Below are 230,686 nucleotides of genomic sequence, written 5' to 3'. Positions count from 1 at the left end.
AGTTTTGGCATCCCTTTTTTTGGAATTAACCAACTGAATCCTAGTTCGTTTTTTTAATTTGAAATAAACTTATCAACGAAAACGTTTGAATTTGAGATAGCTTATTAATTTACTGAAAACATAGCATCATAACTGTATTATGTTTGCTAGTTTTACACTTTAATACTTAAATAATGCAAAAAACAATAAAAAAAATAGGTGTTCTGACATCCGGAGGAGATTCTCCTGGGATGAATGCTGCTATTCGATCAGTTGTTCGAACTTGCGCTTATCATAATATAGAATGCATCGGAATTTATAGAGGTTATCAAGGTATGATTGAAGGAGACTTCAAGGAAATGGGACCTCGTAGCGTTAATAATATTGTTAATAAAGGAGGAACTGTTCTTAAATCAGCACGTTCTCTTGATTTTAAAACTTCAGAAGGCAGAATAAAAGCACATGAGAATCTTCTTAAAGCAGGAATTGATGCCTTAGTAGTTATTGGCGGAGACGGAACATTTACCGGAGGACTGCTTTTTAACTCTGAATTTGATTTTCCAATAATGGGAATTCCAGGAACAATTGACAATGATATCTACGGTACAAGTCATACTCTTGGTTATGATACGGCGTTAAATACAGTGGTTGATGTAATCGATAAAATTAGAGATACGGCAAGTTCACATAACCGACTATTTTTTGTGGAAGTTATGGGAAGAGATGCAGGTCACATTGCTCTAAATGCCGGTATTGGAGCAGGAGCAGAGGAAATTCTTATACCAGAGGAAAATTTAGGATTGGACAGATTGTTGGAATCTTTACAAAAAAGTAAAGCATCTGGAAAATCATCCAGTATTGTTGTAATTGCCGAAGGAGACAAAATAGGTAAAAACGTATTTGAATTAAAAGATTACGTAGAAGCTAATTTACCGGAATACGATGTGAGAGTATCGGTTTTAGGTCATATGCAACGCGGTGGTTCACCTTCTTGTTTTGACAGGGTTTTGGCCAGTAGATTGGGCGTAAAAGCAGTCGAATCTTTATTGGAAGGAAAATCAAATTATATGGTGGGTTTACAAAATGACAAAGTAAATCTGACTCCATTGGAGCAAGCCATTAAAGGCAAATCAGAGATTGACAGGGAACTATTGAGAGTTTCGGATATCATGTCAACATAAGAAAATATTGAAGTTTATTGTGAGGAAATTAGACTTTAAATAAGTTAAATAGAAAAGGAAAATAAACAAAAATTAAAGTAAAATGTCAAAAGTAAAATTAGGAATAAACGGTTTCGGAAGAATTGGAAGAATCGTTTTTAGAGAATCATTCAATAGAGATAATGTAGAGGTAGTGGCTATCAACGATTTATTAGACGTGGATCACTTAGCTTACTTATTGAAATACGATTCAGTTCACGGTCGTTTTAATGGAACTGTTGAAGTAAAAGAAGGAAAATTATACGTAAACGGAAAAAATATTCGTATCACTGCTGAAAGAAATCCAGCTGATTTGAAATGGAATGAAGTAGATGTTGATGTAGTTGCTGAATGTACTGGTTTCTTTACTACTGTAGAAACGGCTAATGAGCACATCAAAGGTGGCGCTAAAAAAGTAATCATTTCGGCTCCTTCTGCTGATGCTCCAATGTTTGTAATGGGAGTAAATCATACCGAAGCAAAAGCCTCTGATTTGATCGTTTCTAACGCTTCTTGTACGACTAACTGTTTAGCTCCATTGGCTAAAGTTATTAATGATAATTTTGGAATTGTTGAAGCTTTGATGACTACAGTTCACGCTACAACTTCAACTCAAATGACTACTGACGGTCCTTCTAGAAAAGACTGGAGAGGCGGACGTGCTGCTTCATGCAACATTATCCCATCTTCTACAGGTGCTGCAAAAGCGGTTGGAAAAGTGATTCCTTCATTGAATGGAAAATTAACAGGAATGGCTTTCCGTGTTCCTACTACAGATGTTTCTGCAGTTGATTTAACTGTAAAAGTAGAAAAAGAAACTTCTTACGAAGAGATCATGGCAGTATTGAAAAATGCTTCCGAAACTACAATGAAAGGAATTTTAGGATATACGGAAGATCTAGTAGTTTCTCAAGATTTTGTTTCTGATAAAAGAACATCTATCATTGATGCTAATGCCGGAATTGGATTAAATTCTACTTTCTTCAAAATCGTATCTTGGTATGATAATGAGTATGGATATTCTAGTAAATTAATCGATTTATCGGTACACATTGCAGGCTTAAAATAATTATCTATATTTACAGAATCCCGTTATCTTTGATGTTTAACGGGATTTTATTTTTTACTATTCTGACTATAAATTATTTAGAATAGAAAAAACGAAACCTAAAAACCAAAAAAATGAGATTAATAGTTGATAGTGGTTCAACCAAAGCTGATTGGATTGCAATAGATGATGAGGGGAAAGTATTGTTTACCACCCAAACATTAGGGTTGAATCCGGAAACTCTTGATAGTAGCGAAATTGTTAAGCGATTGAATGATCGTTTTGATATTTTGCAAAATAAAAATGAGGCTTCTCATTTATTTTTTTATGGCGCAGGTTGCGGAACGGATAGAATGAAAATTGCGCTATCGCAAGTTTTTCAAGCTTATTTCCCTAATGCAATTATATCTGTAGAAGAAGATACCTATGCAGCGGTATATGCAACAACTCCTAAAGGACAAGAAGCAATTGTGAGTATTTTAGGAACGGGTTCTAACTGTAGTTATTTTGACGGAAAAGAATTGCATCAAAAAGTACAATCTTTAGGTTATATCGTTATGGATGATTGTAGCGGCAATGTTTTTGGAAAAGAACTGATAAGAAAATATTATTTTAATAAAATGCCAAAAGAATTGGCACTGCAGTTTGAAAAAGAGTACGATTTAGATCCTGATTTTATTAAGAATAAATTGTACAAAGAGCCTAATCCAAATGCTTATTTGGCAACTTTTGCTAAGTTTTTAATTCAACATAAAGATTCTGAATTCTGCAAGAAAATTATTCTTAAAGGAATGAAATCTTTCGTAAAAAATTATATCCGACAATTTGATAATTGCAAAGAAGTTCCCGTGCATTTTGTGGGTTCTATTGCTTTTTATTTAAAAGACGAATTGCAACAAACATTTGATAAATATGAGTTGCAACTAGGGAATGTGTTAAGAAGGCCTATAGATGGTTTGATTGCTTACCATATTGCTAATAAATAGAGATTAAAGATGGAAATTGCAATTATTGCGCATGATGGCAAAAAAGTGGATATGGTTCAGTTTTTAAATAAAAACAATGAACTATTACAAAATATAAAGATTAAACTAATAGCCACCGGAACAACGGGCAGCAAAGCCGAAAAAGCAGGTTTTAAAGTAAAAAAAATGCTTTCTGGGCCCATGGGTGGAGATGCTCAAATAGCAGCAAGAGTCGCCGAAGGGAAAACCAAATTAGTTTTGTTTTTCAAAGATCCACTGGCAAGTCATGCCCATGAAGTAGATATCAATATGTTGCTTCGGGTGTGTGATGTTCACAATGTGCCCATAGCGACTAATGAAGCTACTGCTCAGTTGGTATTGAACGCAATACTATCGAAATTATAGTATAATTATATTTTTATAAAACTACAAAACCGTTTCATCTACAGAAACGGTTTTTTTTGTTTTAAAGAGTTATTTAGGCAAAAAAAAAAATGTCCCGTTTTAGCTGGGACATTTTCTTAAGATTGTATTTATCAAGTTTGCTAGCAGTATTATAGAATAGCAATCATAGAGATCTCTACGTTGACATTTTTTGGTAGGCCAGCCACTTGAACGGTTTCACGGGCCGGAGCGGTTGTTTCGTTAAAATAAGAACCATAAACCGTGTTGATACTTGCAAAATCATTCATGTCCATAATGAATATAGTAGTTTTTACCACGTTTTCAAAGCTCATTCCTGCAGCATCCAGAACAGCTTTCATGTTTTCCATTACTTGCGCAGTTTCGGCTTCTATATTGGCTACATTCAGTTCACCAGTTGCCGGATTAATAGCAATCTGCCCTGAGGTATAAAGGGTGTTTCCTTTAAGTACGGCTTGGTTGTATGGACCAATTGGAGCAGGGGCTTTCTCAGTAAAAATTATTTTTTTCATGATAAATATATGATGGTTTATAGTATGTGAATCTCTTTTTAGGTTCTATTTAGCTCAAATAATCAGCAGAAAGTTATCGACCTACATTTCTGCTTCTTTTATCCCATTTTATGTCGCTCAACACCCCAGATTTTATTCCAATGAAGAAACCCCAGTTGGCATTATCGCCAAATGGAGTCCAATTGAAATCCATTCTCCAACTCAATAAATCTCTCTCAAAACGCAACTGAGTAAAGGTAACGCCGTTTTGTACAAAGTCATAACCTGTTGATATTCCGGCTTTCCATTTAGGTGTTAAATCTGCATTGGCAGAAATCATAATCGAATTCCCGATGATTTTTTTCTCCCTATTGTTATTTCCATAAGTCAAGGAATAGGCAAATGTCATGTCCCAAGGCAATTTAGATCTGAAAAATTCCGAAATTTGATCTTCACCTTCTTCTTCTTCTCCGTCAAATTGGCTTTTTCTGTCATTTAGAACGGTATTGCTTCCAAAAAGATCATCTTCACGGCCTCCGTTTCTTTGAGTCTGATTGTCCTTATCTTTTTTGTCTTTCTCTTTTTCTTTGCTCGAAAGAGAATAATTTAAGGTCATATTGGCACTAGTCATTCTAAATAGACTTCCGCCGTTATTGATGTTGTATAGATTCATTCGGTTACCGGAATTGTCAATCGCATAGGGATCTAAGGTAGCTCCAAAATTGACATTCATTTTGTTCTGAAATAATTGCGTTCCTCCACTAACTCGAACTGGAGACCAAGCAAGCGAAGTCTTACCGTCAGCGTCCAGATTATAACTTGTAGAAAAGTTTAAGTTATTCAGTAACATGATTTTTTTGGGTTCCACTTTGGTGCTATCCTTATCGGTTACTTTAGCTTCAAAAGTGTTACTCAAACTAAAACCTACATTATTAGAGCGGTTTAAACCGGGAGCGCCAAAAATCCCCCCTTCAAAACGGGAATACTGTTTTGTCATGGTTCCAGTAGCATCGGCAGCATAGGTGTCGTAGTATTTTTCAAAACTTGGAGTATAGCCATAAGAAGCAGAGGGACGCATGACGTGTCGGATAGATTTTATTTTTTTGTCTTCTCCAAAGTTGAAAGTTCCATAAATAGTAGTTCCTATACTAGATGAAAAAGAGTAGGTTCTAAAAGCGTCAAAACCGCTTACTACTTTATCGACTACCTTGCTTTGATCTATGTCGTAGTTTCTTTCTATGGTTTTGGCGTACCAGATTTCCTCATAATTTAAAGAGGTGGAGGCACTGAAGTATTTGAACAATTTGAAATTGGTACTCAACGGAATACTGTGTTGTACTCCTACTTTAGCATCTCTAAACATCTGAGGTTTGAAGAAAAGAGAATCCGTTGTGGTGATACTGTTTCTTCCGTTCAAATTGTATTGTAAATTGATGTTTTTGAAAAAACCTTTTTTAACGGCATCTTTTCCAACAAAAGGATAGATGCGGTCCACACTAAGTTGTAGTGTAGGTAAGGTCATGTTGATTGCTTCCGATTGGGTGTTTTGGGAATGTGTTGCCGATAAGGACATTCTGACTTGTGGAACAGAATTGAACGTTTTAGAATAAGATACAGACGAACTTAAGGTATTGTTTAGATTAGAACCAACATTGGCCAGATTTATCGATTGCTTAAAATATTTACTACTTCCAAGATTCACCGAAGCAGAGAAACTTGAATTTGGATTGGCTTTTGCATCTCTGGAATGCGACCATTGAATGTTGTAAATGCGTTGTTTTGAATAATCGGGATAGCCTCTTTCGCTAGTGATTAAATTTTCAAACCTGATATTGACATTTCCACGAAATTTGTATCTTTTGGCATAAGAAGACTCAAATCGCATACCATAACTACCATTAGTATAGTAGTCTCCTAAAACGGTCAAATCATAATGTTCATTTAGGGCAAAATAATAACCACCATTTTGCAAGGAAAAACCGCGATCGTTTGAATCGTTATAACTAGGTAAAATAAGTCCGGAAACACTGGTTTCTTTACTCATTGGGAAATAGGCAAAGGGCAGAGCAATAGGGGTTGGTACATTAGCAATGACCATGTTGGTTAAGCCGGTTATTACTTTTTTGCCGGGAATGAATTTTACCTTGCTGGTTTGAAAATAATATTCAGGATTGTCAACATCTTTTGAGGTTGTAAAACGTGCTCCTTTTAAAAAGTAAACGGAATCATTTTCTTTTTTAGTAATTGCTGCTTTTACTTTAAACTCTCCTTGATCTGATCTGGAATTCCAAATTATGGCTTTTTTTGTTTTAAAATTAAACCGAATAGAATCGGGTTCTACTTCGTTAGCACCTTGTTTGAAATTGGGATATTGGGTGTAGTTGCCTGTAGAGTCTTTAATTCGGCCGGCATAGACTTCATTTTTTTCATAATCCATGACAATTATCCCCGACTTTAGTTCAACGTCCTGGTAGTAGAGTTCGGCTTTGTCGTATAAGGTAATCAGTTTTTTCTTTTGGTCAATTTTTACAAATTGATTCGCTTTGTATTTCACCTTTCCGTCAAGAAAAGCTTTTTTGGGCTTGAGGCTGTCTTTTTTTACGATAGTATCGACTTGTTTTTTTTGTTCTACTATAGTTTTGTTAGCGGTTGTCACTTCTAGATTAGGAGTGTTTACTTGTTTTTTAGCAGAAATTGCTGCCTTTTTTTTTGAGATATCTTGTGCGTAGGTCTTACCGTATCCAATCGTGAGGAAAAAGGATATCAAAACGATATTAAATAAGTTTGTCTGCAAAGGTTTAAATGCTATTTTTGTAAAATTATGGCTTGTTTTTTGAAGTGTCAAACTTACAGATTATTTTTTGTCAAAAATAATCAAATAGAAGATATATAGCCATAGTGTTTTAATTAAATTTATTTTTTGATGCGTTTATTACATAAAATTAAAGGACTGTTTATTTTTCTGATAATTATAGGCTCTTATAATTCCTACAGTCAATCCCATATTTTTAAAGTTGCCTTAGATGCCGGTCATGGAGCTCATGATTTTGGTGCGGTTTATAATGGTCATATCGAAAAAAATATTGCTTTAGCTATTGTGTTAAAAGTAGGGAAAATATTAGAAGAAAAACCTAATTTTCATGTAATTTATACCAGAAAAACGGACGTTTTTATTGATTTGATCGAAAGAGCCAATATTGCCAACAGAGCCGATGCCAATATTTTTGTTTCGATTCATTGCAACGCCAATAAAAATACTGCCGCCGATGGAACTGAAACTTATGTAATGGGGATGAATAAGATTGCTTCCAATTTAGAGGCTGCCAAAAAAGAGAACTCTGTGATTACATTGGAGAAAGACTATAAAACAAAATATGAAGGTTTTGATCCAAACTCTCCAGAAACGATGATTGGGATGACTTTAATGCAAGAAGAATATTTAGATTACAGTATTTCTTTGGCAAGTAAAATTGAGGAAGGTTTTGGTCGATTGGGTAAAAAATTGAGACAAGGTGGTGTCAAACAAGCTCCTTTTATGGTGCTCCATAAAGCATATATGCCAAGGGTTTTGGTGGAAACAGGTTTCATATCTAATTATGCCGAAGGAAATTTATTAGATTCTGAAAGCGGACAAAATGAAATTGCCGAAGCCATAGCCGAAGCGATTGTGAGTTATAAAAATGAGTTCTTTGGTAACGAAATGATTGATTTTCTTGAAGTCAAACCATCTCAGAAAGTGAATGGAACTGCTGTCAAAGACAGTGCTACCTTTGTTAAAACCAAAAACACTCAAGTGGGGATTGAAGATAAAAAAACATCAGGAAAGGCAGCTGATTCTAATACTCTTTTTAAAGTGCAAATTTCAGTAAGCTCCAGAAAAATGGATTTATTGCCTCGAAATTTTAATGGTCTCAAGAATGTAACAATGCAGTATGATGATAAAATGTATAAATACATGTATGGTGAAACCCAGGATTATAATGAGTCTAAAAAACTTTTAGAAGAAGCAAAGGCTAAAGGATATAATTCAGCTTTTTTAGTGGCTTTTAAAAATGGGGATAAAATCAGCATTCAAGAAGCGATTAAGAATTAATATAAAAGTTAAATGTTTATATTAAATTTGTAATAAAAAAACTAAAATTTTGAAAATACGTACAGGAGTTAAAACAGCATTAGCAGCTATATTGTTGCTTTTTTCTTTAAATGTTTTTTCTCAATCCAATACCAAATTTGTTGTTGTTCTAGATGCGGGTCATGGAGGAAAAGATCCCGGGAATTCTTATCACGGTTTCGTTGAGAAAGAAATAGCGCTAAAAACAACCTTAAAAGTAGAACGTTATCTTGAAAAGGATACCCAAATCAAAGTGGTTTATACCAGAAAAAAAGATGTTTTTATAAGCTTAGCAGAAAGACCTAAAGCAGGGAATGATATTGGTGCTGATTTATTTGTATCTATACATTGCAATTCGGTTAGTAACCCCGTTCCTTATGGTACCGAAACGTATGTGATGGGTTTAGCGCGCAGCAACACCAACTTTGAGATTGCCAAAAGAGAAAACTCGGTTATTTTATTGGAAAAAGATTATAAAGAAACGTATAAAGGTTTCGATCCCAATAAGCCTGAAACTTTGATAGGGCTAAAAATTATGCAAGAAGAATATTTAGAAAGAAGTATTCGTTTAGCTTCAAAAATAGAACATAATTTCTCCAACAAATTACATCGAAAATCAAGAGGGATTAAGCAAATACCTTTATGGGTCTTAGACGCTTCTTATATGCCTAGTGTGCTAATCGAATTGGGTTTTTTATCCAATAAAAATGAGGGACTTTATTTGAATTCCGAATTTGGTCAGGAAAAAATGGCCGAAGCTATCGCAGAGGCTATCATTAGTTATAAAAATGAGTATTTTGGTTCCCAATCAAATACTACCACACCTAAAAAAAATAGTGGGAATGAATCTAAGGATTCTGTTATTCTTAAAAAAGGAGAGTCTGTTGCTAAAAACAAAATAATTGGGAAAGAAGTTACTAAGGCATCAAGCTCTGAGGTGGTCTTTAAAGTTCAACTAGCAGCCGGAAAAAGAAAGATTGAATTAAAACCTGCAAATTTTAAAGGATTATCAGATGTTTCATGCATGACAGAAAGTGGTGATTTTTATAAATATGTATATGGAACTACTTCAGACTATGGGGAAGCCAAGCGCAATTTAGAGATTGCAAAATCCAAAGGCTATGCATCGGCCTATTTGATAGCCTTTAAAGATGGATTAAAAATCAGTGTTCAAGAAGCGATTAAATTATAACAAGTTCAAATTATTATATTAAATTTGTCCAAAATACTTTAGATTTTGAAATTAACAAGAGAGATTAAGACAGCAATTTTAGTGATTGCATCGATACTATTATTTATTTGGGGATACAGTTTCTTAAAAGGAAAAGACCTTTTTAGTAGTTATAGAACATTATATGTAGAATACGCCAGCGTTGAAGGTTTGGCTACATCGGCTCCCGTTACTCTAAACGGCTTAGTGATTGGTAAAGTGAATAGCATTACGATAAATCAAAATACCGGAAAATTATTAGTCGAATTACAAATTAAAAGTGATTTTCCTATTTCAAAATCCAGTTTAGCTTCTATTTATGAGCCTGGTTTTATAGGTGGGAAGCAAATTGCGATTGAACCTAATTTTGAAGATAAATCGGTTGCTGAGAATGGCGATCAGCTAAAAGGGAATGTGAAGTTAGGACTTACTCAAACGGTAGGGGATAAATTGGCTCCTGTTCAGGAAAAACTCGAAAAAATAATGGTTAATGCGGATAATTTGATTACCGGGATTAATAATGTTTTGGATAAAAAAGCGCAAGAAGACTTAAAAATCAGTTTGGCCGAATTGAGTAAAACCATGGAGCAATTTCACAAAGCTTCGGTAAGTATGAACACTGTTTTGGATGATAATAAGGGTCAAATAAAAGGTGTTGTTTCTAATTTCAATAAAATCTCGGGGGATTTTTCTAAAATATCCGATTCTTTAAACAAAGCCGATTTAGGAAAAACAGTTAAAGATTTGAATAAAACCTTAGCCAAAGTAAATGGTATCATGAGCGGTTTGGAATCCGGTAAAGGTACAATGGGGAAATTGTTGAAAGACGATGCATTATATGCTAATTTATCTCAAACTTCAAAAGAATTAGAGTTGCTACTTCAAGATGTAAGGCTTTATCCTACTAGATATGTAAATGTATCTCTTTTTGGAAAGAAGAACAAACCCTATAAAGCCCCTGTAAACGATACTATTCCTAACGAAAAAAACTAAGTTCTATGAGCTATTTAGACAATATATTATTTGCTATTTTATTAGTAATAGGTTTTGGTTATTTTTTCAGCAATATCAAGAAAATCCACCGAAACATAAATCTCGGGATTGATATTGATCGAAAAGACAATCCCGGTTTGAGATGGAAAAACATGGCGATGATAGCTCTTGGGCAGTCAAAAATGGTCAAAAGACCTGTTGCTGGTGTTTTGCACATTATTGTCTATTTAGGTTTTATTATCATAAATATCGAATTATTAGAAATCATCATTGATGGTTTGTTTGGTACACATCGCGTGTTTTCCTTTTTAGGTTCGGCTTATGATGTGTTGATTGGTTCATTCGAAATATTGGCATTATTAGTTTTAATTGCGGTTTCTGCTTTTTGGATTAGACGAAATCTAATTCGATTAAAACGTTTCATCAATCCGGATTTAAACGGATTCCCTAAAAGTGATGCGAATTACATTCTTTATTTTGAAATGGTCTTAATGACCTTGTTTCTATTGATGAACGCTTCCGATTTGCATTTGCAAAATGTTCCGGGAGGTTTTTCTCATTTTATCAAAGCGGGTTCCTTTCCAGTAAGCCAATTTATTGCGCCTTTGTTCAATGGAATGTCAAATGAATCGGTGATGTTATTTTCAGAACTGTTTTGGTGGTTGCATATCATAGGAATTTTTGTTTTTATGAATTATTTGTATTTCTCAAAGCACCTGCACATATTGTTGGCTTTTCCTAATACTTATTTTGCCAATTTGAATCCTTTGGGGCAGTTTGATAATTTAGAAGCCGTTACTAAAGAAGTAAAAATGATGATGGATCCTAATGCCGATCCCTTTGCTGCAGCTCCCGCAAATGAGGGAGAAGTTCCAAGTAAATTTGGAGCCAGCGATGTTCAGGATTTAAATTGGGTACAACTCCTGAATGCTTATACTTGTACGGAATGTGGAAGATGTACTTCTTCCTGTCCTGCCAATCTTACCGGTAAAAAATTGTCGCCTCGTAAGATAATGATGGATACCAGAGACAGGCTCGAGGAGGTTGGGAAAAATATCGATGCCAATAAAGGGATGTTTGTTCCAGATAATAAAACACTTTTGAATGATTATATTACACCTGAAGAATTGTGGGCTTGTACTTCTTGTAATGCCTGTGTTGAGGAATGTCCTGTAAATATCAGTCCGCTATCGATCATCATGGATATGCGACGTTATTTGGTAATGGAGCAAAGTGCAGCGCCAATGCCTTTAAACGCTATGATGACGAATATTGAAAATAATGGTGCGCCATGGCAATACAGTCAGCAAGATCGATTGAATTGGAAAAACGAAAATTAATATTTTATAGTATATTGGTAACTCGTTTAAACATTTAACCGGATCAACGAATAATCGATTAACCGAATCAACAAAATAATATGTCAGAAAATTTAATAGTGCCAACAATGGCAGAAATGCTAGCTCAAGGAAAACAACCTGAAGTATTGTTTTGGGTGGGTTGTGCAGGAAGTTTTGATGATAGAGCCAAAAGAATAACGAAAGCATTTGTGAGAATCCTAAATCGTTCCAATGTTTCTTTCGCCGTACTTGGAGCAGAAGAAAGCTGTACTGGTGATCCTGCAAAAAGAGCTGGAAACGAGTTTTTGTTTCAAATGCAAGCCATGATGAACATTGAAGTGCTGAATGCTTACGAAGCTAAAAAAATTGTTACTGCCTGTCCGCATTGTTTCAACACTTTAAAAAATGAGTATCCTGAATTAGGCGGAAAATATGAAGTAGTTCATCATACTGAATTTTTGAAATCACTTTTAGACGACGGAAGATTGACCATTGAAGGCGGACAATTTAAAGGAAAACGCATCACTTTTCACGATCCTTGCTATTTAGGAAGAGCCAATAATGTGTACGAAGCACCTAGAGATTTAATCCTGAAGCTCGATGCCGAATTAGTAGAAATGAAACGTTCTAAAGCCAATGGTCTTTGTTGCGGTGCCGGTGGTGCGCAAATGTTTAAAGACGCAGAACCTGGAAATAAAGAGGTAAATGTGCTAAGAACCGAAGATGCCTTAGAAACAAAACCGGAAATAATTGCCGCTGGTTGTCCTTTTTGTAATACTATGATGACTGACGGAATTAAAAATAAAGAAAAGGAAGCCGAAGTTAAGGTATTGGATATTGCCGAATTGATTGCTAACGCCCAAGATTTGTAAAGGATTCCAATAGTTTTATTTGCTTAAAAATTTATAATTCACAATTTATAATTAAAATATATGTACGTTCCTTTTGAAAATTTACCCGAAGAATCCAGAATTTGGATTTATCAATCGAATAGAAAATTTTCGGATGCCGAATTTTCTGAGATTGAAACCGATTTAAAATCCTTTCTTGAGGGTTGGGCTGCGCACGGGACAAGTTTAGAATCTTCTTTTCAGTTAAAGTACAATCGTTTTATCATTATAGCCGTAAATCAAGAAGTTCAAGCTGCTACAGGTTGTTCTATTGATTCTTCAGTGGAGTTTATCCAAAGTCTGGAGCAAAAATACGGAGTTGATTTGTTAGACAAAATGAATGTGACTTTCAAGTTAGGGGAGCATATTGCTCATAAGCCATTGATTGATTTTAAGAAAATGGTAAAAGATAAGGCCGTTACGGAAAACACTATTGTTTTCAATAATTTAATCAATAACATTCAGGAATATAAAGAATCTTGGGAAGTTCCGGCTATGGATAGCTGGCACAGTCGTTTTTTCTAATATTCAAACATTTTAAATATTGAAAGAAGGCACAGGAATCGTATTCTTATGCTTTTTTTATTCTAGAATAATTTTGCTGTTTCAGTTGATTTGGAAATATAACTTTTAAAAAACAGTATAAATAATTAGAGAATCCTTAAATTCGTACTTCTAAAATAAGTAAATGAAAATTGCAATAGTTTGTTATCCTACCTTTGGCGGAAGTGGTGTTGTCGCAACAGAATTAGGTCTTGAATTGGCCCGATTGGGGCATGAAATTCATTTTATTACCTATAGTCAACCCGTGCGATTGGCACTTTTAAGCCCAAATGTTTATTATCATGAAGTAAACGTTCCTGAATACCCATTGTTTCATTATCAACCTTATGAACTGGCCTTGTCAAGCAAGTTGGTCGATATGGTAAAATTACACAAGATAGAAATACTTCATGTACATTACGCCATTCCTCATGCTTATGCCGGTTATATGGCTAAGCAAATGCTAAAAGATGAAGGAATTGAAATCCCAATGGTAACAACCCTTCACGGAACCGATATTACTTTGGTGGGGAATCATCCGTTTTATAAGCCTGCGGTAAGTTTTAGTATCAATAAATCGGATGTGGTGACTTCGGTTTCTCAAAGTTTGAAAGAGGATACCTATAAGTTATTCAACATAAAAAGAGACATTCATGTGATTCCAAATTTTATCGAATTGGATAAAAACATTCTGGATCCTAATATACCCTGCCGCAGGTCTGTAATGGCCAAAGAAAATGAAAAAATCATAACGCATATCAGTAATTTTAGAGCTGTAAAGCGAATTCCGGATATAATTAAAATTTTCTATAAAATCCAACAACAGATTCCTGCCAAATTAATGATGGTAGGGGATGGTCCTGAGAAGGAAAAAGCTGAGATTTTATGTCAGGAATTGGGTATTTTGGATAAGGTAATCTTTTTCGGAAATTCTAACGAGATTGATAAGATATTAAGTTACACTGATTTGTTCCTGTTGCCGTCAGAGACCGAAAGTTTTGGACTTGCTGCCCTAGAAGCAATGGCTTGGGGAGTTCCGGTAATTTCTAGTAATTCAGGAGGTTTGCCAGAAGTGAATTTTGATGGAGTTTCCGGATTTTTGAGTGATGTTGGAAATATTGATGAAATGGCAGGAAATGCTTTGAAAATTTTGAGTGATGACGCTGTTCTTTTTAAATTTAAAGAAAACGCTTTGTCTGTCGCTAAGAAATTTGATATAAAAAATATTCTGCCGCAGTATGTAGAATTATATGAAAAAGCGATCAAAAAGTATTCAAAAAAAGCAAGATCATTGAGTAAACCCAAATAGAGCCGATTCTTTTAATCATTTTAAAACAGCAAATGAAAAAAACAGCAGCAATTATAGTCATTTTAATTTTAGTTTCCTGCGGATCGGTGGCTACAAAAAATTCTGGAAAACAGCCCTTGTATGAAGTCTTGACTCAGCAGCAGCAAGGTGGAGCCAGCATTCATTTTTTTGAAATTCTTACTGAACCAAATGAAATTAAGATGTTGCAAAACGATACTCATTTAAGGAATAAAATCAGTGTCGAAGATGTGCAGCGATCAAATTTTGTTATTTTGAATTTGGGCGAAAAAATGACCGGAGGATATGCGGTAGGAGTAGAAAGTGTTGTAGAAACAGACAAGAATATAATAATTACCGTAAAAGAAACGAGCCCTGAACCTGATGCGATGGTTTCTCAAAATATTACTTATCCTTTTTGTGTGGTAAAAATAAATTCTAAAAAGGAAATTATCATTAAATAAAAATAACCGGCTCAAAATAAATATGTGCCGGTTTTTTTAATGCGATGTTTCAAAGATTTATAGTATTCCAAGTTCAATCATGCAGTTTTTCATCATTTTATAGGTTCGTTCAATGTCGTTGTCTAAGCCTATCGAAAAACGAATTAATCCATCGGTTAGCCCCATTTCGGCTTGTTCTTCTAGAGGAATTTCGCTTGAGGTTGAAGTTCCTGGAGCGCTAAACAGGGTTTTATAAAAACCTAAGCTTACCGCAAGATAGCCTAAATTTCTAGCTTGCATCAATTCCATTAGCTCATTGGCTTTTGCCAAAGTCCCTACGTCCAGAGTCATCATTCCTCCAAAACCGTACTCCGGATTTATCATTGAAGAGTATAATTGATGACTGGGATGACTTTTCAAGCCCGGATAGACTGTTTTTAAGCCGTCTTTTTCAAAACGCTCTGCCAGATAAGCTGCATTGTAACTGTGTTGTTTTATCCTCAGATGTAAGGTGCGTAAGTTTTTCATGACACTGGCTGAGCGCATGCTGTCCATTGTAGGGCCAAGAAGCATGCTGGCGCCACTGTTCACATTTTTTAAGCTATTGATGAATTCGTTCGAAGCGCAAGTAACACCACCCACAGTGTCGCTACTTCCGTTGATGTACTTGGTCAAACTGTGAATGACAATATCGGCTCCAAGTTTAATTGGGGTAACTGAAAGTGGAGAAAAAGTATTATCAACAACCAGTTTTAGGTTGTACTTTTTGGCAATTTTTGATAAACCGGCAATGTCAGCCACTTCAAGCAAGGGGTTGCTTACGGTTTCACAGTATAAAACTTTGGTATTTGGGGTAATAGCAGCTTCAACTACCTCTAGTTTTGTGATGTCTACAAAAGTTGTCTTTATGCCTAATCTTGGTGCAAAATTCTTGAGAAAAGCATAAGTTCCTCCATAAATAGTTCTACTGGAAACGATGTGATCCCCAGCTCCGCACAATTGTAATAATGTTGGCGTAATGGCGCCCATTCCTGAAGCCGATACATTAGCTGTTTCTGTTCCTTCCATGGCAGCCAAGGCTTTGTCTAAATACAGATTACTGGGTGAAGAATGGCGTGAGTAGAGATAACAGCCTTCCATATTACCTTCAAAGGTATCAAACATGGTTTTGGCCGAAAGGAAAGTATAAGTAGATGAATCAGAAATGGATGGATTGACTCCGCCAAATTCTCCGAAATACTGTAAATCCTGAATGTTATCTGCGGGATTGAATTTCATAGGTTCAGTTTTAATTATTTTTAATGTAAAGTACGTTTATCTAGTTTTTATTATCAATACAGCTTCCTAAACTCAGTTTTATAATCGGTAAATATTTTATTAGTTAGATTTATTTTCTATTTTTATTCAAATTGTATACCTTTTACCAAAAAAAATACAGCATGACTTTGGATTTAATAGATAAAAAACTGCTCAAACTGCTGCAAACCAACAGTAAGAAGACTACTAAAGAATTGTCTTTGGATCTTAATCTTTCAGTGACTGCGGTTTATGAACGAATTAAAAAACTTGAAAGAGAAGGAATTATTGATAAATACGTTGCCGTAGTCAATAAATCCAAAGTAGAGAAAGGTTTTGTTGTTTTTTGCCATTTGAAACTCATCCAGCACACCAAGGAATTTCTCACCAAGTTTGAAAGTGAAGTGGTGAAACTTAAGGAAGTTCTGGAATGCTATCATGTGAGCGGTGATTATGATTATATTCTTAAAATTGTCGTAAAAGATATGGAGGCTTATAGAGAATTTTTGGTTACTAAGCTTACTATTTTGCAGCATATAGGCAGTACCCACAGTACTTTTATGATAAGCGAAGTAAAAAGTACTTCGGTAGTCGATGTGTAAAAAAGGAATCTTTGATGTAGTTTTGCTAATTCCTAACAAAAAACCTCTTGTTTTAAACTTTAAACAAAACTTAATTCCTTAATTTTGTAATCCAAAAAAATAATACTCACATAAAAAATATACTATGAGTTCATTTGACGTAGTCATTATTGGTTCTGGCCCAGGAGGATATGTATCAGCGATTCGTTGTGCACAACTAGGTTTCAAAACAGCAATTATTGAAAAATATTCCACTCTTGGAGGAACTTGTCTTAATGTAGGCTGTATTCCCTCTAAGGCATTATTATCATCTTCTCACCATTTTGCAGAAATTAAACATTTTGCAGATCATGGAATTGAAGTTTCAGGAGAGGTGAAAGTAAACTTGGAGAAAATGATTGCCCGCAAAAAAGCAGTGGTAGATCAAACTTCTGGAGGGATTAATTACCTAATGGATAAGAATAAAGTAACTGTTTTTAATGGTTTGGGTTCATTTGTAGATGCTACTCATGTAGCTATTGCCAAAGAAGACGGAACAACGGAAACAATTGAGGGTAAAAACATCATCATTGCAACAGGTTCTAAGCCATCTTCTTTACCTTTTATCAAAATTGATAAAGAAAGAATTATTACTTCTACAGAAGCTTTGGCTTTAAAAGAAGTGCCAAAACACCTTGTTATCATTGGTGGTGGCGTAATTGGTATCGAATTAGGACAAGTATACCTGCGTTTAGGCGCACAAGTATCTGTTGTGGAATTTATGGACCGAATCATTCCAGGAATGGACAGTTCGTTGTCTAAAGAATTGACTAAAGTCTTGAAGAAACAAGGAATGAAATTCTATGTTTCCCATAAAGTACAGTCTGTTGAAAGAAATGGAGAAGCTGTTACAGTTCAGGCCGAAAATGCTAAAGGAGAAACAATCACTCTTGAAGGAGATTATGCTTTGGTTTCTGTAGGGCGTCGTCCATACACAGATGGATTGAATGCGGACAAAGCGGGAGTTAAAATTTCCGATAGAGGACAAGTAGAAGTAAACGACCATTTGCAAACTTCGGCTTCTAATATTTATGCCATTGGAGACGTGGTTCGTGGAGCAATGTTAGCACACAAAGCGGAAGAAGAAGGAACTATGGTTGCTGAAATTTTAGCCGGTCAAAAACCACATATCGATTACAACTTGATTCCAGGGGTTGTTTACACTTGGCCAGAGGTGGCTGCTGTGGGACAAACAGAAGAGCAATTGAAAGCTTCTGGAGCTGAATACAAAGTTGGAAGTTTTCCTTTCAAAGCATTAGGTCGTGCTAGAGCGAGTGGAGATTTAGATGGTTTTGTAAAAATCCTTGCCGATGCAAAAACGGATGAAGTCCTGGGAATTCACATGATTGGAGCCAGAACAGCTGATTTGATCGCTGAAGCAGTTACTGCAATGGAATTCAAAGCTTCTGCTGAAGATATTTCAAGAATGTCTCATGCGCATCCTACATTTGCAGAAGCAATAAAAGAAGCAGCATTGGCAGCTACAGATAATAGAGCTTTACACGTATAGTTTCTTAATAGATTTTAAAAAAAGCCGTTCAATTGAACGGCTTTTTTTATCGCGTATATTTTTGATTTACAATGTTTTAGCTATTTAATTATCAGCAATGAAAAGACCTTTATAGTTTTTCCAATGGGTAAAAATTAGAAAGATGTTGCCGACAAAAACAAAAAGAGCAATAGGTAAGTTCTCTGGAGTTAAAAAGTAATTAATCAGTAAAATATTTATGGTTACCGGAAAAATAACAAGGTTGGCCAAGGTCATATATTTACCAGTAACAAAGGATAATCCACATAATAATTCGAGTGTTTTTGCCAAAGGGATTAAGTAAGTAGATGCTACCAGACCAACTTGAAATGCTTTGAATTCTCCTGTGGAGACTGGCTCGGGTGTTAGATGAAAAAAGTAACTAACAGAGGTATAAAGAAACAATAACCCAAGCATGGTTCGAATAATAATAGTTGCGATTTTCATAGTATTTAGGTTTAGTGGTTTAAAGACTAAAAAGAGTTCCACATCTCCAACTATAATTTTGCGGAACCGTATAATAAGTTTGCCGCCTTTCGTGAGCTTTTTAAAAGCCAAGCTCACGCTTTTTTAGAAATCCTGATGAATAGAATTAAGGGTTTTAAACTCAATAGATTAATGTAAATTTACAAAAAAAAGGGACTAATTTTCTGATAATCGAATATTTATGGATTTTTTTTATCGTAATTTTGAATTTTAAAGAACATATTTTTTGAGAACTTCAGTTTATAAGCCTATTCCCGATACAAAATTGTTTAAACAACAACTTTTATTTTGGGCGCAACAATTTCGGGAAGTTATTTTTATGGATAGTAATGATTATCCGCAAGCGTATTCCAGTTACGATTGTATGCTGGCAGTGGATGCTTTTACGTCTTTAAAAACAGATTATTATAATGCTTTTGAAGATTTAAAACAGTACCAACAAACAACTAAAGACTGGCTTTTTGGTTATTTAGCCTATGATTTAAAAAACGACGTCGAAGATGTACAATCCAATAACTTTGACGAACTGGGTTTTCCGGACCTCTTTTTCTTTCAACCCAAAAAAATATTTTTACTAAAAGGGAATCAACTCGAAATCTCTTATCTCTCCATGTGCGATGATGAATTAGAGCAAGACTTTGAAGAAATAAGAAGCAGTCAAAAGCAACAAGAAGAAACAGCAGAAAGTTTGTTAATTCAGCAACGAATTTCTAAAGAAAGCTATCTTCAAAAAGTTTCCAAAATGCTCGCTCATATTCATCAGGGAGATATTTATGAAGCTAATTTTTGCATGGAATTTTATGCCGAAAATGCCCTTTTCAACCCCTTGGATAAATTTCAAAAATTGAACGAAATTTCCAGAGCTCCTTTTGCCGTTTTTTTTAAAAACAACAAGCATTTTTTACTTTCGGCCACCCCAGAAAGGTATCTGAAAAAAGAAGGAGAAAAGTTGATTTCGCAGCCTATTAAAGGAACTTCTAAACGTTTTTCTGACCCAATCAAAGATGAGGATGCTAAGAATCAATTAACATTAGACCCAAAAGAACGTGCCGAAAATATTATGATTACTGATTTGGTTCGCAATGATTTATCCAGAATAGCCCAAAAAGGATCAGTTGCCGTGGACGAATTATGCGGGATTTATTCCTTTATACAGGTGCACCAAATGATATCGACCATCACCGCAAAACTAGATCCCCAATACAATGTCATTGACGCCATTAAAGCTACTTTTCCTATGGGAAGCATGACTGGAGCTCCAAAAATTTCGGCGATGAAAATTATCGAAGAATTAGAGGAGACTAAACGCGGATTGTATAGTGGAACGGTCGGTTATTTTACTCCAAACGGAGATTTTGATTTCAATGTGGTCATTCGCAGTATTTTATACAATCAAGAAAAGCAATATGTTTCTTTTTCTGTTGGGAGTGCCATTACGTCGCAATCCATAGCTGAAAAGGAATACGAGGAATGTTTGCTCAAAGCAAAAGCAATGAGGGAGGTTTTACAATAGTTGCCATTTTAGTATTCGATAGTATAGTTTAATTTTTTAATTTTTGAAAGATGTTAGTCAAACTTAAAAAACATATCGTTGAAAATTTTCAGTTTCTGGAAAATAAAAAGCTTGTTTTGGCCACCAGTGGTGGTTTAGACAGCATGGTCATGGCTCATTTATTTCAGCAATTAGGTTTTGACATCGCGCTTGCGCATTGTAATTTTCAACTTCGAGGCCTGGAGAGTTTCGGAGATCAGACTTTTGTTCAGGAATATGCCGCAACAAATGAAATTCCGCTTTTTATTACCCAATTTGATACTGAGGCTTTTGCCAAAGACTATAAACTTTCGACTCAGCTTGCCGCTCGCGATTTGCGCTACAACTGGTTTTATGAGCTCTTAGAGACAGAAAACTATGATTATATTCTCACGGCGCACCATGCTGACGATAATTTAGAAACTTTTTTGATAAACCTAAGTCGGGGAACGGGTTTGGAAGGATTGGTTGGGATTCCTGAACAAAATGACAAGATAATCCGACCGCTTTTGTTGTTTTCTCGCCAAGAGATCGCTAATTATGCCGCCGAGAATACAATTCAATGGAGGGAAGACAGTAGCAATGCTTCGGATAAGTATTTGCGAAATAAAATTCGCCATGATTTGGTTCCGTTGTTTAAGGAGTTAAATCCGCAATTTATCGCTTCTTTTCAAAAAACACAATCTTATTTGCAGGATGCCCAAACCATGCTCGAAGACGCTGCAATTATGGTGTACCAACAGGTGGCTAAAAAGAAAGGAGACGAAATTTATTTTGACTTAAAACAATTGAAAAGATTAGCCAATTACAAATCGTATTTGTACCAATGGCTGCATGAGTTTGGATTTTCGAGCTGGAATGATGTATATGATCTAGTTGAAAGCCAATCAGGTAAACAAGTTTTCTCGCCCGATTTTCGATTGTTGAAAGACAGGGATTCTTTAATTCTGAGCCCAATACATTCTGAAAAGGAAAAATCAGAATATTTTGTCAATAAAAATAGTACAGAAGTTAATTTCCCCTTAAATCTTTCGTTTTGCAAAGTATCGGACATTAGCCTTCCTACAAATACCGCTATATTTGTCGACGAAGATCAATTAGAATTTCCATTGGTTTTAAAAAGATGGAATCAAGGAGATCTTTTTCAACCTTTTGGGATGAACGGAAAATCTAAAAAAGTAAGCAAATTTTTTAAAGATGAAAAGTTATCCTTAATAGAAAAGGAAAATAGTTGGATTTTATGGTCCGGTAATAGAATTGTTTGGATTGTAGGGCTTCGCCAAGACGAACGATTTAGAATCATTAATACAACAAAAAATATATTGAAAATAGAGTTAGAAGATGGAAGTCAAAGATTCTAAAAATACCACTAAATGTTTAAATAAATACTTATGAAGAAAAAAGTTGTTTTTTTACTGCTTGCTTTTTTAGCTTTTGCCAATGTGAATTCGCAGATACTGGATCCGGCAAAATGGACTACTAAAATTGAAAAAAAATCCGATAACACATATATATTAATCTTTGATGCTGTTATCGAAAAAGACTGGCATCTGTATTCCCAGTTTACCAAAGATGGCGGTCCACTGCCCTTAGAAGTTGTTTTTAAAAATCAAAAGGACAACTTTACTCTTATTGGTAAAGCCAAAGAAAGTAAAACAAGAACGGCTTATAATGACATTTTTGAAGTTGATGAAACCTTTTTTGAAGGTAAAGCCCAAATTCGACAAGAAGTTAAGGTAACTAATCCTAAGCTTACTAAAATTGAAGTGGAATTGAATTACCAAGTTTGTAAAGAGGTTTGTATCAATGTAGAAAAGAAATTTAGTTTTGCTCTTCCGGCCTTTAGTCCCGAAGCGGCAACTTCAAAAATGGAACAAGCTGTAGTTCCTGTTGCGACAGATTCAATAAAAATAGATACACTTGCTGCGCCTAGTTTAGGGGCTAGTAATTATACGGAAGCGACTACTGCTCCTGTAAAAGACGCTGTAGAGGAAACAGCATCTGATTCTCAAAGAGGACTTTGGTCTATATTTTTTATAGCATTTCTATCCGGTTTTGCAGCCTTATTGACTCCATGTGTTTTTCCGATGATCCCTATGACGGTGAGCTTTTTTACCAAACAAAGTAAAACAAAAGCTCAAGGGATTAGAAATGCTATTATTTATGGAGTTTCGATTATCTTAATTTACGTTTTATTAGGCTCGTTAGTTACTGCTGTTTTTGGCGCTGATGCCTTGAATGCTTTGTCTACTAATGTGTGGTTTAATATTATTTTCTTTATACTATTAGTGGTTTTTGCTGCTTCATTTTTGGGAGCATTCGAAATTATGTTGCCTAATTCATGGGCAAATAAGGTAGACAGTCAGGCAGATAGAGGCGGTATTGTGGGGATTTTGTTTATGGCTTTAGCCTTGGCAATCGTGTCCTTCTCTTGTACAGGACCTATTGTAGGAACACTTTTAGTCGAAGCAGCTTCCAAAGGTGGTATCGCTCCAATAATTGGGATGCTTGGTTTTTCATTGGCTTTAGCCTTGCCTTTTATGCTTTTTGCGATGTTCCCAGGATGGTTAAACTCTTTGCCTAAATCAGGTGGTTGGTTGAACACAGTGAAAGTGGTTTTAGGATTTTTGGAATTGGCCTTGGCTTTCAAATTCTTATCAAATGCAGATCTGGTATTGCAATTGCATTTATTGGAAAGAGAAGTTTTCTTAGCCATTTGGATTGCAATTTTTGGAACATTGGCCTTTTATTTATTCGGAAAAATTACGTTGCCTCATGACAGCCCAACTACACATATTTCGGTAGGAAGATTAATGACGGGATTGTTGGTATTAACTTTTACGGTCTATCTAATTCCGGGACTTTGGGGAGCGCCTTTAAAGATAATAAGTGCTTTCCCTCCTCCAATGGAATACAGTGAAAGTCCTTTTGGAGTAGGTGGTTCGAAAGGAAGTGCATCAGCTGCTGAAGTTTTGCCCGATGGAGCCAAAAGTGGCCCACATGGAATTATTGTTTTTGACGATTATGAAAAAGGATTGGCTTATGCTAAAACAATAAATAAACCCATTATGCTCGATTTTACAGGCTATGCTTGTGTAAATTGCAGAAAAATGGAAAACAACGTTTGGTCTGATTCAAAGGTATTACCTATTCTAAACAATGAAGTGGTGCTTATCTCTTTATATGTCGATGATAAGAGAGAATTGCCTAAAAATGAACAGTTTGTTTCTAAAACAACGGGTTCTGAAATTGAAACAGTGGGGGATAAATGGACTGATTTTATGATCACAAAATATAAGACTAATACCCAACCCTTATATGTGATTACAGATTTAGAAGGAAATAATTTAAATGCCGAAAAACCAACCATAAGTTATGTAGGCGTAAACGAATATGAAACTTGGTTGAAAGCCGGAATTTCAAATTTTAAAAAGTAAAATCTGGAAAAAGATTCTTCTTTAGTTGTCTGTCTAGTCCTAAAAAAACCTGTTCAAATTTTTGAACAGGTTTTTTTATGCGTTTAAAAAGAGTTCGAAACTTAAGTATCTTTTTTATTCTTTCTGCTTTGCAAAAAGTTAAAAGATGCAATTGAAAGAGCTTTTCATTCCTTTAATCGAAAATGTATTAAAAATAAGATTAATGTATTCTTAATTGTATAAATTAGTGTTAAGTATTTGTTTTTTAATGATTTATATTAGTGTTTTTGTTATTAATATAAAGGATTTGTTGCGGTAAAGTCAAAAAGAGAGAAACTTCATTCGGTTGATTTTACATTATTATAGTCAGGCATTCCATATTCGTTATTTTATTATTTCTAATTCGATAAATATGAAAACATTTCTACCTAAGCCCGCATTTTTAACGATTGTTTTTTTTATTGCCAATTTGTTTTTTGCCGGTGCAGCTTTTGGGCAGGCAACGGTCACTACAGATAAAGAGGATTATGCTCCCGGTGAGTATGTAATTATTAGCGGTAGCGGATGGCTGCCTGGGGAAACCGTGACTTTACATTTTGATGAAACCCCAAAGCCGGCAACATGCCTTCTTCCACACGACATGACTGCTGTGGCTGATTCTAATGGTACTATTTTCAATAATCAGTTTTTAATAAAAATTAACCATATTGGAGTTTCTTTTTTATTAACGGCTACAGGAGCAACAAGCGGTTTACAAGCTTTTGCCTCTTTTACTGATGGGAATATTAGGATTAAAACTAACTCTGGGACTATTTCTGTTTCTGCTTATAATCATGATGGGCCTGGATGTAGTGGTAGTTCTGGCTCTGAAACAGTTACACTGGTTGGGACTTCTAATCCGGGTGAGAGTGTAGCTGTTGCAGATAATAACAAATCGTCTTTTATTAAGGCACCAGCAGTAAATAGTCTTAATCAGATTTTTAGTTCTTGGACTACAAATGATAGCTATACAACGCCAGACAGTAATAAGCCATATGAGATTTGTGTGGTAGGTAAAAATGGAACGATAGATTTTACTGCAAATTATATTGCCTGTACGGCACCTCCTGCTCCCACAATAATTAGTCCTATAACCTATTGCCAAGGTTCATTAGTCAATGCTTTGACAGCAACAGGAAGTAACTTATTATGGTACACTACAGCAACTGGGGGAACAGGAAGTAGTACTGCGCCAACTCCCTCTACAGTTTCTTCAGGAACAACAAGCTATTATGTAAGTCAAACGGTAGGCTGTGAAAGCTTAAGAGCGAGAATTGATGTAGTAATTAATGGAATTACTGCAGGAGTAATTGGCAAAGGAGCAACTCAACCCGGACCAGGTTGCGGAACATTAGATCCTGGGATTACTTCTACAGTAAACGCGATTGGCTCAAGTGCTCCTAGTTATATATGGCAACAAAGTACAGATGGAGGAATAACTTGGTCAACAATTGCCGAAACATCGAGTCAGTACAATCCACCTCTTTTGAATATCAGCACCTCTTTTAAAAGGATTGCTACTTCAAGCCTTAATGGTGTTAGTTGTTCTGCCGAATCTAATATTTTAACCTTCGAAGTTAATCCTTTACCTATAGTAGCTTCTATATTGCCAGGTGGTACGACCAATGTTTGTGTAGACTCTGCTTTACAGTTATCAAATGCAACTCCAGGAGGCGTTTGGAGTAGTTCAAATACTGGAATCGCAACGGTAAATGCTACAGGGCTTGTAACTGGTGTTTTGGCGGGTAATGTTACGATTAGTTATACTGTTACGGATGAAGCTTCTGGATGTTTTAAAGCTGCAAATAAAACAGTAAATGTATATGCTTTGCCAACAGCTCCCACCGCAGTGAATTTTACTGGTCCTTATGACGGGATAGTACATACCAGCTCTGCAACTGTGGCTGCCGGAGAAACGATAGATTGGTATACTACCGCTACAGGTACGACAACAACAACTGCTCCTACAGGAACTAATGCAGGGACATATTCTGCTTATGCAGAGGCTAGAAATACTACAACGGGCTGTAAAAGCGCTACTAGAACACTTGTCACTGTGACAATCAGCAAAGCCGATGCTTTGGTGAGTGTTAGCGGTTATTCCGGAGTTTATGATGCTTTGGCGCATGGCGCAATAGGCAGCGCAACCGGAATCGGCTCGATAGACTTAAGTTCCGGTTTGAATTTAGGTTTAAGCTTTACAGACGTTCCTGGTGGCACCGCTAATTGGACCTTTGATGGCGGAATAAATTACAATAACGAATCGGGAAGTGTGGCTATAGATATCAGCAAAGCCGATGCTTTGGTGAGTGTTAGCGGTTATTCCGGAGTTTATGATGCTTTGGCACATGGCGCAATGGGAACGGCTACCGGAATCGGCTCGGTAGACTTGAGTTCCGGTTTGAATTTAGGTTTAAGCTTCACAGACGTTCCTGGTGGCACCGCTAATTGGACCTTTGATGGCGGAATAAATTACAATAACGAATCGGGAAGTGTGGCTATTGATATCAGCAAAGCCGATGCCTTGGTAAGTGTTAATGGTTATTCCGGAGTTTATGATGCTTTGGCGCATGGCGCAACAGGCAGCGCAACCGGAATCGGCTCGGTAGACTTAAGTTCCGGTTTGAATTTAGGTTTAAGTTTTACGGACGTTCCTGGTGGCACGGCTAATTGGACCTTTGACGGTGGAATAAATTACAATAACGAATCGGGAAGTGTGGCTATTGATATCAGCAAAGCCGATGCCTTGGTAAGTGTTAATGGTTATTCCGGAGTTTATGATGCTTTGGCGCATGGCGCAACAGGCAGCGCAACCGGAATCGGCTCGGTAGACTTGAGTTCCGGTTTGAATTTAGGTTTAAGTTTTACAGACGTTCCTGGTGGCACGGCTAATTGGACCTTTGATGGCGGAATAAATTACAATAACGAATCGGGAAGTGTGGCTATTGATATCAGCAAAGCCGATGCCTTGGTAAGTGTTAATGGTTATTCCGGAGTTTATGATGCTTTGGCGCATGGCGCAACAGGAAGCGCAACAGGAATCGGCTCGGTAGACTTGAGTTCCGGTTTGAATTTAGGTTTAAGTTTTACAGACGTTCCTGGTGGCACGGCTAATTGGACCTTTGATGGCGGAATAAATTACAATAACGAATCGGGAAGTGTGGCTATTGATATCAGCAAAGCCGATGCTTTGGTGAGTGTTAGCGGTTATTCCGGAGTTTATGATGCTTTGGCGCATGGCGCAACAGGCAGCGCAACCGGAATCGGCTCGGTAGACTTGAGTTCCGGTTTGAATTTAGGTTTAAGTTTTACGGACGTTCCTGGTGGCACGGCTAATTGGACCTTTGACGGTGGAATAAATTACAATAACGAATCGGGAAGTGTGGCTATTGATATCAGCAAAGCCGATGCCTTGGTAAGTGTTAATGGTTATTCCGGAGTTTATGATGCTTTGGCGCATGGCGCAACAGGAAGCGCAACAGGAATCGGCTCGGTAGACTTAAGTTCCGGTTTGAATTTAGGTTTAAGTTTTACGGACGTTCCTGGTGGCACGGCTAATTGGACCTTTGACGGTGGAATAAATTACAATAACGAATCGGGAAGTGTGGCTATTGATATCAGCAAAGCCGATGCCTTGGTAAGTGTTAATGGTTATTCCGGAGTTTATGATGCTTTGGCGCATGGCGCAACAGGAAGCGCAACAGGAATCGGCTCGGTAGACTTAAGTTCCGGTTTGAATTTAGGTTTAAGTTTTACGGACGTTCCTGGTGGCACGGCTAATTGGACCTTTGACGGTGGAATAAATTACAATAACGAATCGGGAAGTGTGGCTATTGATATCAGCAAAGCCGATGCTTTGGTGAGTGTTAGCGGTTATTCCGGAGTTTATGATGGATTAGCGCATGGCGCAATGGGAACGGCTACCGGAATCGGCTCGGTAGACTTGAGTTCCGGTTTGAATTTAGGTTTAAGCTTCACAGACGTTCCTGGTGGCACGGCTAATTGGATCTTTGATGGCGGAATAAATTACAATAACGAATCGGGAAGTGTGGCTATTGATATCAGCAAAGCCGATGCTTTGGTGAGTGTTAATGGTTATTCCGGAGTTTATGATGCTTTGGCGCATGGCGCAACAGGCAGCGCAACCGGAATCGGCTCGATAGACTTAAGTTCCGGTTTGAATTTAGGTTTAAGCTTTACAGACGTTCCTGGTGGCATCGCTAATTGGACCTTTGATGGCGGAATAAATTACAATAACGAATCGGGAAGTGTGGCTATTGATATCAGCAAAGCCGATGCTTTGGTGAGTGTCAGCGGTTATTCCGGAGTTTATGATGGATTAGCGCATGGCGCAATGGGCAGTGCAACTGGAATCGGCTCGGTAGACTTAAGTTCTGGTTTGAATTTAGGTTTAAGTTTTACAGACGTTCCTGGTGGCACCGCTAATTGGACCTTTGATGGCGGAATAAATTACAATGACGAATCGGGAAGTGTGGCTATTGATATCAGCAAAGCCGATGCTTTGGTGAGTGTTAGCGGTTATTCCGGAGTTTATGATGGATTAGCGCATGGCGCAACAGGCAGCGCAACTGGAGTAGGATTGATAGACTTGAGTTCCGGGTTGAATTTAGGTTTAAGCTTCACAGACGTTCCTGGTGGCACGGCTAATTGGACCTTTGATGGCGGAATAAATTACAATAATGAATCGGGAAGTGTGGCTATTGATATCAGCAAAGCCGATGCTTTGGTGAGTGTTAGCGGTTATTCCGGAGTTTATGATGGATTAGTGCATGGCGCAACAGGCAGTGTAACTGGAGTAGGATTGATAGACTTAAGTTCCGGTTTGAACTTAGGTTTAAGTTTTACGGACGTTCCTGGTGGCACCGCTAATTGGACCTTTGACGGTGGAATTAATTACAATAACGAATCGGGAAGTGTGGCTATTGATATCAGCAAAGCTCTCTTGACAGTGACCGCTGATAATAAAATGAAATATTGCGGACAGACGAATCCAACCTTTACCATACAAATTACTGGATTTATGAATGGTGAAACAGCAGCAGTTTTAGATGTTCATCCATTAGCAACTATATTAGGAGATAATCAGACTATAGCCGTATCTGGTGGTGCAGATAATAATTATGGCTTTAATTATGTAAATGGTCTTTTAACAACCATCGGTATAAACATCGATGCCTCTGCAAGTAGCGCGCCTGTTCCTGTAAATTCATTGGCTAAATTGAAAGCGACTGTAACAGCTTCGCCGGTGATCCCAGGGTTATCATTAGCGGGTATTCCAGTATTGTTTACGCTGGATAATGGCAATGGAGGTCTAACCACCTATGACGCCACCACAGACGCTACAGGTTTAGCTATTACATCAGGAATTAGTCTGCCGGTAGAAATGTATCAGGTAAACGCTACAGTTAGTCCTTGTGCTTCGTCAATGGCTTATTTGCCAGTATACGACCCAGATGGAGGATTTGTTACTGGTGGAGGATGGATTAATTCTCCTGTAGGTGCTTATGTTGCAAATCCTTCATTAATTGGTAAAGCTAATTTTGGTTTTGTGGCGAAATATAAAAAAGGAAGTGCCCTAGTTGATGGAAATACGGAATTTCAATTTAATGCGGCTAATTTAAACTTCAAAAGTTCAAGCCATGAAGCCATGACATTGGTGATTTCAGGAGCAAAAGCAACATATAAAGGGGTGGGGACTGTAAACGGTTCTGGCAACTTCGGATTTATGGTTTCTGCAATTGACGGACAAATTACCGGTGGCGGAGGAACTGATAAATTCCGTATTAAAATCTGGGATAAGAATAACGGAAATGCTCTTGTTTACGATAATCAGAATGGAGCTGCTGATAATACAGATGCAACAACCGTTCTAGGTGGCGGTTCCATTGTGATACATGAAGTTAAGAAAAAGAATGCTAAGATGGAAGTATTGGAGGCTAAACCGGAAATAGTTGCTTTTAGCATCACTGCTTATCCTAATCCTTCAAGTCAATATTTTAACTTGGAACTGGCGGGAATCAGTAATGAAAAGGTAGAAGTTTCAGTATTTGATGTATTGGGCCGAATGGTGAAACATATTGAGAATAGCAATAACAAGCTTATTAAGTTTGGTGATGATTTCCCATCTGGCGCTTATTTGGTATTGGTGCGTCAAGGAACAGATCAAAAGACAATCCGATTGATAAAACAATAGGATTCTCTTTGTTGTTAGAATTAAAAAAACTCCATTTCAATTTTAATTGAGATGGAGTTTTTTAATAGTGTTCAATGACTAATTGATTATTGGAAAAAAACAGTTTGAAAATCAATTTATATTATCCTTTTTTGTAAAGAAGATTTATAGATATTCTCCGTGTTGCGAAATATCCAAGCCTAATTCTTCTTTATCTTCACTGACTCTCAAAGGAGTGATTTTGTTCACTATAAAGAAAAGGAAATAAGAAGCTGTAAAGGCAAAAATGGAAACAATAATTAAAGCAATTAATTGGTTGAAGAACAATGTTGTTTCTCCAAAGAGAAGACCTTGATCTACTACTCCAGGGTTTACCGCTTTTGAAGCAAAAACACCAGTCAAGAGCATTCCCGTCATACCACCTACGCCGTGGCAAGCAAATACGTCTAAAGCATCGTCAATCTTGCCTTTATGAAATTTACTCACCATGAGGTTACTTACAATACTGCTAAATACACCTATGAAAATAGCATGAGGTATACTTACAAATCCTGCAGCGGGCGTTATTGCAACTAAACCCACTACGGTTCCAATGCAGGCTCCCATGGCGGACAGTTTGTGTCCAAGGATTTTATCAAAGAAGACCCAAGCCATTCCGGCAGCAGCAGCGGCCACAGTGGTGGTTCCAAGTGCTTGAACGGCCAATCCATTTGCCCCTAAAGCGGAACCAGCATTAAAACCAAACCATCCAAACCATAATAAACCGGTTCCTAATAATACATAGGTAATTCGTGCTGGATTTACTTTTTGGTTTTTTCTTTTTCCTAAAAATATGGCTCCAGCCAATGCCGCCCAACCTGCGCTCATATGAACAACGGTTCCTCCTGCAAAGTCCAGAACACCCATTTTGAAGAAAAGACCTTCAGGATGCCAAGTCATATGACACAAAGGGGTATAAATAAGCAAAATGAATAGTACCATGAATAATAAATAGGCCCAAAAACGGATTCTTTCGGCAAAAGCCCCTGTGATTAATGCAGGTGTAATAATGGCAAATTTAGCTTGGAATAAAGCAAACAACAGGAATGGAATAGTAGGGGCTAAACTCCAGGATGATGTTGTGTTTACATTTTGAAAAAACAAATATGGAGAAGGGTTCCCAATTATTCCTCCTATCGATGGGCCAAATGATAAACCAAAAGCGATGATAACCCAAAGAATCGTAACTATTATCATCGCCATAAAGCTTTGAAGCATGGTGCTAATAACGTTTTTTTTACCAACCATTCCTCCATAAAAAAAGCCTAAGCCAGGTGTCATTAATAGGACAAGCGCAGTAGCAACAATCATCCAAGCCATATCTCCGGTGTCAAATGCAACCGCTTTAGTAGATATTGGGCTATCAGATAATAAAAAACTCGAAAATAGGGTTAAAATCAGAATGGTGATTAGGATCACACTTAGAATAATTTTTCGCATTGTTTTTAGTTTTAGTTTTTGTAAAAATATAAAATGATTCAATGCCCTATTTAAAATAGGTGTTCTGTTGGTTATTTTTATTGAAATTTAAATTTGACCCCTTTGAAATTATGGGTGTTCTTGTATTTTTTTGTTATTTTTGGTGAATTATTAATCTTTTTTTTAAATTTGGGATTTTGAATTGAGACTAAGAAGTATTTTTTGACTTTAATTTGGAAGTAAAATAAAAAAAAGCGCCAATCACAAGGGTTGTGATTGGCGCTTTTTTAGTAATGATAGAAAATAGTTCTTCTGATTGTTCAGCCTACTGTTATTTTTTAAAACTTATTGTTGACCGAATTTCTCTTTGTAGATCTTGTTTAGTTGACTCTGATGATTTTCTAAGTTTATCGTTCTTCCTTGGATGAATGCTTTAGAAATTTTATTGGTTCTCATGTCTAAGGCGTCTCCATCAGAGATGAATAAAGTAGCATCTTTTCCTTCTTCGAGTGTGCCACATAGATTGTCAATTCCTAATAATTTAGCGGTATTAGAAGTAATCAACTGCAAGGCTTGTTCTTTGTCTAAGCCGTAAGCCGCACAAGTTCCGGCAAGAAAAGGTAAGTTTCTTGTATTCATACGCTCCATGTCTCCGCTGTTTTCTAATCCTACAACAATTCCTTTATCGGTTAGGATTTTTGCCATTTTATAAGGCAAATTCACATCTTGATCATCATTTTCGGGCATATCATGTACTCTTTTCAATAATACGCCTATGTTGTTCTTTTTAAGAAGATCTGCTGCTTTATAAGCTTCAAAACCACCTACAATCACTATTTTTTTGATTCCGTTTTCTAAGGCTAAGTTTGCGGCATCAATGATTTGCAGCTCTTTATCGGCATGGATGAATAAAGTTTGCGTTCCGTCAAACAATCCTTTTACCGATTCAAAGATTAAATTTCTCTCCTTTGCGGTATCTGCTAGATACGATTTAGCATTAGTTAAAAAACGGGTTATTTCTCCCACTTGTTTTGAGTAATCTTTGTTAAGGGTTGATGCCGCAGGCTCAGCCCACCAACCATTTTGTCTAAATGAGGATGGAAAATTTAAATGAATTCCATCATTTTCTTTCATCAAGCCATCTTGCCAGTTCCAGGAATCCAATTGTACGATAGAAGAAGTTCCAGAAATTCTCCCGCCACGAGGGGTGATTTGAGCTATTAATATTCCATTTGGTCGTACTGTTTCGATTACTTTTGATTCGGCATTATAAGCAATGATGCTTCGAACATTAGGATTGAAAACCCCTATTTCGCTTTCATCGTCCGATGATTTTATGGCATCAATTTCAACTAATCCCAAAGTCGAATTTGGAGCAATAAATCCGGGATAAACTTCTTTTCCTGTAGCATCTATAGTTTCGTCATAAGCATCTTTGGCTAATCGGATTTGCGTAGCATCGGCCACGAGCGTTATTTTTCCGTCTTTGAATCCAATGGCGCTGTTTTGAATTATTTTTCCGTTTCCTAAATGTGCTATTGCATTTAGGATTAGTATTGACTTTGTTTGTTTTTTAGCAGGAGCATGTTGAGCTGCCATGGATAAACTAAGTATAAACAGTGCTAAATATCTTTTTTTAAGTATCATTTTATATTTTTTTTCAATTAATGAATCGCTCTTTTTAGTCTTCCAAAGTGTCACAATGGTATTCAACTTTAATTCGTTTTTTAGGTTCTTGAGTATTCATTCCTTTGTTTTTTTCCTCTAGCATCTGACCTATAATTTCGTTTCTCTCTTTATCAATAGCTACTCTTTTTGCTTCGTCTTTTTTGGCATCATAGTAAACAGTACCTTCAATAACTGTTTTTTCGGCTTGAGCATAAATTGATAGGGGATTAGTGCTCCACAATACGATATCAGCATCTTTACCTACTTTGATACTTCCTACTTTATTGTCAATATGTAATAGTTTTGCAGGATTTAAAGTCACAAATTTCCAAGCTTCTTCTTCAGAAATGTTTCCGTATTTTACGGCTTTTGCGGCTTCTTGATTTAGTCTTCGAGACATTTCGGCATCATCAGAGTTGTATGCCACTACTACGCCCGCATTGTGCATTATTGGGCCATTATAAGGGATTGCATCATTTACTTCAAATTTATAAGCCCACCAATCAGAAAAAGTAGAGGCACCCACACCGTGTTCTTTCATTTTATCGGCAACTTTATATCCTTCCAGGATGTGTGTAAAGGTGTTGACTCTAAAATTGAATTTTTCGGCTACCTGCATTAACATCAAAATTTCGGATTGCACATAAGAGTGACAGCTTATAAATCGCTCCTGATTTAAAATTTCGGTTATGGTTTGTAATTCGATGTCTGTTCTTGGCATTTTGCCTTTGTTTTTCTTTGAAGCTGCATTGTATTTTTTCCAAGTGGCTTCATATTCTTTGGCGCGTTGAAAATAATCAGTAAAAACTTGTTCTACACCCATTCTTGTTTGTGGGAAACGGGTAGGGTTGTTAATTCCCCAATTGGCTTGTTTTACATTTTCTCCCAAAGCAAATTTGATGAATTTAGGTTGGTCTTTATATAGCATTTCCTCTGGAGCTGCTCCCCATTTCCATTTTACGATTGCTGATCTCCCTCCAATAGGGTTTGCTGAACCGTGAAGTAATTGTGAAGTGGTCACACCACCGGCTAATTCTCTATAGATATTAATATCATCAGAGTTAACAACGTCTTCTATCGTAACCTCTGCGCTGGAATTATGTCCGCCTTCATTTACACCATTTGAAATGGCGATATGAGAATGCTCGTCAATGATACCACTTGTTAGGTGTTTTCCTTTGGCATCAATAACTGTTGCTGCGGCATCATTAAGATTATTACCAATAGCGGCAATTTTACCATTTTTTACCAGAACATCAGTTTCGGTTAAAATGCCTTCTTTTTCATTGGTCCAAACTGTCGCATTCTTGAATAATAAGGTTTCTTGTTTTGGTTTTTCAGCATTTCCAAAAGCGATATTAGGATAGCTAACCGGAATTATAGTATTATTTTTTGATTCATCTTTGCCTTTGTCTTTTGGTTTTTCGTTTTCGAAAGCGGCTGTTTTTACCGCAGACCAATTCGACTCTTTTCCATCAAAGAATATTACTTTGCCGGTCAGATTTGGCGAGTTTTCAATATAGCCGCTAAGTCTGTTGAAATTAGTTTTCACAGAGTCTTTGCTTTTTACAATTAAAGAAATCCAATTGTTAGCAAGGCTAATTTTTGAGTTTACCTTAGTTGAATCTAATGTTTTGATTTCAGATTCTGGAGCTGTAATTTCCCCTTTGATGATTAATTTATAAGGAGTATTGTCAACGGTTAAATCATAACTTCCACGAATGTCTTTTGCCGCGATGTCTTTGATAACGTACTTGCTACCTCCAACCCAGTTTTCATAAATAGTTGTTTTTTTGTCAAAAATCTCACCAGATGTAATTAAGAAATTAGCCAAGCTTCCGTTTTTCAAGGAACCTATTTCGTTACTTTTCCCCAATAAAGAGGCAGGAATAGTTGTTAGGGCTTCTAAGGCTTTGGTCTTGTCAAAACCATATTGGATTGCTTTTAAAAGATTAGTTCTGAAATCATCCATTTTTTTAAGCTTATCAGTAGTTAAAGCAAATGTGATTCCGTTATCTGATAACACTTTTAAGTTCGTTGGAGACTGATTCCATAAACGCAAATCGGCAAAATCCAATTGGCTTGCCAGATAGGGATTGCTTACGTCAAAGGCTTCCGGAAAATTGATTGGGATAATATAAGAAGCATTCGTTTTTTTTATTTCCTCAATTCTTTCAAATTCATTTCCAGCTCCCTTAAGGATGTAATTCAATCCAAATTCTTTAGCAATCTTAGCGGCTCTAAGGCTGTTTAATTTGTCTTCGGTGGCAAAAATCTGAACCAATTTCTGATTGTTTATCATGGCTTCCAATGATAAGTCCGTTGTGGTTGCATTTCCATTTTTGTACCAATCTAAATCAAAGTACATTTGGCGCAATAAAGCAATCATTCCCATTAAGGAACTTGGGTAGGCTTGGTTTGTGGTGGCGCTTTTGGTAAAGCTGAAGTGATTTGTTATTTTATTAGCCAAAAGTCTTTTGCTGTTGTCTTCATTGTTTAAAGCAATCAAAATACCGCTTCCTTGTGCAATTCCATCGGCAACATGGGTTCCTACTATACCAAAACCAGCTTTCAAAAGTTCTTCGGCTTTGGTATTATCGTATTGAAAGTTTTGGAAAGCATCCGTTTCGGGTTTGATATGCTCGTTCCAATAGTATCCTTCTTTCTTAGTATCGTATAAAGGGTTTTGGCGATTTCCTTCGCCTCTTTTAGGCTTTTCGATCCCAAAAGTGGTGTACATATCGATAAAAGAGGGGTAAATTGATTTTCCTTCAAGATTTACTACAATCGTATTTTTAGGAAGTGTTACAGCTTTGCCCGCACTTATTACTTTTCCGTTTTGAATCAGTAAAGTTCCTTTGTCGATAACTTGAGTTGGAGTGACAAAAATTTTGGCATTTGTAAATGCAGTGTAATTATTGTTCTTGTTTTGGACACTTTCATTATTGGGAAAGTATTCCTGTGCATCAATTTTTGGGATAAAAATTAATAAAAAAAGGAGGGAAAAAAATCTTTTCATAGGGTTAAGGTTAATTTTCTCTAAAAGTAAAAAATCAATTCTTAATTATGCGAAGAAATATAGAAAAAACCTCACTTTTGTCTTTTTTTGAAGGTATTTAATAGTAGGTAGGTACAAAAAAGGAAGATAGTTCAATGATATCTTCCTTTTTTTTGACAAGGCTAAGTGTTTTGTTAACCAATGGTTTTTTCGATATAATCAGAGCTTAAAAGATAGAGTGCTCCCATATAGCGTATTTTGAAAGAGACTAAATCGCCTATTTTATAGTTTTTCTTAGAATTAGAAATGTCAATTACCAGCATATCTGAACTGGCGTCAATAATGGTAATATCATCGTCTTCTGGTTCTATATATTGTGGTTGCATGTCTAGCAGTCCAATGTCAAGAATGGCTCTCAAGGAAGTTCCTCCCAGATCTTCATTTTCGTCCATTACATAGGTGTTTCCTACGCCGCTTTCTCCCAGTTCTCCTGTTGGAATGTCTGGTTTTTCGGTGATTTCAATAATTTCTGTGTACAGTTTAAAGACATCATTGTGCATGCCTTCTATGGTTTCACCGGTAAAGAGATCTTTGCCAAAGAATAAGGCTTCACCAATCCTAAAATGATTTACCGCCATAGGACGAGCATTTTTTAGAATCAACGGTATTGCCACTGATGTTCCGCCAGAAACCAGCGGGATTTCAATGTTAAATTTAGCTTCTATCAGTTGTTTGTATAAGCTCAATTGGATTAACTTGTCTTGGGTAGGCATGACTCCGCTAAGACAATTTAGGTTGGTGCCAATTCCTAAAATTTCTATGTTGGGCATTTTTAAGATCGCCCCGTAAAATTCGATTAATTCTTCGCCCATCACTCCCTCACGTAAATCTCCCATCTCGATCATGATGATAATCTTGTGGGTTTTATTTTGTTTAGCAGCTTCATTGGACAGTAGTTGAATCGTATAAATTTCAGTATTAAAACTGACATCGGCATAGCGAACAATGCTTTCGATACTGCGTTTAGCCGGCGGTTTTATGTATACGGTTTGTATATCAGGATCTAGGGATTTAATTTTTTTTAAGTTACTAACGCGCGAGTCATGAATTTCACTTACACCCAAGGCCATAATTTCTTTTAGGTAAATTTTGTTTCCACACAACAGTTTAGAAACTACGCCCCATTTTATATTTCTGGATTTGAATATGCTATCTAAAAATTGATAATTCTCTTCTAATTTTTTTCTGTATAATTTTATAAAGGCCATATTATTCTGTTTTTTTTCGAGAAAAGAAACCGTTTTTTAGAGCTTCTTAACCCTTTCCCGAAAGCTCGGGATTTTTTGTATGCTAGCTTTTTGTCCTTGCATAAAAGACACTACATTTTAGATTAAAAATTGTCTCTGTTGCACTATTTGATGAGACGCATTTCTAGGTATTTGTTCGTAAATCCGAGTTTTTCGTATAATTTTTTGGCAGGATTGTCCGGCTCCACATGAAGTGCAATATTTCCTTCGGCAATAGAGATGGCTTTTTGCATCAATTGCTTTCCGTATCCTTTGCCACGTTGGCTGTTGTCAACGGCGATATAAACCAAAATGTTTTCAGGAATAAAATCCTTCATTCCGGTATTGTTCAAAATCACAACGCCTACCATTTTATTGTCGTCTAAACCTACCACAATGTTTCCTCCTTTGTCAGGATTCATTACATAAGCGATGCATTTTAGAATGTCTTCCATTTTATCACCATATTCTTCTAAATGTGTATATAGAAATTGAGCAATGATTTGATTCGTGTATATTTTGTCTTCTGCTGAGGTTGCATTAATTATTTTGAATTCCATTTTGTTTTTCTTTTTTGTTAGTATGATAAAGTGATAGGGTAACGAATAAAAGTAATGAAATGCTTATTCTGTAAATAGTGGCATCCAAATCTTCGGCTAATTTTATTCAACTCCTTAGATAGCCTGCATATAAACAACAAAGTTTGCATCAACAATTATGTGCATTTGGTTTAATTTTTAGATTATTTTAAAGCCTGTATATGGAATTTTTCCAAAAGGCAAAAGAATGCAGCGTACTGCAAAAAGATTGATTTTTCAGGATGATTTCAGTAAGAAGAAATCGTAGAATGGCTTGAGTGAATTATTGATAATAAATCAGCGTTTAAGCCCAAAAAACAAATAAATATCGGCAAATATAAGAAATTATATCTTAAAAGATAATAAAAGTGGTTTTTGATCTCTTTCTGAGGAGTGACAGAATGCCTAAAATTTAAAAATGAGCTTAAAAATTAAATTCAAATATTATTTTTTAAAGTGTTGTTGTACTGTTTATTAGCCTAGATGGACTTTGGATTTATATTTTGGGTGATTGTTTTTAGAAAACGAATAAAATAGTATAGTTGGCGTGCGAATTTTCATTATTTTTAAGAAAAATATCTGCTATGCTAGTAAAAGTTTTTGGAAGTGCCGTTTTTGGTGTAGAGGCTACAACAATTACAGTTGAAGTAAATATTGATAAAGGAATCGGTTACCATTTAGTTGGTCTTCCCGATAATGCAATCAAGGAAAGCAGTTATAGAATTGCCGCAGCGCTAAAAAACAATGGGTACAATATGCCCGGCAAAAAAATTACGATTAATATGGCTCCCGCCGATTTGCGCAAAGAAGGATCAGCTTATGATTTGACTTTGGCGATTGGTATTTTGGTCGCTTCAGGACAGATAGTTTGCCATGAGTTTGACAAGTATATCATTATGGGAGAACTTTCACTCGATGGAAGTTTGCAGCCCATTCGTGGCGCCTTACCTATTGCCATAAAAGCTAAAGAGGAAGGTTTTAAAGGTTTTTTTCTTCCAAAACAAAATGTAAAAGAAGCCGCAATTGTTGCTGGATTAGATGTGTATGGAGTCGAAAATGTTCAGGAAGTGATTGATTTCTTGGAAGGAAAAGGAACGCTGGAACCGACAACTATAGATACACGAGCCGAATTTTATAAAGACTTAGACTTTGCAGAATTTGATTTTTCAGATGTGAAAGGGCAGGAGAGTATCAAACGTTGTATGGAAATTGCCGCTGCCGGAGGACACAACATAATTCTGATTGGCCCGCCGGGAGCCGGAAAGACGATGCTTGCCAAGCGTTTGCCCAGTATTTTACCGCCCATGACTTTGAGGGAAGCGCTGGAAACTACTAAAATTCATAGTGTGGCCGGAAAACTCAAAGAAGTAGGTTTAATGAACCAACGTCCTTTTCGCAGTCCACATCATACAATTTCTAACGTAGCTCTTGTCGGTGGAGGAAGTTATCCGCAACCGGGTGAAATTTCAATGGCGCATAACGGCGTTTTATTTTTGGATGAATTGCCTGAATTTAAGCGGGATGTTCTCGAAGTGATGCGTCAACCGCTTGAAGATAGGGAAGTGACGATTTCCAGAGCCAAATTTACCGTCACTTATCCGTCGTCGTTTATGTTGGTGGCCAGTATGAACCCGAGTCCGAGTGGTTTTTTTAACGACCCTGATTCGCCCCAAACCTCTTCACCCCACGAAATGCAACGCTATTTGAGTAAAATTTCGGGACCTTTATTGGATAGAATTGATATTCACATCGAAGTGACGCCTGTTCCTTTCGAAAAATTATCCGAAGACAGAAAAGCAGAGAGCAGTGTGGATATCCGAAAAAGGGTTACGGCAGCGCGAGAAGTGCAATCGGTACGATTTGAACAAATGGAAAATATACATTATAATGCCCAAATGAATACCAAACATATTCGGGAATTTTGCGCTCTTGATGAAAGTTCTAAAGAATTATTAAAAACAGCTATGGAGCGACTAAATCTTTCGGCTAGGGCTTATGATCGAATTTTGAAAGTAGCCAGGACTATCGCTGATTTGGATGCGGCTCCAAAAGTGGTTTCGAGCCACATTGCTGAAGCGATTCAGTATAGAAGTTTGGATCGTGATGGCTGGTTGGGTTAAAATAGATTGCAGTTGTATAGATTATGCTCCGCAAAGTCTCCGACTTTGCGGTAGTGACTCTCAGTTTTCAACCTATTTTATTTTAGATTGTTTGATTTTTATGTCAGTCACAGACTGACGAACGCATCCTCAAAGTCGGAGACTTTGCGGAGCGAGTGTTAAAATAGATTTCAGTTGTATAGATTATGCTCCGCAAAGTCTCCGACTTTGAGGTAGTGATTTTCAGTCTATGACTGACCCTAAAAAGAGAAAATGAAAGATAAAGAAGGATTTATAATTCGAGACCAATCTAAACCGCATTTTATAACCGCGACGGTTGTAGACTGGGTTGATGTTTTCTCTAGAAAAATCTATAAAGATTGTATTATTGAGAGCTTGGATTTTTGCATTAAAAACAAAGGAATGATTTTGTATGGATTTGTAATTATGTCCAATCACATTCATTTGATTATTCAATCAGAAAACAATACATTATCTGACTTGATTCGGGATTTCAAGAAGTTTACGGCAAAGACTATTTTGAGTAAAATAGAAACTGAGCCGGAAAGTAGAGCCGATTGGATGCTGAAACGTTTTGAATTTGCTTGTAAAAGTCACAGTCGAAATAAAAAATATCAGTTCTGGCAATATGGGAGTCATCCTGAAGAAATTTTTTCAGAAAAGTTCTTTTGGTCTAAATTGGATTATATACATTTGAATCCTGTTCGAGCAGGAATAGTGGCCAAAGCTTCTCATTATATATATTCCAGTGCTTCTAATTATGTCGAAGATAGTGGAATTATAGCAATTACAAAAGTTGATAATCCAGTAATTGATGTTTTGAAACCACAATCGATTAGTGCTTTTGATAAGTGGTGATAAAGGTCGGAGACCTTATTACGCATCCTCAAAGTCAGAGACTTTGCGGAGCGGGTTTTTTTATTTAAGGCAATAAGTCTATCCCTTTTTCGGCTATAAATTTCACACTTTCTTTTATTAAGTATTTACTTCCTTCGGATAAAAACTCCTTTATTAAAATTGGTCCTTGTTTAGATATTTTTCCCCAAACCACGGATAATTTTTTAATTACCCATTTTTTTGATTTTTTGGTTAAGTTTTCTCTTAATTCAATTACTTCATTTATAATATTGTCAATTTCAGCTTCATTCTTTTCGGTCTTGTATTTTTCAATATTATTTTGAATTTTTTCTAAATGTTCATCTAATAATAGAATTTGCTTGACCTTTAATGGATTTATTTCGGCATCTTCATCAATAATTTCAAATTCAGTATAATATTCATTTGCAAATGCTTCTACAATATTGTCATCAAATATTGATTTTATATTGTCGTACTCTTCCAAGATATTTACCCAACTTTGAAACTCTTTTTCTAAAAGATTTACATTAACCCATTTTCTATCAATTTTCGTCGCTAAATCACTGTGAGGTTTACGATTTACTAAAACAGAAAATGCAGGTTGGTTTTTAAAGTCTTCGATTATAAAATGAAAATCGGAATTTTTGTCTTTACCGACAAACTTAATTAAATATTGATCTTGAGGAATGATTTCAAAAATTGTAGATTCTTTTTTTAAAAAAGGTTCTAATGTTTTTAAAATTTGTAAAGGTATTTTTTTCTTCATATTTTTCATTTCTGCGGTAAAATGCCTGCCAACTAGTAAATATATATGACAAAATCATACAAAGTCACCCAATTTAGGCTAGATAGGTATGATAATAATCATAATCATACTATTTATATCAAATATATTAAATTTTTCTTACAAATTACCTGTGTTTTGTAAATTCAAAAAAGGGTAGTTTGAAAATAAAACGCTCTAAATAGCCCCGTTTTAAACGAAAAACCTTGTGAGGTTGGCGTTTAGCCCTCACAAGGTTTGTAGTGTATAGTCAGACAAAACATCTATAAAAACGAAAATATGCTGCTCCTAAAAAGATTAAAAATTAATTATCTATTAGAACGTCTGTCATTATTTGTATTAGTACGTCTTGGACCAAAACTGTTGTTGCTGCTACGGTTTGTAGTATCTGTTTTTGGTTTTTTAGGAGTCGAATTGCGCTGCGGTCTGCCTTGCCCTTGTTTGATAGGTTCTTTGGAAGCGTTTGGATCGGGTTCGAAACCTTTTATATTCTCTTTGGGTAATTTCAAACCAACTAATTTTTCGATGTCGCGTAAAAAAACGGTTTCGTCAGGGCTAAATAAAGAAATGGCTTCTCCGCTTGCTCCGGCTCTTCCCGTTCTGCCTATGCGGTGCACGTAATCTTCGGGAATATTAGGCAATTCAAAATTAACAACATGCGGCAATAATGGGATATCTAAACCTCGGGCGGCAATATCTGTAGCGACCAAAGCGGTTAGGCTTCCGTCTTTAAAACCGGCTAGGGCTTTGGTTCTGGCGCCTTGCCCTTTATTTCCGTGAATGGCAGCGGCCTTAATTCCGGCGCTAATCATGCTTTCAGTCAGTTTGTTGGCGCCTTGTTTGGTACGGGTAAAAACCAAAATTTGTTTCCAGTTGCCTTCCGTAATCAGTTTAATGATTAGTTCTGTTTTTTTCTCTTTGGCAACAGGATATATTTTTTGAATAATAGCATCAACTGTTGTGTTTTCTGGCGTTGCTTCTACCTGAACGGGTTTGTGCAAAATGCCCATGGCCAATTTCTTGATGTCTTTGGAAAAAGTTGCCGAGAACAATAAGTTTTGCCTTTTAGAAGGTAATACTTTCAGGATACGTTCGATATCACGTAAAAAACCCATGTCGAGCATGCGGTCTGCTTCATCTAAAACCAAAATTTCTACTTTTGATAGTGATACCAAGCCTTGATTTTGCAAATCGATTAATCGACCGGGAGTGGCAACTAAAATATCGACACCTTGACGCAATTGACTCACTTGTGGATTTTGATTTACACCTCCAAAAATCACGGCAGAGCGTAAATCTAAAAATTCACTGTATTCTTTGATATTGGCCAATATCTGAGCAGCTAATTCTCGTGTTGGAGTTAAGATCAAGGCACGAATGGGTCTTTGTCTTAGGTGTTGTCCTTGTGATAATAATTGCAATATGGGTAACGTAAAACCAGCTGTTTTTCCTGTTCCTGTTTGTGCAGATGCTAATACATCTTTGCCTTCTAAAATGGGTGGAATTGCTTTTTGTTGTATTGGAGAAGGAGTAGAATACCCTTTTTTGCTGATGGCTTTTAATAAAGCATCAGATAAACCTAATGAGTTAAATGACATAAATGGTGTTTATGAAGCAAACCCAATTATTTAGTTTACTTCTTTAAGTGGTGCAAAGGTACAGCTAATTTTCCCGATCTGGTTTTGATTGCTTGATATTGTTTCAATATAGGAGTATACTTGGTTTTGACTGTTAGAAAATAGCAGTATTTTAGCCGTTGGCTGTACTTCAATTTATGTAATTTTTTAACCACATAAAAGCATAGATTTTATAATTTTCCAAAGGCGTTTCACTTTATTATAGAAAATCATAGCTAGATGAGCCCAAAAATTGGGCTATTCAAGCTTTTTTTTATGTTTCTATGTGGTTAAACTTTATATCCAATAGATTAATTAATTTCGGCAAAAGTGTTTCCTTGAGTTATATCCCCGGTTTTATATCCTTTCATAAACCAATATTTTCGCTGTGCGGATGTTCCGTGAGTAAAGGATTCCGGAACAATATGACCTTGTATCTTAGCTTGAATGGCATCATCGCCTACTGCTTGTGCCGCACTTAAAGCTTCGTCTATGTCACCTTCTTCAAGAATGTTATTCATTTGTTGGTTGTAATGAGTCCAAATTCCGGCATAGAAATCTGCCTGTAACTCTAATGCTACAGATAATTTATTGGCCTCAGCCTTCGTTTTTCCTTGTTGAAGCTGCCTCATTTTATCAGAAGTTCCTAGTAAGGTTTGAACATGATGACCAATTTCGTGTGCAATTACATAGGCAGTGGCAAAATCACCTCCTTGGGCACCAAATCGTGTTTTTAGCTCTTCAAAGAATGCTAAGTCCATGTACACTTTTTGATCACCGGGACAATAAAAAGGGCCAGAATCTGAAGTGGCATTTCCGCAAGCCGTTTCTACCGCACCTTCAAATAAAACAAGTTTAGGTTTTTTATAGATTAAATTATTCTCTTGGAATATCTTAGTCCAAGCATCTTCATTGTCAACTAATAGTGCATTTATAAAATCTTGTTCCTCAAGTTCTTTAGCTGTAAGATCTCTTTGCTCAGTAGGAGTACTTTGCCCTTGATTCATCTGTTCTAAAACTGGGGTGAGCATTTGGGCATTTTCTCCGCCAAATATATTTAACAGCAAAATAATGATTCCTATAATTCCTCCACCAACAATGGTTTTTCCTCCCGAGGACATTCCTCTTCTATCGTCTAAATTTTCACTTTTTCTTCTGCCTTGCCATTTCATAGTATTTTATTTTTTTTCTGTTGTACTAAAGTAAAAAATAATTTGAAGTAAAGGATCTACTTTTGTAATCAGTTGATCCATTTGTTAATGATTTCTTCAATGATTCCTTTTTTAATTGGTTTTGAAATGTAATCGTTCATCCCAGCTTCAAGACATTTGTTTTTTTCTTCTTTTTCGACACCGGCAGTTATGGCTATAATAGGGATTTTTTGACCGGATGCTATATTTCGTATTGCTGTAGTGGCTTCATAACCATTCATTATAGGCATTTGTATGTCCATAAAAATAATATCAGGCAGGACATTTTCAAATTGGGTAACAGCATCCTTTCCATTCTGAATTTCTGAAATAGTAGCTTCTGAAAATAGGTTTTTAATGATTGTTTTTAACAATAGCATATTGATTTTGTTATCCTCAACAAGCATTATTTTGAGTTGTTTTGAAATTAGTTCTTCTTTGATTTTAACGGTATCATAAAGTATTGGAGCACTTATTTGGGCAGTATCTTCAGCAATTTGATTGCTGATTTTTAAGTCTAGATCAAAATAAAAAGTACTTCCTTGATGGATGGTACTTTTCAGTTGTAAATGACTGTCCATTAAAGCTAACAATTGGTTTGAAATAGTAAGTCCTAGTCCGGTTCCTCCATATTTTCGGGTGGTGGAGTTGTCTTCCTGAGAAAAAGCTTTGAATATTTTTGTTTGGTTTTCTTCAAGGATACCAATACCGGAATCAATTACGGCAAATCGAATAGTTGCTTGGGAATTATCAACTCTTTTTAAAATCGATACATTCAGTTTAACAGAACCTTTTTCGGTAAATTTGATGGCATTGGTCAAAAGGTTGATTAGAATTTGTTTTAATCGAACAATATCGGCCCAAACATAAACGGGAACTTCGGGGCTTATATTTATTTCTAAATCCAGATTTTTTTGGATAGAAGCAAATAACACCAGATCCATGGATTGATTAACGATTTCCTTGATTTCATGCTTTTCGATGTTCAAATCTAGTTTTCCGGCTTCAATTTTAGAGAAATCCAGGATGTCATTTAGTATTTCTAAAAGCGATTGGGCCGATTGATTTACTGTCATCATGTGCTTTTTCTGAATTTCTTCAAGCTTGGTTTTCATCAATAAATCCGTAAACCCGATGATTCCGTTTAGTGGAGTTCTAATTTCATGACTCATATTGGCCAAAAATTCTGATTTGGCTTTATTGGCCGCTTCGGCAAATTCTTTTTCTTTTATAGCATTTTCAGTTTGTTTTCTTTTTGTAATATCGATGTAAATCCCTTCTATATAGGTAATTTCATCGTTTTTATAGATTACTTCTCCAAATTCTTCCACCCAGGCAATTTCTTTGTTTTTTCGTTTGATTCGATATATGGAATGGATGGGTTTGCCCTTTTCTATGGCTTCAATTTGTTCAATAATTGTGTTATTTCTATCATCAGGAACAATCAAGTCCATAAACCTCAATTTATTGGAAAGAAAATGAGACTTAGGATAACCGGTTAGTTTTTCAATTTCGTCGTTGATATAGATTTTACTGGCATCAGCATCATATCTGGCTAGATAGACTGTGCCAGGAATATTATTAGCCAGCAATCTAAATTTTTCTTCGCTCTCATAAATAGCTGTTTCATTTTCAATTCGCTCAATTGAGGAAGCTATATTGCGAGCTAAAGTTTGTAAAATATTGATTTCATCTTCGGACCAATTTCTCTGTTCTGTTGAATCATCAAAACCTAGAAATCCGTGAAATTGTTTTTTGACAAAAACAGGGAAAAGTATGAGTGATTTGACCTGTAGGTCTGCCAGTTTTTTTTGTAATGATTTATTCTCTATTTCAGATACGCTGGCTTTGTAGATTTCATTATTTAGTAGAGGATGTAGGAGTTCTTCAAAATAGGCATAGGGTATGTTTTGAAGCGTTGGATTTTTCTCTGTTAATGTTTCCTCGTCATAAAACCATCTGTATTTTTGACTGATGAGTTTTTCATCGATTTCTTTTTGATAATAATAAACCCGTTTGGATTTAGTGGCCTTTCCCATGATGATTAACACATCTGAGAGAATGGCGTCTATGTCTTTAGAGTTCAAGAATTTTTCAGTACACAGTGCCATCGCAGATAAAAGCTCACTTTTGTATTTTAGTTTTTTCTCTGTTTCGTATCTCATATTGGTGATTATAGTCATCGATATGATATCAGAAACGGATCTGGAGAAATTAATATCCTCATTGTCCCAATGTTTTATTTTATCAATAACTTCAAAACAAATGATGCCTTTTAATTCTCCATTAATAAGTATTGGGTTTTCTAAAATGGAGCATATTTTGTTCTTGACGATATAGTCATTGTAGAATTTTTGCGAATATAATTTTTGTGAACTCTTATTTGTATGGATGTCTGTGGTTACTATTTGAGTTTTATTTTCAAGGGTAATAAAGTAGTCTGGATATTCTTTTTGGGTTAGTTCATGGCCTTTTTCAAATTCTTTCTTTTTCGAATTATATAATTGCTGACAATAAATTTTTTCAGGCGAATATTCCCAATAACTTACCTGATCAACATCAATAGCTTTTGTAGAAATTTGTATAATAGTTTTCAACTTGGTTTCTAAAGTTTCATCATGAGAATAGCTTTTTTCTGTGAAACCTTTTAAAGCCTTGGTGTATTTTATGTTTTTTAGCTGCCGTTCTGTTTTTTCTTTTTCGGAGTTTTTTATGTAAGTAATGTCTCTGGCAATCCCTGAATAACCGATTATTTTTCCCGAATCGTTTCTGCGAATCATTACTTTTTGAGAAATCCATATCGTTTCACGGTTCTTTTTCAATATTGGAACTTCAACCATCGGATACTCAAAATCAATTCCTTGAAAATTATTATATAAGGGAAGTACTTTGTTTACATAACTCTTTTTTATGAAAAAGGAAAAATGTTTAGTTAAAAGCTCCTTTTTTTTATAACCCAAGGTTTTTATGATGAAGTCATTGACAAATGTGATATTGCCTTGACAATCGGTTTCATAAATAAAATCAGTTGCGGTTTGAATTAAATTTTTATATTGATTGTGAATGTGAATTTCATTGGTTACATCTTGTCCAATCCCTAAAATTAAATCAGCTGAAAATTTTTTATAATTCCATTGTATGAATTTATATTCTCCGTTTTTACATTTAAGTTTCTTAGTGGATATATTATGCTCTTGGAGATTTTGAACGCGTTCATTGTCTTGGGATTTAGAATCTTCGGTCAATTTCCAATAGCTTGATCCTAATACTTCTTCAACAGAATAACCTAGAATGGGTTTTATGGTTTCACTGCAAAAAATAATGTCCCAATTTTTATTTGTAGCCATCACCAGTGAATTCCCTTCATGAATGATCTGATTGTTAAAAATAAATTTATCCTTAATATCCGTTCGGGTCATGTGCCTGATATAATTAATACCCAAAATAATTAAAGAATAATTGAATATGATTATGATCGTATTAATAGAAACCGATTGAAATAACGAAATGAGAATCAAATAAATATAAACTCCTGTAATAAAAGTCCAATATAGTTTGATGGGTTTAAAAATATTATAGGAAAAGAAAATAAATAGCAGAAAAGCAACAATAGGTATTCCGTCTGTAGGGTAGATGACTAGATTTCGAGATACATAAGCAAAAAAAATCAGGAAAATAAAGCGAAATATTTTTTGGATATTATCAAAAACAAAGGAAGATTTTCTGCTGATAAAATAGAGAGAGATTAAAACGATGGCAATAATGGAATTGTTTAGAAGTAAGCTTTTTGGTCTAACTTTAAAAATTTCAAAAGTAGCTTCTAGAACTAAGATGACAACTCCAATCAATAAAAAATAAAGCTGACATTCTTTGTTCTTTAATTTTTCATCTAAATGATTTTCTACAAACTTATTGTTTAAGGCATATTTAACTTTGTAAAATTTTATAACTAAGAGAAAAATAAAAAAATAAACAAAGGGGATTATTGAGCTAAAAAGATTCTCATTAATTGAAAATTCATCAATTAATTGATAGGATTTAGTAATTAAAATGGGACCATCGAGACTAAAATCATTCAAAATTGTATCTAAAGGCAATAGAAAGGCATCGCTTAATTGCATAAAAAAATGCTTAGGTTAAAAAGGGCTGATTTGGAAATTAAAGCTTTGTTAAAAACATTAGAAAATTAAGGCTTTTTTTTATATAAAAAAAGCCTTAATTTAATATATTAAGACTTTAGTTGTTTTTTCTTAGTAAAAAAAAGGAGTAACTACTTTTTTAAATTATTTTTAATAAAGATTTTTAAAGCATTAATTCTGAATCTGATTCTTGTCCAATAATTTCATTATAAGCCGTATAGTACATAGAATAAAGAAAAGGAATCGTGAAAAAGATACCAATACAGCATCCAATAAAACCTACTAAGGCACCAATAAGTGCAATAATTACTAACGCCAGAAGAGCCAAAGGTTTTTTGGAAACAATTATAAAACTAGATTTAATTGCAGTAATAGCTCCTAATTTTCCAAAAACAATAAGTGGTACGGTCAAAAAGCTAAAAAAGGAAATCAAAGCTCCGATAATAGCTCCAATAAAGACATAACCGTTTGTTTCAAATAACATTGATAAGCCGGTATTAAATAATAACAGGACAAATGTTGCGATACCTATTTCTATAAGGTAGGGAGATTTGTAGTATTCAAACATAGTTGAAACATGAAATTCGATATCTTTTTTAGCACAATCGGCCATTTTATAGAAACCAGCAAGAAAGGGTGCCAATAAAATAGAAAGCAGCATATTGACTCCAATATAAATCAATAAAGGAACTCCAGTTAAATTTTCAGGACTGTACTGTTGGATATTTTCTGGATTTAAATGATCAATTCCAAAAAAAGAAATTAGAGTAGTCACCGCTATCAAGCCAAAGAATACAAAGAAAACAAATAACATTAAACCGGCATAAAGCGCAATTTTTTTATAGTTTTCAAATGCTCTATTTATCACGGCATCAAAATCTAGTTGATATCCATTTCTTTTTATTTCTTCAATTCGGTTTGCTATTGGTTTCATTTATAAAGTGGTAAAATGTTATTGTTTGAATTTTTATTTTAAAATTAATGTATTTACAATGAACTTAGTTACAGCCATTTCAATATTCTTCTTATGAGTTTTAATTTGTCCTTATATGGGGCATATCGCATCGGTAAATCGAGCCAGTTTGCTTTTTTGACAATTCCTTTTTGATGAGAAAAAATATCAAAGCTTAAACGACCGTGATAAGCACCTATTCCGCTATGACCTACACCTCCAAAAGGCAGTCTTTTATTCGAAAAATGAATTACAGTATCGTTGATACAACCACCGCCGAAGGAATAGTTTTGAATCATTTTATCGGTAAATGTTTTGTTTTCTGAAAAAACGTACAATGATAACGGTTTTTCATATTTGGAAATAGTATTCTTGATATCAGTTTCACTTTCATAGCTGATTATTGGCAATAATGGGCCAAAGATTTCGTCCTTCATGATCAAACTATCCAGTTTGGGTTCATCGATCAGCGTTGGAGCAATGTAAAGTTCTTCAGCATCTGTTTTTCCTCCAAAAAGGACTTTCTCGGGCTCAATTTGGCGAACTAATCGTTCCCAATTTTTAAGATTGATAATTCGGGCAAAGTCTGGAGATTCTTCAGGATTTTGGCCGTAAGCCAATTTTATTTCTTCTTTCAAATAGTCTATGAATTTTGCTTTCATGTCTTTTTGAATCAAGATATAATCGGGAGCGATACAGGTTTGTCCTGCATTTATAAATTTACCCCAAACAATTCGTTTGGCGGCCAGTTTTAAATTGGCAGTTTCATCAATGATACAGGGATTTTTTCCTCCAAGTTCTAAGGTAACAGGTGTCAGATGTTCGGCAGCGGCTTTGGCAACTATTTTCCCCACGGTCACACTTCCGGTAAAGAAAATATAATCCCAACGTTGTGAAAGCAATTTCTGGGATATTTCTGCGTCACCTTGAATCACTTCAACATGGTTTATATGGAAAGTTTCTTCTATAATTTGGGCAATTATTGCAGCAGTTTTAGGAGTGAGTTCCGAGGGTTTTAGCACCACTTGGTTTCCTGCGGCAACAGCAGATATTAAAGGACAAAGCGCCAGTTGAAACGGATAATTCCAAGGTGCAATAATCAGTACTTTTCCGTAAGGTTCTTTGTAAATGAAATCTTTTGAAGGAAAATTGAGAATAGAGGGCAAAACTTTTTTTGGTTTTGCCCATTTATTCAAGTTCTTGATGGTATCTTTTAGTTCGCTGATTACGTAATTCGTCTCAGTCAAAACGGCTTCAAAAGCCGGTTTTTTGAAATCATCGTACAAAGCTTTAACAATATCATTTTCATGAATTATAATCTGGTTCAGAAGCTTTATTAAAGTTTCTTTTCGGTATTTTAAGTCGGATCTATAATTCATGTTTTTTGTTTTTAAAGGTTTATCTCAATCTCAATCGGTAGCCTAAATAAACATCGGCTTGTTTTGTATCGCTGGCCAAAGCCGTTACAATAGAACTTGATCCAAGGTAGAAACCATAAACTCTAAATCCAAATCCACCTGTTGTTCCAGAAATTTCATTTTTGGCCCATGGAGAGTAAAGTTCGAAGTTTTTCAGGGAAAATCGAGGAGTCAACGATATAACATTTTGCGTTGTAATTTGGTCGTTTGCTGCATCACTGTTCAATTTTTGTTGCGTATACAATGAAACAAAAAATGTAGGAACTATTTTTAAATCTACGTAGGCCGAAAATACAGTTGGCAGTTTTACTTTAATTTCTGATTTCGATTCGTTTTTAGTTAAATAACCACTATTCAATAAAAGAGTTTCCGCATCTTGAAGACTTTCTACATTTTGAAAATCATTCAGGTTAAGTCCAGGATTGATAACTGTTCCCGTAGGAATATTCAGAGCATAATTTGTCGAGGAATTACCGGAGTCTTTAAACGTCATTCCACCTATATTTTTAACGGCTAAACCAGCATTAAGTCTGTAACTGTCTTTGTCTTTCAATTGGTAGTTTACACCAAAGTCAGCTGCAAGTCCGTTCATATTTCCAAAAAGAGATTTGGAATAATCTCCAAAATCAGTAAAACTACCGGTTAAATTTCCGGAGTAAGCAATGTTTAAGGAAGCATTAGTATCATTCAGATAGGCTTCATTGAGAACATTGTCTATTTTTCCTTGGAATTTATCGGCACCAAAATTAGTGTAAGAACCAGGGAACAATAATTTTAATGTGGCACCGGCATTAAATTTATGGGTTTCATTTTCGAATAAATTTCGAGAAACAGAAAGACCAAGTTCTCCCCAAGAAGTACCGTTCAATCGTTGGTTGTAATTATTACTTATTAAAGAGGTTCCAATCACCGAGCCTAATGTTCCATCGTTTATTGATTTTCCCAATGTTGGGTCAATGTCAACCAAGTTTAATTTAGCGTAGGCTTTTGTACTGATTCCAAAGGCCCATTTATTCAATCTCATCGCAAAACCCGGACCGTAGATTTCGGCATCGATACGCATATTTACTGGTTTGTCTCCTTGAAAAATAAGGTCTTCTATATTATCGGAGTTGATAATATCGTTGAATCCCACTTTATTATTAGAAGCGTTAATGCTTAACGAAAAAACATTAACATCGTATTTTGAACTCAAATTAGATAGCTCGGCTGGATTTACAGTAGCGCTAAGTATTCCAACGCCGTTTGAGTTTTTTATGCCTGAGAAATGATCTTGGGCAGCCATTGAAATTGAAAATAAAGAAATGAAAAGGGGTAAAGCTTTTTTCATAAAATGGAATAGATAATAGGGATTAGTTAGTTTTTGATTTAATATTTTTTAAATAGCATTCCAAATAGCATCATCAGGAACGGGGGCTATGATTTCGATATTTTCTTTTGAAACAGGATGGATAAAAACCAGTTTTCGCGCATGCAGATGGATTCCACCGTCGGGATTGCTTCGGTCAAAACCATATTTAAGATCTCCTTTTATCGGGGAACCAATGGCCGAAAGTTGCGCCCTGATTTGATGATGACGCCCGGTATGCAGATTGATTTTTAAGGCGAAATAATTATTGAGTTCCTTGATGATCTTATAATCCAGACTTGCTAATTTACTGTCAGGAACTTCTTTAAGATGCGCTTTGGAAGTATTGTTCTTCTCATTTCTTTTCAAAAAATGAATCAGATTATCTTCAGATTTGGAGGGTTTGTTTTTTACAATTGCCCAATAGGTTTTTTGCGTTTCCCTATTTTTGAATAATTCGTTTAATCGGGTTAAGGCTTTTGAGGTTCTTGCAAAAACAACAATTCCCGTGGTGGGCCTATCTAATCTGTGGACAACGCCAAGAAAAACTTCGCCCGGTTTGTTGTATTTATCTTTTATGTATTCTTTGACTACCTCACTCAGCGGTTTGTCTCCCGTTTTATCGCCTTGCACGATATCGCCAACACGTTTGTTCACCACAATAATGTGATTGTCTTCATGAAGGATTTGGAGGTTGTTTTTGTTAGATACTATTTTCATAATAATTCCCCTTTGGGGTTAGGGGCTTAATATTGCTCATTTACATTAGGAAAATCGGAGGATTTCACATCGGCAACGTATTGGCCAATTGCGGCTGTCATTCCTTCGTACAAGTTCATATAGCGACGCAAAAAGCGTGGGCTAAATTCATTGTTCATTCCCAACATATCGTGAATGACAAGGACTTGACCGTCAACGCCGCCACCGGCTCCAATTCCAATTACCGGAATCGAAATGCTTTTGGCTACTTTTTCGGCTAAATCAGCAGGAATTTTTTCTAAAACTAGTGCAAAACAACCGAGTCTTTCCAGTAGTTTGGCATCTTCAATCAATTTATCGGCTTCTTCTTCTTCTTTGGCACGAACGGTATAAGTTCCAAATTTATAGATGGATTGAGGCGTTAAACCCAAATGTCCCATAACGGGAATTCCGGCGTTTAATATCTTTTTGATGGATTCCTTAATTTCTTTTCCACCTTCCAGTTTTACGGCATGTCCGCCACTTTCTTTCATGATTCTGATCGAAGAACGCAAAGCTTCTTTAGGATCTGATTGGTAACTACCAAAAGGTAAATCAACCACCACCAAAGCTCTTTCGATTGCTCGAACTACAGAGGAAGCATGGTAAATCATTTGGTCTAAGGTGATGGGTAAAGTCGTTTCATGACCTGCCATAACATTAGAGGCCGAATCCCCAACAAGGATAACATCGATACCGGCAGTATCCACAATTTTGGCCATTGTATAATCATAAGCCGTGAGCATGGAGATTTTCTCGCCATGGGCTTTCATCTCGATTAGCGACTTAGTGGTAATTCTTTTGTAATCTTTTTTTGCTACAGACATTCTGTTCTTTTTTTAGGAGTTGTAAAAGTAATAAAACAAATTTGGATGCAACAAAAAAAGGGATTCGACTTTTGCGGAATCCCTTTCTTTAAATTGAAGTTGTTTTTCAGAGCTTAACACTGTTATTAGCGATGACAAACGCTGCTTTGTTTTAACAATCGGCGAGGTTTACGGCAATTGCCAGTCCTCCTTCTGAAGTTTCTTTGTATTTATTATTCATGTCTTTGGCGGTTTGCCACATGGTATCGACTACTTTGTCTAAGGGAACTTTGGCATTTTTTGGGTCGGTTTCTAAGGCCAATTCGGCGGCATTAATGGCTTTTATGGCGCCCATAGTATTGCGCTCGATGCAAGGAATTTGAACCAAACCGCCAATAGGGTCGCAGGTCAATCCCAAGTGATGCTCCATCGCAATTTCGGCAGCCATTAAAACTTGTTCGGGAGTTCCGCCCATTAGTTCACATAAGGCTGCGGCGGCCATAGAAGAGGAAACCCCAATTTCGGCCTGGCAACCGCCCATTGCGGCTGATATAGTGGAACCTTTTTTGAAAATACTGCCTATTTCTCCTGCGACCAATAAGAACTGTTTGATTTCTTTTTCTCCGGCTTGATGGTTTTCGATCACCAAATAATACATCAAAACGGCAGGAATTACGCCCGCACTTCCGTTTGTAGGAGCGGTAACAATTCTTCCTAAGGCTGCATTGACTTCATTTACTGCCAAGGCAAAACAGCTTACCCATTTCAGGATTTGACGAAATTTCACTTCGGTGAGTCGAATTTGCTCCAGCCAACTTTGAGGGGAATTATAATTGGATAAACCAATGAGGTTTTGGTGCATGTCGAATGCTCTTCGGCGCACATTCAATCCTCCGGGAAGAATTCCTTCAGAATGACAACCAATATACATGCATTCGAGCATGATATTCCAGATACGAATGAGTTCGTGATTAATCACTTCTTCAGTACGCATGGATTTCTCGTTTTCATAAACGATTTCCGATATTTTTTTGTTTTCAGTTTTGCAATAAGTCAAAAGCTCAGCCGCTTTGTCAATTGGAAAAGGAAAAGAACATTCTATCTCGAGATTCTTTTTAGCATTTTCTCGTTCTTCTTTGACTACAAATCCGCCACCGATAGAGTAAAATGTAGAAGAATATTCGGTGTCATTAGTTAAATAAGCGGTAAAAGTCAATCCATTAGCATGAAAAGGCAGGAATTCTCTATTGAAGGCAATATCTTGTAGAAAATAGAAAGGAATTGCAAATTCGTTGGCTAATAGAATTTCGTTTTTATCTTCGATAGTTTTTATGATTCCTGCAATGTTTTCCACCGGAATGTATTCAGGATCCTGACCGCTTAAACCCAGCATAACGGCTAAGTCTGTGGCATGTCCTTTTCCGGTAAGGGAAAGCGAGCCGTATAAGTCGACTTTGACTCTGTTAATTTGATGTAATAAATTTTCGTCCCGAAGTTCAGCCAAAAAACGTTCGGCAGCACGCCAAGGTCCTAGAGTGTGTGAACTGGATGGACCAACACCAATTTTTAACATATCGAAAACAGAAATACATTCTTTCATGACTAAACGAGGTTTTAAAAGGCAAATATATATCAAAGAAATATAGAAATCTTAAGAAAAACGCTTTCAAATGTTGTTTTTAATAATTAATATCCCTGTTTTTAATTAATCAGATAGTAAACGCCTTAAAAGAAGTTATTTTGCTTTTAAAGAAAATATGGATTATACCAAAGTTAAAGAAGTTAAGAGGATTATAGTTGTAATAATCAAGTTTTGTAGGTTGGAATTTCATTAAATTCTTGAGCTTGTTTTTCCTTCAATAGAAAATCTTTTAGAGCAATTAACATCGCTTTATTAGAAGTAAATAATTCTCTATTGAAGTTGATTACCGTTGTAATATCAATATTTTGAATAGATGTATTTTGCGCTTCCGCATAGAAATTGTTAAGGGCTTCGGTGTAGTTTTGCTGTATTGAATCAAAAAGGTATTGAAGATTTTCAAAACTGGCTTTTTTTTCAAAACTCAGAAGAGCGCCCAATTGTAGATAGAGTACTTCGGTTTCTTTTTTATGGTGAATAAAGAAATTATATTTTATTTCCTTCGAAGAATTTCTTAGGTCATTAATGTTGGTTGCAATGTCTTTTATGCTTTTTACGGAATGCATCGAACTGCGAACTGCCGAAATTAATTGATTCAATTCAGAATATTGTTCCGATTCTAATTTGGGTCTCAGACTCAAATAAAACGCTTGTAACTCGCCTTGGAGTTGTTTTAGAAAATCATATTTTTCTGCCGTATTTTTTATAAAGTATTTCCGTTTCTCGTTGATGGTTTTAAATTCTATATTTCCTTGAATTTTTTGACTTTCAATTTTAAATAATTCCAAATTAAAGAGCATGGAGTTATGGATAAAATAGTTAGTTTCTCTTTTAAATAAATCCAAAGCAGTCAGTGGCTCGGCAGTAGTTGCATTGCCTATAAAGGCCGTAATAGCTCCATTTGTATCTTTGAAAAAGCGTTCCAGAAACTGGGTAAAAGGATCCAGTATGGGTAAGAAAATAATAATCGACAACAGATTGATTAGACTCGAAAAAGTGACAAGACCTATCAAGGAATCTTTGATGTTAAAAATATCGGTTATTAGATAAAGGATGGGTTTTAATAATATTAAAGTAAATAAGGTAACAAAAACATTGAAGAGGAGATTACCTAGAACAACCCTTTTTTTGGATGCGTTTCCGCCAATAGCGCCCAATACAATTTTAATGGTAGTACCGGTTTCAGAACCCAACACAATTGCAGCCGCTATAGGAAAACTAATAGCTCCTACATGAAGAGCGCTCAGTGTAAGCGCCATAGTTACAGAACTCGATTGTACGAGCATGGTGATGATAAAACCAATTAGTAGAAAACCAATCAGGGGTATTTCGGCATATTTCGAAAAATCAAAAATTTTCACTTGTGACTCCATAGCTGTTCGCATAAAGGCTAGGCTAATAAACAGCAAACCAAAGCCTAATAGAAAAAATGAAAGGTATTTAAAGGTTTTTCTGCTTCCAAAAAGAATAAGAAGAAAACCACCTATGCATACCGCTGGATAGGCCACGATTTCAATGTCCATTCTAAAACCAAGAGTAGCTACGAGCCAGCTGGCAAGTGTTGTTCCAAGATTGGCACCCAAAATAATGGCCATGGCATTTTTCATCGTAAATACGCCAGCACCCACAAAAGCCAAAACCATAAAAGAAACCATGGAGCTGCTTTGAAGAACAGCGGTGACAATGGCACCGCCGCTTACAGCACCAATTTTATTTTTGGTAATGCGTTGTAAAAAAAGCTTAAAATTTCTCCCTGAAAGATTTTTCATGGATTCTTCCAGCATGTACATGGCAAAAAGAAATAAGCCTATGCCAGCCAGAAGCCTAAAAATATGATCCAATGTTTCCATGATAAAAATTAAACTTAAAGATAGGGATAAAATAATTTATCCTCTATGACTAAGAAGAACTTCTTTATAAATCAAAAAAGGAATCGGGTTTTTAAGGGGAAATGTCTTTAGGTATATTTTTAATTCAATTAAAATAGAATATCATTCGATAGCAAAATACTTTCGGATCAATCCTATATTAATGGGTTTATCTTCTGGAATTTCGATAAAATATTCCAGCTGCCATTGCTGTGTTTTTTGAGCTTGCTTATTTAGGTCTTTATCCCAAGGCGGATAAACGCGTATGGCTCGTTTACCTTCTTTAAACTCGTCAGAAAGAATGCCTTTATCATATAAGACCGCTTTTGGAAAAATAAATTGTCCAAAATGGTTTTCCTTTAAGCAGCTGATAATAAAAAAATCAATCTTGTCTTCAATATGAAAAGGGGTAATTGGACCATCTGGGTTTCTTTTCCATAAAGTTACAAATTGCCCTGTTTTAGTAGGAGTTATTTTTGCCAAACGATAACAGACTATATTTTTGTCAAGGCTAAAAGTATGTGCTTGGTATTCTTTACTTTCTTTTTCGGCAATTGGTTCGCTACAGACAAATCCGCAGGGACTAAAAATCAATTCCTTGGCTAGTAGTAGTTCTTTTGGAATCATTTTAAATTTTAAAGCTGAATTTTTTCAATCAAAATACTTGTACTGGTAGCATCCATATAGGTACAAGTCATCTCGATGATGTCTACACGCCACTTTGCAATACCACATTGTGCTGCCTGTTGGCAAAAAGTAAGATAGTCCGTTTGACCGTCCTGATGCATCACTAGAAATTCAATAAAACGTTCCTTGTTTGCAATAGGGGCGATCTTTATTTCATCATATTTTTCATCGGAGTTTACGTGGTAGTCGTTTGCACCATAATAAGAAGTGTCGCCGTTATGGACATAAGTATCGTAGCCTTTTACGCCTAAATTGATTAAATCTTGGATGTAATTAGGGAAATCAGCACCTGTTTTTACTTTGTCATGTGCTTGTTTAATTTGTTCTATGGTAAACATTTTTTATTTTTTAAAGTTGAATAAAGTCATCGCTTTTTGGGAAAATGGATAAGGCTTTTATTGCTATTTCCGGAACAGGATTGGCTAATTTGCGCAGTTTGGTGTCCATCCAAGCGCCATCGACAGTGATTGTGGCACAAATTTGATCTTCTTCGTTTCGGAACTCATGAACGATGGACCAGCGCGAAGCATCGGCTTTCATTTTAGATACTTTGGTATGCATGAAAATGATATCCGAGAGTTTTATTTCTTTTCTAAAAATACATTCTTCTCTAAAAAGTACGGGACCAAAATGATGCATTTGAAAGGCTTTTATGGTCAAGCCAAGACTTTCCAGAATTTCGATACGATGTTGGGCGCCAAAGTCGTAATAAGCACTGTGGCGTACGTGAAAATTAGGGTCGAGATCTGACCAGCGAAAGGAAAGTTGTTTGCTAAAAGACGTCATTGTTATTGGAATTAAATTGCGGTTTATTCTCTAAAACGGGAATTTTGGCGTAAAATTAAGGAATTCAAATGAAGTAGACTTCAGGACAACATTGTTTTTGCTGGTGAATTAGCTTGGTTTAAAAATTCTTTATGGAAATGCGAAATCCCTAGCCCCGATAGTAGCGGCATCTTTTATGGACTTTCTTTAAGGACATAAAGATAGAGCGCATAGCGGGATTGGCTTCTTGTTTCAATTACGTCCAAGATGACAGTAGGAATTGATTCTTTTCTGTGGCTGTCAGTTTGCCTGAAATGTCATCTTGTCAGATTAATTTACGACAATTTTAACAATTCCTGACAATTTCTAGTAGCCTCTGATATTGGCACAGTGATTGACTTATGCACCTTGAGTTATTAAAATGAATGTATATTAAAATTTAAATATAATAAAAATGGGTAAAATAATCGGAATTGATTTAGGTACGACCAACTCTTGTGTTTCTGTAATGGAAGGTAATGAAGCAGTTGTTATTCCTAACGCAGAAGGAAAAAGAACAACGCCATCTATCATCGCTTTTGTAGAAGGTGGAGAAATTAAAGTGGGAGATCCTGCAAAAAGACAAGCAGTAACGAATCCTACCAAAACAATTGCTTCTATTAAACGTTTTATGGGTCATTCTTTTAGCGAAGTTTCGGCTGAAGCAAAAAGAGTTTCTTACAAAGTAGTAAAAGGAGACAACAATACGCCACGTGTGGATATTGATGGTCGTTTATACACTGCTCAAGAATTGTCAGCAATGACACTTCAAAAAATGAAAAAAACTGCTGAAGACTATTTAGGTCAAACAGTTACTGAAGCAGTTATCACTGTTCCTGCTTACTTTAATGATGCACAACGTCAAGCTACAAAAGAAGCTGGTGAAATTGCAGGTCTTAAAGTAATGCGTATCATCAACGAGCCTACAGCTGCAGCTTTGGCTTACGGATTGGATAAAAAAGGTAAAGATCAAAAAATTGCTGTTTACGATTTAGGTGGAGGTACATTTGATATTTCTGTTCTTGAATTAGGAGACGGAGTTTTCGAAGTATTGTCTACAAATGGTGATACTCACTTAGGTGGAGATGATTTTGACCACGAAATCATTGACTGGTTAGCTGACGAATTTAAAGCGGAAGAAGGTATTGACTTGCGTTTAGATCCAATGTCATTGCAACGGTTGAAAGAAGCTGCTGAGAAAGCAAAAATTGAATTGTCTTCTTCTGCCGAAACTGAAATCAACTTGCCTTACGTAACTGCTACGGCTTCAGGACCAAAACACTTAGTTAAAAAATTAACTAGAGCTAAATTTGAGCAATTAACTGACGCATTAGTAAAACGTTCTATGGAGCCAGTTGCTAAATCATTGAAAGATGCAGGTTTAACTGTTTCTGATATTGATGAAGTAATCCTTGTAGGAGGTTCTACTCGTATGCCAAGAATCGCTGAAGAAGTTGAAAAATTCTTTGGTAAAAAAGCGTCTAAAGGAGTTAACCCTGATGAGGTTGTTGCTATTGGAGCAGCTATTCAAGGTGGAGTTCTTTCTGGAGATGTAAAAGATGTATTGTTACTTGACGTTACTCCTTTATCTTTAGGTATCGAAACTATGGGTGGAGTTATGACTACATTAATTGAGTCTAACACTACTATCCCAACTAAAAAATCGCAAGTATTCTCTACTGCTGCAGATTCTCAACCAACTGTTGAAATCCACGTATTGCAAGGAGCTAGAGCAATGGCTGCTGATAACAAAACAATTGGTCGTTTCCATTTAGATGGTATTCCACCAGCACCAAGAGGAGTTCCTCAAATTGAAGTAACTTTTGATATTGATGCCAATGGTATCATCAAAGTTTCTGCAACTGACAAAGGAACTGGTAAATCTCATGACATTCGTATCGAAGCTTCTTCTGGATTAACAGCTGAAGAAATCGAGAAAATGAAAAAAGATGCTGAAGCTAACGCTGAATCAGATAAAGTTGCAAGAGAAAGAGCTGAGAAATTGAACGAAGCAGACGGAATGATCTTCCAAACTGAATCTCAATTGAAAGAGTTAGGTGATAAATTATCTGACGAAAACAAAGTAGCTGTAGAATATGCATTGACTGAATTGAGAATGGCTCACCAATCTCAAGATATTCCTGCAATTCAAACTGCATTAGATAATATCAATGCTGCTTGGAAAACTGCTACTGAAGCAATGTATGCTCAAGGTGAGCAAGGTCAAGCTGCTGCACAGCCACAAACTGAAGCAGAAGGTGACAATGTTCAAGACGTAGATTACGAAGAAGTAAAATAATTTTGATACCGTAGAGACGCACCGCGGTGCGTCTTTACAGTTAAAATGATAAAACCGGGCGATAGCCCGGTTTTTTTGTGGTTTATTTTTTCTGCAGAGACGCATGTGGTGCGACTTTACAGTTAAAATGAAAAAACCGAGCTGGAACAGCTCGGTTTTTTATATAATTAAAATCCGCTGTGATAATTCTTATCGCAGCGGATTTGTAGTTTTATTTTGGATCTAACGCTTTTTCGATACGAACCGCTAAATCTTGTAAATGCAATCTACTCATTCTGTCGGTTGTCTTTAATGCTGCGGCTTTTAATCCTGTTTTTAAACTGATTAATTGTCCTCTGGCAATAGAAGGCAAGTCAGTTTCGTTTAGGTTGACGGTCTTCGAGTTAAAACCATAAGTCACTCCTACAGGGACATTTCGTATTGTTGTTGTTCCAGGAGTCAACAAAGCGCAAACTTTACTTACGTATAATTTTTGCATATTTCTTCTATAAATGTCTATCGAAGCATTGGTTTTTAGTTCAGAGAAAATACCGTTTTTAAGATCAGTAAGTAATTCATCTACGGAATAGTAGTTTTTGCCAGCAGAAGTTGCTTCAAGTAAACGCACCATTCTGTCACCTGCCAATAAGCTAGTCAAGGTAGAATTTTGCATTGCTTTTATCGATTCAACGCCATTTTCAGGACTAATTTTCGAAAGAATATTTGGATCCATTAACCATTTTGGAGTTGAGAATAATTGAGCATTTAAAAAACTTACAGCCTCTTTTTGAATTTCTTTTGGAACGATTTCAAATTGATTTCCTCCCATATCATAGGTTGTAGGAGTGTCATAAACACCACCTACGTTTTTAGTGACATGGCCCATATATCTTCTAAATTGTCCGGTAAGTGCGTCATAAAGATCCTCAAGTTCAGCATAACTTTCGCCTTTTTCTTTACTCCATTCTAATAAGTTAGGAAGAATTCTTTTCAGGTTTTTGATCCCATAAGCTGAAGCTTTCATTGCATTATCGCCAATGTCTTCTGTCTGGTATCTAGGGTCATAAGGACTCATTTCAGTACCAAACCATAGACGGCGGTCTTTGTAAGCTTCTTTGGTCATTTCATTCAGAATGGCTTTTTCTTCCTTTTCGTTTTGAGCTTCAGGGAAATAAGAATAACCCCACTTTATCGCCCATTTGTCATAGTCTCCAATTCTAGGAAAAAGACTTGTAACTCCATCTTCTGGTTGTGCAACATAATTAAAACGCGCATAATCCATAATAGAAGAAGTATGCCCAAATTTATCTTGATAGGCTGCATCTCTCAGTTTTTCTACAGGTGTAGCTGAACTAGCTCCCATATTATGACGAAGACCTAAAGTATGTCCTACTTCATGTGAAGAAACGAAACGGATTAGTTGGCCCATCAACTCATCATCAAATTGCTTCTTTCTTGCAGCAGGATCTACAGCTGCAGTCTGGATCAGGTACCAGTCACGTAATAAACTCATTATATTATGGTACCATCCGATGTGGCTTTCTAAAATTTCACCAGTTCTTGGATCATGGACATTTGGTCCGTAAGCATTTTGAATTTCGGCAGCAAAATAGCGCAATACTGAAAAACGGGCATCTTCAAGACTCATTGTAGGGTCATTTTCCGGCCAATATTCACCGCGAATAGCGTTTTTCCATCCTGCATGCTCAAAAGCAACCTGCCAATCATCGATTCCTTGTTTGATGTATTTTTTCCATTTCTCTGGTGTAGCTGGATCAATATAATAAACTATCGGCTTTTCTGGCTCGATCAATTCGCCTCTTTTTTGTTTTTCAGCGTCTTCTTTAGATTTTGGTTCTAAACGCCATCTTACGGCAAAGATTTCCTTATCTGATTTATGCGAATCATCTTCAAATAAACCATATTGATTGGCAAAATAGCCCACACGTGCATCAAAAGATCTTTTGCGCATTGGTTTTTTGGGTAAAGCAATCATAGAAGTGTTTAATTCTACTGTAAGGACTCCGGAATCTAGGGCTGCAGGCAAGTTTGCACCTATTTTTGGTGCTGGACTCAAGGAAACCAAATTTGGTACAGTCGAAAAAGTTTTAACTGTTCTAATTTCGGTATTGATAGGATAACTGCTTATTTTTTGGATAAAAGAGCGGTCTTTTTGGAAAGCTTGAATGCTAAGACTTTGTTTTTTGGCAGGATCCAAAGAAAAAGTTTGTACATCAGTTTCAAAAGTTGGAGTCATGTCAATAACATAGGAAGCTTCCGTTTTTTCTTTGTCATTTTTCTTGATAGCCAAAATATCATAGCTCGCAATTATAGGATTAGCCGATGAATTATTAACGGCTTTGGCTAAGGGTTTATCTTCAGCCGATGACATGATAACATAAGTAATGGAACGCAATAGAATAGTATTGTTGATTCCTTTTTCAAATTGAATTACCTGTTTGTTTATTTCTTCTCCACCAAAAATACCTCCACCGGCAGGAGTTTTAGAAAAGCGGGTGATGGTCATGATTTCAGTACCTAAAAGATCAGCAGGAATTTCAAAAAGGTATTTATTATCCATTTTATGGATATCAATAAGTCCTTTTTGCGTTACAGCAGTAGAGTCAATAACCTTATTGTATGGTTTTGGTCCTTTTTTTTCTTCCGGTTTTTTAGCGGCTGGTGCTGAAACAGAACTAGTTTGTTTGTCCTTCTTTTTCTTGCTTTGGGCTAATGTTCCCTGATGGAGACCTAAGAGTAGACAGGTACTGATTAAAATTACTTTTTTTTGCATTTAATTAAAAGATTAAAATTGTTTAAAGAATAGTCATCAATTGATGAAATTTGTTACACATAATTAATTAATTTTTTTACTTTTTTCAAAGATAAGATTATTTGTAAGTATTCCTGTATATAATTATTAATAGGGTCAATTGAATTAATTTTTAGAATATGATTTATCTCATGAAAAATAAGGTTTGTTCCAATTAATTTTGGCTTTTGAATTGGAGGAATAATTGATTTAAAGTCTACAGCTACTGATTTCAGAAATGTTAAGGAGATGCACATTGACAAAAGTTTTTTGTAATATTACTCTATAAATAATTTTGAATGAGAAAAATTAAATACAAGAAAGGAAGGAAACTGCAACCGTTCAGCCTTGAATACACTGGTATTCATAAGAGCAAGGAATCAGAGATGCAGCTGTTTGTATATGATAGTTTTGATCTGATAGAATATGAGGATTTTAAGGTTCAGGATTTGGATAAATATATCAATATCGAAAAAACAAACTGGCTTAATTTACATGGTTTAAATAATGTCGAATTGGTAAAAACAATTGGTAGTTATTTTGAAGTTGACAATTTCATGCTTGCCGATATTTTGAACACCACTAAAAGAACTAAGCTAGAAGAACTTCCGGAAATGCTTTTTTTTAATATCAAATCGCTTTTACCTGTGGAAGATTCTGATAATATACGAGTAGAGCAGATTAGTTTTTTGATGAAAGAAGGAATTTTGATTTCGTTTCAGGAAAAACGTTCTGATTTTTTTGCGCACATTCGCGAACGTATTCGTACTCATTCTGGAATTGTAAGAATTAAAAAAGCCGATTATTTGCTGTATATTTTGCTCGATGCCATTATGGAAAATTTCTATATCACCATCGAAAATGAAGAGGATAAAATAGAGAATTTGATTAATCTGTCTAAAAATAGTGCCGATCCTATTATTTTGGAAAAAATCGAAAAACATAGGGATAATTTTAATTTTCTAAAACGTTCTATTGTTCCGCTTCGGGATTCCTTGTATGATATAAAAAGTATCAAAGAGGATAATTTGTTCAATGTCATGGAAACCGACAGTTTTATTTTTTTTACCCGTCTGCATCAAAAAAGTTTGGAACTTTTAGAACAGATAGAATCTGATATGGGTTCGCTGGAAAGCGCTTCGAATTTCTTTTTTTCGGCCCAGACGCATAAGATGAATGAGATTATGAAAACGCTTACCATAGTATCGGCAATATTTATTCCATTGACATTTATCGTAGGGGTTTATGGGATGAATTTTGAACACATGCCCGAACTGAAATATGAAAATGGTTATTATACCGTTATGAGCATCATGGTTTTTATAGGGATAATGATGGTGTTTTATTTTAAAAAAAGAAAATGGTTTTGATAGTATTAAATAGTTCTATGTGAATAAAGATTGGTCATTTTATATTGGCATACAAAACTTAAAAAGAAAAAGCAATGAATAAGGCGATATATATTGCAACAAGTGAACATAATAGCGGAAAATCAATAGTTACTCTCGGTTTGATGAGTATGCTTATTGGGAAAACAGCCAGAGTAGGTTATTTTAGACCTATCATAGAAGATTTTGACGATGGCAAACTAGATAATCATATCGAGACGGTGATTTCTCATTTCGGATTAGACATTGCGTTTGAAGATGCCTTTGCCATTACCAAAAGCAAGCTGATAAAAAAGAAGAACAAAGGAAAAATAGGAGAAGTTCTGGATTTGATTATTGAGAAATACAAAAAATTAGAAGAACAGTTCGATTTTGTTTTGGTTGAAGGCACCAGTTTTAGCGGAGAAGGAACTGTTATAGAACTGGATATGAATGTGCTAATAGCCAAAAATCTGGGGATACCAACTATTATTGTGGGTTCTGGAGTTGGTAAAACACTCGAAGAATTGATAGATAGCCTTTATTTGGCCTACGATTCCTTCAAAGTCAAAGAGGTGGAAGTATTGGCTGTAATAGCCAATAAAGTGCAGCCCGAAAACATTAGACTGGTAACAGATGGTTTGAAAGCGAGTTTACCCAAAGAGGTTTTGGTAAACGCTATCCCTATTGTTTCCAGTTTGAATAATCCTACCATCAAAGAAATAGTTGATGTACTGGGAGCAAAAGTTTTGTTTGGAGAAGAATTTTTAAACAATCAGGTTGGTAATTTTAGTGTGGGTGCCATGCAATTGCGCAACTATTTATTGCATCTGAAAGAAAATGCTCTTGTAATCACTCCGGGCGACAGAGCCGATATTATCCTTGGTGCATTACAAGCCAATGAATCAGCAAATTATCCTACGATTTCAGGGATTGTTTTAACGGGAAATATTTTACCGGAGGATAGTATTATCAAATTGATTGAGGGATTGACTACCATTGTGCCTATAATTGCTGTGGCAGGAGGAACTTATGAAATCACCAATAAATTAGGGAACATAAAGTCTAAAATTTATGCCGATAATAAACAAAAAATAGAAAGCTCTATAAGTGCTTTTGAAAAATACGTAGACCTGGATAATTTGTCCAAAAAACTAAGCTCTTTTGAAGCGGAAGGAATGACACCCAAAATGTTTCAATACAATTTGGTAAAAAGAGCCAAACAATATCGTAAACATATCGTTTTACCCGAAGGAAATGACGAAAGGATAATAATAGCAACTTCCCGATTATTGGCCATGGATGTGGTTGATATATCCGTCATTGGAAATAAAAAACAGATTGAAAACAAAGTGGCCGAATTGGGAATTGCTTTTGATTTTTCGAAAGTGAAAATCATCAATCCAATCGAATCGGAAAAATATGAGGATTATGTAAAAACTTATTATGAGTTACGAAAAAACAAGAACGTTTCTATGGCTATGGCCAAAGATTTAATGGAAGACGTTTCTTATTTTGGAACCATGATGGTCTATAAAGGTGATGCTGACGGAATGGTTTCCGGTGCCGCACACACCACGCAGCACACCATTTTACCAGCCTTGCAATTCATAAAAACAAAACCGGATACTTGTATTGTTTCTTCTATATTTTTCATGTGCTTGGAAGATCGGGTTTCTGTTTTTGGTGACTGCGCCATTAATCCAAATCCAACGGCGGAACAATTGGCCGAAATTGCCATTTCCTCAGCCGATTCGAGTTTGGCATTTGGTATAGAACCAAAAGTAGCGATGCTCTCTTATTCTTCTGGCGCATCAGGAAAAGGAGATGAGGTAGATAAGGTAAGAACTGCCACCGAAATAGTGAGAAAAAAACGCCCCGACTTGAAAATTGAAGGACCAATACAATATGACGCGGCAGTAGATATGGAAGTGGGACAAAGTAAAATGCCAAATTCGGAAGTAGCAGGACAGGCAAGTGTGCTTATTTTCCCGGATTTAAATACGGGAAATAATACTTACAAGGCCGTTCAGAGAGAAACCAGCGCTTTGGCAATTGGACCTATGTTGCAAGGTTTGAATAAACCGGTCAATGATTTGAGTCGTGGTTGTACGGTAGATGACATTATTAATACGGTTGTGATTACGGCCATCCAAGCCCAAGGATTTTAGAAAGTTTAAAAACTTAGATTTTAAAAGTATAAAATAAATATAAAATACATCGACCCAGTATTCTTGCGCTTTGGAGACTATTGATAGCTATCGGAAGGGGAGAGAAAAAATATAATTTTCAATGAAAATAGTAATAATAAATTCAGGAAGTTCTTCCATAAAATACCAATTAATCAAAATGCCGGCTAATGAGGTCATTTGCAGCGGTATGATTGACAGAATAGGTTTAGAAACATCTAATCTGAGTTATGAAACCAAAGAGAATCGTATTGACGAAATAATGGCTATTCCAAATCATAAAGTTGGACTAAAAAAAGTTGCTCAATTACTGCTCGATGAGAAAGTGGGAGTAATTAAAAGTACTTCGGAGATTGAAGCTGTAGGGCATCGAGTGGTGCATGGGGGAAGCAGTTTTTCTAATACGGTACTCATTACAAAGGAAGTAAAAGACAAGATAAAACAACTTTTCGATCTGGCACCTTTGCATAATCCGGCCAATTTAGAAGGAATAAATGTTGCCGAGGAAATTTTTGAAAATGCTAAGCAGATTGCCGTTTTTGATACTGCTTTCCATCAAACCATTCCAGTTGTAGCGCATAAATATGCTATTCCTAATAAATTGTTGACGGAGAACAAAATTCGGGTTTATGGTTTTCACGGGACCAGTCATAAGTACGTTTCGGAGCAAGCAATCCTATATTTGAGGGATAATCTAAAAATGCAAGCGTCAAAAATTATTACTATTCATTTAGGGAATGGTTGTAGTATGACAGCGGTTAAAGACGGAAAAAGTATCGATCATACGCTAGGCTTTGCTCCTATGAATGGTTTAATTATGGGAACTCGATGTGGCGACATAGACCAGTCTGCTATTTTTTATATGGTCAATTCATTGGGCTATACACTTGATGAGGTAAACACTATTCTTCAAAAGCAAAGCGGAATGCTAGGACTTACTGGATTTAGTGATTTGAGAGATATTGAAGCCAATGCCGAGAAGGGCAATAAGGATTGTCAATTGGCTTTGGCGATGAATGCCTATCGTATAAAAAAATATATTGGTTCTTATACGGCGGTATTAAATGGTTTGGATGCCATAGTTTTTACAGCTGGAATAGGGGAGAACTCTTCTTATATCAGAAAATTAGTTTGTACGGATATGGATTATTTCGGAATCGAATTAGACGATGCCAAAAACAATGTACGTTCCAAAACTATCAGAGAAATCAACAGTAAAAATTCAAAAACAAAAATCCTGATAATTCCTACTAATGAGGAAGAGGAAATAGCCAAACAAGTTCATGAATTGTTGTTGAGTTAGGGCAAAAACATTAAAGAGCTTCTCAATTAAATAGCATTTTTAATAAACGAGTTGGACTTAAGCCAAAATAAAAAATCAACGGAATTATTTGTTTTTAAAAGGAAACCTACATGGTTTTATATATCTGTAGGTTTTTTTGTGCTTGAATCGGTTTATTTTTTTTGGAAAAACCAACTATTATTTTTGTTCTTTTACAAAAAAATATATTTTCAAAACCAGTTCAATATTCTGATATCGAATTAAGAAAAACCAAACCCTATTCACCATGAAAAAAAACACTTTTTTAGCTTTATTTCTTTTTAATGGATTACTGCTTTTTGCTCAAAGCAATGAAGAAGAAACTATTAGAAAAATTTATAGTTCTTCTTTGACCAATTCAAAATGTTATGCTTGGCTAGATCATTTGTCTAATAAAATTGGGGGTCGTTTATCAGGTTCTGCCAATGCTGAAAAAGCCGTTCAGTATACAAAAACACAGCTTGAAACCTTAGGTCTGGACAAGGTTTATCTACAGGAAGTAATGGTTCCTAAATGGGTGCGAGGCGAAAAAGAAACCGCATACATTCAAGAGGGGAAAACTAAAACCCATGTGCCTATTTGTGCTTTGGGAGGATCTGTAGCCACGCCAAAAAACGGATTGACTGCCGAAGTTGTCGAAGTACACAGCATCGAAGAATTAGCTCGTTTAGGAGATAAATTAAAAGGAAAAATCGTCTTTTTCAACAGAGCGATGGAACCGGAAAACATAGAAACATTCATCTCTTATGGTGGCTGTGTTGATCAAAGATATGCAGGCGCTGCTGCTGCTTCAAAGTTTGGTGCGGTGGGAACTATTGTGCGCTCGGTGAATTTGAGATTAGATGATTTTCCGCATACCGGAGCACAAAGTTATAATGGAATCCCTAAGTCACAATATATTCCAACAGCCGCCATCAGTACTAATGGCGCCGAATTACTGAGCAAAAAATTAAAGAGCAATCCAAAATTGAAATTCTATTTTAAAATGTCATGCGAGCAATTGGACGATGTTTTATCTTATAATGTCATTGGAGAAATAAAAGGAAGCGAACATCCAGAGAATATAATGGTAGTTGGTGGTCATCTTGATTCTTGGGACTTAGCCGATGGTTCCCACGATGATGGAGCAGGAGTAGTACAAAGTATGGAAGTGATTAATATCTTTAAAAACCTTGGTTATAGACCTAAAAATACCCTTCGTGTTGTGTTATTCATGAATGAGGAAAATGGAGGTAGAGGCGGACAGAAATATGAAGAATTGGCGCAAGCCAATAAAGAAAAACACATTTTTGCTTTAGAAAGTGATGCAGGAGGATTCAGTCCTAGAGGATTTTCTTTAGATACTGATGACGCCAATTTTAATCAAATATTGGGATGGAAAGATTTATTTGAACCTTATTTGGTACATAGTTTTACAAAAGGACATGCAGGATCTGACATTGGACCATTAACATCAAAACCCTTGGTAAAAGCAGGACTAAAACCAGATTCGCAACGTTATTTTGATCACCATCATGCGGCCAATGATACTTTTGATGCAATCAATAAAAGGGAACTGGAACTGGGAGCGGCAACGATGGCTTCTTTGGTGTACTTAATTGATCAAAAAGGAATTGTGAAGTAAATGAAAAATGTTCCTTTCGAATTATAAAATGACAAACCACAAGTATTATTCTTGTGGTTTTTTTATTTGGCCATCGCCAAGCAGAATGGATAAAGTTTTTAAACGTTCCGATCGATCGGCGATGAGTTTAAGGATACTTATAAACGGAATAAATAAAATCATTCCCGCCGCACCCCATAAAATACCTCCGGCAGTAATCATAATAATGATAACGAGAGTGTTGATTTTTAAACGACTGCCTACTGCAAAGGGAAAAATAATATAGGCTTCTAAAATTTGAACTACGACAAAAACAAGAATGACAGCCAAAGGATACCAGATAGAATTGAAGGTGATCCAGGAAACCGCAATGGGTAAAAGGGCAGAAATCATAATTCCGATGTAAGGAATAAAGGTAAGAATGGATGCAATAAAGCCAAATAGAAAAGGATGAGGTATTCCAATAAGGGCTAGTCCAATGCTGTTTAAAACACCTACAATAAGGTATACAACTAGCATTCCTTTGATAAAATTATAATAGGCATGTATGGTTTCGATGAGGATTTCGTATATTATTTTTCTTTTCTCTGATGGGAAAATTTGATACAAAACATTCACCAGAATGTGGCGGTGGAAAAGGATAAGAGCCGAAAAAACCGGAATAATTAAAAGGAAAAAAAAGATTTCTGAAAAGGAATAGGCCATGCTTTGCAACATCGAGAAAAGCTGTGTGCCGGAGTTATCAACTGAGTTTCTAAAAAAAAGTTGCTGTTCAGCTGCGCTTATTTCAAATCGCTGACTGATAAAAAGACTTATTTGACTCAAGGCTTCTAATAGTTTTATCCTAAATTGATCCCACTCGTTAGTAAATTCTTGGATTTGTAAAAAAAGGATGTATAATAGCACTCCAGCCAGTAGAATGAGAATGGATAAACATAGAAAAATGGCTAGGGTTTTACTAATTCCTTTTTTTTCCATCCATTGACAAACCGGATAGAGGATAAAGCTAATCAATAATGAAAAGCTAAGGGGAATAAATAATGTTTTTCCAAAGTAAAGCAATAGAGAAATTAGTACAATATATTGAAGGATTTCAAGAGCGGAGTATTTTTTAGGTATTTTGGAAATTTGCAACATGAGAATTTAAATCTTTAATAAATAGTTTTATCTTGTTCCACTTTCCCGATGCTATTAAAAAAAGACAGCTAGCAAAGACTTATCAATCCCTAAATGTAATGATAAATTTTGTTCCTTCATTTACTTTACTTTCCACACTGATGTGACCACCTAAATTAATAACATGATTATAGACTAAATACAGCCCAATACCACTGCTGTCAATATGGTTATGGAATTTTTGATGCAATTTAAAAATTTTATCTTTCACTTGTTCCATATCAAAACCAATACCGTTGTCAGAAATGATTAATTGCTTTTTGCCAGATTTATTCTCACTATGAATGGAAATTGTAGGCAAACAATTTGGCTTGGCATATTTAATTGAATTGGTTATTAAATTTAAAAAGATACTTTTTAAATAAGCTTTGTTAAAATTGACTGTATCAAGTCGCGAAAAGTCAACATCAATTGTAGTATATGAATTTTGGATTAAGGAGTTTATCGAAAGTAGGACTTCCTCTAAGGATTCGGTCAAATTAAGTGCTTCAATAGGAGTTGCGTTATCATTCTTTTTGTTTAAAATCACCACATATTCATTTAAAGTTTGTTTCAAACTTTCACTGGTTGATTTAAGAATGGAAAGGTATTCCTGTGTTTCAGAATCTTCTATTTTAGAAGTGTCCAAGAGCTCAAATACGGAAAGCAAGTTATTCACCGGAGATCGCAAATCATGTAAAGTGGTATAGGTCAGTTCCTTTAGATCGTTACTTATTTTAGTGAGCTCAGCCAAGTGCAAATTGCGTTCCTCTTCCAGCTCTTTTTTATAGGTTATGTTTTTGGCAATAGCATATACCTGTTCGTCACTTTCTATTGGAAATGATGTCCATAATAACCAGACTACGCCTCCGTTTTTTGTTAAATAACGGTTTTCAAAATCAAATAAGGGAATTCTTTTTCTAAGTTCGTTTCTGGCAGAGGCAGTATTGTTTTTATCAGCATAGAATACAAATTCATTAATGGGCTTAGACATTAATTCCTCGGCAGAATAACCTAATAATTTACACACCGCTGGGTTTATTCTTTTAAAGTAACCATCAAATCCGGCTACACATAGCAAGTCAGGAGATAGATCGAAAAATTTTTCGAATTTATTGAAGCTATCTAAATGACTTTGAATAGCATTCGATTCAGCTCGTATCATCTTTGTCATTTTAAACTACTTGTAATTAGTAACTTTTTGTAGGTTTTAAATTAAACAATGTTTTAAAAAGCATGAATTTGGGACTAATGCTAGTACTAAAGTAGCTATAAAATATGACATTGCGCTAATATCTGCGAAAAAACTGATTGAAAATTTCGAACTAAAAAAAAGGAGGCTGCATATAAAATACAGCCTCCTCATTTTTAGATTGTTTGATTTTGTTTACCAACTTAGATTCTAAAGATCCCGCCAAAAGCAATTATTCTTTGAAAAAAGAAGAAATCTTGGGAAGCGCTGTCCTCATTGCTTTGTGTCGTGCGTATGTCTTGCATATTGATGTAACCGCCCTTAAGTTCTCCTTGAATATAAAAGTGTTTGAAGAAAGTAATATTCAATCCTGCTTTGGCGGAAACTCCATAACCCGAAATGTGAAAATCATCATGGCGTGGTTTTCCTAAGAGCGTAGTATTTGTTTTAGGGTACAATAATCCAATACCAACGCCTTCAGTCAGGTTAACCTGAATTTTATCGGTATTTTCAATTTTAAACAGTGAAGAAATATCATCATGTCTTGAAAACTCAGTATTGACATAGTTCAAACCGTCCGTGTGCTCATACATCAAAAAAGCGGGAGCCATCACAGTAGGAGTATGGTCGTAAATTCCATCAAAAGAGCTTCCGGTATTAATTGTTCCATTGACATTTGCAGTTTGGTTTTGCGTCATCACATATTTCATGTGATCTACGCCAATAGCAACGCTATAATGATCGTTGATAAAATACCCCATTCTAAAATTCGTTTGTGGAATGGTCATTCGCGCCGGATTGATATAATCTACATGCCAACCTTTTGGTTTGTCTTGTGCCGTCATGTTTTCTATGGTAAAATTATAATCTTTACCCTTGAAAGTTACGTCTGATTTTGAATAGCTTTCTCTGTTTCCTCCCCATGAAACAAAGAATTTTCCTTTGTTGTGAGCGGTATATTTATCTTGTATTTTGATTTCTTCCTGAGCATTGGCTCCAGTTGAAAAAAGCAAAGCCAAGAATGCGGAATATAAAAGTATATTTTTCAATGTAAGCGTATAAATTAAAATGTATTTACTGTTTTTCTAATGGCAACGAGTTTCTTCATTAGGTCTTCAAAATAATCCAAGTGAAGCATATTAGCGCCATCACTTTTTGCATTTGCTGGATCAAAATGAGTTTCAATAAAGATGCCGTCAACACCTACAGCAATTCCGGCTTTTGCAATGGTCTCAATCATATCAGGTCTTCCGCCGGTCACACCAACAGTTTGATTTGGTTGTTGTAAAGAATGCGTCACGTCAAGAACGGTGGTTGCGTATTGTTGCATAGTAGGAATTCCTCTAAAATCAACAATCATGTCTTGATAACCAAACATTGTTCCGCGATCCGTAACCATCACATTTTGGTTGTTGCAATCCAAAACTTTTTGAACGGCATGTTTCATGCTCTCGGGACTCATAAACTGTCCTTTCTTTAGGTTTACCGTTTTTCCGGTATTGGCCGCAGCTACAACTAAATCAGTTTGACGAACTAAAAAAGCAGGAATTTGTAAAACATCTACATATTGAGCTGCCATTGCTGCATCCTCATTCGTATGAATATCAGTCACGGTAGGAACATGGAAAGTTTCGGAGACCTTTCTTAGAATTTTCAAGGCTTTTTCATCCCCAATTCCACAGAAGCTGTCTATTCTGGAACGATTTGCTTTTTTGAAAGATCCTTTGAAAACGAAAGGAATTTGTAGGCTATCGGTAATCCCGATTAATTTTTCAGCGATTCTCATGGCCATTTCTTCCCCTTCTATTGCGCATGGACCTGCAAGTAAAAAGAAATTACCGCTATCGGTATGTTTAATTTGTGGAATATCGTGTATGTTCATAATAGGTATTATTTTAAAACTGCAAAGATAGTTATGATTTGCGATTTACGATTTATGATTTGCGAATAATTTGAAGCCTTTTCCCGCTCTACGCTATATCTTTATCTTTTTAAAGAAAAAAGATAAAGGATGTCGCTACTATCGGGGCTAGGAAATTAGTTTAAGGTTCAATTTTTTTTAAACTAAAGCCAACAGGAACCAACAAATGACCTTTCTCGTAGATATTCATATAAAGAATAACGGGCTTTTTTTGATCTTTCCACTTTATTTCATAAACATCCAAAAAACCAGCACCCAGTTCGGTTTTTTTTGTTGGAAACGGGCAACAGCTTTCTAATTTTCGGAAAGTAATCTTTTCTCCATTTGGTCCCGCTAAAGCATTCAGGAAACGTTCTTGATTAATCGATTCGTCTCTGGTATTTCGATAAAAAACGTTGATGGGATAATCCTTGTCGTAGCCGTATTTTTTGTCTTTGCTGTATGCTGTAATGACAAAGGTATTGTCTTTGGTGAGTTTGGGTATAGGGGCATTATCATCAACATTCATGAGAGTTGATTTAGTACTTACACAAGAAGCGCTAAGAAGTAAAAAGGCAATAAAAACAAAAGTTTTTTTCATATTTTTAGTTGGTTAAGAGCGATTAAAAATAAGCTGGATAATCATGAGCAAAATTTCAATTACAAATATAATGAGAACTTCAAAGGATAAGGCCATGGAGGATTGTTTTTTGTTTTATTAATAAAAATCAGTCATAAAAGAGTGGATTGAGATCCAAATACTCGTTCTAAAAGAACGCTGCTGTAGGAAAAAACGAAATAAGTCGTGGATTTGTCAGCGATTTCTAAACTTAATTCGGTCTTTTTCTCAAGGATTTAGTAATTTTGCATTTTTTAAATCGAAAAAAGATACAGTACTTTAATTTTCAATGAAATGAGCATAAGTTTAATTCGTGCCAATGGCCAAAATTAGTATGCGAATTGCATTTGAATTTTAAAATAGAATAAAAATCCATAAATGAAAAAGAAAGTAGAAATTCTTGCCCCAGCCAAAAACTTGGTTCAAGGAATAGCGGCTATTAATGCGGGTGCAGATGCAGTATATATTGGAGCACCATTATTTGGAGCGCGTACTAATGCGACCAATTCTGTTGAAGATATTGCCGAAATGGTCAAATATGCACACCTGTTTAAGGCGCAAGTTTTTGTGGTTATAAATACAATCTTGTACGATAATGAATTAGAACCTTGCAGAAAACTAATTCATCAATTATACGATATTGGTGTCGATGCGCTTATTGTACAGGACATGGCAATTATGGAAATGGATTTACCTCCAATTGTGATTCATGCCAGTACTCAAGCGAATAATCGTGAGCCAAAACATGTGAAATTCCTGAAAGATATTGGGATGCAACGTGTCGTATTGGCTAGAGAATTAAATTTAGACCAGGTTAGAGATATTGCTGCTGCAACTGATGTGGAGTTAGAATTTTTCGTTTCAGGAGCGCTTTGCGTTTCTTTTAGTGGAAATTGCTACATGAGTATTGCCGGTGGTGAGCGTAGTGCCAATCGTGGTTCTTGTGCACAAAACTGTCGTTTGCCTTACAACTTGATTGATGGAAACGGAACAACTTTATTGACCGAAAGTCATTTACTTTCGATAAAAGATTTAGATTTAAGTGATCAATTGCCTAGTTTAATTGAAGCAGGAATTACTTCATTTAAAATCGAAGGACGACTAAAAGATATTGTTTACGTAAAAAATAACACTTCGTTTTTAAGAAAGAAATTAGATGCTTTCTTAGAAAATAACGATAGTTTCCAAAAAGCATCTTCTGGAAGAACTTTCTACAATTTCGAACCAGAAATGGACAGAAGTTTCAACCGTGGTTATACCGATTATTTTGTTAACCAACGAAAAGAAAAAATCGGGAACTGGGAAAGTCCAAAATCACAAGGTCAGTACATTGGTAAAATTACCGAAATCAAAGCCAATGGTTATGTGATTGAAAATCACGATAAGCTGAATAATGGCGACGGTTTGTTTTTTATCAATGAAGAGGGAATTGCCGATGGCGTCCAAATCAATATTATTGTGAATGATATTGTCGTGCCAAATACTTTCAAGAATATTGCTGTAGGAACGGTTATTTATCGAAATTCGGATGCGGAATTCAACCGAATTGTAGAAAAAGAAAATGCTGCGGTTAGAAAAATAGGAGTAAACCTGAAATTTTCCGAAACTCAGGATGGGTTTCTGTTAACGGTTATTGATGAAGACGGACATCAAAGTACAGCTGCTTTGGTGACTGAAAAAGAACTGGCAAAAAGCGAAGAATCAGTGATTCCAAATATCACTAAAAACTTAGCTAAAACGGGTAATACACCTTTTATTGTTGATGACATTGAAGTGGAATTTTCTAAGAATTGGTTTTTACCAATTTCGAAAGTAAACGAAGTTCGTAGAATAGCTTTGGAACAATTAATTGACATTCGAATCAACGAATACGACAGAAAAGAATTCCAAATTACAAAATCAGATATTCCTTATCCAACAGAGAAATTAGATTTTACGTTTAATGTTTCGAACAAATTAGCGAGAGCTTTTTATAAAAGACATGGCGTAACCGAGATTGAAAAAGCATTCGAATTGCAATGGGATCCAGGAAAAGCACGCGTGATGACAACCAAATATTGCGTGAAATACGAATTGGGTAAATGTGCCCGATTCCAAAGAGCAACTATGGGCGAAAAAGTAGTAGAGCCATTAACTCTGAAACATGGAGAAAACGAATACAAATTGAAATTCAATTGCAAGCCTTGTGAAATGGAAATTTGGGAAAAAGATGCCGAATTTGAAATTATAGATCAAGATGATCAACTGGATTATGTAAAGAAAAGATAAGACCACTACACTAAATATTTATAAAAAGAGGCTGCCCTTTTCGGACAGCCTTTTAGTTTGGTATGTATAATATGACTGAACTTAGTCTTTTATATTCAGTTTTTTCAGGATGTCTTCCAGCAAGCACCATTTGGTAATGGAGGATTGGGATAAATTGACACCTACAAAAGCGGTCATCCACAGCCAATTTTGGTTTACATAAACGGCCAAAAGCAAGCTTATCATTATAAATATTCCGGCTACGGCTCTTACAATTCTATTTTTCATAATTTCTATTTTTTTATTCTTGATTGGTTTGGTCTTCTTGGGTTGGTGTTTCCCATTTTTTTCGTTCGCTGATGTAATAAATCAGAGGCACTACGAGCAAAGTCAATAAGGTAGAAACGATAGCTCCAAATACCAGCGAAATGGCTAATCCTTGAAATAAAGGATCAAAAAGGATAATCGATGCCCCAATAACCACAGCTCCGGTAGTCAATAGAATGGGAGAGGTTCTCACTGCTCCAGCCTCAATAATGGCTTGTTTTATAGGAATGCCATCTTGAAGGCGGATTTCTATAAAGTCAATCAGTAAGACCGAGTTTCGGACCATTACACCCGCCAAAGCTATCATCCCAATAAATGAGGTTGCGGTGAAATAAGCACCCAATAACCAGTGCCCAAACACAATTCCAATAAGTGATAACGGAATAGCCAGCATCATTACAATTGGTGTTTTGAAGTTTTGGAACCAACCCACAATCAGCATATAAATAATCACGATTGCCACCATAAAGGCAACACCTAAATCACGAAATACCTCTAGGGTTATCTGCCATTCACCGTCCCATTTTACGGTAAAATTGCTTTCGTCTGTGGGTTGCTCCATATAAAGTTCGTTTACTTTATAGCCTTTTGGCACTTTCATCTTATCCAGTTTTTCGCTCATTCCCAGAATCGCATATACAGGGCTTTCTAATGCACCAGCCATATCGGCGGTGACATAGACTACACGTTTTTGGTCTTTTCTATAAATGGTTTTCTGCAAAGTATCCTGTTTTACTTTGACCAAATCACTCACAGGAATCATGTTGCCCTGACTTCCTTTAATTTTTAAATTCTGAATGTCTTGTAAACTAGTTTTGTCTTTGTCGTCAAGCGAAAGTACAATTCCCACATTGTCAGTTGAATTTTCGTCATACAAGTTAGAAATCGGATATTCTTTCAGCAAATAAGTTAAATTCCCCACCACTTGTTGAGGTGCAATTCCGTTAAGCATTGCTTTTTCTTTGTCAATTTCCAGTTTGTATTCCGTTTGATGGTCTTCAACCATCCAATCGATATCGACTACATCTGAGGTTGTTTCTAAGATGGTTTTTAGCTGTTTGGCCACTTTTATCTGTTCGTTGTAATCAGGACCATAAACTTCGGCAACTAGCGTAGAAAGTACCGGTGGTCCAGGTGGCACTTCAATCAGTTTTACATTCGCCCCGTATTTCTTGGCAATCTTTTGAACTTCGGGACGCATGGCTTTGGCAATCGCATGACTTTGAATGTCACGGTCTTCCTTGTGTTGCAAATTCACCTGAATATCTGCCATATTGCTTCCGCCTCGCATATCATAATGACGCACCAGGCCGTTAAAAGTAATAGGAGCTGAGGTTCCAATGTAATTTTGGTAATTGACTACTTCGGGCTGTGCCGACAGGTATTGTGCAATTTCTTTGGTTACGGCAGCTGTTCGTTCTAAGGTTGTTCCTTCAGGCATATCGATAACCACTTGAAATTCATTTTTATTATCAAAAGGCAGCATTTTTACCACCACTGTTTTGTTGAAAAACATCAAAACAGAACCGAATAATAATAAAATGGTGATCGCTAGAAGTGTTCTTCTTTTGGAACTGCTTTCCAAAAACGGACGCTCCAGTTTATTGTATATTCTATAAATAAGGCTGGTTTCCAGTCCTTCGGCTTCTTTGTGTTGTTGCTCGTCTTTTTCTTGAAGCAGGTGATAACCCAAATAGGGAGTCACAGTCAATGCCACAAACAGCGATAAAAGCATCGCAATCGAAGCCCCAATAGGCATCGGACTCATATACGGCCCCATCATTCCGGATACGAAGGCCATAGGAAGTATCGCCGAGATTACGGTAAAAGTGGCTAATATCGTTGGGTTTCCCACTTCGTTTATGGCATAAATAGCCGCTTGCTTGAAAGGCAGTCGTTTCATCTTGAAATGACGGTGCATGTTTTCGGCAATGATAATACTGTCATCGACCACAATTCCCACCACAAAAACCAAGGCAAAAAGTGTAATCCTGTTTAAGGTGTAGTCCAATAAATAATAACTAAACAAGGTAAGTGCAAATGTCAGCGGAACAGAGAAAAACACTACCAATCCACCACGCCATCCCATGGCAAGCATCACCAGAATGGTTACAGCTATTATGGCAACGCCCAAGTGTAACAGTAATTCTCCCACCTTATCCGAGGCTGTTTCGCCATAATTTCGGGTTACTTCAACATGAACATCTGTTGGAATTAAATTCTTTTTTAGCTGCTCAATTTTAGTGATAATTTTCTCCGAAATTTTCATTGCATCAGCTCCTTTTACTTTACCTACGGCAATAGTCACGGCAGGATATTCTGATTTTGCGGTTTCAAATTTTTCGTTGGCTTTGCCATATCCGAAAGAGACATAACTTCTGGCTGTTGCAGGACCGTCCTGTACTTTGGCTACTTGTTTCAAGTAAACCGGAAGGTTTTTATTTATACCCACGACTAAGTTCTCGACATCTTCAGCATTCGATAAAAATTGACCTGTTGTCACTAAATATTCTTGGTCATTTTGTACAAAACTCCCAGATTGCGAACTGCCGTTGTTGGCTTGAATCATTTGCATAATTCCCAAGGCGTCGATAGCATTTTCGGCCATTTTGTCCTTGTCTAAGATTACCTTCAGCTCGCGAGTGCTACCACCAATTTCTTTGGTAATAGCCACATCTTTCACCTTTTCGATTTCTGATGTTACTTCTTCGGCAATTTGTCGCAACTGAAAATCATCTTGCGTTTCGCTCCAAAGTGTGATTCCCAGCATGGGTACATCATCTATAGAACGGGTTTTGACAATGGGTTTGTAAACACCTTTAGGAAACATATCTTCGTGTTTCGCCAGCTCGTCATATAATTTTACGTACGAACGCTCCACATCCTGACCTACATAGAACTGGACAATCAGCATTGCCTGACCGTTCATTGCCATGGTATGCACGTGTTCTACGCCTTTGATATTCGAAATGATTTTTTCCAAAGGTTTGGCTACGCGACTTTCAACTTCTGTGGGACTTGCTCCCGGATAACCTACCAGCACATCGGCCATAGGGACATTAATTTGCGGTTCTTCCTCTCTGGGAATCAGAAACGAACTGTATACACCAATGATCATCAAAGCAGCCATCAATAAAATGGTGAGTTTCGAATTGATGAAAAAATGGGCTATTTTACCTGAAATACCTTCTTGCATAATTTTATTTTTTAAGTTTTAAAGTCTCAGGTTATCCCCAAAACCGTACACTATTTACTGATCACTTAATACTAACTAAAGCGCCATTGTATAACTTCCCTTCAGCCGAAACGATATAATTTTCGTTAGCCGATAAACCCGATAGTATTTCGACTTGATTGCCGATGCTTTTTCCGGTACGTAACCACCTTAAAACAGCGGTATTTCCCGTTCCGATGGTATAGATTCCAGTAAGCTGTCCTTGTTTGATCAATACTGATTGTGGAACCCAAACCATTTCATTTGTTGGTGTTGTTGCTTTATTAGCAACAGGGAACTGCACGTTTACAAACATTCCTGATAATACCGTACTATCCGTTTTATCCAGATTGATTTTTACCAAATATTGTCCGCCGGTATTGGTGGCCGAAAGGCTCAGTTCGCTCACTTTTCCAGTTAGTTTTGTATTAGAAGATTTTACCAAAACATTTACCGGCATTCCTTTTTGTATCGAAGCAATATCATTTTCTGAAACCATTGCTATTATCTGTAATTTTGATGCAGCTTCGATGCTTAACAATGGCATTCCTGGATTAGCCATATCGCCTTCTTTTACAAAAGTATTGGTCACCACTCCTGAGAAAGGTGCCGTAATATTCGAATAAGAGAATTGGGCAGCTATTTCATTTCGCATTTGTCTGGCACCTTCAAGTCCGGCTTTGGCCATTTCATAACGAGCGGTCATGTCGTCGAGTTCTTTTTGGGATGCACTTTGTTGTTTGAATAAATTAACAAAACGCTCATAATCTTTTTTGGCATTAGTATAAACAGCTGTGGCTTGTAGAATGCTGGCATCGACTTGTGCTTTTTTGGCTAAAAAATCAGTATTGTTGATGCTGACTAATAATTGCCCCGCAGTCACTTTTTGCCCCAGTTGCACCGGGATTTTAGTAACATAACCCATTATTCTGGTACTGATAGTAGCACTGTTTTCGGCCGTTATTTTTCCGCTGGCTGTTACAAATTGGCTGTCGTTGTTTTGAGTTGTTCCACTTACTTTTACGGGGATAGCAACTTCCTTAGCAGAGGCTTCTTTTTTTTCTCCATTACAGGAAGATAAAAAGGCAAGGGCTACAGCTAGGATTGGGATAAATATTTTTTTCATTTTTGTTGTTTTAAGGTTTTTCTTTAAAATCAGCTAACTTTTTTTATGAGCTCGCAGTTATATTAGAATGAGAAATGGAATAACTATTTGGTTAAAAACTGTAAATATTCTTTGGTGAAATTGTATTCGAAAACGGCTTGCAGGAATTCTAATTCTTTTTGGGACATTTGGGTTTCAGATTGCAATAGATCTGTTGTTTTTTCGAGTCCTTGAGTAAATCGATTGCTTCGTATTCTATAGGCTTCCTGTGATTGTTCCAAAGCCAGTTTAGACAGATTCACTTTGTTTTCGGCATCTTTTAGCTGGCGATTGGTTTTATTCAGCTCCAGTTGGCTTTTGGCTTTGTATTCTTGGTTTTCAAGTGTTGCTTTCTGGAAATCGGCTTTAGACTTTTCCATTTTTCCAATGGATTTGTAACCATCAAAGACATTCCATGACAATTGGGCTCCTACTAAATAGCCTTTGGCATTGGTTCCAAATAAAGTTTGATCGTACAATTCATAACTTCCAAAAGCATTCAATCTGGGTAAGAAATTCATTTTGGTCGATTGCAACATTTTTCTGTAAGCTTCTGATGATTTATCCATTGCCTGAATGTCCTTCCTGTTATTCGAAAGCTGGGTAGTGGCATTTTCAATAAGAATTGTGTTTTCTAATGATTCGACTGGTTTATAGATTTTATTACTCATTTCTTCATTCAAAAGAAATCCCAAATAATCAGAGGCATTTTGAACATTACTTTTGGCATATTGCCATTGATTTTTAATTTCATTGACACGAAGTTGCACCGAAAGCAGGTCTGTTTTTTGGAGAATTCCCTGCTCGTAATAATTTTTAATCAGTTTCATGTTGGCATCGGCTGTAGCAGAGGCTTTTTCTAAAACACTCACGGCTTTATAAGCCAGTTGCAGTTCCATAAAGGCTTTGTTGAGTTCGAGTTCCAGGTATTCTTTGCTTCGTTCCGTTTGCAAAGCAAAAGCATCCATTTTGGCTTTGGCAGCCTGACGTCCGTAGAATCCGTCCATATTGATTAAGGGCTGTAGCACCTCAATTTTAGTGGCAAAATTTTGCGTTTTCACAGGATTGTTCAATAAAGCTAGATTAAAATCGGAAGCCGTCAGGATTTCCTGATTCAGTTTAGACCCAAAAGCCATCAACGGATTGGTTGTTGAAATTGCAGTATGAGATGCTGTAATATTGGGTAAGAATAATGAATTGGACTGGCGGTAATCAGCCTGAGCCGATTTATAATCCTGTTGGGCCATTTTAATTTGCCTATTTTTTTCGGATGCCTTTTGCCAAATTTCTTTTTTAGAAATCGATAAAGTATCCTGACCAAAGCCAAGGATGGGAAGAGAAAGTGTTCCCAATAGCAGTATAAAATTTAGTTTCTTCATAATTTTTCTAGTTGATGAAGCAAAGGTAGACGGACATAAAAGCATGCACAGTAACATATGTCACACTCGCAGAATATTCTGAATTTTGATTTTTTTTTGAAGTATTTAGATGTTTTCTAGGGTTAAGATTGTGATGGATTTTTCTCATTTTAGAGAAGACGTAAAAGGACTAAGACCCCAAAGAACCAAGGATTGTTTAAAAAGCTTCTTATATTTGCCTAAAAAATATATAATATGGATTTTATTTTTCAAACATGGGCATGGTATGTCTCTGGTTTTTTGATTGGCATGATTATGCTATCATTGATTTATTTTGGTAAGACCTTCGGGATGTCCTCTAATTTGCGATCGCTATGTTCTATGGCGGGATTAGGGAAAAGAGTAGGCTTTTTTAATTTTGATTGGAAAGCACAACGCTGGAATTTGGTAGTGGTTTTGGGAGCGATGTTAGGCGGTTTTGTAGCAGTTCATTTCATGGCAGATGCTTCAAATGTTAGCATTAACCCTAAGACAATAGAGCAACTAGCGCAGTTGGGAATTGATGCGCCAAATGGTAAATTAATGCCGGATGCCCTTTTTGGAAGTCAGATTTTTGAGTCGCCAAAACATATTATTCTTTTACTTATTGGAGGGATTTTAATTGGTTTTGGTTCTCGTTATGCTGGTGGCTGTACTTCGGGTCATGCTATTTCAGGCTTGAGTAATCTGCAAATTCCTTCTTTGAAAGCCGTAATTGGGTTTTTTATCGGAGGGTTGATTATGGCTCATTTTTTATTACCCTTAATTTTTTAGAACATGAAAGTATTAAAATATTTGCTAGTTGGTTTTGTTTTCGGAATTGTACTTACAAAATCTGAAGCTGTTTCTTGGTATCGAATTTATGAAATGTTCCGATTTCAGTCCTTCCATATGTATGGAATCATTATGGTTGCCATCCTTACGGGAGTTATTGGAATACAAATCATAAAAAGAAAAAATATAAAAGATATCGATGGTGCTCCTATTGAGATTCAGGATAAAGAAAAAGGATCTGCTCGTTATTGGGTAGGCGGTTTGTTTTTTGGATTAGGATGGGCACTTGTTGGATCTTGTCCGGGACCAATTTTTATATTGCTGGGTGCCGGTTTTTGGAGTGTAGGCATAGTGCTTTTGGGCGCTTTACTAGGAACCTTTATTTATGGCGCGTTTAAAAACAAATTGCCACATTAAATAAAAATTAAGTTGAAATCATAAATAGCATTTTCTGTAAAGAAGATGCTATTTTTTTTGATTTAATTTTAAAATACCTTTTACAATTAAAAATTGTGCTGTGAGATAAGTAACCATAATCAGGAACGAACTCATAGCAATGGGCTCATGGAACTTATCAAAAGCCAGTATGCTATCAGAACTTACAAAAATAATCGCACCCAGTAAAACGTAGCTATTTGCGGGTTCTTTCCAGCTTAGAAAACCTTTGAAGGCAAACAACAACATTGTAGAAAGCACTATAGCATAAACCAAAACGGGAAGCTGTAAATCTCCCAGACTTGGTAATAAAATGGTGAGCATCACAAACAAATAAGCAATGATTACCGTTACGCCAATCCAATAAACGGCTTTGTTTTTTTTGTTTCTGTCTTTTAATTGTTTGTTAAAAAGAAGTATGTAAACAAGGTGTGAAATCAAGAATGCGATTAATCCTGATATAAAAAACAACTCACCACGCTCTGCAAAAAGTAAAATGATATCTCCAATCCAAGAAAAAGTCAATGCCGTTAGTAAGAATTTTTTAGAAGGAAAGTCATGGTGAAAATAGACTCCAAATAATAAAAACGGAAGTAAAAACGGTTTTAAAAACCAGGCAACATCTTCCATTCCTAGGAGAATAATAAGAAGGTAAATGAGACAAAAACCGATATAACTGAGCAATAAAGTATTCGTTTTCATAGACACGAAATTGATGATTTTGTAGAAAGGATTTTAGGAATTGACAAGAATTTCTTTTTTGGTTTTGAATTCGAAAGCAGTAAAATAAACAGTCACTAACAATGATATAAAAAGATAACTGGCAATAATGTAATTGATTATTGGAAGTTGAGCGTTGAGCTCAAACCAATTCCCAAAATAGAAAATAATGCCCATTCCCAAAAAGAATCGGATTGTTTCCCAAAAAATTGAAGAATTTCGTTTATCCATTAATTCAGAATAACTGTAAATGGTGACGAATATAAACAAACCGTAAATGAATACGTTAGGTAAACCAATCACTGCAATATTATCGAATAAAAAAGTAACAAATAATAAGGTGATCAAAACTTGGGCAACTGACCAGTAGATTAATTTTGAGGAACTTTCGGTACCATATTTGTCAAAATTATAGACATCTGTAATCTTATTTACAGGATATCTTTCTTCAAAATTTTCTGGACGCCAGCCTGTTGGTTTAAACCAAATAGTGAATTTATCCTTCCAGTTTTCGGCGCGCCAAGCGTCTGAAATTAATAACCCTAAATGCTGAAAGTTGATTCGGATAGGATTCCAAGTTTGGGCGGGTCTGGTAATTCCAAAAACGGGAGGTGCTGTTTCTAATTCTTCCTGAAAAGTGCCAAACCATTTGTCCCAAAAGATAAATATCTGGGAATGATTTTTGTCAATGTATTCCGGGTTGATGGCGTGATGGACTCTATGATGCGATGGAGTGACCAAAATATGCTCCAGAAACCCCATTTTTTTGATGTGTCTGGTATGATACCAAAACTGCAAAAACAATTGAATAGGAAGTGTAATAGCAATAACTGTTGCCGGAACTCCAAGAATGGCGGCAGGAATAAGCAAGAAAGTGAACAGATTGACAAAACTGGAAACCGTCTGTCTCAAAGCACAGGCGAGATTAAACTCCTCGCTGCTGTGATGTATGGCGTGTTTGTTCCAGAAAAAATTAATTTGGTGCGCCCATCGATGAGTCCAATAGCCATAAAAATCAATGATGACAAAAGCGACCAAATAGGTAAGGATATTACTTTCTATATGAAAAACAGCCATTTTAGAAACCATCCATTCATAGGAAATAAAAGTAAGACTAAGTCCTAAAACATCTTTTACGGCATTGGTGATTCCGGAGCTGATACTGGAAACACTGTCCATTAATGGCACATTATCTTCTTTAGTGTAGATTCCGTATGCTTTTTCTATCAGTATCAACAATAGAAAAATGGGCATAGCAATAATTAGTATTTTACCGTATTCTTCCATAAAAAAACATTCTATTTCATTCAAATATAGAATAAAATAGAATGTTTTGTGAATTATTGATAATAAAAAATAATTTGTAAAAAACGGTTCTGTAACAATTAAATGATTTCAGCACTCAAGCCCGCCTCTAATAATTGGGTGCATTGTGGCTTTAATTTGTCAAAAGGACCTGTTTTTACAGTGCATTTTCCATTGTAATGTACAATTAAAGAACATTGCTCTGCTTGTTCCGGTGTATGGTCACATACACGCATTAAGGTGTCAATTACGTGATCAAAAGTATTGACATCATCGTTATAAACTATGATTTCATTATTTATAGATGTTGCCTCTTTGACACTGATTTTCTCTCTTGTTTTTACTTTAGTGCTCATTTTTAAATAATTTTGTGGTTAAATAAAAATTCAGTTGACTTGTCGTTTTTTAAAAATACAAAACTCCAATTTTTGTATTGCTTCAAAAGGGGATTTATGATCTTCATTAATGCATTTAATTTTTCGAAAGTAATATAAATAGACAAAGATGAATTTACTGTTGATTTTCAGTAATTTAGTAAGGTTTTGCTAATTTACGAATTTTAAAGAGACCCAATTGTTTCTTTCAAATTTTTTAACATAAGTTAAACCTTTTTCAGTACAGGAAGCCTCTATAAAAGGAATGTCTTCTACGTAAAAACCGCTTAGAAGCAGAGTCCCTTTTGGATTCAAACAATCAACATAACTTTGCATGTCATTCAACAATATGTTTCTGTTGATGTTGGCGATAATCAAATCGTATTTTTTGCCTTGCAGTAATGAAGCTTCACCTTCATAAACGGTGATGTGCTTGCAGTTATTACGTTCGGCATTTTCGATGGAATTCAAATAGCACCAATTGTCAATATCAATCGCATCAATGGGTTGTGCGCCTTTCATTTCGGCAAGAATAGCCAATATTGCCGTTCCGCAACCCATGTCCAATGTTTTCATTCCGCGAACATCTATTTCCAATAAATGCTGAATCATCATGTGGGTGGTCTCGTGATGACCGGTGCCAAAACTCATTTTGGGTTCGATTACAATATCAAATTCGGCATCGGTTTTAGGGTGAAAAGGAGCGCGAACATGGCAGTTTCCTTCCACATCAATAGGTTCAAAATTCTTCTCCCATTCCTCATTCCAGTTGACCTGATCGATTTCTTCGAAAGTATAATCAATTTTAAATTCTTCCGATTTCAAAATTTGGATATCCTCCAAAATGGTTTCATTCCATAAATCTTTTTGAACAAAGGCCGAAATTCCAGTTTCAGTTTCAGTAAAACTTTCAAAAGCAGTTTCGCCTAATTCAGCTATTAATATCTCTGAACCCAGTTCTTTTGGTTCTATGTTGAAATGATAACCAATATAAATATTTGACATGTTTATTTTTTTTGCAAAGGTAGTATTTCTCTTTTATGGAATATGATAAAAATAAAAAAAGCGGTAAATACTATTTTACCGCTTTTTTATATATTTATTCGGATTGTTAGATTGCATTGACAATAGCGGCAAAATCATCTGCTTTTAGGGCAGCACCACCAATAAGACCACCGTCTACATCAGCTTTAGAGAAAATTTCTTTGGCATTTTCCGGTTTTACGCTTCCACCATAAAGGATTGATACTTCTTCAGCTACTTCCTTACCATAGTTTTTGCGTACAATTTCTCTGATGAATTCATGCATTTCCTGCGCTTGTTCAGGAGAAGCCGTTTCTCCGGTTCCAATTGCCCAAACCGGTTCGTAAGCCAAAACAATATTCCCCCAGTCAGATTCTTTAGTATGAAATAGGCCGTCTTTTAATTGGTTTTCTACCACATTAAAATGATTGGCAGATTGACGGTCTTTCAATTCTTCTCCAAAACAGAAAATAACTGTCATGTCATGTTCTAAAGCAGTATCTACTTTACTGGCAATTAAAGCATCCGTTTCATTGAAAATAGCTCTGCGTTCTGAATGTCCAAGGATTACAGTGTTTACACCAACATTTTGTAACATGTCAGCCGAAATTTCACCAGTATAAGCACCTGCTTCTGCTTGATGCATATTTTGGGCAGCAACGTTTATGTTTGTGAATTCTAAGTGCGCTACCGCTGAAGCCAAATTAACGAAAGTAGGAGCTACGATTACTTCTGTCTCTGTATCCGTAGGTATTTTTGCAATCAATTCATTCAATAAATCTTCTGTTTGTTCCGCATTTTTATGCATTTTCCAGTTTCCTGCTACTATCTTTTTTCTCATTTTCAGTTCGGTTATATTTAGAAATTCTTTTTAGTTCTTTATTTTAATTCAGTTAGGATTTGATTGATTTTGTCAAAATCAGTTTCAATGGCGCGGTAAAGCACAATTTTACCTTTTTTGTCCACGATAATATATCTTGGAATCCAATCCACGTCCAATGCTTTGGCAAATTTGCCTTTCATTTGGTCGTTTGCCATGAAATGATCTCCTTTAATCTCGTGTTTCTCGATTCCGGCTTTCCATTTATCGGCTGTTTTATCCATAGAAATGAACAAATAAGCAACATCAGGATTATTAGCTTGTAATTCCTTTACTTTTGGCATTGCTTTTACACAATCACCGCACCAGGAAGCCCAAATTTCTATTACCAAGGTTTTTCCTTTGTATTTTTTTAAAATATCTTTAAATGCTACTTGGCCATTATCAAGGGCTAATAATTTTTCGGACAATGCTTCTTTAGAAAAAGCAGTTTTTTGTGCATTAGAATTGGAACAAGAAAATGTTGTCAAAACGACCAGTAAAGCGATTATTTTTTTCATTTTTAGTATAATTTCAGTAAAGTTAAACAAACAAATGGAATGAGATAAAGGTATTATGAATTTTTGAAGGCAGAATTGGAAAATCAAAAAAATGATAACGTTATAGTTAATAAATTAAACAGAGCGTTTTGATTTAAGAAGTATTATTTTCCTTTTGGGATTCAAAAGGGTTTAAATAAAAGAGGTTTGTCTTTCTTTTTTTGTCTAAATAAAAAAAGGTTTCAAGTGTCAAAATAGTTGAAACTTGAAACCTTTTCTGTTTTTACAATTTCAAATCTTTGATGTCGTTGTAATGCACTTTTTGTTTTACGGTTCCTTTTTCAAGAATGACGATACTAGGATTAGATCTTTCAATTGTTTTCAAGGTAATGGCGTCACAGGTGTAGAAATCAAATGTAAGGCCGTATTTTTTCTTAGTCTTAGCAATTTCTTCTTCGGTTGAGTTAGTCATACCAATTACTTTGTATCCTTTAGTTTGGGCTTCTTGATGTAGTTTTTCCAATTTTAGCATACCGTCTTCTTCAGAAATATTCAAGTCATAGGCGACTGCTATCATCAATTTTGGTTCCAATAGTAATTCGTCTTTATAATCAATGCCGTCCTTCATCATAGTGAAATCATGAATAGGAGGGACATAACCTTCGGTAATCACTTTGTCTTTTCGGTCTACAAAGGTGGCGCCTTCAGGAATATTCATCAAATCTTTTTCAGAAAATTCTTTGTTTACCCCATTAACATTGTAAATAAAAAGCATTTCTACGACCGATTTTGGAGCTCCTTCAGGAATTTCCATTCCTTTTTGGATATTTGATCCCACTTTATAAGGTCTGAAATCAATTAGAGGCAAATGATTAAGAACCCAAACGGCCATAAACATGCATAAAATGATGGTTACGTAAGCGATTAGATTTTGTATCTTATTTTCAAATAATGGTTTTACTAATTTTTGATTTAAAAATAAAATAAGGATAAAGAACAATAGGATAATATCCTTAGTGAAGGATTGCCAAGGCGTCAGTTTTAAAGCATCACCAAAACAACCACAGTCTTTTACCACATCAAAATAAGCGGAATAAAAAGTTAAAAACGTAAATAAGACAATTAGAATCAATAAGCTCCAAATCGTAACTTTAGATTTGTAGCCAATCAATAACATAACTCCTAAAACCACTTCCAGAATCACTAAAAACAAGGCTAAAGCCAAAGAGAAAGGCACTAAAAAAGGGATGTTAAAAACGGGCTCACTAAAATATTCGGCCAGTTTATAAGAAAATCCTACAGGATCATTCAGTTTGATCAATCCCGAAATGATAAATAGTAGTCCAACGAAAAGTCTAGAGAATTGCGTAATGATATTTTTCATATTTTATATAAATGTTTATTTATTAAATCCCATTAATATTAATGCAAAAATGGAGTAATTAATCATGTCTTGGTAATTGGCATCAATTCCTTCAGAAACGATTGTTTTTCCCTTATTGTCTTCTATTTGTTTGACGCGAAGAAGTTTTTGTAAAATCAAATCAGTTAGTGAACTCACGCGCATTTCGCGCCAAGCTTCGCCATAATCATGGTTTTTGGCTTCCATTAATTCTTTGGTTAGCTTTATTTTAGCATCATACAATTCAGTTGCTTTTTCGACGTTTAAATCCGGTTGGTCCGCTACGCCAAGTTCTAATTGAATCAGCGCCATAATGGAATAGTTGATGATTCCGATGAATTCGCCCGTTTCGTCTTCGTCAACTTTTCTGATTTCATTTTCTTGAAGGCTCCTGATTCTTTGCGCTTTTATGAAAATTTGATCTGTTAAAGAAGGCAATCGTAATATGCGCCAAGCACTGCCATAATCTTTCATTTTATTGATAAAAAGGGAACGACAAGTCGCTATTACATTATCGTATTCTTGAGAAGTATTATTCATTATTGATGTATATTTGTCTAAAATTTCTTCAAAAATAGCATATTTTTTCTGGAAAGGAAATCTAAGCCGAAAGATTGTTGGATATAGCCGTTTTAGCTCTTAGAAAGAATACTAAGAGCTAAGTGATCAAAAATGGATAAATGACTGAAAACAAAAAAACAATGACAATTAACTGCAAAGGACAATTAATCGATTTATCAATTCCCAAGATTATGGGGATTTTAAATGTGACGCCCAATTCTTTTTTTGATGGCGGAAAATATAATGCAGAGAGTGAAATCCTATCTAAGGCAGAGAAAATAATAGCAGAAGGTGCCACTTTTATTGATATAGGAGCCTATTCCAGTAAACCCAGTGCAGAGTTCGTTTCGGAGCAAGAAGAGCTGGACCGAATCATTCCTGCGGTTCAATTGATCTTGAAACATTTTCCTGAAGCCTTACTTTCTATCGATACTTTTAGAGCCGAAGTAGCCAATGCCTGTATCGATAACGGAGCGGCAATTATCAACGATATTGCAGCTGGCGAGCTTGACGATAAAATGTTTGAAGTCATTGCTAAACACAATGTTCCTTACATTATGATGCACATGCGCGGTACTCCACAAACCATGCAAAGTAAGACGAATTATGAGGACATTATCAAGGAGATGCTTTTTTATTTTTCGGAGAAAATCAATAAAGCCAGAAGTTTTGGAATAAATGATTTAATTATTGATCCCGGTTTTGGTTTTGCCAAAACAATAAAGCAAAATTATGAAGTAATGCGAAAAATGGAATTATTTCAGATGTTAGATTTGCCTTTGTTGGTTGGAATATCAAGAAAATCGATGATCTATAAAACGCTAAATTCCAGCCCGGAAGAAGCTTTGAACGGAACTACTTTTTTGAATACAATTGCTTTGACTAAAGGCGCATCAATTCTTAGGGTTCACGATGTGAAAGAAGCGGTAGAATGTGTTCAATTGTGGAATAAAATGAATGTGTAAAATGAAATATTTAAGTGTAGCGATTGTTTTTTTATTGTTTTCCTGTGGAAACAAAGAAGATATTTTATTGCCAAAATCCAATAAAACTGTTGTGAGCGATGTCTTGGATCATTCGCCAATCTATGTTTTTTTTAGAACAAAAGGCAAGGATACTTTGGCCGAAGTCAACCGAAAAAACAGCATTATCACGACCAATTGGATTTTTAATATTGACAAACGTTTGCCGTTGCGAATCGTAATCCCCGAAGTCATGAAATTGCAAGAGAAAAAGCGCGAAGAAAAAGCCCATAAAAACGAAAAGGCCGAAAATTATTATGCTTATGCTGATTCTATTGGAAAAAACATGGCTTTTATTCCTTTTACAAAAGTGTATTATAAAATGGATAAACCTTTAAATGAAGGTTTAATTTTTTATTTCAAAAAAGGAACTGATTTGGTCTTAGTTAATGATGACAAAATAAAAAAGAGTGAGATCTTGAATTATGTGAATAGTTTTAATTTTGAAAATAATCCTAAAATTGTTTTAGTTTTTGATAAAAATATGAGCTTTGAAGACTATTTGCTAACTAAGATTTCGATAGCAGAATTAGATACTTTTAAGAAAGAAGTACCTCAAGAATTCATCTTCTAAACGAATCAACAAATACACCCTTTTTATTGATGGTGATACGGTTCATTTCTTAAAATGGTAAAACCGCGATACAATTGTTCGATAAAAAACAATCGCACCATTTGGTGGGAAAAAGTCATTAAGGAAAGCGAAATTTTGCCTTGCGCTTTGGCATAGACCGTATCCGAAAAACCATAAGGTCCACCAATGACAAATACCAAAGTTTTGATTCCTGAATTCATCTTCTTTTGTAATTCTTCCGAAAAACCCATACTAGAGAAGTTTTTCCCATTTTCATCCAATAAAATCAATTGGTCAGTAGGCGCTATTTTTGCCAAAATTAATTCGCCTTCTTTTTCTTTTTGTTGCGTTTCAGATAAGTTTTTTACATTCTTAATGTCAGGAATAATTTCCAAATCAAATTTGATATAAAAAGACAAACGCTTGGTGTAATCGTCTATTAACGATTGTAAGGCTTTATTGTCGGTTTTGCCAATGGCGATGAGTTTGATGTTCATTGAGGATTATTTTAAAGGGAAATTGGCCTCAAAAGTTTTAAAGCGATTATCTAAGTCTTTTAGTAATTTTTTCTTAACAGATTTGTCTTTGATAAAGCTGTAATTGATACTATTGTAAACATAATTCTTGATATCGGCATAAGTAACATCTTTGTATCTCTTGGCTAATAAAACATATTGCTCAGTCATATTAGTTCTTAATATTCCGGCATCATCCGTACTGATGACGATAGGAACATTAAAAGCTCTGTATAAAGAGATCGGATGGCGGTTTTCTTTGACTTTTAAAATGAACTCATTGCTGACCAAATTGATTTCAACTGGGATATCATTCTTAGCCATATAACGCAATAATTCATAAGATTTATTCTCATAAGCAATATCAACTCCATGACCAATACGATTGGATCCGGCAGTATGAACCGCTTCGTGAATGTGCCAAGTTAAATCTTCGGGTTGAACCAATCCTAAGGTTAGCTCACCCGCATGCATGGTGTATTTTACGTTTGGAAAACGCCCGTTACAATATTTGAACATTACCATGTGCAACCAATAATCTTTCATCGAAGTTTCGCCATCTTCCGGAGACACGATGTTGACTCCAGCCATAAGCGGACTGCTATCGGCTGATATAAAGGTGATTACTAAATTTTTAAATAAATCTACCGGTTCCATAAATCGCAACACAAAATTTTGATAACGCATCGTAAAAAGAGCATCATCAATCTTTAGTTCTTGGTGCATTTTGCTAACAAAATTGACATTAAAATCTTCGGCGTATTTTGCTGCTTCTCTTTTTAATAAAGTGGCGTAAAGAGAATCAAGAAGCACTTTGATTCCGTTTTCATCTTTTTTAGCAGCTAATTCTCTTAATTTTACATTGAAGTCAGATAAATCAGTAGTGTTAATGTCGGAAGGAATTGTCGATAATTGGGTTTCAATATAACTCACATTTTCAGAAATAGCCCTGTTTTTTAATTCCAATAAACCTTCGCCAAAATGTCCTTCAATGGCTGGGCTAAATTTGCCAAAAGATTCAAAAAACAATTTATCTGACGGATAACTCACATGGTTGTAATCCTTCACGGACCATTTTTCCATTATTTGCTGTTTGTAAAAATCAAGTTGACCTTTATTTCGCAGGCTGGAAAAAAGCTCCCAGTTTCCTTTGGCGGGTTTCTCTTTAAGCACTTCCATGGTTGTGGTATTCAGGTAAAAATCGTCATTTATGGCATCTTCCAAGATGGGTTCTGCATAAATGGAACCGCTAAAATGATGGTGTAAGTCGCCACCTTTTGGCATTTGCGAAAAGAAAGCCGTTAAAGCAGCTTCATTATCTCTAATTTTTTCCAAATAAAGGCTAGGGGATTGCGAGTAACTCAGATTCAGAATTGCTGAGAAAAGAAGCGTATAAATTAGTTTCATATGTAGCTATTTATTATTTTTTAAAGGTCATATGTAATTCGCATAACTGCTATTGGTGTTTGCATCCAATCTTCGTTATGCTCATTTCATAATAGTTTTTTTTGTGCAAAAGATATTCTTAAAGCGGTTTTGCGCTTTAAATTCAGGATTGTAGTTTTAGGAAATACAATCTGAATAGATCATTCAAATGTTAATATTTGAATAAAATTTGGAAGCAAATGTAATTGAAAATACGGACTAAAAAAAATCTTGGTTTGGGATTAAAAAAAAGCAAGCCCGTTTAAACGAGCTTGCTTTAAAGTTAAAAGAACAGCTTATTGAGAGCTCTTTTTTAATGTTATTGAATTTGAATCAATTTTTTGGATTGCCCAGTAAATTAATTCTCGATGATAACTAAATCATCAATTACTAAATCAGTTTGATTTCCATTGATTTTTTCGATTCCAAACCAAGAATTTCCACTCTCAGATCCCAAGAAGGTAAAAGAGGTTTTGGTTGTTGTATTTGCAGCAGGAATGGCAATTGTAATTTTGGTACTGTTTCCGTCTCCCATCACTAATGCATAATCAGCTCCCGATGCTTGGTAATTGAAAGTCACACTATAGGTTTTGCCAGCTTTGAATCGAATGGTTTGCGGAATAGTTTGAAGTAAAAGTCCCGCTTCTTCTCCATGCGCTTTTAGCGACCAGTTACCGTTGATTACGTCATCAATTGGTTTTTCATTCCATCCTTTTTGAGTATAAGGAGCGTGTAGTTCGGCTAAATGGGTTCTCGGGTCATTTACACCTCCGGCAGCTCCTTTGATAAAAGGATATAGTCCGTCAGGAATATTTTCGAAGTTTTCTTCAAAAAACACATTCGAAGGTTTTGCTGTCAGTTTTATTGCGGCCACTCGCACATCATCAAAAAGAACTTGCGCAGTACCTGCTTCGGCACGAAGGAATAAATTTGCCGTGGTTTGCCCTTGAGGAACTTTAAAAAATACATACATACGTTGCATGTTGGTATCGTGTTTCGAATCGGCAGAAATATAGTTTTTCCACAATGAGTTGTTGGCATAGTTGCTCACTTCTTGTCCTCCGTAATTGTTAACGCCTAAATAAGCTCTTCTGTCAGAACTAGTTGAAACATATACTGAAGCATAATAACTACCAGCTGTTAATCCGGTAAGCGTTTGACTTACTGTAACAGGAGTTGTTCCGCTAATTTCAAGTTCATACTGTCCGATTTTATTGCGAACTACGCTAGCTCCGTTGCCTTCAACTTTCCAGTTTTTTAAATTACCGCTGTTGAAACCGGGATCTTTTATAAAAGTTCCTTCTCCAAAATCAGCAACAATCTTTGAATCGCTTTTCTTTTTGTCTAAAACATAAGGCGTTTTTGGATCGGCCTGCAAAACAACTTGACCGTTTTTTACCTCAATTTGTTGTACAAATTCTCTTCCTTGATCCGTCAATTTATACAATTGAACCGTTTTTAAATTTGCCCAACTTTTTGGCAATTCCCATGTAGATGTACCTCCGGTTTGATTCCAATGATACAATTTTTCTTCGGTATAAGGATTCCAAGGCAAAAGGTAGCTGTTGTCATTTAGTATCGTTCTGCCATCTTTGGTAATGGTTCTTTTACCTGAAACGAGACTTACGGTTACCTTTTTTTCAAGAGAAATAGTATTTTCTTCCCATTTAAGGATTGGGAAATGCTGTAGGTATTTTGTTGCCAAGTCTGTGCCGAAAGTCATTTCGATGGTATTATCGATATTGTTTCTTCCTTGCCATCCTTCAAAATCATCCATTTCTGCTCCGCCTAACAGCGGATGTCTGGCAATCCAGGTGTCTTTTTGGTGGTTGCGAATGAATCGAACAATTTGACTGTTGAATCCTTTGATGTCTTTTCCTCCATAATTGTAATCAACGGCCCAGTGGTTCCAAACCGCATCATATTCGTGATCATTAGGAAATTCAGTCGTCAATGTTAATCCCAAAGAATGGATTTCACGACCTAATTTTCGGCTGTCCCAACTTCCTTTGGCATACCAAACATCGCAATAAATAAATGCCAATGAAGGAACTTGATCCTTTAGGGATTTAAGTCTCATCATTCTATTATTTGTACTGGCATCGTAACGCTTATTGATATAGTAGGAAGGATCAAGCCAATCCCAACCTTTCTTGGTTTTGTCAACCAAAGAATCGTCAAAAGCGGCAGCTTCTGGATAAGATTCTGTCGCGTTGATATGCACGCCCATGAAAGCATTGTATTTTTTGGCTTGCTTTAAAAGCATCTCCATGTCTTTGGCTCCGCCCTGTCTTTTTCCGATGTCTCCGTAATCAGGATGTTTAGAGTCATGTCCTTCGGATCCGTATCCTTTTAGGATTACATATTGACCCAAACCATCTGTATTAAGGTAAATTCTTTTGGTTTCGTCCAATGTTTTGGTAAATGGATTGGTTGCCTGACTACCAAAATTCATTGGGATGCGTTGCACCACTAAATCCTTTACTTTATCGCTGCCCAATGGGTTGTTCATGATGCTTCTAAAGGGGATTGCGCCATCTTGCCAGTCTACTTTATTGTCTCCGTTTGCATCATTGGTGATAACAATTTTAGCCGCCGGAAGCGGGTCAGTAGTTTTCATTCCTTTGGCACGGTAAATCCAAGAACCGCTCCATATTCCTGTACGGGCATAGTCTGCTTTTGCAACCGTTTGTTTCTGAACTCTAGTGTCGTCATTTTTTTCCGTAACGGAATTACTCCATATACTTGCTGCTAATTGAGCTGTATTGACAATGCCATACAAATAATTTTTTGCGATGCTATCTTTCGCCATTGTGGCTTTAAGCGGTAAAAATTCGTCTCCAGTTCCTTTTACGGCAGTAAACATTTTTGCTCCGGCAAAAGAAGCCTCCGGTTGTGAACTTCTCACAGAAACCAAATTATGGTTTGGAATTTCAAAAGTGCTCACTTTGAAAGTTCCATTTTCGGCGATTTGAGTTACATTAAATTCAACAATATTCGATACTACTTTGATTTGGACTTTTACCGAAACTTTGATTTCAGCAATGTCTAATACGTAGTTTGCAGTGTTTTTCGCTATCGAAAATGTCGTTTTGGGCTTGTAAAGTGTACCGTTAATCAATACTTGCGATAACTGATCTTCTTGTCCATAAAGCACATTTCCGTTAGCAATCCAATTGTATTGAATGATTCTTGGAAAAGAAGAATCCAGTGTTACTTTAATAGTTTTTGACGCTATTATTGGATCTGTATTGGTTTTGTCAGAGCCCTCTTTGTTTGTCATAGCATGAGTTTGCAAAGAAAGTAATTGCAAAGTCAAAATTAAAAAAGCATTGCGAAAGAGTAATTTCATTTTAAAATAATTGATTTATGGTTGTTTATGAATTTTTGGATTTGCTTTATATTTTCAGTTTGATATTTGTGAATATGAAAAGTCGAAAATAGAATATATTTTCTAAACAACAGAACAGTGCCTACCAGTTTGTGTTTGCCAAGAAATTTAAACTATCAGAATCAAGACAAAATCACTATTTCCCAAATCAACATCGAAACAAATTTTCAATTCCACAAAATATGTCCTACTTTAGCACTATATAAATTTCCTATAAAATGATTAGTGAAGCACAATTTAAAAACGAGTTAGAGATACTAATTGCAAATGCCATCAGAGAAGATGTGGGTGATGGCGATCATAGCTCATTGGCTTGTATACCGGCTTCGGCACAAGGAAAAGCAAAACTTTTGGTTAAAGACGAAGGGATTATTGCCGGTGTTGAATTTGCCAAAATGATATTTAATTATGTAGATCCAAATTTAGTGATAGAAACTTTTATAGCTGATGGAACTCCGGTGAAATACGGAGATATAGTGTTTCATGTGTCGGGAAGTTCTCAGTCCATTCTCAAAGCAGAGCGTATGGTTTTGAACTCTATGCAGCGCATGTCAGCCATTGCTACAAAAACGGATAGTTATGTGCAATTGCTTGAGGGAACAAATACTAAAATTTTAGATACCCGTAAAACAACCCCTGGTTTTCGTGTTGCCGAGAAATGGGCCGTGAAACTGGGCGGAGGAGAAAACCACCGTTTTGCCTTGTATGATATGGTGATGCTCAAAGACAATCATATCGATTTTGCGGGCGGAATCGCTTTGGCCATAGCTAAAACTAAAACCTATTTAAAGGAAACCAATCGAGATTTGAAAATCATCGTGGAGGCCAGAAACATGGACGAAGTAAAAGAAATTGTTGCTTGTGGAGGTGTTTACAGAATCCTGTTGGATAATTTCGATTATGAAATGACCAAAGAAGCCGTAGCTTTTATTGGTGACAAATCCTTGACGGAATCCTCGGGAAACATCAACGAAGAAACCATACGCGGCTATGCAGAATGTGGTGTGAATTATATTTCATCGGGTGCTTTGACACATTCTATATATAATATGGATTTGAGTTTGAAAGCAATTTAGTCTACAACGGTACTATTTATGAGCCAAGAGATAGAGGAAAGAATAGAGAAAATCCCAATATTGCGTAGTTTGGTCCGTTTTCTAAAAAGGGTAAAATTAAGCTGGTTAGAGGGTTTGTCTCTTTATGATTTATTGGAATTATACGTCATTGGTATTGCCGAGGGCGCTTTGTCTAACCGTGCAGGTGCGATTGCTTTTAGTTTTTTTATGGCTTTGTTTCCTTTTGCGCTTTTTATTTTGAATCTCATTCCTTATATTCCTATTGAAGGTTTTCAAGATGATTTTTTAAAATTTGTTTCCGATGGAGTGCCGCCTAATACTTATTATGCTATTGAGAATATTATCAATGATATTCTGCATAACAGTCATTCCGGTTTGTTGTCATCCGGTTTTTTGCTGTCTATTTTTTTGATGGCTAACGGATTGAACTCTATTTTGGGAGGTTTTGAGACTTCGCGTCATGTCCTTGTGAAAAGAGGTTTTTTTCATCAATATTTTGTTGCAGTTGGCATGTCTCTAGTATTGTCTTTCTTACTGATTCTTACCGTGGCTATAATCGTTGTATTTGAGGTTTTTATCCAGAAATTAACTGCTCATGAGTTGCTCAGTGAACAAATTCCTTTGATTGTTTTGAGTCGTTATGGCTTTTTAATTTTGATGATTTTAATCACCACATCGGTTCTTTTTAAATTTGGAACCAAACACGATAAAAGTAGGTCTTTCATTTCAATAGGTTCGGTTTTTTCAACCATTTTCACCCTGATTATTTCCTATTTTTTTGGAATCTGGGTCATACGGTTTTCACAATACAACCAGCTTTACGGTTCCATTGGGACATTGTTGATTGTGATGTTCTATATCTGGATCAATTGTATGATTTTACTGCTGGGTTTTGAACTCAATGCCACTATAAACAACCTGAAAAGAAAAAAAATGAATATTTAATAAAACCGAAAAAGTTCTGTAAATTTTATAGTAGATTTGATAAAAATAAGTAGCTATTGTTGATGTAGACTGTGTCCATACAAAAAGAGTGGGATGTTGCTTACATCAGGGCTAAAAAAATAAAACCATGAAAAAAATCATTACAATTGTATTGTTGTTTGCTACAACGCTATTTTATGCGCAAAATAAAAGCGTTCTCGGAAAATGGAAAACCATTGATGACGAAACCGGTAAAGCCAAATCTATTGTAGAGATTTACGAAAAATCAGGCAAAATCTATGGTAAGGTGATTGAAGTTTTGGATATGGTTCATAAAGATGATCTTTGTAAAAATTGTTCTGGCGATGATGCTAATAAACCCATACTTGGAATTACGGTTATAAAAGGACTTTCTAAGGAGGGAGCTGAATACGGTGGAGGAAAGATTTTGGATCCTAAAAACGGCAAATTGTACAAGTGTTTTATTGCTCTTGAAGGGAATGATAAACTAAAAGTTAGAGGATACATTGGCTTTTCATTATTAGGAAGAACGCAATATTGGTACAGGGTAAAAAATTAGTCTCTTTTTTTAAAGTTTCAGGTTTAATAAACCGGAATTTTTTAAACCTAAAATATTTTTCTCCACAAATTACACAAAACTAGCACGAATTAATTTGTGAAAATCTGTGAAATTTGTGGCAAAATTTTAATTGTGCAGACTTTTAGTCTGCCTAACTAAATTTATGGATTTTCAGTCCATAGTGGTTTAGTTGAAAAACCTAAAATCTGCCGTCTAAAATGCATTTTGTCGAAGTAATTTTACCTCTTTCTCTTGCCAAAACATTTACGTATAGTATTTCGGAAACGGAGTACCATTACATCAAAAAAGGAATGCGCTTGGCTGTTCCCTTTGGGAAAAGTAAAATCTATACTGCTTTAGTGATAGAAGTTCACCAACGCAAACCTGTCTTATACGAAGCCAAAGAAATTCACCAAATTCTGGATGAAAGGCCAATAGTAACCGAGATCCAAATTGCCCACTGGCAATGGATTTCGTCTTATTATATGTGTGCTATCGGCGATGTGTATCGAGGTGCAATGCCCGGTGCGTTATTGTTGGAAAATGAAACTTTGATTTCTCAAAAACCTGATGTTTTTGTAGATGAAAGCCAGCTTTCAGATGATGAATATTTGATTTATCAGGCTTTGCAACTCCAGACTTCTCTGAAAGTTCAGGAGATTATTTCTATTTTAAACAAGAAAAATATTTTTCCGGTTATTCAAAAACTGATAGACAAAAATATATTGGTGCTTCAGGAGGAAATGCAAGAAACTTATAAGCCAAAACTGGTGCGATACGTTCGCTTGCATTCCAAATACCAATCGGATCAAGGATTAGTAGAATTATTAGAAACTCTTAAAGGTGCCAACAAGCAAAAGGAAATTGTGTTGTCTTATTTTCAATTAAGCGCCACTGATAAGACCCGAGGTGAAACCGAACGGAGTGTAGCTAAACCGATTACGGTAAAAAAATTGGTAGAAGCTGCTAATTCTTCCTCGGCGATTGTAAAAGCATTGATTGAAAAAGAAATTTTCGAAGAATATTTTATACAGCATGATCGAATAGATTTTTCAGGAAAAAAAGGAGAAAAACAACTGCTATTGAGTGAAGTACAACAAAACGCTTTTGTGGAGATTAAAAATAGTTTTGCCCAAAAAGAGGTTTGTCTTTTACATGGAGTGACTTCGAGTGGAAAAACCGAGATTTATATCAAGTTAATAGAAGAATATCTCGCTACGGGAAAACAAGTTTTGTATCTGTTGCCTGAAATTGCACTGACGACTCAATTAGTGGGGAGATTGAGTGCTTATTTTGGAAACAAAGTGGCTGTTTTTCATTCGAAATATAATAATAACGAACGAATTGAAGTTTGGAATCAAGTTTTACAAAATTCCGAAAAGGCGCAAATTGTCATAGGAGCGAGATCGGCTCTCTTTTTGCCGTTTTCTAATTTAGGATTCATAATTGTTGATGAAGAACACGAGCAGACATTTAAACAAGTAGATCCGGCGCCGCGCTATCATGCCCGAGATGCGGCTATAGTATTGGCTAATTTTTTTAGAGCAAAAGTTTTGTTGGGATCAGCAACGCCAAGCATAGAAACTTTTTTTAATGCTCAAAGTGGTAAGTATGGTTTGGTTGAAATCACCAAACGTTATGGTAACGTGATGATGCCTGATATCGAATTGGTTGATTTAAAAGACAAGTATTTCCGAAAAAAAATGACCGGACATTTTAGTGACACTTTAATTGATGGAATTGGTGCCGCTCTGTTATTAGGTGAACAGGTAATTTTGTTTCAAAATAGAAGAGGGTATTCACCTTTGTTAGAATGTATGCGATGTGGTCATGTTCCGCAATGCCAACAATGTGATGTGAGTTTGACGTATCACAAACATAAAAATCAGTTGCGTTGTCATTATTGTGGTTATTCGATTGCAAAACCTACGCATTGCCATAGTTGCTCGAGTATTGATTTGACTACTAAAGGTTTTGGAACGGAGCAAATCCAGCAAGAACTGCTGACGCTTTTTCCGGCGCATAAAATTGGGAGAATGGATCAGGATACCACACGCGGTAAATTTGGTTTTGAAAAAATAATAGACAGTTTTAAAAACAAGGAAGTCGATATTTTAGTAGGAACCCAAATGCTGGCCAAAGGACTTGATTTTGACAACGTAAGTTTAGTGGGTATCATGAATGCCGATAATATGCTGTTTCATCCTGACTTTAGGGCTTTTGAAAGAAGTTTTCAAATGATGACGCAAGTTTCGGGTCGTTCTGGACGTTCAGAAAAGCGCGGAAAAGTGATTATTCAAACCTATAATCCCAATCATAATACAATACAGCAGGTTACTAATAACGACTATTTAGCGATGTATAAAGAGCAGTTGTACGATAGGCAAATTTATAAATACCCGCCTTATTTTAGAATAATAAAGCTAACACTAAAACATCGTGAATTTGAAAAGTTAAAGGAAGGTGCTGCTTGGTTGTATCAGGTAATGAGTCAAAATTTGAATATACCGGTATTGGGTCCGGAGGAACCGGCAATCAATAGAATCAGGAATGAGTATATACGAACGATACTGATTAAAATTCCGCAAAGTTCTTCGGTGGCAAGCACAAAAAAAACTATTCAGAAAATGTTGAATAGTTTTGATGCTGTTCCTCAATACAGAGCTATTAAAGTAACTGTAAATGTCGATTTTTATTAAAAAGTAATTTTACCCATAGGAGAGTGCTTTTACTAGATCTTCTTTTTTGTTTCTGCTCAAAGGGATTTTTGTAATACCAATTTCTGCAAATTTACTATTGAAACGTTCTACTTTGTCAATGTTTATAATGTAGGACTTATGAACTCTTACAAACTTCTTTTTTGACAGATCGTTTTCAAATGATTTCATCGTAGAAAGAACCAGATTACTGTCATCTTCGGTAACTACTCTAACGTAATCTCCATAAGCTTCAATCCATTTTATTTTTGAAGTGAACACTTTTAGTTTTTTCAGATTACTTTTGATGAAAATATGTTCGCCTTCCTCTTCTCGATTGTCGTTTTTATACAAGTATTGGTCAACTGCTCTTCTAACCGAAGCATTGAATCGATCCAAAGCGATTGGTTTTTGAAGATAGTCTGTGGCGTCATAATCAAAAGCTTTTAGAGCATACTCGGCTTTAGAGGTCACAAAAATAATCTGGGGTTTGACTTTTAAACCATCCAAAAAATCAAAACCGCTGATAACGGGCATTTCTATATCTAAGAAAATCAAATCGACCGTATGAATAGACATACAACTTTTTGCTTCAATAGCATTAGAAAAATCACCTATTAGATGTAAGTTTGGATGATTATTAACTAACTTTGCAATGATCATCCTTTGAATGGAACTGTCATCTACAACAACACAATTTAGTTTCATAATTACTACATTTAAGGATTTGGTAAAGTAAATATAGGGTGTAATTTTAAAAAAAACTAATTTTCATCGGTTTTTTTTGTTATACAACGAATAAAGTGGGATTCTGCTTGCTGGTTCAGAAAAATTGCTTACTTTTGCAGCCAAAATAACAAATAAATACATATTTATGAATCATTATGAAACTGTTTTCATTTTAAATCCCGTTTTATCTGATGTTCAGGTGAAGGAAACAGTAAGCAAATTTGAAGATTTTCTTACTAGTAGAGGAGCAGAAATGGTATCGAAAGAGGATTGGGGTCTGAAAAAAATGGCTTACGAAATCCAAAACAAAAAATCTGGTTTTTACCATTTGTTCGAATTCAAAGTATCAGGCGAAGTTTTACTAGCTTTTGAAACTGAATTTAGACGTGACGAAAGAGTTATGCGTTTCTTAACTGTAAGTCTTGACAAACATGCTATCTCTTGGGCTGAAAGAAGAAGAGCAAAACTTAAATCTCAAAAAGCTTAATTATCATGGCAACATTACAACAATCTGCTTCAGGAAAAAAAGACGGAGATATCAGATATCTTACTCCTTTAAACATAGAAACTAACAAAACTAAAAAGTACTGTCGTTTCAAAAAATCTGGAATCAAATACATCGATTATAAAGATGCTGATTTCTTATTGAAATTTGTTAACGAACAAGGGAAGATTCTTCCTCGTCGTTTAACAGGTACTTCATTGAAATACCAAAGAAAAGTGTCTGTAGCTGTGAAAAGAGCGCGTCACTTAGCTTTAATGCCATACGTGGCCGATTTATTAAAATAATTAAAAATTAACAGTTGTTGGTTTTCTGAAATATGAAACCTAACTTCTCAAATAAAGGACAACAACATGGAATTGATTTTAAAACAAGACGTTCAAAATTTAGGTTTTAAAGACGATGTGGTAACTGTAAAAAATGGATACGGTCGTAATTATTTAATCCCACAAGGATTTGCTCATTTAGCAACTGCTTCTGCAAAGAAAGTATTGGCTGAAAACCTAAAACAAAGAGCGCACAAAGAAGCTAAAGTGGTTGCAGATGCAAAAGCATTGGCAGAAGCTTTGAAAGCTATCGAAATTAAAATTTCTGCAAAAGCAGGTGGTGAAAAATTATTCGGTTCAATCACGAATATTGACATCGCTGATGCTTTGGCAAAAGGTGGTCAAGTAATCGAAAGAAAATTCATTACTTCTGGAATCGTTAAGCGTACAGGAAAATATTCTGCAAGCGTAAGATTGCACAGAGATGTAATTGTTGAATTAGCTTACGAGATCGTTGCTGAATAATAATAATTTGTTCGCAAATTTTTAGTGATAAAAAAGGCTGTCTCCAAAAGACAGCCTTTTTCTATATAAAAAATAATATGAAATACACCAGATTAACAAAAGAGCAATTTGAGGAGTTAAATCAAGAATTTAGTACTTTTCTTGCTACTCAAGCGATTGATAAAGCAGAATGGGATAAAATAAAAGCGGAAAAACCAGAGGTTGCGGAGCAAGAATTGGATGTTTTTTCGGATTTAATTTGGGAAGGAGTTCTTACACGAGCGGAATATTTAGAGCATTTTTCTAAAAACCATATTTTTCTTTTTCAAAGCTTTGACACTCATGTTAATTCTATAGTTTTGAAATCCTTGGTTCCCGAGGTTGATTTTTTAACCAAAGAAGGTTTGCAATGGCTTAGTGATAATATGTTTACCGAAACTATCGAAATGAAAACAGGTAAAAAAATGTTTACCGAAGAGCGCAACAGCTCTATTTTTGCATTGATACAACAAGGCGCTTTTTTGAGTGACGGACAGTTATACAAACAAATAAATTCAATTATTGAATCTTAATTTGAATGTTTTTTCTTTTAAATTGGTTATTTTAGTACACGATTTTCAAATACTAAAGTAGCCAATTTTATTTTTATGGATATTCAAAAAACAATCCAAACACTAAGAGAAGAACTCAATCTTCACAATTACAATTATTACGTTTTGGATCATCCTGTTATATCAGATTATGAGTTTGATATAAAATTAAAACAACTTCAAGATCTAGAAAATAAGTACCCTGAATACTTTGATGAAAATTCGCCTACGCAAAGAGTGGGTGGGACAATAACAAAAAATTTTAAAACCATTCCGCATGAACATCGCATGTATTCTTTAGATAATTCTTATTCTAAAGAGGACTTAATCGATTGGGAAAAACGCATTCAAAAAGTTTTAGGAGATGTTCCACTAGAATATACCTGCGAATTAAAATACGATGGAGCCTCGATTAGCATAACTTATGAGAACGGAAAGTTAAAGCGCGCCGTTACTCGTGGTGATGGCTTTCAAGGTGATGATGTGACTAATAATATTAAAACCATAAAGTCGATTCCGTTACAGTTGAAAGGGAATTACCCCGACAAATTTGATGTTCGCGGCGAAATTATTTTGCCTTTTGCCGGTTTCGAAAAAATGAATCAGGAATTAATAGAGATTGGGGAGACTCCTTATTCAAATCCAAGGAATACGGCTTCTGGAAGTTTGAAGCTTCAAGATAGTGCTGAAGTGGCCAAAAGACCGCTAGATTGTCTGTTGTATTTTTTGATTGGAAATAATTTGCCTTTCAATTCTCAATTTGAAGGCTTACAAGCGGCACGAAATTGGGGTTTTAAAGTGCCAAAAGAAGCTAATTTGGCTCGAAATTTAGACGATGTTTTTCAATATATTGATCATTGGGATACGCACAGACATAATTTGCCTTATGAAACAGACGGTGTTGTGGTGAAAGTGAATAATTTTCAGTATCAGGATGAATTAGGCTTTACAGCCAAGTCGCCCCGCTGGGCTATAGCTTATAAATTCAAATCAGAACAGGTTTCAACGAAATTAAATTCAATTTCTTATCAGGTTGGAAGAACGGGTGCAATTACGCCAGTTGCTAATTTGGAGCCTGTGCAATTAGCCGGAACAATTGTGAAACGCGCCTCTTTACATAATGCGGATCAAATAGAGAAACTGGATATTCGCGTTGATGATACTGTTTTTGTAGAAAAAGGAGGAGAGATTATTCCTAAAATTATTGCAGTAGATTTGAGCAAGCGACCAGAGAATTCAGAACCTACAAAATATATAACACATTGTCCTGAATGCAGTACTTTATTGGTGCGAAATGAAGGAGAAGCCAATCATTATTGTCCTAATTTTTATGGCTGTCCGCCACAGATTATTGGAAGAATCCAGCATTATATTTCAAGAAAGGCAATGGACATTGAGGGGCTGGGCGGTGAAACGGTGGCGCTTTTATTCAATAACGGTTTGGTTCAAAATTATGCCGATTTATATGAATTGACGGTAAATCAAATTCTTCCTTTGGAAAGAATGGCGCAAAAATCAGCCGAAAATTTAGTTAAAGGAGTTGAAAATTCAAAAAATATTCCTTTTGAACGTGTTTTGTATGCGCTAGGAATCCGATATGTGGGAGAAACGGTTGCCAAAAAATTAGCCAAACACTATAAAAACATTGATACGCTGAGTAAAGCTACGTTGATGGATTTGATTTTGGTTGATGAAATAGGGGAGCGAATCGCGCAAAGTGTAATAGAATTTTTTGATAATGAACAAAATAGAGTTATAGTTGATAGATTGAAAAGTTATGGAATTCAATTTGAAATTGTTGAAAAAATAAATCCAAATGCAACGGACAAGCTTAGCGGGAAAGTTTTTGTGGTTTCGGGTGTTTTTGAGAAGTTTTCAAGAGATGATCTAAAAAAAGCCATTGAAGATAATGGTGGAAAGGTGGGGAGTTCAATTTCGACAAAAACGGATTATGTAGTTGCAGGAGATAACATGGGGCCGGCAAAATTAGAAAAAGCCGGAAAACTCAATATTCCAATCATTTCTGAAATTGAATTTATGGAGTTGTTAGCGTAATTGTAAAAAACGATAAATATGTTGGGATTTAAGAGAGAGGTAGATTCTGGGAAATGTCTGACTGTAATGTTCTTTATCATTATGGTCATTGAGGCAACTGCAGAGTTATTTTCGAATAAATTATTAGTCTTTATTTTTAAGCCGTTATTGTCTATCGTGATTATGGCTCTTTATTGGAATGCATCTAAGAAAAAAGAAAGCATGTTTTTTGTCGTACTTACTTTATCGTTGATTACTAATCTTCTTTTTATTTCAAATAGCGAAAACTTATTATTTGTAGGTTTACTTGTCTTTTTAATTCATCGACTATTGTTAATTTCTTATGTTGTTCGGATGATAAAACTCAAAGATTTTATTCCTTTATTTATTGCTATTGTGCCTTTTTTATTCGTTTTTTCGTATCTGTTATCTATTTCGAATGAAATACAAGTGAAGAGCTATTGGATCTTACTAATTCAAAATGTCCTAATTTCACTGATAGGAGGACTTGCCTTGTCAGAGTATGTTATAAATTACAATAAAATTAGTTCTTGGTTTTTGATTTTTGGACTATTGTCTGTTACCCAGTATTTTATTGTTTTTATTGAGAAATATTATCTGTTAAATTTAGCGCCAATAGTTTTTAGGCCATTGGCGATGGTATTGAATGCGACTGTTTATTATGCTTTTTACCGTTTTGTTATTGACACCGAAAAAGCAAACACTAGTGAAGAAGCTGTACTAGACAACAATTGATCTTCCTCCGTGTGTTTTATTTTTATCTGAATCAAAAAACACATCAATTCGGCCAAGGTTAATTCCATAACATCCTACCTGATTGACTAAAACTTCCTTTCCGTCAAGATTTTTAACTATCGTTGGTTTGTCCAAAAAAGTGTGAGTGTGTCCGCCAATAATCATGTCTATGTCTTTGGTAATTGCGGCCAATTTCAAGTCGCAAATTTTATTGGGTTCATTTTTATAGTTGTAACCAAGATGGGAAAGGCAAATTACTAGGTCGCATTTCTCTTCTTTTTTCAAAATACGAACCATATCTTGAGCGGTTTCCACGGGATCATTGTATACTGTTTCCTCATACATTTTTTTGTCAACTAAGCCGCTTAGTTCTACTCCCAGGCCAAATACGCCAACTTTAATTCCGTTTTTATTGAAAATTTTATAAGGTTTTACAAAAGGAGCTAAAATGGTGTTTTTAAAATCATAATTGGCCGAAATGAAATCGAAGCTGGCATGGGGAAGTTGTGCATGCAGTCCTTGAAGACCATTGTCAAAGTCATGGTTTCCTATCGTTGAAGCATCGTAACCCATCATACTCATTAGTTTGAATTCCAGTTCTCCACCATAATAATTAAAATAAGGAGTACCTTGAAAAATATCACCAGCATCAAGCAGCAATACATTTGAATTTTCTTTTCGAATGGCTTCAATTAATTGGGCTCTTTTTACAACACCTCCCATGTTTGGATTTCTTGGATGATCCGCAGGAAAAGGATCAATATAACTGTGAACGTCATTAGTATGCAAAATGGTTAGTTGTTTTATTTCCGAAGATTTAAAACTACTCATGGACAAGCCTAAACCTACAAAAGCAGTTCCAGCGGCTGTTTTTTCTATAAAATCTCTTCTTTTCATTGCTGTTTTTTTGGAGCTATTTCCCGCTATTCGTTACAATCTTTTTTTTTTTTTTTAAAATAAAAAGGATTTTCACTGCTATCGGGGCTAGGCATTAAAGTTTTAAACTGTATTTTTTAACTATTCAATTGCAATTCGAATGTCATTTGGCGCCGGAATAGTGTCTACTTCTTTAAAATAGTCAATAAGTATATCGCGGAGCTTGTAATTTAAGTCAAATTTCTGAAGTCCTTTGGCAAAGAAAGTCATATTGTCTCCTCCATTTGATAAATAATCATTGGTGGCAACGTAATAAATTTTCTCAGGATTAAGGGGTTTTCCTTGTATCATGATACTTTTGGCAATATTGTTTTTATCAATTGTAAATGACATTCCAGATAAGGGATGTGGTTTTTTTTCGGCAATAAAATAATCAACAAGTTCTTTGATTTGTTCCCCTTTCAAAGCAATCACAACTAGGCTGTTTTCAAAAGGCATAATTTCAAAAGCATTTCGTGCGGTTATATTTCCTTTCGGAAGTACGGAACGAATTCCGCCATTATTAAGTAAGCAAATGTCAATGTTTTTATTTTCTCTACTTTTGAATACGCGATTTCCAAAATCGAGCGTTACATCAGAAAGCAGATTACCAATTTTAGTTTGCCATGTTCCTGTTCTTTTGTCAAGCGTTTCGGGACAATAAGCTAGAGTAGCATTTAGATCGTTATTAATGTGTTCTCGGTATGGCTTGATAAAGTTTTCAATTTCAGATGATTGATTTTCCGTGTTTGTGATGGGAACCAATTTCTCTTCAATCTTAGTAATTTGAAGAGTTAGTTTACTGCAGGAAAGAGTGAAAAAAAGTGTTAAGAATATAACAAAAAGTTTTAAAAAACCGTTATACTTTTTTAGATTTACCATTTATAATGAGACTTTATTAATTAATTTTGTTAACCGGTAAAATTAGTATGTTTTTAAATTATATAAAAGGTTTTTTCTTAAAAAGAAAATTAAAAAATATTTTTTATGATGTAAAAAATACTAGGCTTGTCAGTGCCATAAAAACCGTGGGTTTGCTTGTTGATGAAAGCTTTTTTTTGAAAAAAGAAGCTTTGGTCAAAGAGTTAGTAAGTAATGGAATTTTAGAAGAGAATATTAAGATAATAATTTACAAAGATAAGTTAAGTAAAAGCGAATCAGATTTGGGAGTTGCTTTTAGCTCCAAAGAGTTAACTTGGAATGCAGAGATAACGGCTGCTGCGGTAAATAATTTCATCAAGGAGGAATTTGATTTGCTGATTAGTTATTATGATGTGGAGAAGCCAATATTAATGTTAATCACGCATCGATCTAATGCAAAATTTAAAGCAGGTTTTGCATCCATAGATAAAAGATTAAATCATTTGATGATTAGTACGTATACGGAGAATTACCACGTTTTTATTGGTGAATTATTCCGATATTTAAAGAAAATTAAACAAAATAGATAATAAACATGCAGTCATTAATAGGTACGGGTGTTGCTTTAGTAACTCCCTTTAAAAAAGATTTTTCAATAGATACTGAAGCTTTGGAGAGAATTATTAATTATTCTGTCGACGGTGGAATTGAATATCTTGTGGTTCTAGGTACAACAGCAGAGAACGCTACTTTGTCGCAAGAGGAAAAAGAATTGGTTATCAAAACGGTAATCGATGTCAATAAAGGAAGGTTGCCATTGGTGTTGGGAGTGGGAGGAAATAATACTCTTAAGGTTGTTGAGGAGCTTAGAATAAGAGATTTGTCTCAGTTTGTTGCTATTCTTTCAGTTTCTCCATATTACAATAAGCCTACGCAGGAAGGGATTTATCAGCATTTCAAAGCGGTAGCAGAAGCTTCGCCTATTCCGGTAATTTTATACAATGTTCCGGGAAGAACATCTAGTAATATGTTGCCAAAAACGGTTTTACGCTTGGCTAATGATTTTAAAAATGTCGTAGCAATCAAAGAAGCGGCGGGGGATATAGTACAAGCGATGCAATTGTTGAAAGACAAGCCTGAAGGATTTCTGGTGATTTCTGGAGATGATATGATTGCTTTGCCAATGGTTTTGGCAGGAGGGGCAGGTGTTATATCCGTAATTGGGCAAGGTTTTCCAAAGGAATTCTCTGAAATGATTCGATTAGGCTTGAATAGAAAAGTAGATGAAGCATTTAAAACACAGTATTTATTGGCAGATAGTATTGATATGATTTTTGAGCAAGGGAATCCGGCTGGAATTAAAGAGGTTTTTCAATCGCTTGGAATTGCTGATAATACTGTGCGTTTGCCTTTGGTTAGTGTAGACGAATCTTTGTCAGTTAGGATTCATGAATTTGTTAAAAAAATCAACAAATTAGCATAAAATTGTAGGTCTTTTTTTAACTAAAGAAATATTTTGTAGTAGCTAAATTAATAACTAAATTTGCCACCGAAACTTCGGTATGATTTTTTGTAGGTTATCAGTAACCCGTAGATCAAGAAAATAAATAAATATGAAAAAAATTATATCTCTATTGCTTGTTTTGGTTGTTTTTGTCTCTTGTGGTGAATATCAAAAAGCATTGAAAAACGAAGATGTTGCTGCTAAATTTCAGATGGGAACTACCTTATATGAAGCGGGGAAGTATTCAAAGGCAATTCGCCTTTTTGAACAAATTGCTCCAGCTTATAGAGGAAAACCGCAAGCAGAAAAGTTGTTTTATATGTTTGCACAATCGTATTACAAAACCAAACAATATTATTTAGCAGGTTATCAGTTTGAAAGTTTTGTTTCAGGATATCCTAAAAGTGAGAAAATAGAAGAAGCAGCTTATTTAGGGGCTAAAAGTTATTCTATGCTTTCTCCAGTATATAGCTTAGATCAAACGGATACTTTTAAAGGGATAGAAAAATTGCAATCTTTTATTGATAGATTTCCTAACTCTCAATACTTGGCGGAAGCCAATGAAGCGGTAAAAGTGTTGTCGCAAAAAATTGAGAAAAAGGTTTTTGAAAACGCTAAAGGGTACCACACGATTTCTGATTATAAAGCCGCTTTGGTAGCTTTAGATAATTTTATTGCAGATTATCCGGGAACACCATTCAAAGAAGATGCCTTGTTTTATAGATTTGATTCCGCTTATTTATTAGCCATTAATAGTATTCCTTCTAAAATGGAAGAACGATTGAATGTTGCTAAAACAGCCTATTCAAATTTGATGAAGTTTGATGCCAATACAAAATACAAAGAGAAGGCGGACGAAATGTTAGTTCGTGTTGAAAAAGATTTACAAAATTTTACTAAATAAATAAAGTCATGGATTTAAAAAAGACGAATGCTCCAGTAAATACAATAACTTACAATAAAACAGTTATTGAAGAGCCTACTGGTAATGTATATGAAGCGATAACCATTATGGCTAAAAGAGCAAACCAAATCAACTCTGAAATCAAAAAAGAATTGACTGAGAAATTAGAAGAATTTGCTACATACAATGACAGTCTTGAAGAAGTTTTTGAAAATAAAGAACAAATCGAAGTTTCAAAATTCTATGAAAAATTACCAAAACCACATGCGTTAGCAGTTCAAGAATGGTTAGACGGTAAAATCTATCATAGAGATTCAAACAAATAATACTACAATGTCAGTTTTAAGCGGTAAGAAAATTTTGCTGGGAATTTCTGGCGGAATTGCCGCCTATAAAACAGCGTCATTAGTACGACTTTTCATAAAAGCAGGTGCACATGTCCAAGTGATAATGACACCTGCTTCTAAGGATTTTGTAACTCCACTTACCTTATCTACCCTTTCTAAAAATCCGGTGCATTCTACTTTTTTCAATCAAGATGAAGAGAATGAACAATGGAATAATCATGTAGAATTAGGGCTTTGGGCCGATATGATGATTATTGCGCCCGCAACAGCAAACACCTTGTCTAAAATGGCAAATGGTAATTGTGACAACCTTCTTATAGCAACTTATTTATCGGCTAAATGTCCTGTCTATTTTGCTCCGGCAATGGATTTAGATATGTACAAACATCCTTCTACAATAGCAAGTTTCAAAACTCTGCAAGAATTTGGAAATACCCTAATTCCTGCTGAAAGCGGTGAATTGGCCAGCGGTCTTTCTGGTGAAGGAAGAATGGCTGAACCCGAAAATATAATTGCTTTTTTAGAAGCTGATTTAGAAAGTAAATTACCTCTAAAAGGAAAAAAAATATTAATTACTGCCGGACCCACATACGAAGCAATAGATCCTGTGCGTTTTATAGGAAATCATTCTTCGGGTAAGATGGGCTTTGATATTGCAATTAGCGCTGCAAACTTAGGTGCCAAGGTAATTTTGGTGGCTGGACCTACAAGTCTAAAACTAAGCCATTCTTTGATTGAAGTTGTTAATGTGGTTTCGGCTCAGGAAATGTTTGAAGCTTGTCATCAGTATTTTGACGAAGTTGATGTAGGAATTGCAGCAGCAGCGGTTGCTGATTACAGGCCAAAGAATGTAGCGGCTCAAAAAATTAAAAAAGCGGCTGATAATTTTGTTATTGAGCTCGAGAAAACCAAAGATATCTTAGCTTCCTTGGGGGAAAAGAAGAAAAATCAGTTTTTAATTGGCTTTGCTTTGGAGACAGAAAATGAAATTGAAAATGCAAAGGCTAAAATCCAGAAAAAAAACTTAGATTTGATAGTTTTAAATTCTTTACAGGATGCAGGAGCCGGTTTTGGAAAACCAACGAATAAGGTTACCTTAATCGATAAGGCGTTCCAGATTGAGCCTAAAGAATTGAAATCAAAGGAAGCGGTTGCTGATGATATATTAAATAAAGTTATAGCCTATTTTAATGAATAAGATAATTACTTTTTTTTTACTATTTGCATTTGGACTTACACAAGCCCAACAGCTAAATTGTACAGTAACGGTAAATTCTCAAAAATTAAGTAATGCTAATCAACAAGTTTTTAAAACTTTAGAAACTTCGTTGAATGAATTTGTCAATAAAACGGCTTGGACTAATCAAAGCTACAGTCAAAACGAAAAGATAAATTGCTCGATGTATATCACCATTTTATCAAATAGTTCAGATCAATTTTCGGCTTCTATTCAGGTACAATCTTCAAGGCCTATATATAATTCTTCTTATGCTACGCCTGTATTGAATTACAATGACAAAGATTTTAATTTTCAATATACGGAATTCGAGAATTTAGTTTTCAATCCTACTGTTTTTGAATCCAATCTTGTTTCGGTGATTTCTTTCTATAGCTATATAATTTTAGGAATGGACGAAGATACGTTTGCACTTGAAGGAGGTGATCCAAATTTTGAGATAGCACAAAACATTGCCAATGTAGCTCAGCAAGGCGGTTCTAAAGGTTGGAGTCAGATTGATGGAAACCAAAACCGTTATTTCCTTATCAACGACATGCTTTCTCCTACTTTTTCTGCCGTACGTAAAACTACATTTGATTATCATTCCGGTTTAGATACCATGTCTAAAGACTTAAAGGAGGCAAAAGAGAAAATCAAAACTTCCTTGTTGAATTTAGGTAAACTGAATTCTTCGAAGCCCAACGCTTTTTTAACTCGTGTCTTTTTGGATGCCAAATCAGACGAAATTCTTTCCATTTTTTCAGGAGGACCTAGTATTACCGTTTCGGATTTAATAGATAGTTTGAATAAAACATCTCCTCTGAATTCCAGCAAATGGGAATTAATTAAATATTAAATTAATCTCGCTGGTTTTTCAATAAATTTATATCTTCATAATAAAAACACAATAAATGATAACCAATCTATCGATAAAAAACTATGCCTTAATAGAAAAATTAAGCATAGATTTCTCTAAAGGATTTTCAATTATTACGGGAGAAACCGGTGCGGGTAAATCAATTATTTTAGGAGCTTTAGGATTGGTTTTGGGAAAAAGAGCCGACTTAACTTCTCTAAAAAATAAAGAAGAAAAGTGTATCATAGAAGCACAGTTTGAAATCTCCAAATACAATTTAGAAGCATTTTTTGAAGCAAATGATCTGGATTATGAAGAGGATACTATCATCAGACGGGAAATTCTTCCTTCGGGGAAATCGAGAGCTTTTATTAATGATAGTCCTGTAAATCTTCAGGAACTTCAGGAATTAGGTCTTTTTTTGATTGATATTCACTCGCAACAGCAAACACAAGAGCTTTCTGATGAAAATGTGCAGTTTGAAATTATAGATGCTATTGCTGATGTACAAAGAGATATGGTCGCATATCAATCGGTTTTAAAAAGTTATAAATCCGATAAAACCAAATTAAATTCCTTGATTAAAAAGCAAAGTGAATCTGCAAAAGAGCAGGAATACAACACTTTTGTTTTAAATGAATTGGTTGAAGCGCAATTGAAATCCGGTGAACAGGAAATTCTGGAAGCTGATTTTGAAAAATTGAATAATGTTGAGATCATCAAAGAAGCCATCGATAGATCTTTGGCTATTGCCAATGAAGAACAAATAGGGGTTTCGCACAACCTAAAAGAGATTAAAGCATCCTTGCAAAAGATTGCTTCCTTTTCGCCCGAATATTCTTCTCAATTAGAAAGAATAACGAGTTTGCAAATAGAATTTGAAGATATTGCCGATGAGCTTAATCGATGTTCAGAGAAGCTGATCAATGATCCGGAACAATTGGATTTAATTAGCCAAAAACTACAGCTCATTTTTAATTTGCAGAAAAAGCATCAGGTTTCGTCTGTTGATGAATTATTGGAAATTCAAGCTAAATTAGAAGATTCGGTTTTTGAATTGGGTAATTTAGATGGCGAAATTGCTGAATTGACTACTTCAATAGAGCAAAAATCCGAACAATTAGATGGATTAGCAGAAGCTATTCATCAAAAGAGATTAGTTTCGATTCCAATATTATCTCAAAAACTAATCAGTATTTTAGAAACTTTAGGAATGCCTAATGTTCGTTTTAATATTGAAGTTAACAAGACAGCAACTTATTTTGCAAACGGAAAAGATGAATTGCAATTCTTGTTTTCGGCTAATAAAGGAACTGATTTTGGTTTGCTTAAAAAGGTAGCTTCTGGCGGAGAAATGTCCAGAATCATGCTGGCAGTCAAAGCAATATTAGCGCAGTATTCTAAACTTCCAACTTTGATTTTTGATGAAATTGACACGGGAGTTTCCGGCGAAATTGCCATAAAAATGGGAGAAATCATGAAGGAGATGAGTCTGAAAATGCAAATCTTTGCCATTACACATTTGCCGCAAATTGCAGCCAAGGGTGATGCTCATTTTAAAGTTTTTAAATCCACTGTTGGAGAAGAGACCCAATCAGAGTTAAAGCTATTAACGGAGGAAGAAAGGGTTGTTGAAATTGCACAAATGCTATCGGGAACTATCGTTTCTGATTCGGCCTTAAATCACGCAAAAGCCTTGTTGAACTAAAAAAATGCCCTATATTTGCCCATTGAAATGATAGATTTTACTTTATAAAAACAATTGTTTTTTTTACTTTTTTACATTAAAAAAATATAAAATATTTTTAGATTATGATCATAGAACCTAGAATGAGAGGATTTATTTGTTTGACAGCCCACCCAAAAGGATGCGAACAAAATGTTAAAAATCAAATTGAATATATAAAATCCAAAGGCGCTATTGAAGGTGCTAAAAAGGTATTAGTAATTGGAGCTTCAACCGGATTTGGTTTGGCATCCAGAATAACGAGTGCTTTTGGTTCAGGTGCAGCAAGTATTGGTGTATTTTTTGAAAAACCACCTTTGGAAGGAAAAACAGCTTCACCGGGATGGTACAATTCTGCTGCTTTTGAAAATGAAGCGCATAAAGCAGGTTTGTATGCTAAGAGTATCAATGGAGATGCTTTTTCAAATGAAGTGAAGCAACAAACATTAGATCTTATTAAAAAAGACTTAGGTCAAGTAGATTTGGTCATCTATAGTTTGGCTTCTCCTGTGCGTTTGCACCCAGTTACTGGAGTTTTGCATCGTTCAGTGTTGAAACCTATTGGTAGTACTTTTACAAATAAAACAGTAGATTTTCATTCGGGAAAAGTTTCAGAAGTATCAATTGAGCCTTGCAGTGGTGACGATATTGAAAATACGGTTGCTGTAATGGGCGGTGAAGATTGGGCTATGTGGATTGATGCTTTGAAAGCAGAGAATTTATTAGCTCCTGGAGCTACAACAGTTGCTTATTCTTATATTGGGCCATCATTGACTGAGGCAGTTTATAGAAAAGGAACTATCGGTCGCGCCAAAGACCATCTGGAAGCGACTGCTTTTACTATCACTGATAGCTTAGAAGATATTAATGGTAAAGCCTATGTTTCTGTAAATAAAGCATTAGTAACGCAAGCAAGTTCAGCTATTCCGGTTATTCCTTTGTATATTTCTTTATTGTATAAAATCATGAAAGAAGAAGGAATTCATGAAGGTTGTATTGAACAAATCCAGCGTTTATACCAAGAAAGATTGTACACCGGTTCAGATGTTCCTACAGATGAAAAAGGTAGAATTCGTATTGATGATTGGGAAATGCGTGCAGATGTTCAGGAAAAAGTAGCTAAATTATGGGAGCAGGCTGTTACTGAAAATTTAGAAGAAATTGGAGATTTAGAAGGTTACAGAAAAGATTTTTACAACCTTTTTGGTTTTGATTTCGAAGGAGTGGATTATAAAGCCGATACAACTGAAATGGTAAATGTTTCTAGTATTGCTTAATTCAAAAACGCAGTGAAATAAATACTGAAATAATTCAAATATTTCTTAAAACCACCAACTATTTATTGGTGGTTTTTTTGTGGATTAAAGTTTATCTTTGTTAAAATTTCGTCCTTAATCGTATAATTAATACCTCATTCAAGAATATGTTTTTTTCTTTGATTATCCCAGTTTATAACCGTCCCGATGAAGTGGATGAACTTTTAGAAAGTCTTTCAAAATCAGATTATAAAGAGAATTTTGAAATCGTAATTGTAGAGGATGGTTCCTCTGTCAGATGTGAGGACGAGGTGCGAAAATATGAAAGTAAATTGTCTATTTCGTATTATTTCAAAGAGAATTCCGGCCCGGGAGATTCCAGAAATTTTGGAATGAAAAAAGCCAAAGGAGATTACTTTATTATTTTCGATTCTGACTGTATTATTCCCTCGCAATATTTGACGGAAGTCGATAAGGCGTTAAAAGAGAATTATGTAGATTGTTTTGGAGGGCCTGATAAGGCTTTGGATAGCTTTTCAGATATTCAAAAAGCAATCAATTTTGCAATGACTTCTTTTCTTACTACGGGCGGAATTCGTGGAGGTTCGGAGAAAATTGATAAATTCCAACCCAGAAGTTTTAATATGGGGATTTCCAGAAAAGCTTTCGAAGCATCAAACGGTTTTGGTAATATTCATCCTGGAGAAGATCCTGATTTATCAATTCGATTATGGAACTTAGGTTTTGAAACGAAGCTTTTTTCAAAAGCGTTTGTATACCATAAAAGAAGAATTGATTGGGATAAATTTTCTGTTCAGGTAAATAAATTTGGAAAAGCAAGACCAATATTGAATAATTGGTATCCTAAATACAATAAGTTAACTTTCTTTTTTCCCTCATTTTTTATCTTAGGATTTGCTTTAGCAGTAGTATTACTAATTTTTACCATTGATTTCTTGTTAAAATTGTATTTATTCTATTTTTTGGTATTGTTTTTGGTGTCATCTTATCAGAACAAGAGTGTTAAAATTGGTTATCTGTCTGTGATTGCGGTTTGGAAACAATTTTATGGTTATGGAACCGGTTTTATGGAGTCATTTGTTAAAATTATTATTTTGAAACAAAAACCTCAAACCGCTTTTCCGGAATTATTTTTCAAAATTTAATATGACTAAAATTATTGGCTTAACAGGTGGCATCGGAAGTGGTAAAACTACAATTGCGAATCATTTTAAATCCTTAGGCATTCCAATCTATATAGCAGATGAGGAGGCAAAGAAACTGATGAAGTCCGATGAAATTGTTAAGGCAATCAAAGAAACATTTGGAGCTGATCTTTTTGAAAATGATATTTTAAATAGAGGAAAACTGGCCGAAGCTGTTTTTAATGATCCAGATAAGTTAAAACAATTGAATGCTATTGTTCATCCGGCGGTAAAAAAGCATTTTAAGCAATGGATTTTAGAGCATAATGAGTTTCCAGCGGTAATTTATGAAGCGGCTATTTTATTCGAAAGTGGGAGTTACAAGGATTTTGATACAATAATTACTGTTACGGCGCCCATAGAAACAAGGATACAAAGAGTTATAGCAAGAGATAACACCTCGCGTGAGCAAGTTTTAAAAAGAATAGAAGCGCAATGGACTGATGAACAACGTATTTCTAAGAGTGATTTTGTTATTGAAAATGAAAGTATTGAAAAAAGTCTTATAGAAATAGAAAAAATTCTTAAAATTTTGAAGATTAGGCAAAACGAGTCTTAAATGTTAATCTTTGGTTAATACATTATCATTCATACTGTTAAAATGTTAATTTTGTCCTGATGAATAAATTTTTTTTTAGATTACTTGTTTTATTGATGAGCCTATCTTTGATAGGTATAATACTTGTTCAGGTGTATTGGTTTAATTCCTCATTTAAAAATAATGATGAGCAATTTAAATTTCATGTAAAACAAGTTATAGGAAATGTAGCTGATAAGCTTCAAAAGAAAGAGGCTTATAGTTTTTATGATAAGTACAATAAACTTAAGGACAGTACAGGAAAAGATCCTAAAAAGGAAGATTTACTCGAGTTTTATTATGTTCAAAGGAATACTAAAACTAATAAAACAATTGTATATTCTAACAGTATTATAGCCGAGGATTATGATATTTCGTCTTCATTGTTTAATAAAAAATTTAACAACGAAAGGTTTAAAAATTTTAGTTCTAAAAGAGTAACCGAAATTTATAATAACAACACGATTGATAAATCTAATCTCCAGCAAAGCTTACTTCCTGATATTACAATAGAAAAGTCAGGGAATTTAGATGTTTTAGATAAAGTTCAGTATGAGATTTCGTACAAGGATATTGCCTCTGCTACTCCTCTTGAAGATAGGGTGTCAAATGAAGTCCTGCAAAAGTTATTGAAGAATGAGCTCGAGGAATATGGAGTTAAAACAAAGTTTGAATTTGCAGTTTATAGCAATGGTTTAGCGACAAAAATTAAATCGAAAGATTTTGTTTATGATAAAGAAGCAACTTATCCCATTCAGATTTTTGCAGATAATGAGGGAAACAGTAAGTATCAGTTATTAGTAACATTTCCACACAAGAAAAAGTTCTTATTGTCGGAATTAGTAAGCATAACCGTTCTTTCAATTATTTTTACGTTAATTATTATCATTGCCTATTCGAGTGCTTTGAATCAATTGATACGACAACGTCATATTGATGAAATTAAAACGGATTTCATCAATAATATGACTCATGAGTTTAAAACACCTATTGCGACAATAAATCTAGCTTTAGATGCGATAAAAAACCCAAAAATAATTGAAGATAAAGAAAAGGTTTTTAAGTACTTGCAGATGATTCGAGACGAAAATAAACGAATGCATGCTCAGGTTGAAAATGTTTTAAGAATTTCTAAATTAGAGAAAAAAGAGCTTGATATTGATAAGGAATCAAGTGATGTAGTAGAGGTAATAAATGATGCTATCGAGCATGTTAACTTAATATTAGAAGATAGACAAGGTAGGATTACAACTCATTTTAATGCAGCCAGAACTACAGTTTTGATAAATGAAGTGCATTTTACAAATGTTATTGTGAATGTCTTAGAGAATGCTATTAAATATTCTCCTGATGTTCCTGAAATTGATGTTTTTACTGAAAATATTAAGGATATGATTCTTATTAAAGTGAAAGATCAAGGTTTAGGAATGAGTAAAGTAGCTCAAAAAAGAGTGTTTGAGAAATTCTATAGAGAGCATACCGGTGATTTGCATAACGTGAAGGGACATGGTTTAGGTTTAGCTTATGTAAAAAGAATTGTAGAAGACCACAATGGTCAAGTATATGTAGAAAGTGAAAAAGGAAAGGGAAGTACCTTCATAATTAAAATACCACTAATAAATTAGAATATGGAAAATTTAAATAAAAAAATACTTTTAGTAGAGGATGATCTGAATTTTGGCGCTGTGCTAAAAGATTATTTAATGTTGAATGATTTTGATGTCACTCTTGCCAAAAATGGTATGGAAGGTTTTGAAAAATTCAAAAAAGATTCATACGATTTATGTATTTTGGATGTGATGATGCCTTATAAAGATGGATACACATTAGCTAAAGAAATAAGAGAAAAAAATAGCGAAGTTCCAATTATCTTTTTGACTGCAAAATCAATGAAAGAGGATGTGTTAAAAGGTTATAAAGCGGGAGCTGATGACTATTTGAACAAGCCTTTTGATTCAGAAGTTTTGTTAATGAAAATTAAAGCCATTATTCAAAGAAAATCTTCGGATTCTAAAACCGAGCAGGTACAACACGAATTTAATATTGGTAAGTTTCACCTAAACTCAAAATTGCGTTTCCTTTCTTTTGACGGTCAGGAACCCATTAAGTTATCTCCAAAAGAAAATGAATTATTGAAAATGTTAATTCTACACGAGAACGATTTAATGCCAAGAGAATTAGCTTTGACAAAAATATGGAGAGATGACAACTATTTCACTTCCAGAAGTATGGATGTGTATATTGCCAAACTTAGAAAATACCTAAAACTAGATGAGGATGTAGAAATTCTTAACATTCATGGGGAAGGTTTCAGATTGGTAGTTAAGAATAAAGTATAAGAATAAAAAAAGGCTCCGAGAAATCGGAGCCTTTTTTTATGGTTTTTATTTCCAATTGAGTTGTAAAGCAAAACAGTTTTTATCTTCTTTGGTTATGCTAAATACAGCCAATTTTTCGGAAATATTTTCATGTATTACAACTTTATCGAGTAATGAAAGTTCCTTCATAAAATTCATTTCAAAGCTTTCCAGTTTTTGTGCTAAAATCATTTTAGGATCCACATGATCCATACACCACTCCAAGTATTTTACATTATTAACATGATTTACAATGTCTAAATCGGATAAAAAAACTGTTTTTTCAAAGACAATTTCTTTTTCTGGATTTATCGTTATTTTAGAAAAATTTTCTTGTGTAGCTTTAGTATCAGGATACAATTCAAAATGTTTATAAGGCAAAGCTAAGGGTTCCGGACGACGTTTTTTAGTATTGAAAACTGCCCAAAAAGTCTCCGAACCCACAATTTTATTTCCATTGAGATACACTTCCAAAGCACGCACCGAACGGGAATTTTCTAAACTAATGATCCATGTTTTTACTGTTACAATGTCTCTCCACTGCGGTAATTCTGTAATTTCTACACGCATTCTACTCAAAACCCAAGCCTGATCAAATTCCTGCATATCCGTAAAACTGATTCCACCCAGATCAGAATGTGCTGCTGCAGTCAATTGTAAAATATTGCACAAATCCGTGTATTTTAAGTAACCGTTGGGCATGCATTGGGTGAAATTGATTTCCCAATCTTTACTTAGAACTGAGGTGAAATTTGAAGCTATTGGCATGTGAATTTTAGAATTAGTTTTTTTTAAATTTAAAATTAAGGTCTATTTTTTTGAATTGATATATTCGATAATTTTCTCAAAAGGAGTTTCAAAATCAAACCATTTTGTGTTTTCATCACGTTTGAACCAGGTAAGTTGCCGTTTTGCAAAACGCCTTGTATTTTTCTTGATTTCTTCGATGGCAAATTCCAAAGAGAATTCGTTGTCGAAATAACTGAAAAGTTCTCTATAACCCACCGTTTGTAACGCGTTTAGGTCTTTGTTTGAGTATAATTTTTTAGCTTCTTGGAGCAAGCCTTCGTTCATCATAATATCCACACGCTGGTTTATTCTGTTGTACATTACATTTCTATCAGCTTCAAGTCCAATAAGAATCGGAGTGAAGTTGCGTTCATTCTTTTTTTGGTTTAAAAAAGACGAATAGGGTTTTCTTGAGCCAATGCAAACTTCTACAAATCGCATCATGCGCTGTGGATTTTGTAAAGTTTGTGGATTTTCGGTAGTTATTTTCTCAAAATAAGCAGGATCAAGGTTTTTTAATTGTTCTTGTAAATAGGCAATTCCAAGTTTTTCATAATTGGTATTTACATTTGTACGAACCGAAGGGTCAATTTCCGGAAATTCATCAAATCCTTTTAAAATGGCGTTGACATACAGTCCGGAACCTCCTACAAGAACAACATAATTATTTGTTTCGAACAATTGTTCAATCTTTGCAATTGCTTCTTTTTCAAAATCTCCAACGGTATAATTCTCGAAAATGGATTTGTTCTGGATAAAATGGTGCGGAACAGCCGCTAATTCATTTGCATTTGGAACCGCGGTACCAATAGTCATTTCCTTGAAAAATTGTCTGCTGTCGCAAGAAATAATTTCGCAATTAAAATGATTTGCCAGCAGAATACTTAAGGATGTTTTCCCGATAGCTGTTGGTCCGATTATGGTAATTAGGTATTTCATTTTAATTTTTTTCTAATGAATGTCCACAATGATGGCAAAAATTGGCATTATCCGGATAATCTTCCGCGCCACATTCACTACATGGGGTTTTAGGATTTGAATTTTTAGGATTTGTTTTTTTTGCTATTTCGGCAGTAACAATTCCTGTGGGAACGGCAATGATCCCGTATCCCAATATCATTACAAATGAGGCAATAAACTGTCCTAGTGGCGTTGCAGGAGAAATATCTCCGTAGCCAACGGTGGTCAAGGTTACAATTGTCCAATAAATACTCATTGGAATACTAGTGAAACCACTTTGCTTACCTTCAACAACATACATTAATGAACCAATAATTATGGTACTGATAAGGACAAAGTAGATAAAAACCGCTATTTTTCCCTTACTGGCATGAATTGCTTGCTTTAATTGAAAGTAATGACCTGTAAACTGTGGATGGTTTAAAATTTTAAATAACCGTAATAATCTCAAAGAACGAATAACCGATAAGATGCTGCTTCCAACTACGAAAAAAGACAAATACATTGGAACAATGGCCAGAAAATCTACAATACCATAAAAACTAAAAATGTATTTGAAGGGTTTGTTGATTGAAATGATTCTTAAAATGTATTCAATGGTAAATAATCCGGTGATAATCCACTCCAGAAGTACTAGGTAATAATGGTATTTTTGGTTAAATCCGGCAACGGTATCCATCATCACTAAAAAGACACTCAATAGAATAAGCCCCAGAAGGATTAAATCAAATAATCGCCCCGCTTTGGTGCTTGTTCCATAGATTACTATGTTTACTTTTTGCCTAAAACGGGCATATTTTGATTTTAATTCAGGCATAAGCAATGGAGACTTTTAGATGTCCTATTAGAAATTTATAATCTTAAAACCTTTATTTTTTCTAAGATAAGCTTGAATTGTTTTACGAGTATCGCGGCTATTTTGCATCGGAATAATGATGTTTTTCAAAATTTCTATTTGATGTATTTGATAATTCAAATCAAAGAAAGCATACCCTTTGTATTCGCCATTTTCCACCAGAATTGCACTTCGCTCATTTATATTTCGACCTCGATCAACGATAACCATACTTTTATTTTCAAAACTGTTTTTAGAAATAAAGTCGCTTACTCTTTGATTGTACTCTGTCGGAGAAACCGAACCTACACAAGTGCCGTCACATTCGTTGATATTATATTGAAAGCAATGGGTTTTGGTTTCATATAATCCGGTTAGTTTTTGACATAATTTGAATTCAGATGTAATATGAGATAAGGCATTTTTACCTTCCTGCATAGTAAGATAAGAGGTGATTTCTTTTTTTCTACCATCTGCTTTTTGAAGTTTTAGAGTCAAATAGCCTTCGGTATTTTTTTCAGAATAGATGGCCCAAGAATAATTATTCTTACGAGACATTCTGTTGTAAATAGGTCTATTAATTTTTATTTCTTCTATTTCTTTCAATATGCCGATTAATTCACTGCCCGTTTCTTCATAGGTTACGGTAAAGACTTCGGCTTGAATTTTTTTAGCACTGCGAGTGATTCCTGTGAAATGTTGATTGACTCTCTTTTTTATATTTTTGCTTTTGCCAATAAAAATAATCTTACCTTCTTGGTTATGAATGTAATATACTCCTGTTTTTGAAGGGAGTTTTTCAATGATACTAAATAATTTTGGTGCAATTCCTTTTTGGACTTCTGTTTTAATGAGTTCCCTGACAATTTCTTTTTCCAAGTCTTTGTCCAGAAGCATCTTGAATAGTTTTACCGTTGCCATAGCATCACCGCTGGCACGATGCCTGTCAGCCATTGGAATTCCTAAAGCACGCACTAATTTGCCTAAACTATGTGAGACTTGTTCTGGCAATAATTTTTTAGACAGTTCAACAGTACAAAGCGTTTTTTGGTTGAAATCATATCCTAAACGTCTGAACTCGGTTCTTAAAATTCTGTAATCAAAATCAGCATTATGAGCAACTAGTACACAATCATTTGTTATTTCGATGATGCGTTTAGCCACCTCAAAAAATTTGGGTGCCGATCGGAGCATAGCATTATTTATACCAGTCAATTTAACAACAAAAGGCTGAATTGGAATTTCGGGATTGACTAAACTGATAAATTGGTCCACGATTTCATGGCCATCAAATTTATAAATGGCGATTTCGGTAATTCCTTCTTCATTGAATTGCCCTCCTGTGGTTTCTATGTCTAATATTGCGTACAAATTCTTTAGTATTCAGTGTTCAGTTTATTGTGTTCAGCCTTTTTCCTATTTTCTTTTATCTGTTCCCAAAGATACTACTTCCTATTCGAACCATTGTGCTTCCGCATTCAATGGCAATTTGATAATCCCCAGACATTCCCATTGAAATAGTTTGCAGTTCGCAGTTTGCAGTTTGCAGTTTTTTTAATTGATCAAAAATCGATTTTAGATGTAAAAATTCTTTTCTAATCTGGTTTTGATTATCTGTAAAAGTGGCCATTCCCATTAATCCTGTAATTCGAATGTTCTTCATTTGCTGAAATTCATTTGAAGAAAGTAGGGAAGCCAATTCCTTTTCATCAAGACCAAATTTCGTTTCCTCTTCGGCAATATGTATTTGTAGTAAACAGTCAATAATTCGATTGTTTTTAAGAGCTTGTTTGTTAATTTCCTGCAATAATTTCAAACTGTCTACACCGTGAATCAGGCTCACAAATTGTGCCATAAATTTGACCTTATTGGTTTGAACATGTCCAATCATATGCCATTGGATGTCTTTGGGCATTTGTTCCCATTTCTCGGCCATTTCCTGGATTTTGTTTTCACCAAAAATGCGTTGTCCTGCATCATAGGCCTCCATCAAATCAGCGATGGGTTTGGTTTTAGAAACGGCAACAAGTGTTACGTTTTCAGCCAAAGAAGATTTTATGGATTGTAAATTGGTTGCTATTGACATTTTTTAATTTTTAAACAGATTTAAAGCTCATAAATCACCAAACCACTTCTGAATTTGGGTTCGATGTAAGTGCTTTTTGGAGGCATGATTAAATTAGCATCAGCCAAAGCTTTTATTTCATTAATATTTGAAGGAAACATGATAAAACCAACTTTAAACTCACCACTATCTACCAATTCTTTTATGGTTGTGATGGATTTTGTTCCCGGTACATACTCAATTCTGTCATCGGTACGCAGATCGTCTATGCCTAAAATTGGCTTTAAAACCGTGTCGTATATGATTTGCGCATCAAGTTTTGATAATTCATTTTCGAAAACGAAAAACTCTTCTTTTAATCGCAAAGCATAAAACTCGCCATCAAGATACATTCCGAATTCAAACTTGTGTTTTGGTTTCCAGAGTTCCTGTTTTTTGCTTTTGATGACAAAATGTTCAGAAATTTTCTTGATAAATTCGTCTTTCGAATAGTTGTTTAAATCTCTGATGATTCTATTATATTCGTAAATTTTAACATTGCTTTCGGCGATAAGAAAACTCATGAAAGAATTCAGGTTTTCATTTTCCAACTCTTTATCTTCTTTAAAAAGCAATTCGGCTGATGCGGATCGATGATGTCCGTCGGCAATATACAAGTCGCCTATTTTTTCAAATTGCATTTTTAACCAATTGATTTCGTCTTCACTTTCAATAGTCCAAAGGATGTGCTTTTCTTTATTGGTAGTTGCAAATTCGTAAATTGGTCGAGCTGTTTTTTTTGTCGAAATCCATTCAGAAAGTTCCTGGTTGTCATTATAAGTTATCAAAACAGGCTCGGTATTAAAACCGGTTTGATGCAAATAGTCCTTGAACAAATCAACACGATATTGCAAGGTGTCCTCGTGTTTTTTGATTATATTATTTTGATAATCTTCAATTGAAATTCCTGCCAAAATCCCAGTAAAGGAATGGTTTTTTGATTGAATTTCATACAGATAAAAAACAGCTTTTTCTTCCTGGACTAAAACACCGTCTTTTTTAAAATCATGGTATTTGTGTTTTACCATTTTAAATCGCTTGTCCCAACCCAATTTTTGTTGGTTGACATAGGCCGGATTGAGAATGTGTAAAAATGAAAACGGATTGAATTCTAAATAGGCGGCAAGTTCTGCAGCTCCATAGTCATCATAGGAACGCGAAGTAACTAAGCTCACTTTGTCAGAGGTAGGCCGAACTGCTTTAAAAGGACTTATTTTGGCCATCGGATTTGGTTTTCAGTTTCAGTTTTCAGGAATGTTAATTTGCTGGAAACCGAAACTGTGACTTTTTTAAATAAATTGTTTAGAAACTTTCTCTGCTTTTTTGCTTTCAGCATAATCGTAGAAACCTTCTCCGGATTTCACTCCCAATTTGCCCGCACGAACCATATTTACCAATAAAGGACAAGGTGCATATTTTGGGTTTTTGAAACCGTCGTACATTACATTTAATATTGCTAAACATACGTCAAGCCCAATAAAATCAGCCAATTGTAGCGGTCCCATCGGATGTCCCATTCCTAATTTCATTACGGTATCAATTTCTTGAACTCCTGCAACGCCATTGTATAGTGTTTCGATAGATTCATTGATCATAGGCATCAAAATTCTGTTGGCTACAAAACCGGGGTAATCATTAACTTCTGTTGGAACTTTTCCTAATTTTTCAGATAATGTCATTATGATTTTCGTTACCTCGTCAGAAGTGTTGTAACCACGAATAATTTCGACCAATTTCATAATTGGCACCGGATTCATAAAGTGCATCCCAATAACGCGTTCCGGATGCGAAACAACAGCTCCTATTTGCGTAATGGAAATAGAAGAAGTATTAGTTGCCAATATGGTATTATGGGAACAAGCCTCATTCAATTGCTTGAAAATATTAAGTTTCAATTCTACGTTTTCAGTAGCGGCTTCCACCACTAAATCAGCTCCTACAACGCCATCTTTGATGTCAGTATAAGTGATGATATTAGTAATAGTTTTCATTTTATCCTCTTCGGTTATGGTTCCTTTTGTAACCATTCGGTCTAAATTAGCGGCAATGGTCGCCATTCCTTTGTCTAGTGATTTTTCGGAAACATCAATTAATTTTACGGTAAAACCACTTTGGGCAAAAGTATGGGCAATTCCGTTCCCCATTGTTCCTGCACCTATTACTGCTATTATTTTCATTTAATTATAATTTTAAAGTTTTCTCGTTTAACTTTTAAATGCTAAGGTTTATTTATTTCTTAAAACAATCGATAATCTGATAGGCAACTTTTAACGCTTCGGTAGCTTGTTCCAAGGTTACAATTGGAGTTGTATTGTTATTTATTGCATCGGCAAAGGTGTCTAATTCTTCCAATATGGCGTTGTTTTGTTCGACATCGGGATTAGAAAAATAGATCTGTTTTTTTACGCCTTCTGCATTTTGCAAAATCATATCAAAATCACCAGGGATTTCAGGAGCATCTTTCATTTTTACGACTTCACATTTTTTCTCCAAAAAGTCAACAGAGATGTAGGCGTCTTTTTGAAAAAAACGGGTTTTACGCATGTTTTTCATCGAAATTCTGCTGGCAGTCAAATTAGCAACACAGCCATTTTCAAATTCGATTCGGGCATTGGCAATATCCGGAGTTTCGCTTATAACCGAGACACCGCTGGCGCTAACATTTTTTACTTTTGATTTCACCACACTGAGAATAACGTCGATGTCGTGTATCATTAAGTCCAAAACTACGGGAACATCTGTTCCGCGCGGATTGAATTCGGCCAAACGATGGGTTTCAATAAACATGGGATTCTCAATCATGTTTTTGGTAGCAATAAAGGCAGGATTGAATCTTTCAACATGGCCTACTTGCCCTTTTACATTGTATTCATTAGCCAAAGCGATAATTTCTTCGGCTTCTTCTAATGTATTTGAAATGGGTTTTTCAATAAAAACGTGTTTACCGGATTTGATGGCAACTTTGGCACATTTATAATGAGAAAGTGTAGGCGTAACGATATCTATGACATCTACGGCGTGGATAAGTGTTGCTATCGTGCTGAAATGTTTGTATCCAAATTCTTTAGAAACTTTCTCCGCATTTTCTTGATTAGGGTCATAAAAACCAACTAATTCGTATTTTTCAGATTGTTGTAATAATCGCAAATGTATTTTTCCTAGGTGACCAGCACCTAATACTCCAATTTTCAGCATAGTGATGTAATTTCTACAAAAATAACAATAAATACCAAATTCCAATTAAAATAATGACTTTTGAAGTTGAATTTTGCATTTGGAAAATGATGTTTTTACTTCTATTTTTACCAAAATAAAATCTACAAATTTTGAAAGACACAGCCAAACATCAAGGACTTCGGAATCAATTAGTAAGCGTTTTAGAGCAAAAAGGGATCACGGATAAAAATGTTTTGGAAGCGATCAAAAAAATCCCAAGACACCTTTTTTTGAATTCCAGTTTTGAAGATTATGCTTATCAAGACAAGGCATTTCCTATTGCTGCAGGCCAAACGATTTCGCAACCTTATACTGTTGCTTTTCAATCGCAATTATTGGAAATAAAAAAAGATCATAAAATTTTGGAAATTGGAACCGGCTCCGGTTACCAAACCGCTGTTTTGTGTTTGATGGGTGCCAAAGTTTATAGTGTGGAGAGACAAAACGAACTGTTTAAACAAACTTCGGTTTTGTTGCCTAAGTTGGGGATTCGTCCCAAACATCTTTCTTTTGGCGATGGTTACAAAGGGTTACCGGGTTATGCTCCTTTTGACAGCATTATTGTGACTGCTGGCGCGCCATTTATACCAAAACCTTTAATGGCACAGCTAAAAATAGGTGGAAGATTAGTTATTCCGTTGGGAGATGATGTGCAAGAAATGACGCTGTTGATTCGCAAGAATGAGACCCAATTTGAGAAACATGAACTCGGGGAATGTAGATTTGTGCCTCTACTGGAAGATAAAAATTAAATAAAACCATTCAAAAACAGAATGGTTTTTTATTGATTGATAACTTCAAGAAATCTTTGGATATTTTCTTTTTCAGTTTGGGCAATAAACATTATAAAATCTTCTTTGTTTTCTTGTGCTAAAGAAGCTTTTAGAGTTTGGTAATAGTGCATTCGTTTATCTTCGGTCGCTTTTATGTTTGCTATTGGATAACCGTGTTGCAAGAGAATCAGGTTCATAATCAGTCTCGATACTTTTCCGTTGCCATTTATAAAAGGATGAATAGTTAAAAGTCGCTCTTTTATTGTGGCTGCCAAAATAATAGGATGTGTATTGTTTTTATTTAATTCATACCAATTAAACAATGTTTCAATTTCTTTGGGAATAGTCAGTGGGTCAGCAGGATTAAAACTGTTGTTTTTTATTGTAATAGATACATTTCTGTATTGACCGGCTTCTTTTGGCAAAATTCCTCTCAAAATAATTCCATGTAAGGAAATGAGTTCTTTTTCACTAAGAATTGTATTTTTTTGGATTGCATTTTTAATAAAAGCAATGGCTTCTTGGTGGTTTATGGCTTCCAAATGTTCTCTCATGCTCTTGCCCGAAATAGTTTGTCCTTCATTGATAACAAGATCCGTTTCGGCTAGAGTAAGCGTATTTCCTTCAATGCAATTGCTCGCATGTGTGTATTCTAATTCGAAAGCTTGATTCAGAGGACTATTTTCAATAGGTCGGAAAGGATTCAGTTTTGCCTTGAAAAGATCTATTTCATCCAAAAGTTTTTGAAGTAAAGTAGAAACTTTCTTAGCAGAAGCATTTTTATTCGATTTAATTTCTTCTTCGGCTGCTTTTAATGCTTGCAATGCAAATTCGTCGTTGCCAATTTCATGTATTATTTTTTCTTTTAGCCAGCTAATCATAAGAGATTCCAGATCGATTTCTAGTAATGTGGCAATTTTTACGACTTGTTCTTTTGTAGGTTTTCTGGTTCCAGTTTCAAATTTACTGATTAAAGCCTGATCGATGCCTAGAATTTGTGCCACTTCTCTGGTTTTGAGTCCTTTTTGTTCTCTTGCGTTTTTGAGGAGCGTTTTTGTTTCCATATTAAGATTTATGAAGTCTTGACAAATATAGTCATCATTTTAAATAATAAAAAAGGGTAAAATCAATTACCCTTTTTGCTATTTGTACGCTTTTTTAATTCGGTCTAAATCGCGTTTGGTATCTTGTTCTTTTAATGATTCGCGTTTGTCATAGGTTTTTTTACCTCGGCAAAGTCCTATTTCCAATTTAGCCATTCCTTTTTCGTTAGTGAATAATTTTAAAGGAACTATGGTTAACCCCTTGGATTGTACACTTCGTGCTAAACTTTTCAGTTCGCGTTTATTGAGTAAAAGTTTTCTTTCGCTTCGGGCTTTATGGTTAAATTGATTCCCAAAAGCATATTCTTCGATATAGGTATTGATGGCAAAAAGTTCCGTACCACTAAACTCGCAGAAACTCTCGGTAATATTCGCTTTTCCTAAACGTATGGATTTTATTTCGGTTCCCGCCAAAACAATTCCTGCGGTGAACTTTTCGATTATTTCATAATCGAATCGAGCTCTTTTATTAAGTATGTTGACTGTTTTTAGCATAAGCAACAAAGGTAACAAAAATTAAATTTTTCGCAATAAATTAAGGTAATTTCAATTGCTGATGCGTAATCGTGTTTCCGCTGACAGTTATTATATAAAGATTGCCAAAAGTATTTTCATCAATAGCAGTATATTTATCCTTATTGATGATTTTATTTACAAAATCAGGCGTGGAATTGCTATGGCCAACAATTAATATTTTTTTACCCACTGTTTCTTTTTTAAATGAGTCAATAACGATTGTTTTGGGATCATAAAGTTTAATATTTATTTTTCTTGTGACTGCAGTTGGAGAGCCTGTTTGCTGAGTTCGAATATAATCGGTAGTATAAATTTAGTCGAAATCAATTTCAGAGAATAGATTATTCCACATTTTTGCTCTTTGAATACCTATTTCAGACAATACAGGGTTTTTAGAATTATCAGCTTTCTCTGCATGACGAATAAAATAATAAGTAGTAGTGTTTTGTTGCCCAAAACTATTTTGTAAAACAAATAAAGCGATTATTAATAAAAACTTTTTCATTTGGATTAATTTAAGAGGTCTTATAGGTCCAGTTTTATATATTTGCAATATGGAAAAGCAGCATTCAAAAGATCCTCTTCACGGAATAACCCTAAAGGTTATTTTAGAGAAATTAGTAGCTCATTATGGATTTGACACTTTGGGAGAATTAATTAAAATTAAATGCTTTAATGATAATCCAAGTATTAAATCGAGTCTCACCTTTTTAAGAAAAACTGATTGGGCTAGAAAAGAAGTAGAAGAGTTGTATGTTAGATCTGTAAATCAGTTTTCTAATTAATGCTTGTTTAAAATTGAATAAATAACGCTGTCCAAAAAACGACCATCAAAGAATTCATTTTCTTTCAAATGGGCTTCTTTTACAAACTGTAATTTTTCCAAAACTCGCGCTGAACCATTATTTTCAGGATCAATAACAGCTTCAATAGAATGCAGTTTCATAATCTCGAAACCATATTTAACAGCTTCCTCAACGGCTTCGCTGACAATACCTTTGCCGCTGTATTCTGGTAACAACATATACCCAATTTCTGCACGATAATGCTCAGGTTTGATTCGGTAATGACCAATAATCCCAATCAATTTAGAATCGCCTTTTAATGTTATTGCCCAATTGATTCCTTCATTACTGTCTATCTTGGCATCAATCATAGCTATGTGTTCCAAGGCCTCCTCTGTAGTTGTAACTAAAGGTCTTGGGATGTATTTCATCGTTTCGGGATTGGATCTTAATTCGAAAATTTCATTCACATCAGTATTATTAACGCGTCTTAATAATAAGCGTTCGGTTTCTAAATTTGGAAAAGGAGTGAAATTGATGGTTAGCATAATTAGATGTTTTTTTATTGGAGTTTATAAAAGTTCAATACTGAATTTTGGTTGAAATTTTTCATTTGGGTTTAAAATTTGGATGCCTTCTTTTGTAAAAAGATCACCGCTGCTATTTGTTGTGTCCGAGTAGCCATACCAAGGTTCTATACATAGAAAAGGAGCATTTGCTACAGTCCAGATTCCTAAATTAGGAAAATCTTCGAACCGGATTCTTAGTATTGGATTTTGATTTTCTAAGATAGTTACTGCTTTAGATTCTTTTTTTTTGAAAACCAAGGCGTCATTTTCGAACAATTGGTACGTCAAAGGAATACTCTTGTTTTGAAGCCTATGTTTTATTGTTTTGTTAGAAATTAAGCCGTCTTCTAAAAGATAATACTCTAAAACCTCTTCTTTTTCAAATTCAAGGGAATGATCCTCAAAATTAGCAGTCAATGCAAAGGCGGGATGCGCTCCAATAGAAAAAGGCATTTTGGATTTACCTTTATTAATGACATTATATTTAATATCAAGCTTATTTTGCTGCAATGAATAAGTGATCTGTAGTTCAAAATCAAAAGGGTAAACTTTTAAAGTTTCAATTGTTGATTGTAGTGAAAAAGTAGCGCTATTTTCTTTTTGCTCAAGTAAATCAAATTGCATTTCTCGAGCAAAACCGTGTCTGGATAAGGAATAGGCTGTATTGTTAAATTGATAGCTATTGTTTTTAAGAGTTCCTACAATTGGAAATAAAACAGGGGAGTGTTTCCCCCAAAACTCGGGATTGCCTTCCCAAATATATTCACGAGTATTTCTTTTGAAAGAAATTAATTCGGCCCCTTTGTGGTTTATTGTAGCAGATAAATCGGCTAGTTTAATTGTTGTATGCACTATAAATATAAGTTTGTGTTCTTTTTGATTTGTAAATATATTTCATTAAATTCACTAAGACAAATACTGGTTGTAAACTGAAAAAAGAAATAGTATGATGGCAAATTTTCAACTGATAGAAAAAGAGGATATTCATGTTTTAAAATTTCCTCCCGAAGAGATTCTCAAAGATTCAGACGCAATTGTACAAAGGCGAATTGATTTAGAGCGAGCGCAATCTTTAGGGAATTTAGAACATACAAAAATAAAAATTTTCTTTGAGGATGAGGAATCGAGAAAAGTCGTCGAAACTACGGTTTGGGCAGTAACTGACTACAGTGTTGTTCTCAAAAAAGGGGTGGGAATTCCCATAAACAGAATTATTAAAATAATATAGGTTTAATCTAAAAATCAACTCTTCAGTTGATTTTTTTTATTATCTTAATTTTTTAATAAAAAGCCTTGTTGAATTATGATATTCTTAAAATTTAGCTAAATTCGTTGTTTAAATTTAAAGAAAGATATTTAGATTGGGTACTTAGAAGTACAAGTCTAAAATTTTACTTATCAAAAAACACATCTTTATGAAAATCAATTGTTTTAAAAGCCTGTTTCAGTTGGCTTTGTTATTGGCAATTTCTTCCCTATGGGCACAGCAAGCTCCTGCTGTTTCAGGGAATGGCCCAGTGTCAAATTATAATTATCACGACGCCTTTGCTCCGTTTTTTTATTCGAAAAATGGTACAACTACGCGTTCAGCGAGTGGACAGCCGGGTGCTGAATATTGGCAGAATAGAGCTGATTATCAATTGACAGCAAGTTTAAATGAAGAAAAGAACGAAATTAGTGGAAACGCAATAATAAGCTACACTAATAATAGTCCTGATAAAATGTCTTTTTTGTGGATGCATTTGGATCAAAATTTATTCAAAGCCGATTCACGCGGTAATGCTGTTGTGCCTTTGACAGGAAGTCGCAACGGTGCTCAAGGGCAAGTATTTGATGGCGGACATAAAATAAAATCGGTAAAAGTTATCACTACAGTTAAAGGTAAAAGCAGTGAAACAGATGTTAAATATTTAATTACTGATACCAGAATGCAAGTTTTTCTTCCGCAGGAATTGAAGGCCAAAGGAGGAAATGTAAAAGTTAAAATTGACTTTTCTTATATTTCACCAGAAGAAGGTTCAGACCGCACAGGTGTTCTTGAAACTAAGAATGGTAAAATTTTTACCATTGCGCAATGGTACCCACGTATGTGTGTATACGATGACGTAAGAGGTTGGAATACGCACCCGTATTTAGGAGCTTCTGAGTTTTATTTAGAATATGGCGATTTTGATGTAAAAATTACGGCACCATCCAATCATATTGTGGTTTGTTCAGGCGAACTAGTGAATCCAACAGCTGTATATTCTACATTAGAACAAAATAGATTAGCGCAAGCAAAAAAAAGCGATAAAACGGTTTTTATACGTACTGCCGATGAAGTAAATACTTTAGCAAATAAAGCGGCTACAACTGCTACTAAAACCTGGCATTATAAAATGAAGAATTCTCGCGACGTTTCTTGGGCTTCTTCTGCGGCATTTATTTTAGATGGTGCCAAAATTAATTTGCCTAGTGGCAAAAAATCACTGGCACTGTCTGTTTATCCGGTTGAAAGTGCAGGCAATGATGCTTGGGGGCGTTCTACAGAATATACGAAAGCATCGATTGAAAACTATTCTAAAAGATGGTTAGAATATCCTTATCCGGAAGCTGTAAACGTAGCAGGAAATGAGGGTGGAATGGAGTATCCTGGAATTGTTTTTTGCAGTTGGGAATCAAAAGGAGAGGATTTATGGGGAGTAACTGATCATGAATTTGGTCATATTTGGTTTCCTATGATTGTGGGATCGAATGAGCGTTTATTTGGATGGATGGATGAAGGATTCAATACTTTTATCAATTCATTGAGTACTGCTGAATTCAATAACGGGGAGTATAAAGCCCCACCAACGGATTTGCATAAAATGGCGGAGGCATTCACGAGCCCAAGTTTAGAAACCATCATGAGTTCTCCTGATAACATGAAAGAAGCAAATATTGGCATGCTGTGTTATTTTAAACCAAGTTCTGGTTTGATTATTTTACGCGAGCAAATTTTAGGTGAAGAGCGTTTCGACAAAGCTTTCCGAACCTATATGGATCGTTGGGCATACAAACATCCTACACCGGATGATTTCTTTAGAACGATGGAGAATGTTGCTGGGGAAGATTTAAGTTGGTTTTGGAGAGGTTGGTTCCAATACAATTGGCGTTTTGATCAAGGAATTAAGGCTATAAAATATGTCAAAAACGATCCTAAACAAGGAGTTGTCATTACTGTTGAGAATTTTGAAAAAATGCCGATGCCGGTAATTTTGGAGGTGAAAACCAAAAGCGGGAAAGTAGAAAGAGTGAAATTGCCGGTTGAGATTTGGCAAAGAAATACAGTTTGGTCGTTTAAGCACAATTCTACTGAGGAAATAGAAAGCATCACTTTAGATCCGGATCATGTTTTTCCAGACAGCAACGAAGGAAATAATGTTTGGACAGCTGGCAAAGGTGTGCTAGAAAAAGATGTTATTTTAGATGGTTATTTAGGAAGTTATTCCAATCCAAAAGCACCTATGAAAATTGTTTTTACAGAGAAAAATAGCGTGCTTAATGTAGAAATAACTGACTATCCAAAATTTTCAGTAGAACCAGTAGCTAAAGATCTTTTTGAATCTAAAAGAGCGGGGCTTCAATTTCAATTTAATGAAAGCCAAACCGGATTTGATATGATCATTATCGATAATGGTCAAAAAATACCTTTTACAAAAAACAATTAGGCTATTTAAAGTTCTAAACAAAAAACACCAGCAATTGCTGGTGTTTTTTTTATACAAGAATAGTTCAAATTGCTATGTTAAGCGGGAATTTGCTGACTTAAGCAATGTAAGGTTCCAAATCCCCAGATTAAGTCAATAGCGCTGATTCCTATCACTTCTCGGTCTGGGAAACAGTCCGCAAGAATGTTGAGTGCTTGACGGTCATTAGGATCATTGAAAGTTGGGACTAAGACACATTGATTTAAAATCAAGAAATTAGCATAACTTGCAGGTAATCTTAAATCTTCAAAATCGATTCGCTTTGGCATTGGTAATTCGACAATTTTTGGAGATTTGCCGTTTTCCAATTTGGCATTTTGCAAACGCTTTAAATTGTCTTGCAAAGGAGCATAGTTACTGTCATTTGGATCTGTTTCTACAATAGTTACAATGGTGTCTTCGTTGATAAAACGACACAAATCGTCAATATGTCCATGAGTATCGTCACCTTCAACACCGTCGCCTAACCAAATCACATTAGTAATTCCCAGGTATTCCTTGAAAACCGCTTCGTAATCTGCTTTTGTGAAATTTGGATTTCTTACCTGAATATCCGGATGCATCAAGCATTCCTCTGAAGTGAGTAAAGTCCCTTTTCCGTTTGAATCAATCGCGCCACCTTCAACAATTACAGGTTTGCCTTTATACATTACTTGTGTTAGAGGAATGTTTAATTCTTCAGCAACTTTGGCAGGAACGTGTTTGTCTAGTTGGTAATTGGAGTATTTTGCCCAACCATTAAAGTTGAAGTTTAGGGCCTCTCTCTGAGAACCATTGTAAACTACAATAGGACCGGAGTCACGCATCCAACTTCTGTTGGTTTTCTGGATAATAAACGAAACAGCATCGAGATTAACTCTCGCTCTGTCAAGCATATCGCTTACTTTTTCTTTTAATTTTTCATCGGCAACCATCAAAAAAACAGTCTCGTATGTGGCTACTTTTTTTATAAATTCAACAAAAGCCCATTGAATGGCTTCGTATTTTCCGGGCCAATCTTTTCCGTTATGTGGAAAACAAAGTAAAATGCCTTGTTGATTTTCCCATTCTGCAGGAAATCTTCTGTTATTTTCAGTCATGATTTTTTTCGATTATAAAGGACAAAGGTAAACATTAAGGAGCAATTTTTAAATTGTTTTTGAATGCTTGAAACCAAATAAACTTAATCATTTTAAATTTTTTAAGCAGAGTAGGTTTGTTAATCATTCGATAATATTGTTTTAATCTAGCTTCGATTGGATCTCTTTATTTTTGGAAAAACTAAAAATAGAATTATGAAAAACTATGGATTAGCCTTATTTGCATCAATTTTTTTATTGACAGCTTGCGCAAATGAAAACACTAATGAGAATGAAATACCGGAAGGAATGATAAATGAAAATCCTTCTACTTTTAAAGAAATTGGTTCAATAACTATAGGAGGCGAAGGAGCTGCCGAAATAAGTGCTTATGATGAAGTTTCTAAGAAACTTTTTACGGTAAATAATAGTGATACGAATAAAATTGATGTGATTGATTTGACCGATCCAAGCAATCCAAAACGTATTACAAGCATTGATTTGTCAATTTATAACGGAGCTTCAAACAGTGTAGCTACATACAATGGTAAACTTGCTGTAGCTTTAGAATCTACCATTGACAAACAAGCCAATGGTAAGGTGGTTGTTTTTAATACCGCTGATTATAGTTTGATTAAAGAAATTACCGTGGGAGCTTTGCCGGATATGGTCGTATTTTCGCCTGACGGCAAATTTATTATGACAGCCAATGAAGGAGAGCCCAATGCTGATTATACTATTGATCCCAATGGTTCTATTTCTATAATTGATGTTTCTAATAATTATGCGGTGACTACATTGAATTTTGCAGGTTTCGAAAGTCAGTTGGCAACGTTGAAGACCAAAGGATTTAGAGTTTCTAAAACCGCTAAAAGCTTTGCGGCTGATATTGAACCGGAATACATTACGATTTCAGCCGACTCGAAAACGGCTTGGGTTACTTTACAAGAAAATAATGGAGTTGCCAAAGTGGATTTGACAAACAAAACCATTTCGTCCATTTTTGGCTTGGGGTATAAAGATTTCAATATGGCAGAAAACGGAATTGATATCAGCGATAAAGACGGAGCAGTTGTATTCAAGCCTTGGAAAGTAAAAGGGCTGTTTATGCCGGATGCAATTGCGAGTTATACTGTAAATGGGACTCCTTATTTTATCACCGCCAATGAAGGTGATGCTAGAGAATACGGCAGTTATGCTGACGTAAAAAGATTGGCCAAAATGACTTTTGACGCAACTGTTTTTCCAGATGCAGCCACTTTTAAGACGGATGACAAAATGGGGCGTTTGAATTTGATTTCTACAGAAGGCGATACCGATGCCGACGGTGATTTAGATGAATTGATAAGTTTCGGTGCCCGTTCATTTACAATTTGGAATGGAAACTCGGGAAGTTTGGTTTTTGATAGTAAAAACGACTTAGACAAGCGTTCGAATGATTTTGGAACTTATGATGATGGTCGAAGTGATGACAAAGGTTCAGAGCCTGAATCAGTTGTGGTTGCCCAAATGGGAAGCAAACAAATTTTGTTTGTTGGCTTAGAAAGAACTGATACGGTTATGGTTTATGATATCACGAATCCATCGGCTCCACAATATTTGCAAAGCATCAAAACGGGTGATGCTCCTGAGGGATTACTTTTTATTCCTGCTTCAAAAAGTCCAACGAAAAAAAGTTTGCTTGTAGTAAGTAGCGAAGGGGATGGAGTTGTTAAATTTTTTCAGCCTAATTTGAATTAAGAATTAAGATCATTGTTTCTAGACAAAAAAAAGCTACCAATTTGGTAGCTTTTTTGCATTTATATAAAATGAAATTAGTCGATTGCTCTTTTAGTGATATCTCCAAAAGCATCAATTCGTCTGTCTCTGAAGAACGGCCAGTTCTGACGCACATTTTCCTGTAAATCCAGGTCTACCTCAGCAATCAAGATCTCTTCCTTATCGTGTGAGGCTTGCGCCAAAATTTCGCCTTGCGGTCCCGCAATAAACGAAGCTCCCCAGAATTCAATTCCGGCTGTATCCGGTAAATATTGTTCTAAACCAATTCTGTTTGCAGCAGCGACATAAACGCCGTTAGCAACTGCATGTCCTTTCATTACGTTCATCCAAGCACCATATTGGTTCTCACCATATTGCTCTTTTTCTTGCGGATGCCAACCAATTGCTGTTGGGTAAAATAAAACTTCAGCCCCTTGTAGAGCAGTCAAACGAGCTGCTTCAGGATACCATTGGTCCCAACAGATTAATGTTCCGATTTTTCCTTTTTGAGTAGGAATGGTTTTGAAACCCAAATCTCCCGGTGTAAAATAGAATTTTTCATAGAAATGAGGATCATCCGGAATGTGCATTTTGCGATACAATCCCGCTTCGGTTCCATCGGTATCAATGATGTAAGCACTATTGTGATAGATTCCTGCCATTCTTTTTTCGAAGAAAGGAACGATGATAACCACGCCTAATTCTTTTGCCAAAGCGCTAAAAGCAATAAAAGAAGTACTGTATAATGGCTCTGCCAAGGCAAAATTGTCTACGTCTTCACTTTGGCAAAAATAATGACTGCTGTATAATTCCGGTAACGAGATCACCTCGGCACCAAGCTTAGCTGCATCACGAACCCAGCTTAAACATTTTTTTAGATTGTTTTCTGCAACGTCATTTAGGTTCAATTGAATAACCGCTATTTTGTATTTCTTGTTTGGCATGACTAAAATTTTAGATTGCAAAAATAGGTAATTTTATAATGAGTAGAAAATGGGGGCTAGGGAAAAATGTTGTTCTTTTATGTTGATGATTTTCGTATGCCATCTTTTATTGAATCCATCGATTGGTTTTTTAGCAAAAATCTATAGTTATGTTCCTAAAAAAAACACCAGCCTTTAGACTGGTGTTTTCTATCTAATCCTACTATTTATTCTGTGATTTCCGTCTGATTTCTAAAAACCAATTCGCCGTCAAAGGCATCCAGCAGAATAATGCTATCTGTGGCGATATTAGCCGCTAGAATTTCTTTAGACAATTTATTTAAGACGTCTCTTTGTATCACTCTTTTTACCGGTCTGGCTCCAAATTGCGGGTCAAATCCTTTTTCGGATAAGTACGCAATAGCTTCTGGTGTAGCATCCATGGTAATACCTTGTAGGGCCAACATTTTAGTCACGTTTTTCAGTTGCAGGCTCACAATTTTAGTGATATTTTCACTGCTTAAAGGTGTGAACATTACGATTTCATCGATACGATTGATAAATTCAGGACGCACCGTTTGTTTCAATAAGCCTAGGACTTCGACTTTCGCTGCTTCTGTTGCTGCTTCCATGCTTCCTTTTAGGTTCTCGAATTTATCCTGAATAATCTGACTTCCCATATTCGAAGTCATGATGATAATCGTATTTTTAAAGTCAGCCAAACGCCCTTTGTTATCGGTCAAACGTCCTTCATCCAAGACCTGTAAAAGAATATTAAAGGTGTCCGGATGGGCTTTTTCGATTTCATCGAGTAAGATTACAGAATAGGGTTTTCTGCGCACGGCTTCGGTCAATTGCCCACCTTCATCATAGCCCACATATCCCGGAGGCGCACCTACTAATCGGCTTACACTGTGGCGCTCTTGGTATTCACTCATATCGATACGGGTCATGGCGTTTTCGTCATCGAATAAGTATTCGGCCAAGGCTTTTGCCAATTCGGTTTTACCCACACCAGTTGTTCCCAGAAAAAGGAAGGTTCCTACCGGTTTTTTCATATCCTGCAATCCCGCACGGCTTCTGCGAACCGCATCACTCACGGCTTCGATGGCTTCTTCCTGACCTACCACACGGCGATGCAGCTCTTCTTCCAGATGCAAGAGTTTTTCGCGTTCTCCTTGTAGCATTTTCATTACGGGTATTCCGGTCCATTTGGCAACCACTTCGGCAATGTCTTCGCGGGTTACTTCTTCTTTTATCAGAGAGGTTCCGGATTGGTTTTCCTGTAATTGCTTCGTTAAAGCATCCAAACGTTCTTGGGCTTCCTTGATTTTTCCGTAACGGATTTCGGCTACTTTTCCATAGTCTCCGTCACGCTCGGCGCGTTCAGCCTCGTATTTGAAATCCTCTATTTCCGTTTTTACTGCCTGAATAGTATCGACTACGTCTTTCTCGGACTTCCATTTGGCGAATATTTTGTTTCGATCTTCTTTCAGATTGGCCAAATCCATTCCCAAAATTTTGAGCTTGCTTTCGTCTTTTTCTCTTTTGATGGCTTCGATTTCAATTTCCAGTTGCATCACTTTTCGATCCAAGACATCCAATTCTTCTGGTTTCGAATTGATCTCCATACGAATTTTAGAAGCTGCCTCGTCCATTAAATCAATCGCTTTATCCGGTAGAAAACGGTTGCTTATATAACGTTGAGAAAGTTCTACCGCTGCAATAATGGCTTCATCCTTGATTTGTACTTTATGGTGAGTTTCATATTTTTCCTTGATACCACGCAGGATCGAAATGGCACTTTCAGTATCGGGTTCTTCAATCATTATTTTTTGGAAACGACGTTCAAGTGCCTTGTCTTTTTCGAAATATTTTTGGTATTCGTCCAAGGTGGTTGCCCCAATGGCTCTTAACTCTCCACGAGCTAAGGCCGGTTTCAAAATATTTGCGGCATCCATAGCGCCCTCGCCACCTCCAGCACCCACAAGGGTGTGAATTTCGTCAATAAATAGTACAATATCACCTTCGGCAGAAGTAACTTCTTTAACCACGGCTTTTAATCGTTCCTCAAATTCTCCTTTGTATTTGGCACCCGCAATAAGTGCTCCCATATCAAGGGAGTAAACAATTTTATTTTTCAGATTTTCAGGGACGTCACCATCCACGATTCGATGTGCCAATCCTTCGGCAATAGCGGTTTTACCTACTCCGGGTTCTCCCACGAGCATTGGGTTGTTTTTTGTTCGTCGAGTTAGTATTTGTAAAACTCTCCTGATTTCCTCATCACGGCCAATTACGGGATCCAGTTTTCCTGATTTGGCTAATTCGTTGAGGTTTTTAGCATATTTGTTTAGTGAATTATAGGTTTCTTCGGCTGAGGCTGAGGTGACTCTTTCGCCTTTTCTCAATTCTTCAATAGCAGCCTTAAGACCTTTTGATGTAACTCCCTGGTCTTTTAATATTTGGGCTACTTTACTTTTCGAATCAAAAATAGCCAATATTAAATGTTCGATAGAAACATATTCATCATTCATTTTTTTGGCGATAATTTCAGCCTCATTCAAAGCTGAATTTGCTGATCTTGACAACATAATTTCGCCGCCGGAAACTTTAGGAAAACTCTGAATGGTGCTGTCTAAAATCTGAAGAAATAAAGGCACATTAACATTGAGTTTTTTCAAAATAAAAGGCGCTACATTTTCATCGACTTCGAATATCGATTTAAAAACGTGTTCATTCTCTATTTGTTGTTGCCCTAAACTTTGAGCCAGCTGTTGAGACGCCTGGATTGCCTCTTGTGATTTAATAGTAAATTTATTTATATTCATGATTTTATATTGTTTGTGTTATTTAGCTAACTTTGCGAATGAATATTCAATATATATTCCATATTAAAATTACGGACAAAATGACTTGTTTTATATGATTTTTATCATTAAACCAAGACAAAATGACTTAAATTAAGACAATTATGAGTTTTTTTACAAATATTTTTAACGGTTCAGAAAACCAAAACGATTCTAATACTAAAATCAATTGGATTAATTTGACTGATTTGGGACAGCTAAACGAAATTATATCTTTATCGCATGAAAAACCAGTTGCTATCTTCAAACATAGTACGCGTTGTAGTGTGAGTAGAATGGCTTTGAGACAATTTGAAAAAGAGTTTGATTTATCAGATAAAGTTACAGCTTATTTTTTGGATTTAATAGCGTATCGTGATGTTTCTGATGAAATTGCCATTCGTTTTGGGGTACAACATCAATCGCCTCAATTAGTATTAATTAAGGAAGGAAAGGCGGTTTATAATGCTTCTCACAGTGATATTGACGCTGAGGAGTTGAAATCAATTGTATAAGCAATGAATGTTATTTAAAAAAAATCCATTCATTTAAAGAATGGATTTTTTAGCATTTTAAGTTTGTATTTTAGTAGGCCAATTTCATCTTTTCTTTAATCTCAGCCAAACAAAGGTTATTAATACTTCCTTCATGGGTGTGTTTGGTTTCTTTGGGAGATTTGTAAGTGCCGTTTTCTAATTGTTCGGCTACCGCTTTATACGCATCTCTAAAAGGCATTCCTGCAACTACCATTTCGTTTAAAGTATCAACAGTAAACAGGTAATTGTATTTTTTATCGGCTAGAATTTCGTCTTTTACTTTGATGTCCTTGATAGAGAAAATCGCAATATCCAGACAGGCTTTCAAGTTTTGAATCGCTGGAAATAATCCTTCTTTCAATAATTGTAAATCCCTGTGGTAGCCACTAGGCAAATTGTTTGTAATTAAGGTTATTTCGTAAGGTAAGGCTTGGATTTTGTTGCATTTCCCACGGATCAACTCAAAAACATCTGGGTTTTTCTTGTGTGGCATGATGCTGGAACCTGTTGTAAGATGAGCGGGTAAGCTGATGAAATCAAAGTTCTGACTCATATACAAACACACATCCATAGAAAACTTCGATAGGGTAGCAGCCACACTGCTCATCGCAAAAGCTACTGTTTTTTCGGATTTTCCACGGCTCATCTGTGCGGCAACGGCATTGTATTTTAGTGTTTCGAAGCCTAATTCTTTTGTGGTGAAAGTCCTATTGATAGGAAACGAACTTCCGTAGCCCGCTGCGGAACCCAACGGATTTTGATCGACTACTTTGAGTGCTGCATTTAGCATCGTTATGTCGTCAATTAAGGTTTCAGCATAAGCAGAGAACCACATTCCGAAAGAGGAAGGCATGGCAATTTGCAAATGCGTATAGCCCGGTAATAGTACATTTTGGTGTTTCTCTGCCGATTCCATCATTAGGTCAAAAAGGATTTTAACCTGTGCTTTAAAGTCTTTTACGACGTCTTTGAGGTACAAATTAACATCAACTAATACTTGGTCATTGCGAGAACGTGCAGTATGAATTTTTTTACCGGCATCGCCTAGTTTTGCTGTTAGTAAATATTCAATTTTAGAATGAACGTCTTCAAAGCTGTCTTCAATTTCAAATTTGTCTTTCTCGATATCAGAAATAATATCTTCCAAAGCCAAAACCAGTGAAATGGTTTCAGAATCGGTTAGAAGGCCTATTTGTCCCAGCATTTTGGCGTGAGCAATGGAGCCCAGTGCATCATATTTTGCCAATACCAAATCCAATTCTCTGTCATTTCCTACGGTAAATTGCTCAATTTGCTTATCGGTAGGTATTCCTTTTTCCCAAAGTTTCATATCTTGATGTTTTATGAAATGTTTCCATTTCTATTTTTAGCCCCGATAGTAGCGGCATCCTCTTGTGGCGGAGTTCGCCACAAGAGATATAGCATATAGCGGGATTAGCTCCTAATTATTTTATTGTTTGAAAAAATCAGTCAGTATTTTGATATATAATTGGATTCCTTCTTCTATTTCATGTAAATATATGAATTCATTAGCCGAATGCGACCTCAGGGTTTCACCAGGCCCTAATTTTAAGGATTGACAGCTCAAAACCGATTGGTCTGAAAGGGTAGGTGAGCCATAGGTTGTTCTTCCCAAGGCAATTCCAGCTTGAACCAAACCGTGGGTTGCAGGAATGGAAGAGGCGTTTAAGTGCATGGAACGGGGTGTTATCTGGGCTGCTACATGTTTTTTGACAATGGCTAAAATTTCAGGATTAGAATAGCAATCATTCACTCGAATGTCAATTACTAAATCACATTCTGATGGAACTACATTGTGTTGTTTTCCGGCACTGATCTGGGTTACGGTCATTTTTACAGGACCTAATTGCTCTGATATTTTATCAAATTCAAAGGTTTTGAACCATTGCATCACCGGGATCGCATTGTATATTGAGTTGTCATCGTTTTGATGTGCTGCGTGACTGGCAGTTCCTTTTACTTTTACGTCTAATACCAACAGTCCTTTTTCGGCTATAGCCAATTGCATCAAAGTAGGTTCGCCTACGATGGCACAATCCAAGACCGGTAAGTGTTGCAACACGCTGTTTAGTCCGTTTTTACCGCTGCTTTCTTCTTCGGCTGAAGCTACGATTACAATATTGTAAGGCAAGTTTTCATGAGCATAGAAATGAACAAAAGTAGCCAATAAGGAAACCAGACAACCTCCGGCATCATTGCTACCGAGGCCGAATAATTTACCGTCTTTTACAATCGCTTTAAAAGGATCATTGGTGTACGCCTGATTGGGTTTAACGGTATCGTGGTGAGAATTGAGTAAAAGTGTAGGTTTAGCTTTGTCAAAATGTTTATTGAAAGCCCAAACATTATTGTTTTCTCTGTTGAATGGAATTTCGTTTTGATGGAACCAGTTTTCGATCAAAAGAGCCGTTTGGTCTTCTTCGCTTGAAAAGGAAGGGGTTTCAATCAGCGCTTTTAATAGCGAAATGGCTTCTTGTGTTAGAGTTTCTATGTTTTTCATTTATTCTTTTTTTGCTACTAAAGCACAAAGACACGAATTATTTTATTGAATTAAAAATGTAAAAGTAGAGGAATTCGTGTTTAATAGTTTATAGTTGTATCGTTGTGCAAACTGTATTTTTATTTTGCAACATCCGATGATGGCCTATTCGGATTTTTTGAACTCCTTGGGAAAGGCTGTTAAAACAGTTGTCGAGTTTTGGAATCATTCCAGAGTGAATGGCTTTCTCCTCTTTCAATTTTGAATACAAGACAGTGTCAATTGTTGCAATTACTGAAGAATCGTCTTCTGAATCGAATAATACTCCGGGTTTTTCAAAACAATAGTTCAAAGTCACTTCAAAAATTGTCGATAGCGCTATTGCTAATTCACTGGCAATGGTGTCTGCATTGGTGTTTAATAACTGCCCTTGTTTGTCGTGCGTAATGGCGCAAAACACAGGAACAATTCCATTTGAGACTAATGTTTCCAGAAGGCCAGTATTTATTTTCTTTACATCTCCTACAAAGCCATAATCAATGGTGGGGTGGTTTCTTTTGTCCGATTGGATTAAATTGCCGTCTGCACCTGAAAATCCCATTGCATTGGTATCCTGAGCCTGTAATTGAGCAACAATATTTTTGTTGATTTGACCGGCATAAATCATCACCGCTACATCCAGCATGGCGGCATCGGTAATGCGGCGTCCATCAATCATTTGCGGCGTTAATCCAATACTTTGAGCCATTTTGGTTGCGGACTTTCCTCCGCCGTGAACCAATATCTTATGCCCTTCAATTTGTGAAAAATCACTTAAAAATTGTTTCAATTCGGCAGGATCGTCAATGATGTTTCCGCCAATTTTTATGATAGAGATGGCTTGTAGCTTTGGGCTTTTGGCTTCTGAATTCATTTATTTGTCTTTTTTAGCTTTCGATTTGCTTTTTTCTAGGGATGCTGAACTATTTTTCAATATTTTTTGCAATACGAGTTGAGCGGCATAGGTTCTGTTGTTCGCTTGTTGAATGACGATCGAGTTTTCGCTGTCAATAACTTCATCGGTAACAATTACATTACGTCTTACGGGCAAACAGTGCATGAATTTAGCATTGTTAGTCAAGGCCATTTTCTCTGCAGTAACCGTCCAGTTTGGGTCAGAATTGGTAATTTGTCCGTATTGTTTATAATTACTCCAGTTTTTGGCATAGATAAAATCGGCATTTTCAAACGCCTTGTTTTGATCGTATTCAATTTTAGAATCCTTGGTGATTTCAGGATTAAGCTCGTAACCTTCAGGATGTGTAATTACAAAATCCATCTCCTCCTGCTTTTGCATCATTTCTACAAAAGAGTTTGGAACCGCCTGAGGCAAAGCTCTTGGATGTGGTGCCCAAGTTAAAACTACTTTAGGTTTGTGCTTGGTTTTGTGTTCTTCCATTGTGATAGCATCTGCCAAAGATTGTAATGGGTGACCGGTACAGCTTTCCATATTTACAATAGGCACAGTAGCGTGTTTTAGAAAACCAGCCATCACCGTTTCGGCATTGTCTTTTTCTTTGTCTACTAATCCGGCAAATGCTCTAATGGCAATAATATCAGCATATTGAGAAACTACTGCTGCAGCTTCTTTGATGTGCTCTGAAGCGCCTTGATTCATTATAGCTCCATCTTCATATTCAAGTGTCCAACCCTCGCTGCCAAAGTTCATGACCATCACGTTCATTCCTAAATTGATGGCTGCCTTTTGAGTACTCAAACGCGTTCTTAAACTGGAATTGAAAAACAACATTACTAATGTTTTGTTTTTTCCTAGCTTTTTATTTTTAAGCGGATTTTTTTTGATTTTTAACGCTTGTTTCACCCATGTTTCGAGTGAATCAATGTCTTTTATTGCTGTATAGTTCATTGTTTTGTTGTTTAATCAGTTCTTTATTTCGTCAATTTACTTTGCTCGTGATGTTGAGTCGATTAACCGAATTAACGATTAACCGGATCAACATTTATACAATCTTTGTAAATGAAATTTCGTTTTTTAATGCTTTCAAAATAAAATGATCTTCTAAACCATTTACAATCCAAGTCTCTATATTGGCTTCTTTGGCAATAGCCGAAGCTTCAATTTTAGATTGCATTCCTCCAGTTCCATGTGAGGACTTAGAATCACCAATTTCTTTTTGCAAAGATCCCAGATCACTTACCACAGGAATTGTTTCAGGGGTTTTATTGTTTATAGTCGATTTGGTGTAAATTCCATTGGTATTGGTTGCAATAATTAATAGGTCTGCATTCAATAAAACGGCTGTTAAAGCAGCTAATTTGTCGTTGTCGCCAAACTGGATTTCGTCCGTTGCCACCGTATCATTTTCATTAATGATTGGGATATAATCGTTTTTGACCAATACATTAATCGTGTTTACAATATTGATTCTAGATTGTTCTTTCTCAAAATCAGAATAGGATAATAAACATTGTGAAGTGAGTAAGCCCAAATCACTGAAATTCTCTTGGTAAATCCGCATCAATTGAGGTTGACCAATAGAGGCCAGTGCTTGTTTGACAAAAACTTCTTGATCCTGACTTTCCAGTTTTACAAATTGTTTTGCCGCAGCAATGGCGCCAGAGCTCACAATTACGAACTCATAATCGTCCTTGAGCGCTGCTATTTGGATACCGATATCTTCGATTTTTCCTCTCGAAATAAAATTAGTTTCCTTTGTTAAGGTATTGCTTCCCAGTTTTAATAATATTCTTTTCTTACTCATTTTATGCTTTCTTTTTAACCGCAAAGGGCGCAAAGTTTTTAATAATAGAAATGTTTAAAAATGCAAAGTTCGTAGTGCTTTGTCTCAATCTTTAAATCTTTACTTTTTCTTTTCTTTCTTTAATTCAGTAATCTAAAATCAATAATCATTAATTTGTTCTCGACTGCAATCGAACTGACAACTGAACACTGCCAACTGCTATCTAAGCTGTCCGTCACCATAAATATACCACTTATTTGTAACTAAATGTTGGAGCCCTATTGGTCCTCTTTGATGTAATTTGTCTGTACTTATCGCTAATTCGCCTCCTAAGCCAAATTGGCCGCCATCTGTAAAGCGAGTAGAGGCATTTTGATAAACGGCTGCCGTATCCACATTCTCCATGAATTCTTGTGCCACAATATTGTTTTTTGTAATTATGGAAGCCGAATGGCCGCCACAATATTTGTTGATTTTGTCAATCGCTTCTTGGGTTGAATTGACTGTTCCAATGACAATCTTATAATCTAAAAATTCTTCGTACCAAATCAAGTCCGACTCTATCTGCGGAACATTTGTTGCTTTTGAAATATTTTCATCGCCTAAAACAGTGACTTTTTGTTGTTGTAATGCGCTAATGATTTTGCTGGCAAAAGCTTCCCAGTTGGGTAAATTAGTGTCAATTAAAACTTTATCCAAAGCATTACAAACCGATATGTTTGAGGTTTTTCCGTTGATAATAATAGCAAGTGCCTGGTCTAAATCAGCTTCTGCATTTACGTACACAAAGTTGTTCCCTCGTCCGCTTACGATTACGGGACAAGTTGCGTGTTTTTTGACAAAATTAATCAGGTTTTCACCACCACGAGGAACGATTAAATCTACTTTTTGTGTTGGTTTTTCCAGAAAAGCCTGTGTTTCAATTCTGTCATAATTCAAATATTCTACCCAGGAATTAGAAATTCCATTATCAGTCAGTGCTTGATGCCACAAACTCACAATCTTTTGATTAGAGAGTAAGGATTCTTTACCGCCTTTCAAAAGGATTTTGTTTCCTGATTTAAAAGCGATTCCGCCTGCTTCCACAGTGACATCAGGTCTGGATTCATAGATGATTAAAATAGTACCAAAAGCGGCCGTTTTATTGTGGATTTTCATTCCGTTTTCATGGGTGAAATCAAAACGCAGTTTCCCCACAGGGTCTTCCTGATTACTTAATTGCTGCAAGGAAAGAATCATCGCGTCAATCTTGGCATCATCAACCAACAATCGTTTTTCCATAGCTAAATCATCGCCAACATAGTTAGAAAGGTCTTGCTGATTGATGACTTGAATACTTTTTCTTTCTTGTTCCAAAAGAAAAGCCATTAGGTTCAGGACAGCGTTTCGTTTTTCTATGGCTAATAATTGGTTCATGGTTTTTTTGGTTAGTGGTTGGCTGATGAAATTAATTCAAACCATAAAATATCTAAGTTGGTTTGGACATCGTTTTAGGGCTTGAATTAATTTTTATAAACTGTAAATTAGTTGAATTATTGTTTTAATTCAATCAAAGATTCCTTTAAAGCAAAGATGAAAGTATCGATGCCTTCTTTATTGATAGTCAGTGGTGGAAGTATTCTTAATAGATTTTTGTTATTGGCACTTCCGGTAAAAATATGCTTCTCGACAATCATCTTTTTTCTAAGCGCGGCAACATCAAATTCAAATTCAACTCCCAGCATTAATCCTTTTCCTTTTACCTTTCTGATTTCCGGAATTTGTTTGATGGCTTCAAAAAAGTATGCTGAAACCGTATTTACATTGTCGATTAATTTTTGATTTTCGATCACATCCAAAACAGCAATTCCGGCAGCACAAGCTAAGTGGCTTCCGCCAAAAGTGGTTCCTAGTAATCCGTGGCTTGCTTTGAATTTAGGTGAAATAATAACGCCGCCTATAGGGAAACCATTACCCATTCCTTTTGCTGTTGTAATGACATCAGGATTGATTCCATGATGTTGAAAAGCAAAGAATTTACCGCTTCTTCCATATCCGGATTGTACCTCGTCTAAAATCAATACGGCTTCATAAGTTTTACAAACTTTTTCCAAAGCTTGAAAAAATTCAGTTGTTCCTTCGTCCAATCCGCCAACACCCTGGATTCCTTCGATGATAACGCAGCAAACATCGCCTTTTTGCAATTCGGCTTCTACTAAATCAATATTGTTTAATGGTAAAAATGTTACTTCTTGTTGGGCGTTTAAGGGAGCAACGATTTTCTTGTTGTCCGTTGCTGCAACTGCTGCCGAAGTTCTTCCGTGGAAAGAATTGTCAAAAGCCACAATTCTGGATTTTCCGTTATGGAAAGAAGCTAATTTTAATGCATTTTCGTTGGCTTCAGCCCCAGAACTACACAAAAACAAGCTGTAATCAGTTAAACCGGAAAGTTTGCCTAATTTCTCTGCTAATTCAATTTGCAATGGATTTTGAATGGCATTGGAATAAAAACTGATGTTGTCTAATTGGTCTTTCAATTTAGCAACGTAATCCGGCTGAGTGTGTCCAATAGAGATCACGCCATGTCCGGAGTATAAGTCTAAATATTCTACTTCGTTGTTGTCCGTAATCGTGCAATCTAGTGCTTTTACAGGAGTAATATTGTATAGAGGGTAAACGTCAAATAAGTTCATTTTTTTAGTTTTTTGAAAGAGGAAAGAGACAAGATAAAAGAGGTAAGACTTAGTCTATAATCTTTCTTCTTGTTTCTTTCTTCTAATATTAATCTTTTTTAAAATCCAGATGGTTTCAAATGCAATCCTATGGTTTCTTCTAGTCCAAACATCAAATTCATGTTTTGAACGGCTTGACCAGAGGCGCCTTTGAGTAAATTATCAATAACAGAAGTTATTAAAACCCGGTTTCCTTTTTTCATTAAACTGATGATGCATTTGTTGGTTTGTACTACTTGCTTCATGTTGATGTTGGTAGTGGTCACTGTCACAAATGGTTGGTCAGCGTAAAAAGCTTCGTATTTGGCAACCAAATCTTCTAGACTTTCTTCTGACTTGGTATATAAAGTGGCAAAAATTCCTCTTGGAAAATCACCTCTGTTTGGGATAAAAATCAATTCGTTAGTGTAATCTTCTTGCAATTGATTCAAACTTTGGTTGATTTCTCCTAAATGTTGATGGTCAAAAGCCTTGTAATGCGACATATTGTTGTTTCTCCAGCTGAAATGCGAAGTTTCCGAAAGGCTAACTCCGGCACCGGTACTTCCGGTTGTGGCATTGATATGCACATCTTCATTCAATAAACCATTTGCAGCAAGCGGCAACAAGGCTAATTGAATAGCAGTTGCAAAACAGCCGGGGTTGGCAATGTATTGGGCTTTTTTGATGCTGGATTTATTCAGTTCGGGCAATCCGTAAACAAAAGTTTTTCCTTCAAAATCTTTGTCTTTGGTCAAACGGAAATCGTTCCCTAAATCGATGATTTTTGTGGCGTCAGAGAATTTGTTGTTCTCTAAGAAAGAAATTGATTTTCCGTGACCTAAACACAAGAAGACCACATCTACGTTAGGATTCACCGTGTCGGTAAAATTCATCTCGATGTCGCCCAACAAATCGTGGTGTGCTACCGAAAGCGGTTTTCCGGCATTCGTAGTGCTATATATAAAATCTAATTTTGTATTCGGGTGAAACATCAGAATTCTGATTAATTCCCCCGCTGTGTAGCCTGAACCGCCAATTATTCCAATAGTAATCATAATCGTTTGTTTTAAACCATTAAGAAATTAAGTTTCATTAAGCTAAATGTCTTTTAATTACTTAATTTTTTATAAGAAATAAAATATTAACCACAAAGAACTCAAAGAAGGCTCAAAGTTCACAAAGCTTAGTGTGCTTTGTGTCTTCTTAGCGAACTTTGCGGTAAAACCTTTTTACTCGTAAGTTTCATTATTCACAGATGAAAATATGTTTTGAGCATTCCCTAAAATTTTGATAAATCCTTTGGCATCGTCAGATGTCCAAGCATTATTCATTTCGCCATATTGACCAAAACCGGTATTCATCAAATCATTCGGAGATTCAATTCCGTCTAACGAGAAGTGGTAAGGTTTTAATGAAACAGTTACGGTTCCGTTTACTGTTTTTTGAGTGTCTTCAAGGAAAGTTTCAATGTTTCTCATCACCGGATCTAAGAATTGTCCTTCGTGGAATAACATTCCGTACCAGTTTCCTAGTTGTTCTTTCCAGTATTGCTGCCATTTTCCAAGAGTGTGTTTCTCCAGCAAATGGTGTGCTTTGATGATGATTATTGGAGCAGCGGCTTCAAAACCAACTCTTCCTTTAATCCCGATAATAGTATCACCTACGTGAATGTCTCTACCAATGGCGTAAGCACTGGCCAATTTTTCTAAAGCAACAATGTTGTTAGAAGGTTTGTCACTCACGCCGTTTACGGCAATTAATTCTCCTTTTTTGAATTCCAAAGTCACTTTTTCTTCGCCTTCTTTTGTTAATTGAGAAGGGTAGGCCTCGCTAGGTAAAGGTTGTCCGGAAGTTAGAGTTTCTTTTCCTCCTACACTGGTTCCCCAAAGCCCTTTGTTAATCGAATATTGTGCTTTTTCCCAAGAATAATGAACTCCGTTTTTAGCCAAATAATCTACTTCTTCTTGTCTGGATAATTTCAAGTCACGAATAGGAGTGATGATTTCGATTTCGGGAGCAATAGTTTGGAAAATCAAATCAAAACGGATTTGGTCGTTTCCTGCGCCTGTACTTCCGTGAGCAATGGCTGTGGCACCAACAGATTTGGCGTATTTTATGGCTTCTATGGCCTGAAAAACACGCTCGGCACTTACTGATAAAGGGTAGGTGTTGTTTTTTAATACATTGCCATAAATCAAATATTTGATGGCCTTGTCGTAATATTTATCTAAAATAGTCAGGTTGGCATGTTTAGCGCTTCCTAATTCGTAGGCTCTGTCTTCTATTGCTTTTAATTCTTCATCGTCAAATCCTCCTGTATTGATTAATACAGTGTGAACTTCATATCCTTTTTCATTTTTTAAATATTTAAGGCAATATGAGGTGTCTAAACCTCCACTATAAGCTAATACTACTTTTTTCATTTTTTGATCTATTATGGGCTATTGGCTATTTGTTTTTATACGGATTAGCTTTTAGCAGATTATATTTTTTGTTTTATTTTCTATTACTTCTCTAAGAAAAGTGCTTGTTTGATCTTTTTTAAACGGTTCCAAATCCTAACATTGAAAGGGTGCTTCGGAGGTGTTTTTGGCTTTTCTTTAGGATCATAAAGCATGCCGGTACATAAGCACATCTTGTTGTCTTTGCTTTTTAGAATTTCATAATTCGTACAGGTTTGGCATCCTTTCCAGAAACTAGGATCGGAAGTGAGTTCAGAAAACGGAACGGGTTTGTATCCCAGTTCAGAATTTATTTTCATCACCGCCAGACCGGTAGTGATCCCAAATACTTTGGCATTTGGATATTTTTTCAGAGAATAGTCAAATACTTTTGATTTGATTTGTTTGGCTAAGCCTAAATTTCTATAATCGGGATGTACAATTAGTCCTGAGTGTGCAACATAATTATGGTCTTGCCAACTTTCGATATAACAAAAACCGGCAAATTTTCCGTTATCCAATGCTATAATGGCATCCTGGTTTTCCATTTTTTTCTGGATGTATTCAGGAGTTCTTTTAGCAATTCCGGTTCCTCTCAATAAGGCAGATGTTTCTATAGTATCACAAATAATTTGTGCATACTTAAAATGTTCTTCCTGAGCTATAATAATAGAGATATTCATTTCAAGAACTGAATTTTGAGTTAAAAAGTAAGTGATATAATGGGCTACTTGAAAAGCTAAAGTTACTCCAATTAAATGAGAAAAATAGCTTATAAGTTATTGTAAAACAGCTTAATGTGTTTGTAAATAAATAATATGAAATATTGCTTTTAGGATAAGTTAATCCAAAGGATAACAATTGAAATTTCAAAATAAGAAAAATGAAAAATGAATAAAATAGAACGAATCACAATTTGGGTACTATAGAGATAGTATCCGTACTTCGGGTGAAGTAGATGTCGTGTTTTTCCGTGAGATAGAAGTTATATGTAAACTTGTATTATTCATTGGTGCAAAAGTACACATATTTTTGAAACACAATAGACTTTTTTTTGTTTGTAACAAAAAATTAATGTTTTGTTGCAATTTTATTGTTGTAACAATTCAATTCTCTTAGAGATTTGTCACTCTTTATTTGCTATACTAACCTCGAATCAGAATAGCATAGCTTAAGTTTCTGAGAACCTAAAATAGTATACTCTGCCTATTTTACGGTAGGCTTCTTCGATATTACTTCCCGATGCAATATCTAGCTTTTCTTTATTTATAAGGGGTTAGTAGGGTAGAGGTGTACAAAAGGAGTACCGTTTTAGTTAAAATGAGAGTAGTTATTGTTATTAAAAATAACAATATTTATTTTATAAGTGTGATTTTAATAAACATAAACCTGTTTTACGCACCATTTAAGAAGGCTTCTGCTGGAATACCAAAATAGTTTTTAAGCTTTTGAGCTATCTTTAAGGTCATTTCACGTTTGCCAGATAGTATTGCTGATACGTGTCCTTTACTCCCAATAATTGGTTCTAAATCTTTGTTTTTCATTCCCATTTGTTGCATTTTTATTTTGATAACTTCCAAGGCATCGAGTTCGGGCATAGGATAATTTTTATCTTCAAAGTCTTTTATCAGAATAAGTAAAACACCTAGTTCGTCATCTTCGGGCGTGTCGGGTTCTGCGTGAAATATTTCCATTGCACGCTTTACGGCTATCTTATGTTCTGCTTCTGTTTTTATTACTTTCCAGTTCATTTTTCCAGTTTTAAATATTATGATTTTTCGTCAAATTCAATAGTTTAAACATCAATTTTATCATATTCTTTGTGTGTGCCAAACCAAATGGAATAACAGGTTTTTCGTCTAAAGTTGAATGAAACAACTAGTCTAAAATCATTTCCTGACAGAAAAACTATATTAAAGGTGTCAAAAAGAAATTACGCCTTTTTAAAATCATTAATGATTTCTTCAAAATCTTCTTTGATAAATTCCCAATATTTGCCTTTGAAACAAATAGGATTAAAATCTTCATCAGCTTGTTGAAAGGATGTGAAATTCTTGATTATTAAATCTCTATCATGTGTGTAGGGGTATCTTTGCTTGTGTAAATCTAACATTTGATTGATATTGTATGATTGTAATAAATCATGTAAATCCCAAAAGTCTTTTTTTCTTCCTCCTCGTTGTACAACATCTATTTTCATTGCAATAATTTCCTCAATTGTTGCCATTCTAACACCTTCAACTTCAATATAAGGTTGGATATAAGTATCAGTATAATATACATCTAACTTAACCGTATTTTGTTTATTTTCTCCAATAAAATAGGATTTTCCCATTGCTGGAATTGTATTCAAAAAATCTACATATTCAAAGTTTGCTTTTAAATAGTTTTCAATCGAATTAAAATCTAGTGTTCCATATTCTGAATCACTAAATAGATCAATATCAATCGATTCTCTGTGACCTATTTGTAAACTCAATGCTGTACCGCCAACAAGCCTAAAATCATTGAATACATCAGATTGCATTAATTTTATTAAACTGTTTTTCAATAAATCGTTTACAGTATTATAATATAGCATTATGTATTTTCTTTATTTTTATAAATAGTGTATGGTTTACGAACTGTTTGATCAAGTACTTTTTTTATTTGATCACTTTTATAGAAACGTTTAATTTCTTCTATTTCAATAGCATTACCACGCTCAAATACCCGTTTAATAACGGCTATACTTTGTTTTTGCCAATCAATTTTAGAAATGTCTGTATCCCAAAATAAAGATTTCCTTAAAAGAGTTAGATCTGGAGTATTTTGCTTTGTTTTGCTTTTTTCGTCGTTGATATCAAAATAAGTTTGTAAAAGTGCAAGAGATCCTTCTTCTAAACTTAATTTTTCTTCAATTTTCAAAGCCAGCGCTACATTGAGTTTCCTTTTGCCTTTAGTAATTGCATTTAATGTTTGCGGATGTTCACCAATAGAAAGGGCAAAAGGACGCTGTGAAATCGCTTTTTTCTTAAGTAAGCGTTCCAATATTATTCCAGGGTGGATACCTTTGTATTTTTCTATTAATGTATTCATAATACAAATATAAACAATTTTGTTTATACTTTTGTATTGACCTTTCTAATTTTGATACTTCATCTTAATTTTACCGCAATAACAGTAATTTAAGTTGTTTGTTCATTTTGCAAGGTCAAATACTATTTTTAATCATTTTATTACTGTTATAGCAGTAATAATGCGCTTTTTGAATTAAAATATCCTTCAGTATTAATAAATTGATTATTTTTACCGTTAAAACAGTATAGAATGAATGATTTTGATTTAGGTACTTTAATTAAAGAGCATCGAAAAAAAGCCGGATTAACTCAACTTGAATTAGCCAACTTAGCAGGAGTAGGGAAGACCACTGTTTTTGATATTGAAAAAAATAAAGAAACAGTACGCTGGAGCAATCTTTTAGCAGTACTCCGTGTGTTAAATATTAAAGTAGAATTCAAAAGTCCGTTAACTAAATAAAAATGAGAAAAGCAATTGTTTTGGTACACGGGAAAAGAGCTGGGATTTTAACAGAAACAACTTCTAATGATTATCATTTCGAGTATGATGAAAATTATGAAGGTGATGCCGTTTCATTGACTATGCCTGTAAGTCATAAAAAATATAGTTATACATCCTTTCCTCCATTTTTTGAAGGCGTATTACCTGAAGGTGTAATGCTAGAGGGATTACTACGTATTGTAAAAATTGACAAAAAAGATTATTTCTCTCAACTGATAGCAACTGGAAATGATTTAGTAGGAGCAGTAACAGTTAAATTAATGGAAGATGAATAGATGTCCCATTACTTATGAATTATGCGGAACAGATAAGTACAGTGAAAAAGGACTTCGGTTGATAGCTCCTAAATTGACTTTTTTAAAGGATTTACCTTATACAGCAGTCGAACTTCGTCAGGAAGCTGCTAACAGGGCTAAAAAGCTGTCTATACAGGGTGTGCAACCAAAGCTTAGTGCAGCTATCTCGATAGTGGATCAGGAATTTAAAATTGTAGATCAATTTGGAACCTACATTATAAAACCACAGAACGATTTATTTCCACAATTACCGGAAAATGAAGATCTAACCATGCGAATGGCTAAAGTCTTTGGTTTAGAAGTTCCTTTTCACGGGATGCTATATGCTAAAGATGGTAGTTTGTCCTATTTTATTAAGCGTTTTGACCGATATGGTAAAGGAAAAAAATTAGCAACAGAAGATTTTGCCCAATTAACAGCAAATACACGAGATACAAAATATCGTTTTACAATGGAGAAATTGATTCCTGTACTTGACGAATTTTGTTCTTTTCCAGCTATCGAAAAAGCAGATTTCTTTAAAAGAATTCTTTTTTGTTATGTGACTGGAAATGAAGATATGCATTTGAAAAACTTTTCCTTGATAACTAAAAATGGTAAAACAACCCTTACATCAGTATATGATTTTTTAAATTCTACGATAGCTGTAAAAAATCCTGAAGAAGAAATTGCACTGACCTTGAAAGGAAAAAAAAGTAATCTAAAAGCAGCTGATTTTGTTGACTATTATGCTAAAGAAAGATTAGAACTCAACGAGAAAACAATTGCTAACATACTGCAACAAATGCAAGAAGCAATTCCAAAATGGAAAGAATTACTTGAAATCTCTTTTCTGTCAGGGGATATGAAAGAGAAGTATTTGGAGTTGTTGGAAAGTAGAGTAGGGATGTTTCAATAATCTAGATTTAAAAAGGTCGTAATTTTCAGCTACGCTAACATACCGGGTACTCCGCTACAAAGCGTGTAATGATGGGAAACTTTCAGCGAAATATCAAAAACATACCAATACTGAATCTTCCTTCATCTCAATAAAAATTGATTTATGTACTTACAGTTTGTACTTTTGCCCTTATGAATGATAACTTTATTAATGAATATTTTGGGATAGGGATACAAAATGGTAAAACGCCTGAAAATTTAGGTGTTTTGTGGCGAACGGCTCAAAACTTAGGTGCTACTTTTATATTTACCATAGGTAATCGATATGCCAAACAAGCCTGCGATACGCATAATGCAGTAAAAGCCATTCCATATTTTCATTATGAAACTTTTGAAGCTTTTTTTGAAAACTTACCCAAAGGAGCGCGATTGGTTGGAGTTGAATTAAATGAAAAAGCTTTAGATTTAGAGACCTTTGAACATCCAAGACGCTGTGTTTATTTATTGGGAGCAGAAGATCATGGCTTGTCCACAAAAGCAATGGATAAATGCCACCATTTAGTAAAATTTAAATCAGAAAAAAGCTTAAACGTAGCTGTCGCGGGCAGCATTATTATGTACGACAGAAACTTGCCTAAACCACGTTCTTAAAACATAATGGTGTATTGAAGTTGCCTTCAAAATATTCTCCGCAAAAAATGCGGTGATTAAGTAGATTATTCACCGCAGGTTTTGAATTGGTTGTTTTTATATCTAAAAGCTGTTTAAGAAATCCGGATTTGAAGAGGTTGTTGGATTAATTTGGAAATTAAAAGATGTGTTTTAAAGTGTCTTTTCAAATTCTTCCTGCAACTTAAAGGTTTCTAAGACTGTCTCAAGGGAAGTAATAAAATTAGTGTTATATGGATTATTTTCTTTCATCAGCTCAAGAATAACTTCCATTCGCTTTTTCACAATATTGTATTGAGCAAAGTACTTTATTGTATTTTTTTCATAGTTTTCTTTTAAATATTTAAATGTCAAAACAATGTCATCCAGACAGTTTTGTACATTTTTATTCTTTTTGTAATTAAATACGCATCTACGAGCTATACTTCCCAAATCGCCTTCCATTATCAGAAAACCAACTTCATAATCACCAAGAAACCAGTAGTCTACTTTATTTATTTTTTGCAAACGTAGAAGAAAGTTGCAATATTTTTGAAGAAGTCCTCTAGAGTAGAGCTTGTCATGTTCAATTTCAAAATCAAGAATATAAGGCATAAGTCCTTCGGCTTCACTACTTCTGTCATAGACATTTTTTTTAAACGCCTCGTATGCGCTGTCATATATCAAGTCTGCGCACTTTAGACGCAGAAAAAGTTCTGTATATTTAAGATTTTCGCTTGAAGAAAAAACGGACATCAGTCCATTCAACTCTTTATTGCATTTATTTAATATATCTTTATTGCGATTCTTTATAGCTTTATCCATATTATATGAAAAAATATATAAGAATTCAATCGTAATTTCCTTCAGATGTTCCGATACCTCATAGGATCCGTCAGTGTATTCTGGGACCTGAAAATCAGGTTCGAAATCTGACCTGATCGAATTTAAAAATACTATTTCTGACTCATTTGCCGTATTTTCTTTTAGCTGTGCTGACATTATATTTTTTAAGGTTTCAATACCATGGAAAATTAATTCCTCTTTATTATATTCCCTAAGACGGTTAAAATACCTTTGGAAAAAGTCATTTCTAAAATCCTTTAAATAATAAGCATATCTTTTTTCAGGAATTAGCTGCTTGTATATTTCTTCTATGGAGTGCCACACACAGTTAAGAATAGCTGAATTATTTGGCTGCAGAAGAGTGAAATCAATTATATTCAAATAGAAGCTTATCAGACGTTCAGTTATATATTTTCTTTCTTGCGTATCTTTATTTTCAATAATTAATTGGCCTAATTTTTTTGAACATTTAATAATGATAAGCTGCGCCTTAATTCTGTCAGATACTGATATTAATGCAATGGCAATATTCTGTACCTTTACTAAGTGATCATTCTCAAATGCTTCAGCCTCAATGTCTATATTGTTTTTTTTAGCAAGATTAATAAAAATTGTGTTGTTATTTATTTTTTCAATTTCCTGATCAGCTAATTTTCCAGGTTTCAGCGACGAAAAGTGATTAAATGCTACTGGGAAAAGAAAAAATATAGCGGCCAAAAATAAAAAAGCATTATAGTAAATGATTGAAACATCTCTGTCAAGTAGAGTTTCAAATGGGATTAATAAGCTCGAAATAAAAGAAGTGATTACAGTACAAACACAGAATGCTATAAATATAGAATTTGTCTGATTGACCAAAAAAGATTTATGAAAGTCGATTCCAGATTTTTGCTTGAAAAATTCATAAGCAACCAAAGTGACTGTAACATATATCCCAATTAATGAAGTAAGTGAACTAATTATAAGAGTTAAGAGTTCGTAAGTTTTAGAGTAATTTCCTAAATCTAAATAGTCAGGTATAAAGGAAAGGGGAATAAAATATAAAATGATCCAAATAGAAAAAACAAGAGTTAAGGTTAACAAAGTTAATCCATAATTTTTCCAACTTCTTTTAATACGAAATGACATATTCATAATAGTTTTTTAGCAAAAATAAGTTTATTTTTTTGCTTAGTGCAGTAGTAGTTGCATTTGCCATTTTCGGAGCAGCAAGTACTGACTCCATTGCTAAGGATGGTGCGCTTGCTCCTGATGTGAAGGGCTGGTATCATTTGAGCCCTACAGAACCTTGTATCGCTTCTACCATGTGTAATGAGCAAGGTACAGAGGTATGTACGGTTAATGATGAGCCAGGACAACAATTGTTTCGTAAGACTGCTAACACGGCTTGTGAGATTACGTTGTATAGACCGATTGATTAGTTGTTTTTAACTTCTAAAAATAATGCAGTTCTCTAACGGGAACTGCATTATCATTTTCATTTTTCACCTTTTTTACTGCTCAGCCATAAAGTTAGGAGCCATCCACGGTTTATATTCACCGTCTTTTAGATGGTAATCAAACCATTGATTTATTCTTGTGCTTAGGTCGACTTGGTTTTTGGGATTTTGCACTACATGTCTTTCGTTCGGATAAACGAGCATGACATTGTCTTTCTGCAATCGGCGGAGGGCCATGTGGAATTTGTAACTGTGGTCAACATCCACATGACGATCTTCTGCACCCGTCCATAAAAGTAACGGTATAGATACGCCTTGTGCCAATAGGATGGGGGAATTACGGTGGTAACGCGCTGGATCTTCAAAGAGTGTTTTCCCCATACGCATTTGCCCGTATTCATACCTTCTGTAATCGGCAGTTCTAAAATCCCAAGCCACATGTAGAAAATCAGCAGCCAAGTCGCTATAGGACGCTCCGGAAACCGCTGTTTTAAAAGGATTTTTTTGAGTAACGATAAAATTAGTTTCATAACCACCGTAAGAATGTCCAATCAATCCAATCCGGTCTTTATCGATGATCCCTTTTTCTGTAATACTTTGTACAGCGGCATTGATGCATTTTGTGGCCACTTCCCCAGTATTGCCTATTTCGTAAAGCATATTGGGTAAACATACAAAATACCCTTGTGCGGTGAAATGGCTCACATTGAACCCTCTAAAACCATGTAATGACGGCTTTTGATACAAGTGAAGGTCTGAGGTTTGTTTTTGATACACATGCACAATCATCGGATATTTTTTCTTTGGATCGTAATTCGCAGGATAAAGCAAAACACCTCCTACCGATTTTCCTAGGACTTCGAAGGAAAACAATTCTGATTTCCCATAATAGTATTCGTTGTGTTGCGGATTGCTTTGATGTACTATATTTTCCTTTTTAGTAATGGGATCGAATAGCACAACTTGCGGCGGTTCATCAAAATCTTGTTCCTTGTACATTATTTTTTTTCGGTCTTTTGTCAGCGAAATATCGTTGATCAATTTATCTTTAATGACCAATGGTTTTGCAGGCTGATTTTTATGGTAAATGAGAATTCCATTTTTCTGAGTTGGTTCCTCTATTGTTTTAAAATATAAAGGTTGCTTGAGATCCACCTGTGCGGCTTGCAATCCATCATAAATGTAGGTGTCGTCTGTTAATTGTGATTGAGTTACTAGACTAAATCGGGTTTGTGTTTCACGACCTTTAGTGATTCTTTCGGTCGAAGTCCCATCCGTTCTTACCTTCCAAATGTCATAGCTATCGTAAATGAGAACCTCTTTGTCATGCATTGTAAAGGCTACCAATCTTGAGTTGAGTGCATTAATAGCGTTAGTATCATTTATTTCGGTCTCCACAAAGTTGATTCCTTTAGTCAGTAAGCGATGCTTCTCTGATGCAAAATCATACGACCACCAAGCGTCATTTTTATAATACAATAGATATTTGCCATCCGGAGAGGATACGAGGTCGGAAGGCTCGCCCGAAGCTGCTTCAAGTAGTAACTTTTTTTCTGCTGTTTCCAAATTTGTAATGTAATAATCACGATCCCCTTGGTATTTGAATTGGGGTTCATACGCCAGTGGATTGCTGGTGATGGCGTACTTCATTTTTGCATCCAATTGAATAAAAGGGAGATTTTGGTCTGTAATGGGTATTGCTTTTCCAATGGCAGGCCACCAAACTGAAATAATGGGTCGTTTCCTCCAGTCATTCATATCTATTTTTCCCGGATAAATGCTCTTGTCAGACGTATTCCAGACTTGAACCGACGCTGGCTCTGGCATCGCTCGCTCCGTTTTTTCTTCCATTCCAAAAAATACCCGTTCACCGTCTTCTGAAATTATTAATTCTGTAGGGTAGGATGCCCCTATAGCATGCTTAGGAACGAGCGTTGGATGTTCAGAAAGATAAAGTGTAGCCAACTTTTGCGTTTGTGTATCGTAGGCATATACTGCTCCTCTAGCATTCTTTTCTATCGTTGCAGTACTCGGACTCAAGAAGGCCAAGGTGGTTCCCGTGGCATTCCATTCTAATTGTCCCAGTGTAGTTGCATTTTTAAAAAGGATGGTCCTTTTTAATTTTTTATCCAGGGCAATGAGAATCACTGTAAAATGGTCTGCTTCTTGCGTGACGCAGGCGACTTTGCTTTGTGTCGGATCCATTCTCCAAGACAAGAGGTTGGGTATTTCTTGCTCTGGCTTCCCATTAACATCGGTAATCAAAAGGGCAGCCTTTTCATTTAGCAGCCGTTTGAGTACGAGATGCTGATTGTTTCTTGATACTGCATATTCGGATACCTGTTCTAATAAGACACTACTTTCTTTTGTCAAATCGAAAATACTAAGGGTATTTCCGGGCTGTTGGTAAATTAATTTGGACTCTAACACAAAGTTTGGTTTGAATCCTTTTGCAAAAGCATGCGCTTTCAAGGACGTGGTGTTTTTTACAAAAAGCGTATCAGCTTTGGAATTATAATGATGGGTATAAGTTATCCAATTTCCCAGCTGCGAAATGCCCTTTGTAAAGAGTTGGTGCCAACGACCATAATCGTTGGGCGATAACTCTCTTTTTTGCTTCATTTGAGCATGGAGGGAGTGGAGGCAGGATAGGATTACTATTAAGTACAGTAGGTAGTATTGATATCTTTTCATTTTAATAGCCAGTGTTTTGTGGTTTTAAATTGGGATTGAGTAGCAGTTCTGTTTCGGGTAGTGGCAGGAGTTGGTCATTTGTATCCCATCCTGGTTTTGTAGCGGTCAGTGTTTCATCGAGCAGCATATTTCTTTTTAAATCAAAAAAGCGATGCCCTTCTGTAAATAGTTCGCTTTTTCGTTCTTTTACAATGGCGCTGATAATTTGTTCCTTGGTTACAGCTAATGTGTTCGATAGCCCCGCTTTATTTCGTATTTTGTTGAGGTCTTCTAGCGCAGTGATCAGCTCTCCCTGTTGGGCTCTTGCTTCAGCCCGAATCAAGTACAATTCTGCAATTCGAAACACAATAGAATATTCTAAGGAGCCCTGGGAATTGTTATAGGCTTTGTATTTATAGGCATGGTACCATACGTTTGTTCCATTCGTCACTTCCTTTATCCACTGTGTTCTTCTGAGATCTCCTGCTTCAAAAGAATTGACGAAGTCCAAACTTAAGGCTGAAACTGGTGGTGGTCCTTGTAAAAACACATGGGTTTCAGCTTCTAAGGTATTACGTCCATCGGTGTCAGGCAATAATTGCCAAATGTTACCCAAGTTATTTTTCAGGAAAACGGTTTCTAGGTTGCCATCATCTACATACAGCAGGCTATTGTTAAGTACTGCTGAAGCGCTATTAGCCGCTTCGGCCCACCTACCACTGTACAAATACAGTCGTGCCAATAGTGCTTGCACCGTGGCTTTATTGGGACGTATGCGTTCCGAACTAATGTATTCTACATCCAATAATGCTTCGGATTCTAGTAAATCCACTTCTACATTTTCATACACCTTTGTAGTTCCCATTTTACTAATTTTGGTGTTAGCTGTATAATCGGTGGTTTTTACATAGGGTATGGCACCATAAAGGTTGGTCAAATGAAAATGCAATAGGGCTCGGATGAAAAGCCCTTCACCTCTAAGCCGCTCCTTTTGAAATGCTGTGAGGGATTTGGAGTTTTCAACACCTTCCAATAGGGCATTGGTAGTATACAGTTGCTGATAAGTCGTGTTCCACCAGTTTTTAACATCCATATTAGTGGGCAACAGAATATTATTGTAAAAGGATGCATCTGTTTGACCTCCTGCACCATAAAAAGTCAGTTCATCGGTGTATTCGCCTAATTTTGACTGCATGCCATTTGGATTTCCGGTCAGCAAGCCGTTATCTCTTATTTGTGCATATATTGCACCTAAGGCAGCCGTGGCTGTGCTGTTGTTTTCAAAAACCAGTGGAGACGAAAGTTGGGTAGATGGAACATCGACTTGTACGAAATCATCACAGGAAAGCATTAATAGCGGAATGCAAATAGAAAAGAACCGTATAGCAGTTGTCACAAAGTAGTGAGACTTGCTTTTTTGGATAATATTTTTCATGATCAATAGTATTAGAAATTAAATTGTATCGCTGTCGTTATAATTTTTAAAGGAGGTAATGAATTGGTAATTAAAAATTCAGGGTCAGCTCCTTTGTAAGGGGTAAAGGTCAATAGGTTCTGTCCTTCCAATACTATTCTACATCCTGCACCTTTGAGCCATTCCTTTGGTAAACTGTAGCTTAAGGCTATATTTTTTAGTCTTATGAAAGAGGCATCGGTTATTGCACCATCACTGGCATAGAAGTTGGAAAAAGCTTTAACAGCGTCTGTCTTTTTTCCACTGGTAAAAAGTTGGTAAGTCGCAATATCACCCGGGTTTTGCCAATGATCCGCTAATGCTGTTGATTGGTTGGTCAGGGTTCCAGGATTCCCTAACAGGGCGTTATTGATGCTTTGTTTTTGTACAAAATGAAACAATAAATCCAACTGCCAATTTTTATATTTTATCTGATTTTGCAAGCCTCCATAGAATTTTGGGTTAAGGTCTACAATTGCTGTTTTGTCAGCGTCGGCCGTAATTTTTCCGTCCCCGTTGACATCCTTAAATTGATACAAACCCGTTTGAGGGTTTACTCCTTCGAAGTGGTACATTTTACGGATGTTAAGTGGCGATCCAATAACAAATTGATTGCGATAAGTGGAACCTTCTAAATCCGGGAAGGATACTAATTCATTCCGAAGCACGCTAATATTAAAGTTCGTACTCCACGTAAAATTTTTGGTCTCTAGGTTTAGGGTTCGTAGCGTGGTTTCTATACCAGTATTCTGTACGGTAGCATCCAAGTTGGCTTGTATGGAAGTAAAACCTGTAGTGGAGGGTAAAGGGATGCCTACCAATTGATTCGAAGATCGGTTTCGGAAAGCAGCTAATGTCAAAAATATTCGATCCTTTAGTACGCCCGTTTCCAGTGCGACTTCTAATTTGCGGTTGGTTTCCCAAGCAAAATTGGGATTGAACAATCGGGTAGGTAGTAAGCCAATCACTCCTTGGTAATTGCCACCCGTAGCGCTATAGGTGTCTAAGAACTGGTAATTACCAATTTGGTCACTCCCCGTAATACCATAACTGGCTCTTAGTTTTCCAAAGCTCAATACGCTATTCTTGAAGAAATTTTCTTCGCTAAAGAGCCATGCCGCGCCAAGGGCTCCAAAAGTAGCAAACTGTTTTCCTGGACCAAACCGACTGGAACCATCACGTCTGCCGGTCAAATTGAGGATGTATTTCTTGTTCCAATTCAAGTTGACACGACCAAAGAAGGCTTGGTATTTGTAAACGGAGTTATCATCAATGTCTACCGTTACATCCGAGGCTGCTGCAAGGTTGTTGATGAGACTGTTACTGGTAAAACCACTCGCGCGTTGCACCAGTTGACGAGCTGTTTGTTTCTGAAACGTACTTCCCAGTACTACATCGAGTGCAAGATCTTTATTTAGATTTTGTTTATAATGGAGTTGAGGTTCGATAATCCAAGATTGACGTGTCGTATTACCAATAGAAATTAAGGAATATTCAGGGCCTATTTCCCAAGCAGGGTTGTAAATGGTGGAGGGTTGCGAACTGCTTTCTTGGTGTTTTAAATCAGTGAAGCCAAAGTTAGATTTGATTTCCAAACTCGGCAGTAATTGGTAGGAAAGACCTAGGTTGGTCACTAAATCATAGGTCTTAGCCAGGAACTCCCCTTTTAAATTGCGTAATGGATTGTTGAATGTGCCATTTTCCCAATTGAGCTTGCCTTCTTCATCATACAATGCTGGTGCATTGGGAGCCAGTGTTCGTGATTCTCCAGTATAATTCTTTGCTGGTTGGTCGTTATCTTGAAGCGTATATCCGGCAGCAAAGTTGGTTTTGAAACGTTTGTCCTGTGAAGTATGGTTCAGGTTGGCTCTAATGTTTCCTTTTTGATAGTTGAAATCACCGGGAAATACGGTGGTTTCTTTACCGTAATTGCCACTGATGAGAAACTGTGTTAAGCCAGAACCTCCTGAAATAGCTGTTTGCACATTGGTTATTTGTGCTGTTCCTCCGGTCAATTTCTTTTGCCAATCAGTATATCGATTGGGATCCCAAGTACCGTTCACATCATAGGCATTGGCAGGATAATTTGTAACTCCATCGTTAGCGAAAGCCTCTTTGCGCATTTCAAGATATTGTTCGGTCTTCATCAAGTCGGCAAATCGGGTCACTTGAGCCGTTCCGCGTTGTAAGTTGGCAGAGAAAGTTGTTTTGCCTGCTTTTCCCTTTTTGGTAGTCAGTAGCACCACGCCATTCGCACCCCTTGAGCCGTATATGGCGGTAGCATCGGCATCCTTTAGAATTTCAATGCTCTCAATGTCGCCGGGATTGAAATTATTCAGCGGACTTGTGGGTAATGGCATAACGGTCGCGGTATAGCCTACGCCAATAGGATCAGAAGCATAGGGCACGCCATCAATAATGTAGAGCGGTTCATTACCGTCGGTTCTCAAGCTGTTTTGGCCCCGTATTTTAATGTCGAAACCGCTACCTGCAATACCAGAACTTTGCGTAATATTCACTCCTGCCATTCTGCCCTGCATCGTAGCCAAAACATTGGTTACTGGCTGGGTTTCTATATCCTTAGATGTGATGCGGGCGATGCTTCCGGTGCGTTCTTTTTCTTTGACGGAATAGTAGCCGGCATTGATGCGGACTTCCTGCAAGGAGGTGATGTCTTCCTGTAGCTGGATGTGGATGTTTTTGCGGTAGTTTATAGGGATTATGGCTGTTTTATAGCCTATGTAGCTCACGACTAAGGTATCATTGGCTTTGGCTAGGAGGGTGTATTTGCCATCAAAGTCGGATAGGACGGCATAATTGACACGGTTTTTTATGGCTATCGTCACACCTGGTAAGGGCACTCTGCCATCGGTTATGGTACCGCTTATTTGGTTTTGCTGTCGTTCAGACAGTAGTGGCCTCAGTAGCTTATTGGCTCGGGCTGGACTGCTGCTTAGTATGAACCCAATAAGGATTAGGTAACATAAAGCCGAAGCCGCTTTGTAAAATGAATAATTTTTCATAATTTTATATTTAATGTTTTTTATCGGTCTTATGTAATTCGCAAATAGCTTTTGATGCTTGCATCGTATTAGCATTATGCTCATTTCATAATATTGGTTTAGTCTAATGGAACATTAGTTTTATTAGCGATGGTCCTCTATTTCTGTTTGGCGACGTGGTAGAGGGCTTTTTCTGTTATACCACTGCTAGGCAGGGAGCAAAACAATTAACGGTGTTATTCTATCATAGGCAATGAGGTATGGTTAAGGGTATGATTAAAGGTGACATATTAGAGGCTTTGAGTTAAGTGTTACAGGCTAATTAAGTAGCGATTAGGCGTTTTTTTATCCGTTCTTGGCTCTTGTTTCTAGCATCTTTGCTTAAGCTCTTTCTTCATCAACCATAAATATAAAGGCATATCAATGTTATAAATGCTAGTATTAATAAGGCTTGTATTTGTCTGTAATATTTCATGTTATTTAGTAGGTTATTAGTTATCGGTTATCGGTTATGGGTTATGGGTTGTCAGTCCAGATAGTTATCACGATTGTTAATGGTTGTTCGTCCATCGTATTTCGTCCATCGTCTATCTTAATTCTATACTCTATATTCTCACATCTCATCGTCATCCTGAGCTGAGTTTATCCTGAGCTGAGCCAGTCCTGAGCTGAGCCAGTCCTGAGCTTTTGTCGAAGGATCGAAGGGTCGAAGGATCGAAGGGTCGAATAACACAACTCACATCTCACGACTCACATCTCACAACTCACATCTCACGATAAAAAACATCCTGCACCATTAATAAATTCAAATTAAATTAATGAGATCAATTGCTCAAAGGATCGTGCGGTGCAGGAGTGTCATTGCGAGTTTCGATAGCTATCGGAACGAAGCAATCTCGCTTTTACTTAGTTTATTTCATCATAGGCGTTTTTTTAGTCCCGATAGCTATCGGGATGGATTATCGTTTAATTTCCGTCACTTCGAGTGATTTTATAAAATAGCGATAGCCTTTTTATAAAATTGTATCGAGAAGTTGGTTCTCCGTTGATCTCCGTCACTTCGAGTGATTTTATAAAATAGTGACAGCATTTTTATAAAATTGTATCGAGAAGTCTGTTCTCCGTTGATCTCCGTCACTTCGAGTGATTTTATAAAATAGCGACAGCATTTTTATAAAATTGTATCGAGAAGTTGGCATAGGAATTCCTGACCGGTTCAGAAAAGTGCATTTTCCTGACTGGGATTATGTGGTTTAGTGACAGTAACCACGTTTAAAGCAAGGCGTTGTTTTTTTTAGGGGGCTTTGTTATTTTATTCATGGGCTTTTATAGTTAATGGTTAATAGTGAGTAGTTCATCGTTTAAAATTGGCATAGGGATTCCTGACCGGTTTAGAAAAGTGTATTTTCCTGACTGGGAATGATGAATTATGGGTTTGGGGGTTAAGAAGCTGCTTTTAGCTGTCTTATTGAAACAAAGTCTGAAAACTTTGGGATCGCATTTGGAAAATAGAAATAAAGACAATACTTTTAAAGTGCGAGTTTAAAGAGGAAGGGCTTCGATCTAGATGCCAAAGACATTTTAGGTTTTTTGAGATTGGCTATAAATGGGATTATTTTATGTAATTCCTTTTTTTATGTGTCAAGGCAGGGTTAAACGCTGCAGGATTACAATCCTGCTTGTTGTTTTTCTGGCTTGATGCCCTAATTGTTTCCGGTTTTGGGAGGGTAAAACAGCTTGTAACCCGTGGTTAAGGTGGTTTGATCGTGCTGATACATAAAAAAATCGTTCTCATAATTTATAGGTTTATGGTTATTGAACGACGTCTTTCAGGAAAGTAATGAAGAAAAAAATAAGGCGAACTTCAAAACTTTGAAAAGTGGTACCGCTAAGAACCCTACAATCGTAATTGTAGTCCACAAAGATTTACATGAAGTCCGCCCTATTAGATATATTACAAAAATAGTAAAATCTAATAGATAGTGGCGAACTCAAATCTTCTCATGTGGAATTTTAGCGGTTTTCTTTCATGAGAGACATCATTAATCAAGTCATAATCATACTTAATTAAAGTTTAATGTCGCATTAATATTTATACAAATATATAAAAGTTTTACGTTTAACGCAAAACTTTTTGATTAATTTTTTCAAAAATGAAATTAAATAGTTTAAAAAAAGTCTTTGACGATCAAAAAATTAAAAATCGCGTGATCGCAAAATATCTTGGAAAGTCAGAATCTACCATATCCCTATGGCGTAATAATAAAAGACAACCAACCCTCGAGGAGCTATATCAAATAGCTAAACTTTTACGTGTAAACATACACACTTTGATAGTTCCTACTAATTGGAAATACGAAACATCAGAAACTTATGAGGACTTTACTAAGAAGCTGAAACAGATGAAATAACAGAAAAATAGAAAAAGATGCCTAGGCATCTTTTTTTGTTTTAAATTTTAAACGATAATTTGAATTATTGAATTTTATCAAGCATTGTTAATGAAATCTATGATTTCTTTACATTTAGGATTGGTAGAAATTTTTTCTAGCGTAAGATAATCTGTAAATCCAATACAAACAGTATTTGCTCCACCAGACTGTTGTAATTGGCCTACAGTACCAATTAATGATTTACTTTTATCAAATTTATATTTCTCACTGGTCTTTGCACTCCTTTCTTCAAATATACCTGAAGTTCCAATTTTAATTTTAAACGGAAACAATCTATTTTCGTCATGATTTTCATCAAGAAAACTATTAGCATTTGAAAATATTTGCTCATTTCCTACTGTCATCAATGGTAATAGTATGTTTTCCAATTTACCTAAATTATTATCAACTCCAGTAAAAATATAACAACCAGTTTTTAATCCTTCACATTCTTCATAGCTGCCATTTTCAGTAAAAGAATCTTTATTTAAAGAAGTCAATATTTCTTTTATCTCATTTTTGACCTCTAATAATCTTCTTGCAACACCATTATTATCTGCATCAAAAAAATAAACAATTTTTATCGTAGTGTCTTCTGTAAAACGCCCTTGCTTTATTTCACCTTTTGCTGGAATGTATGACTTTACTTTCTCTAATAAAGACTTTCTAGAAGCTTTTTTTCCATCACCGCCTAATGAATACAAAAACAGATATGTTTCGTCACGTTTCAAGGAATTGGTGGGTAATAGAGTTTGCCTAATTTCCTGTATGTTTAGATCTTTTACTTCTGATTTGGAAGCTTCTCTAGCTAACATATGATTCATTGGTGAAGGAAAATCACCTAATTTTACACTATCATTACTTTTAAAACCGTCAGTTTTTAATATTTTGTTCAAAAACGCAACATCATGCGGGCCTTCACAAAGCGCTAAAATTATATTTTTATCCATCGTTATCTTATGTCAATATTTATAGATTCAACTAATTGCTTTAATTTATTTCCACTTAAAAAATTACATTCCAAATTTCCCTCCGCGTCAAGCTCTAGTGCATATGCCATTAATTCATCATCAGGATATTTATTTTCGACGAAAGCATCAATACATTCTTTACTATGTGTAGTCAAAAATACCTGAACATTGTATTTAGCTGCTAAACGCTGAATAAAATCTGTAAATTTTATCAATAACTTTTTGTGAATTGCACTATCAATTTCGTCAATACAAATTATTCCATCTTTACTATAGACCATGAATAATGTTATTTCAAATATACGTTGAAGACCTTCCCCATATTTAGTAATATCTAAAACATCAGTTAATGCACTAGAAGTTACAACAAATCGACTTTCATTATCTACGTTGATTAACTCTATCTTCTCAATATGAGGATCTAAATTTTCTTTAATAAAGCTAATTATTTCATCAAAATATCTATTTTCAACTGCAAAAGCATGTGCCTTTTTTAATAATTCACTATTATATCTATATGGACTTGTAAAAGTTGCGGGACATAAAATTGAAGATTTAATAAATCTTAAATCCGCATCTTTATTTGCATATAAATGCAAATTACTTTCAAAAGTTTCCTTATCAACTTTTGCTTGAACAGATATTGTGGACAAATACCCAGATTTGTCAATATCTTCTTCTGTTTTTTCAGAGGATATATATATTACAGAGTCAGATTTATTAAATTTACTTTCTATTTCAATAAAAGTATTAAAGTTCTTACTCACCCAATTTGAGTTTAGTTCGCCAATATATTTCCCGCGATATTTTTCTAATTGCACAAACGCATTTAGATCATTTAACTGACTAGAAAGGTAAAAAGCTTCTAAAATCGAAGTTTTCCCCATGTTATTACCACCTACAAATATGTTTACTTGACTTAAATTTTTAACATCAATTTTTTTTAACTTTCTATATTGATGAATAAATGTTTCGCTAAATTGTTTTCTAATGCTTGGAAAATATAAAGATGCAGATTTACCACTAAGCACTAAGTTAGATTGTGTGCTTGGAATTAAACGATCAAGTTTTGATTTGAGCTTTTCTATTTCTAGATATTCGTCAGGACTTAAATGTTCACTAAAATTAAACGCTACTTGGATTTCACTACCTATATTTTGAAGAGCATTTTTTAATCTATTTTCACTTATAGCATCACTGTAAGTATACCCTTCAGTAATACTCCGACTTTCTTCCATTTTTTTTACAGCATTCGAATCATTTATAAATTCTGAAATTTCTTTAACTTGACGGTACTGAGTTATGATTGGATCAATTGTTTTAGATCTTTCATTACCATCTTCATCAATTTCAATTTCTTCATCTGTAGAAATCCAAGTAAAAAATCTTTCAAGATTCTCCTTATTCGTGGCAATGTAATTATAATCATCCCATCCTATCCAGGATTTCAAAGAAGATGTACCTACAATTGTCTCAAAAATTGTAAACATGTTCGGTTCAAATTGATCTCCAAAATCACTTTTTTTGTATTGCTCAATAAATGATAAAGTTCTTCTGCTTCTCCTTAATTTGTGTTTCGTAATTCCTAACTTATCGCAAACTTCATCTTCCGATAGCCCATGACTTCTTATTAAATCATTGACTAATTGAGCTTCATTAACAGCTGACCATCTTTTTTTACCGCTAATATGGTGAAGCCCCATTGTAATTAAATGCTGTACTGGGTTTTCATCGGAGATTTCGACTAAATTGATACTTTTAAAATCAATTTCAGTTAATTTACCAACATCATTCCCACTTTTAAATTCATCATATAAAAATTTTAATGTTGCTGTTCGTCGATTACCTTCTAATACTAAATGTTTGTCACCAATAGCTTTAACTTGGATTTGATCAATATCCATAAAACCATTTGATTTAAAACTACTTATAAGATCTTGAACGTTAACTTGATTCTTACCTAAAATAAAGTTCAAAGTGCGTTGTTGTACTCGTTGATCCGCAGCTTCTTCATCAGTAACTACTTTATAGTCTTGACGATCAATGAATCTATAATTATTAGGATCTAAGATTAAACGGTCTATATGTCTAGAGATTCTTTTTGATTCCATGTTAGCGTCTATTTATTGTTATTTTAACTTAAAATAACAAATTTGGATTGTGTGTTTTTTTTAAATGCAATTTTTTATGCCAAATTTATTGAATAATTACAATTATTCAATAAATTTGAAAGATAATTCTTTAGAAATAATTCAAATCTTGTAATTATTAATCACAAAGCTATTGAAAGGTAATAATAAGCAATTTATTGATGGAATTGATTCTATTTTTTTACAAAACCCTTTTGAGATGCAAAGTAAATAATACTAGCAAAAGATAATCGATCAGAACGATTTAAGTCTCTGTTAGCATAGCAATATTTAAGTAATTCTTTGCTTTTGAATTCATTATAATTTTCACCGTCCATTCTACAAAGTATAAGAAAGTAATTTTCTCCTAAATCGTAACTAAAACTATTAGCGATAATTACTGCGACCTTTACCCAACTTGAAAAATCATTAGTTATAGATAAATTTCTGCTATTGAGAAAAGTAATTATTTTCTTTAATAACTGACGATCTAGTTGGTTATTAAGTCCCTCAGTAGCAAACGCATTTTTTGGTACAGATTTAATTTTAGTTGACTCGACTGTTTTTTTCTTTTCGTTAGGTTTTTTGTCGGGAACATTAATTAATTCGTCAAAAATTACTGAATCATAATTGATGTATATATCTGGGTCCCATGAAACGTAACATAATCTTGTAATATCACTTCCACTTTTATCCAACTCAATGTTATATTCTTGCAAAAAATAAATACTTAACGAAAAAAAGAAATCTTTATGATTTTCAATTGTGGAATCGACTTTTATAAGTCCCTTTAATCCTTGAAAAGATGGAGAATCCCACAGTGCCATAATATAAGGGTCCTTAACTAATTTAGCTTTGACTTTATCAATATCCTCTATTTCATCTATATCAATAACAATTAAACTATTGTAGGAAGATAAATTGGATAATTTCCTTCCATTCTCAAACAATCCACAAAAAGAGACAGCTTTTAATTTAGATTTATTTTTTTTATATAGCTCTTTATTTTTTTCATTAATGAGTGTTTTTCTGCAGTTATTTATTTCCAATTTGTACTTGCCAGACCTTATATCATCAAGTTCCTGTTGAAGTGAGGTTTCATTCCCTATTGTATTAAAAGCATTGTTAAAAATTGACAGTCTATAATTAAGCATTTTCCTTTTTTTATTCAAAATTAACATTATATTTGTAATAAAGTGTCAGGTAGGTGTGGTTTGTTTTAGTACAGATCATTCATTTGAAGCAGCTCTAATTATAAGTGACTCAATGTTGCTGTTTGTTTAAAGTTCACATTTATATCTTCATATTAATTAATTCGCCGACACTTTTTTTTATGATTTCACTTCCAGAATGTTTTTCAGAAGAAAATATAGTAAAATTACTCGCTAATTATAGAGCGAAACACTCCCATAGAAGACATAAACTTCATATGATGAGAGATATAAGTTTACACTACAGTACAAAAAAAATCCAAATTAGTAAATCAAATATAGAATTTGAAAAATTACAAAGTGTTTTTCCTAAAAGAAGAAAATGGTTAAAACTAAATGAGCAAGAAAGGAAAAAGTATGATAACAGCATAAAGCGAGTTGCCGAAAGATTATATAAATGTTATGCCTTTTACAAGAAAAAAAAAATTCCTTTAGAACATTGTGAAGAATGGTATCAAAATTTAATCTCTTTAGTTAATGATATTAGACAAAAAATTGAGAATCTAGAATCATATGAAATGGAAAGTCCAAAAATTTTCGGCATTCTTAAAAAACTAGGAAAAGTTAAGACCGAATATAGGCCAATCGCAATTTACGAACTACAAGACAGAGTGATAAGTTCTTTAACTTCAAGATATCTGACTGATTTTTTTGATCAGTATTTTTTCGATTGCTCATTTGCCTTTAGATCGTCAAAGAGAGATGTCAAATATAACCATCATAAGTCTATCGAAAAAATCATTGATTATAGAAGTCAGAAGAAAAACATCTGGGTCTCGGAATGCGACATTCAAAAATTTTTCGATACAGTTAATCATAATCACATAAGGGAAGTTTTTACAGGTCACATAAAATCAATTGAGCTATTACATAACAAGGCTGTCGATAAGGATGCAATTTTAATCTTTAATAAATTTTTAAATTCTTTTTCATTTAACATAGATGTCTATCCGAAGAATAACATAAAAGAGTTTTGGAAAGATAATAAATTAAAAGAGAACGGGTATTTCAAATGGATTGAAAAAGATCTAATAAAGGACTATGGACTTGAATATCTTGATAATAGAATCGGTGTGCCTCAAGGAAATGCCATTTCATGTTTTATATCTAATCTTCTACTGCATAATATTGATTCAAAGGTTAGAGAGGTTTGCAGCGATATTTTCTATGTTCGCTTTTGTGACGACATGATTTTAATGCATGAGGACAAAATTAAATGTCAACAAGGTTTGGATGTGTACAAAGCCGAACTCAAAAAAAATTTTTTGTTGTACCATGAACCAACCTATTGTGGAGATTATCTTATAAAAGAAAATTGGAAAAAATTTTGGAGGGAAAGTAAATCAAAGGAACCATATCTATGGGCAAATCCAAAAGAAGAACATAATGCTTTTCCTTGGCTATCTTTTGTTGGATATCAAATCAAGTATGATCAGGATGTAAGATTAAGAAGAGATGCCATTAGAAAAGAAAAAAGAAAACAGGTTATGCAAGTGGAAAATGTTTTGAAAGCCATTGCTATCAAAGAAGGGAATTTAAATAATACTTCAAGGAAATCAAGTAATCAGCTTATTTTTAGTCTGCAAACAAGATTAAGTTCAATGTCGGTTGGAAGAATAAAATTGCATAACTATAAATCGGCAGAACAGGGTTTGTGTTGGACAAATGGTTTTGAGATGGTCAAAGGGAAAAATAACAAAAGTATTTCTAAACAACTTAAACAGTTAGATTCCTTTAGAGAAAAACAAATTTGGCGATTGAGAAAGGAATTAAAATCTTTAAGTAAAAAGAGTGAAAATCCTGATTTACACGAAAAAGATATGTTTTTCGGCTCTCCTTATAGTTATCATAATTACTTAAATAATCATAAAAAATTTTAATTGAAATTTTGTGAGATTAAAGCTTTATTGTAATTTACGTTTATATAATGAGTATTTACGTTATAACTGAAAATAACGGGTGTAAAATCCTTAATCTCGTGAACCTCATAAGTAAAAGATCCTTTTAAAATAGAAACAAAAAAACTAACAATGATAACAGTTACTTCAATTCCATTATCGCTAACAAGTAAAGAATCCGCTGCACGAAGTGTTCGTTTCTACGCTACGCAAATGTCTCCTGACTTTGCGTTTTTTTATAATGTTCTTAAAAGCCGTAAACATAATAAAAGTCTCCTGACTCATATCTTTGTAGAAGTAATCATTTAATAACCCGCTGTAGGAAGTGTTCCCCCCGCTACCGCACGAACCCAGCTATTCGAGGTCTCCTGACCTCGAATTACTAGCAGTTGTCTTAAAGCTATGAAGTGGTTGCATCCGCATTTGAGATAACCGCTCCACGAAGTGTTCGTCTCTACGCTGCGCAAACGTCTCATGACTTTGCGTTTTTTTTTAATGTTCTTAAAAGCCATAAGCATAATAAAAGTCTCCTGACTTTTTCCGTGAATGCCTTTAGAACTACATGTTTTTCAATAAATACACAGCTCTTCGGGCTCCCACGCTGCTGCACGAAATGAAATTCAGCGAAGCTAATCCTTTCGTGTGGTTCGTGATTAAAGTGCAAAATTTGGTAAAAACTAAAAACTATTAATTATGTGGATATTCCGCTGCAAAGGTCGCCACGATTCCGCTACAAAGTACGCCACCCATTCCGGAGCAAAGGTCGCCATTTATTCCGGAGCAAAGTACGCCACTTTATTCTTGATTTAACATTTTTAACGGACTGACATTCCGGCATAAAGGTCGCCACCTATCCTGGGTCCATTATCTCACTAAGTAGAGATTTAACCGCCAATTACTATAAGTTTGGTTTATAATCAAAAAACCACTTGCAGTATGGCAAATAAACTACTTAGTATGATTAAGATAAGACAGATACTTTTATTCTTAGAACGTGGTGCTTCACAGCGTTCTATAGAAAAAGAAGTCAAAATTTCTAGAAAAACAATCGCACTGTATTTGCAAAAATTTGCGCAAACTGGAGTTGATTTTAAAGAATTATTAAAGCGTTCCGATCAGGAACTTGAGCGGATACTAGGGCTTATAAAGCCTGTTTTAGTGGAGGATACTGATCCCCGGAAAGTTCATTTTAACAATCTGAGTGGGTATTTTAGTAAGGAGCTTAATCGAACCGGTGTAACGCGTCTACTGCTTTGGGAAGAATATATTAAAGAATATCCATCAGGCTTTCAGTATTCCAGATTCTGTGAACTTTTACAGGATCAGGAGAAGGTAAACAATGCCGTGATGCATTTTGTCCATACTCCTGCAAAGCTACTCGAAGTAGACTTTGCGGGTGATATGCTTCACTACGTAGATACTTCAACAGGTGAACTAATAGCATGTCCGGTATATGTTGCAGTACTTCCCTTTAGTGGTTATGGCTATGTAGAGGCTTTACCAGATGCAAAACTACCTCAAGTGGTTAAAGCTTTGAACCATACTATTGCCTACTTTGGAGGGGTTCCCCTGACTGTTAAATCAGACAACATGAGGCAATGGGTGTCTAAAAGTTGTAAATATGAACCCATATTTACTGATATGCTCGAACAATGGGCAAACCACAATAATGTCGCTTTGCTGGCAGCTCGGCCCTATAAACCAAAAGACAAGCCTTCCGTTGAAAATAATGTAAAGATCACTTATAGGCGTATTTATGCCGCTCTGCGTAACGATACTTTTCATAGCCTTTCCGAACTTAACAATGCCATTAGAGAGAAACTCAATAGTCATCATCAGTTGAACTTTCAGAAGAAAGTATTCAGTAGGCTGGAGTTGTTTGAAAGCCAAGAGAAAATACTATTACAGCCTTTGCCGGAATCCTCATACAGTATCAGACATTACACCAAGGCAAAGGTGCAAAAGCACTACCATGTACTTGTGGGCGAAGACTGGCACTTTTACTCTGTTCCATACCGCTACATTGGAAAGGAGGTACGTATTTCTTATGATCAAGACATCGTAGAGATCTATTCTGATGGACAAAGAATTGCTGTACATACTAGGAATTATACCAGCCATGGCTATACCAGTACCAAGGAACATATGCCCGAAAGACACCAGGCCATTAGTAATCAACGTGGATGGAACCCTGAATACTATCTCAAAAAAGCAGCAGAAAATGGACCGCATACTTTTGAATTCTTCAAAAAAGTAATGGACAGTAAGCTGATAATCGACCAGTCCTATACCGCTTGTCTGGGGTTGCTGCGATTAATGAATACTTATGGCAGTATACGAATGGAAGCTGCCTGTAAACGGGGTTCAAGGGGTAACAAGATCAGCTATGGGGTCATTAAAAGTATCCTGGAAAACAATATGGATTTACTCGAAGAAGAGGCTCTTGCTGAATTCCGTATCCCCGAACACAGTAACCTCAGAGGTCCTGAAGCCTATAATTAGACAACTTATAAAACCTTAATAAATGAACACACAAAACACATTAGAACAGCTTAAAGGTCTTAAATTGACGGGCATGGCTAAAAGGTATGAAGCCGCATTATCACTTCCTGTGCATGAAATAGAAGATGTCCATTCTTTGATTGCTATGATTACTCAGGCAGAAGTAGAATACAGAGAGTATTCCAGAACACAAAAATATCTAAAGGCTAGTAAACTGCGTTATCATGCATTGCCGGAAGATATAATCTGTAATGCAGAAAGAGGCATTACAAGAGAACAAGTCTTAAGGCTTTCTGATGGTATGTTTATTGAAAAAGGCGAAAATGTCCTGATCACCGGTGCCACTGGTTGTGGCAAATCTTTTATGGCCTGTGCCTTAGGGCGCAGTGCTTGTTTGCTTGGTTACCGTACCCAGTACTTTAGCATGAACAAGTTCATGGATGCCGTGACCCAAGCTAGGCTTGACGGTTCATATCTGAAATGGATCAGGGGCATCTCTGCAAACAAGTTGCTGATCCTGGATGACTTTGGATTGAAAGCCTTAAATAATGATGCAAGGATTGCCTTGTTGGATATACTCGAAGATAGATATGGTTTAGGATCAACTATGATTACTTCACAGTTGCCAGTGGATACTTGGTACAACTTCATTGAGGAACCAACTCTGGCCGACGCGATAATGGACAGATTGTCAGCTTCAGCACACAGAATAGCATTAACGGGTAAATCTTTGAGGACTAAAAAAAATCATTAACTTTGAAAAATATCATCTTTACTTAGTGATGATAAAGGACGGTTTAACTGGCGTACTTTGCTCCGGAATAAATGGCGACCTTTAGCGCGGAATGCTGGCGTACTTTCTTCGGAATATCTATTATGAGTAGAAATTATAAATTTCACAATCCAGAGGGATTGTATTTTATAAGCTTTGCAGTGGTAGCTTGGTTGGATGTATTTACGAGGAATGAATATAAAGATTTGTTTTTAGAGAGTTTAATTTTTTGTCAAAAAAGCAAAGGTTTAGAAATTCATGCTTGGTGTACAATTGAGCTTTGGAGCAATAAGGTTATTCAACAAAAGATAGATTAAGTACATAATAATCCTGTAGAAGAAGGTTTAGTTTATAAAGCAGAAGATTATGTATATAGTAGTGCCATAGATTATTCGGGGCAAAAAGGATTAATTGACGATGTAGTAGTTTTTAGAATGTATGATGTTTAACGATAATTAACCACACGAAAGGATTCGTGCGGTAGCGGGGGGAGATATGAAAAAAAAGTAATTTATTCCATTGTATTTATCCTTTTTGTAACATCATTTTTAATTCTTTTTCTAGTACAGATTTTTATATTCCAAAACGAAAAACTTTAGAATGTAATAAAATCTTAGGAAATTGCTGGGATAATGCTGTAGCAGAAAGCTTCTTCAAATCCTTGAAAACGGAATTGATTTATGGGAACAAACTGATTTCTAAAGAACAAATGAAACTGGAAATCTTTGACCCGAGCGAAGTGAACAGGCGAAGCAATACATTGAAATTTGGTACAACAGAAAAAGGAGACATTCTGCTTTGAACTATGCAACTATTGAAGAATTTAACAATCAAATTAATTACAAAAATGTAGCTTAACTTATACTGTAGGTTTTATTTGCATATCCATGTAAGATAAGATAAACTAAACAAACAGGATAGTAGGTAATTGGTTATAAATAGTAATTACATACAATTTCCTTTACCTTCAGATAAAATCTGACCTGTAACTCCATCAACATTAATATATTTATAACAATAAGAACCATTATCTGTTTTGTCGTAAAAAATCACATAAATATGTTTGCCTGTTTCTCTATCAATTTCTCTACTAACTGATATATTATTTTTTTCATCATTTAGGTCCATTTGATGTGTTGTTTTTATTCTAGCAATTAAATCATAAACAGAAAAAGGATAATTTTCATCATAATTTATTTCTTTAGTTATTTCTCCTTTTTCATTATAGAATTTTGCAACACCATATGGCATTTGATCGAAATAGTTTCCAGAATTTTTAATCATTAAGGTTTCTTTATAGTAATTAGAAATAGTTTTAAATTTTCCATTCATTTTTTTAGCTTCCTCGTAAAAACAATCATTCTCATCACTCCTTTTAAAAATGCTATCACCTTTAACAATTTCATATTCTTTTTTTCCTTTGTTATTTTTTTTGAAACTCTCTAGGTCAAATTTTTTCATAATAATTTTATTATTTATAGGTTTTATTTGCTTTTTATATGTATTGCATCCCATCAAAAAGATGCAGGATATTATCATTATTGCTTTATTTTTCATAAATATTTTTCTTTAGGTTTTCATGCATAATATCCCACTGCCATTTAAAAGTTGTTTTTTTATTTGGAGTATAACTCATAATATTGTCAGTAGATTTTGTTGGGTCACTATCCGTCCTAGCCGGATTATTTAAGCCATAATGATATGTGTATTTTTGGTTTGGTTGTTTGATACTGCCATCTACATGAGTATGAAGTAACCCTAATCCATGGCAAATTTCATGAGCTAATGTGGTATTATTTCAAACTAATTTTTGTAATTCCTTCACTTACTATTTCACCCGTTTGTCCATTTACAGTAATGTATTTAGATTGTCCATTTTGAAGAATTTTATTTTTATCCTTTTCATACACAATCATATATATATTACGTGACTTATCAAAATTTCTAGTTACATAACTCTTTTCACTAGTATTATTTAAATCTATTTGATGTGTTACTTTTATTTTCTCTATTAAGTCATAAACAGAAAACGGATAGTTTTCATCTCTATTTATTTCTTCAATTAATTCTCCTTTTCCATTATATCTTCTAAAAAATCCAAAGGAAAAATCATAAAAATAAGCCCCTGATTGAAACATTAAATGATTTTTTATATCATAAGCAAAACCACTATAAATCACTTCATTTTTTTTCTTTCTACGTTCTAAATAAACATCCCCCTGCTAGCGCGAGCATCTTGCTCGTGCCGAAAACAAAATTAATTAAGATCAGTAATCCCGATAATACAGCATTACATTCCATAACTGCCAATGAAAAAGGTACTAATCTCCCCCGATGGCTCGGAAATCTAGGTCAGCTAGCCGATAGCGCTGATTTTTAACCTGATAGCACAGAATTGCATTCCGTAACTATCAATAAAGTACGGTTAAATATTTTAGAGAACAAAATAGAAAAATATATTGTAAAAAAGAAAGGACTGAAAAGACCTTTTTAAGATTATAATGTCCCCCCGCTACCGCACGAAATGAAATTCAGCGAAGTTAATCCTTTCGTGTGGTTCGTGATTAAAGTGCAAAATTTGTGTAAAAACTAAAAACTAATAATTATGAGTAGAAATTATAAATTTCAAAATCCAGAGGGATTGTATTTTATAAGCTTTACTCATGACATATTTATTGTTTTTTATAGGTATTCGTGCATCCGCTTCGCTCAAGTGCAGTGGTTAGCTTGGTTGGATGTATTTGCGAGAAATGAGTATAAAGATTTGTTTTTAGAGAGTTTAATTTTTTGTCAAAAAAGCAAAGGTTTAGAAATTCATGCTTGGTGTACAATTGAGCTTTGGAGCAATAAGCTTATTCAACAAAAGATAGATTAAGTACATAATAATCCTGTAGAAGAAGGTTTAGTTTATAAAGCAGAAGATTATCTATATAGTAGTGCCATAGATTATTCGGGGCAAAAAGGATTAATTGACGATGTAGTAGTTTTTAGAATGTATGATGTTTAACGATAATGAACCACACGAAAGGATTCGTGCGGTAGCGGGGGGGGGGGGTGGTCGGAGGAAAATAAAATCCTTTTCGTCACATCTTTGTTTTATAAAATAGCATTAGTATATTTATATGTAAGTATTCAGGGAATTAAAGATTTTATTGCTTTGATAGTCATATCTAGTTTATAGAGATTATAACCAGGACCACTTATAAAGCTCCAAGAAATTATGAAATAAAACAAAATGCTTGGCAAACTAGCTACTAAAAAAAAGTTTTGTAAATCTAATTTGGGTTTTCCAACTCTTTCTATAAAGTCTTCTTTCCAACTTTTATAGTATAATATAGATTTAAATCCAGAAAAACTAATACTTATTGCTCCCACTATTGAAAGTAGCATTATTCCATTAACAATATTTAATGTTGGCAGAATAATGGCAAAAAAAAGAAAAAACACGACAAACAAAGACAGCCAAATAATGAAGGTTCTTTTATTTTGTTTTGGGTATGTTTTTAATTGATGTTCCAAAATTTTATTTTTAGCAGCTTCAATCAGGCTATCAAATTCATCTTCATTTATTTCTTGTTGCTTTAAAAATCTTTCAATGTCATAATCCTCGTAACCAGCATTTATTTTATCAACAATGGCTTCTATAATTTGTTCGCTTTTCATTATCATACTATAAATTAATTCTTTGTGTTTTATAATCTGCAGACAAATAGAATCTTAGATTAAACTTCAATTTAACAAAATATTTTTTAATTATACTGTAATTTTTTCTAATTTATTTGTCGTTACCCAATCGATCCAAGTTAATATTATTTCTTTAATATCATTAGTCGGAATAGAAATTGGTGGAGTTTCTTCATTCAAATCATTTATAAATGAAGTTTCTGATCCTATTTCAATAGATGCCATCATTGCAGAACCATCATTTAAGGGATCAAAAGGTAATCCATTTTGAGCTCTTGATATTGTATCTAAAATATTACTTTGGAAACCTTCAATATTTCCACCTATAAAATAATCCGAAATATATCTGCTTACCAAATTATTCTTAGTTGGTAGTACCCATGCTTCTTTTCCTTCGTTAGTATTTTTAATAATGAATGAAATATGATATTGTGATAAAATTTGATTATTCATTTTTTTTAAAATTTTGGATTTAATAAAATTGTAGTTGTATAATTATAATATTTTATTCCATTTATAGTAATTTCACTTTCTACAACTAATTTCACAGGACAACCATCAGTGAAATGTGAAGAAATAATCTTTCTTCCGTTTGAATCAAAAGGAATATCTGCTCCTTTAGAATGCACATAAGATACTTCTTCAAGAAATTCTCTACTACTCATTCCTTCAACCCAAGTATGTAAAACTTTATTTTTAACATGAACTCCATTAAATGTTGATGGATTTGGATTAACATACCCATTCTTTCTCATTTTTATACCATTTCTAACTCTTTTATATGTTCTATTTCCGTATTGCTTGACTTCAGTGATTTTTGAATCATCTAAAAAAGCATATATTAGCTTATTATTATCAAACAGATCAGGCCCGAAATGTCCTCCAACCCATTTCCCATTTATCTCTTTTATTTCTTTCAACTTTACTATTTCAGAAGTTGTATAATTAAATCTGTTAAAACTGTATAAAAAATTAAAATCCCCTTTTGAAAATTTAGTAGTAACGAAAATTTCATCTTTCCAAATATCTACAAGGGTATATTGCTGTACACTACCATTTACATTTCGTGCATATTGGACATTCATTACCGTCCAATCCGCTTCTTTTTTAAGATTATAAAAATCAGCAAAAAAAGCATATTTTTCATCTTGTGTAAAAGTACTAAATCTAGTTAAAATTTTATCATTTGCGTAAGAAGATAAATTGTTTAATTTTAGTTGCATCAAATCTATCAAGGATTCTACATCATATATTGCCCTAATAGCGTATAAAACGTATATGTTTTGTGGGGGGATTGTTACCGAATAGCTTCGCTAAATATAGAGCAAAGCTTTTATTCATAATTGGCTCAAAATTAGAGTTTTTGAGCCTTGAATTTATAATTGTTGTTACTCTTTTGTAATTCTGTCGAGTTCTTTCAAAATGGTGGGAATTCTATAGTCGCCTTTCATATTTTTTATTAGATTAGTGGCACTATCTAAATCGATACCAATTGATGATACATAGAGTGGCTTTTTACTTTCGCCTCTAAAGACTTTTTTTACTGTATTTTTATTTCTGAAAAACGAGTTTTTGGCCACACCAATAACAGGTATCTTTTTATTTAGACTTTCCCATGTATAACCTCCTAAGCCAAAAGTACCATCATCATCAACATAGATGTGTCCATCGATAATTACTGCTTCAATATCGTTTAAATTAACTTTTTGAAGAATACTATCAATGCATGGTAACTCTCTTTTATAAAACTCACCAGACACATAATCCTCAATACCTGTTATTTGATCAATAACTATACTTTGTGGAGTTTCATCTTCGCTATTAAACACAACAGCTACAACTTTAGCTTCATTTTCTTTGTAATAGACATCTATCGCTAATAGCATTAAATAATTTTTTTGATAAGATTTCCATTATTATCATACTCCACATGGCTAATTAAAATCCCTTGTTCATCCCATTTTTTGAAAGCACCATAAATTGTATCATATTTTTCAAAATACTCTATTTTTAATTTTCCATTAGGCCAATATTCTACCTGACGACCATCAAGAATACCTTCTTTTAATTCAACTTCTGAACATAATTGATTAGTGGTTGGAAAATATTCATACATAATTCCTGTAAAAAGATCACCACTGTATAGACAAACTCCTGAGCCCCAGTTTGTTGGAGTATCTCTTAATGTAATATTAACGTCATTTGTGTCTATTCTCATCATAATTCTAAATTTATTATATTAATGTAAAGGTTCGATAAAGGTAAGCAAATCTAAAATATGATAGCAATGAGCACATCTACACATTACTACATCTTCTTGTCCAAGACCTTTCTGTATATTTCGTTTATATCCCCGCTACCGCACGAAATGAAATTCAGCGAAGCTAATCCTTTCGTGTGGTTCGTGATTAAAGTGCAAAATTTGGTAAAAACTAATAATTATGAGTAGAAATTATAAATTTCACAATCCAGAGGGATTGTATTTTATTAGTTTTACTCATGACATATTTATTGTTTTTTATAGGTATTCGTGCATCCGCTTCGCTCAAGTGCAGTGGTAGCTTGGTTGGATGTATTTACAAGGAATGAGTATAAATATTTTTTTTTAGAGAGTTTAATTTTTTGTCAAAAAAGCAAAGGTCTAGAAATTCATGCTTGGTGTACAATTGAGCTATGGAGCAATAAGCTTATTCAACAAAAGATAGATTATGTACATAATAATCCTGTAGAAGAAGGTTTAGTTTATAAAGCAGAAGATTATGTATATAGTAGTGCCATAGATTATTCGGGACAAAAAGGATTAATTGACGATGTAGTAGTTTTTAGAATGTATGATGTTTAACGATAATGAACCACACGAAAGGATTCTTGCGGTAGCGGGGGGCTTTTGAAAATATTTAAAAATATTTTTTGGTAGAAAATAATTTAAGTCATAAACTTACAGAAGGAATAATCCTATTTATAAAATATTCTAAATTTTATTAAATCAACAAAATATAACCTTCATAACTAATGAAAACAAATACATTCTCAAATAAAAAAAACAGAATTATAACACGGTTCGTACTACTTTTTACTGCATTAACAGTAAGTCAAATAAGCTATAGTTGTTTCAAAGAAAAGAATGTTTCTCCTGTTTATAGTGAAATCCCAGATGCCAACTTTAAAGCATATTTAAAAACGATAGTACCAAATGCTTTTACTCCTGATAATAAATTCATTTCAAATCATCCTTCTGTTGTTTCTTATAACGAAAGGATTAGTGTTACTGGAAAAAATATTACTTCTTTGTCTGGAATAGAATATTTCACTTCTCTGACACGACTTGATTGTCCAGAAAACAAACTCACCTCCATTGATCTAAGCAAAAACAGAGCTTTGACCGTGCTTTTCTGTGGCTCCAACCAGCTCACTACACTTGATATAAGTAGAAACGTGAATTTAACAAAACTTGGTTGCTCCGATAACCAACTCACTACACTTGATATAAGTAAAAATACGAATCTGACTTGGCTTAATTGCGTTATGAATCAACTTATTACTATTAATTTAGGAGAAAATAATGTTTTGAGAACCATTTTCTGCTACAATAACCAACTCACCAATCTTGATATCAGTAATAACACGAATTTGACACGGCTTGAATGCTACAAGAACAAACTCATTACTCTTGATATAAGTAAAAACAAGAGTTTAACAATGCTTTATTGTTATTATAACAAACTCACCTGTCTAGACGTAAGTAATAACAACAGTTTAGTAATCCTTGCTATAGATGAAGCTATTAAATGTTGCCATCCTAGTATAAAAGCTTTTTGTGACAGAAGAGGTGATTTACTCACCGGATTTGCACGAATACCACCATTTACCTGTCCATAATTTTATAACCCCACGAAGTGTTCGTCTCTACGCTACGCAAATGCATAATGACTTCCCCCCGCTACCGCACGAAATGAAATTCAGCGAAGTTAATCCTTTCGTGTGGTTCGTGATTAAAGTGCAAAATTTGTGTAAAAACTAAAAACTAATAATTATGAGTAGAAATTATAAATTTCAAAATCCAGAGGGATTGTATTTTATTAGTTTTACTCATGACATATTTATTGTTTTTTATAGGTATTCGTGCATCCGCTTCGCTCAAGTGCAGTGGTAGCTTGGTTGGATGTATTTACGAGAAATGAGTATAAAGATTTGTTTTTAGAGAGTTTAATTTTTTGTCAAAAAAGCAAAGGTTTAGAAATTCATGCTTGGTGTACAATTGAGCTTTGGAGCAATAAGCTTATTCAACAAAAGATAGATTAAGTACATAATAATCCTGTAGAAGAAGGTTTAGTTTATAAAGCTGAAGATTATGTATATAGTAGTGCCATAGATTATTCGGGGCAAAAAGGATTAATTGACGATGTAGTAGTTTTTAGAATGTATGATGTTTAACGATAATGAACCACACGAAAGGATTCGTGCGGTAGCGGGGGGGGTGGTCGGAGGAAAATAAAATCCTTTTCGTCACATCTTTGTTTTATAAAATAGCATTAGTATATTTATATGTAAGTATTCAGGGAATTAAAGATTTTATTGCTTTGATAGTCATATCTAGTTTATAGAGATTATAACCAGGACCACTTATAAAGCTCCAAGAAATTATGAAATAAAACAAAATGCTTGGCAAACTAGCTACTAAAAAAAAGTTTTGTAAATCTAATTTAGGTTTTCCAACTCTTTCAATAAAGTCCTTTTTCCAACTTTTATAATATAATATAGATTTAAATCCTGAAAAACTAATTGCTATTGCTCCAAGTATTGAAAGCAGCATTATTCCATTAGCAATATTTAATGATGGCAGAATTATACAGAAAAAAATAAGAAACACTACAAACAAAGACAGCCAAATAATGAAAGTTCTTTTATTTTGCTTTGGATATGTTTTTAACTGATGTTCTAAAATTTTATTTTTAGCCAATTCGATTAAAGTATTAAATTCATTCGGATCTATTTCCTTGTGTTTTAAGAATTTTTCAATGTCATAATCCTCATAACCAGCATTTATCTTGTCAACAATTACTTCTATAATTTTTTCGTTTTTCATTATCATACTATATTAATTCTTACTATCTTTCTTAGTTGGAGAGAACCAGAACAATTATCCTTGTAAATAATCTCTCCATGCCTCTACTATAACTTTAAAATCCGCAGTAGGCAAAACGAAATCGGGAGCAATATTATTATTTATATCCCATGCTTCTATGTCTCGATAAATATTAACATTTGTATTTTTTATGATGATAAGATACAGACTTTGTGTTGGAAATTCTATTTCTAATCCACTTGTATTAATCACTTCATTTACATGATTAACCAAATCATTTGCTTTTTCTAGATAATAAAAATCATTAAGGCACCCTGTCAAATAATCATTAATTGTAAAAATTTGCTTACCAAAATTAGTTTTGTTAATCAATTGTATTTTGTAATCTGATAATATATTCATATTCTATTTATTTTATTATTAACGTTTTGGCCAAATAGTCCTTATTTTTTCAGTAGCAGTATTCTCATTATCTATACTAGAATGAGCTTTTTTCCATCGCTCATACTACCCAAATATTGATTCCTGGTCCTGTATATATTTTTGAGGAATATGCCAAAGAAACATTTTCTAATAACTCTTCCTTTGTTCAATATCTTGGAAACATATTTCTCCTATCAATACATTATCATTATTAAATTCAACAATGGTTCCTGTGAAGGGTTCATTATTATAATAATATTCCGCTCCACCTCCAGCATCAAAGTTATTAATTTCAATATCATCAAAATTTACATTCATTTTTTTATTTTATAAAGGTTAATAAATCTGTTATTTAAAAACAATCTGCACATCTTGGCATAATTACTTTTGTAGTATTTAGCTTAACTTGTATATTTCTATTATATCCTATATATAGAGTTTTCTAACCAATCGTTAAAAATACTTTCATCAACTATTTCATTCCCAAATCGTTTTTTAATTAAATAATTTTTTTGATGAGATTTCCAAAATTATCATGCTCTTGATACGTTATTAAAACACCTTGATCATTCCATTCTTTAAAAGAACCATAAAATTTTCCACCATAATTTTCAAAAAACTCTATTTTTATTTGCCCATTAGTCCAATATTCCGCTTGACGACCATGCTGAATACCATCCATAAATTCAGCCTCTGAAGATAACTGAATAGTACCTGGAAAATATTCATATCGAATACCTGTAAAGGGCTCTTCATTATATAACCAGACTGCACCTCCCCAATTTGTAGGCATATCATCTATAGTTAAATTAGGATCATTAATATCTATTCGTGTCATAATAATTATTTTTTTTATGTTATAAAGGTTTGATAAAGGTAACTAAATCTAAAATATGAAAACAGTCTGCACATGTATGCATACCAACTTTTATCTGACCTACCCCCAATTCAATATTTCGATTATAACCTAATACATCATTTTTAAGCCATGCATCAAATACTTCATCAGTAATAGGTATATTATTTTCAAATTCATACTTAAAACGTTTTTTTGCTAAATTATCTAATGCTCTTACTTCTGCATGAGCACCTGGAAATTCACCTGGATTTTTACGAAACCTAACATCTTCTAAATTATAATTCTCTTTTCTAAAAGCTTTGACATCATCAACCCGTTTTTTTAAGTTAGGAAACATATTTTCTAAATATAGTTCATAGTCTCCGCCTACTCTTTGACATTCCTGTTTACTAAAATTATGGAAATAATCTGATTTTTTACCAGTATTTATATCCCACATTCCTGAAATTATAATATCTCTATCCGCAAGTTGTGCTTTACTTGTTGCTAAACTAATATGATTTAAAGCAAAAGCTTCTACTTCGTGTACTAAATCTAAACCTTCTTGACCAAATTTTGATAATATCTCAGCATCAGACAAGCGATTCCATTTTTTAAAATTCACATATAATCTATCAAATCTAAATAACCAAACATCCGGTTTATTTTTAGCAAACAGTTTCGCTGCTCCATCTAATTTCTCCCAACGATTTATTGATTGATGATTTGTAGCAAGAAAATCTAACCACTCATCAGATTGATTTCCAAAGCATGAGTAATCACGTACATCTGGTTTTTAGGAGTATAAATGATCAAAAACCGGAATTATTGATTGGTGATTTAAAAAGGTTTACTAGTCAATCAATTGTAAAAAGCATTCAAGAAAATCCAAGAGACCCGAGCCTGAAAGGCGAACTGGCGAAGCAAAGTAGAAAAGAGTTCTTGTTGGATTTTTTTAAAAAAGAAGTAGAAAAGAGTTCCAATGTAAAGCATTATCAGTTTTGGAGACACGATAACAAACCAATTGAGCTATGGAGTAATAAGCTTATTCAACAAAAGATAGATTATGTACATAATAATGCTGTAGAAGAAGGTCTAGTTTATAAAGCAGAAGATTATGTATATAGTAGTGCCATAGATTATTCGGGGCAAAAAGGATTAATTGACGATGTAGTAGTTTTTAGAATGTATGATGTTTAACGATAATGAACCACACGAAAGGATTCGTGCGGTAGCGGGCTAAGCTCCGGACTGGGCATAATATTAAAATGGTTTTTTGGAATGGTTTATAGAGGGAACGTTCGTTTTTACAAAAAAACTTCAAATAGCTGAGTAAAATCTTTTACCTCTAGACTCGTTCGTTTTCTTTTAAAAATATTTTTGGTAGAAAATAATTTAAGTCATAAACTTACAGAAGGAATAATCCTAGTTATAAAATATTCTAAATTTTATTAAATCAACAAAATATAACCTTCATAGCTAATGAAAACAAATACATTCTCAAATAAAAAAAACAGAATTATGACACGGTTCGTACTACTTTTCACTGTATTAACAGTAAGTCAAATAAGCTATAGTTGTTTCAAAGAAAAGAATGTTTCTCCTGTTTATAGTGAAATCCCGGATGCCAACTTTGAAGCATATTTAAAAACGATAGTACCAGATGCTTTTACTCCTGATAATAAATTCATTTCAAATCATCCTTCTGTTGTTTCTTTTGATAAAAGGATGAGTATTATAAATAAAAGCATTGGTTCTCTGTCTGGCATAGAATATTTTACTTCTTTGAAGGAACTTGATTGCCGAGACAATAAACTCGCTACTCTAGATGTGAGCAAAAACATAAATTTGACAAGCCTTAATTGTGGCTACAACCAACTCACTACTCTTAATTTAAAAAAGAACACGAAATTGACAAGACTTGAATGCTACAAAAATCAACTCACCTTGCTTGATGTAAGTATAAACATGAATCTTAAATGGCTTAATTGTGATGAAAATCAAATCATCTCCCTTAATTTAGGAAAAAATAATGTTTTGAGAAGAATTCATTGTAGCCAAAACCAACTTACTGCCCTTGATGTAAGCAAGAACAAGAATTTGACAATACTTGAGTGCTATCGTAATCAACTCACTTGCCTAGATATAAGTAAAAATAAGAGTTTGACAGGTCTTTATTGCTATAATAATAATCTTTCTTGTCTTGATGTAAGCAAAAACAAGAGTTTGGTCTTCCTTTGTATAGATGATTCCATCAAATGTTGTCATTTCAGTATAAAGGTTTTTAAAGATAGAGGAGGTCATTTGCTGGGCTCTTATTATCAAACAATACCTCCCTTTACCTGTCCATAATTTGAATATATTTATTAGATGCTGTTTTTTAAATATTTATAACTATTACTGTCTGTTTGGAGTTGATCCATTTCTTTTTTAAGAGCTTTCAATGAATCTGAACTTTCTTCCCCCGCTACCGCACGTAATGAAATTCAGCGAAGCTAATCCTTTCGTGTGGTTCGTGATTAAAGTGCAAAATTTGGTAAAAACTAATAATTATGAGTAGAAATTATAAATTTCACAATCTACCACGCTGCTGCACGAAATAAAATTCGACCCTATCAATCCCAGGCTGGCAACCATGGTATTTATACTCTCAAACAAAATCAATCAAGAAAAGTAATATTGTGCTATAGAAGAAGATTACAAAGCGGTTTTTGTTTGCAAGCCGCTTGTCGTCTCTTCTTTTCGGAGTTGTGCCATAAAATAGGAGGCAGGCATTTCAGTTCTTGCCTGAAAAGCGTGGGCAAAACGCTGGATAGAGCTAAAGCCTATTTCTTCGGCCAACGCTTTCTGATTATACTGTCGTAACTGCTTATTTTCCTCGAGAGCCTGAATCAGATAATCTATTTTCAGATCGTTGACATAAGTCACAAATTTTTTATGACGGTAATGGTACACAATCAGAGAGAGGTATTTCGTATTAGAGTTAAAACTGGCAGCCAGTTTCACCAGACTAATGTCCTGATCCAGGAATTTCTTGTCCTTTTCCCATTTTTCGAGTTGTTTGATTAGTTCAGCTGCTACTGTGGGATTAATGTCGGCAATACCACTATGTGGTATTTTAGTGGTTTCTTTTTGAGCTTTACCGTTTTTATCCATAAGAGCTTCGAATTTCTTTTGATACATACTTTTGTTTTTAAAATCCCGGTAGCCCAAGAAAAGCAGAATCATGAATAATAGGGTTACAATAGCAATGAAGATGATATCATTGTATTTTCCTTTATCGATTAAGTGTTCTAATTTTTGTTTTTCAATGATGTGGGTTTTATTATCATACTCCTTGTTTACTTTAGAGACGAGATAGAGATTGGTTTCATGCAGTAAACGATCTGCTTTGAAGAGCTGATCTATATAATACAAATGTAGCTTGGCATTGTCTTTTGTTTTATAGTAATTAATCAATAGTTGATAGCTTTCTAATAAGTCCCTTCGAGTAAATTGCCTGCTGTTCAGAATCTGATCCACCTTAGTAAAATAAGGGATGGCCGTTTCATGCTTTTTAAGAGCCCAATAACTTTTGCCAATGTAAAAGTTCCCTACTGCCTCATTGGCAAAATCGTCGTTATTTTCTAAGACAGCGACTGTATTTTTCAGATAATCAATCGACTGCTGGTAATTTTTCAGGAAATACTGATTGACTCCTTCCGAATGTTTAAAATAGCTAGTCATTTCCGGAACGGCTCGCTTTTCGCTTTCTCTGATTCCTTCGGCATTGGTTTGGGAGCACAGCCCGTAATTACCCACCTTATTATAGGAAAGTCCCAACGAATGCAAGGAATTAAGGTAGGCTCTGTCATGCTTCTTTTTATAATAACTGACGCATTCTCGCAACAAAGAAATGGCTTCTTCGTAAAACCCCGAATAGCTTTTTAGCAGCGCCATGTTGTATTTTACTTTATAGATGAGGTAGTAATCGTTTGTTCTGGCGATGTACTCGTTCGCAATCAGATAGTCGTCTAATGCCTCTTTGTATTTTTTCTGGGCATAAAAAACGATTCCTTTAGTCAGGAAAGCAGCCCCTATAGCGGCATCGTCACTTGTCTTCTTTGCTGCATAAACCATACTGTCGGCATAGACTAAACGCAGGGCTGGGGGAGACTGGTGCAATAGGCTTTGATAGCCATTTTGAAGTTCACGCCAGTTTTTACCCCGTTTCGCTTTTTTGACATAGCTAAACAAGTAGAGGGCAGCTCTGGTACTGTCATTTCTAAACTGATAAATCCGGTCTTCCAAATAACGAAAATCTTTGTGCTGGATCGAATCCGGAATTTGGAACGAGGCATTTTGCGACTGTAGCCAAAAGGGGACCAGTAGCACTAATTTAAAAAGCTGTTTCATAGGCGCATCAATTAAATTCGGGGATTGTTCTTTGTCTGGAAACAATCCTGTTATTGCAAGAGCTACGTACTGAATACTTTCAGCTAAACCAACTTCAAAAATAAGATAATCTATTGATAAATAACAATTTATTAACAGGAAAGCTACTGCGGATTTCGTGAAAATCCATAGTTGAAATCCTGAAAACCCACTATAATACTGTTGCAAAAGGATTTTAGAGTACATAGATTTACTCCGATTTCAAAAGCAAAAACTGTTGGTATCCTGCGATACTAAAACTTCAGGAAACCATTTTAATTTTTGTAAAAAACAACACACCTAAGCAAAAAACGACCCGAGTCCCGATGGTAATCGGGGAGAAGAGCTAAGCAAGCAGATATGACCGATAAAAAACATAAAATAGAGACAGATGAAATCGCCATTAACAACAAGTTTGCGTAAGCAATTGAATAATCATCGAACACCGATGAAAATAAAATATTGTGAGATAAACACCAATAAATAAAAAGGCGACCCGAGTCCCGATAGTTATCGGGACGAACTGGCGAAGCATACCATATATGACCGCCAACAAATAAATTTTACATATATGAAAATAGAACAAAAGAGAGTGTGTATCTACCCAAAAGACGTTCAGAGAGTGACAGGTAAAAGCTATCGTTATGCACGATTACTTCTGATTGAGATAAAAAAACAGCTGAATAAAGAAGAACATCAATTCATAAGTATTGAAGAGTTTTGCTCATACACGGGTTTAAAATTAGAACAAGTACAGCCACTGATTGTGGGCTAATTGGTTTCATTCTTTCTAATCTTGTTTGTTTTCCACTTCTTTTAGACGGTTGAGTTCTGTCGATGTAAAATCCAATGGCGTTGACCACCTCATTCCAATTTGAAATGACAACTGAATGCTATTAGGTGCTGTTCGTGAAAATAAATGATAATTTGTTGATTTTTAACAAACTGATTTGTGTTTGAGATGGATTTTTAACGTTTTTTATGGGGCAATTAAAATTGGAATTGGGTGGTCAGTTTAATCGTTTTTTCCATTTGATTTCATTTTTTATATATGTTGCATCCTATCAAAGAGCTGCAAAACATGATCAGTATAGCTTTATTTTTCATTGATATAATTTTTGAGGTGATCGTGCATTATTTCCCATTGCCATTTCCAAGTTGTTTTTCTACTTGAAGTATAACTCATAATAGTATCAGTAATTGTAGATTAAGAAAATATTAAACTATTAGATAGTTATGGAATCAACCCAGCACTTTTCGCACTGCTGTTTTTTTAATCTAGTGCATGCACATTTAAATCTTTGATTGTATGACCATTCATTCCATCAATTACTATATACTTATATTGTGATCTAAGTTCATTATAAAGAAGTATTTCATATTTAGATTTATTTTCTGAAGGGGTTGAACTTCTATCAATTCTTAAATCAAGTTTGGGATTGTCTATATTAATGTTAAAATCATTCAATAGTTTTTGTTTTAAATTTATAAATGTGAAAGGAAAATCTTTGTCAAAATTTTTCTCTTGAATAATATTTCCTTCTAAATCATAATCTTTATGTATTCCTACAGGACAATTAAACATAAAACTTCCTTCACCAATTAATACCAGTTTATCTTTATCATAAACATTAACTGTTGCTAATTTCTCTCCTATTTTATTTTTAATCTCTCTATAGATTTTACCTTGGTCTTCTAATTTAAAGACAGAATCGTTCTCTGTATATTTATATTGATTTTCCTTTTTAAATTTTGCTAATTTTATTCTATCAAGTTTTTTCGTGATTTTATTTTTTTTATCTGAACTATCGCTTCCTTTATTGATACTATTGATCTCCTTATTGGAATTTTTAATTTTCATCTTTTCAACATTCTTTTCATCTTTTTGACTATTACAACTCATGACAGAAAAAATAAAAATCATGGATATTAATATGTTTTTTAGGCGTAATTTCATAAATAAGTATATTTTTTAATGTTATTTCCGATATTTTCAGAATTTAATAAAAAAGGAGAAGAGATCTTAAAAATCATCGAAAGCTTTTATCTAAGAAACTACAGCAATTGTTGTTTTCTTTCAGATAAGATTTCACCTGTTTTTGCGTCGATTTTAATGTATTTAAAATCTCCCTTATTTACATTTATGTCATAATTTATTTCATGAATAAGTTTACCGCTTTTATTATCTACACCTCGATGGACTGATCTGTCTAATTTGCCATCATTTAAATTTACGTTATGGGTAAGTTTAATTTTTTCTATCAAATCGTAAACAGAAAAAGAAAAGCCCTCATCTTTATTTATTTCTTCAAGGATTTCTCCTTTTTCATTATATTTTCTATATATGCCAATTGGCGAATTATAAAAATAAGTGCCTGATTTAATCATTAAATTATTTTTTTTGTCATAAATAATAAAATTAGAAATTGATTCGGAGCTTTTTCTTTTACTTTCAAAATATGTTTCACCTTGATCTTTCAATTCGATAAAGGTATCATTTTTAATGAATTGTATTTTTTCATTTTCGGTATCAATTTCCTTAATTTTCTTCAGGTAGTTGTTATCAATTTTCTTCATAACAGTCATTTTTTTTATCTGCTTAATTTTATTTTCTTTGCCCATTGCACCCAATTAAGAATGCAGAAACAATAATGAGTATTTTAGTCTTCATAAACATAATCTTTAATATTGTTATGCATTATTTTCCATTGCCATTTCCAAGTTGTTTTTCTACTTGAAGTATAACTCATAATAGTATCAGTAGCCTTTGTCAGATTGTAAATTCCAATGGTGTTGACCACCTCATTCCAATTTGAAATGACAACTGAATGTTATTAGGTGCTGTTCGTGAATATAAATGATAATTTGTTGATTTTTAATAAACTGATTTGTGTTTGAAATCGATTTTTTTAATGTTTTTTATGGGGCAATTAAAATTGGAATTGGGTGGTCAGTTTAATCGTTTTTTCCAGTCAGTGCCTTATCTAATTTAATTATTTTATGATGCCAATCTCTCATAATCGTATTTTTATCTTCGTTTGTATATTATTTTATAATTTTTAAATCATTTGGTACAGTATTAAAGAAATAGAATCGATCTTGGAAGTTTGTTTCATTTATATCAGCATCTATTGCACCTAAGCCAATCCTTGAGTTTTGGTTTTTTGGAATTATAAAAAACAAAGCCTCAATTGAAGAATCACCGTTAAGTGTTTCCACCTTTTTGTATTTTTTATCACCGAAATACATTTCGGATTCTTTTTTAGAATTTTTGAAGAATATTTTTTCTGGAATTGATAGCTTACCAAAATCATAATTGCCAATGCTGTATTGATAAATACTAGTATAAATATTATGATTATACAATTCTTCGAACGATTCGTTTCTGAAATTTGAATTAGCGTAATATTCAATGACTCTGTTTGATATAGCGGCTACTGTCAAATTAAATTTCCTTAATTCCTTAATTTCTTTACTGTTAAATCTATCGAATTTGGTCGTATCTTTCTTATGAAAAAAAAAGACATTGTAGCAGTTAAAACCATAAGGTGGTTGGCTTCCGTATTGCTGAATTTCAATTTCTGTGTATTGATTTTTAAAAAACCTCCCTCCACTAAATTGATACATATTTAATGTATATCTTTTTTCTGTCCCAGATTTGTATTTAGTGTATTCGAGGGATAATTCGTTTAATAAATTTTTAATACTGTCACTAGAAAAAAAGTCTTTGTAGCTATATTTTGTAATAATTGCTATGTGAAAGGGGTCTTCGTTGTAGAGATATTTAAAATTTATATTTTCTATTTCCTTACCTTTTGCAATTCTGTTTTGAAATGTTCTTAAATAGCTGTCTTCCTTAGAATAATCCTTACCAAAGTTTTTTAATTTAGGTTTCTCAAAGCTGTAAGAAACATAATTGGGATCATAAAGCCTCAACTTCAATTCTCGCGGTAATCCTTCTAAATTTTGAAACCCCTTTTCATTATACTTTTTATGGTAAGACATTATAGTATTATACCCAGGAGGTATTTTATCAAAATAATAATACTTACCTTTCTTGTCGTACTGACCAGTAATAGCGGGAATTTCGAAACCTTCAAGAGTTACTTTAGCATCATCGATGTTTTTTCCTGTTTCGGCATCTTCAAGATAAATTTTTATTTCGTGAGTATTTTTTTGCTGAGCACAGATACATAATGATAGGAATGAAAAAACAAGGGTAAATAACTGTTTCATAGTAGGTGTGGTACTGTTAAATTGATCTGAGATGAATTCTGTTTTAAAAAGCTTTCTAATTTTGTGTAGAAACTAATTAAAGCTAATTTAAAAATAATAATCAAAAATCTGACCAATTTAAATAATGATCCACTTGTTAAAATAAATGATATGATTTTCTAATAAATCTTAAACCATAATAAAATACTAGAAATAAATCCTTGCCAGCCGAAATCTGGACCTTTTGCCAAAAAGTCAAATGGTTGATGAATTTTGTGGTGTTGATTGTTTTTACTTGGGTCTCTTTGCTTTGCTTTGCTTTGATTTCCATCGGCCTTGGAGTTCCTGCTCTTTTAGTTCACAGTCTACAGTTAGTTTATTGTTATCAAGACGAACCTTTGGGCTTTTTAATGTACGCCCTGGTTTGACTTGAGTAACATTCTTAAAAACTACTTTTCCGTTTTTTGGCATTCTAATAACGCCTGACATGAACTGCTGTCTTCTTGAATTTTAAAAACAGTATCATGTACGGTTTCTTTGATACTAATGGTTTTTACTTGTTCTTTGGCCAGAATGGGTTTCGGGCTACTACATGCAACTATAAGTAAGACTAAAATAAACAAAAAAAAATGCGGTTTAGTTTTTTGATCATGCTGTATATTGTTGATTATTGGTGTTTATTATTAGAGTATTAAATAGCATCTTATACTTTTTATATCTCTTTTTCTTTTTGCGACCTTGTAGTCCTCGCGTCTACCATTGTTATTCGTGTTTCCTTCGATAGTAAAAAGGATTGTTCCTACGACTTTATCGACTATTCGGGCCTGTCCGGTTCCATTTTTTAAGTCTATAATAAAAACATCACCAGGCTGAGCTGTTGTTTTTACTAAAAGAGGTCTGGCATTTTATTGGTCTAATACACCTCCGGTTTTCTTTAAAGGTTTATTTACTCCTAGTTGTATTATTGCTTTTTTGACTGACCAGTAAATGAAAGCCATGCACCACGGGTATCCTTTTGTGAGACCTACGCTTCTTAAAAAAAATCTCTACTTCAGAACCACAATTACTATTTCTGGGTATTTCCTCGACACCAACTTGAGCAATTGCAATTTCTAAGGTTTTTTGTGCTAGTGTCATTATTGCTGTTTTTTATGGATCAAAATCAAGAAATATTTGAAAAAATACTAGACGACAAATTATTCGGCGATTTAGTCAAGCAAATGATGTTGAAAAAAGTGTTTAATAAAATGAATGAATAAATAATATATTGTCTCATTCAGCTACATAAGAGTTTAGTATACGTATTCCTAAAGTCATTATAATTTTTAGCGATAGGCGAAGGGGCTTGGCTGAAAAAGAACATCTGTAATGATTCTCTAAGGAAAGGACATTGATTTAGGAACTTGTGTAAAAATCTTCATAGCTATAATTGACTAACAATATAAAAAATAGTCGCGCAGGGCTATCAGGGGATACGATATAATAAGTGATAAAAAACGAAAAAAAGCCCAGACCGCGAGGTCTGGGCTCTTAAAATACAACTCACAACCGAAATGGTTTCATTTCTTCTCCTTTCGAACGAGTTTTTTGAGCAAAATCGAGATACTGAAACTAACAACTGCTCCAATAATAGCCAGCACTATGGTTTTCAATAAGTCTTCCGATTGTAAATTCGGTAGCACACTCAAAAAAGTACCACTGGCAGTCCCTATGAGCGGACTGTTAGTCGTTTGCATCGGGATCATAATTAGGCTCGCCAGTCAACTGACTTACAGCCGATAATACACCACCGGCAACAGCCAGATAACCGCCTATCGAAACAAGGGTCAAGGGCAAGGCTACTGGTGCAGCAATAATACTGCCGCCAACTGCCGCCAAGGCAAGTCCGATATTTCGAAGCATTTTAAAAAATTTTGGAGTGGGAGCTTTCGCTCGTTTTAGTACATTCATAATTTCATTTTTTTGCAATTCCCTTAAGGAATCAAGATTGAACAATTAATAAAATACTCTCTTTCGCATCAAGCTGACTATAAATCAAGTTTTTAAGCTTTATAAAGGCTTTTTTTGATTGTAGCCCTAATCCCGGACCCGAAAGTTGACTAACAGGAGCAATACAACCCTCTAGCTCTTTTAAGGCATAGTTAGCGGGATGAAACAGAATCAAACTCCTGTTGGGAACATCCATAATTTCCAAATGCCAGCCAAATCGACTACTGTAGCGCTTTTCTAAAAAGTATTCCCCCTCCGGAATACAGGAAACTTGATATTGATTATCTTTCCAAGGCAGTTCAATCGTATGACAGACTGGCTTGCCTTTATAGAGAATGATCCCGTTAGTTCCTTCAGGGAAATACGTTCTGGTTAAGACCAAAACCATTTTACAAGCCGCTAACTGTTACCACAGACAATGGGTTATAGGAACCATTTTTCAAGGAGTACATGCTTCCATTGACTTCTTGGTAAAATTCCAATCCCACAACCAAAAAAAGTGGTTTACTGCTGTTAGGGGTCACCATATTAGTATGGTTAATAACTTCCGTTGGCAACATGTCCCAAGCTAATATCGCAGTTTCCGAATGGGATTCGACAAATGTTCCTGCTTCAAAATCAATTTCAGTTCCTGCCGAGATGATTTTAAAATGTGTTGTCCCTCCGGGAGCAGCAATCATATGAGCCGGCACAAAAGGAGCAAATTCAACCGTAATGGCACCGCTAACACGGTCAATACTTCCATTATAAGGAGCAAACAAACTGGATCCCAAGGTTCCATTAATATTAAATTCGAAACCGTTTAATAATTCAGCCTCTCCATCAATAACGTTGCGCAACCCCCTTGCACTGGTCATGTCGGCTTGAATCACTTTAATCATCCGCTGTGTCAATCGGCTGACCATTCTGCTGTCAGCAGCATTCAGTAGTAAAGATCGTATGGAAGCCCTCAGAATTTTTCCGGCTCTTCCTGCTCTTCCAAATTCAGAACCATTTTCCCTTGTTCGCTGAAAAATAGGATCGTTGGCAATTCGTTTGGCATCAACGCCTCCCTTTTCTCGCGCCATATGACCATCTTTAGTCTTGTAAAAGGTAATATCCCCGATAGTACCTCTCAATTTAATAATGCCTTTTTGCTTAGCCATAATTTTTGTTTATTATAATGTTGATATATAAAATGTTAGGTACATTTTTTCAAACCTTATAAAACCAATTTCGATGCATCTAAAAGCGGATTTATAGTACAAATCTTTAGCTATTTTATTGAAAATCAAAATGCTAGTGTTCATAAAGGCCCAAAAAGGGCTATAATGACCTTATTAGGTCTATTTTGGCTAGGACTTGTATAGCTATAATAGGATTTATTTAAGAAGCTGTATCGTTATTTCAGTACAAGGCAGATGGTGCATGGATGGTGCATGGATAGTGCATGGATAGTGCATGGATAGTGCATGGATAGTGCATGAGAATAAAACAGTATAGACAGCTACGCTTAGGCTGGCGCAAGCATCTTGCTTGTGCCCCTCAATGCATGAGAACAAAACAGCATAGACAGCTACGCTTAGGCTGGCGCAAGCATCTTGCTTGTGCTCCACAATCCTCTGCTAGTACGAGTCTCTTGTTCGTACCCATGAAGAAGATAGGATCTTTAGAAACGGGTTTTGTAAACGATCCTGTCAATTGGAAATTCAGTAATGCTAGGAATTATGGCAATAATGATCACAGCATTTTAGAAATAGATTGGAACTAGTTTGTCGGCACGAGCAAGAGGCTCGCCCCAACAGGCTTCATTATTCACTTTTGACAATTCACTTCTCACATCTCACAACCCACAACACACAACACACAACCCACAACTCACTTCTCACGACTCACTTCTCACGACTCCACAAGCTGGCGCAAGCATCTTGCTTGTGCCCCTCAATCCTCTGCTAGTACGAGTCTCTTGTTCGTACCCATAAAGAAGATAGGATCTTTAGAAACGGGTTTTGTAAACGATCCTGTCAATTGGAAATTCAGTAATGCCAGGAATTAGGGCAATAATGATCACAGCATTTTAGAAATAGATTGAAATTAGTTTGTCGGCACGAGCAAGAGGCTCGCCCCAACAGGCTTCACTATTCGTTATTCACTTTTGACAATTCACTTCTCACATCTCACAACTGGCAACACACAACCCACAACCCACAACTGACAACTCACTTCTCACGACTCACTTCTCACGACTCCGCAAGCTGGCGCAAGCATCATGCTTGTGTCCCTCAATCAAAATTCTATAGCACGCTTTCACAAACCACAGCCTGCACTTATCAAGTATGAATTCGAATAACGTCCTCTAACCACAACTAAGGATAAATAAAAACGAGTTAAAATATTGATTGTAAATAGTTTAACTCGTTTGTTGTTGGATTGTTGGTTCTGTTACTTCCCGATGCAGAAATTCGCAAAGATGTTTCCAAGCAATTCATCATTAGTCACTTGTCCGGTAATCATCCCAAAATGGTATAAAGCCTCGCGAATATCCAGAGCCATTAGGTCACTGGAAAGACCAGTTTCAAGACCGTATTTTACTTTACTTATTTCATCTAATGCTTTCAGTAGAGAATCATAATGTCTCGTATTGGTTACGATTGTCTCGTTATTACGCAAAGCACCGGTATTTACAAAAGACAGTAATTGATTCTTAAGATCATCTATACCGATGTTCTGCTTTGCTGAAATAGTTACGAGTTGTGTGTTGTCAGTTTGTAATTCTTTTTTAATGAATTCTAATTCCGATTCTTTTAATAAATCTACTTTGTTAATTACTATAACCAAAGGTTTTAATGGGAATTGATTTTTTATTTTTTCTATTTCTATTTTAACATTTGGCAAACGGTCAACCGCCAACTGAGAACTGTCAACTAAAAGTAAGACTACTTGAGCTTGCTCTATTTTTTCGAAAGTTTTCTTGATGCCAATGCTTTCTACTACATCTTGGGTTTCTCGAATCCCTGCCGTGTCTATGAATCGAAAACCAATACCACCAATGACTAATTCATCTTCAATAGTATCACGCGTTGTTCCGGCAATGTCCGAAACTATCGCGCGTTCTTCGTTCAATAAGGCGTTCAAAAGGGTTGATTTCCCCACATTGGGTTCGCCCACAATAGCCACGGGAATCCCGTTTTTGATGACGTTACCCACAGCAAAAGAGTCGATCAGGCGTTTGAGTACAAATTCAATACGGTTCAATAATTCATGAAACTGAGTTCTGTCGGCAAATTCTACATCTTCCTCGGCAAAGTCCAATTCCAATTCAATTAAGGAAGCAAAATTCAATAACTCCTCGCGCAATTTGGCTATTTCATTCGAAAAACCACCACGCATCTGTTGCATCGCAATTTGGTGCGAAGCTTCATTATCGGACGAAATCAAATCGGCTACAGCTTCTGCCTGAGACAAATCGAGTTTGCCGTTCAGGAAAGCTCGGAGCGTAAATTCTCCTGCATTGGCCATACGGCAGCCTTTTCGAAGCAACAACTGAATGATTTGTTGCTGGATATAAGTAGATCCATGGCAAGAAATCTCAATCGTATTCTCGCCCGTATAAGAGTTTGGACCTTTAAAGATAGAAATTAATACCTCGTCTAAAGTTTTATTGCCATCAATTATATGACCTAGATGTAAAGTATGTGATTTTTGTTGAAGTAAATCTTTGTTTTTAATGGATTTAAAAACACTATTGCCAATAGTGATAGCCTCATTTCCAGAAATTCGGATTACCGCAATGGCTCCCGCGCCCGAAGGTGTAGCCAATGCTACTATCGAATCGTTGTATAACATATTTTTTTATTCTAAGCTGCAAAGGTACTAAAACTTAATAAGTATACCCGTTGGCTGTAATTATTAAAAACCTCAGTTCGAGCTAAAATTTTTATTCAAAAAAAGCAATATTAGATGACCTTTTATATTTGTTCTAATCATATATCAAATTACTGTTATTTCCGCGATCAAATGGTCCTTAGCTTCCGCTCACAACTTCTCATCCCGCCCTTAAATTAAAAACGTCAAAAAACAACGATAAAACGGCGTGGCAGCAGTCCGCGAGTTGAGGACGAAGGACGAACGGCTCGGGCTGCGAAACATAGTTTTGAGGTAGTTTTTAAGTTTTGAATTTTGAGGCTTGATCTTTTGTTTCTTTTGCATCAAGGCAAAAGAAAAAACACAATTACTAAAACTAATTCTAATACTATTGAAAAACCAAGAACAGAATGGAGAAGCAGTGGTCAGTAGTCAGTGAGTAAATAACAGAGAACAGACAACCAATAACAGAAAACTCACAACTTCTCACCCCGCCCTTAAATTAAAAACATAGAAAAACAACGATAAAACGACGTGGCAGCAGTCCGCGAGTTGAGGACGAAGGACGAACGGCTCGGGCTGCGGAACATAGTTTTGAGGTAGTTTTTAAGTTTTTAATCCCGATAGCTATCGGGATGAGGCTTGATTTTTTTGTTACCGTCACCCTGAGCGAAGTCGAAGGGTTGATCAAGCAAAAAAGAAAATCAGTAACCTTATTTTTTTTCTTCTAATAAAAAACGTCATTACTAGTGCTTTCTATCGAAAATCAAACTAACGAAAAATTATTATCAAAAACGAATTACATCTAACGGCTTAAGTATCTGATTTTTTAAGAACTTCTGTTGTAATTGAAATAAAAAAAAATATAAACAACTGATAATTATCACATTAAAACCGTAACTTTAGATGTAAATTTGATTAGTATCCACTTTAAAGATTTGTAAAATGAAACGAATTCTATTTCCAACCGATTTTTCTGAAGTAGCGACTAATGCATTTGTTCATGCCTTAGAATTTGCAAAAATTGTTCAAGGCGAGCTTATTTTATTGCATACTTTTGAGTTGCCTGTGTTTGATAATCAGTTTTTTCCTGAAAATTATATGGTTATTTATGAATCTGTTGAATTGTCTCAATTTGATATGTTTAAAGACGAGATTCCAAAACTTCGCGCTATTGCAAAGGAACGTAATCTGGATAAAATAAAGATGACACACCGTTTGATGGATGGAGATTTAATTTACAATATCAATAAATCAATCAAAGAAGATAAGATTGATTATATGGTTATGGGAACCGAAGGCGCTTCGGGTTGGTCTGAGTTTTTTATGGGTACAAATACTGGAGCGGCTTTAATGGATGTCAAGATTCCATTGCTTTGTGTTCCTATGGAAGCACAGTTTAAAAAAATCCATACTATCGGTTTTACAACCCGTTTCAGACCAAAAGATAAAAAAGCACTGAAGAAGGTATTGGAAATAGCCAAGATGGCTCAAGCTGATTTAAAATGTCTTTATGTGAAAACCGGAAAATCAGATGTTGATAAGGAAACCATTAAAAAATGGGAAGAGGAATTTGCTGCTGAACCCATCGAATTTTTTGTAATTGCAGGCGATGAAGTAAAAGAAACCATATTAGATTTTATTTTGTACAAAGAAATTGATATCTTGACCATGCTAACTTATAAAAGAAGCTTTTTTGAAGGATTGTTTCATCCCAGTTTGACTAAAAAATTTGCCAATAGTTTTGATGTTCCTATCTTATCCATTCATATAGAGTAGCAGATTTTTTTCAACTGTTTTAGCCGTTTATTTAACCATTTATTTGCTTTCGTAGCGCTATATTTGTATTTCATAAAATTGGAATATGGAAATATATAAAGCAAAAAGCAAAGACTTTTCTGAAGAATTAAGTAAAATCACCAAAAAATACAACAGTATCAGTGTTCTTAGATTGGTATGTATTGTTTTTTTTGTCGGTTCACTCTACTATTATTTCCAGAAGGAGGGAATGATTTTCATTGCTTTGGCAGTGGCTTTTTTTGCGGTTTTCATTTTTTTGATGCGTATTCATTCGAACTTGCTTTTTAAAAGAAAATTAAATACGGCACTTTTAGAAGTAAATAAAAATGAGCTTTCCTATTTAGAAAGAAAATCAATCCCTTTTGAAAATGGACAGGAATTCAATGATTTTCATCATCCTTATGCCTATGACTTAGATGTATTTGGCGAAAACTCCTTGTTTCAAAATCTGAATAGAACAGCCACCTATATTGGAAAAAAGACATTGGCAGGCCAAGTGTTAAACCTTTTGCCTAATCAGGAAATTCTAGACAATCAGCAGGCGGTAAAAGAGCTGACTCAAAAAATAAATTGGCGACAGCATTTCTTGGCTTTGGCCAAAATAAGTCAGGATAATCAATCCAGTTACGAGATTTTATTAAAGTGGAGTGTTTTTAACAGCAAGCCTTTGTCAAAAGTGGCGCTTTTTATTTCTTATGCTTCACCAGTTGTTTTCACAGGATTTGTTTTGGCTTATTTCTTGACTTCTAATTCCGTTTTCTTGTCTCTGATGGCTTATTTGTTTGTCTTTAATTTAGCTTTTCTAGGAAGATTTTTAAAGCGTATTCAAATCGAAATTGCCAATTCATCCAATATTGATCAAATTATCAATCAGTACGGCTTACTGATGCAACAAATAGAAGAGGAATCCTTTGAATCCGAAAAGCTAATGGCATTGCAGGCAAAACTGAAATACAAGAAAGAGAATGCCAGTATTCATTTGAAGCAATTGGCTTCTTTATTTTCTAAAATGGACAGTATTGCCAATCTGGTTACGGCATCCTTATTCAACGGGACTTTTCTTTTTAATATTCATGTTTTAAAGAATTTGATTCAGTGGAAGGCAGATCATACGCAAGCCTTGGAGGAATGGCTAGACGTCATTGGAGAATTTGAAATGCTTAACAGTCTGGCTAATTTTTCTTACAATAACCCTGAATTTGTCTATCCAACATTGAATTCCAACTATAAAATTGATTTTTCCAATTTGAGTCATCCATTGCTGAATTCAAAAAATAGGGTAGGAAATGAAGTCTCTTTTTATCCGCAATCCTATATGATTTTGACGGGATCTAATATGTCCGGGAAAAGTACTTTTCTGCGCAGTTTAGGTGTCAATATGGTTTTGTCTGGCATGGGTTCTGTTGTTTGCGCAAATCAGGCCAATGTACATCCGTTACCGGTCCTGGTTTCGATGCGATTATCAGATTCCTTATCGGATAGTGAATCCTACTTTTTTGCCGAAATAAAGCGTTTGAAACAAATTATGGATGAACTGGAAGGAAGACCTGCTTTTGTTTTACTAGATGAGATTTTAAGAGGAACAAACTCTGACGACAAACGAAATGGAACTATTGAAGTGGTTAAAAAAGTCATTGGTAAAAAAGCGATTGGCGCCATTGCAACCCATGATATTGAGGTTTGTTTGACCACAAATGAATTTCCGGATCAGTTAGTCAACAAATGTTTTGAGGTCGAAATTCAAAATGAGGAACTGTATTTTGATTACAAACTTCGCGACGGTATTTGCAAAAATAAAAGTGCCACTTTCCTGATGAAAAAAATGGGAGTTATCTAGAAGTTAGATGTGAGAAGTGAGGATTTTCAAAACCTTGCGATAATGTGCCCTTTGCGGTAAAATATTTACGTTTAATTTTTATTGCTCCACAGTTTTTCGTTTTGATCCAAAATAGCTTTCTCTTTCTGATATTGAATAATTTCAGAACAAAAAAAAAACCGCATATCCTGGTTAGGGAAATAGCGGTTTTTTCAATATAAAAAATGGTTTGGTTAATAGCGTATTTTGAATTACAATGATAAGTATTATATGTTAATTATCAAAAAAAAGAACAATAAGATATTAACATATTGTTAACTATTCAACATAACTGGCATTACTAACATAGTAACGGTTTCACCTTCTTCTAGTCCATCAACAGGAGTCAGGATTCCGGCTCTGTTAGGTAATGACATTTCTAGCATGATCATGTCTGATTGTAAGTTGGTCAGCATTTCAGTAAGAAAACGGGAATTATATCCTATTTGCATATCGTCACCTTGATAGTCACAAGTCAATCTTTCTTCGGCTTTGTTTGAATAATCGATATCTTCGGCAGAAACATTCAACTCAGCACCGGCAATTTTCAAACGGATTTGGTGTGTTGTTTTGTTAGAGAAAATTGCAACACGACGTACAGAACTCAAGAATTGAGAACGGTCAATCATTAATTTATTTGGATTCTCTTTTGGGATAACCGCTTCATAGTTTGGATATTTTCCGTCTATTAAACGACACATCAAGATGTAATTGTCAAAAGAGAAAGTAGCGTTTGAATCGTTGTACTCGATTTTCACTTCAGCATCCGAAGTAGAAAGGATATTCTTTAAAATAGTCAATGGTTTCTTTGGCATGATAAAATCAGCAACCTGAGAAGCTTTTACATCTGTACGAGCATATTTTACTAATTTGTGCGCATCTGTAGCCACAAAAGTCAAACCTTCAGGAGAAAATTGGAAAAACACTCCTGACATTACCGGACGCAAATCATCATTACCGGCAGCAAAAATAGTTTTGCTAATCGCTGTGGCCAATACATCAGCAGGAACTAAGGTTACAGACGGTTCTTCTAAATTTACCGCTTTCGGGAATTCTTCTCCTGGAGCGTATGCTAGAGCATATTTACCAGAATTTGAACTGATTTCAATGGTATTATTTTCTTCAACAGTAAAAGTTAAGGGCTGTTCAGGGAAAGTTTTTAGGATTTCCAAAAGTAATTTTGCAGGTACCGCAACACTTCCTTTACTGGTAGAATCAATAGCTAAAGTGGCAGACATAGTAGTCTCTAAATCGGATGCTGAAACCGTCAATTCATTGTGGTCCAATTCAAATAGAAAGTTGTCCAAAATAGGCAAAGTATTGCTACTGTTGATAACGCTACCTAAAACTTGTAATTGTTTTAATAAGTATGAACTCGATACTATAAATTTCATCTGTTTTATTTTATTTTTTTGTGGTATCTATCTTAGTTTGTAAAATAAAATACATTTTACAAATATATCGTAAACTATTCTAGTAAAGAAACTTTTTTATTAACATCTAGCGGCTGTATTTTCGCTTTCGTAGAAATGTAAATACGGTTCCAAAAAGAATTAAAATTAGGATTGGTAGCCCGATAGTTAGGAGTTGTGTTCGAGTATAGTTTTCGTAAACTTTTTCTTTATCCAATAAAGGCAAATCAAGATCTTTAGATCGAATGTTAATAAGTCCGGTGTCATCGAGTAAATAGTTGACACAATTCAATAAGAAATCTTTGTTGTCATATAAATTCCCTGATCTTTGGTCATAACCCAATTCTACCGGCTGAAAGTTTTTGTCAAGTTGATTTTTTACCAAATCACCATCTGAGATTACAATCATTTTGTTTTCCATTCCTTTAGCATTGAAATTTTTCTGTTCAAAAGGCAAAACCCTGTTCTCGAACATGGAGTTGAAAGAACCTTCCAGCAAAACTGCCAAGGGCATATTTCCGGTATTTATATAATGATTTGGACTGGTTTCTTCGGCAACAATATTCAAATTGACCTCTGATGGAGTTCCTATTTTTTTAGAATATTGGGACGATTGTAAAAGCACCGTTTTCTTGATTCCGTTTTTCAAAGTGTCAATAGGATTGGCAAAATCAAATTTAACACCACCTAAATTTTTCACAATAGGATGCGTACTTTCTGGATAGACCAATGGGGCGAATTTCCAATTGAAATCTTGATATTGGGTAGCGCTCCCTTGTTCGCCCGAAGCTAGTTTTATAGGACTTCCTTGCTCGTCTTTGACAATGTCAGGATTGATTCTTATTCCGTATTTAAAGAACATGTCGTTCAAATTCAAATCTCTAGGAAAAGCTAAAGTAGCACCGGAATTGTTGTAAAGACTATCCATTTCTACCGCAACTTGGTCTATCAGCCAGATGGTTTTCCCGCCATTGATGATGAACTGGTCTAACACTTGTTTTTCGGAATCAGAGAAAGTTTCAGTGGGTTTTGCAATGATTGCCAAATCATATTTTTCCAATGCATTCAAAGTCGCTGTTGGATTTTTTGCAACAGAATCTAAGGTAAACGGACCGATATGATAACTTTCTCTAATTTGCAGAAGAAATTTAGCCATTCTAATATCTTGTAGTTCTCCGTTTCCTTTGACTACGGCAATCTTTTTTTGTTTGTCTTTGGTAATCTTATTCAAAGCATCTGCAATAGAATATTCAAGATGCTGAACAGATCCAATCACTTTGTCAGTTGTCGAAGCACCCATTCGGTTTTTCAACAAAGGAATATTGACTTCCTTATTATTATAAACGGCAGTCGCCCAAGGAAAAACCATAGCTTGAGATTGCTTTCCTTTATCGTCAACAGTGATGTTTATAGGTGTCAGCCCTTTTAAATAAAGTGCTTTAACGTTATTCATGCTATCTTCTTCATTTTCCAAGGGATTGACAAACTCAAATACAATATTCGAATTGTAGGCCTGAAATTCTTCTAGCAGCTGTTTAGTTTCCTGCTGTAATCTTTTGAATTCAGCCGGTAAATCGCCTTGCATGTATATTCGTATCGAAAGCGGTTCTTTGATCTGTTGAACGATATTCAAAGAAGTAAGAGAAAGGGTGTAGCGTTTGTCTTTCGTTAAATCAAATCGATGAAAAAATTGAGAACCAATACCATTTAGAACCAACAAGATTAGGATGATGAACAATACGTTTTTCAGGTTGTTTTTTTTATGAAGTACCATTACAATTTAAAAGATTTAAGTTTATAAACAGTAAACGAAAGAAACAACGTCGTTATACTTACAAAATAAAGAACATCTCTGGTGTCAATAACGCCACGGCTCATACTCTTAAAATGATCCTGCATACCTACCGCCAAAATTAAGTTCGAAAATGCAGGTAATAGCGAGGCGAGACCTTCAAATCCAAAATAGAAAAAGAAACATAAAAAAACAGCAACAATAAAGGCCACAATTTGATTCTCAGAAAGGGTAGAGGTAAATATTCCAATGGAGGTATAGGCAGAAATTAAGAATAATAATCCAAAATAAGATCCGATGGTACTTCCCATATCGATATTGCCTTCTGGCATTCCAAGGTTAGAAATTACAATAACATAGATAAATGTTGGAATAATGGCCAATACGATTAATAAGAAGGATCCAAGAAATTTTCCGTTTACTATTTGCCAAATACTTAATGGTTTAGTAAGTAATAATTCAAGGGTTCCTTGTTTTTTCTCATCCGAAAAACTGCGCATGGTTACCGCAGGAATCAAGAAAATTAAAATCCAAGGCGATAGAGTGAAAAAGGGGCTCATGTCAGCAAAACCAGTATTTAGGATGTTGTATTCTCCTTCAAATACCCAAAGGAATAATCCGTTTAGAATTAGAAATAATACAATCACTAAATACCCAATAGGCGAACCGAAAAAGGATTTTATTTCTCTTAAAACTATTGATTTCATTTTTTTTAATTGTGAATTATAAATTAGGTGTTGTTCGGTTGACAAACTGCGACTGAACACTGATTACTGCAAACTAACCAGTTTATCCACGCTCCAGGCTTCTGGTTTAGCATTGAACAATTTTTTGGTAAAAGTCCAAACTTCATTAAATAATTCTGATTGTCTATAGTTTTCTAGATCTGCTTCGGTTTCCCAATAACTATAGGTAAAAAAGATGCTTTTATTATTTTTATCCTGATACAGTTCCAGAAAACGATTTCCTGGAGCATGGCGGATTTTTTCTTTTACTGATTCAAAATTTTCCAGGAATGCAGGAATATTTTCTTCAGAGAAACTCATTTTTACTATGCGTACAAACATTGTCTATTTTTTAAACCCTAAAGTTATTTATTGTTTAATCTACTTTGAAAATCTTAATTAGTAACCTGAAATTATAATACTCAATTCTTAAACTGAATAGAAACCACATCTCTGTAATTCAATCCTAAGAGACTGTTTGCCGATCCTACGTTTGAAGGATTGCTACGAAAAACGGCAATTTCCAGAAAACCGGCTTCATTGAAAATGGCTAATTTTTCCCCTTCGTAATTCTTTATAGGATATTTGTCAGAGCTGGCTATGGCGGAATAATTGGGCAAAATGGTTTTGATGTTCTTGGTCTTCATTAGGATTTCATAAGGACGGCCTTTGGCCACTTCCAGGAATTGTTTTTTACTGATATTAGTGACTACATTACCAAAATGATCAATATAAATAACATGCCCTTTCAGCATGTTATTATCATCTGAGGCCACCGCTTTCAGTTCCGTAATTTGTTTGATTGCATTGATTTCTTTGCCAATGACACTTAACGAACCGCCTTTGGCAATATGACAAGCCACCTTTACAAAAACATCTAAATCGGTTGCTTCACTGGGAAGTCGATCATGGATGTTAATGGAAACGATTTTTTGAGGGACAATTTTTTGCGAAAGCATGCTTAAAATACCATTATCGGCAGCAATAAAAAAAGAATCATTCCATTGCATGGCGATATGTTGGTTTTCTTTATTTAATTCCAAATCCACACCAATGAGATGAACAGTTCCTTTTGGAAAACTGGAATAGGAAGCGCTAATAATGTAACTGGCTTCAACGGTGTTGAATGGGTCAATATCGTGCGAAATATCGATAATTTGAGCTTCTGAATATTCAGATAGAATTTTCCCTTTTAACGCACCTACAAAGTGGTCTTTCAAGCCGTAATCGGTAGTAAGGGTAATTATTGACATAATTTTGTTTATAACTATTGGTGGAATCTAAAACTAATTTTCATTAAATTTGAGAAATGCAAAGCTAATAATAGTAAATTCAAAAAAGCAAAAAAGCAAAAACAAATTCTAAATATTAACCAAATAAAACCGAGGTTTTAAATCAAGGTAGATTGATTTGATAGATTGAATAATTTAAATATAAAACTACAACTTTTGAACGAAAGAATAATCGAGCTCATAGACATCGCTCCAAAAGAGTTTTGGGGCGCTCAAGACACTCATCTTGATACTATTAAAAAATACTATCCAAAATTAAAAATAGTTGCCAGAGGAACAACTTTAAAAGCTTTTGGAGAAAAAGAAATTCTGGACGAGTTCGAAAAACGTTTTCAACGATTGATGTTGCATTTTTCCAGATACAATACTATAGATAATAATGTTATAGAACGCGTTATTTTAGGTGACGGACAAGATGATAGAAATATAATCAGCAATGATAAAATTCTTGTGCATGGCGTAGGGGGCAAAATCATTAAAGCCATGACAGCTAACCAGCAATTACTGGTTGATACGATGAATAAAAACGATATGGTTTTTGCTGTTGGACCCGCAGGTACCGGAAAAACATATACGGGTGTGGCTATGGCAATTAAAGCTTTGAAGGAAAAGCAAGTAAAACGCATTATCTTAACACGTCCGGCGGTGGAAGCAGGCGAAAATCTGGGCTTTCTTCCCGGAGATATGAAAGAAAAGCTAGATCCTTATATGCAACCGCTTTATGATGCCCTGCGCGATATGTTGCCCAATGAAAAACTGGAGGATTACATTTTAAAAGGGATAATCCAGATAGCACCATTAGCATTCATGCGCGGAAGAACACTCGATAACGCTTTCGTCATTCTGGACGAAGCCCAAAACACCACGCATTCCCAAATGAAAATGTTTTTGACCCGTATGGGGAAAAACGCCAAGTTCATGGTGACTGGCGATCCGGGTCAGGTCGATTTGCCAAGAAGAACTATTTCCGGACTCAAAGAAGCCTTGCTAGTCTTGAAAGATATTGACGGAATTGGAATCATTTATCTGGATGACAAAGACATTGTTCGTCACAGATTGGTCAAAAAAGTGATTGATGCGTACAAGCAAATTGAGAATAACGATTAAAAAACAATTAAAAAGATATAAAGCATTCGTTTTTATGGGGACTTTTAATTAAAGATTCAGTAAAAGCGAATGTTTTTTTGTTGACTTAGTTAATTTATGTTAAATAAAAAGTAAAGTTTTGCCTATTTATCTCACATTGAGCCCGTTTTTTTGGTTCTCGGAATCCAAAACAATAAATTTGCAACTCATAAATATTTGATGCCCAATATGAATTCAGAATTAAAAAAAATCAAAGTAGTAATTAGTGATTTAGACGGAACTTTACTCACACCAGAACATAAAATATCAGAATATACCAAAACCATTTTTCAAGAACTGCACAACCAAAATTACCTAATAATTGTTGCCACAGGCCGCCATCACTTAGATGCAATGTCGATAGTTGAAACTTTGGGCTGTCCGGTTTATTTGGTGACATCAAATGGAGCCCGAATTCATTCGCCCGAAAACGAACTGCTTTTTTCTTTAGATCTGCAAAGTGAGCTTGTGAAATCGGTTTTCGATTTAGAAATTGATCCTGAAATTACCGCAGTTTTGTTTAAGGAAGACATTTGGCAAACTAACAAACACAATGAAAAGCTAAACGATTTTCAGAAAGAATCAAAGTATTTGCCTGAAATAGTTGATTTTAGTTCACTGGAAGATTTTGGAGGCATAAAATTTTTCTTTACACATGACAATCATCAAACATTGTTAGATTTGAAAGATAGAATTTTAGAGAACCATTCGGATCATTTCTGTCATGCTTTCAGCTTGCCTTTTTGTTTGGAGTTCATGCACAAGTCAGTGGATAAAAGTGTGGCAATTGCCAAAATTTTAGAGAAAGAAGCTTTTACTTTTGAAGAAGCAATCGCTTTTGGCGATGGATTCAATGATGAAAAAATGTTACTATCAACCGGAAGAGGCCTGATAATGGGCAATGCTCCGGATAATTTTAAAAATAAATTATCGCATTTAGAAGTGATTGCGACGAATGAGAAAGATGGTGTTGCAAAATATTTGGTAGAGAAAGTATTGAGTACTAATGTTTCATTTGCAGTTTAATACAAAATAGGAAAACATTTTTTTTATAGCTTTCAAAGTGTATTTTTGTGTAAATTTAATCACACAAAATAATGACTAAAAAACTTTTTAGACTTGCATTTTTATTAATTGCGGTAGCTGGGCAAAGCCAGAATCTGAAGTTAGAAGAAATAATGAAAGGCGACATTTTTATAGGTTCCCAACCTTCAAATGAGCGCTGGTCTTTGGATGGAAAAAAAATATACTTTGAATGGAATCCGAATAATGAGTTAGGAGAAAGTACTTATTTTTGGGAGAAAACGATTGGAAAACCGCAGCTTGCGACTGAAAAGGAAGCAGCGTTTTCCAAACAGAATTTTAAACAATATCCAGGCTCTGATTTAGTTTACTATATAGAAAAAGGAGCTTTATATTCTTATTCGATAAAAAATAAAATCACTAAGAAACTACTACAACAATCCAATCCTATTTCAAATTTACAACTGGGATTTGAGAATGGGGTTTTGTTTTTTGAACAAAATGACAATCTTTTAAAATTCAATACTAAAGAAGGTACAATAGTACAAATTACGAATTTTAAAACAGGAAAAGGACAAGATGCTGTTTCAGATAAAGAAGATTCCTTTTTGAAGGCGCAACAAAAAGAGTTGTTTCAATTTATTAGAGATCAGGAAGCCAAGAAAAAGTGGAATACGGCCAAAGCGGATGCGAATAAGTCGGATTTTCCAAAAGCCTATTTTTCAGGCAAAAATGAATTTGAAAGTTTAAAAATGAGTCCCAAAGGAGATTTTGCGACTTTCAGACTTCGTGAAGTGAAGGAAAGTAAAAGTGAAAAAATGGAAGTTTTTATCACTGCTGATGGCTACAATCAATCTCCAAATACCAAAGCAAAAGTATCAACTTCGAATTTAACGAGTAGTAAATTTGGAATTTATTCTGTTACCAAGGATTCGGTTTATTTGGTGGATTTTTCCAAATTGAGTCATATTCAAGAGGTTCCTGAATATTATAAATTATACGATAATCTTAAAAATAAGGAGAAAGTAAACAAGTTAATTTTTGTACAATCTCCGGTTTATAACAACGATGGCTCTTATGCTGTTTCCGAAATTAGAAGCTTAGATAATAAGGACAGATGGCTTGTAAAACTAAATTTAGAAAAAGGAAGCTTTGAAGAAATTGATTATCAGCATGACGAGGCTTGGATAGGAGGCCCCGGAATTCCTTCTTATGAATACAGTTCTGGAACCTTGGATTTTCTTGGGGATAATGAAACGATTTATTTTCAATCGGAAGCAACAGGGTATTCCCATTTATATACTTACAATTTAAAATCAAAAAAGAAGGAACAACTAACCCAAGGGAATTGGGAAGTTCGTGATGTTAAGTTATCAAAAGATAAAAAAAACTTTTATTTAACAACTAACACAACCCATCCCGGAAATCGTAATTTCTATAAATTGGCTGCTTCCGAAGGAATATTACAAGCTATTTTGACCAATGACGGAGCCTATGAGGTAAGCTTATCTCCGGATGAAACTTCTCTTTTAGTTCGTTATTCGTATAAAAACAAGCCTTGGGAATTGTATGTTGCTGACAATAAAAAAAATCCAGCGCTGCGTCAGCTGACTTTTTCTACGACAGAAGAATTCAAAGCGTATCCTTGGCGTTCTCCCGAAGTAATCACTTTCAAAGCGCAAGATGGTACTGATGTTCATGCAAGATTGTATAAGCCAGAAACTAATAAAGCCAATAAAGCAGCAATTCTTTTTGTTCATGGAGCGGGTTATTTGCAAAACGCCCATAATCATTGGAGTACTTACCATAGAGAATACATGTTTCATAACTTATTGACCGATTTAGGATATACGGTTTTGGATATTGATTACAGAGGAAGTGATGGATACGGGCGTGATTTTAGAACAGGAATTTACCGTTTCATGGGAGGTAAGGATTTGAGTGATCAGATAGATGGTAAGAATTATTTAGTTGAAAATTTTGGAATCGATGCCAATAGAGTTGGTATTTACGGAGGATCTTATGGCGGTTTTATTACTTTGATGGGAATGCTTACTACACCAAAAGAGTTTGCTTCTGGAGCTGCTTTGCGTTCCGTTACAGACTGGGCGCATTACAATCACGGTTATACAGGAAATATTCTGAATTTTCCGGAAACCGATCCAGATGCTTATAAAAAGAGTTCTCCAATTTATTTTGCCGATAATTTACAAGGAAATTTACTGATGCTTCACGGAATGGTAGATAATAATGTAGAGTACAAAGATGTAGTGCGTTTGTCACAGCGATTCATCGAGTTAGGAAAGAAAAACTGGAGTCTTTCTTCTTTTCCTGTGGAAGCACATGGTTTTAAGGAAACCTATTCTTGGGTAGATGAGTACAGTAGGATTTTAGATTTATTCAATAGCACGCTCCTTAAAAAATAGTGTGTTTAAAGGGCTCAATAATGTTTCAACAATTTTGTGTATCTCTTAGAAACAACCTATTTTTGCAAAAACAACAACACAACACTTATACTGATGAGTAATACAATTACAAGCACTAATTTTAATTTTCCCAATCAAAAATCGGTTTACCGAGGTAAGGTGAGAGAAGTTTATAATATTAACGATGATCTTTTAGTAATGGTGGCTACTGACAGGCTTTCGGCTTTTGACGTTGTTCTGCCAAAAGGGATTCCGTACAAAGGGCAAATTCTAAATCAGATTGCTACTAAAATGATGGAATTGACTCAGGATATTGTGCCAAACTGGTTGATTGCGACTCCGGATCCAAGCGTTGCTGTTGGGCATTTGTGTGAACCTTTTAAAGTAGAAATGGTGATTCGTGGTTATTTGTCAGGTCATGCTTCACGCGAATATGCTCTTGGCAAAAGAACAATTTGTGGCGTGACTATGGCTGAAGGTTTAAAAGAAAACGATAAGTTTCCAGAACCAATTATTACCCCGACCACAAAAGCGGATAACGGAGAACATGATGCCGATATTTCTAGAGAAGATATTTTATCGAAAGGAATTGTTACCGAAGAGGATTATTTGGTTTTAGAAAAATATACCAGAGCTTTATTTCAAAGAGGAACTGAAATTGCTGCCAGTCGCGGATTGATCTTGGTTGATACCAAATACGAATTTGGAAAGACTAAAGAAGGTGTTATTGTTTTGATTGACGAAATTCATACACCGGATTCTTCTCGTTATTTCTATGCCGAAGGTTATCAGGAAAGACAAGATAAAGGCGAAGAACAAAAACAATTGTCGAAAGAATTTGTACGTCGTTGGTTGATCGAAAATGGTTTTCAAGGATTGGAAGGGCAACAAATCCCGGATATGACTGACGAATATATTGAAACTGTTTCCGAGAGATATATCGAATTATACGAGAATATTCTTGGAGAAAAATTCGTAAAAGCTGATATTTCAAATATTAATGAGCGAATCGAGAAAAACGTTTTGGCTTATTTAGCAAAGAGATAATTTAGATAAAAATATATAATGTTAAAAAACCGCAGTTCAAATTTAGAATTGCGGTTTTTTCGTTTTGTATATAGTCAAATCTATTTTTCCATTTTGGCTTTTAGATTATCGAGTCCTTGTTGTAAATCTTTGCCAATCATTTCGTCCATTTTCATAAATGGAAGCATAATATTAATTGGGTAAGGAATTGTTCCGTTGATTCCCCATTTAACTTTAGTTTGATTAGCGGAAACCATTTCGGTCGACATAAAACCCATTGCGGTATCGTTCATCGGTTCTTTAAAACGAAGTTCAAAATCAAGACGTTTTCCTTCGGTGATTTTGGTAATTTCCTGCTCACCAATTCCTACTTCTTTTACTTCGCTTTCCCAAGCCGAAATAGCGCCAACAGTTCCGTCAGTCCCTTTAAAAGTTGATTTCATATTAGGATCAATAGTAGCCCAAACACTAAATTCATTTTGATTTTTTAAGTATTTCACATAATTAAAAACAGAATCAATAGGTTTGTTGATGGTAACTTCTCTTTCTACGGAGTATTTTTTAGGCATAAAAAGTGCAATAATAAGTGCTAGGGCTATAATTCCCAAAAGTCCAAAAAAGATTTTTTTGATGATATTCATAGTTTTTAAATTAAGGTTAATGCTTATTTTGATTTAATAAATTTTGATTCGTAACAATCGATCCAGTTATCAACCGATATTTTTTGCATCAACTCGCCAATTAAATCAAAGGGAATTTGATCCATTTTTTTGAACCGAATGCAGCTTTTTCCCATATCTAATTTTTGATTGCTGTGTTTGGGATATTCATCGACAAACCATTGTAATAATTGAGGATTGGCGTAAATTCCCATGTGATAAAGAGCGATGAAATTTTTTTGGGAGGCAATATTTACAAATGGCAAAGGTAATTTTGGGTTGCAATGGTATCCTTTTGGATATAAATCATGAGGGACAAGATAGCCAATCATTCCATAACTCATTTGTTCAATAAATCCTTTTGGAATATTATTCAAAATTGTTTCCCGAAGTTTGAGAAATGCTGGTTTTCTTTCTTCTGGAATATCGGTTAAGTAGTCCTTAATAGTTGAAGCTGCTGATTGCATTTTTTAGTAAAGTTAAAAATATTTTTGTGATTTAGTAATGATTTACTGTAACATATTGGCTTTTTTGTCGTCTCAATTAGAAATGAATTGCGTTTTTATTTTTTTTGTATTAAGCCAATGTTAATATTGTGTTAAATATAGTACTTTGCTAAGCATAGTAATAGTTTTTAATCTACATTTGTAAGAGTTTATGAATCATTTAAATATTTAAAATCAATCAATCAAAAACAATCATCATGAAAAAATCAATCATTTATTTAGGAGTAGCTTTAATGGCTTTTGCAAATGTTTCTTTGGCTTCCAATCAAAAGTCATTGAACGTCGAAAAGAATTTAGTTAGTAATTACGGTACTGCAACACCTTTGAGTGTAGCAATAAGTAAAGGTGACCTAGAAATTGTGAAAAAATTTATAGAATATGGAGCTGATGTTAATGAAAAAGCAAATGGTATGACGCCTTTGATGATAGCGGCGCGTTACAACAAAGTTGAAATTATAAAGCTTTTATTGTCTAAAGGAGCCAATTTAAAGGATAAAGATGAAAAAGGTTTTACGGCTTTGAAATATGCCGAATTATCTAATGCTACAGATGCAGTTTCTGTTTTGAAGCAATAGTATCTGCTAAAAGTAGTATAGAAGTAATTAAAAAAGCATCACTATGATTTCATAATGATGCTTTTTGTTTTTAATTAATTGGAGATTGTGATTTTAGGTTTCAGTGGGATTAGCCCCTTAAAATATTATTTAAAATAAGAAAACGTTTCTTCGTTTTCTAGTTTTAGTAATGTTTCATATATCAGTTTGATCACATTTTCGACATCCTCGCGATGTACCATTTCTACAGTTGTATGCATGTAGCGCAAAGGTAAAGAGATTAGTGCGGAGGCAACTCCGCCATTACTGTAAGCAAATGCATCGGTGTCGGTTCCTGTAACACGTGAAGAAGCCAATCGCTGGAACGGAATTTCTTTGGCCATGGCAGTTTCTAAAATCAATTCTCTCAAATTATTTTGAACCGCCGGTGCATAAGTCACCACAGGACCTTTTCCTATTTTTGTTTCGCCTTCAATTTTCTTATCAATCATTGGAGTAGTGGAGTCGTGGCATACATCGGTAACAATTGCTACGTTTGGCTTGATGGTTTTGGTAATCATTTCGGCACCGCGCAATCCTACTTCTTCTTGAACGGAATTAGTAATGTATAATCCAAAAGGAAGTTTGATGTTGTTTTCATGGAGCAAACGCGCCACTTCGGCAATCATAAATCCCCCCATGCGGTTATCTATGGCGCGACAAACAAATTTGTTTTCGTTCAATATTATGAATTCGTCAGGATAGGTGATAACGCAACCTACGTGAACTCCCATTTTGTCCACTTGTTCTTTGGTCTCGCAGCCAATGTCGATGAAGAGATTGTCAACTTTAGCCACTTCTTCTTTGCTTCTGTTGCGAGTATGAATTGCTGGCCAACCGAAAACACCTTTTACAATACCTTTTTTAGTGTGAATGTTCACGCGTTTTGATGGTGCAATTTGGTGATCTGAACCGCCATTTCGAATTACATAAATTAATCCATCATCAGTAATGTAGTTTACGTACCATGAAATTTCATCAGCATGGCCTTCAATTACTACCTTGTATGGAGCATCCGGATTAATAACACCAACTGCTGTTCCGTAAGTGTCTGTTATAAATGTATCAACATAAGGTTTTAAATAATCCATCCATAATTTTTGCCCCTCGGCTTCAAATCCGGTCGGTGAAGCATTATTTAAATATTGCTCTAAAAATGTGATAGAGGATTCTTTTAATATCGATTTTGTGCTCATAAAATATTTTTTTGCTAAATTATAAATTTGGTATTACAGTTGTATATATAATGTATAATTTTACATTTAAATTTTTCTATATGAAGTTTGTCAATTTTCTGCTTTTCATCTTTTTTATATCTATAACAGTTCGCGGACAGGTTGTTTCTAAAGATACCGTAAAAATGGGTTATACATTAAAAGATTCGGATGAAATTCTTAATGATACGATTCAACTGGAAGAGATAGTTGTTTCTAAAGAAAAGCTAGACCCGGATGCTAAGAAGCAATTTCTTCTTTTACAAAGCAGAGTGTATAAAACCTATCCTTATGCTAAATTAGCCTCAGAAAGATTAACTATGTTGAATAAAGGCATGGCAAGTTTAAAGACTAATAAAGAGAAAAAACGATATTTTAAAATTGTAGAAACTTATCTCAATGATGAATTTGAAGCTAAGCTTAAAAAGCTCTCTCGTAGTCAGGGGCGAATTTTAGTAAAATTGATCCATCGTCAAACAGGGACTACTACTTATGAGCTAGTGAAGACATTAAAGAGTGGTTGGAAAGCTTTTTGGTCTAATACTGCCGCGAGTATGTTTGATATTAATTTAAAATCGGAATATGCGCCTTTTGAAGTCAACGAGGATTTTTTAATTGAAACCATACTCAATAGGGCTTTTGAATCAGGAAGGTTACAAAACCAGCCGCCTGCAAATCCGGTCAACATGGATAATTTAAATGATTTTTGGGAATCCAAAGCTAAAAAGTTAAAGTCGTAGCATTTCACGATTGTGTGATACCTTATGTATATTTAGTTTTAAAAAAGTCAAAGTCGTAGCATGTACTTTCTATTCGCTACAATCTTCCGGTCCGATTTTGATTGTTTTTTATGGTCAAAGTGCTTCTTTTTCATAAAAAGAGTTTTAAAGTTTAAGATGCTGCGATTTCAAGACACACGTTTTCAGATGGTTAAAAATAAAGTTTTAAAAAGGGTAAAAATACTTGTTCAAAAGTATTGTTTAAGCGAATAAAGGTGGTACTTTTGCACCCGCAACAGCGACAAAGTTCATTAAGATATTGCCGGTTATTATTTGATTTAGGGATTAAGGTTTCTAAAATAAAAATCAAAAAAAGCTTGTGAGATTTGAATTGGCTTATTACATTTGCACCCCGCAAAATATGCAAAGTTCCTTGAGAGATTGGTAAGAAAGATTAAAGAAAAGAGGTTTAAAACTTCGAAAAAAAACTTTAAATTTTTCTTGCGAGATTAAAAAGAAGTTGTACTTTTGCACCCGCTTCGAGAAACACACTAAGTGAGTTATACGAGACGAAAAAAAAGATAAGACACGTTCCTAGACATATTGAATTGACAGCCGTTTTAAGAGAGATCTTAAAACAAAAGAATAAGAGTAATAGAATCGATAGATTATAATAAAACCACTAGATCTTCAGTCAAACATAAATAGAATCAAAGCAATTTGATTCGCATAATATACGATGAAGAGTTTGATCCTGGCTCAGGATGAACGCTAGCGGCAGGCTTAACACATGCAAGTCGAGGGGTATTGGTTTTCGAACCAAGAGACCGGCGCACGGGTGCGTAACGCGTATGCAATCTACCTTTCACAGAGGGATAGCCCAGAGAAATTTGGATTAATACCTCATAGTATACTGAGTTGGCATCAACTTAGTATTAAAGTCACAACGGTGAAAGATGAGCATGCGTCCCATTAGCTAGTTGGTAAGGTAACGGCTTACCAAGGCTACGATGGGTAGGGGTCCTGAGAGGGAGATCCCCCACACTGGTACTGAGACACGGACCAGACTCCTACGGGAGGCAGCAGTGAGGAATATTGGACAATGGGCGCAAGCCTGATCCAGCCATGCCGCGTGCAGGATGACGGTCCTATGGATTGTAAACTGCTTTTATACGAGAAGAAACACTGGTTCGTGAACCAGCTTGACGGTATCGTAAGAATAAGGATCGGCTAACTCCGTGCCAGCAGCCGCGGTAATACGGAGGATCCAAGCGTTATCCGGAATCATTGGGTTTAAAGGGTCCGTAGGCGGTTTAGTAAGTCAGTGGTGAAAGCCCATCGCTCAACGGTGGAACGGCCATTGATACTGCTAAACTTGAATTATTAGGAAGTAACTAGAATATGTAGTGTAGCGGTGAAATGCTTAGAGATTACATGGAATACCAATTGCGAAGGCAGGTTACTACTAATTGATTGACGCTGATGGACGAAAGCGTGGGTAGCGAACAGGATTAGATACCCTGGTAGTCCACGCCGTAAACGATGGATACTAGCTGTTGGGGGCAACTTCAGTGGCTAAGCGAAAGTGATAAGTATCCCACCTGGGGAGTACGTTCGCAAGAATGAAACTCAAAGGAATTGACGGGGGCCCGCACAAGCGGTGGAGCATGTGGTTTAATTCGATGATACGCGAGGAACCTTACCAAGGCTTAAATGTAGATTGACCGGTTTGGAAACAGACTTTTCGCAAGACAATTTACAAGGTGCTGCATGGTTGTCGTCAGCTCGTGCCGTGAGGTGTCAGGTTAAGTCCTATAACGAGCGCAACCCCTGTTGTTAGTTGCCAGCGAGTCATGTCGGGAACTCTAACAAGACTGCCAGTGTAAACTGTGAGGAAGGTGGGGATGACGTCAAATCATCACGGCCCTTACGCCTTGGGCTACACACGTGCTACAATGGCCGGTACAGAGAGCAGCCACTGGGCGACCAGGAGCGAATCTATAAAACCGGTCACAGTTCGGATCGGAGTCTGCAACTCGACTCCGTGAAGCTGGAATCGCTAGTAATCGGATATCAGCCATGATCCGGTGAATACGTTCCCGGGCCTTGTACACACCGCCCGTCAAGCCATGGAAGCTGGGGGTGCCTGAAGTCGGTGACCGCAAGGAGCTGCCTAGGGTAAAACTGGTAACTAGGGCTAAGTCGTAACAAGGTAGCCGTACCGGAAGGTGCGGCTGGAACACCTCCTTTCTAGAGCCTTATTGTTAGTTGATTTATCAACACGTTAAGGAAAGAGACGAAAAGAGAATTTGGAAAATATTTAAAGAATTTATTGCTCTTGCTGTTAATTTAAAAAATAATGAAAATTAAGTAAAAACAGAGTCTCGTAGCTCAGCTGGTTAGAGTACTACACTGATAATGTAGGGGTCGGCAGTTCGAGTCTGCCCGGGACTACTTTTTAAGTTGTTAATTATGAATTGTAAATTATAAAAAACAAAATAAAAAACTGAAAAGCTTAGTAAAAAAGGAAATTTTAGAGGTTGAGTAACCGTTTTAAGTGCTGTTAACTGAAAACTGTTAACTGACAACTAAAAAATGGGGGATTAGCTCAGCTGGCTAGAGCGCCTGCCTTGCACGCAGGAGGTCAACGGTTCGACTCCGTTATTCTCCACAAAAGAAGTGGTCAGAAAAAAAGTGATCAGTGTTCGGGTAAAACTGAATACTAAAAACTGTAGACTGAACACTGAATCAAAGTTCATTGACATATTGAGATAAGAAAAATATTAAAAGTAGAAAGCGTTTTTTACTATTAGTAGTAAAAGACAAACAAAAACGGTCTTAATTAATTTTAAGATTGGTACAATAAGCAAAATAAGGGCGTATGGGGGATGCCTTGGCTCTCAGAGGCGATGAAAGGCGTGATAAGCTGCGAAAAGCTACGGGGATGGGCACACACCAATTGATCCGTAGATACCTGAATGGGGCAACCCACTATGTTGAAGACATAGTACACCGATAGGTGGGCAAACCCGCTGAACTGAAACATCTAAGTAGGCGGAGGAGAAGAAAACAAAAGTGATTCCGTAAGTAGTGGCGAGCGAACGCGGATTAGCCCAAACCAATGTTGTTACGGCAATGTTGGGGTTGTAGGACCACGACATTTCTTGCACGAGGAACTAGAATCTACTGGAAAGTAGAACCATAGAGGGTGATAGTCCTGTATAGGTAACAAGTGTAAAGGATAGTGGTATCCTGAGTAGGGCGGGGCACGTGAAACCCTGTCTGAATTTGGCGGGACCATCCGCTAAGGCTAAATACTCCTGAGAGACCGATAGTGAACCAGTACCGTGAGGGAAAGGTGAAAAGAACCGTGAATAACGGAGTGAAATAGATCCTGAAACCATACGCTTACAAGCGGTCGGAGCCCTTTCGTGGGGTGACGGCGTGCCTTTTGCATAATGAGCCTACGAGTTAACGTTGCTGGCAAGGATAAGTGGTTAAGCCACGGATCCGTAGCGAAAGCGAGTCTGAATAGGGCGCTTTAGTCAGTAGTGTTAGACGCGAAACCGTGTGATCTACCCATGGACAGGTTGAAGCTGTGGTAACACACAGTGGAGGACCGAACCCGTTGACGTTGAAAAGTCTTGGGATGATCTGTGGGTAGGGGTGAAAGGCCAATCAAACTCGGAAATAGCTCGTACTCCCCGAAATGCATTTAGGTGCAGCGTTAGTTATAAAGTTATATAGAGGTAGAGCTACTGATTGGATGCGGGGGCTTCACCGCCTACCAATTCCTGACAAACTCCGAATGCTATATAATGTTCACTAACAGTGAGGGCTTGGGTGCTAAGGTCCAAGTCCGAGAGGGAAAGAACCCAGACCATCAGCTAAGGTCCCCAAATATATACTAAGTTGAAAGAACGCGGTTTGTCTGCATAGACAGCTAGGATGTTGGCTTGGAAGCAGCCATTCATTTAAAGAGTGCGTAACAGCTCACTAGTCGAGCGGACGAGCATGGATAATAATCGGGCATAAGTATATTACCGAAGCTATGGATTTACAATTTATTGTAAGTGGTAGGGGAGCATTCTAACAGGGTAGAAGGTGTGTTGTAAAGCATGCTGGACTGGTTAGAAAAGAAAATGTAGGCATAAGTAACGATAATGCGGGCGAGAAACCCGCACACCGAAAGACTAAGGTTTCCACAGCTATGCTAATCAGCTGTGGGTTAGTCGGGACCTAAGGCGAACCCGAAAGGGACAGTCGATGGCCAACGGGTTAATATTCCCGTACTACTGTTAACTGTGATGGGGTGACGGAGTGATGAAAGTGCCGCGAACTGACGGAATAGTTCGTTGAAGTACCTACCTATAAGACCCGCAGGCAAATCCACGGGTTTTGGGGAAATACGATAGTACTCGGCGTCTTCGGACAAAGAGATAGTGCACCTAAGGGCTTCCAAGAAAAACCTCTAAACTTCAGGTTAATAGTACCCGTACCGCAAACCGACACAGGTAGTCGAGATGAGAATTCTAAGGTGCTCGAGAGATTCATGGCTAAGGAATTAGGCAAAATAGACCCGTAACTTCGGGAGAAGGGTCGCCAGCAGCAATGCTGGCCGCAGTGAAGAGGTCCAGGCGACTGTTTATCAAAAACACAGGGCTCTGCAAAATCGTAAGATGAAGTATAGGGCCTGACACCTGCCCGGTGCTGGAAGGTTAAGAGGAGATGTTATCTTCGGAGAAGCATTGAATTGAAGCCCCAGTAAACGGCGGCCGTAACTATAACGGTCCTAAGGTAGCGAAATTCCTTGTCGGGTAAGTTCCGACCTGCACGAATGGTGTAACGATCTGGACACTGTCTCAGCCATGAGCTCGGTGAAATTGTAGTAACGGTGAAGATGCCGTTTACCCGCAGTGGGACGAAAAGACCCTGTGCACCTTTACTATAGCTTAGTATTGACCTTGGATAAATGATGTGTAGGATAGGTTGGAGACTGTGAAGTGGCGTCGCTAGGCGTTGTGGAGTCATTGTTGAAATACAACCCTTTGTTTATCTGAGGCCTAACCCCGCGATTGCGGGGGACATTGCTTGGTGGGTAGTTTGACTGGGGTGGTCGCCTCCAAAAGAGTAACGGAGGCTTCTAAAGGTTCCCTCAGTACGCTTGGTAACCGTGCGTAGAGTGCAATGGCATAAGGGAGCTTGACTGAGAGACATACAGGTCGATCAGGTACGAAAGTAGAGCATAGTGATCCGGTGGTTCCGCATGGAAGGGCCATCGCTCAAAGGATAAAAGGTACGCCGGGGATAACAGGCTGATCTCCCCCAAGAGCTCATATCGACGGGGGGGTTTGGCACCTCGATGTCGGCTCGTCACATCCTGGGGCTGGAGAAGGTCCCAAGGG

At 35.2% G+C, this 230,686-nt stretch carries 197 protein-coding genes, 2 tRNA genes, 2 rRNA genes and 2 pseudogenes (1 of these 203 only partly in view); 87 read left to right on the top strand and 116 right to left on the bottom strand.

Annotated elements, in window-relative coordinates:
• The first annotated feature begins 173 nt into the window (after positions 1-173).
• From pfkA to LNP19_RS14215, 4 genes are all read left to right on the top strand, one after another.
• Positions 174-1,160, top strand: a complete 987-nt coding sequence (gene pfkA, locus LNP19_RS14230; protein ID WP_230062558.1) for a 6-phosphofructokinase — start codon at positions 174-176, stop codon at positions 1,158-1,160.
• An 82-nt stretch (positions 1,161-1,242) separates the two neighbouring features.
• Positions 1,243-2,247, top strand: a complete 1,005-nt coding sequence (gap, locus tag LNP19_RS14225) for a type I glyceraldehyde-3-phosphate dehydrogenase (protein WP_072937932.1) — start codon at positions 1,243-1,245, stop codon at positions 2,245-2,247.
• 113 nt (positions 2,248-2,360) lie between these two features.
• A complete protein-coding gene (locus LNP19_RS14220; protein ID WP_230062557.1) occupies positions 2,361-3,212 on the top strand; it encodes an N-acetylglucosamine kinase in 852 nt (283 codons plus the stop codon).
• 9 nt (positions 3,213-3,221) lie between these two features.
• Complete coding sequence (locus LNP19_RS14215) at positions 3,222-3,596, top strand: methylglyoxal synthase (RefSeq protein WP_230062556.1); 375 nt, start codon at positions 3,222-3,224, stop codon at positions 3,594-3,596.
• A 149-nt stretch (positions 3,597-3,745) separates the two neighbouring features.
• Here LNP19_RS14215 and LNP19_RS14210 read toward each other — a convergent pair whose 3' ends face one another.
• Together LNP19_RS14210 and LNP19_RS14205 are read right to left on the bottom strand one after the other, a co-directional pair.
• Entirely contained in the window at positions 3,746-4,126 is a 381-nt protein-coding gene (locus LNP19_RS14210) for a RidA family protein (RefSeq protein WP_230062555.1), read from the bottom strand.
• Between the two features lie 73 nt (positions 4,127-4,199).
• Positions 4,200-6,950 (bottom strand): putative LPS assembly protein LptD, encoded by a 2,751-nt coding sequence (locus LNP19_RS14205; RefSeq protein WP_230062554.1) that lies wholly within the window; start codon positions 6,948-6,950, stop codon positions 4,200-4,202.
• Positions 6,951-7,028: 78 nt separating this feature from the next.
• Between LNP19_RS14205 and LNP19_RS14200 the strand changes: the two genes are divergently transcribed.
• The 8 genes from LNP19_RS14200 to LNP19_RS14165 all read left to right on the top strand — a co-directional run bounded on the left by LNP19_RS14200 (position 7,029) and on the right by LNP19_RS14165 (position 14,962).
• Positions 7,029-8,198 carry an N-acetylmuramoyl-L-alanine amidase family protein gene (locus LNP19_RS14200; protein WP_230062553.1) on the top strand — a complete coding sequence of 390 codons (1,170 nt, stop codon included), beginning with the start codon at positions 7,029-7,031 and terminating at the stop codon, positions 8,196-8,198.
• A gap of 49 nt (positions 8,199-8,247) precedes the next feature.
• Positions 8,248-9,408, top strand: a complete 1,161-nt coding sequence (locus tag LNP19_RS14195) for an N-acetylmuramoyl-L-alanine amidase family protein (protein WP_230062552.1) — start codon at positions 8,248-8,250, stop codon at positions 9,406-9,408.
• 45 nt (positions 9,409-9,453) lie between these two features.
• Positions 9,454-10,419 carry an MlaD family protein gene (locus LNP19_RS14190; protein ID WP_230062551.1) on the top strand — a complete coding sequence of 322 codons (966 nt, stop codon included), beginning with the start codon at positions 9,454-9,456 and terminating at the stop codon, positions 10,417-10,419.
• A gap of 5 nt (positions 10,420-10,424) precedes the next feature.
• Complete coding sequence (locus tag LNP19_RS14185) at positions 10,425-11,759, top strand: 4Fe-4S dicluster domain-containing protein (RefSeq protein WP_230062550.1); 1,335 nt, start codon at positions 10,425-10,427, stop codon at positions 11,757-11,759.
• A gap of 80 nt (positions 11,760-11,839) precedes the next feature.
• On the top strand, positions 11,840-12,631 hold the full coding sequence (locus LNP19_RS14180) for a (Fe-S)-binding protein (protein ID WP_230062549.1): 792 nt from the start codon (positions 11,840-11,842) through the stop codon (positions 12,629-12,631).
• A 60-nt stretch (positions 12,632-12,691) separates the two neighbouring features.
• Complete coding sequence (locus LNP19_RS14175; RefSeq protein ID WP_230062548.1) at positions 12,692-13,174, top strand: ABC transporter ATPase; 483 nt, start codon at positions 12,692-12,694, stop codon at positions 13,172-13,174.
• Between the two features lie 163 nt (positions 13,175-13,337).
• Positions 13,338-14,501, top strand: a complete 1,164-nt coding sequence (gene bshA, locus LNP19_RS14170) for an N-acetyl-alpha-D-glucosaminyl L-malate synthase BshA (protein WP_230062547.1) — start codon at positions 13,338-13,340, stop codon at positions 14,499-14,501.
• 32 nt (positions 14,502-14,533) lie between these two features.
• Positions 14,534-14,962, top strand: a complete 429-nt coding sequence (locus LNP19_RS14165) for a protease complex subunit PrcB family protein (protein ID WP_230062546.1) — start codon at positions 14,534-14,536, stop codon at positions 14,960-14,962.
• A 57-nt stretch (positions 14,963-15,019) separates the two neighbouring features.
• Here the strand turns inward: LNP19_RS14165 and LNP19_RS14160 are convergent, their stop codons facing one another.
• Complete coding sequence (locus LNP19_RS14160) at positions 15,020-16,219, bottom strand: aminotransferase class I/II-fold pyridoxal phosphate-dependent enzyme (RefSeq protein WP_230062545.1); 1,200 nt, start codon at positions 16,217-16,219, stop codon at positions 15,020-15,022.
• Positions 16,220-16,380: 161 nt separating this feature from the next.
• On the opposite strand from LNP19_RS14160, the gene LNP19_RS14155 reads away from it, so the two are divergent.
• A complete protein-coding gene (locus tag LNP19_RS14155; RefSeq protein WP_230062544.1) occupies positions 16,381-16,839 on the top strand; it encodes an Lrp/AsnC family transcriptional regulator in 459 nt (152 codons plus the stop codon).
• A gap of 124 nt (positions 16,840-16,963) precedes the next feature.
• Positions 16,964-18,367: a dihydrolipoyl dehydrogenase gene (gene lpdA, locus LNP19_RS14150; RefSeq protein WP_230062543.1), complete on the top strand. Its 1,404-nt coding sequence runs from the start codon at positions 16,964-16,966 to the stop codon at positions 18,365-18,367.
• 84 nt (positions 18,368-18,451) lie between these two features.
• Here the strand turns inward: lpdA and LNP19_RS14145 are convergent, their stop codons facing one another.
• Positions 18,452-18,832, bottom strand: coding sequence for a DoxX family membrane protein (locus LNP19_RS14145; RefSeq protein WP_230062542.1), 381 nt, complete (start codon positions 18,830-18,832; stop codon positions 18,452-18,454).
• Between the two features lie 265 nt (positions 18,833-19,097).
• Between LNP19_RS14145 and LNP19_RS14140 the strand changes: the two genes are divergently transcribed.
• From LNP19_RS14140 to LNP19_RS14125, 4 genes are all read left to right on the top strand, one after another.
• Positions 19,098-20,384 (top strand): anthranilate synthase component I family protein, encoded by a 1,287-nt coding sequence (locus LNP19_RS14140; protein WP_230062541.1) that lies wholly within the window; start codon positions 19,098-19,100, stop codon positions 20,382-20,384.
• A 50-nt stretch (positions 20,385-20,434) separates the two neighbouring features.
• A complete protein-coding gene (gene tilS, locus LNP19_RS14135; protein WP_230062540.1) occupies positions 20,435-21,763 on the top strand; it encodes a tRNA lysidine(34) synthetase TilS in 1,329 nt (442 codons plus the stop codon).
• A gap of 30 nt (positions 21,764-21,793) precedes the next feature.
• Positions 21,794-23,839, top strand: coding sequence for a protein-disulfide reductase DsbD family protein (locus LNP19_RS14130; protein ID WP_230062539.1), 2,046 nt, complete (start codon positions 21,794-21,796; stop codon positions 23,837-23,839).
• A gap of 391 nt (positions 23,840-24,230) precedes the next feature.
• Positions 24,231-30,071: an MBG domain-containing protein gene (locus tag LNP19_RS14125; protein WP_230062538.1), complete on the top strand. Its 5,841-nt coding sequence runs from the start codon at positions 24,231-24,233 to the stop codon at positions 30,069-30,071.
• 144 nt (positions 30,072-30,215) lie between these two features.
• Here LNP19_RS14125 and LNP19_RS14120 read toward each other — a convergent pair whose 3' ends face one another.
• From LNP19_RS14120 to LNP19_RS14100, 5 genes are all read right to left on the bottom strand, one after another.
• Positions 30,216-31,529, bottom strand: a complete 1,314-nt coding sequence (locus LNP19_RS14120) for an ammonium transporter (protein ID WP_230062537.1) — start codon at positions 31,527-31,529, stop codon at positions 30,216-30,218.
• 324 nt (positions 31,530-31,853) lie between these two features.
• On the bottom strand, positions 31,854-33,155 hold the full coding sequence (locus LNP19_RS14115) for an amidohydrolase family protein (RefSeq protein ID WP_230062536.1): 1,302 nt from the start codon (positions 33,153-33,155) through the stop codon (positions 31,854-31,856).
• Positions 33,156-33,189: 34 nt separating this feature from the next.
• Positions 33,190-36,195 carry an amidohydrolase family protein gene (locus LNP19_RS14110; protein WP_230062535.1) on the bottom strand — a complete coding sequence of 1,002 codons (3,006 nt, stop codon included), beginning with the start codon at positions 36,193-36,195 and terminating at the stop codon, positions 33,190-33,192.
• Between the two features lie 173 nt (positions 36,196-36,368).
• Positions 36,369-37,442, bottom strand: coding sequence for an alanine/ornithine racemase family PLP-dependent enzyme (locus tag LNP19_RS14105; RefSeq protein ID WP_230062534.1), 1,074 nt, complete (start codon positions 37,440-37,442; stop codon positions 36,369-36,371).
• A 143-nt stretch (positions 37,443-37,585) separates the two neighbouring features.
• Positions 37,586-38,020 (bottom strand): GNAT family N-acetyltransferase, encoded by a 435-nt coding sequence (locus LNP19_RS14100; RefSeq protein ID WP_230062533.1) that lies wholly within the window; start codon positions 38,018-38,020, stop codon positions 37,586-37,588.
• 602 nt (positions 38,021-38,622) lie between these two features.
• On the opposite strand from LNP19_RS14100, the gene LNP19_RS14095 reads away from it, so the two are divergent.
• The gene (locus LNP19_RS14095; RefSeq protein WP_230062532.1) at positions 38,623-40,158 is read left to right on the top strand and encodes a YifB family Mg chelatase-like AAA ATPase; all 1,536 of its coding nucleotides are present in this window, start codon (positions 38,623-38,625) and stop codon (positions 40,156-40,158) included.
• Positions 40,159-40,410: 252 nt separating this feature from the next.
• Positions 40,411-41,016 carry an REP-associated tyrosine transposase gene (locus LNP19_RS14090; protein WP_230062531.1) on the top strand — a complete coding sequence of 202 codons (606 nt, stop codon included), beginning with the start codon at positions 40,411-40,413 and terminating at the stop codon, positions 41,014-41,016.
• A 64-nt stretch (positions 41,017-41,080) separates the two neighbouring features.
• Here the strand turns inward: LNP19_RS14090 and LNP19_RS14085 are convergent, their stop codons facing one another.
• The 14 genes from LNP19_RS14085 to LNP19_RS14020 form a co-directional block, all read right to left on the bottom strand.
• Positions 41,081-41,782, bottom strand: coding sequence for a hypothetical protein (locus LNP19_RS14085; RefSeq protein WP_230062530.1), 702 nt, complete (start codon positions 41,780-41,782; stop codon positions 41,081-41,083).
• Positions 41,783-42,108: 326 nt separating this feature from the next.
• Positions 42,109-43,398 carry a DEAD/DEAH box helicase gene (locus LNP19_RS14080; protein WP_230062529.1) on the bottom strand — a complete coding sequence of 430 codons (1,290 nt, stop codon included), beginning with the start codon at positions 43,396-43,398 and terminating at the stop codon, positions 42,109-42,111.
• Positions 43,399-43,727: 329 nt separating this feature from the next.
• Positions 43,728-44,588, bottom strand: a complete 861-nt coding sequence (gene ypfJ, locus LNP19_RS14075) for a KPN_02809 family neutral zinc metallopeptidase (protein WP_230062528.1) — start codon at positions 44,586-44,588, stop codon at positions 43,728-43,730.
• Between the two features lie 68 nt (positions 44,589-44,656).
• Positions 44,657-48,727: a PAS domain S-box protein gene (locus tag LNP19_RS14070; protein ID WP_230062527.1), complete on the bottom strand. Its 4,071-nt coding sequence runs from the start codon at positions 48,725-48,727 to the stop codon at positions 44,657-44,659.
• 181 nt (positions 48,728-48,908) lie between these two features.
• A complete protein-coding gene (locus LNP19_RS14065; RefSeq protein ID WP_230062526.1) occupies positions 48,909-49,679 on the bottom strand; it encodes a DUF2189 domain-containing protein in 771 nt (256 codons plus the stop codon).
• 68 nt (positions 49,680-49,747) lie between these two features.
• Positions 49,748-51,076 carry an aldehyde dehydrogenase gene (locus tag LNP19_RS14060; protein WP_230062525.1) on the bottom strand — a complete coding sequence of 443 codons (1,329 nt, stop codon included), beginning with the start codon at positions 51,074-51,076 and terminating at the stop codon, positions 49,748-49,750.
• 19 nt (positions 51,077-51,095) lie between these two features.
• Positions 51,096-52,445, bottom strand: a complete 1,350-nt coding sequence (locus LNP19_RS14055; RefSeq protein ID WP_230062524.1) for a DUF5723 family protein — start codon at positions 52,443-52,445, stop codon at positions 51,096-51,098.
• A 48-nt stretch (positions 52,446-52,493) separates the two neighbouring features.
• On the bottom strand, positions 52,494-53,183 hold the full coding sequence (locus LNP19_RS14050) for an RluA family pseudouridine synthase (protein WP_230062523.1): 690 nt from the start codon (positions 53,181-53,183) through the stop codon (positions 52,494-52,496).
• 26 nt (positions 53,184-53,209) lie between these two features.
• The gene (gene panB, locus LNP19_RS14045) at positions 53,210-54,028 is read right to left on the bottom strand and encodes a 3-methyl-2-oxobutanoate hydroxymethyltransferase (RefSeq protein WP_230062522.1); all 819 of its coding nucleotides are present in this window, start codon (positions 54,026-54,028) and stop codon (positions 53,210-53,212) included.
• A gap of 151 nt (positions 54,029-54,179) precedes the next feature.
• Positions 54,180-55,607, bottom strand: coding sequence for an L-serine ammonia-lyase (locus tag LNP19_RS14040; RefSeq protein ID WP_230062521.1), 1,428 nt, complete (start codon positions 55,605-55,607; stop codon positions 54,180-54,182).
• Between the two features lie 206 nt (positions 55,608-55,813).
• Positions 55,814-57,496, bottom strand: a complete 1,683-nt coding sequence (locus LNP19_RS14035; RefSeq protein WP_230062520.1) for a Na/Pi cotransporter family protein — start codon at positions 57,494-57,496, stop codon at positions 55,814-55,816.
• A gap of 141 nt (positions 57,497-57,637) precedes the next feature.
• Complete coding sequence (locus tag LNP19_RS14030) at positions 57,638-58,141, bottom strand: MepB family protein (RefSeq protein ID WP_230062519.1); 504 nt, start codon at positions 58,139-58,141, stop codon at positions 57,638-57,640.
• Between the two features lie 8 nt (positions 58,142-58,149).
• Positions 58,150-58,539 carry a DUF1398 domain-containing protein gene (locus LNP19_RS14025; RefSeq protein ID WP_230062518.1) on the bottom strand — a complete coding sequence of 130 codons (390 nt, stop codon included), beginning with the start codon at positions 58,537-58,539 and terminating at the stop codon, positions 58,150-58,152.
• 10 nt (positions 58,540-58,549) lie between these two features.
• Positions 58,550-58,987, bottom strand: coding sequence for an acyl-CoA thioesterase (locus LNP19_RS14020; protein WP_230062517.1), 438 nt, complete (start codon positions 58,985-58,987; stop codon positions 58,550-58,552).
• A 433-nt stretch (positions 58,988-59,420) separates the two neighbouring features.
• On the opposite strand from LNP19_RS14020, the gene dnaK reads away from it, so the two are divergent.
• Complete coding sequence (gene dnaK / locus LNP19_RS14015; RefSeq protein ID WP_230062516.1) at positions 59,421-61,304, top strand: molecular chaperone DnaK; 1,884 nt, start codon at positions 59,421-59,423, stop codon at positions 61,302-61,304.
• A gap of 211 nt (positions 61,305-61,515) precedes the next feature.
• Here the strand turns inward: dnaK and LNP19_RS14010 are convergent, their stop codons facing one another.
• The gene (locus tag LNP19_RS14010; protein WP_230062515.1) at positions 61,516-64,077 is read right to left on the bottom strand and encodes a zinc-dependent metalloprotease; all 2,562 of its coding nucleotides are present in this window, start codon (positions 64,075-64,077) and stop codon (positions 61,516-61,518) included.
• A gap of 317 nt (positions 64,078-64,394) precedes the next feature.
• Between LNP19_RS14010 and corA the strand changes: the two genes are divergently transcribed.
• The 4 genes from corA (at position 64,395) to LNP19_RS13990 (ending at position 70,596) form a co-directional block, all read left to right on the top strand.
• Complete coding sequence (gene corA / locus LNP19_RS14005; protein WP_230062514.1) at positions 64,395-65,465, top strand: magnesium/cobalt transporter CorA; 1,071 nt, start codon at positions 64,395-64,397, stop codon at positions 65,463-65,465.
• A gap of 74 nt (positions 65,466-65,539) precedes the next feature.
• Positions 65,540-67,633 carry a phosphate acetyltransferase gene (gene pta, locus LNP19_RS14000; RefSeq protein WP_230062513.1) on the top strand — a complete coding sequence of 698 codons (2,094 nt, stop codon included), beginning with the start codon at positions 65,540-65,542 and terminating at the stop codon, positions 67,631-67,633.
• 121 nt (positions 67,634-67,754) lie between these two features.
• Positions 67,755-68,954: an acetate/propionate family kinase gene (locus tag LNP19_RS13995; protein WP_230062512.1), complete on the top strand. Its 1,200-nt coding sequence runs from the start codon at positions 67,755-67,757 to the stop codon at positions 68,952-68,954.
• A 265-nt stretch (positions 68,955-69,219) separates the two neighbouring features.
• A complete protein-coding gene (locus tag LNP19_RS13990) occupies positions 69,220-70,596 on the top strand; it encodes a M28 family peptidase (protein ID WP_230062511.1) in 1,377 nt (458 codons plus the stop codon).
• 45 nt (positions 70,597-70,641) lie between these two features.
• Here the strand turns inward: LNP19_RS13990 and LNP19_RS13985 are convergent, their stop codons facing one another.
• The 5 genes from LNP19_RS13985 to LNP19_RS13965 form a co-directional block, all read right to left on the bottom strand.
• On the bottom strand, positions 70,642-71,712 hold the full coding sequence (locus LNP19_RS13985; RefSeq protein WP_230062510.1) for an AI-2E family transporter: 1,071 nt from the start codon (positions 71,710-71,712) through the stop codon (positions 70,642-70,644).
• 82 nt (positions 71,713-71,794) lie between these two features.
• Positions 71,795-72,895 (bottom strand): PAS domain-containing sensor histidine kinase, encoded by a 1,101-nt coding sequence (locus tag LNP19_RS13980; RefSeq protein WP_230062509.1) that lies wholly within the window; start codon positions 72,893-72,895, stop codon positions 71,795-71,797.
• A 230-nt stretch (positions 72,896-73,125) separates the two neighbouring features.
• On the bottom strand, positions 73,126-73,971 hold the full coding sequence (locus LNP19_RS13975; protein ID WP_230062508.1) for a hypothetical protein: 846 nt from the start codon (positions 73,969-73,971) through the stop codon (positions 73,126-73,128).
• A gap of 14 nt (positions 73,972-73,985) precedes the next feature.
• Positions 73,986-74,804, bottom strand: a complete 819-nt coding sequence (gene kdsA, locus LNP19_RS13970) for a 3-deoxy-8-phosphooctulonate synthase (protein ID WP_230062507.1) — start codon at positions 74,802-74,804, stop codon at positions 73,986-73,988.
• 160 nt (positions 74,805-74,964) lie between these two features.
• Positions 74,965-75,423, bottom strand: a complete 459-nt coding sequence (locus tag LNP19_RS13965) for a 2-dehydro-3-deoxyphosphooctonate aldolase (protein ID WP_230062506.1) — start codon at positions 75,421-75,423, stop codon at positions 74,965-74,967.
• Positions 75,424-75,819: 396 nt separating this feature from the next.
• On the opposite strand from LNP19_RS13965, the gene LNP19_RS13960 reads away from it, so the two are divergent.
• Positions 75,820-77,709: a peptidase U32 family protein gene (locus LNP19_RS13960; RefSeq protein WP_230062505.1), complete on the top strand. Its 1,890-nt coding sequence runs from the start codon at positions 75,820-75,822 to the stop codon at positions 77,707-77,709.
• 81 nt (positions 77,710-77,790) lie between these two features.
• Here the strand turns inward: LNP19_RS13960 and LNP19_RS13955 are convergent, their stop codons facing one another.
• The 4 genes from LNP19_RS13955 to LNP19_RS13940 form a co-directional block, all read right to left on the bottom strand.
• On the bottom strand, positions 77,791-77,976 hold the full coding sequence (locus tag LNP19_RS13955) for a YgaP family membrane protein (RefSeq protein ID WP_230062504.1): 186 nt from the start codon (positions 77,974-77,976) through the stop codon (positions 77,791-77,793).
• Positions 77,977-77,989: 13 nt separating this feature from the next.
• Entirely contained in the window at positions 77,990-81,211 is a 3,222-nt protein-coding gene (locus tag LNP19_RS13950; protein WP_230062503.1) for an efflux RND transporter permease subunit, read from the bottom strand.
• 61 nt (positions 81,212-81,272) lie between these two features.
• Positions 81,273-82,355, bottom strand: coding sequence for an efflux RND transporter periplasmic adaptor subunit (locus LNP19_RS13945; RefSeq protein WP_230062502.1), 1,083 nt, complete (start codon positions 82,353-82,355; stop codon positions 81,273-81,275).
• 83 nt (positions 82,356-82,438) lie between these two features.
• On the bottom strand, positions 82,439-83,752 hold the full coding sequence (locus LNP19_RS13940; protein WP_230062501.1) for a TolC family protein: 1,314 nt from the start codon (positions 83,750-83,752) through the stop codon (positions 82,439-82,441).
• 234 nt (positions 83,753-83,986) lie between these two features.
• Here LNP19_RS13940 and LNP19_RS13935 point away from each other — a divergent pair, with 234 nt between their 5' ends.
• Positions 83,987-84,544 (top strand): YeeE/YedE family protein, encoded by a 558-nt coding sequence (locus LNP19_RS13935; RefSeq protein WP_230062500.1) that lies wholly within the window; start codon positions 83,987-83,989, stop codon positions 84,542-84,544.
• Positions 84,545-84,547: 3 nt separating this feature from the next.
• A complete protein-coding gene (locus LNP19_RS13930; protein ID WP_230062499.1) occupies positions 84,548-84,961 on the top strand; it encodes a DUF6691 family protein in 414 nt (137 codons plus the stop codon).
• Positions 84,962-85,009: 48 nt separating this feature from the next.
• Here LNP19_RS13930 and LNP19_RS13925 read toward each other — a convergent pair whose 3' ends face one another.
• From LNP19_RS13925 to LNP19_RS13890, 8 genes are all read right to left on the bottom strand, one after another.
• On the bottom strand, positions 85,010-85,681 hold the full coding sequence (locus LNP19_RS13925; protein WP_230062498.1) for a lysoplasmalogenase: 672 nt from the start codon (positions 85,679-85,681) through the stop codon (positions 85,010-85,012).
• A gap of 33 nt (positions 85,682-85,714) precedes the next feature.
• Positions 85,715-86,986 carry a sterol desaturase family protein gene (locus tag LNP19_RS13920; RefSeq protein WP_230064245.1) on the bottom strand — a complete coding sequence of 424 codons (1,272 nt, stop codon included), beginning with the start codon at positions 86,984-86,986 and terminating at the stop codon, positions 85,715-85,717.
• Positions 86,987-87,084: 98 nt separating this feature from the next.
• Positions 87,085-87,360 (bottom strand): ATP-dependent Clp protease adaptor ClpS, encoded by a 276-nt coding sequence (locus LNP19_RS13915; protein WP_230062497.1) that lies wholly within the window; start codon positions 87,358-87,360, stop codon positions 87,085-87,087.
• A 189-nt stretch (positions 87,361-87,549) separates the two neighbouring features.
• Positions 87,550-88,383, bottom strand: coding sequence for a 50S ribosomal protein L11 methyltransferase (gene prmA / locus LNP19_RS13910; RefSeq protein WP_230062496.1), 834 nt, complete (start codon positions 88,381-88,383; stop codon positions 87,550-87,552).
• 106 nt (positions 88,384-88,489) lie between these two features.
• A complete protein-coding gene (tpiA, locus tag LNP19_RS13905; RefSeq protein ID WP_230062495.1) occupies positions 88,490-89,242 on the bottom strand; it encodes a triose-phosphate isomerase in 753 nt (250 codons plus the stop codon).
• A 38-nt stretch (positions 89,243-89,280) separates the two neighbouring features.
• Positions 89,281-89,781 carry a TlpA family protein disulfide reductase gene (locus LNP19_RS13900; protein WP_230062494.1) on the bottom strand — a complete coding sequence of 167 codons (501 nt, stop codon included), beginning with the start codon at positions 89,779-89,781 and terminating at the stop codon, positions 89,281-89,283.
• Positions 89,782-90,043: 262 nt separating this feature from the next.
• Entirely contained in the window at positions 90,044-91,144 is a 1,101-nt protein-coding gene (locus LNP19_RS13895; protein ID WP_230062493.1) for a BT_3928 family protein, read from the bottom strand.
• Between the two features lie 15 nt (positions 91,145-91,159).
• Positions 91,160-91,702, bottom strand: coding sequence for a DUF1599 domain-containing protein (locus LNP19_RS13890; protein ID WP_230062492.1), 543 nt, complete (start codon positions 91,700-91,702; stop codon positions 91,160-91,162).
• A gap of 161 nt (positions 91,703-91,863) precedes the next feature.
• Between LNP19_RS13890 and folP the strand changes: the two genes are divergently transcribed.
• A complete protein-coding gene (folP, locus tag LNP19_RS13885) occupies positions 91,864-92,688 on the top strand; it encodes a dihydropteroate synthase (protein WP_230064244.1) in 825 nt (274 codons plus the stop codon).
• Between the two features lies 1 nt (position 92,689).
• The gene (locus LNP19_RS13880; RefSeq protein WP_230062491.1) at positions 92,690-93,319 is read left to right on the top strand and encodes a hypothetical protein; all 630 of its coding nucleotides are present in this window, start codon (positions 92,690-92,692) and stop codon (positions 93,317-93,319) included.
• 23 nt (positions 93,320-93,342) lie between these two features.
• Here the strand turns inward: LNP19_RS13880 and rlmH are convergent, their stop codons facing one another.
• From rlmH to LNP19_RS13865, 3 genes are all read right to left on the bottom strand, one after another.
• Complete coding sequence (gene rlmH / locus LNP19_RS13875; RefSeq protein WP_230062490.1) at positions 93,343-93,816, bottom strand: 23S rRNA (pseudouridine(1915)-N(3))-methyltransferase RlmH; 474 nt, start codon at positions 93,814-93,816, stop codon at positions 93,343-93,345.
• A gap of 6 nt (positions 93,817-93,822) precedes the next feature.
• Complete coding sequence (locus LNP19_RS13870) at positions 93,823-95,241, bottom strand: amidohydrolase family protein (protein ID WP_230062489.1); 1,419 nt, start codon at positions 95,239-95,241, stop codon at positions 93,823-93,825.
• Between the two features lie 376 nt (positions 95,242-95,617).
• The gene (locus LNP19_RS13865; RefSeq protein WP_230062488.1) at positions 95,618-98,611 is read right to left on the bottom strand and encodes an endo-alpha-N-acetylgalactosaminidase family protein; all 2,994 of its coding nucleotides are present in this window, start codon (positions 98,609-98,611) and stop codon (positions 95,618-95,620) included.
• Positions 98,612-98,868: 257 nt separating this feature from the next.
• Between LNP19_RS13865 and nadC the strand changes: the two genes are divergently transcribed.
• The 4 genes from nadC (at position 98,869) to priA (ending at position 103,929) form a co-directional block, all read left to right on the top strand.
• The gene (gene nadC, locus LNP19_RS13860; RefSeq protein WP_230062487.1) at positions 98,869-99,726 is read left to right on the top strand and encodes a carboxylating nicotinate-nucleotide diphosphorylase; all 858 of its coding nucleotides are present in this window, start codon (positions 98,869-98,871) and stop codon (positions 99,724-99,726) included.
• An 18-nt stretch (positions 99,727-99,744) separates the two neighbouring features.
• Entirely contained in the window at positions 99,745-100,671 is a 927-nt protein-coding gene (locus LNP19_RS13855; RefSeq protein WP_230062486.1) for a YihY/virulence factor BrkB family protein, read from the top strand.
• 127 nt (positions 100,672-100,798) lie between these two features.
• Positions 100,799-101,230 carry a DUF2147 domain-containing protein gene (locus tag LNP19_RS13850; protein WP_230062485.1) on the top strand — a complete coding sequence of 144 codons (432 nt, stop codon included), beginning with the start codon at positions 100,799-100,801 and terminating at the stop codon, positions 101,228-101,230.
• A gap of 218 nt (positions 101,231-101,448) precedes the next feature.
• A complete protein-coding gene (gene priA, locus LNP19_RS13845; RefSeq protein ID WP_230062484.1) occupies positions 101,449-103,929 on the top strand; it encodes a replication restart helicase PriA in 2,481 nt (826 codons plus the stop codon).
• Positions 103,930-103,938: 9 nt separating this feature from the next.
• Here the strand turns inward: priA and LNP19_RS13840 are convergent, their stop codons facing one another.
• The gene (locus tag LNP19_RS13840; protein ID WP_230062483.1) at positions 103,939-104,634 is read right to left on the bottom strand and encodes a LytR/AlgR family response regulator transcription factor; all 696 of its coding nucleotides are present in this window, start codon (positions 104,632-104,634) and stop codon (positions 103,939-103,941) included.
• 166 nt (positions 104,635-104,800) lie between these two features.
• On the opposite strand from LNP19_RS13840, the gene rpsF reads away from it, so the two are divergent.
• The 6 genes from rpsF to LNP19_RS13810 all read left to right on the top strand — a co-directional run bounded on the left by rpsF (position 104,801) and on the right by LNP19_RS13810 (position 109,307).
• Positions 104,801-105,142, top strand: coding sequence for a 30S ribosomal protein S6 (rpsF, locus tag LNP19_RS13835; RefSeq protein WP_230062482.1), 342 nt, complete (start codon positions 104,801-104,803; stop codon positions 105,140-105,142).
• A gap of 5 nt (positions 105,143-105,147) precedes the next feature.
• Positions 105,148-105,444, top strand: a complete 297-nt coding sequence (gene rpsR, locus LNP19_RS13830; RefSeq protein ID WP_007138295.1) for a 30S ribosomal protein S18 — start codon at positions 105,148-105,150, stop codon at positions 105,442-105,444.
• A gap of 66 nt (positions 105,445-105,510) precedes the next feature.
• Entirely contained in the window at positions 105,511-105,948 is a 438-nt protein-coding gene (gene rplI / locus LNP19_RS13825) for a 50S ribosomal protein L9 (RefSeq protein WP_230062481.1), read from the top strand.
• A gap of 77 nt (positions 105,949-106,025) precedes the next feature.
• Positions 106,026-106,499: a DUF6495 family protein gene (locus tag LNP19_RS13820; protein WP_230062480.1), complete on the top strand. Its 474-nt coding sequence runs from the start codon at positions 106,026-106,028 to the stop codon at positions 106,497-106,499.
• Between the two features lie 75 nt (positions 106,500-106,574).
• Positions 106,575-108,572, top strand: coding sequence for an NAD-dependent DNA ligase LigA (gene ligA / locus LNP19_RS13815; protein ID WP_230062479.1), 1,998 nt, complete (start codon positions 106,575-106,577; stop codon positions 108,570-108,572).
• Between the two features lie 18 nt (positions 108,573-108,590).
• Positions 108,591-109,307: a hypothetical protein gene (locus LNP19_RS13810; RefSeq protein ID WP_230062478.1), complete on the top strand. Its 717-nt coding sequence runs from the start codon at positions 108,591-108,593 to the stop codon at positions 109,305-109,307.
• On the opposite strand, the gene LNP19_RS13805 is transcribed toward LNP19_RS13810, so the two are convergent.
• Positions 109,293-110,204, bottom strand: a complete 912-nt coding sequence (locus LNP19_RS13805) for a bifunctional metallophosphatase/5'-nucleotidase (RefSeq protein WP_230062477.1) — start codon at positions 110,202-110,204, stop codon at positions 109,293-109,295. The two genes, LNP19_RS13810 and LNP19_RS13805, sit on opposite strands and share 15 nt — an antisense overlap.
• 120 nt (positions 110,205-110,324) lie before the next feature.
• On the bottom strand, positions 110,325-111,104 hold the full coding sequence (locus LNP19_RS13800; protein ID WP_230062476.1) for a 5'-nucleotidase C-terminal domain-containing protein: 780 nt from the start codon (positions 111,102-111,104) through the stop codon (positions 110,325-110,327).
• 47 nt (positions 111,105-111,151) lie between these two features.
• Between LNP19_RS13800 and LNP19_RS13795 the strand changes: the two genes are divergently transcribed.
• The 12 genes from LNP19_RS13795 to LNP19_RS13740 all read left to right on the top strand — a co-directional run bounded on the left by LNP19_RS13795 (position 111,152) and on the right by LNP19_RS13740 (position 123,016).
• Positions 111,152-111,673 (top strand): DUF6913 domain-containing protein, encoded by a 522-nt coding sequence (locus LNP19_RS13795; RefSeq protein ID WP_230062475.1) that lies wholly within the window; start codon positions 111,152-111,154, stop codon positions 111,671-111,673.
• A 5-nt stretch (positions 111,674-111,678) separates the two neighbouring features.
• On the top strand, positions 111,679-112,566 hold the full coding sequence (gene dapA / locus LNP19_RS13790; RefSeq protein WP_230062474.1) for a 4-hydroxy-tetrahydrodipicolinate synthase: 888 nt from the start codon (positions 111,679-111,681) through the stop codon (positions 112,564-112,566).
• A 130-nt stretch (positions 112,567-112,696) separates the two neighbouring features.
• The gene (locus tag LNP19_RS13785) at positions 112,697-113,491 is read left to right on the top strand and encodes an outer membrane protein assembly factor BamD (protein WP_230062473.1); all 795 of its coding nucleotides are present in this window, start codon (positions 112,697-112,699) and stop codon (positions 113,489-113,491) included.
• A gap of 8 nt (positions 113,492-113,499) precedes the next feature.
• Entirely contained in the window at positions 113,500-113,817 is a 318-nt protein-coding gene (locus LNP19_RS13780; RefSeq protein WP_026709525.1) for a DNA-directed RNA polymerase subunit omega, read from the top strand.
• Between the two features lie 7 nt (positions 113,818-113,824).
• The gene (coaBC, locus tag LNP19_RS13775; protein WP_230062472.1) at positions 113,825-115,036 is read left to right on the top strand and encodes a bifunctional phosphopantothenoylcysteine decarboxylase/phosphopantothenate--cysteine ligase CoaBC; all 1,212 of its coding nucleotides are present in this window, start codon (positions 113,825-113,827) and stop codon (positions 115,034-115,036) included.
• Positions 115,029-115,913, top strand: a complete 885-nt coding sequence (gene porD / locus LNP19_RS13770) for a type IX secretion system protein PorD (protein ID WP_230062471.1) — start codon at positions 115,029-115,031, stop codon at positions 115,911-115,913. The genes coaBC and porD overlap by 8 nt, the downstream gene beginning before the upstream one ends.
• Positions 115,914-115,968: 55 nt before the next feature.
• Entirely contained in the window at positions 115,969-117,621 is a 1,653-nt protein-coding gene (recN, locus tag LNP19_RS13765; protein WP_230062470.1) for a DNA repair protein RecN, read from the top strand.
• Between the two features lie 104 nt (positions 117,622-117,725).
• Positions 117,726-118,916 carry an enoyl-ACP reductase FabV gene (gene fabV, locus LNP19_RS13760; protein WP_230062469.1) on the top strand — a complete coding sequence of 397 codons (1,191 nt, stop codon included), beginning with the start codon at positions 117,726-117,728 and terminating at the stop codon, positions 118,914-118,916.
• A gap of 146 nt (positions 118,917-119,062) precedes the next feature.
• Entirely contained in the window at positions 119,063-120,061 is a 999-nt protein-coding gene (locus LNP19_RS13755) for a glycosyltransferase family 2 protein (RefSeq protein WP_230062468.1), read from the top strand.
• Position 120,062: 1 nt separating this feature from the next.
• Positions 120,063-120,659, top strand: coding sequence for a dephospho-CoA kinase (coaE, locus tag LNP19_RS13750; RefSeq protein WP_230062467.1), 597 nt, complete (start codon positions 120,063-120,065; stop codon positions 120,657-120,659).
• Between the two features lie 59 nt (positions 120,660-120,718).
• Positions 120,719-122,302 carry a sensor histidine kinase gene (locus LNP19_RS13745; protein WP_230062466.1) on the top strand — a complete coding sequence of 528 codons (1,584 nt, stop codon included), beginning with the start codon at positions 120,719-120,721 and terminating at the stop codon, positions 122,300-122,302.
• Positions 122,303-122,305: 3 nt separating this feature from the next.
• The gene (locus tag LNP19_RS13740; protein WP_072944664.1) at positions 122,306-123,016 is read left to right on the top strand and encodes a response regulator transcription factor; all 711 of its coding nucleotides are present in this window, start codon (positions 122,306-122,308) and stop codon (positions 123,014-123,016) included.
• A 45-nt stretch (positions 123,017-123,061) separates the two neighbouring features.
• On the opposite strand, the gene LNP19_RS13735 is transcribed toward LNP19_RS13740, so the two are convergent.
• From LNP19_RS13735 to LNP19_RS13700, 8 genes are all read right to left on the bottom strand, one after another.
• Positions 123,062-123,802, bottom strand: coding sequence for an acyl-[acyl-carrier-protein] thioesterase (locus LNP19_RS13735; RefSeq protein ID WP_230062465.1), 741 nt, complete (start codon positions 123,800-123,802; stop codon positions 123,062-123,064).
• 42 nt (positions 123,803-123,844) lie between these two features.
• Complete coding sequence (miaA, locus tag LNP19_RS13730) at positions 123,845-124,762, bottom strand: tRNA (adenosine(37)-N6)-dimethylallyltransferase MiaA (protein ID WP_230062464.1); 918 nt, start codon at positions 124,760-124,762, stop codon at positions 123,845-123,847.
• A 1-nt stretch (position 124,763) separates the two neighbouring features.
• Positions 124,764-125,600 (bottom strand): ion transporter, encoded by an 837-nt coding sequence (locus tag LNP19_RS13725; RefSeq protein WP_230062463.1) that lies wholly within the window; start codon positions 125,598-125,600, stop codon positions 124,764-124,766.
• 27 nt (positions 125,601-125,627) lie between these two features.
• On the bottom strand, positions 125,628-126,989 hold the full coding sequence (locus LNP19_RS13720; protein WP_230062462.1) for an exonuclease domain-containing protein: 1,362 nt from the start codon (positions 126,987-126,989) through the stop codon (positions 125,628-125,630).
• Positions 126,990-127,044: 55 nt separating this feature from the next.
• Positions 127,045-127,704, bottom strand: a complete 660-nt coding sequence (locus tag LNP19_RS13715) for a YggS family pyridoxal phosphate-dependent enzyme (protein WP_230062461.1) — start codon at positions 127,702-127,704, stop codon at positions 127,045-127,047.
• 20 nt (positions 127,705-127,724) lie between these two features.
• A complete protein-coding gene (locus LNP19_RS13710; protein ID WP_230062460.1) occupies positions 127,725-128,945 on the bottom strand; it encodes a DUF1015 domain-containing protein in 1,221 nt (406 codons plus the stop codon).
• A 66-nt stretch (positions 128,946-129,011) separates the two neighbouring features.
• Positions 129,012-129,899 carry a 3-hydroxyacyl-CoA dehydrogenase family protein gene (locus LNP19_RS13705; RefSeq protein WP_230062459.1) on the bottom strand — a complete coding sequence of 296 codons (888 nt, stop codon included), beginning with the start codon at positions 129,897-129,899 and terminating at the stop codon, positions 129,012-129,014.
• A gap of 52 nt (positions 129,900-129,951) precedes the next feature.
• The gene (locus LNP19_RS13700) at positions 129,952-130,917 is read right to left on the bottom strand and encodes a Gfo/Idh/MocA family protein (protein WP_230062458.1); all 966 of its coding nucleotides are present in this window, start codon (positions 130,915-130,917) and stop codon (positions 129,952-129,954) included.
• 131 nt (positions 130,918-131,048) lie between these two features.
• Here LNP19_RS13700 and LNP19_RS13695 point away from each other — a divergent pair, with 131 nt between their 5' ends.
• Positions 131,049-131,690, top strand: coding sequence for a protein-L-isoaspartate(D-aspartate) O-methyltransferase (locus tag LNP19_RS13695; RefSeq protein ID WP_230062457.1), 642 nt, complete (start codon positions 131,049-131,051; stop codon positions 131,688-131,690).
• 29 nt (positions 131,691-131,719) lie between these two features.
• On the opposite strand, the gene LNP19_RS13690 is transcribed toward LNP19_RS13695, so the two are convergent.
• The 4 genes from LNP19_RS13690 to LNP19_RS13675 form a co-directional block, all read right to left on the bottom strand.
• Entirely contained in the window at positions 131,720-132,775 is a 1,056-nt protein-coding gene (locus tag LNP19_RS13690; protein ID WP_230062456.1) for a Fic family protein, read from the bottom strand.
• Positions 132,776-132,853: 78 nt separating this feature from the next.
• On the bottom strand, positions 132,854-133,309 hold the full coding sequence (gene smpB, locus LNP19_RS13685; protein WP_072944830.1) for an SsrA-binding protein SmpB: 456 nt from the start codon (positions 133,307-133,309) through the stop codon (positions 132,854-132,856).
• Between the two features lie 40 nt (positions 133,310-133,349).
• On the bottom strand, positions 133,350-133,520 hold the full coding sequence (locus tag LNP19_RS13680) for a hypothetical protein (RefSeq protein ID WP_230062455.1): 171 nt from the start codon (positions 133,518-133,520) through the stop codon (positions 133,350-133,352).
• A gap of 123 nt (positions 133,521-133,643) precedes the next feature.
• Complete coding sequence (locus LNP19_RS13675) at positions 133,644-133,835, bottom strand: histidine phosphatase family protein (RefSeq protein ID WP_230062454.1); 192 nt, start codon at positions 133,833-133,835, stop codon at positions 133,644-133,646.
• A gap of 49 nt (positions 133,836-133,884) precedes the next feature.
• Between LNP19_RS13675 and LNP19_RS13670 the strand changes: the two genes are divergently transcribed.
• On the top strand, positions 133,885-134,115 hold the full coding sequence (locus LNP19_RS13670) for a VF530 family protein (protein WP_230062453.1): 231 nt from the start codon (positions 133,885-133,887) through the stop codon (positions 134,113-134,115).
• On the opposite strand, the gene LNP19_RS13665 is transcribed toward LNP19_RS13670, so the two are convergent.
• The gene (locus LNP19_RS13665; protein WP_230062452.1) at positions 134,112-134,663 is read right to left on the bottom strand and encodes a GNAT family N-acetyltransferase; all 552 of its coding nucleotides are present in this window, start codon (positions 134,661-134,663) and stop codon (positions 134,112-134,114) included. The genes LNP19_RS13670 and LNP19_RS13665 overlap by 4 nt on opposite strands.
• Before the next feature lie 24 nt (positions 134,664-134,687).
• Positions 134,688-135,536, bottom strand: a complete 849-nt coding sequence (locus tag LNP19_RS13660) for an aldose 1-epimerase family protein (protein ID WP_230062451.1) — start codon at positions 135,534-135,536, stop codon at positions 134,688-134,690.
• Positions 135,537-135,630: 94 nt separating this feature from the next.
• Here LNP19_RS13660 and LNP19_RS13655 point away from each other — a divergent pair, with 94 nt between their 5' ends.
• Positions 135,631-135,912, top strand: a complete 282-nt coding sequence (locus LNP19_RS13655; RefSeq protein WP_230062450.1) for a hypothetical protein — start codon at positions 135,631-135,633, stop codon at positions 135,910-135,912.
• A gap of 187 nt (positions 135,913-136,099) precedes the next feature.
• Positions 136,100-138,373, top strand: coding sequence for a M1 family metallopeptidase (locus LNP19_RS13650; RefSeq protein ID WP_230062449.1), 2,274 nt, complete (start codon positions 136,100-136,102; stop codon positions 138,371-138,373).
• Positions 138,374-138,450: 77 nt separating this feature from the next.
• Here LNP19_RS13650 and LNP19_RS13645 read toward each other — a convergent pair whose 3' ends face one another.
• On the bottom strand, positions 138,451-139,491 hold the full coding sequence (locus LNP19_RS13645) for an agmatine deiminase family protein (protein ID WP_230062448.1): 1,041 nt from the start codon (positions 139,489-139,491) through the stop codon (positions 138,451-138,453).
• 195 nt (positions 139,492-139,686) lie between these two features.
• On the opposite strand from LNP19_RS13645, the gene LNP19_RS13640 reads away from it, so the two are divergent.
• Positions 139,687-141,210 (top strand): choice-of-anchor I family protein, encoded by a 1,524-nt coding sequence (locus LNP19_RS13640; protein ID WP_230062447.1) that lies wholly within the window; start codon positions 139,687-139,689, stop codon positions 141,208-141,210.
• A 74-nt stretch (positions 141,211-141,284) separates the two neighbouring features.
• Here LNP19_RS13640 and LNP19_RS13635 read toward each other — a convergent pair whose 3' ends face one another.
• Together LNP19_RS13635 and clpB are read right to left on the bottom strand one after the other, a co-directional pair.
• Positions 141,285-142,172 carry a carbon-nitrogen hydrolase gene (locus LNP19_RS13635; RefSeq protein ID WP_230062446.1) on the bottom strand — a complete coding sequence of 296 codons (888 nt, stop codon included), beginning with the start codon at positions 142,170-142,172 and terminating at the stop codon, positions 141,285-141,287.
• A 206-nt stretch (positions 142,173-142,378) separates the two neighbouring features.
• On the bottom strand, positions 142,379-144,982 hold the full coding sequence (gene clpB / locus LNP19_RS13630) for an ATP-dependent chaperone ClpB (protein WP_230062445.1): 2,604 nt from the start codon (positions 144,980-144,982) through the stop codon (positions 142,379-142,381).
• 143 nt (positions 144,983-145,125) lie between these two features.
• Here clpB and ytxJ point away from each other — a divergent pair, with 143 nt between their 5' ends.
• Positions 145,126-145,515, top strand: coding sequence for a bacillithiol system redox-active protein YtxJ (gene ytxJ, locus LNP19_RS13625; RefSeq protein WP_230062444.1), 390 nt, complete (start codon positions 145,126-145,128; stop codon positions 145,513-145,515).
• Between the two features lie 70 nt (positions 145,516-145,585).
• Here ytxJ and argH read toward each other — a convergent pair whose 3' ends face one another.
• From argH to LNP19_RS13555, 14 genes are all read right to left on the bottom strand, one after another.
• On the bottom strand, positions 145,586-146,866 hold the full coding sequence (argH, locus tag LNP19_RS13620; protein WP_230062443.1) for an argininosuccinate lyase: 1,281 nt from the start codon (positions 146,864-146,866) through the stop codon (positions 145,586-145,588).
• 120 nt (positions 146,867-146,986) lie between these two features.
• Positions 146,987-148,057, bottom strand: a complete 1,071-nt coding sequence (locus LNP19_RS13615) for a M20 family metallo-hydrolase (RefSeq protein ID WP_230062442.1) — start codon at positions 148,055-148,057, stop codon at positions 146,987-146,989.
• An 88-nt stretch (positions 148,058-148,145) separates the two neighbouring features.
• The gene (gene argB, locus LNP19_RS13610) at positions 148,146-148,949 is read right to left on the bottom strand and encodes an acetylglutamate kinase (RefSeq protein ID WP_230062441.1); all 804 of its coding nucleotides are present in this window, start codon (positions 148,947-148,949) and stop codon (positions 148,146-148,148) included.
• Positions 148,950-149,942, bottom strand: a complete 993-nt coding sequence (locus LNP19_RS13605; RefSeq protein ID WP_230062440.1) for an N-acetylornithine carbamoyltransferase — start codon at positions 149,940-149,942, stop codon at positions 148,950-148,952. It abuts the gene before it with no gap.
• A 94-nt stretch (positions 149,943-150,036) separates the two neighbouring features.
• Positions 150,037-150,798 carry a glutamate 5-kinase gene (proB, locus tag LNP19_RS13600; protein WP_230062439.1) on the bottom strand — a complete coding sequence of 254 codons (762 nt, stop codon included), beginning with the start codon at positions 150,796-150,798 and terminating at the stop codon, positions 150,037-150,039.
• A 198-nt stretch (positions 150,799-150,996) separates the two neighbouring features.
• The gene (locus LNP19_RS13595; protein ID WP_230062438.1) at positions 150,997-152,193 is read right to left on the bottom strand and encodes a glutamate-5-semialdehyde dehydrogenase; all 1,197 of its coding nucleotides are present in this window, start codon (positions 152,191-152,193) and stop codon (positions 150,997-150,999) included.
• 116 nt (positions 152,194-152,309) lie between these two features.
• Complete coding sequence (locus tag LNP19_RS13590; RefSeq protein ID WP_230062437.1) at positions 152,310-153,449, bottom strand: aspartate aminotransferase family protein; 1,140 nt, start codon at positions 153,447-153,449, stop codon at positions 152,310-152,312.
• 98 nt (positions 153,450-153,547) lie between these two features.
• On the bottom strand, positions 153,548-154,525 hold the full coding sequence (gene argC / locus LNP19_RS13585) for an N-acetyl-gamma-glutamyl-phosphate reductase (RefSeq protein ID WP_230062436.1): 978 nt from the start codon (positions 154,523-154,525) through the stop codon (positions 153,548-153,550).
• Positions 154,526-154,699: 174 nt separating this feature from the next.
• Positions 154,700-155,893: an argininosuccinate synthase gene (locus LNP19_RS13580; protein ID WP_230062435.1), complete on the bottom strand. Its 1,194-nt coding sequence runs from the start codon at positions 155,891-155,893 to the stop codon at positions 154,700-154,702.
• Between the two features lie 83 nt (positions 155,894-155,976).
• Positions 155,977-156,594: a GNAT family N-acetyltransferase gene (locus LNP19_RS13575; RefSeq protein WP_230062434.1), complete on the bottom strand. Its 618-nt coding sequence runs from the start codon at positions 156,592-156,594 to the stop codon at positions 155,977-155,979.
• A gap of 711 nt (positions 156,595-157,305) precedes the next feature.
• Positions 157,306-157,662 carry a helix-turn-helix domain-containing protein gene (locus LNP19_RS13570; protein WP_230062433.1) on the bottom strand — a complete coding sequence of 119 codons (357 nt, stop codon included), beginning with the start codon at positions 157,660-157,662 and terminating at the stop codon, positions 157,306-157,308.
• Positions 157,663-157,706: 44 nt separating this feature from the next.
• On the bottom strand, positions 157,707-157,814 hold the full coding sequence (locus LNP19_RS13565) for a type II toxin-antitoxin system HigB family toxin (RefSeq protein ID WP_230064243.1): 108 nt from the start codon (positions 157,812-157,814) through the stop codon (positions 157,707-157,709).
• A 30-nt stretch (positions 157,815-157,844) separates the two neighbouring features.
• The gene (locus tag LNP19_RS13560) at positions 157,845-158,492 is read right to left on the bottom strand and encodes a nucleotidyl transferase AbiEii/AbiGii toxin family protein (protein ID WP_230062432.1); all 648 of its coding nucleotides are present in this window, start codon (positions 158,490-158,492) and stop codon (positions 157,845-157,847) included.
• Entirely contained in the window at positions 158,492-158,989 is a 498-nt protein-coding gene (locus LNP19_RS13555) for a helix-turn-helix transcriptional regulator (RefSeq protein ID WP_230062431.1), read from the bottom strand. The genes LNP19_RS13560 and LNP19_RS13555 overlap by 1 nt, the downstream gene beginning before the upstream one ends.
• Before the next feature lie 231 nt (positions 158,990-159,220).
• Between LNP19_RS13555 and LNP19_RS13550 the strand changes: the two genes are divergently transcribed.
• The 4 genes from LNP19_RS13550 to LNP19_RS13535 all read left to right on the top strand — a co-directional run bounded on the left by LNP19_RS13550 (position 159,221) and on the right by LNP19_RS13535 (position 161,298).
• On the top strand, positions 159,221-159,430 hold the full coding sequence (locus LNP19_RS13550) for a helix-turn-helix domain-containing protein (protein WP_230062430.1): 210 nt from the start codon (positions 159,221-159,223) through the stop codon (positions 159,428-159,430).
• A 2-nt stretch (positions 159,431-159,432) separates the two neighbouring features.
• Positions 159,433-159,747, top strand: a complete 315-nt coding sequence (locus LNP19_RS13545; RefSeq protein WP_230062429.1) for a HipA N-terminal domain-containing protein — start codon at positions 159,433-159,435, stop codon at positions 159,745-159,747.
• The gene (locus LNP19_RS13540; RefSeq protein WP_230062428.1) at positions 159,740-160,666 is read left to right on the top strand and encodes a HipA domain-containing protein; all 927 of its coding nucleotides are present in this window, start codon (positions 159,740-159,742) and stop codon (positions 160,664-160,666) included. Before LNP19_RS13545 ends, LNP19_RS13540 begins: the two co-directional genes overlap by 8 nt.
• 173 nt (positions 160,667-160,839) lie before the next feature.
• On the top strand, positions 160,840-161,298 hold the full coding sequence (locus LNP19_RS13535) for an RNA methyltransferase (RefSeq protein ID WP_230062427.1): 459 nt from the start codon (positions 160,840-160,842) through the stop codon (positions 161,296-161,298).
• A gap of 171 nt (positions 161,299-161,469) precedes the next feature.
• Here the strand turns inward: LNP19_RS13535 and LNP19_RS13530 are convergent, their stop codons facing one another.
• The gene (locus tag LNP19_RS13530; protein ID WP_230062426.1) at positions 161,470-163,269 is read right to left on the bottom strand and encodes a hypothetical protein; all 1,800 of its coding nucleotides are present in this window, start codon (positions 163,267-163,269) and stop codon (positions 161,470-161,472) included.
• Positions 163,270-163,307: 38 nt separating this feature from the next.
• Between LNP19_RS13530 and LNP19_RS13525 the strand changes: the two genes are divergently transcribed.
• A complete protein-coding gene (locus LNP19_RS13525; protein ID WP_230062425.1) occupies positions 163,308-163,562 on the top strand; it encodes a hypothetical protein in 255 nt (84 codons plus the stop codon).
• Positions 163,563-163,634: 72 nt separating this feature from the next.
• On the opposite strand, the gene LNP19_RS13520 is transcribed toward LNP19_RS13525, so the two are convergent.
• The 3 genes from LNP19_RS13520 to LNP19_RS13510 are packed head-to-tail and all read right to left on the bottom strand — an operon-like array spanning position 163,635 to position 170,729.
• Positions 163,635-166,274, bottom strand: a complete 2,640-nt coding sequence (locus tag LNP19_RS13520) for a S9 family peptidase (protein ID WP_230062424.1) — start codon at positions 166,272-166,274, stop codon at positions 163,635-163,637.
• 1 nt (position 166,275) lies between these two features.
• On the bottom strand, positions 166,276-167,688 hold the full coding sequence (locus tag LNP19_RS13515; RefSeq protein WP_230062423.1) for a RagB/SusD family nutrient uptake outer membrane protein: 1,413 nt from the start codon (positions 167,686-167,688) through the stop codon (positions 166,276-166,278).
• Between the two features lie 11 nt (positions 167,689-167,699).
• Entirely contained in the window at positions 167,700-170,729 is a 3,030-nt protein-coding gene (locus LNP19_RS13510; protein WP_230062422.1) for a SusC/RagA family TonB-linked outer membrane protein, read from the bottom strand.
• Positions 170,730-172,861: 2,132 nt separating this feature from the next.
• Here LNP19_RS13510 and LNP19_RS15510 point away from each other — a divergent pair.
• Positions 172,862-173,119 (top strand): helix-turn-helix domain-containing protein, encoded by a 258-nt coding sequence (locus LNP19_RS15510; protein WP_428979031.1) that lies wholly within the window; start codon positions 172,862-172,864, stop codon positions 173,117-173,119.
• Positions 173,120-173,196: 77 nt separating this feature from the next.
• Here LNP19_RS15510 and LNP19_RS13505 read toward each other — a convergent pair whose 3' ends face one another.
• From LNP19_RS13505 to LNP19_RS13495, 3 genes are all read right to left on the bottom strand, one after another.
• The gene (locus LNP19_RS13505; protein ID WP_230062421.1) at positions 173,197-174,090 is read right to left on the bottom strand and encodes a DUF3226 domain-containing protein; all 894 of its coding nucleotides are present in this window, start codon (positions 174,088-174,090) and stop codon (positions 173,197-173,199) included.
• A gap of 2 nt (positions 174,091-174,092) precedes the next feature.
• Entirely contained in the window at positions 174,093-176,222 is a 2,130-nt protein-coding gene (locus LNP19_RS13500; protein ID WP_230062420.1) for an AAA family ATPase, read from the bottom strand.
• Positions 176,223-176,434: 212 nt separating this feature from the next.
• Complete coding sequence (locus tag LNP19_RS13495) at positions 176,435-177,394, bottom strand: BT4734/BF3469 family protein (RefSeq protein ID WP_230062419.1); 960 nt, start codon at positions 177,392-177,394, stop codon at positions 176,435-176,437.
• Between the two features lie 179 nt (positions 177,395-177,573).
• On the opposite strand from LNP19_RS13495, the gene LNP19_RS13490 reads away from it, so the two are divergent.
• Entirely contained in the window at positions 177,574-179,331 is a 1,758-nt protein-coding gene (locus LNP19_RS13490; RefSeq protein WP_230062418.1) for a reverse transcriptase domain-containing protein, read from the top strand.
• 323 nt (positions 179,332-179,654) lie between these two features.
• Here LNP19_RS13490 and LNP19_RS13485 read toward each other — a convergent pair whose 3' ends face one another.
• A complete protein-coding gene (locus LNP19_RS13485) occupies positions 179,655-179,825 on the bottom strand; it encodes a hypothetical protein (RefSeq protein WP_230062417.1) in 171 nt (56 codons plus the stop codon).
• A 460-nt stretch (positions 179,826-180,285) separates the two neighbouring features.
• On the opposite strand from LNP19_RS13485, the gene istA reads away from it, so the two are divergent.
• The 4 genes and pseudogenes from istA to LNP19_RS13465 all read left to right on the top strand — a co-directional run.
• The gene (gene istA, locus LNP19_RS13480; protein WP_230062416.1) at positions 180,286-181,851 is read left to right on the top strand and encodes an IS21 family transposase; all 1,566 of its coding nucleotides are present in this window, start codon (positions 180,286-180,288) and stop codon (positions 181,849-181,851) included.
• Between the two features lie 22 nt (positions 181,852-181,873).
• The gene (gene istB, locus LNP19_RS13475; protein ID WP_230062415.1) at positions 181,874-182,605 is read left to right on the top strand and encodes an IS21-like element helper ATPase IstB; all 732 of its coding nucleotides are present in this window, start codon (positions 181,874-181,876) and stop codon (positions 182,603-182,605) included.
• A 122-nt stretch (positions 182,606-182,727) separates the two neighbouring features.
• Positions 182,728-182,940: a hypothetical protein gene (locus LNP19_RS15450; RefSeq protein ID WP_346432214.1), complete on the top strand. Its 213-nt coding sequence runs from the start codon at positions 182,728-182,730 to the stop codon at positions 182,938-182,940.
• Positions 182,941-183,239: 299 nt separating this feature from the next.
• A pseudogene (locus LNP19_RS13465) lies at positions 183,240-183,481 on the top strand (integrase core domain-containing protein); the annotation flags it as partial.
• A gap of 87 nt (positions 183,482-183,568) precedes the next feature.
• On the opposite strand, the gene LNP19_RS13460 reads toward LNP19_RS13465, so the two are convergent.
• Complete coding sequence (locus tag LNP19_RS13460; RefSeq protein ID WP_230062414.1) at positions 183,569-184,180, bottom strand: hypothetical protein; 612 nt, start codon at positions 184,178-184,180, stop codon at positions 183,569-183,571.
• Positions 184,181-184,416: 236 nt separating this feature from the next.
• A complete protein-coding gene (locus LNP19_RS13455) occupies positions 184,417-184,761 on the bottom strand; it encodes a hypothetical protein (protein ID WP_230062413.1) in 345 nt (114 codons plus the stop codon).
• A gap of 467 nt (positions 184,762-185,228) precedes the next feature.
• On the opposite strand from LNP19_RS13455, the gene LNP19_RS13450 reads away from it, so the two are divergent.
• Entirely contained in the window at positions 185,229-185,498 is a 270-nt protein-coding gene (locus LNP19_RS13450) for a hypothetical protein (RefSeq protein WP_230062412.1), read from the top strand.
• Positions 185,499-185,755: 257 nt separating this feature from the next.
• Here LNP19_RS13450 and LNP19_RS13445 read toward each other — a convergent pair whose 3' ends face one another.
• The 5 genes from LNP19_RS13445 to LNP19_RS13425 all read right to left on the bottom strand — a co-directional run bounded on the left by LNP19_RS13445 (position 185,756) and on the right by LNP19_RS13425 (position 188,528).
• Positions 185,756-186,286, bottom strand: a complete 531-nt coding sequence (locus LNP19_RS13445; RefSeq protein WP_230062411.1) for a hypothetical protein — start codon at positions 186,284-186,286, stop codon at positions 185,756-185,758.
• 90 nt (positions 186,287-186,376) lie between these two features.
• The gene (locus tag LNP19_RS13440) at positions 186,377-186,760 is read right to left on the bottom strand and encodes a hypothetical protein (protein ID WP_230062410.1); all 384 of its coding nucleotides are present in this window, start codon (positions 186,758-186,760) and stop codon (positions 186,377-186,379) included.
• A 5-nt stretch (positions 186,761-186,765) separates the two neighbouring features.
• Positions 186,766-187,530, bottom strand: a complete 765-nt coding sequence (locus tag LNP19_RS13435) for a hypothetical protein (RefSeq protein ID WP_230062409.1) — start codon at positions 187,528-187,530, stop codon at positions 186,766-186,768.
• Positions 187,531-187,695: 165 nt separating this feature from the next.
• Positions 187,696-188,193 carry an endonuclease V gene (locus tag LNP19_RS13430; protein WP_230062408.1) on the bottom strand — a complete coding sequence of 166 codons (498 nt, stop codon included), beginning with the start codon at positions 188,191-188,193 and terminating at the stop codon, positions 187,696-187,698.
• On the bottom strand, positions 188,193-188,528 hold the full coding sequence (locus LNP19_RS13425; RefSeq protein WP_230062407.1) for a toxin-antitoxin system YwqK family antitoxin: 336 nt from the start codon (positions 188,526-188,528) through the stop codon (positions 188,193-188,195). Before LNP19_RS13425 ends, LNP19_RS13430 begins: the two co-directional genes overlap by 1 nt.
• 309 nt (positions 188,529-188,837) lie before the next feature.
• Here LNP19_RS13425 and LNP19_RS13420 point away from each other — a divergent pair.
• Positions 188,838-189,149: pseudogene (locus LNP19_RS13420) on the top strand (transposase); the annotation flags it as partial.
• 170 nt (positions 189,150-189,319) lie between these two features.
• Positions 189,320-190,186 carry a leucine-rich repeat domain-containing protein gene (locus tag LNP19_RS13415; protein WP_230062406.1) on the top strand — a complete coding sequence of 289 codons (867 nt, stop codon included), beginning with the start codon at positions 189,320-189,322 and terminating at the stop codon, positions 190,184-190,186.
• A 676-nt stretch (positions 190,187-190,862) separates the two neighbouring features.
• On the opposite strand, the gene LNP19_RS13405 is transcribed toward LNP19_RS13415, so the two are convergent.
• The 5 genes from LNP19_RS13405 to LNP19_RS13385 all read right to left on the bottom strand — a co-directional run bounded on the left by LNP19_RS13405 (position 190,863) and on the right by LNP19_RS13385 (position 193,279).
• Complete coding sequence (locus LNP19_RS13405) at positions 190,863-191,393, bottom strand: hypothetical protein (protein WP_230062405.1); 531 nt, start codon at positions 191,391-191,393, stop codon at positions 190,863-190,865.
• Between the two features lie 54 nt (positions 191,394-191,447).
• Positions 191,448-191,795 carry a hypothetical protein gene (locus tag LNP19_RS13400; protein ID WP_230062404.1) on the bottom strand — a complete coding sequence of 116 codons (348 nt, stop codon included), beginning with the start codon at positions 191,793-191,795 and terminating at the stop codon, positions 191,448-191,450.
• Positions 191,796-191,963: 168 nt separating this feature from the next.
• A complete protein-coding gene (locus LNP19_RS13395) occupies positions 191,964-192,134 on the bottom strand; it encodes a type 1 glutamine amidotransferase family protein (RefSeq protein ID WP_230062403.1) in 171 nt (56 codons plus the stop codon).
• A 181-nt stretch (positions 192,135-192,315) separates the two neighbouring features.
• A complete protein-coding gene (locus LNP19_RS13390) occupies positions 192,316-192,654 on the bottom strand; it encodes a toxin-antitoxin system YwqK family antitoxin (RefSeq protein ID WP_230062402.1) in 339 nt (112 codons plus the stop codon).
• A 19-nt stretch (positions 192,655-192,673) separates the two neighbouring features.
• Positions 192,674-193,279 (bottom strand): hypothetical protein, encoded by a 606-nt coding sequence (locus LNP19_RS13385; RefSeq protein WP_230062401.1) that lies wholly within the window; start codon positions 193,277-193,279, stop codon positions 192,674-192,676.
• Between the two features lie 146 nt (positions 193,280-193,425).
• Here LNP19_RS13385 and LNP19_RS13380 point away from each other — a divergent pair, with 146 nt between their 5' ends.
• Positions 193,426-193,854 carry a hypothetical protein gene (locus tag LNP19_RS13380; protein ID WP_230062400.1) on the top strand — a complete coding sequence of 143 codons (429 nt, stop codon included), beginning with the start codon at positions 193,426-193,428 and terminating at the stop codon, positions 193,852-193,854.
• Positions 193,855-194,136: 282 nt separating this feature from the next.
• Positions 194,137-195,006, top strand: a complete 870-nt coding sequence (locus LNP19_RS13375; RefSeq protein WP_230062399.1) for a leucine-rich repeat domain-containing protein — start codon at positions 194,137-194,139, stop codon at positions 195,004-195,006.
• Between the two features lie 345 nt (positions 195,007-195,351).
• Here LNP19_RS13375 and LNP19_RS13370 read toward each other — a convergent pair whose 3' ends face one another.
• The gene (locus LNP19_RS13370) at positions 195,352-197,274 is read right to left on the bottom strand and encodes a helix-turn-helix domain-containing protein (RefSeq protein WP_230062398.1); all 1,923 of its coding nucleotides are present in this window, start codon (positions 197,272-197,274) and stop codon (positions 195,352-195,354) included.
• A gap of 364 nt (positions 197,275-197,638) precedes the next feature.
• Here LNP19_RS13370 and LNP19_RS13365 point away from each other — a divergent pair, with 364 nt between their 5' ends.
• Complete coding sequence (locus LNP19_RS13365; RefSeq protein ID WP_072944544.1) at positions 197,639-197,842, top strand: hypothetical protein; 204 nt, start codon at positions 197,639-197,641, stop codon at positions 197,840-197,842.
• 498 nt (positions 197,843-198,340) lie between these two features.
• Here LNP19_RS13365 and LNP19_RS13360 read toward each other — a convergent pair whose 3' ends face one another.
• The 9 genes from LNP19_RS13360 to mnmE all read right to left on the bottom strand — a co-directional run bounded on the left by LNP19_RS13360 (position 198,341) and on the right by mnmE (position 207,096).
• Entirely contained in the window at positions 198,341-199,024 is a 684-nt protein-coding gene (locus LNP19_RS13360; RefSeq protein WP_230062397.1) for a hypothetical protein, read from the bottom strand.
• Positions 199,025-199,122: 98 nt separating this feature from the next.
• Positions 199,123-199,689: a hypothetical protein gene (locus LNP19_RS13355; RefSeq protein WP_230062396.1), complete on the bottom strand. Its 567-nt coding sequence runs from the start codon at positions 199,687-199,689 to the stop codon at positions 199,123-199,125.
• Between the two features lie 38 nt (positions 199,690-199,727).
• Positions 199,728-199,868 (bottom strand): hypothetical protein, encoded by a 141-nt coding sequence (locus tag LNP19_RS13350; RefSeq protein ID WP_230062395.1) that lies wholly within the window; start codon positions 199,866-199,868, stop codon positions 199,728-199,730.
• A gap of 244 nt (positions 199,869-200,112) precedes the next feature.
• The gene (locus LNP19_RS13345) at positions 200,113-201,303 is read right to left on the bottom strand and encodes a hypothetical protein (RefSeq protein ID WP_230062394.1); all 1,191 of its coding nucleotides are present in this window, start codon (positions 201,301-201,303) and stop codon (positions 200,113-200,115) included.
• Positions 201,304-201,573: 270 nt separating this feature from the next.
• Positions 201,574-201,771, bottom strand: coding sequence for a hypothetical protein (locus LNP19_RS13340; protein ID WP_230062393.1), 198 nt, complete (start codon positions 201,769-201,771; stop codon positions 201,574-201,576).
• A gap of 1,233 nt (positions 201,772-203,004) precedes the next feature.
• Entirely contained in the window at positions 203,005-203,232 is a 228-nt protein-coding gene (locus LNP19_RS13335; protein WP_230062392.1) for a hypothetical protein, read from the bottom strand.
• A gap of 31 nt (positions 203,233-203,263) precedes the next feature.
• Complete coding sequence (locus tag LNP19_RS13330) at positions 203,264-203,659, bottom strand: DUF5675 family protein (RefSeq protein WP_230062391.1); 396 nt, start codon at positions 203,657-203,659, stop codon at positions 203,264-203,266.
• A gap of 1 nt (position 203,660) precedes the next feature.
• Complete coding sequence (locus LNP19_RS13325) at positions 203,661-204,416, bottom strand: hypothetical protein (RefSeq protein ID WP_230062390.1); 756 nt, start codon at positions 204,414-204,416, stop codon at positions 203,661-203,663.
• 1,276 nt (positions 204,417-205,692) lie between these two features.
• Positions 205,693-207,096 carry a tRNA uridine-5-carboxymethylaminomethyl(34) synthesis GTPase MnmE gene (gene mnmE / locus LNP19_RS13320; RefSeq protein WP_230062389.1) on the bottom strand — a complete coding sequence of 468 codons (1,404 nt, stop codon included), beginning with the start codon at positions 207,094-207,096 and terminating at the stop codon, positions 205,693-205,695.
• A 963-nt stretch (positions 207,097-208,059) separates the two neighbouring features.
• Here mnmE and LNP19_RS13315 point away from each other — a divergent pair.
• Positions 208,060-208,893: a universal stress protein gene (locus tag LNP19_RS13315; RefSeq protein ID WP_230062388.1), complete on the top strand. Its 834-nt coding sequence runs from the start codon at positions 208,060-208,062 to the stop codon at positions 208,891-208,893.
• An 85-nt stretch (positions 208,894-208,978) separates the two neighbouring features.
• Complete coding sequence (locus LNP19_RS13310) at positions 208,979-210,751, top strand: MutS-related protein (protein ID WP_230062387.1); 1,773 nt, start codon at positions 208,979-208,981, stop codon at positions 210,749-210,751.
• Positions 210,752-211,044: 293 nt separating this feature from the next.
• Here the strand turns inward: LNP19_RS13310 and dnaN are convergent, their stop codons facing one another.
• The 5 genes from dnaN to LNP19_RS13285 all read right to left on the bottom strand — a co-directional run bounded on the left by dnaN (position 211,045) and on the right by LNP19_RS13285 (position 215,951).
• A complete protein-coding gene (dnaN, locus tag LNP19_RS13305) occupies positions 211,045-212,163 on the bottom strand; it encodes a DNA polymerase III subunit beta (protein WP_230062386.1) in 1,119 nt (372 codons plus the stop codon).
• Between the two features lie 106 nt (positions 212,164-212,269).
• Entirely contained in the window at positions 212,270-213,955 is a 1,686-nt protein-coding gene (gldG, locus tag LNP19_RS13300) for a gliding motility-associated ABC transporter substrate-binding protein GldG (protein WP_230062385.1), read from the bottom strand.
• Positions 213,955-214,680: a gliding motility-associated ABC transporter permease subunit GldF gene (gene gldF, locus LNP19_RS13295; RefSeq protein WP_230062384.1), complete on the bottom strand. Its 726-nt coding sequence runs from the start codon at positions 214,678-214,680 to the stop codon at positions 213,955-213,957. The genes gldG and gldF overlap by 1 nt, the downstream gene beginning before the upstream one ends.
• 63 nt (positions 214,681-214,743) lie before the next feature.
• On the bottom strand, positions 214,744-215,040 hold the full coding sequence (locus LNP19_RS13290) for a putative quinol monooxygenase (RefSeq protein WP_230062383.1): 297 nt from the start codon (positions 215,038-215,040) through the stop codon (positions 214,744-214,746).
• 80 nt (positions 215,041-215,120) lie between these two features.
• Positions 215,121-215,951: an SAM hydrolase/SAM-dependent halogenase family protein gene (locus LNP19_RS13285; protein WP_230062382.1), complete on the bottom strand. Its 831-nt coding sequence runs from the start codon at positions 215,949-215,951 to the stop codon at positions 215,121-215,123.
• A 195-nt stretch (positions 215,952-216,146) separates the two neighbouring features.
• On the opposite strand from LNP19_RS13285, the gene LNP19_RS13280 reads away from it, so the two are divergent.
• From LNP19_RS13280 to LNP19_RS13265, 4 genes are all read left to right on the top strand, one after another.
• Positions 216,147-217,097: a PhoH family protein gene (locus LNP19_RS13280; RefSeq protein WP_230062381.1), complete on the top strand. Its 951-nt coding sequence runs from the start codon at positions 216,147-216,149 to the stop codon at positions 217,095-217,097.
• A gap of 207 nt (positions 217,098-217,304) precedes the next feature.
• On the top strand, positions 217,305-218,141 hold the full coding sequence (locus tag LNP19_RS13275; RefSeq protein ID WP_346432213.1) for a Cof-type HAD-IIB family hydrolase: 837 nt from the start codon (positions 217,305-217,307) through the stop codon (positions 218,139-218,141).
• A gap of 71 nt (positions 218,142-218,212) precedes the next feature.
• Complete coding sequence (locus tag LNP19_RS13270; RefSeq protein ID WP_230062380.1) at positions 218,213-220,564, top strand: S9 family peptidase; 2,352 nt, start codon at positions 218,213-218,215, stop codon at positions 220,562-220,564.
• A gap of 93 nt (positions 220,565-220,657) precedes the next feature.
• Entirely contained in the window at positions 220,658-221,611 is a 954-nt protein-coding gene (locus LNP19_RS13265; protein ID WP_230062379.1) for a phosphoribosylaminoimidazolesuccinocarboxamide synthase, read from the top strand.
• 80 nt (positions 221,612-221,691) lie between these two features.
• Here the strand turns inward: LNP19_RS13265 and LNP19_RS13260 are convergent, their stop codons facing one another.
• On the bottom strand, positions 221,692-222,231 hold the full coding sequence (locus LNP19_RS13260) for an SRPBCC family protein (RefSeq protein ID WP_230062378.1): 540 nt from the start codon (positions 222,229-222,231) through the stop codon (positions 221,692-221,694).
• A 23-nt stretch (positions 222,232-222,254) separates the two neighbouring features.
• Positions 222,255-222,716: a DUF1801 domain-containing protein gene (locus LNP19_RS13255; protein WP_230062377.1), complete on the bottom strand. Its 462-nt coding sequence runs from the start codon at positions 222,714-222,716 to the stop codon at positions 222,255-222,257.
• 236 nt (positions 222,717-222,952) lie between these two features.
• Here LNP19_RS13255 and LNP19_RS13250 point away from each other — a divergent pair, with 236 nt between their 5' ends.
• Positions 222,953-223,330, top strand: a complete 378-nt coding sequence (locus LNP19_RS13250) for an ankyrin repeat domain-containing protein (RefSeq protein WP_230062376.1) — start codon at positions 222,953-222,955, stop codon at positions 223,328-223,330.
• Positions 223,331-223,455: 125 nt separating this feature from the next.
• Here LNP19_RS13250 and LNP19_RS13245 read toward each other — a convergent pair whose 3' ends face one another.
• Positions 223,456-224,544, bottom strand: a complete 1,089-nt coding sequence (locus LNP19_RS13245; protein WP_230062375.1) for a M42 family metallopeptidase — start codon at positions 224,542-224,544, stop codon at positions 223,456-223,458.
• An 80-nt stretch (positions 224,545-224,624) separates the two neighbouring features.
• Here LNP19_RS13245 and LNP19_RS13240 point away from each other — a divergent pair, with 80 nt between their 5' ends.
• The 5 genes from LNP19_RS13240 to LNP19_RS13220 all read left to right on the top strand — a co-directional run.
• Positions 224,625-225,302: a DUF4294 domain-containing protein gene (locus LNP19_RS13240; protein ID WP_230062374.1), complete on the top strand. Its 678-nt coding sequence runs from the start codon at positions 224,625-224,627 to the stop codon at positions 225,300-225,302.
• A gap of 715 nt (positions 225,303-226,017) precedes the next feature.
• Positions 226,018-227,531, top strand: a 16S ribosomal RNA gene (locus LNP19_RS13235).
• Positions 227,532-227,661: 130 nt separating this feature from the next.
• A tRNA-Ile gene (locus tag LNP19_RS13230) sits at positions 227,662-227,735 on the top strand.
• A 143-nt stretch (positions 227,736-227,878) separates the two neighbouring features.
• Positions 227,879-227,952: transfer RNA gene (locus tag LNP19_RS13225), tRNA-Ala, on the top strand.
• A gap of 189 nt (positions 227,953-228,141) precedes the next feature.
• Positions 228,142-230,686, top strand: a 23S ribosomal RNA gene (locus LNP19_RS13220) (it continues 340 nt past the right edge of the window).
• The 16S and 23S rRNA genes sit together here with 2 tRNA genes alongside, the layout of an rRNA operon.

Source organism: Flavobacterium acetivorans, from assembly GCF_020911885.1.
Classification (GTDB): domain Bacteria; phylum Bacteroidota; class Bacteroidia; order Flavobacteriales; family Flavobacteriaceae; genus Flavobacterium; species Flavobacterium acetivorans.
Note: the sequence above shows the minus strand (reverse complement) of the source record. Positions and strands in the feature narration are given on the sequence as shown.

Bases quoted from the DNA above. Each gene is read 5' to 3' on its own strand.
- LNP19_RS13505 (WP_230062421.1), bottom strand. From the start codon at position 174,090: ATGGATAAAAATATAATTTTAGCGCTTTGTGAAGGCCCGCATGATGTT.
- LNP19_RS13865 (WP_230062488.1), bottom strand. From the start codon at position 98,611: ATGAAATTACTCTTTCGCAATGCTTTTTTAATTTTGACTTTGCAATTA.
- LNP19_RS14065 (WP_230062526.1), bottom strand. From the start codon at position 49,679: ATGAAACCAATAGCAAACCGAATTGAAGAAATAAAAAGAAATGGATAT.
- corA (WP_230062514.1), top strand. From the start codon at position 64,395: ATGAGAAAAATTAAATACAAGAAAGGAAGGAAACTGCAACCGTTCAGC.
- LNP19_RS14215 (WP_230062556.1), top strand. From the start codon at position 3,222: ATGGAAATTGCAATTATTGCGCATGATGGCAAAAAAGTGGATATGGTT.
- LNP19_RS14115 (WP_230062536.1), bottom strand. From the start codon at position 33,155: ATGATACTTAAAAAAAGATATTTAGCACTGTTTATACTTAGTTTATCC.
- LNP19_RS13690 (WP_230062456.1), bottom strand. From the start codon at position 132,775: ATGGAAACAAAAACGCTCCTCAAAAACGCAAGAGAACAAAAAGGACTC.
- LNP19_RS14020 (WP_230062517.1), bottom strand. From the start codon at position 58,987: ATGACGTCTTTTAGCAAACAACTTTCCTTTCGCTGGTCAGATCTCGAC.
- LNP19_RS13315 (WP_230062388.1), top strand. From the start codon at position 208,060: ATGAAACGAATTCTATTTCCAACCGATTTTTCTGAAGTAGCGACTAAT.
- LNP19_RS13285 (WP_230062382.1), bottom strand. From the start codon at position 215,951: ATGTCAATAATTACCCTTACTACCGATTACGGCTTGAAAGACCACTTT.
- panB (WP_230062522.1), bottom strand. From the start codon at position 54,028: ATGTCTGTAGCAAAAAAAGATTACAAAAGAATTACCACTAAGTCGCTA.
- LNP19_RS13745 (WP_230062466.1), top strand. From the start codon at position 120,719: ATGAATAAATTTTTTTTTAGATTACTTGTTTTATTGATGAGCCTATCT.
- LNP19_RS13985 (WP_230062510.1), bottom strand. From the start codon at position 71,712: ATGTTGCAAATTTCCAAAATACCTAAAAAATACTCCGCTCTTGAAATC.
- LNP19_RS13740 (WP_072944664.1), top strand. From the start codon at position 122,306: ATGGAAAATTTAAATAAAAAAATACTTTTAGTAGAGGATGATCTGAAT.
- LNP19_RS14085 (WP_230062530.1), bottom strand. From the start codon at position 41,782: ATGAAGAAAAAAATACCTTTACAAATTTTAAAAACATTAGAACCTTTT.
- LNP19_RS13460 (WP_230062414.1), bottom strand. From the start codon at position 184,180: ATGAAAAATAAAGCAATAATGATAATATCCTGCATCTTTTTGATGGGA.
- LNP19_RS13855 (WP_230062486.1), top strand. From the start codon at position 99,745: ATGAGCCAAGAGATAGAGGAAAGAATAGAGAAAATCCCAATATTGCGT.
- LNP19_RS13980 (WP_230062509.1), bottom strand. From the start codon at position 72,895: ATGATACGAGCTGAATCGAATGCTATTCAAAGTCATTTAGATAGCTTC.
- pfkA (WP_230062558.1), top strand. From the start codon at position 174: ATGCAAAAAACAATAAAAAAAATAGGTGTTCTGACATCCGGAGGAGAT.
- LNP19_RS13260 (WP_230062378.1), bottom strand. From the start codon at position 222,231: ATGAATATCATCAAAAAAATCTTTTTTGGACTTTTGGGAATTATAGCC.
- LNP19_RS13560 (WP_230062432.1), bottom strand. From the start codon at position 158,492: ATGCTATATTATAATACTGTAAACGATTTATTGAAAAACAGTTTAATA.
- LNP19_RS13650 (WP_230062449.1), top strand. From the start codon at position 136,100: ATGAAAATCAATTGTTTTAAAAGCCTGTTTCAGTTGGCTTTGTTATTG.
- LNP19_RS13670 (WP_230062453.1), top strand. From the start codon at position 133,885: ATGGAAAAGCAGCATTCAAAAGATCCTCTTCACGGAATAACCCTAAAG.
- LNP19_RS13615 (WP_230062442.1), bottom strand. From the start codon at position 148,057: ATGAAAAACATAGAAACTCTAACACAAGAAGCCATTTCGCTATTAAAA.
- proB (WP_230062439.1), bottom strand. From the start codon at position 150,798: ATGAGTAAGAAAAGAATATTATTAAAACTGGGAAGCAATACCTTAACA.
- LNP19_RS13340 (WP_230062393.1), bottom strand. From the start codon at position 201,771: ATGTCAGGCGTTATTAGAATGCCAAAAAACGGAAAAGTAGTTTTTAAG.
- LNP19_RS13930 (WP_230062499.1), top strand. From the start codon at position 84,548: ATGAAAGTATTAAAATATTTGCTAGTTGGTTTTGTTTTCGGAATTGTA.
- prmA (WP_230062496.1), bottom strand. From the start codon at position 88,383: ATGTCAAATATTTATATTGGTTATCATTTCAACATAGAACCAAAAGAA.
- LNP19_RS13870 (WP_230062489.1), bottom strand. From the start codon at position 95,241: ATGAAACTAATTTATACGCTTCTTTTCTCAGCAATTCTGAATCTGAGT.
- LNP19_RS13365 (WP_072944544.1), top strand. From the start codon at position 197,639: ATGAAAATAGAACAAAAGAGAGTGTGTATCTACCCAAAAGACGTTCAG.
- rpsR (WP_007138295.1), top strand. From the start codon at position 105,148: ATGGCAACATTACAACAATCTGCTTCAGGAAAAAAAGACGGAGATATC.
- LNP19_RS13485 (WP_230062417.1), bottom strand. From the start codon at position 179,825: ATGAGACGTTTGCGCAGCGTAGAGACGAACACTTCGTGGAGCGGTTAT.
- nadC (WP_230062487.1), top strand. From the start codon at position 98,869: ATGATTAGTGAAGCACAATTTAAAAACGAGTTAGAGATACTAATTGCA.
- porD (WP_230062471.1), top strand. From the start codon at position 115,029: ATGAATAAGATAATTACTTTTTTTTTACTATTTGCATTTGGACTTACA.
- LNP19_RS13265 (WP_230062379.1), top strand. From the start codon at position 220,658: ATGAGTAATACAATTACAAGCACTAATTTTAATTTTCCCAATCAAAAA.
- argH (WP_230062443.1), bottom strand. From the start codon at position 146,866: ATGAAACTTTGGGAAAAAGGAATACCTACCGATAAGCAAATTGAGCAA.
- LNP19_RS13810 (WP_230062478.1), top strand. From the start codon at position 108,591: ATGTTGGGATTTAAGAGAGAGGTAGATTCTGGGAAATGTCTGACTGTA.
- LNP19_RS13945 (WP_230062502.1), bottom strand. From the start codon at position 82,355: ATGAAAAAAATATTTATCCCAATCCTAGCTGTAGCCCTTGCCTTTTTA.
- LNP19_RS14030 (WP_230062519.1), bottom strand. From the start codon at position 58,141: ATGATTCCAAAAGAACTACTACTAGCCAAGGAATTGATTTTTAGTCCC.
- LNP19_RS13545 (WP_230062429.1), top strand. From the start codon at position 159,433: ATGAGAAAAGCAATTGTTTTGGTACACGGGAAAAGAGCTGGGATTTTA.
- LNP19_RS13940 (WP_230062501.1), bottom strand. From the start codon at position 83,752: ATGAAGAAACTAAATTTTATACTGCTATTGGGAACACTTTCTCTTCCC.
- LNP19_RS13380 (WP_230062400.1), top strand. From the start codon at position 193,426: ATGAGTAATCACGTACATCTGGTTTTTAGGAGTATAAATGATCAAAAA.
- LNP19_RS14130 (WP_230062539.1), top strand. From the start codon at position 21,794: ATGAAGAAAAAAGTTGTTTTTTTACTGCTTGCTTTTTTAGCTTTTGCC.
- LNP19_RS14060 (WP_230062525.1), bottom strand. From the start codon at position 51,076: ATGAATTATAGATCCGACTTAAAATACCGAAAAGAAACTTTAATAAAG.
- LNP19_RS13395 (WP_230062403.1), bottom strand. From the start codon at position 192,134: ATGAATGTAAATTTTGATGATATTGAAATTAATAACTTTGATGCTGGA.
- LNP19_RS13645 (WP_230062448.1), bottom strand. From the start codon at position 139,491: ATGACTGAAAATAACAGAAGATTTCCTGCAGAATGGGAAAATCAACAA.
- coaE (WP_230062467.1), top strand. From the start codon at position 120,063: ATGACTAAAATTATTGGCTTAACAGGTGGCATCGGAAGTGGTAAAACT.
- LNP19_RS13785 (WP_230062473.1), top strand. From the start codon at position 112,697: ATGAAAAAAATTATATCTCTATTGCTTGTTTTGGTTGTTTTTGTCTCT.
- LNP19_RS14035 (WP_230062520.1), bottom strand. From the start codon at position 57,496: ATGGAAACATTGGATCATATTTTTAGGCTTCTGGCTGGCATAGGCTTA.
- miaA (WP_230062464.1), bottom strand. From the start codon at position 124,762: ATGAAATACCTAATTACCATAATCGGACCAACAGCTATCGGGAAAACA.
- ypfJ (WP_230062528.1), bottom strand. From the start codon at position 44,588: ATGAAATGGCAAGGCAGAAGAAAAAGTGAAAATTTAGACGATAGAAGA.
- LNP19_RS14010 (WP_230062515.1), bottom strand. From the start codon at position 64,077: ATGCAAAAAAAAGTAATTTTAATCAGTACCTGTCTACTCTTAGGTCTC.
- LNP19_RS13955 (WP_230062504.1), bottom strand. From the start codon at position 77,976: ATGAAAAATAGAATTGTAAGAGCCGTAGCCGGAATATTTATAATGATA.
- LNP19_RS14120 (WP_230062537.1), bottom strand. From the start codon at position 31,529: ATGCGAAAAATTATTCTAAGTGTGATCCTAATCACCATTCTGATTTTA.
- coaBC (WP_230062472.1), top strand. From the start codon at position 113,825: ATGTCAGTTTTAAGCGGTAAGAAAATTTTGCTGGGAATTTCTGGCGGA.
- LNP19_RS13965 (WP_230062506.1), bottom strand. From the start codon at position 75,423: ATGAAAAAAACTTTTGTTTTTATTGCCTTTTTACTTCTTAGCGCTTCT.
- LNP19_RS13700 (WP_230062458.1), bottom strand. From the start codon at position 130,917: ATGCTGAAAATTGGAGTATTAGGTGCTGGTCACCTAGGAAAAATACAT.
- LNP19_RS13310 (WP_230062387.1), top strand. From the start codon at position 208,979: ATGGAAATATATAAAGCAAAAAGCAAAGACTTTTCTGAAGAATTAAGT.
- LNP19_RS13735 (WP_230062465.1), bottom strand. From the start codon at position 123,802: ATGCCAATAGCTTCAAATTTCACCTCAGTTCTAAGTAAAGATTGGGAA.
- LNP19_RS13500 (WP_230062420.1), bottom strand. From the start codon at position 176,222: ATGGAATCAAAAAGAATCTCTAGACATATAGACCGTTTAATCTTAGAT.
- LNP19_RS14155 (WP_230062544.1), top strand. From the start codon at position 16,381: ATGACTTTGGATTTAATAGATAAAAAACTGCTCAAACTGCTGCAAACC.
- LNP19_RS13520 (WP_230062424.1), bottom strand. From the start codon at position 166,274: ATGAAAAGATATCAATACTACCTACTGTACTTAATAGTAATCCTATCC.
- LNP19_RS13415 (WP_230062406.1), top strand. From the start codon at position 189,320: ATGAAAACAAATACATTCTCAAATAAAAAAAACAGAATTATAACACGG.
- LNP19_RS14180 (WP_230062549.1), top strand. From the start codon at position 11,840: ATGTCAGAAAATTTAATAGTGCCAACAATGGCAGAAATGCTAGCTCAA.
- LNP19_RS13540 (WP_230062428.1), top strand. From the start codon at position 159,740: ATGAATAGATGTCCCATTACTTATGAATTATGCGGAACAGATAAGTAC.
- priA (WP_230062484.1), top strand. From the start codon at position 101,449: ATGCATTTTGTCGAAGTAATTTTACCTCTTTCTCTTGCCAAAACATTT.
- LNP19_RS13445 (WP_230062411.1), bottom strand. From the start codon at position 186,286: ATGAAAAGCGAACAAATTATAGAAGCCATTGTTGATAAAATAAATGCT.
- LNP19_RS13530 (WP_230062426.1), bottom strand. From the start codon at position 163,269: ATGTCATTTCGTATTAAAAGAAGTTGGAAAAATTATGGATTAACTTTG.
- LNP19_RS13455 (WP_230062413.1), bottom strand. From the start codon at position 184,761: ATGTTTCAATCAGGGGCTTATTTTTATGATTTTTCCTTTGGATTTTTT.
- istA (WP_230062416.1), top strand. From the start codon at position 180,286: ATGGCAAATAAACTACTTAGTATGATTAAGATAAGACAGATACTTTTA.
- dnaN (WP_230062386.1), bottom strand. From the start codon at position 212,163: ATGAAATTTATAGTATCGAGTTCATACTTATTAAAACAATTACAAGTT.
- LNP19_RS13270 (WP_230062380.1), top strand. From the start codon at position 218,213: ATGACTAAAAAACTTTTTAGACTTGCATTTTTATTAATTGCGGTAGCT.
- LNP19_RS14080 (WP_230062529.1), bottom strand. From the start codon at position 43,398: ATGTCATTTAACTCATTAGGTTTATCTGATGCTTTATTAAAAGCCATC.
- LNP19_RS13400 (WP_230062404.1), bottom strand. From the start codon at position 191,795: ATGAATATATTATCAGATTACAAAATACAATTGATTAACAAAACTAAT.
- dapA (WP_230062474.1), top strand. From the start codon at position 111,679: ATGCAGTCATTAATAGGTACGGGTGTTGCTTTAGTAACTCCCTTTAAA.
- LNP19_RS13755 (WP_230062468.1), top strand. From the start codon at position 119,063: ATGTTTTTTTCTTTGATTATCCCAGTTTATAACCGTCCCGATGAAGTG.
- LNP19_RS13800 (WP_230062476.1), bottom strand. From the start codon at position 111,104: ATGGTAAATCTAAAAAAGTATAACGGTTTTTTAAAACTTTTTGTTATA.
- LNP19_RS13390 (WP_230062402.1), bottom strand. From the start codon at position 192,654: ATGACACGAATAGATATTAATGATCCTAATTTAACTATAGATGATATG.
- LNP19_RS13250 (WP_230062376.1), top strand. From the start codon at position 222,953: ATGAAAAAATCAATCATTTATTTAGGAGTAGCTTTAATGGCTTTTGCA.
- LNP19_RS13535 (WP_230062427.1), top strand. From the start codon at position 160,840: ATGAATGATAACTTTATTAATGAATATTTTGGGATAGGGATACAAAAT.
- LNP19_RS13550 (WP_230062430.1), top strand. From the start codon at position 159,221: ATGAATGATTTTGATTTAGGTACTTTAATTAAAGAGCATCGAAAAAAA.
- LNP19_RS13990 (WP_230062511.1), top strand. From the start codon at position 69,220: ATGAAAAAAAACACTTTTTTAGCTTTATTTCTTTTTAATGGATTACTG.
- LNP19_RS13425 (WP_230062407.1), bottom strand. From the start codon at position 188,528: ATGATGAGAATAGACACAAATGACGTTAATATTACATTAAGAGATACT.
- gap (WP_072937932.1), top strand. From the start codon at position 1,243: ATGTCAAAAGTAAAATTAGGAATAAACGGTTTCGGAAGAATTGGAAGA.
- recN (WP_230062470.1), top strand. From the start codon at position 115,969: ATGATAACCAATCTATCGATAAAAAACTATGCCTTAATAGAAAAATTA.
- LNP19_RS13330 (WP_230062391.1), bottom strand. From the start codon at position 203,659: ATGGTTTTGGTCTTAACCAGAACGTATTTCCCTGAAGGAACTAACGGG.
- LNP19_RS13635 (WP_230062446.1), bottom strand. From the start codon at position 142,172: ATGCCAAACAAGAAATACAAAATAGCGGTTATTCAATTGAACCTAAAT.
- LNP19_RS13995 (WP_230062512.1), top strand. From the start codon at position 67,755: ATGAAAATAGTAATAATAAATTCAGGAAGTTCTTCCATAAAATACCAA.
- LNP19_RS14220 (WP_230062557.1), top strand. From the start codon at position 2,361: ATGAGATTAATAGTTGATAGTGGTTCAACCAAAGCTGATTGGATTGCA.
- LNP19_RS13440 (WP_230062410.1), bottom strand. From the start codon at position 186,760: ATGAATAATCAAATTTTATCACAATATCATATTTCATTCATTATTAAA.
- kdsA (WP_230062507.1), bottom strand. From the start codon at position 74,804: ATGAACATACACGATATTCCACAAATTAAACATACCGATAGCGGTAAT.
- LNP19_RS13840 (WP_230062483.1), bottom strand. From the start codon at position 104,634: ATGAAACTAAATTGTGTTGTTGTAGATGACAGTTCCATTCAAAGGATG.
- LNP19_RS13405 (WP_230062405.1), bottom strand. From the start codon at position 191,393: ATGAAAAACGAAAAAATTATAGAAGTAATTGTTGACAAGATAAATGCT.
- LNP19_RS13245 (WP_230062375.1), bottom strand. From the start codon at position 224,544: ATGAGCACAAAATCGATATTAAAAGAATCCTCTATCACATTTTTAGAG.
- LNP19_RS13655 (WP_230062450.1), top strand. From the start codon at position 135,631: ATGATGGCAAATTTTCAACTGATAGAAAAAGAGGATATTCATGTTTTA.
- LNP19_RS13255 (WP_230062377.1), bottom strand. From the start codon at position 222,716: ATGCAATCAGCAGCTTCAACTATTAAGGACTACTTAACCGATATTCCA.
- rpsF (WP_230062482.1), top strand. From the start codon at position 104,801: ATGAATCATTATGAAACTGTTTTCATTTTAAATCCCGTTTTATCTGAT.
- argC (WP_230062436.1), bottom strand. From the start codon at position 154,525: ATGATTACTATTGGAATAATTGGCGGTTCAGGCTACACAGCGGGGGAA.
- LNP19_RS14145 (WP_230062542.1), bottom strand. From the start codon at position 18,832: ATGAAAATCGCAACTATTATTATTCGAACCATGCTTGGGTTATTGTTT.
- LNP19_RS13915 (WP_230062497.1), bottom strand. From the start codon at position 87,360: ATGAGCACTAAAGTAAAAACAAGAGAGAAAATCAGTGTCAAAGAGGCA.
- LNP19_RS13780 (WP_026709525.1), top strand. From the start codon at position 113,500: ATGGATTTAAAAAAGACGAATGCTCCAGTAAATACAATAACTTACAAT.
- fabV (WP_230062469.1), top strand. From the start codon at position 117,726: ATGATCATAGAACCTAGAATGAGAGGATTTATTTGTTTGACAGCCCAC.
- bshA (WP_230062547.1), top strand. From the start codon at position 13,338: ATGAAAATTGCAATAGTTTGTTATCCTACCTTTGGCGGAAGTGGTGTT.
- LNP19_RS13925 (WP_230062498.1), bottom strand. From the start codon at position 85,681: ATGAAAACGAATACTTTATTGCTCAGTTATATCGGTTTTTGTCTCATT.
- dnaK (WP_230062516.1), top strand. From the start codon at position 59,421: ATGGGTAAAATAATCGGAATTGATTTAGGTACGACCAACTCTTGTGTT.
- LNP19_RS15510 (WP_428979031.1), top strand. From the start codon at position 172,862: ATGAAATTAAATAGTTTAAAAAAAGTCTTTGACGATCAAAAAATTAAA.
- LNP19_RS13715 (WP_230062461.1), bottom strand. From the start codon at position 127,704: ATGTCAATAGCAACCAATTTACAATCCATAAAATCTTCTTTGGCTGAA.
- LNP19_RS14100 (WP_230062533.1), bottom strand. From the start codon at position 38,020: ATGGAATTCAAAATAATTAATGCAACCTCAGCAGAAGACAAAATATAC.
- istB (WP_230062415.1), top strand. From the start codon at position 181,874: ATGAACACACAAAACACATTAGAACAGCTTAAAGGTCTTAAATTGACG.
- LNP19_RS13490 (WP_230062418.1), top strand. From the start codon at position 177,574: ATGATTTCACTTCCAGAATGTTTTTCAGAAGAAAATATAGTAAAATTA.
- LNP19_RS14040 (WP_230062521.1), bottom strand. From the start codon at position 55,607: ATGAAAGAATGTATTTCTGTTTTCGATATGTTAAAAATTGGTGTTGGT.
- LNP19_RS13640 (WP_230062447.1), top strand. From the start codon at position 139,687: ATGAAAAACTATGGATTAGCCTTATTTGCATCAATTTTTTTATTGACA.
- mnmE (WP_230062389.1), bottom strand. From the start codon at position 207,096: ATGTTATACAACGATTCGATAGTAGCATTGGCTACACCTTCGGGCGCG.
- LNP19_RS13805 (WP_230062477.1), bottom strand. From the start codon at position 110,204: ATGAAAAGAAGAGATTTTATAGAAAAAACAGCCGCTGGAACTGCTTTT.
- LNP19_RS14165 (WP_230062546.1), top strand. From the start codon at position 14,534: ATGAAAAAAACAGCAGCAATTATAGTCATTTTAATTTTAGTTTCCTGC.
- LNP19_RS14160 (WP_230062545.1), bottom strand. From the start codon at position 16,219: ATGAAATTCAATCCCGCAGATAACATTCAGGATTTACAGTATTTCGGA.
- LNP19_RS15450 (WP_346432214.1), top strand. From the start codon at position 182,728: ATGAGTAGAAATTATAAATTTCACAATCCAGAGGGATTGTATTTTATA.
- LNP19_RS13935 (WP_230062500.1), top strand. From the start codon at position 83,987: ATGGATTTTATTTTTCAAACATGGGCATGGTATGTCTCTGGTTTTTTG.
- LNP19_RS13335 (WP_230062392.1), bottom strand. From the start codon at position 203,232: ATGAATGTACTAAAACGAGCGAAAGCTCCCACTCCAAAATTTTTTAAA.
- LNP19_RS13950 (WP_230062503.1), bottom strand. From the start codon at position 81,211: ATGCAAGAAGGTATTTCAGGTAAAATAGCCCATTTTTTCATCAATTCG.
- pta (WP_230062513.1), top strand. From the start codon at position 65,540: ATGAATAAGGCGATATATATTGCAACAAGTGAACATAATAGCGGAAAA.
- LNP19_RS14210 (WP_230062555.1), bottom strand. From the start codon at position 4,126: ATGAAAAAAATAATTTTTACTGAGAAAGCCCCTGCTCCAATTGGTCCA.
- LNP19_RS13710 (WP_230062460.1), bottom strand. From the start codon at position 128,945: ATGGCCAAAATAAGTCCTTTTAAAGCAGTTCGGCCTACCTCTGACAAA.
- rlmH (WP_230062490.1), bottom strand. From the start codon at position 93,816: ATGAACATCAAACTCATCGCCATTGGCAAAACCGACAATAAAGCCTTA.
- LNP19_RS13290 (WP_230062383.1), bottom strand. From the start codon at position 215,040: ATGTTTGTACGCATAGTAAAAATGAGTTTCTCTGAAGAAAATATTCCT.
- LNP19_RS13705 (WP_230062459.1), bottom strand. From the start codon at position 129,899: ATGAAAATAATAGCAGTAATAGGTGCAGGAACAATGGGGAACGGAATT.
- tilS (WP_230062540.1), top strand. From the start codon at position 20,435: ATGTTAGTCAAACTTAAAAAACATATCGTTGAAAATTTTCAGTTTCTG.
- LNP19_RS14090 (WP_230062531.1), top strand. From the start codon at position 40,411: ATGAAAGATAAAGAAGGATTTATAATTCGAGACCAATCTAAACCGCAT.
- lpdA (WP_230062543.1), top strand. From the start codon at position 16,964: ATGAGTTCATTTGACGTAGTCATTATTGGTTCTGGCCCAGGAGGATAT.
- LNP19_RS13515 (WP_230062423.1), bottom strand. From the start codon at position 167,688: ATGAAAAATATTATCCAAAAAAGCAAGTCTCACTACTTTGTGACAACT.
- folP (WP_230064244.1), top strand. From the start codon at position 91,864: ATGACAATTAACTGCAAAGGACAATTAATCGATTTATCAATTCCCAAG.
- LNP19_RS13725 (WP_230062463.1), bottom strand. From the start codon at position 125,600: ATGCCTGAATTAAAATCAAAATATGCCCGTTTTAGGCAAAAAGTAAAC.
- LNP19_RS13275 (WP_346432213.1), top strand. From the start codon at position 217,305: ATGAATTCAGAATTAAAAAAAATCAAAGTAGTAATTAGTGATTTAGAC.
- LNP19_RS13435 (WP_230062409.1), bottom strand. From the start codon at position 187,530: ATGCAACTAAAATTAAACAATTTATCTTCTTACGCAAATGATAAAATT.
- LNP19_RS14110 (WP_230062535.1), bottom strand. From the start codon at position 36,195: ATGAAAAGATTTTTTTCCCTCCTTTTTTTATTAATTTTTATCCCAAAA.
- LNP19_RS13580 (WP_230062435.1), bottom strand. From the start codon at position 155,893: ATGAAAAAAGTAGTATTAGCTTATAGTGGAGGTTTAGACACCTCATAT.
- LNP19_RS14050 (WP_230062523.1), bottom strand. From the start codon at position 53,183: ATGAAAATAGTATCTAACAAAAACAACCTCCAAATCCTTCATGAAGAC.
- LNP19_RS13960 (WP_230062505.1), top strand. From the start codon at position 75,820: ATGAAAAAGAAAGTAGAAATTCTTGCCCCAGCCAAAAACTTGGTTCAA.
- tpiA (WP_230062495.1), bottom strand. From the start codon at position 89,242: ATGAGAAAAAAGATAGTAGCAGGAAACTGGAAAATGCATAAAAATGCG.
- ligA (WP_230062479.1), top strand. From the start codon at position 106,575: ATGGATATTCAAAAAACAATCCAAACACTAAGAGAAGAACTCAATCTT.
- LNP19_RS14055 (WP_230062524.1), bottom strand. From the start codon at position 52,445: ATGAAAAAAGCTTTACCCCTTTTCATTTCTTTATTTTCAATTTCAATG.
- LNP19_RS14095 (WP_230062532.1), top strand. From the start codon at position 38,623: ATGCTAGTAAAAGTTTTTGGAAGTGCCGTTTTTGGTGTAGAGGCTACA.
- LNP19_RS13510 (WP_230062422.1), bottom strand. From the start codon at position 170,729: ATGAAAAATTATTCATTTTACAAAGCGGCTTCGGCTTTATGTTACCTA.
- ytxJ (WP_230062444.1), top strand. From the start codon at position 145,126: ATGAGTTTTTTTACAAATATTTTTAACGGTTCAGAAAACCAAAACGAT.
- LNP19_RS13375 (WP_230062399.1), top strand. From the start codon at position 194,137: ATGAAAACAAATACATTCTCAAATAAAAAAAACAGAATTATGACACGG.
- LNP19_RS13880 (WP_230062491.1), top strand. From the start codon at position 92,690: ATGAAATATTTAAGTGTAGCGATTGTTTTTTTATTGTTTTCCTGTGGA.
- gldF (WP_230062384.1), bottom strand. From the start codon at position 214,680: ATGAAATCAATAGTTTTAAGAGAAATAAAATCCTTTTTCGGTTCGCCT.
- LNP19_RS13850 (WP_230062485.1), top strand. From the start codon at position 100,799: ATGAAAAAAATCATTACAATTGTATTGTTGTTTGCTACAACGCTATTT.
- LNP19_RS13495 (WP_230062419.1), bottom strand. From the start codon at position 177,394: ATGCTTAATTATAGACTGTCAATTTTTAACAATGCTTTTAATACAATA.
- LNP19_RS13820 (WP_230062480.1), top strand. From the start codon at position 106,026: ATGAAATACACCAGATTAACAAAAGAGCAATTTGAGGAGTTAAATCAA.
- gldG (WP_230062385.1), bottom strand. From the start codon at position 213,955: ATGGTACTTCATAAAAAAAACAACCTGAAAAACGTATTGTTCATCATC.
- LNP19_RS13665 (WP_230062452.1), bottom strand. From the start codon at position 134,663: ATGCTAACCATCAATTTCACTCCTTTTCCAAATTTAGAAACCGAACGC.
- LNP19_RS13240 (WP_230062374.1), top strand. From the start codon at position 224,625: ATGAAGTTTGTCAATTTTCTGCTTTTCATCTTTTTTATATCTATAACA.
- LNP19_RS13450 (WP_230062412.1), top strand. From the start codon at position 185,229: ATGAGTAGAAATTATAAATTTCAAAATCCAGAGGGATTGTATTTTATA.
- LNP19_RS13555 (WP_230062431.1), bottom strand. From the start codon at position 158,989: ATGAATACATTAATAGAAAAATACAAAGGTATCCACCCTGGAATAATA.
- LNP19_RS13345 (WP_230062394.1), bottom strand. From the start codon at position 201,303: ATGAAACAGTTATTTACCCTTGTTTTTTCATTCCTATCATTATGTATC.
- LNP19_RS13360 (WP_230062397.1), bottom strand. From the start codon at position 199,024: ATGAAATTACGCCTAAAAAACATATTAATATCCATGATTTTTATTTTT.
- LNP19_RS14185 (WP_230062550.1), top strand. From the start codon at position 10,425: ATGAGCTATTTAGACAATATATTATTTGCTATTTTATTAGTAATAGGT.
- clpB (WP_230062445.1), bottom strand. From the start codon at position 144,982: ATGAATATAAATAAATTTACTATTAAATCACAAGAGGCAATCCAGGCG.
- LNP19_RS13795 (WP_230062475.1), top strand. From the start codon at position 111,152: ATGTTTTTAAATTATATAAAAGGTTTTTTCTTAAAAAGAAAATTAAAA.
- LNP19_RS13325 (WP_230062390.1), bottom strand. From the start codon at position 204,416: ATGGCTAAGCAAAAAGGCATTATTAAATTGAGAGGTACTATCGGGGAT.
- rplI (WP_230062481.1), top strand. From the start codon at position 105,511: ATGGAATTGATTTTAAAACAAGACGTTCAAAATTTAGGTTTTAAAGAC.
- LNP19_RS13920 (WP_230064245.1), bottom strand. From the start codon at position 86,986: ATGGAAGAATACGGTAAAATACTAATTATTGCTATGCCCATTTTTCTA.
- LNP19_RS13355 (WP_230062396.1), bottom strand. From the start codon at position 199,689: ATGGGCAAAGAAAATAAAATTAAGCAGATAAAAAAAATGACTGTTATG.
- LNP19_RS13570 (WP_230062433.1), bottom strand. From the start codon at position 157,662: ATGAACTGGAAAGTAATAAAAACAGAAGCAGAACATAAGATAGCCGTA.
- LNP19_RS13605 (WP_230062440.1), bottom strand. From the start codon at position 149,942: ATGAACTATACAGCAATAAAAGACATTGATTCACTCGAAACATGGGTG.
- LNP19_RS14070 (WP_230062527.1), bottom strand. From the start codon at position 48,727: ATGCAATTAAGCGATGCCTTTCTATTGCCTTTAGATACAATTTTGAAT.
- LNP19_RS14125 (WP_230062538.1), top strand. From the start codon at position 24,231: ATGAAAACATTTCTACCTAAGCCCGCATTTTTAACGATTGTTTTTTTT.
- LNP19_RS13575 (WP_230062434.1), bottom strand. From the start codon at position 156,594: ATGAATATCTCTATTATTATAGCTCAGGAAGAACATTTTAAGTATGCA.
- argB (WP_230062441.1), bottom strand. From the start codon at position 148,949: ATGAATTCAGAAGCCAAAAGCCCAAAGCTACAAGCCATCTCTATCATA.
- LNP19_RS14200 (WP_230062553.1), top strand. From the start codon at position 7,029: ATGCGTTTATTACATAAAATTAAAGGACTGTTTATTTTTCTGATAATT.
- LNP19_RS13890 (WP_230062492.1), bottom strand. From the start codon at position 91,702: ATGAATAATACTTCTCAAGAATACGATAATGTAATAGCGACTTGTCGT.
- smpB (WP_072944830.1), bottom strand. From the start codon at position 133,309: ATGCTAAAAACAGTCAACATACTTAATAAAAGAGCTCGATTCGATTAT.
- LNP19_RS14025 (WP_230062518.1), bottom strand. From the start codon at position 58,539: ATGTTTACCATAGAACAAATTAAACAAGCACATGACAAAGTAAAAACA.
- LNP19_RS13895 (WP_230062493.1), bottom strand. From the start codon at position 91,144: ATGAAAAATATCATTACGCAATTCTCTAGACTTTTCGTTGGACTACTA.
- LNP19_RS13590 (WP_230062437.1), bottom strand. From the start codon at position 153,449: ATGAACTTATTTGACGTTTACCCTCTATACAATATTACTCCTGTAAAA.
- LNP19_RS14175 (WP_230062548.1), top strand. From the start codon at position 12,692: ATGTACGTTCCTTTTGAAAATTTACCCGAAGAATCCAGAATTTGGATT.
- LNP19_RS13370 (WP_230062398.1), bottom strand. From the start codon at position 197,274: ATGTACTCTAAAATCCTTTTGCAACAGTATTATAGTGGGTTTTCAGGA.
- LNP19_RS13900 (WP_230062494.1), bottom strand. From the start codon at position 89,781: ATGAAAAAAATAATCGCTTTACTGGTCGTTTTGACAACATTTTCTTGT.
- LNP19_RS13595 (WP_230062438.1), bottom strand. From the start codon at position 152,193: ATGAACCAATTATTAGCCATAGAAAAACGAAACGCTGTCCTGAACCTA.
- LNP19_RS13430 (WP_230062408.1), bottom strand. From the start codon at position 188,193: ATGCTATTAGCGATAGATGTCTATTACAAAGAAAATGAAGCTAAAGTT.
- LNP19_RS13675 (WP_230062454.1), bottom strand. From the start codon at position 133,835: ATGAAAAAGTTTTTATTAATAATCGCTTTATTTGTTTTACAAAATAGT.
- LNP19_RS14105 (WP_230062534.1), bottom strand. From the start codon at position 37,442: ATGGCCTTTATAAAATTATACAGAAAAAAATTAGAAGAGAATTATCAA.